Consider the following 223,004-nt stretch of genomic DNA (forward strand, 5'->3'; position numbering starts at 1 on the left):
ACCTGGCCACCGCGTTCGACGAGGTCGTGCGGCTGACGGCCACCCCGGAGGAGGCGATCGCGACCGTCGAGGAGCGGATGTCCTCCTACTCCTCGAAGTGAGCGGCGCTCCGTGACCACGGCCACCACACCCCGGGTCCGGCGGGAGACGACTCCCGCCGGACCCGGCGCCCCCGTCCGGCGGCGCCGCAGCCGCCGCACGACGCTGATCGGCCTCGCCTTCGCCGCGCCGTTCATCGTCGGCTTCCTGTTCCTGTTCGCCTACCCGATCGTGGCCTCGGCGTACTACAGCTTCACCGACTTCAACCTCTTCCAGGCGCCCGAGTGGGTGGGCCTGGACAACTACACCCAGATGTTCGCGGACGGGGTGTTCTGGAAGTCGCTCGCCAACACCGCCGTGCTCACCGTGTTCGGGGTGCCGCTCGCGATCGGCATCGCGCTCGCCGGAGCCCACCTGCTCAACACCCCCGTCCGCGGCCAGCCGCTGTACCGCGCGCTGGTGTACCTGCCCTCGATCGTGCCCGTGGTGGTCGGCGGCTACCTGTGGCGCTGGCTGCTCAACGCCCAGTACGGCTTCATCAACCACTTCCTGTCGTGGTTCGGCATCGAAGGGCCGGCGTGGCTGCAGCAGCCGGAATGGACCAAGCCCGCCATCATCATGATGTCGCTGTGGACCGTCGGCGGCACCATGATCATCTACCTCGCGGCCCTCCAGGAGGTGCCGAAGGAGCTGTACGAGGCGGCCGAGCTCGACGGTGCGGGAGTCTGGCGCCGGTTCACGAGCGTCACCTGGCCGACGGTGTCTCCGGTGACCCTGTTCCAGGTGATCGTGAGCATCATCGGTTTCCTGCAGATCTTCACGCAGCCCTACATCCTGTCGCAGGAGCGGCTCAATCAGGCCGGCTCCGGGCCCGGGCAGTCGATGCTCTCCTACGCGATGTACCTGTACCAGAACGCGTTCGTGTTCCTGAAGATGGGCTACGCCTCGGCCATGGCCTGGACGCTGTTCATCGTCACGCTCATCGTGAGCCTCATCGTGCTCGCGTCGTCGAAGAAGTGGGTGCACGATGGCACACGCTGAGATCTCCGCCCCCGCCCGCCGGCCCCGCCGCACGCGCCGCACGCTGCGCCGCGTCCGGCAGCAGGTGTCGGTGGCGCTGCTCGCCCTGCTGTTCCTCTTCCCGCTGCTGGTGATGCTGTCGACCGCGTTCAAGACGCCGGGCGACGTGTTCTCCTCGCCGCCCACGCTGCTTCCGGCCGAGTGGACCATGGACAACTTCGCCGAGGCGTTCGCGCAGATCCCCGTGTGGCGTTACCTCGGCAACACGCTGTTCGTGTCGGGCATGAGCATCCTGGGCACGGTCATCTCGTGCCCGCTGGTGGCCTATGCGCTGGCGAAGGTGAAATGGCGCGGCGCCCGCCCGCTGCTCATCCTCGTGCTGGCCACGATGATGCTGCCGCCCCAGGTGACCCTCATCCCGCTGTTCCTGGTGTGGAACGGGCTCGAGGCGACGAACACCTATCTGCCGCTGATCGTGCCGGCCTTCCTGGGCACGCCGTTCTTCATCTTCATGATCCGGCAGTTCCTGCTCGCGGTGCCCGACGAGCTGATCGAGGCCGCGCGCCTCGACGGCGCCTCCGAGTTCCGCACCTACGCGACGATCGTGCTGCCCCTGGCCCGCCCGGCCATCGTCACCGCGGCGATCTTCCAGTTCGTGTGGGCGTGGACCGACTTCCTCAATCCCCTCATCTATCTCAACGACCAGTCGACGTACACGCTGTCGATCGGTCTGTACGCCTTCTTCGGGGAGAACGACGTGGCGTGGGGACCGCTCATGGCGGCATGCGTGATGTTCACGCTGCCGGCCGTGGTGATCTTCCTCATCGGCCAGAAGTTCTTCATCGGCGGCGTCAGCGCAGGAGCGATCAAGTGACACACGACACCCTCGAACTGCTCCGTGACAGCCTCGTCGCCTCGGTCCAGGCGTCAGCGGGCACCCCGGCCCGCGACACCCACGTGATCGGCGCGCTCGCGGAGTCGGCACTGCTCGGCGGTGCCAGCGGGCTGCGGTTGAACGGACCGGAGGACCTCCGCCGGGTGCGGTCGGCGACGGCGGTGCCGCTGATCGGACTGCACAAGGTGTGGAACGGCGTGCGCAACGTGATCACGCCCGACGTCGCTCTTGCGGAGGGCCTCGCCGCGGCGGGGGCCGACGTCATCGCGGTGGACGCCACGACCGAGCAGCTCGGCACGGACTTCGGCCTGCTCGGCCGGATCGCGCAGGCCACCGAGCTCCCGGTGATGGCCGACGTCTCCACCGCGGAGGAGGGCAGGAGGGCGTGGGAGGCGGGCGCCGCCGTGGTCGGCACCACCCTCTCCGGCTACACGCCGCACTCGCCGCGGCAGGACGGACCCGACCTCGATCTCGTCGCCGCGCTCGCCGCGGCCGGCATCCCGACCATCGCGGAGGGCCGCTACCAGACACCGGAGCAGGTGCGAGCGGCCTTCGACGCGGGGGCCTTCGCCGTGGTCGTCGGCGGGGCGATCACCGACCCGATCGCGCTCACGCGCCGGTTCGTCGCGGCGACCCCGAAAGCCGGGGAGCGGGTGTGATCGTCGGGGTCGACATCGGCGGCACCAAGATCGCGGTCGCCGGATTCGAGCCCGATCCCGCGGGCGGCCGTCGCCGGGTGACGCCCGTGCGCAGCTGTGCGACGCCGGCGCGCGAAGGCGGGGACGCGATCGTGCGGGCGGTCGTCGAGGCGGTCCGCGCGGTCGCCGACGGCGAACCCGTGACGGCGGTCGGTGTCGGCACGGCCGGCGTGGTCGCCCCCGACGGATCCATCACCTCGGCCACGGACGCGATCCGGGGGTGGGCGGGGTTCCCGCTGCGCTCGGCACTCGAGCGCGCCACGGGGGTTGCGGTCGTGGTCGTGAACGACGTGCACGCGGCGGCGGTCGCGGAGGCCGCCCAGGGAGCGGGTCGCGGAGCGGGCGGGCTGCTGATGGTCGCGGTGGGCACGGGCATCGGCGGGGCCGTGGTCCTCCCGGACGGGCTCCGCACCGGGGCGACCGGCACCGCGGGATCGGTCGGGCACACCGAGCTGGCGCTGCCGGCCGAGCTCGCCGGGAGGCGCTGCGGCTGCGGGGCGCCCGGGCACGTCGAGGCCGTGGCGTCGGGGCCCGGACTCGAACGGACGTACCGGGAGCGCACCGGGACACCGCTCCCGTTGCGCGAGGTGGATGCCCTGGCCCGTGTGGGCGACCGGACGGCGGCGGAGGTGATCGCGCAGGGGGCGCAGTTCCTCGGGCGCGCTCTCGCCGCGGCCAACGCGGTGCTCGACGTCGAGGTGGTGGCGGTGGGCGGGGGTGTCGCGGGCATCGGTGAGCGGTATCTGGACGAGGTGGCGCGGGCCTATCGGGCCGTGGCGATGCCGGGCCCGGCGCGGGCCCGCGTCCTTCCGGCCGAGTTCGGGGTGGACGCGACCGCGACCGGCGCGGCCCTGCTCGCGCCGGTCGAAACTCCCACCCCACGCCCAGCGTGAGCGATATATCGTTAACTATCGTTCACGACTGGGAGGTCATCATGAGCAACGCATTCCCCTCCAATCCGTTCGGCGGAACCGGGAACACCGGCGGCAGCGGTGCCGGTGACTTCGCGTCCGGCCTCGGCAACCTCTTCGGCGGACCCCACGGTCCGGCCGGCGCGCTCTTCGAGGCGATGGACCAGCTCCGCAAGTCGTTCGACTCGCGCCCGTCCGGCGGCTCCCGCATGGCGCGCGGCGACGTCCGCACCGCCGTGCTCACGCTCCTCGCCGAGCGCCCCATGCACGGCTATCAGATCATCAACGAGATCGCCGAGCGCAGCGGCGGCACCTGGAAGCCCAGCGCCGGTTCCGTGTACCCCACGCTCCAGCTGCTCGCCGACGAAGGGCTGATCGAGGCGGAGGAGCAGAACGGCCGCAAGACCTATGCGCTCACCGAGGCCGGTCGCGCCGTCGCCGACGAGACCACCGAGACCCCGGCGCCGTGGGTGTCCACCTCCGACAGGGACCGCGGACGCGACCCCCGCTACAGCGCGCTGCCCAAGGCCGGCGTCGACCTGGCCGCCGCGGCCGCACAGGTCGGTCGCAGCGGTTCGGCGGAGCAGGTGCAGCAGGCGATCGAGGTGCTCGACGACGCCCGCCGTAGGCTGTACACGATCCTTGCCCAGGACTGACCGCGTCGTGCGGCATCCGGCGCGGAACGGCGGAAGGATGACGCGATGACGGAAGCGGTAGCCCAGGGCGTCCATCGCGCCAGGTACCGCCGCATCCTGTCGTTCGCGAGCCGCGAGTTCGTGAAGATCTGGTGGTTCGAGCTGGTGCTTCCGCGCTTCGGGCTCGCCGCGGTCGCGGAGCGCACCCGCCCGCGCCGGATGCAGCGCTTCGCCCGGCGCTTCCACACCCTCGCGGTCGAGCTCGGCGGACTCATGATCAAGGTCGGGCAGTTCATGTCGTCGCGCCTCGACGTGCTCCCGCCCGAGATCACGAAGGAGCTGGAGGGACTGCAGGACGAGGTGCCCGCGGTGCCCACCCCGCAGATCCGGGCGCTCGCGGAGGCCGAGCTCGGCATCCCCCTGGAGCGCGCCTACGCCTGGTTCGACGACACCCCGGTCGCCGCGGCCTCGCTCGGTCAGGTGCACCGCGCGCGGCTCTCGGCCCTCGACGCGGAGGACACCGGGCTCGACGAGGTCGTGGTCAAGGTGCAGCGCCCGGGTATCGACGAGATCGTCGCGGTCGACCTCGCTGCCCTCCGCCGGGTCGCCCGCTGGCTCACGCGGGTGCGCATCGTCGCCGACCGGGTGGATGCGCCCGCCCTCGTGGAGGAGTTCGCCGTCACGAGCCTGGAGGAGATCGACTACCTGCACGAGGCCCGCAGCGCCGAGCGGTTCCGCGAGAACTTCGCCGACGACCCCCGGGTCGCGGCGCCCGAGATCGTGTGGGAGCGCACGACCCGCCGCGTGCTGACGCTGTCCGACGTGACCGCCATCAAGATCAACGACACCGAGGCGCTGCGGGCGGCCGGCATCGAACCGCGGGCCGTCGCCGACGCGTTCGCCGAGGTCATGTTCGACCAGGTGTTCACGCATCGCTTCGTGCACGCCGACCCGCATCCCGGCAACATCTTCGTCACCCCGGTGCCCACGGACGGGGGCTTCCGTCTGACGTTCATCGACTTCGGCATGATGGCCGAGGTCCCCGACAACCTCCGCGAGGGGCTGCGGATGCTCCTGATCGCGGTCACCGCGCGCGACAGTCGCGGACTCGTGGCCGCCGCGAAGGAGATCGGCGTGCTGCTGCCCACCGCCGACACCGCCGAGCTCGAGCGCGCCCTGACGGCCCTGTTCGCCCGCTTCGGCGGCATGGGCTTCGCGGAGCTGAGCCGCGTCGACCCGCGCGAGTTCACCGACTTCGCAGACGAGTTCGGCGACATGGTGCGCCGCCTCCCGCTCCAGCTGCCGGAAGACCTGCTGCTGCTGATCCGGGCGGTGTCGCTCACCTCGGGCATGTGCAGCGGCCTCGACCCCGCGTTCAACGTGTGGGATGCGGCGGAGCCCTACGCCGCTCGGCTGCTGCGCGACGAGTCCGGCAACCTGATGCAGGACATGGCCCAGCAGGCGATGGAGAACGCCGCGACCACGTGGCGCCTCCCTGGGCGCATCGACCGCATCATCACCCGCATCGACGACGGCACCGTGTCGTTCGACACCTCGCGACTGGAGCGGCGCCTCGACCGGCTGGAGGGCATCGCGCGCCGCATCGCCTCCGGGGTGCTGTTCGCCGCGATGCTCGTGGGCGGCGCGCTGCTGGTCGCCCCGGTGCCACCGCTCGGGATCACGCTGCTGTGCGTCTCCGTGCTGCCTCTGCTCGGGGCGCTCTTCGCGGGGCGCCGTGGCCGCTAGACCCGCCCGGCCGCAGGAGAACGCGGCGGCTCCGGCGGAGGCAGCCCGGGCCGAGGCGGCCCGCATGGGAGGATGGGTTCTCATGGACAACCCGGTCGAGAAGCATTCCCCCTCCGACGGTCCGCAGACCCCCACCGGCGCCCACCGCACTGCGGGAGAGGCCGCGCGCAAGATCGTGCGCGACATCACCACGGTTCCGCCGCGCAGCGTGCACCCCGCGCTCGTGCCGGGCGTCTCGGTCGAGGAGACCGGTCGCACCTACCGCACCGACCCGCTCGTGTTCGGTGTGGCGGCGGCGTTCGCCCTCGGGTTCATCGCGTGGGGCGTGTTCGCGGGCGACAACCTCGCCGGCACCACCAGCACCGTGCTCGCATGGGTCGTGGAGTACTTCGGGTTCTTCTTCACCACGATCGCGACGATCATCCTCGTGTTCATGCTGTTCGTCGGCTTCAGCCGCTACGGGCGCATCCCTCTGGGTCGTGACGACGAGGAGCCCGAGTTCTCGATGTTCTCGTGGATCTCGATGCTCTTCGCGGCCGGCATGGGCATCGGGCTGGTGTTCTGGGGCGCCGCGGAGCCGCTGACGTTCTTCGAGAACCCGCCACCCGGAACGGTCGAGGCGAACACGCTCGAGGCCATGCACACCGCGCAGACGCAGGTGCTCTACCACTGGGGGCCGCAGGCGTGGGCGTTCTATGCGCTCGTCGGCGGGGCCATCGCCTACGGCGCCTACCGCCGCGGTCGCACCCCGCTGATCTCGTCGATCTTCGCGCCGCTGCTCGGCGAGCACCGCACCACGGGCCCGGTCGGCCGCACGATCGACATCTTCTCCATCATCGTGACGCTGTTCGGCACGGCCGCGTCTCTCGGGCTCGGTGCGCTGCAGATCGGCCACGGCGTCGAGCTGGTGAGCGGCATCGGCCCGCTCGGCAACGGCATCCTGATCGCCGTCATCGCCGTGCTCACGGCGTGCTTCATCGCGTCGGCCGTCTCCGGGGTCTCGAAGGGCATCCGCGCGCTGTCGAACATCAACGCGGTCGTCGCGATCCTGCTGGCGTTCTTCGTGTTCTTCGTCGGGCCGACGCTGCTCATCCTGAACGTCATCCCGTCGGTCGCGGTGCAGTTCCTCGGCGACCTGCCGACCATGATCGGCCGCTCGGCCTCGCAGGGTGAGGCCGCGGAGGCGTTCCTGTCGAGCTGGACGATCTTCTACTGGGCGTGGTGGATCTCGTGGTCGCCCTTCGTCGGCATGTTCATCGCGAAGATCTCGCGCGGGCGCACGCTGCGCCAGTTCGTGTCGGTGGTCATCGTCGTGCCGTCGGCGATCTCGCTCGTGTGGTTCGCGATCTTCGGCACGACCGCGATCCAGCAGCAGATGAACGGCGCCGGACTCGTGGTCGACCCGCCCGAGGAGGTGCTGTTCGGCGTGCTGGAGAACCTGCCGTTCCCCCTCGTCACGAGCATCGTGCTCATCCTGCTCATCGCGATCTTCTTCATCACCGGCGCCGACTCCGCCTCGCTCGTGATGGGCACGCTCTCCCAGCAGGGGCGCCCAGAGCCGTCGCGCTGGGTCGCGGTGGTCTGGGGTGTGCTGGTCGGCGTGATCGCCGCGGTGCTGCTCGTGAGCGGCGCGGAGGGCAGCGGCCTGCAGTCGCTGCAGAACGCGACGATCATCGCGGCCCTGCCGTTCGCCATCATCATGGCGTTCATGATGATCGCGTTCATGAAGGATCTGCGGCGCGACCCGATGATCCTGCGCGACCGCTACGCCCGCGCCGCCGTGCGGCACAGCGTGATGGCCGGACTGGAAGAGTACGGCGACGACTTCGCGCTCGTGCCCGTCGAGTACGACCACTCGGAGGACGACCTGGCGTGGATCGACGAGGACACGGTCGACGACACCCTCGCCGAGGTGTACGAGGCGGCGACCGAGGCGATCGACATCGTCCCGCCGGCCGACGTCGAAGCCGCAGTGGACGCCGCGATGGACGAGACCCTGGATCAGCCCGACGAGGCCGCGCAGCCCGGGGCCGAGGGTCCGCCCGTCCGCTGACGCCGCGGAGGGCCCGGGCGCGCGACGGCACCCGGGTCCCTCGGCTCAGGCGACCGCGCGGGTGAGGGCGGCCGTGGCTCAGGACGCCGGGGTGTCCGCGTCCGCCGGGGTCTCTGCGGGCGCCGGGGTCTCCGCGTCCGCCGGGGTGTCCGCGTCCGCCGGGGTCTCCGCGTCCGCCGGGGTGTCCGCGTCCGCCGGGGTCTCCGCGTCCGCCGGGGCCTCTGCGTCCGGCGGGGTGTCCGCGTTCGCCGGGGACTCCGCGTCCGCCGGGGTCGGTGCGGCCGCCGGGGTCTCTGCGGCGGCGGTGATGCGGGCGGCCATGCCCGAGAAGATCAGGCCGTGGAACGGCAGCACGGCCAGCCAGTACAGCCGTCCGGTGAGGCCGCGCGGGAAGAAGATCGCCCGCTGCTCATACCGCGCACCCGCGCCGTCTGGCACCGCCCGCAGCTCGAGCCACGCCTCCCCCGGCACCTTCATCTCGGCGCGCAGCCGCAGCAGGTGCCCGGCGTCGGTCTGCTCCACGGCCTCGACGCGCCAGAAGTCGATCGCATCGCCCACCCGAGCGGCGGTGCGGCTGCGGCGGCCGCGGCGCAGACCGACGCCGCCCACCACGCGGTCCATCCAGCCACGCACGGCCCACAGCAGCGGCGAGGAGTACCAGCCGTTCTCGCCGCCGATGCCCAGGATCACGCGCCACAGCTCCGCGACGGAGGCGTGCGTGCGCACCGAGCGGGCGTCGGTGAACACGGTGCGTCCGGCCCAGTCGGGGTCGCTCGGCAGCGGGTCGCTGGGCGCTCCGGACACCTCCGCATCCTGCCAGCTGGTCTCGATGGCGTCGGCGTCGACGCGGCCGAGGGCGAGCGCGACGGCGCGGCGGTACGGGGTGAGGCCGCCGTCCGGCCGAGGGATCAGCTCGTCGATCGCGTGGTCCTTCATGATGCACTCGTTCTGCAGGGATGCCACGAGCGGTCGGGCGATCGATCGCGGCACCGGCGTCACGAGGTTCACCCAGTGCGAGGCCAGCTCGGGCGTGAGCACGGGCAGCGCGGCGATCGCGCGCTGACGGAGCCCCGCCTCGACCGCGTAGCCGTTCATCATCTGTCCGTAGCGCAGCACGTCGGGGCCGCCGATGTCGACCGCGCGGTTCACGTCGGGGTCGAGGCGGGCGGCACCGAGCAGGTAGTGCAGCACGTCGCGCACGGAGATCGGCTGGATGCGGTTGCGCACCCATTTCGGCGCGGGCATGTAGGGCAGCACGTCGGTGAGGTGGCGGATCATCTCGAAGGATGCGGAGCCGGAGCCGATCACGACCCCGGCCTGGAGCACGAGGGTCGGCACGCCGGAGTCGAGCAGGATCTCGCCGACGCGCACCCGGGAGCGCAGGTGGGGGGAGAGCGTCACGTCGTCGGGGTGCAGTCCGCCGAGGTAGACGATGCGCCGCACTCCCGCCGCGGCGGCGGCGCGGGCGACCGTGTGCGCGGCCCGCTCGTCGCTCTCCTCGAAGCCCTTGCCCGCGGACATCGAGTGGATCAGGTAGTACACGACGTCCACGTCGTCCATCGCGCGGGCGACGGCGTCGGCGTCGTCGGCGGATCCCTCGACGATCTCGCAGTCGTCCCCCCAGGTGAACGACGCGGCGCGTGCGGCGTCTCGGGCGAGCACCCGCACGCGGTAGCCGGCGTTGAGCAGGCGGGGGGTGAGGCGGCCGCCGATGTAGCCGGTGGCGCCGAGGACGAGGGCGCGGGGAGCGGAACCGTCGGCGCGGGGGACGGCCCGCAGCATCTCTTCGCGCCCGGTGGGCTGGGTGAGCTCGCTCATGGTCCGAGCGTAGGCGGGGGAGCGGACGATCGGAACGGGCTTGCGGCGGTCGCGATGCGCGGATAATCGTCCGGCTCGCGGCCTCGATCGCGGGCGGTCGCCGAGGGGGCGCCAGACGGGGTACGGTCGTACTCGTGACTTCCATCGAATCGATTCGACGCACGCGGCCCGACCGGCAGACGCGCCGCGCCAGGATCGCCGTCTCGGCGCTGTTCCTCACCAACGGCGCCCTGTTCGCAAACATCCTCCCGCGCTACCCGGAGATCAAGTCGGCCCTCGGCCTGGACAACCTCGGCTACGGCGTCGCGATCGCGGCCTTCCCCGCGGGAGCCATCGCGGCAGGGCTGCTCGCGGCCGTCCTGATCCGGCGGTTCGGCTCGGCCCGCGTCGCCGTGATCGGCACGGTGCTCACGAGCCTCGGGCTGCTGTCGGCCGCCCTCGCGCCGTCGGGAGTGCTGTTCGCCCTGGCGCTGCTGCTGGGCGGAGCCTCCGACGCGATCACCGATGTCGCCCAGAACGCGCACGGCCTCCGCGTGCAGAAGCGCTACGGCCGCTCGATCATCAACGGCTTCCACGCGATCTGGTCGATCGGTGCCGTGCTGGGCGGGGTCATGGCCGCCGGGGCGATCGCGCTGCACCTGCCGCTCGCCGTGCACCTGGGGATCTCGACGGCGCTGTTCGCCGCGGTCGCGCTCGTGGCGCTGGGCTTCTGCCTCCCTGGTCGCGACGACGACGCGGAGGAGGCCGCGGCCGAGCCGGGCGAGCTGGCGGGGCAGGTGCGCCGAGGTGTGCCGCCGCGGACGATCGTCGCGATCGTGGCGCTGACCCTCATCGCGATGGCGGGAGCGGTCGCGGAGGATGCGGGCAACTCGTGGGCCACGCTGTACCTGGGCGACTCGCTGGGGGCTGCCGCCGCGATCGCCCCGCTCGGCTTCATCGCCCTCGTCGGTGCGCAGTTCATCGGGCGGCTGCTGGGCGACCCCCTGACCGATCGGTTCGGGCAGCGCGCGGTGGCGGCGGTCGGTGGCCTGATCGCGGCGGTCGGGATGACGCTCGCGCTCGCCTTCCCGAGCGTTCCCGGCACGATCCTGGGGTTCGCCGCCGTGGGGTTCGGGATCGCCACGCTCATCCCGGCCGCGATGCACGCCGCCGACGAGCTGCCGGGACTGCGTCCGGGGGTGGGGCTGACGCTCGTGTCATGGCTGCTGCGCCTGGGCTTCCTGCTGTCGCCGCCGTTCGTGGGATATCTCGCGGAGACGCAGAGCCTGGCGGCCGGGCTGATCGTCGCCCCGGCGGCGGCCCTGCTCGCGGTGCTGCTGTCGGGCTTCCTCGACGGGCGGCGACCGCGCGACTGATCTGCAATACAAGGGTTGCAAGAGAGAGGGCGCTGTGCAACGCTAGAGTTGCAGTCGTCGTCATTCCGACGCCGACCCGAGAAAGGAACCATCATGGTGGACATGACTCGCAGTGACGCAGCGTGGTCGACGAGGAAGCCTTCTCCGTCCGTCGGACCATCCGCATCGACGCCCCCATCGGCAAGGTCTGGCAGGCGGTGGCCGAGCCGGAGCACGTGTCGCGCTGGTTCGGTCGCACAGAGCTCGCGGGCTCCGGGGTGGGCGCGACCGGGACGATGACGTTCCCCGACTACGACGTGATCCCGCTGCGCGTGGAGGAGTTCGACGCCCCGCGCCGCATCACCTACCGGTGGAACAACGACGACGCGCTCGGCAGCCTGCCCGAGCGGATCGACGAGGCGACCTCCACCGTCTTCACCTTCACGCTCGACGAGGTCGACGGCGGCACGCAGCTCACGGTCGTGGAGAGCGGGTTCGACCGCACGTCCGACCCGCGCGCGAACCTGGAGTCGCACCGCACCGGCTGGGAGCTCGAGCTCGACAAGCTCGTCGCACTGGTCGAGGACCGCACGTGACGGCGCCGACCCTTCTGCCCGTGCTCTCGGCCCTCGCCGACGAGACGCGGTGGAGCATCCTGACCGCGCTCGGTGAGGGCGACGCCTCCGCGTCCGCCCTCGCCGGGCGGCTGCCCGTCTCGCGGCAGGCCATCGCGAAGCACCTCGGCGTGCTGCAGGAAGTCGGGCTGGTCGAGCCGGTGCGCGTCGGCCGCGAGGTGCGGTTCCGCGTGATCGGCGCCGAGCTGTCGGCCACCGCCACCGCGCTGGACGCGATCGGCCGCGAGTGGGACCGACGCCTCGCCGCGATCAAGCAGATCGCGGAAGGGCTCTAGGCCATCTCCTTCGCGGCCTCGGCGTCGCCATGCTCCCCGTCGGTCTCCGCAGCCTCTTCGATCGCGGCCGTCATGCCGACCAGGAAGCGCATCACGGTGCCGCGTTCGGCGTCGGACAGCTCATCGACGAGGCTCAGCATCCGGCGGTGCATGGCGCCGAGCGTCGCGCGCACCTCTTCATCGCTGCTGACGGTGGGGACGACGATGCCCGCGCGACGGTCGGTCGGATGCGGCTCGCGGCGCGCGTGACCTCCGCGCTCCAGGCGGTCGATCAGCGTGGTGGTCGATGCCGTGGAGATGTCGAGCATCCGGGCGATGTCGATCGGTCGTACGATGCGCCCGGCCCGCTGTTCGCGGAGCAGGAAGCGCAGGGCCACGAGGTCGGTCTCGTTCATGCCCATCGAGGCGCGGGTGCGGGCGCGCATGGCGGTCTCGGCGCTGCGGTAGCGGCGCAGCATGTTCAGCACGTCGACGGTGGAGGCGGTGTCGCTCTCGGGGTACCAGTATCCGGAGGCGTGGAACTCGCCTCTGCTGTCGGTCACGCGACCTCCCCCTCGTCGCTCGACCCGGCCTCCCGCTCGAGCATCTCCATCGCGCCCGTCTCGACCTCGGCCGGGACGATGCGCAGGAGGCCGCCCGTGATGGCGTCGGTCTCGGCGCCGATGATCTGCTCGATCCGGCGTCGCGTGACGGAGGGGAAGCGCTCCTCCAGGCGTTCGAGCAGATCGGCGTAGCTGATGTACGACGCCTCCTCGAGACTGAATCGCTCGGGCATGGCATCCTTTCGGGGGCGATGTCTCCATCATCGCATCCCGGAAGTGCCCGATCGCGCGGAATAATCGCTAGTCTGCCTCGTTGTCAGACTGTCGAGGTACCATGGGCTGCGGGGAAGGAGTACTCGGCATGGGGAAGACCAGCACGGATGTGGCGACGTCGTCGCTCGCGCGCGATGTGGACGACTTCCGTCGCGCCGACGCCCAGCTCAACCGCCGCCTCGCCGCCCGTCGCGAGCCCAACGACACCGACCGGGCCGCGATGCACTTTATCGGCACCGCGCCGGCCGAGCGTCCCCTCACCCCCCGCGACCTCGCCGGCTTCCTCGGCATCAGCACTGCGGCGGTGACGAGCGTGATCCGCCGCCTGTCGGAGCGTGGGCAGATCGTGGTCGCGCCGCATCCGCTGGATGCCCGGTCCAAGGTACTGCGTCCCTCCCTGCGGGACCTCCACTCGCAGGGCGACGAGCTGTCGGTGCGGGTGGCGGCGCTCGCCGGCGAGTTCACCGAGCAGGAGGCGGCTGCGATCTCGCGGTTCCTGCGCCGCCTGACCGACGAGCTCGGCGACCTCCCCTGACCCGACTTGATTTAACTAGTTAAACTAGTAAACTATCCTCGTCCAGCTTTCTGCACGAGGAGAGATCATGGGAACCCTGACGTACGCGAATGCCACCGCTCCGATCGAGATCGACGACGAGGTGCTCGCGCATCTCCGAGCCGCAACCGTCACCAAGCTCCGCCGCAATGAGCCGTTCGCTCTCACCGTGCCCACGGGAGACGGACAGTCGGAGACGCTGTGGATGCACGCGTCCATCCCGGTGCGCTTCGCCCTCGACTCCACGGTCGAGCTGCACCGACCGCTCCTGGCGCGCCTGATGCAGGCCGCGAGCTCCACCGGAGGCCTCGACCTCACCGACGCCGAGCTGTCGCTCGAGCTGGCATCGCGTGAGCTGCACGCGATGACCGCCTGAAAACGGAGGATGCAAGCCAGCCTCACCGTCCATCGTGGTCCTCTCGAAGGGCTCTCGGACCACGTGCGGTGATGGCCTCGGCGAGAACGGAGCGGGGGCTCCGCCTCGCCATCGAGCGGCATCCGGCCGCCTGGGATTCGGGTTCCCGGCCGCCGGATGCCGCTCCGTCTGTCACAGGGCGGTGTAGCCGCCGTCGACCAGGTGGTAGCTGCCGGTGATGAAGCTCGCGGCGTCGCTCGCGAGGAACACCACGAGGTTCGCGACCTCGTCGGCCTGCCCGAGCCGACCGATCGGGTGCTTCGACACGAGGAACTCCTTCGCTTCGTCGCCCATGTTCGCCAGCAGCGGGGTGTCGATGAAGCCGGGGCCCACCGAGTTCACGCGCACGCCCTGCGCCGAGTACTCCAGTGCGGCCGTCTTGGTCATGCCGACCACGCCGTGCTTGGCCGTGACGTAGGCGGGCGATCCCGCGAAGCCGACGCTGCCGAGGATCGAGGCGATGTTCACGACCGAGCCGCCGCCGTTCGCGAGGATCGACGGGATCTGCGCCTTCATGTTGCGGAACACGGCGTTGAGGTTGATCGCGATGACCTTGTCCCACGCGTCCTCCTCGTAGTCGGCCGTCGGGGCGGTGGCGCCGCCGATGCCGGCGTTGTTGACGCCGATGCGCAGGGGCGCGAGGGAGTTCGCGAGCTCGACCGACGAGGCGATCCAGGCGGGGTCGGTCGCGTCGCCGACCGAGGCCTCGGCGGTGCCGCCCGCGGCGCGGATCTCGTCGACCGCGGCCTGCGCGTGCTCCGCGTTCAGGTCGTTCACGACCACCGACGCGCCGTTCTGCGCCAGCAGCAGCGCGACCGAGCGGCCGATGCCGCTGCCTGCTCCCGTCACGATCGCCGAGCGGTTCGAGACGTCGTACTGAGCCACGAGAGACTCCTCTTCCGGGCGGGCGCGGTGCCGGGAGATCTTCTCGGACGGTCCGTCCTTCCCTCCAGCCTACGCCGGAATATCGGAGGTGGATTCACGTGAATGGAAGTCAGCGGAGGACTCGGTAGCGCAGATGAGCCTCGCTCGCGAACGCCGACGTCTCCAGCCTCTCCAGCTCGATGCGCTGCCCGAGGCCCGCGAACAGGGAGATGCCGTCGCCGAGCAGTACCGGTGCCACGTCGAGATGGATCTCGTCGACCAGCCCGAGGCGAAGGCACTGGCGCGAGATGCTTCCGCCGAGCAGGCTCACCCACCCGTCGCCGGCGGCCTGCGAGGCGCGCTCGACGGCCTCGGCGATGTCGTCCACGACGAACGTGTAGGTGATGCCGTCGCGCTCGATCGGCTCGTGGGGGTGGTGCGTCATGAGGAAGACCGGCACTCGGAGCATGCCGCCGTAGGGGATCTCTCCGTCGTCGATCGTCTGCGTCCTGTTCGCGCCGCCGACGATGGCTCCGATGCGGCTCGTGACGCGCTCGACGACGGTGTCGTCTTCGGGGGCGGATGGTCGACCGAACATCCAGTCGACACCGCCGTCCGCATCGGCGAGGAATCCGTCGAGTGTGACGGTGGCATGGACGATCACCGTGGCCATGAGTGCTCCTTCGAAGAGATGAGTTGAGTGACTTGCCTCAAACCGTATGTGGAGTGGAGAGGGAAGTCAATGCGCTCACTACTATGGGATACTGGAGGCATGACTCGCGGCGACTCCTCCTATCACCGAGCGCTGGCGGCGACGAACCGGGAGGCGATCCTCGCCGCCGCGACACCGCTGTTCCTCGAATCCGGATATGACCGCACGTCGCTGGCTCGCGTCGCCGAGCGAGCAGGGGTCTCCACCGCCACGCTGTTCAAGCAGTTCCCGACCAAGGCGGCGCTGTTCGAGGCGGCGGTGCTCGCGGCCGGAGGAGCGCGCGACCCAGACCCCGTGGAGGTGTCGACGGACGACTTCGAGGAGGGGCTCGTGGCGCTCGGGCACGCCTACGCGGAACTGGTGACCCGTGCGCAGATGGTCGACCTGATGCGGACCGTCATCGCCGAGTCGCCGAAGTTCCCCGAGGTGCGGGAGCGGACCTTCGACTTCGGCACGCTCCCCGTGCTGGAGGCGCTGGGGCGCTTCCTTCGGGCATCGCACGCGGCGGGCACAGCGGACATCCCCGAACCGGACCGCACCTCGGCGCAGTTCCTCGGGATGATCGCCTCCGAGGTCTTCTGGCCGCGCCTCGTGCACGGCACCTGGTCGATCACGGGCGCCGAGCAGCGACGGGTCGTCGAGGAGGCCGCGCGCACGATCGCCGCGCGCCACGCGGCGCGGCCCGCGGCGGCTGAGTGATCGCCCCGCTCGTCGCCCCGGTCGCCCTGGCGTCGCTCGGGAAGGGAGGGGGCCCGTGAACGGAGATCACGCCGGGGGCGTGACGGAACCGCCGGTGTGCACCGGACGCACCTCGACGCCCCCGCCGGACAGCAACGACGGGTCCGTCCGAGCGAGATGGATGGCCTCGTCGATGTCGGCGGCATCCAGGATGTAGAACCCGGCGACGACGTCCCCCGACCCGTAGGGCCCGTCGGTCGGGCCGTCCGCCCGCAGCGTGCGCGCCATCGACCGAGGGGTCAGCGCGTACGCGGCCCGCATGCGGCCGGACGCGACCAGGGAGTCGAAGTGCTCATCGCACTCCTGCAGCTCCTCCGGGGTCGCCGTGGGGGCGTGTCGGGAGTCGCCGGCGTAGATCAGGATCGCGAACCGGGGCACGTCAGGACTCGTCCCAGGGGAGCTTCACCAGCGGCAGGATGTAGATCCGGCCCGCGATCGCGACGGGATGCTTCGCCATGAAGGCGGCGGCCTCGTCGATCGAGTCGGCGGTGACGAGGTCGTAACCCGCGAACCACTCCTTGAACTCCGGGAACGGGCCGTCGGTGATGATCGTCTTCCCGTCGCGGACCGCGACGGATTTCGCCTGTTCGGGTCCGGCGACCGGGCCGCCGTCTCCGAGGCGCCCCGCCGCGTCGCCCTCGGTCGCCCAGCGTTCGAGGATCTCCTGATCCTCCGCGCGGGCCAGCGGGGTCCCGGTGGAATCGGACATGTGGATGACGAGGTACGTGCTGCTCATGGGGTGTCTCCGTTTCTTGTGAGGTGAGTGCGGCGGCGGATGAGGTGCGCGGTCTCGGCGGTGTTGCCGCCGAGGGCGATCGCGCGGTCGTAGGCGGAGCGGGCCTCGGCCGGTCGGCCGAGCGCACGCAGCAGCTCGGCACGCGCGACGTGGAAGGCGTGGTGGCCGTCGAGCGTCTCGGCGAGCGGCTCGATCATCGCGAGGGCGACCTGCGAGGAGTCGAACTCGGAGACCGCGATCGCCTTGTTGAGGGTGATGACGGGGCTCGGATCGATCTGCTCGAGCCGCGTGTACAGCGACACGATCCGATCCCAGTCGGTGTCCCGCGCGTCGGCGGCGGTGACGTGCACTGCGTTGATCGCGGCCAGCAGCAGATACCGTCCCGGACGCCCGGCCTCCCGCTCGTCGGCGCGGGAGTGCAGGAGCTGCAGGCCCTCCGTGATGGCGGACCGGTCCCACGCTGTCCTGTCCTGTTCGTCCAGCCGCACGAGCTCGCCGTCGCGGGACACGCGTGCGGCGGCTCGCGCCTCAGTGAGCAGCATGAGGGCGAGAAGCCCGGTCACCTCCGGGTCGTCGGGGAGGAGGTCGTGGGCGAGTCTCGTGAGGCGGATCGCCTCGGCGGTCAGGTCCCGCCGGAGCGGGGGCGAGTCCGGGCCTGACGCGAGATACCCCTCGTTGAACACGAGATACAGCACGGTCAGGACGGCGTCGGTGCGGGCGGGGAGGTCCTCCGCGCGCGGGATCGTGAACGGGATCCGGGCGGCCTTGATCTTCGCCTTCGCCCGGGAGATGCGCTGGCCCATCGTGGTGTCCTGCACGAGGAACGCGTGGGCGATCTCCGCGACGCTGAGGCCGCCGACCATGCGCAGCGTCAGGGCGACGCGGGCCTCCAGCGGCAGCGTCGGGTGGCAGCAGATGAAGAGCAGGCGCAGCCGATCGTCTTCCACCACGCCCGCGGATGCCGGCGGGTCTGTGTCGTGCAGCATCATCGCCTCCCGGTGCTTCTCGTCGCGACGTGCCTCGCGACGGAGCCGATCGATCGCACGGCGGTTCGCGGTGGTCGTCACCCAGCCGGCCGGGTTCGGCGGGATGCCGTGCGCCGGCCAGTGCTCCACGGCTGCCGCGAACGCCTCCGCGGCCATCTCCTCGGCCAGATCGAGGTCGCCGAAGCGGCGCGCCAGTCCGGCGACGATCCGGGTCCATTCCTCCCGATGCGTCCGCGTGATGGCATCCCCCGCGCGGGAGGGCGTCGGCGTCACGACGCCCTCCGCGTCGACAGGGCCGCGAAGACGCGCCGGATCGGAGCGAGTCGTGCACCGCTCCCGCGAGGCACGGGCGGGACGGCGATCCGGCGATCGGCGAGGGCCGCTCGCCTTTGCCACGCGACGGACCCCTGGTGCGTTGCCGTGTCGTGGAGCAGCAGCGCCATCATCGGATCAGTATGCACGGGTGCCGCCTTCCGGGGTGAGGGGAGCCCGAGGACTCCGGACACTCACACCACGAACGGCACCCGCGCATTTCGACAACTCCGCCGAGACAGGCTCCAGTCCTCCTGGTTACCTCGTCAGGGCGTATCCGTGTTCCGCGAGCGCCCGCGCGAGGAACGACGCGTACCAGGTGGGCCACTGCTCGTCGTAGACGCCGCCGAGCTGTTCGCGCTCGTAGATGCCGTGGGCCGCAGCGGTCGTGCGGAGCAGTTCCTCGAGAACGCCCGCTGCGCGTTCGGTGTCGATCGACTCGGCCATCGATCAGCGCCCGGGGAGTCGGTCGATCACCTGCTGGATGATCCACTCGTTGCCGTCGGGGTCGTCGAACGAGGCGTACGACGCGTAGCTGTCGTGCTCCTCGTTCGGCCCGTCGACGCGGTTGTGGCCGTCGGCCCAGTGGAAGACGCCGTCGGCGTCGTGCCAGATGGGGGTGATGTCGATCCCGCGGTCGGCGAGTTCCTGCCGGGCACCCGCGAGGTCGGAGGTCACCAGATGCAGCCCGCGCGCGCTGCCGGGCCGAGCCGACGTGAGCTGCTCGCCGAAGATGATCGAGGCGCTCGATCCTGGTGGGGTGAACTGCACGACGCGCAGTCCGCGATCGGTGGCGAAGTCGGCGTCCTCGCGGAAACCGATTCTGGTGTAGAAATCCTTGGCGCGGTCGACGTCGGAGACGGGGAGGACGACGATCTCGAGGGCGAGTTCCATGGTGCTTGTTCCTGTTCTTGCGGGTGGGCGCGGTCAGCGGGCGCTGAAGGCGGAGGTGAACGACTTCTTGAGGCCGGGGGTGCCGAGGAGGGGCAGGAGCGCGGCGAGCACCCGGGGGCCGAAGGCGGCAGGGGTTCTGGTCAGCGTGACGTCGATGAGCGTGCCGCCGCTCGCGGGGGTGAAGCGGAAGTCCCAGCCGCCGCCGGCGCCGAACAGCTTGGAGTCGTGGGTGACCATCGTCGCGGAGCCCGCGGCGGTGTCCCACTCGTAGCGTCCGCGCTCCCAGGCGGCGTCGTTGCCTTCGGTCACCTCGGCCCAGTTCGCTCCGCGGTCGTGCACGTGGAAGTGCTCGGGCTCGATGCCCGACCAGGCATCGGTGCGAGCGGGGCTGAAGTCGGTGAGGACGGCCATGGCGGCCGTGGGGGAGAGCGGCGAGGACACCTGGAAACGGGTGACGGACATCGGGGGCCTTTCGGAGAGTAACCGTTTGGAATGGTTACACTCTGACAGTGCCCGAGTAACCTGTCAAGCTGGTTACCCCGATCCGCTCGATACCCGTTAGAGTGGTTACGTGATGCACGCCTTCCCCTGTGGGACTCTCGCTCTCGATTTCGTGGGCACGCTTCGCGCGCGCCGCGATCCGGAGCCGCGCGAGATGCTCGCCGACGGGCCCGCGCTCGACGCCTGGTTCGTCGAAGCGGGCGTCATCGGCGAGGCGCCCGCGGCCAGCCGGACGGAGTTGGAGCGCGCGATCGAGCTGCGCGAAGCCATCTACGACTGCGCTCTCGCACGACTGCAGGGGCACGGACTGCCGAGTGTGGCCGTCGGCGTGCTCAACCGCTGGGCCGGCTCCGCCCCCGTGCGGCTGATGCTCGACGACGCCTCCACCCGGCGAGAGGGATCGGCCGCGAACGGGCTCGCGACGGTGGCGCGCAACGCCGTCGAGCTCTTCGGCGGTGACGACGCCGCGCTGCTCCGCGAGTGCGGGCGGCCGGGCTGCACGCAGGTGTACGTCGACCGTTCGCGGGGCGGTCGCCGGGAATGGTGCTCGATGCGCACCTGTGGCAACCGCGTCAAGGTCGCACAGTTCCGGGCTCGTCACCGCGACGCCCCCGCGAGCGCGTCCGCCTGAGCTTCACAGGGACGCTCGACGGAGGGCGAGCGATGTTCTGCTTGGTTACCACCCAACAAGACGGCCATACGGACAGGGCCTGGTGCGGGCTCGGAAGAAGTTCTATTGCTTGGCGCCAGGCGTTGCGTTCACGCGGAAAGTGCTCCTTCGCCTGGAGAATCGTCAGTCGATCCGTCCGGTTCAAGCCATGCGAATGCTGCCCGCCATACCTCTTCGTCCGGTTGGAGGATCTCGAGGCTTCGCCATATCAATGCGTAGAGCTGATCGACCCATGCCTTGGCGAGCGGCACGTTCCCGCCGGCGCTGAGGGACATGCTCGGGATGAGATGGCCACGATGCAGGACGTTTCGACACCGCTCCATGGCATGGGTCTCGAGTGACCACCACTCTCCATGGGCCACACCGCTGGCGAGAGAATACGACTGGCGGTAATAGTCGAGGAGTCCAGACTCTTCCGCCATGGAGCGCAGCGAGACTCCCGCGAAGGAGTCTCGAGTGTCCACGATGCGAGAATCGAAGATGTCGTCGTTGTAACTCAGCTTCTGCAGCTGCTTCACTGCCTCGCTGAACTCGTGGTCCCGGGCGGCCTCCGGGATCTCGTCGAGTATTCGTGAGTACAGTTTGGCTTTCCCCGCACCATAGTCCTTGTATGTCTGATAGATCGCGTGATCTTGCTTCGACATCCACTCGATGTGCACGCGCCCCTCGACGAGCACGCGCGTTACATGTGAGCCGTGCTCGGCACACCATAGCTCTGGTGATCCAAGCGCAACGATGACCTCTCGGCCAGCGCGCGACACCAGGCCGCCGTGCACCTCAGCCCGGGCAGGATTGCGGAGGTCTCGAGGTCCTTGAGTGGCGGCTTCGATGTAGCTTGCGAGGAGATCAAGCGCGAGTTGCCGCAGGTGCTTCCCGTCGTCTGGCGGGCCACTAGGCGCGAGCCGAATGTCCGGTTCCGGATTCTGTGATGCGTCCGCGCGAGTCCTCTCTGGGATTTCCTCTGAAGGAGCGTCGCGCTTACGCATGCAGCCAGAAGTCATCGAGTTCGTGCCCCAGAACACTCGGGACCAGGTTTCGCGTGCACCGGCATCATCGGGATCCTGGTCGAGCGAGGTCAGTTGTTGTTGTGCGCCCCACATCGCACGAACGACCGCGTCAGCCTGAGGAAGCTTGGCCACGTTAGTGGGGTAGTCGTGGAGGATGTCGATTGTCTCTTGCGACGTTCGGAAGGTGCCGGCCTGGACGCCGCTCCAGATGCTGAAGCACTTCAGTAAAGCTTCTCGGTGGTCGTCGAACATGCTGTCGTACACGGCTTCGCCCAGGAGGTCGATGACGTCCTGGGTGGGAGGCGCAACGCCCATACTTACCAGCCATTCCGCCGGGCGATGCGCGTATGAGGCAAGCGCCCGTTGGACGCGTGCCGAAAGCAATCCATTGCGATGCGCGTGGTGGCAAACTACCTTCCTCGCGTTCTCGCTTTCCCTCGCGAGTTTCTCGAGCCCTGAGAGCGTGCCGTCGAGGCCACGCGCAAGGCTGAGGTCCGCCACATCTGGACGAAGCTCTGCGACTACGTCCCTTTGCCACTGAACGAACCTTCGCGCCGCTGAGTTGCCCGCGTCTGCGAGAACGAGCGCGGGCCACAGCAAGTCTGGGAACGCATCTACGACCCAGTCGGATAGCGTGAGCGCGCCGTCCGCTACGAAGGGCGCTTTGTAGACACGTCCCTTTCGGACGTGGCCACGCATCGGTCCTGTCGTCTGGTTCGGCCTAGGGATGCTCACACTGGAACGCTATCTGCAGCTGGCGACATTCATAGTCTGTGCGGCAGATCGTCGCGTTCTTCGGCGGTTTGCAGGCATCCACATGTCCCATAGATTTGGGAGGTAGGGCGCAGGGATCTATGTGGGGCCATGGGGGGATGCGTCGGAAGAGCTCAAGGAGCGCGGCCGTGGGATTGTCGGGGGAAGGCTGATGTTCGCCAGGCATGGAGCCGACGCTTCGGCGCTGATCTAAGGCGTTGCTGGTTGTGCTAATACGGGAAAGGTGTGACTCACAGGGCGCTGCCGCCAACACCCGGGTTGCGCGGCATCCGCTCATAGAGCAGGGCTCCCACGAAGTCGATAAATGTCCACAGCGTGATCCGTCCTCCCGTGTGCCCTGCTTTGACCCTGAAAGGTGGGCCCGCTCAAGTAAGTCCGCAAGCGATTGAAGGCATCCTCGAGGGCGAACGGTGGCGTGGACGACGTCAATTCCTACTCAGGTTGAGCAGTAAAGCTCCACTTCGCTGAGGCCGCCGACTGCGTTGTGTATAAACGTCAAGAACTCCCTGACCTGGCCCGCGCCGACGTCGTTCGGGTCTGAAGCTAGTCGCTCGCGGAGCTGCCCTGCACTGAGTCCGGGCTGGACGACGACGATCTTGGACTCAAGCACCGGTGGATTGCTGGCAATGGATTCATCCATTCGCTCATCGATGAGTCCGCACAACGCTCGTATACCGTCGAGGTCGCCGGCTAGCAAGGTGAGCGGCGGAGACTCTGTTCCCTCCAGACGGCGTGCGATGCGATGCCACAGCCCCCGATCAGTAACGTGACGTCGACTTTTTGCAGCCTGTTGGGCCACGACTTCGAGGTCTTTCACTCGCACACCTGGTGTTGCGGAGCTGGATGGCTTCGAATGCCACAGCTCGATTCTGAGGCGCCCCGCGCGGGACTGCTCGATGACGACGTGGTCGGCGATCTCACCTCCGCCGTCATTGTGGAACACCCACCGTTGCCGCACATCGTTCGCGATGGGGTGGTTCTCGAGATGGGTCTCGACCCAGTGGTGGATCGACTCGTCGCCCCCGTTTCGTCGCGTTTCTTTTGTCAGATCGACACCGGTCCAGTCGGTCTCGATCAGTGGAACGTTGGGAAGATAACGCTCGCTGCGAGTGGCCGGGAAAGTCGTGCCCCCACTCACCGTCGTTCCGTTGAGGAAGTAGATCAGTGGCGGATGGGCATCGAACAGTTCCGCGAGTTCTGCCGCATGGCCAGCGCCTCGATGAAGCGTCGGGTCGCCTCGGACGGAGGTGAATCGTCCATCAACGGATTGCCGCCCCACCCAAATCTCGACCTCTGGGTCGGTGGGGTCGACCAAGCGCACATGCAGCTGGGTATCGTCGTTGGGGTCGACCGAACTTGTTCTAAGGTCCAAGACCTCCAGAGGGCGGCCGTCCGGCAGCGTCCAAGCGGCACCGTAGAGCGCTGGGCTCATCTCTGCCGCGATGGGGTGGGAGGGGAAGGCATCCGTTCGCGCGCCCTTAGAGACGTTCGGGAGCAGGGGTCCGGACTCGGTGACTCGCGGGAACCAGTACCGCCCCGCAAGCTCCGCCGCGAACAGGTCATACTCACGCAATCCCAGGTAGCGCGTCTCCCAGTACTTCGCCTTCTCGGCGGCGAGGCCGGCGGTTGCGGATGCCCCGGACGCAACCTTTACCTGGGCCATCGCATGTCCGAGCGAGCGAGCGTTGGTGTCGGCTTCGCGGAGACCCCGATCGATCCCGCTGCCGGCGAACGTCGAGTATGCGGGGGTGCCAGGAACGGCAGCAAACGTGTTGCGCACCCCCACAGAGGACACGGAGAGGCGCTCGAGCGAGTCGAAAGCGGCTTGGAGGAAGGCCGGATTCGCGTTCCTGAGCACCCCGGTCGGATCCAACGTGTCACGAACGGCGTTTGAGAGCCCGGTGTCTTGAGCGTTTACGAAGAGAAGGTGGGAGCGTCGGGTGTCGTTGCTGCGGATCCAGCTGACGACTGCGAGGTCGTATATGTCGCGTCGGAGTTCAGGCCCCGCATACCACTTGGGTTGGTTGGGTTCCGCTGTTAGGAGGATGAGTTGCGTTCCGAGTTCATTGAGCCCTGAGTAGATAATCTCGCGGCCGATGAAGCGTTCGCCCGTGCGCAATTCTTCGGGTACTCCCTCGCTGAAGTCTGGTGCCCACTCCACGCCCAGCGGCACTTCATACATACTTGCGCGTGCGAGCGGTCGCACGGAGCGCAACGCGAATGTGACCGGAGCGCCATCAAAGGCAGACAAATACGCGCGATCTTGCTGTTCGCGTTGAACATCGTCGTCGATCAGAGTCGGCAGGATCTGCACCCAGTCCGCGTCCTCGAGATATAACTCGCGCAGAGCTCCCTGCAGCGCCGGGTAGACGTCCTCGTCGTGGACCGTCACCAAGACGGACTCTTGGGGGTAGTCGGCATTGGTTCTAGCAAGACGCCCGATGAACTGCATGGTCGCCGGCACAGACTTGTGTTTATCGTGATATCCCACGACGCGCAGTCGAGGAACATCGATCCCTTCCCCGAGCATGTCTACTGCGATTAGCGCTCGAAGCTCCCCGGCCCGCCATCGCGCGAGCATCGAGTCACGTTCGCCCTGAGAGGTCGTTCCGATGATGATCTCGGCGTGCAGTCCGCGATCCTTGTACGCGGTCTGTAGGAGGGTGGCGCGGTGGACGGTGCCGACCCGAATAAGGCCAACGCTGGTCCTATGCTCCTCGCTGGCCAGAGCCTGTACCACGGCATCAGCGATCTGTGCGTCCTTCGCGGCATCGGTGAGCGGGGCAGACGGTTCAAGGATCACGGGGCGGATGGTGTTGAAAAGACCGTCGTCGATCGCGGCTCGGAGTGGAAAGTGGTAGGCGTGAGTTCCGGGAAGAAGCTTGCCATCCGCACGGCGAGGCGTTGCCGTAAGGAGGACCGCGCGTGCGCGGGGAAAATACTCGAGAAGTTTGCGCCACGTTGAGGCGGGCGTGTGATGCGCTTCATCAAAAACCAAAAGATCGAAGAAGTCAGGGCTCGGGAGCTTCTCAACGGCCATGTGCTGCGGGCTGATGGAATTAGGCAGCGAAACAACCACGTCGCAAGCGGTGAGCTGTTCCCAATCAACATTCCGACCGGTGACTTCTTGGACGACGGGGCGCGGGCAGGATTGGTCAATCGCGCCAACCCGCGTGAGGTCGGGTTGATTTCGGAATGCCTCCGCGAGTTGCTTGCGAAGTTCCACGCTTGGTGCGACGACGAGGACCCGGTGAGAGCGGGCGATATATGGAAGCGCCGTCGCAACACCAGTCTTACCAGATCCGGTGGGCAGGGAGATAAGGAGGCGCTCCTCCGGCGCAAGCGTCCAATGGCTGGCGATGGCTGTCAGCGCCCCGAGCTGCGGTCGCCGCCACGCTGGTGATGTCGGGCTGCGGAGAAGAGAGAACCCGGCGAGGCCGCTCTGAAAAAGTGACTCGCGAGTCGGTGAGTCTGCGCCAATCGCCTCCAGCTCTGCGCTGGTCTCGTCCGTCATTGTGCCCCCCGGCATTCCGCTTTGAAGAGCACCCTAGCGGGCATCGAAGGGCGAACGCGCGGGGTTGTTCGCTTGCGCGGGTCAGTGCGCGCGGGGCCGAGACACGGAAGCAGCGATGATAGTGCGCCAGATCACTCGTGAATTCGCCCGCGAAGAGAGGTCATCTCGTGGTCTGGGCGAGACGGGATCGAGTCCGTTCTTATCCAGCTGGACCCTGATTCATCTCATCCAACGCGAGATATCTGATCGATCCAGGGTTCCTACACATACCTCTTGACACGCCCGCGGCGCAGGCATAACGTACAACCAAATGGTTGCACGAACAGAACTGAGCGAAGCGGAGGTCGACCGTGTGTTCCACGCACTGGCGACGTCGACCCGGCGCGACATCCTGCGCCGGACGATCGAGCGGGAGCAGTCCGTCTCGACCCTCGCCGCCGAATACGAGATGTCGTTCGCGGCTGTCCAGAAGCACGTGGCCGTGCTCGAGGCCGCGAACCTCATCGTCAAGCGCGCCGAGGGACGCGAGCGGCTCGTCCGCGCGAACCCCGAGATGATCGCCCGCGCCAGGGCGCTCCTCGCCCGTTACGAAGAGCTGTGGCGGTCGCGCATCGCCCGGCTCGACGACCTGCTGGCCGAGACGCCCGCCGGTCGCCCCGACAGCGACACCACCGACAACGCACGAGAGAACCCAGGAGACTGACATGCCCGTCACCGACGTCACCACCGATGCCGACGACCTCACGATGACTGTCACGGCCGACTTCGCCGCCCCCATCGAGCGGGTGTGGAACGCGTACAGCGATCCGCGCCAGCTCGAACGCTTCTGGGGTCCTCCCGGCTGGCCCGCCACCTTCACCGCGTGGGACCACACGGTCGGCGGCCGCGCGGTCTACACGATGAACGGACCGCGCGGCGAGAAGTCGACGGGCGTCTGGGAGTTCCTCGCCATCGAGGAACCGCACCGCTTCGAGGTGCTCGACTCCTTCGCCGACGAGCACGGAAAGCCCCTCGACGGCTTCCCCGCGCAGCGCATGAGCTTCACGTTCGATTCCACGCCCGAGGGCACCCGCATGGTCACCACGAGCCACTTCGACTCGGTCGACGCGCTCGAACAGGTCGTCGAGATGGGCCAGGTCGAGGGCATCAAGATGGCGATGGGCCAGCTCGACGCCGTGCTGCAGGACCTCCGCGACTACGCGCAGGGCAAGGGCACCCGGGTGGAGCTGCTCGACGACACCCACGTGCGCATCACCCGGCTCATCGAGGGTCCGCGCGAGCTGGTGTGGCGCGCGCACTTCGAGCCCGACCTCATCCGCCAGTGGATGCTCGGCCCGGACGGGTGGGAGATGACCGAGTGCGTCGCGGCCACCGAGGTCGGTCAGTCGTACCGCAACTCGTGGGCACCGGTCGGCGACACCGAGGGCGAGCCGTTCGGGTTCGAGGGTGAGGCGCTGCTGATCGACGCCCCGCGCCGCGCCGTCACCACCGAACGCATGCAGGGCATGCCCACCGAGACCGTCAACGACCTGAGCCTCTACGAGGAGGACGGCGCCACGCTCGTCACGGTGCTCATCGAGTACCCCGACAAGGAGACGCGCGACATGATCCTCGCCACCGGCATGGCCGACGGCATGGAGGCCTCGTTCGCCCGCCTGGAACGCGAACTGCTGGCGGTCTGACCGCCGCGTCGTCCACGACTCCTCGGAATCGGCCGGATCCCTCGTGGATCCGGCCGATTCCGCGTCCCTGCTCGCCGTTTCCGGGGAGTTGTGGACCGCCCGCCGCGGAGGCGCGGCGGCGGACCGGGGTGGAGCGGGATAAAGTGGCGGCACGATGAGGATCACGCGCCGCACCCTGCTCCTCGGCGCCGGAGCCGGTGCCGTCTCGGTGCTTCTCGCCTCCTGCACGCCGGAGCCGAAGCCCACGCCGACGCCCACCCGCACGCGTGAGCCCGAGCCGCCGCCCGGCGTCCCCGCACCTGCCGGCAGCATCCGCAGCACCTGGACCACCGACCCGTTCGCCCTGGGAGCTGCCAGCTTCACCCCCGTCGGAGTGCTCGCCGACGCCCGCGCCGCCCTCGGCCGCCCGGTCGACGATCGCCTCTTCTTCGCGGGCGAGGCCACCGACGAAGACGCCCCCGGCACTGTGCGCGGAGCCATCGCCTCGGGGGAACGCGTGGTCGACGAGCTGATGGATGCCGCGGGATCGGGGGAGCGCGTCGCCGTGATCGGCGCGGGCCTCGCGGGAGCCACCGCCGCCGCCCTCCTCGCCGACAGGGGCCTGCAGGTGACCGTGTTCGAGGCGCGCGACCGCGTCGGCGGGCGCGTCTTCACCCGCAGCGACGACTCCTGGCCGGTGCCGGTGCAGCTCGGCGCCTGGCTGTTCGGCGAGGACGACGCCGAGGTGCTCGACCGGCTGCGCGCCGGCGACGTGGGAACCGTCGACCTCACCGGCTCGCTGTGGCGCACCCCCGACGGCGACATCGAACCCGTCGACCCCGTGCCCGTCACCACGGCCATCGCCGCCGCCCAGGCCGCCCCGGAAGACGTCTCGGTCACCGACGCGCTGACCGCCGCGGGCATCGACCCCGCGGATCCCTCGACCGCCGCCCTGCTCGACATCCTCGCCGCGCGCACGGGTGCCGCAGCCGACGAGCTCTCCAGCTGGTTCGCGCCGCCGCTGCCCACGGGCGACCCGGCCGCCACCCGCGACAGCCTCGTGCCGTTCGTGGAGCACGCGCTCGACGGAGTGCAGGTCGGCCTGAACTCCCCGGTCGCCCGCCTGGCCTACGACGACACCGGGGTGAGCGTGCGCCTCGGCACCGGGGAGGCCCTGTCGTTCGACCGGGTGGTGGTGACGGTGCCGCTCGGGGTGCTGCAGGACCGCAGCATCGAGTTCGACCCGCCGTTGCCCTTCGCCAACCGCGGCGCGATCTCGGCGCTCGGCATGGGGGCCATCGAGACCGTGTGGCTGCGGTGGGACGAGGCGTTCTGGGAGAACGACGAGGCCGTGTGGCACGCGGTCGGCACCGACGCGGTCATCCCCACCTGGATCAATCTGCGCCCCGTCACGGGCGAGAACGTGCTGGTGGGCATCGTCGGGGGTGCGGCCGCCGCGGAGTTCGCGGAGCTCAGCGACGACGACGCGTTCGACGCGGCGCTGGCGTCGCTGACCGTCTACGTCTGAGCCGACGCGCCGACCCGCTCGCGCGCATCGACCGCACCGGCCGGGCTGCCGCGGTCGTCGTCCGGGGGATCATCGGGCTCGGGATCCGCGTCGGTGCGCAACCGCCGCGGCAGCGGCATCCGGCTGATCAGCACCAGGGCGGTCGCGACGATGCTGAACGATGCCAGGGCCACCGCGCACGAGATCACGAACTCGGGCGGACCGCTCACCTGCCGCGGGTCGAGGAAGTAGTACGGATACCAGCCGATCAGCGGGCCACGGATGAGCGTCGCGACACCCCACAGCACCGGATACACGAGGGTGATCGGAACCACACGCCACGGCACGGCTCGATGCCCCGGAGCCAGCGCCCAGGCCGCGACCGTGACCGCCGGCAGGTAGAAGTGCAGCACCTGATCCGACCACGGCACGTCGATGCGGATGCCGCGCACACCCGCCTGCCACACCAGGATCGCGAACACCAGGCCGGCCGTGATCGTCCACGTCAGCACGAGCGCCAGCGCCACCGTGAGCCACCGCGGGTCTCGCGCACGCCGCAGGGCGAGCACCCCCGCGATCGACAGCAGCACCACGAACGCGAGGTTGGACTGGTTCGTCAGGTAGGCGAAGAAGTTCTGGCTCGCGATGGTGTGCGACGCCAGGCCCCAGGCCATGCGGTGGATGAGGGCGACGAGGCAGATGGAGGCTGCGCTCAGACGGAGCAGGCCGAAGACCGTACGGGTCCTCACCGCCGCGTCACCGTCCCCACCATCATCCGCCGAGTCTACGGAGTCCACCCGAGCGCTCGCCGCGTCGCGGGTGGCTGCGCCGTGCGCTCAGATCAGCCGACGCAGGGCCTCTTCGAGCGAGACGCCCTGCGCCTCGGCGCGGTCGCGGAGGCGCGCGTGCTCATCGGACGACAGCGGGATCCGCAGTTCGATCGGGTCGTCGTCGGGGCGGTCGAGGCCGTCGAGCAGGTCGGACGGCTCCGCCCACAGCGGTTCCGCGTACGACCCGGAGACGGGGGTGGCGGCGGGGCCGGAGGCGGTGGGCGCCCCGGTGATGCGGTCGGAACCCGCGGCCGGAGCGGAGGTCGCCGTCGCGACGGAGGTGGTCTTCGCGGCCGGGGCTGTCCTCTCGGGAGGGGCAGCCGCCGGGGAAGAGGTGGTCGCGGCATGCGCGGCGACGGGGGCGGAGGCGGCGACCGCGGCACCGGCGTCGGTCGCGAGGGTGAAGCCCGGGCCCCGGCGCGGTTCCTGCCCCTGCTGGTACGCCTTCGCCGCCGCGTTCGCGCGCTCGTCCGCTGCCTCGTTCAAGGGGTGCCCCGCGTGGCCCTTGACCCACGAGAACTCCACGTCCCGTCCGCGGATCGCCTCGTCGATGCCCTCCAGCAGGTCGCGGTTGAGCACGGGGCCGCCGTCGGACTTGCGCCATCCGCGGCGCTTCCACCCCGGCATCCACTTCGTCACGGAGTCGATCACGTAGCGGCTGTCGCACTCGATCAGCAGCTTCTCGTCGGTGCCGGCGGTCGCGCGGAGGAGCTCGAGCACGGCCCGCAGCTCGCCCTGGTTGTTGGTGCCGTGCGGGGAACCACCGGCCGCCCAGTTGGCGTCGTCGATGTACCAGGCCCAGCCGTTCGGGCCGGGGTTGCCCAGGGCGGAGCCGTCTGCGGCGGCGGTGATGGTCATCCTTCCACCGTATCGGTGGGGGCCGACGCGGCCGCGCGAGAGGGCAGCGCGGTCAGTCCTCGGGGTCGCTGTTCTCGATCGTCGCGGCCTCGGGCGCGGGCGGTGCGACCGGGAACACGATCGAGCTCACGGAGGCCGGGGCGCCGAGGCCGAGCGTGAGGGGGTCCACCGCGGGGGCCGTGTCGAGGAGGTCGGCGTCGGAGCGTTCGAGCGGCTCGGACGGCAGAGCCCACTGCTGCTCTTCTTCTTCGGGTCGCTGCTGGAAGAGTCCCATGGAGTCCATCATGACCCCGGCCGCACGACCCGCGGTCGCATTCACACGGGATTGATCGCTTGCCCGCGGGCCGGGCTCAGGCGGGGTCGCGGGTCGAGGCGGCGCGCACGGCCTCGACGAGCGTCCGCCAGGGGCCCTCGAGCGCGGAGTCGGGCAGCTCGCGCTCCCGACGTTCGGAGGGCGTGCGCGCGCGGATGCTCCACATGAAGCGGTCGGCCCCGGGTGACGCGTCGGCGTCCTGGTCCCACGGGCAGAGGTCGATGAGCGTGATCCACTCGTCCGCGTCGGACGGCTCCGCCTCCACACGCCACTGGCGACGGATGCCCGCGATGCCGCCCGATCGCACGACGGCGATCACGACGGGGGCGTCACTCGGAGGTGCCGGGTCCTCGCTCATGCTCATAGACTCCCACGGCGCTCCACGCCCGTCGAGCCGCGGCCGCCGTCTCCTCGTCGACCGCGACGGCCGCGGCCACCGTGGCGTCGGCGAACTCCGTGAACGTGGCCGTGCTCGACAGCCCGCCCGTGAGCGCCCGGTACCAGACGGTTCCCGCGCGCTCCCAGGCGTTGCCGCCGAGGTCGCGCGCGAACAGGGCGAACGCCCGGTTGGGGATGCCCGAGTTGATGTGCACGCCGCCGTTGTCCTCGGTCGTGCGGACGAAGCCGCTCATGTGGTCGGGCTGCGGGTCTTTGCCGAGCTCATCGTCGTCGTAGGCCGTGCCGGGGGCGATCATCGACCGCAGCGCCGAGCCCTGCACGGCCTCGGTGAAGATCTCGGCGCCGATGAGCCAGCTCGCCTGCGCCGCGGTCTGGCCCTGCGCGTACTGCTCGGTGAGCGCGCCGAAGACGTCGGCGATCGATTCGTTCAGGGCGCCGGGCTGGCCCTGGTACTCCAGGTTCGCGGTGTGCTGCACGACCCCGTGTGCGAGCTCGTGCCCGATCACGGTGAGCGAGCCGGTGAAGCCGCGGAACACCTCGCCGTCGCCGTCGCCGAACACCATGCGCTCGCCGTCCCAGAACGCGTTGTCGTAGTCGACGCCGTAGTGCACGGTCGCGTCGAGCGGCGCCCCCGCGTCGTCGAGCGAGTTGCGCTGGAAGGCGGCCAGCAGCATCTCGAACGTGGCGCCGAGGCCATCGAAGGCCTCGTTCACGGCGGGGTCGTCGACCGGCGCGTCGTCTTCGCCGCGGACCACGGCGCCCGGCAGCTGCTGCGTGTTGCCGGCGTCGCTGATCGTGCGGTTCGGCGCGTCGGACAGCTGGGCGACGAGGTCGCCGTTCTCGTCGATCGAGAGGTCGATGCGTGCGCGGAACGGTGGACGACCGGCCGTGAGGGTCTGCCGGGCGGCGGCTGCCGCCCTGGGGAAGCGGCCGGACTCGGCGAGGCGCGCGAGCAGGTAGGAGGGGATGACGCCGTGCCGCGGGAGGGGTTCTGCGCTGCTCATGGTGCGACCCTACGCCCCGCCTCGGACGTTCGTCCGCTCGCTCGTCGCACCGGACGGGCCGCAGGCCCGCTCCCTCACCTGCTGACTTGAGATTGAGAATCGTTCTCAATAAGGTGACAGAGTCATGAACCTCGCACTCCTCCGGCGGGCAGCCCTCGCCCCCTCCGCCCTCCTCGTCCTCCTCGCCGCCGGGTGCGCCTCCCCGGTCGCGCCCGCTGCGACGGCGGATCCCGGTGCGCACGGCATCGACTCGGGCGGCGCCGCGGAGGTCGCTGCGCCCGCCCTCGCCCTCGCCGTCGCGGACGAGCGGGGCGCCCTCACCCTTCTCGATCTCGACAGCGAAGAGCGCGTCGTCCTCACTGACGCCGGGGCCGGGAGGGCCGCGGTGTCGGGCGATGGGCGCCTCGTGTTCCTCGCCCGCACCGACGGCGACGAGGCGACCGTGGACGTGGTCGATACCGGGCGCTGGACCGTGCCGCACGGCGACCACACGCACTCGTTCCAGGGCGAGCCGCGGCAGGTCGGCTCGCTGGACGGCGACGGAGAGGTGCGGGTGAGCGGGGCCGGTCAGAGCACGGCGATCGGCTTCGGCGGCGCGGAGGTCGTCGTGCTCCCGCACGACGACCTCGCCGGCGGACTCGACACCGCCCGGCTCGACCTGGCGCACGCGGGCCCGGTCCTCCCGTTCGCCGACCGGCTCCTCGTGCCCACCGCCTCCGGCACCATCCGGATCGTCGACGGCGAGGGCGCCCCTGCCGCCGCGGCCGAGATACCGTGCGGCGCGGTCTCCGACGCCGACCTCACCCGCGTCGGCGCGGTCTTCGCGTGCGCGGAAGAGGCGTTGCTCTTCACCCGGCAGGTGGGCGGTGAGATCGTCGGCGAGGCGATCCCGTATCCGGCCGGAGCACCCGCGGCGACGCGGCTCGACGGTCGCGCCGACCGGCCGGACCTCGCCGGCGTCGCCGGTGACGACGGTGCGTGGCTGCTCGACGTGCGTCAGCGCACCTGGACGCTGATCCCCTCCGACGTCCCGCTCATCCGTGCCGTCGCCATCGGAGACGACGCCGGTCGCACGGTCGCGGTCGACGCGGAGGGACGGCTCCGCGTGCTGGCGCCGGACGGATCCGTGCTGGCCCGCACCGAGCCCCTGCTCGCGGCGACCATCGCAGACCCGGCGTTGCGAGACCGCGTGGAGTTGCGGGTGTCCGCACGACGCGTCTACGTCGCCGATCCCGCCGCGGGAACGGTCTACGAGATCGACAACGGCGACGCGCGCATCACCCGTACCTTCAGCGACCTCGAGGCCGTGTTCCTCCAGCTCGTCGGCTGATCCAGAGTCCTCGGCGCCCCGCGCCGCCGCGCATCCGCGCACCCTGAGAAGAAAGAGAGACGAACCCATGTCCCGACCCCGCAGGCGCCTCGCGCTGGGCGCCCTCGGCGCGATCGCCGCCGTGGCCCTCACCGGATGCGCCGGAGCCTCCCCCGCGTCCGAGAACACCACCGGTGCCGCGCCGGAGCAGCACGACCATCACGAGGCGGAGACCCGCGTCGCCCTCACCTACGACGGTGGCGTGGTCGTGCTCGACGGCGACACCCTCGAGACCGTCGGCGAGGCCGAGCTCGACGGATTCCTGCGCGTGAACGGCGCGGGCGACCACGACGGCCATGTGTTCGTCACGGCCGAGGACGGCTTCCACGTGCTCGACACCGGTCTCGCCTCCGGAGCCGTCGAGTTCACCGGGGAGGTGTTCGAGGCGGTGGCCGCCGGACACGCGACCCCGCACGCCGGCCGCACCGCGCTGTTCGACGACGGCACCGGAGAGGTGCGCGTGTTCGACACCGACGCGGTCGGCACGGGCACCCTGCCGGAGTTCGACACCATCGCGTCGGAGGCGGCGCACCACGGGGTGGCCATCGAGCTGTCCGACGGCACCGTCCTGTCCACGATCGGCACGGCGGAGGCCCGGAGCGGCGTGCGGCACCTGGCGGCGGACGGCACCGAGCTCGCGCGCGACGAGCGGTGCCCGAGCGTGCACGGGGAGGGCGCGCTGAAGGGGGAGGTCGTGATGTTCGGCTGCGAGGACGGTGTGCTGCTCTTCGCGGACGGCGCCTTCACCAAGCTCGACGCCCCGGACGAGTTCGGGCGCACCGGCAACGCCTACGTGACCGACACCAGCGCCGTCGCGGTCGGCGATTACAAGACGGATCCCGACCAGGAGGGCTACTTCCTGTCGCAGCTGGTGCTGGTCGACACCGCGGCCGCGAGCCTCTCGGTGGTCGATGCCCCGGCCGAGTACACGTGGCGCGGTGTGGGTCGCAGCGCCCACGACGACATCGTGGTGCTGGGCGCCGACGGCAGCCTCACCGTGCTCGACGAGTCCGGTGCGGTGCAGGACTCCTGGTCGGTCATCGACGCGTGGGAGAGCCCGGCCGAGTGGCAGGACCCGCACCCGGGCCTGCGGGTGGTGGGCGACATCGCCTATGTGACCGAGCCGGCGAAGAAGCGCATCGTCGCGGTCGACCTGCACACGGGCGAGGTGGCGGCCGAGGCCACGCTCGACGTGATCCCGAACGAGTTCGTGGTGGTGGGTGCCGCCGGGCACTGAGCGCCACGGGACAGGAGGGGCGGATCCGGGTGGGGTCCGCCCCTTCGTCGTGCGGCGATGGCTCACCCTTGACAGGATTGCGTTCTGTATACAGAATACTGGAGAGCCCCGCGGGGTGATCCGACCCGAACTTCAACGATGAAAGAGGTAGCGAGATGGCACGTGCTGCGACACGGTATCTGGCCCTGGGCGCCGCCGGAGCGCTCGCACTCGGACTCGCCGCGTGCAGCGGTGGCGGCGGGGGCGGCAGCGTCGACGCCGACGGCAAGGCCACCGTCGTGTGGTCCACCTGGGGCACTCCGGAGGAGCTCACCCGCTACGAGGAGTTCAACAAGGACTTCATGGAGCGCCACCCCGACATCACCGTCAAGCTGCAGCCCGTGGCCGGCTACGGCGACTACCACTCCAAGCTGCTCGCCCAGCTGACCAGCAACACCGCGCCCGACGTGTTCTACGTGGGCGACGACATGATCGGGCAGTTCGTCGACTCGAACCGGCTCATGCCGCTGCGCGAGCTGATGGACTCGAAGGACAGCAAGACCGCCTACGACGACTTCTTCCCCGGCCTGTTCGGTGCGGCCGAGCACGACGACGAGGTCTACGCGGCGCCCAACGACTCCAACCCCGACGTGTTCTGGTACGACAAGCAGGCGCTCGCCGCGGCCGGCATCACCGAAGACCCCGCGACCCTGGCCGAGAACGGCGAGTGGACCACCGAAAAGTTCCTCGAGATGAACGCGGCCCTGCACGACGCGGGCCTCACCGGCACCATGTACTGGAACTACTGGGCCACCCACTGGAGCTGGCTGTCGTCGCAGGGCCTGGACGCCCCGTACGACGACAAGCGGACGTTCGTCGCCAACGAGGACGCCGACACGGTCGAGGCCATGCAGCAGTTCGGCGACCTCTTCCAGGACGGCACCTTCGTGGTCGCCGACACCCTCCCCGACGGCGCCGGTGCCGACAGCGTGTTCGTGACGCACAAGGCCGGGTTCTTCGTGCAGGGCCGCTACACGATCGGCACCGTGAGCGCGGCGGGCGAGCAGGACAGCTACGACATCGTGCGCTGGCCCACCCCCGACGGTGCGGAAGCGCCGACCGGCGTCGCCACGTCGTTCCTCGCGATCAACGGCAAGACCAAGGTGAAGGACGCCGCGTTCACGTTCTGGACCGAGTTCCTCTCCGCCGAGGGACAGACCTTCCGCCTCGAGGGCGGCGGCAACGCGGTCCCGTCCATCAAGGGCGCCGACGAGGTCGTGCTGGAGGGTGACTACCCCGCGCACGCGCAGACCTTCCTCGACATGCGCGACATCGGCTTCGAGGACTACCCCGCCGAGGCGCGCATCCCCGGGCTGCCCGTCGCCATCGCGGAGGAGTTCCAGAAGCTCTACGAGGGCAAGGTCGACGCGCAGACCACGCTCGACACGATCGCCGACGTGGTCGCGGAACGGTCGGAGAAGTAGACCGGTGACCACTCTCACCGAGAACGGACGGATGCCGCAGGCCGAGCCTGCGGCATCCGCCCCGCCCCTGCGCCCCGAGGCCGCGTGGCGCCGCCGCGACCGCCGCTGGGGCTACGTGTTCGTCGCCCCGCAGCTGCTCGGCATGGCCCTGTTCGTCATCCTGCCGTTCGGGGCCAGCCTGGTGCTGGCCTTCGCGGAGTGGGACGGGCTGAGCGACCTGGAGTGGGTGGGCTTCGCGAACTTCGCCGAGCAGCTCACCGACCCGCTCCTCGGCCGCGCCATCCTCAACACCCTGCTGATCGCGGTCATCACCGTGCCGATCGGCCTCACGCTCGCCGTGATCGTCGCGGTCGCGCTCGAACGGCTCAAGACCCGCACGCTCTACCTCATCCTGTTCTTCGCGCCCGTCGTGACGTCGACGGTCGCGGTCGCCATGATCTGGCAGCAGATGTTCCGCGCGGACGGCCTGCTGTCCACGACCATCGCCAACGTCTTCGGCATCACCCCGCCCGACTGGCTGCAGGACCCCAAGCTCGCGCTGCTCGCGGTCTGCATCGTCACGATCTGGTCGTCGATGGGCTTGAACGTGGTGATCTTCCTCGCCGGGCTCCAGAACATCTCGCCCTCGGTCATCGAGGCCGCCCGCATCGACGGCGCCGGCGCCTGGCGACTGTTCACCGGCATCCGCCTGCCGCTGCTCTCCCCGATCGTGTTCTTCTCGTCGGTGATCGCCTTCATCTCGTCGCTGCAGACGTTCGACACGGTCTACGTGCTCGTCTCCGGCGGCGGCCCGGACAACGCCACCCGCACGATCGTCTACCACATCTTCGATCTGGGCTTCGGGCGGTTCGAGTTCGGTCCGTCGAGCGCCGCGAGCGTGATCCTGCTCGTGCTGACCCTCGTCATCACCGCGATCCAGTTCGGCGCGCAGAAGAAGTTCGTCCACTACGAGGATGACCCGGCATGACCCTCCAGACGCCCTCGCTCATCGAGCCGGCCGCCCCCGCGACCGACTCGACCGTCGCCCTCACGGCCCCCGGCTACCGTCGCCGCGGTCGCGGAGGGCCCGGCGCCGACCGCGCCCGCCGTCGCCTCGGAGCCACCGCGCTCCACGTGGTGCTCACGATCGCCGGCATCTCGATGGTGTTCCCGTTCGTGTGGATGCTGCTGACGTCGTTCAAGACGCTGCCGCAGCTGCTGAAGAACCCGCTCGAGTTCCTCCCCAACCCGTGGACGGTGGAGAACTACGCCGACGCCTGGAACGCGGTGCCGTTCGGGCAGGCGTATCTGAACAGCGCCTACATCGCGGTGCTGGTCGTGGTGGGCACGCTGCTGACCGCATCGATGGCGGGCTACGCGTTCGCGCGCATCCGCTTCCGCGGCAGCAAGGTGCTGTTCATCGTGTTCCTGGCGACACAGATGATCCCCGCGCAGGTCACGCTCATCCCCTTCTACCTGCTGATGTCGCAGATCGGGTGGGTGGACTCGCACCTGGCGCTGATCGTGCCCGGCATGATCGCGAACCCGTTCGCGGTGTTCCTGATGCGGCAGTTCGTGCTCGCCCTGCCGCGCGAGCTGGAGGAAGCGGCGCTGGTCGACGGCGCGGGCCGGTGGCGCATCTTCTGGAGCATCGTGCTGCCCAACCTCAAGCCGGGACTCGCCGCGCTCAGCATCATCACGGCGCTCGGCGTGTGGAACGCGTTCCTGTTCCCGCTCGTGCTGCTCAACACCCCCGACCTGTTCACGGTGCCGCTGCTGCTCACCTCGTTCCAGGGGCAGTTCGGCTCGATCAACTACGGGCTGGTCATGGCGGCCTCGGCCATCGCGACCGTGCCGATGCTGATCGTGTTCGTGATCGGACAGCGGAAGATCCTCAACAGCATGGCCGCGTCGGGCCTGGGCGGGCGATGATGGCCGACGACCTCGACCTCGCCGGGCTCGCCGGCCGGCACCTCGACCTGATCACCGCGCCGTTCACGCTGCCCCGGTCGCGGGTGCTCGTGTTCGGCGAGGGCGACGGCGTGCGCGTGCACACCTCGGAGTACGAGCGGCGGCTGTCGGAGTGCCGCGTGCTCGACCTCGTGGAGGTGCTCGACGCGGACGGCGCCGTGCTGCCGGTGGCCGACGTGCGACCCGAGAGGATCGCGTTCGGGGCCCCTCGTCTCGCTACGCCCGCTCACGAACCGGGGGCGGGTGCGGAGACGCAGCGTGCCACGCTCACCTTCGCCGACCCGGCGACGCTGAGCATCGGCGGCGACCCCGGCCTGCGCGTGCGGCTCACGCGCCCGGACGGCCGGAGCGAGGAGCACGCGCTCGGAGAGGGACTGCGCCTCCGCGTCGCTCCCGACCGCTCGGTCACGGTCGAGTCCGGCGATCACCGGGCCGCCCTCGCCGCCACGGCCCACGTCTGGGACGACTGGTTCGCCCGGTGTCCGCGCGTGCGCGACGACCTGCAGGAGATGACCGCCTTCTGCTGGTGGGTGCTCGGCGCGAACATCGTCGAGCTGCCCTCCCTCGGCGACGCCAGAGCGATCGTGCCGTCGAAGATCGGCTACGTGGGACTGTGGCAGTGGGACGCGTACTTCATCGCCGTCGGCCTCCGCCACGGCGACCCCGCGCTCGCGCGCGAGCAGCTCGACATCGCGTTCCGGTTCCCGCAGCCAGACGGACAGCTCCCCGACGTCGTGCACGAGGTGGGCGTGCTCGCCACGAGCGACGACCTGCCCGAGAGCGACCGCGCGAACCTGCGCCGCGCGGGCTCGCAGATCGCCGACCCCACGGCGCCCGTGCCGCTGACCAAGCCGCCGCTCGCCGCATGGGCCCTGCGCGCGGTGCTGGAGGTGGAGGACGCGCCGGAGTGGGCACGGCGCCAGCTCGCCACGGTCGTCCGCTCGCAGGACTGGTGGTTCGCGGGCAGCGATCTCGACCACGACGGCATGCCCGAGTACGGACACCCCTATTCCTCGGGGCTCGACGACAGCCCGATCTTCGACGGCCCGCTCCCCACGGCCGCCCCCGACCTGGGCGCCTACCTCGTGCGGCAGGACCGCGAGCTCGCCGACCTGCTCTCCCGATACGAGCCCGGCGCCGACGTGAGCCGGTTCCGCGAGCGCGCCGAGGCGACGCAGGAGCTGCTGCTGCGCATGTGGGACCCCGAGAGCGGACGCTTCCTCGCGTTCGGCGGCGGCGAGACGCTCACGAGCGACACCGTCGTGGGCCTGATGCCGCTGCTCACCGGAACCCTGCCGGAGCAGATCGCCGGTGCGCTGCGTGCCGCGGTGGACGACCCGGAGCGGTTCGCGCTGCCGTGGGGCCTGCCGACGGTCGCCGCATCCGACCCCGACTTCTCGGAGGAGCGGATGTGGCGCGGCCCGGTGTGGGTCAACACGGCCGCTCTCGTGGCGGAGGGCCTGGAGGCGTCCGGCTTCGCCGAGCGCGCACGGCAGCTGCGGGAGCAGACCGTGGCGCTCGTGATCCACGGCGGCGGCCCGCACGAGTATTTCCACCCGCGCACGGGTCAGAAGGCACGCACGGCCACGACCGCGTTCGGCTGGTCGGCGGCGCTGTTCATCGACCTCGCCGTGACGCTGTCGCGGTGAGCCGTGGCCGGGTCAGGCGGTGAAGTAGCTGCTGGTGGCGTTGTCGAGGATGCGCTGCATGCCGTTCGTCCAGTTCAGCTTGAGGGCCTGGACGGCGGCGGGCACGTCGCCCGCCGCGAGGTGCCGGGCGATCTCGGCGTGCTCGGCGGCGACGCGCTCGACCTTCACGTCCTCCGGCACGAGCAGCGACTCGTAGCGGTGGAACGAGCTGCGCACGCTGTCGATCACCGCGAGGAGCCGGGTGTTGGGGCACGCCGAGAGCATCAGGCTGTGCCACTCGTCGTCCTTCGTGATGACGAGCTGGTGCTCCACGAGCTCGTCGGCGAAGGCGTCGGCCATCTCCTTGAGCCGGGCGCCGATCGTCCGCAGCTCGTCGGGCGGGCTCAGCTCGAGCGCGAGGCTCTCGAGGGCGGCCATGACGGGGGCGAGGTCGCGGAACTCCGATGCGCTGAGCGGCACGAACCGGAAGCCCTTGCCGTTCTCGCTCTCGATCTGCCCCTCGGACTCGAGGGCGATGAGGGCTTCGCGCAGCGGTGTGCGGCTGACTCCGAGCTCGGTCGCGAGCTGCACCTCGTTGATGCCCTCGCCCGGCTGCACGAGTCCGGCGCGCATACGGGTCAGCAGCTCCTCGCGCACCTGCGAGCGCAGGTTCTTGCGTTCGATCGCCATGACCTTCCCCTTCTGCCGCCTGCCCGTCAGCCTATGGGTTGACGCCCGGCCGGACGGCGACCTAGTGTGTTGTATACAGAATACAGCGGGACGTCGGAATGCGCCAGAGCGCCGACACGGCGGCCCGTGACTCAGAGAGGAGCCTCCGTGTCCGGACCCCGCGCCGACCAGCCGCTCCGCCGCGTGCGCCTGGATGCGCTCGCGTTCGGCGGCGACTACAACCCCGACCAGTGGTCGGAGGAGACCTGGCACGAGGACATCCGCCTGATGCGCGAAGCGGGCGTGAACATGGTGAGCCTCCCGATCTTCAGCTGGCCGCAGCTCGAGCCCGAGCCCGGCGTGTACGACTGGGCGTGGCTCGATCGCATCATCGACCTGCTGTGGGACGCGGGCATCGCGATCGACCTCGCCACCGCGACCGCCACCCCGCCCTCGTGGCTCCTGCGTGCCCACCCGGAGATGGCGCCGTGGGACGCCGACGGACACCGCCTCGAGTTCGGGTCCCGCCAGACCTACTGCCCCTCGTCGCCCATCTGGCGCGAGAACGTCGCCCGCATGGCCCGTGCCATGGCCGAGCGCTACGGCGAGCACCCCGGCCTGGCGATGTGGCACATCTCCAACGAGTACGGCGACCACACGTCGCGGTGCTGGTGCCCCGAGTCGGCCCGCCACTTCCGGCGCTGGCTGCAGGAGCGCTACGGAGACCTCGACGGCCTCAACGAGGCGTGGGGCGTGAACGTGTGGGGCCAGCGCTACACGTCGTGGGAGCACATCGAGACTCCCAAGCGCGCGCCGGGACCGGTGAACCCCACCAAGCTGCTCGACTTCGAACGGTTCTCCTCCGACGCGCTGCTGGAGCTGTTCCAGATCGAGATCGACGTGCTGCGCGAGGTCACCCCCGACATCGCCGTGACCACGAACTTCATGAGCATGTTCCGCGACCTCGACTACTGGGACTTCGCCGCGGTGGAAGACGTCGTGACCGACGACGCCTACCCCGACCCCGCCGACCCCACCTCGCACGTGGGTGCGGCCCTCAACTACGGCCTCATGCGGGCGCTCAAGGACGGGCAGCCGTGGCTGCTGCTGGAGTCGTCGGCGAGCGCCACCAGCTGGCGCGACGTGAACGTGCCCAAGGCTCCCGGCAAGATCCGCGTGGAGAGCCTGCAGGCCGTGGCCCACGGCTCCGACGCCGTGATGTTCTTCCAGTGGCGGCAGGCCAAGTACGGCCAGGAGAAGTTCCACTCCTCGATGCTCGGCCACCGCGGCGAGAGGTCGCGCAGCTTCCGCGAGACCAAGGCCCTCGGCCTCGAACTGCAGAAGCTGGAGGCCGTGCGCGGCACCCGGGTGCGCTCCCGCGTCGGCCTCGTCGTCGACTGGGACTCCTGGTGGGGATCGAGCGCCGCGGAGTCGCTCCCCTCGCAGCGGCTGCAGTGGGCGCAGCAGGCCCGCGCCTGGCACCGGGCCCTGTACGCCCTCGGCCAGCCCGTCGACGCGGTGCGTGCCGCCGGTCCGTTCGACCGCTACGACGTGGTCGTGGTGCCGAACCTGTACATCGCGGAGCAGGAGCACGCCGACGCGCTCGCGGCCTTCGTGGAGCGCGGCGGCCACCTCGTCGTCGGGCCCTTCTCCGGGGTGGTCGACGCGACCGAGAAGGTGCACGACGGTGGCGCGCCCGGCCCGCTGCGGACGCTGCTCGGCATCGAGGTGGACGAGCAGTGGCCGCTCGCGGACGGTGAGACGGAGCAGATCGCCTACGCGGGCGAGACCCTGACCGTCCCGAGCTGGAGCGAGTGGATCGAGGCCGACGACGACGTCGAGGTCCGGGGCACGTACGCGAGCGGAGAGCTCGCGGGGCTCCCCGCCGTGACCCGCCGCCCGGTCGGCCGCGGCTCCGTCTGGTACGTCAGCGCCATGATCGACCACGACGGCATGCTGCCGCTGTTCCGTGACGTGCTGCGCACCGCGGGTCTTCCGGCGCGCGACCACGTCGACCTCGACGTGGAGGTCGTCACCCGCGCGGACGACACCACCGACTACACCTTCTACCTCAACCACGGACGCGCGCCCGTCGCCGTCGAGCTGCCCGGCCCCGGGGTCGACCTGCTCACCGGCGCCCGGCACAGCGACCGGCTCGACCTCGACCGCTACGGCGTCGCCGTGCTCGCCTCGCCCCGCGCCGACACCATCCCGACCGCCACCCCCATCCCCGTGAAGGAGGACGCATGACCGCCCCGTTCGTGCATCCGTACATCCCCAACACCGCACCCGAGTCGCGCGCCGCGATGCTCGCGGCCGTCGGCGCCGAGACCGTCGACGAGTTCTACGCCGACGTGCCGGAGGCGCTGCGGCTCGGCCGCCCGCTCGACCTGCCGGCGCCGTTCGTCGCCGAGCAGGACCTCGCGCGGCACGTGCGGGGGCTCCTGGCGAAGAACCGCTCCACGCAGGAGCGCCTGAGCTTCCTCGGCGCGGGCACCTACAACCACTACGTGCCCGCGGTCGTGGACGAGGTGATCGGCCGCAGCGAGTTCCTGACCGCCTACGCCGGAGAGCCGTACGAGGACCACGGCCGCTTCCAGGCGCTGTTCCAGTACCAGTCGCTCATGGCGGAGCTGCTGGAGATGGACGTCGTGAACGTGCCGACCTACGACAGCTACCAGGCCACCGCGACCGGGCTCGCCATGGCCGGACGCCTCACGGGACGCCCGCGCGTGCTGGTCGCCAGCGACGTGCTGCCCGCGAAGACCTCGAAGGTGCACGACTACATCCGGGCGCACCTGACCCTCGACCACCTCCCCACCGTGAACGGTACCGCCGACGTGGCCGCCGTCCGCGCGGCCCTCGGCGACGACGTGGCCGCGGTCTGGGTCGAGACGCCCAGCGCCACGGGCGCGGTCGAGGCCGCGCTCCGCGAGATCGCCGACGCCGCGCACGCTGCGGGCGCCGTGCTCGTGGTGGGCACCGACCCCATCGGCTACGGCGTGCTCGCGCCGCCCGCGCTCGCCGGTGCCGACATCGTCACGGGCGACATCCAGTCGCTCGGCCTGCACCAGTGGTTCGGCGGAGCCCACGGCGGCTTCATCGCGGTGCACGACGACCCCCGGTTCGTGATGGAGATGCCGTCGCGCCTGTTCGGTCTCGCCACCACCGACGTGCCCGGAGAGTACGGGTTCGGCGACGTCGCCTACGACCGCACCTCGTTCGCGCACCGCGAGGAGGGGAAGGAGTGGGTCGGCACGGCCGCCGCGCTCTGGGGCATCGCCGCCGGGGTGTACCTGTCGCTGATGGGACCCGCCGGGATGGCCGAGCTGGGGGAGGTGCTGCTCGCCCGCACCCGCTACGCGCAGCAGTCCCTGTCCGCGCTGCCCGGGGTCACGCTCGACGACGACGCCGTGCACCTGCGTGAGTTCACCGTCACGCTGCCCGTGCCGGCCGCCGAGGTCGTGTCCGCCCTCCGCGCCCAGGGCATCGAGCCCGGCGTGGTCGTGGACGAGCACCGCCTTCTCGTCTGCGTGACCGAGCTCACGTCCCAGTCCGACATCGACCGTCTCGCGTCCGCGCTCGCCGCGGTCGTCGCCCCCGAGCTCGCAGAGGAGCAGAACCGATGAGCCTCCCCGTCGCCCCCAAGCCGGCACTCCGCCGCTTCCAGCAGGCCCGATGGGACGAGCCGATCGTCTTCGAGCTCTCCACCCCGGGCGAGCGCGGCGTGCTCGTCTCGGCCGTGGAGCCCGAGGTGCGCAGCGCCGTGGGCGACGTGGTCGCCGACCTGCCGCCCGCCCTGCGCCGCCCCGCCGCTCCCGCGCTGCCCGAGATGGGGCAGATGCGCGTGCTCAAGCACTACCTGCGCCTGTCGCAGGAGAACCTCGGCGCCGACTTCAACGTCGACATCGGTCAGGGCACCTGCACCATGAAGTACGCGCCCAAGATCAACGACCAGCTCGCCGGCACCCCCCAGCTGACCGCGATGCACCCGCACCAGGACCCGGCCGACGCGCAGGGCGTGCTGGAGATCGTGTGGCGGCTGGAGCGGATGCTCGCCGAGATCTCCGGCATGGACGAGGTCTCGCTGCACACGCAGGGCGGCTCCGCGGCGATCTGGTCGAACATCGCGATGATCCGCGCCTACCACGAGGCGAACGGCGAGGCGGAGCAGCGCCGGGAGGTCATCACCACGATCTTCAGCCACCCCTCGAACGCGGCAGCCGCGAAGGCCGCCGGCTACGAGGTCATCACGGTGTATCCCGACGCCGACGGCTACCCGTCGCTCGACGCGCTCAAGGCGGCGCTGTCCCCGCGCACGGCGGCCATCATGGTCACGAACCCCGAGGACACGGGCATCTACAACCCCGCGATCCGCGAGTGGGTCGACGCCGCGCACGCCGTGGGCGCCCTCGCCTCGTACGACCAGGCGAACGCGAACGGCATCCTCGGCATCACCCGGGCTCGCGACGCCGGGTTCGACGTGTGCCACTTCAACCTGCACAAGACGTTCGGCACCCCGCACGGCTGCGGCGGCCCGGGATCGGGCGCCAACGCCGTGAGCGCGGCCCTCGCCCCGTTCCTCCCGGGCCCCCGCGTGGTGCGCGAGGACGACGGGACGTTCGCGGTCGCCGAGGCGGGCGAGCGGTCCATCGGCGCGGTCGGGCCGTTCTTCGGCGTGATCCCCGCGCTCGTGAAGGCCTACTCGTGGATCATGGCGCTCGGCGCGGACGGGCTGCTCGCCGCCGCCGAGACCGCGGTGCTCAACAACAACTACCTGATGGCGAAGGTGCTCGCGATCCCCGGGGCCTCGGCGCCGTACGCGGCCGGCCGCCGCCGCATCGAGCAGGTGCGGTACTCGTGGGAGGAGCTCTACCGGGAGACCGGTGTGTCGTCGGAGGAGATCGGCGTGCGCATGACCGACTTCGGCATGCACTACTGGACGAGCCACCACCCCTACGTGGTGCCGCAGCCGTTCACGCTCGAGCCCACCGAGTCGTACTCCATGAGCGAGCTCGACGAGTACGCCGCGACGCTGGCCGAGGTCGCGCGCGAGGCCAGGGAGAACCCCGAGGTCGTGCGCACCGCCCCGCACAACCAGACCGTGCACCACACGCACCACGACGACCTCGACGACCCGGAGCGCTGGGCCGTCACGTGGCGCGCGTACCGCCGCAAGTACTTCGCCGCGGAGGCCGCCGCGTCGTGATCGGTCTCGTCGTCAACCCCGTCGCCGGCGTCGGCGGACCCGCGGGTCTCGCGGGCTCCGACGGCCCGGAGGTGCAGCGCCTCGCCGTCGAGCGCGGAGCGCGCTCGCGTGTGCAGGAGCGCGCGGCCTCGGCGTTGACGACCCTGGCCGCGCGGCACCCGGGGCTCGAGGTGGCCACGGCCGCAGGAGTCCTGGGTGCCGACGCGGTGCGCGCCGCCGGGCTCCGGCCCCGCGTGCTCTCCACCCCCGCGGAGGCTGTCCGGACCGAGGCCGCCGACACGTCCCGGGCGGTCGCGGCCCTCGCGGCGGACGGGGTCGAGCTGATCCTCGTCGTCGGGGGTGACGGCACACTGCGCGATGCGGTCGCGGCGCTCGACCTCGCTGCGGCGCTCACAACTCCGGAGAAAACTGACGGTCGCGCGACCGTGGCTCCCGCTCCCGGCCGGACCTCGACCGAACTCCGCAGTCGCGCGGGCACCCCGGCCGTGCTCGGGGTGCCCGCGGGCGTGAAGATGTACTCGCCCGTGTTCGCGGTGAGCCCGCGCGCGGCCGGAGCCCTCGCGGCCGACTGGATCGACCACGGAGGGCTCCCGACGGCGGAGCGCGAGGTGCTCGACATCGACGAGGCCGCGATGCGCCGGGCCAGGGTCGAGCCGACGCTGTACGGACTCGTGCGGGTGCCCGTGCACGCCGGTCGCACGCAGGCGCGCAAGGCCCCGACCCCCGCGACCGAGGCCGCCGCCGTCGAGGCCGCAGCGCGCGGCGCGGTCGCCCGGATGCAGCCCGGCGTGCGCTACCTGCTCGGCCCCGGCGGCACCACGGCCGAGATCGCGCGGCAGCTCGGCCTCGACGGCACGCCCCTCGGGGTCGACGTCGTGCTCGACGGGCGGCTCCTCGTCCGCGGCGCGAGCGAACGGCAGCTGCGGGACGAACTCGCGCTCGGCGCCGCGCAGGCCGTGGTGACCGTGATCGGCGGACAGGGGTTCCTGCTCGGCCGAGGCAACCAGCAGCTCTCCGCGGCCGTGCTCCGTGCGCTCGGCGACGACCCCCTGCTGGTCGTCGCGCCCGAGCAGAAGCTCGTCGACCTGCACGGCCGGCCCCTGCTCGTCGACACGGGCGATCCCGTGCTCGACGCCCGGCTCGCCGGGCACATCCGCGTCGTCACCGGCGTCGGCACGAGCAGTCTCTACCCTGTGACCGCACCCGAACTCTCCCCCGTCTGACCCCCGAAAGGACCCCCCATGCGACTCCAGAACAAGAAGGCCATCGTCACCGGCGGCGCGGGCGGCATCGGCCGTGCCACCTGCCTCGCGCTCGCGGCGGAGGGTGCCGCCGTCGCCGTGGTCGACCTGAACGCCGAGGCGGCCGAGGCCGTGGCCGCCGAGATCCGCGATGCCGGTGGCACGGCGGTCGCGGTCGCCGCCGACGTGTCCCGCGAGCCCGACATCGAGCGGGTCGTCGCGACCGCCGTGCAGGAGTTCGGCGGGGTCGACGTGGTGTTCAACAACGCCGGCATCATCCGCCGCCAGACCGCGGTCGAGATCGAGGTCGACGAGTGGGACCTTGTGTTCGGCGTGAACGTGCGCGCCATCTTCCTCATGTGCAAGCACGTCGTGCCGATCATGGAGGCCGCGGGCGGTGGCTCGATCGTCAACACCGGTTCGGGCTGGGGTCTGAAGGGCGGCGGCCGCGCCCTGTCGTACTGCGCGTCCAAGGGCGCCGTGGTGAACATGACCCGTGCGCTCGCGATCGACCACGGGCCCGCCGGCATCCGCGTGAACTCGGTCAACCCGGGCGACGTGAACACGGGCATGCTGCGGGACGAGGCGCGCCAGCTCGCGCAGGACGCGGACTCCTTCCTGGCCGAGGCCGCCGACCGCCCGCTGCGCCGCATGGGCGAGCCCGAGGAGGTCGCGCAGGCCGTGGTGTGGCTCGCGAGCGACGACTCCTCCTACGTCACGGGCGCAGCCCTCGTGGTCGACGGCGGCGGCATCGCCTGAGCGCCGGGAGGGCGTCGGAGGCGCGGGGTCGGCACCCAGGCGACTCGCGTAAAATCGGCACAATGACCGATGCCCCCGACGCCACCCCCGACCTGGGCCCCGGCATCGACCCCGACGACCTCGCCACGACGCTGCGGGTGCTCCGCGAGCTGCACACGATCGACAACGAGCACCCCGACTTCATCGCCGTGCGCCAGGCGACCGCCGCGATGTTCAAAGACGTCAAGCGCGTGCGCCGCAAGCAGATCCGCGATGCGATCGCCGAGGCCGACAAGGCCGTGGTCGCCCGCACCGCCACGGGCGCTCCCGACCGCATCGACGACGAGACCCGCGGCAACGACCTCGCGTCGAGCGTGGTCGACGCCCCGATCGCGGGGGAGCTGCTCAAGCCGCGCAACTGCTACATCTGCAAGCAGCCGTACACGCTGGTCGACGCGTTCTACCACCAGCTGTGCCCGGACTGCGCGCGCTTCAGCCACGGCAAGCGCAACGCCCGCACCGACCTCACCGGGAAGCGCGCCCTGCTCACGGGCGGTCGCGCCAAGATCGGCATGCACATCGCGCTGCGGCTGCTGCGCGACGGGGCGCACACGACCATCACGACCCGGTTCCCGCGCGATGCCGTGCGCCGCTTCTCGGCCCTGCCCGACGCGAGCGACTGGCTGCACCGCCTGCGCGTGGTCGGCATCGACCTGCGCGACCCTGCCCAGGTGATCGGGCTCGCCGACTCGGTCGCCGCTCAGGGCCCGCTCGACATCCTCATCAACAACGCCGCGCAGACCGTGCGCCGCTCACCGGGCGCGTACTCGCTGCTCGCCGACGCGGAGCTGCAGCCCCTGCCCGACGGGCCGCTGCCGGAGATGGAGACCTTCGGCCACACCGCCGATCCGCATCCGCAGGCGCTGCAGGCATCGGTGGATGCGCACCCGCTGCTGTCGGTCGCGGCGCTCGGCGGCACGGTCGCGGAGCAGGGCGGGCAGGCGCTGACGGCCGAAGACCTCGCCCGGCTCGCGATGGCCCCCGGCTCGTCGTCGCTGGAGAAGCACGCGGACGGCACGGCGATCGACGCGGGCGGGCTCGTGCCCGACGTGAACCGCGTCAACAGCTGGGTGCAGTCGGTCGACCAGGTGGATCCGCTGGAAATGCTGGAGGTGCAGCTCGCCAACACGACGGCGCCGTTCCTGCTGATCAGCCGTCTGCGCGCCTCGATGGCCGCGTCGTCCGCGCACCGGAAGTACGTGGTGAACGTGTCGGCGATGGAGGGGCAGTTCTCCCGCCGCTACAAGGGACCGGGCCATCCGCACACGAACATGGCGAAGGCCGCGCTGAACATGCTCACCCGCACCAGCGCGGGGGAGATGCTCGAGAAGGACGGCATCCTCATGACCGCCGTCGACACCGGCTGGATCACCGACGAGCGTCCGCATTACACGAAGGTCCGGCTGGCCGAAGAGGGCTTCCACGCGCCGCTGGACCTGGTCGACGGCGCCGCCCGCGTGTACGACCCGATCGTGCGCGGCGAGGCGGGCGAGGACATCCACGGCGTCTTCCTGAAGGACTACGAGCCCAGCCCCTGGTGACCCTCCGGACGACTCAGGCCCAGATGTCGGAGAGGGCGACGGGGGCGCTCGAGACCGGGCCGTACCCGGTGACGCTGGCGACCGCGCGGAGCTGCGTGTACGCGCCGATCACGGACCGCGGGAGCGTGCTGGCGTAGTAGCCCGACGAGTTCGTCGACTGTCCCGTGTAGATCGTTTCCCAGCCGGAGGCTCCGTCGCCCTGGAAGTCGAACGTCTGCGTCAGATCGGCGGTGCCGGGGCGGGAGAGGGTGACCGTGCCCCAGGCGTAGTTCGCGTCGAGGGCGAAGGCGCTGAGCGTCAGCTCCGGGGTGCCGACCGAGGCGGCTGCGGCGGGAGCAGCGGCAGAGAACGCGATGACCGGTGCGGCCCACGCCGCGTGGACGATCGTGCGGCGGGAGAGAGCACCGCGTTCGCGCGGCTTTTCGGGCATCATGGCGAAACACTATCGTGCAGACGCGGTGCACTGAGATCGCCGCGGCCCGGGGGTCAGCGCGGGTACGGGAGGGGGAACCACACCGTCACGACGAGGCCGCCCTCCGCGCGCGGCGTCAGCACCAGGGTGCCGCCGTGCGTCTCGGTGATGCGCTGCACGATCGCCAGCCCGAGCCCCGCACCGGCGTGGTCGTCGCGAGTACGCTCGGACCCGCGCTGGAACGGTTCCACCAGCGTCGCGATCCGGTGCTCCGACAGGCGCTCGCCCGTGTTCTCCACGACGAGCGCGACGGCCTGCGGCATCATGTGCGTGCGCACGGCCACCGCCCCGCCGCTGGGCAGGTTGTGCACGATCGCGTTGAGCACCAGGTTCGTGACGAGCTGGGGCAGCAGGGCGGACGACCCGAGCATCGGCGCGGCGGCCCCACCCACCTCGACCGCGACCCCGCGGCGGTCGGCCAGGGGCAGCAGCGCCTCCACCGCCTCCTCGGCCAGCAGCGACAGGTCGACCAGCTGCCGCGGGAACGTGCGCTGCTCCGCACGGCTGAGCAGCAGCAGCGCCTCGGTCAGCGCGATCGCGCGCGTGTTCACCTCGCGCAGGCGGGCGATCAGCTCCTCCGCGTCGCGGTCGGGGTCGTCGCGGGCGACCTCGAGCAGCGTCTGCGAGATCGCGAGGGGCGTGCGCAGTTCGTGCGAGGCGTTCGCCGCGAACCGCTGCTGCTCGGCCACGTGCGCCTCGAGCTGCTCGAGCATGCCGTCGAACACGTCGGCGAGGTCGCGGAACTCGTCGCGCGGCCCCTCCAGGCGCACCCGATGCGACAGCGACCCCTGGGCGGCGAGGCGGGCGGCGTCGCTGATGCGTTCGAGGGGCGCCAGCATGCGTCCGGCGAGCAGCCAGCCGCCGCCGAGCCCGATCGCGAGCAGGGCGACCATGACCGCGATCGCCACCGGCACGAACGCGCGGATGAGGTCGGAGCGGTTGGGCACGCGGATGTCGGCGATGATCTGCACGTCGGGGATGTACCGCAGCAGGTACAGCGCGACGGCCGCGAGCAGCAGCACCCCGGACACCACGACGATCCCGGCGTAGCTGAGGGTCAGCTTCAGCCGGGCGCTCATCCCCCGGCGCCTAGGCATCAGCGTCCGCCTCGATCCGGTACCCCACGCCGGGAACGGTGCGGATGATGCCGGGCTCGCCCAGACGCTTGCGCAGCGACGACACCGTGATGCGCACGGCGTTCGTGAACGGGTCTGCGTTCTCGTCCCACGCGCGCTCCAGCAGCTCCTCGGCGCTGACCACGCCGCCCTGTGCGTCGACGAGCACCTCGAGCACCGCGAACTGCTTGCGGGTGAGGGCCACGTACCGGTCGTCGCGGTACACCTCGCGGCGGAACGGGTCGAGCCGGAGACCAGCGACCTCGAGCACGGGCGGCCGGGAGCGCTGGCGGCGGCGGTCGAGGGCCCGCAGGCGCAGCACCAGCTCCCGCAGCTCGAACGGCTTGGTGAGGTAGTCGTCCGCGCCGATCTCGAACCCGGTGGCCTTGTCGTCGAGCCGGTCGGCGGCGGTGAGCATGAGGATCGGGATGCCGCTGCCGGACGCGACGATCCACCGCGCGATGTCGTCGCCGGAGGGGCCGGGCACGTCGCGGTCGAGCACGGCGATGTCGTAGGAGTTGATGCTCAATAGTTCCAGAGCGGTGTCGCCGTCGCCCGCGATGTCGGCCGCGATGGCCTCCAGGCGCAGCCCGTCGCGGACGGCCTCGGCGAGGTAGGGCTCGTCCTCGACGATCAGCACACGCATGGCTGTGATCCTACGCACCGCGGTATATCGCGAACGTATGCAAAAGCGCATACGCCCTCGCAACCGCGCGCTTCCTTCACTGGAACCATGAACACCCGCACGAACCCCCGACCACCGCGGTCGCGTCGCCGTCGTCTCGGTGCGGCGCTGCTGGCGCTGGCCCTCGTCGTCCTCGGCGCGCTCGCGGTGCAGCAGTCTCTGGCCGCCGCCTCCGCCGACGCCGGACGGACCGTCCCGTCTCCGGCGCCGACCCCGTTCCCCGATCTGTCTTCCGGCGGCGCGGGGACCGACCATGGCGATGCGGACGGCACGATCGCCGACGGTGACCAGCCGACCGTGTTCGACGTGGAGCGGCCGAGCGTCGGCAACCTCGACCCCGATCTGCTCGACGCCCTGCAGCGGGCCGCGACCGACGCCGAGGTCGACGGCGTCGGGTTCCGCGTGAACAGCGGCTGGCGTTCGGCCGGGCTGCAGGAGCGGATGCTGCAGGACGCGATCGCCGAGTACGGCTCGGAGGCGGAGGCGCGCCGCTGGGTCGCGACGCCGCAGACCTCCGCGCACGTGTCCGGTGACGCGGTCGACCTGGGACCGCTGCCCGCACTCGACTGGCTGGCGCAGCGCGGCTGGCGCTACGGCCTGTGCCAGACCTATGCGAACGAGTCCTGGCATTACGAGCTGCGCCCCGACGCTGCGGCGGACGGCTGCCCGCAGATGTATGCCGATCCCACCGAAGACCCGAGGATGCGCTCGTGACCCGGGTGACGGCCCGGGGCCTGCGCGACTCCGCCGTCGCCCCTGCTTCCGCGCCCGCGTCGGTCGGGCCCGCGTCGGTCGCGCCCGCGTCTGTCGCGCCCGCGCCTGTCGCGTCCGCGTCGGTCGCGCCCGCGTCTGTCGCATCCGCGCCGGCCGTTCCTGCGCCCGCCCATTCCGCCTCCGTCCGCCCCGCGCTCGCCGGTACCGGGCGCGATGCCGCATCCGTCGCCGCCCCCTCCGGTGTCCGTTCCACGCCGCCGTCCCGCCTCCCGCGCCCGCGGTTGTGCACGCTCCCCGAGGCCGTGGCGCAGAACGTGTCGCGGGTGCGGCAGTCGACGTCCGCGCAGATCATGGCCGTGGTCAAGGCCGACGGCTATGGGCACGGGGCGGTCGCGGTCGCCGAGGCTGCCGTCGCCGCGGGTGCGACGTGGCTCGGGGTGACCGACGTCGCCGAGGGCCGTGCGCTGCGCGCGGCCGGCCTGGCCGTCCCGATCCTGTCGTGGCTGAACCCGGGCGGGATCGACGCGGTCGCGGCCGCGCTCGACCGGATCGACGTGGCGGTGGGCTCCGTCGACGAGCTGCGGGCGCTGATCGCGGACGCGGTCGCCCCGGTGCGGGTGCACCTGCACCTCGACACCGGGATGGCGCGAGGGGGCTGCCCGCTCGCCGACTGGCCGGAGCTGCTGCGGCAGGCCAGGGCGGCGCGCGGCCGCGTCGAGGTGGTCGGGGTGATGGGGCATCTGCCGCGCGCGGATGAGGCCGATCCGGCCGCCAACGCCGCGGCGGTGCTGCGGATGCGGCACGGCCGCGACGCGGTGCTCCGCGCCGGCTTCGGTCCGGTGCTCGTGCACCTCGCCGCGACCTCCGGCGCGCTGACCGATCCGGCGACGCACTTCGACCTGGTGCGCGTGGGGGCCGGGCTCGTCGGCATCGATCCGTCGCTCACCACCGTGCTGACCGGCGCGGCGCGGTTCACCGCCGCGGTGGCGCACAGCGCGTTCGTGCCGGCGGGCACCGCGGTCGGGTACGGCGGCGCGCACGTGACGGATCGGGCGACGCACCTCGCGGTCCTGGGCGTCGGATACGCCGACGGCATCCCGCGCGAGCTCGCGCCCGGTGCCGGCGTGGAGCTCGACGGCGGCAGGCACCCCGTCGTCGGGCGGGTGTCGATGGACCAGATCGTGATCGACACGGGAGCGACCGCGGTGCCGCGCGGGGCCGTCGCGACCGTGTTCGGACCGGAGGGCGGCGCGGTGCCGTCGGTGCAGGACTGGGCGAGGTGGGCGGGCACCATCCCGCACACCATCGTCACCGGCATCGGCCCGCGCGTGGAGAGGGGGATCGCATGACGACCAGGGTGCTGGTGATCGGCGGGGGGCAGAACTCCGAGCACGACGTGTCGCTGGCGTCGGCGGCCGCGGTCGCCGCAGCGCTGCGACTCGGCGACCACGAGGTGGTGTGTGCGACCATCGGCCGCGACGGCGTGTGGCGGTCCGACGCGCTGCCCACGGCCGGGAGCGCGGCAGAGTCACTGCAGCAGGCGCTCGGGCTCCTGGCCACGGTCGACGTCGTGTTCCCCGCCGTGCACGGGGTGCTCGGGGAGGACGGTGCGCTCGCGGCCCTGTGCGCACTCGCCGGGGTGCGCGTGGTCGGCTCCGGGCTGCGGGCGGGCGCGATCGGCATGGACAAGTGGACCACGAAGCTCGTGGCCCAGGCGGTCGGCATCGGCACCGCGCGGGGGCGACTGGTGGGGGCGGCCGACATCGGCGACGCGGAGTTCGACGAGCCCGTGGTGGTGAAACCCGTCTCGGCCGGGTCGAGCCACGGTGTGAGCCTGGTGTCGGCGGAGGGCGAGCTGCTGGGGGCGCTGCGGGAGGCCGCGCGCTTCGACCGGCGGATCCTCGTCGAGGAGGTCGTGCGCGGCCGGGAGGTGGACGTGGCCGTGATCCGCGAGAGAGGCGGCGTGCGGTGGGCGGCCCCGCCCCTGGAGATCCACGCGCCCGGACTGTTCGACACCGCGACGAAGTACGACGGCTCGGCCCGTTTCACGGTTCCCGCGCAGCTGGATGCCGCGCAGACGAGCGCCCTGCAGCGGGCGGCGGTGGCCGTGTTCGACGCCCTCGGCTGCGACGGGGTGGCCCGCATGGACTTCTTCCTCACGGAGCGGGGGCCCGTGCTGAACGAGGTCAACACCATGCCGGGCATGACCGCGGCGTCACAGGTGCCGCGCATGTTCGCCGCCGCGGGCGTGCCCTACGTCGATCTCGTGACGCGACTGGTGCGGGCTGCGTCGTGAAGGGGGTCAGCGGATGACGGGTTCCGTCGCCGAGAGCAGTCCGAGCTCGGATCGGCGCGGGAGCCCCTCCCAGTCGCCGGGGCTGAGGCAGGCGAACGCTCCGGCGGCGTTCGCAGTCGCCAGGCGCTCGGCCGGCTCTCGCCCCGCCGCGAGTTCGGCGAGGTAGCCGCCGACGAACGCGTCACCTGCGCCGACGGTGTCGACCGGCTCGATGGCTATGCCCGGTGCCGTATGCCGCTCGCCGTCGATCACGGCCAGGCATCCCTCAGCGCCGAGCTTCACCACCGCCTGCTGGGGCCCGAGGTCCGCGAGCCGCCGCGCCAGCTGCTCCGGCTCCGCGTCTTGGTCGAGCACGAGTTGTGCCTCGTCGGCGCCCGCGAAGACGATGTCGACCTCGGGCAGCAGCCGTCGGTACACCGCGCGTGCCGTGGCGGCGTCCCAGAGGGCGGCGCGATGGTTCACGTCGAACGACACGGTCACCCCATGGGCGCGGGCGTCGGCGATCGTGCCGACCACGGCGTCGAGGGCGGTCGTCGACAGCGCGGCTGTGATTCCGGTCACGTGCAAGATCCGTGCAGCGCGCAGCACCTCCTGGGGCACGTCCGTCCGACCGAGCCGGGAGCCCGCGCTGCCCGCGCGGGCATAGGTCACCTGAGCCAGCACCGGGGTGCGGGCGACTCGTACCATGTGGGCAGTGGGGGCTGCGGCGTCGACGACGGTGTGTACGCGGACGCCCTCTGCCCGCAGTTCCCGGAGGACAAGCTCGCCGAAGGCATCGGCGCCGACGCGCCCGCACCATGCCGCCGTGCCGCCCAGCCGTGTCACGGCGATGGCGACGTTGCTCTCGGCTCCGCCCACGCTCAGCGTGAAGTCGGCGTTGTGGGCCAGCGGCCCGACGCCTGTGGAGCGGAACAGCGCGAGGGTCTCACCCAGCGTGACGACGTCGACCGCAGGCACCGTGGCGCCCGGCTCCGGGCCGCTCACCGGGCGAGCCAGCCGCCGTCGACGGGCAGCACGACACCGTGCACATAGGCTGCCGCATCGGAGGCGAGGAACACGACCGCGCCCGCGAGGTCGTCCGGGTTGCCCCAGCGCCCGGCCGGGATCCGTTCCAGGATCTGGTTCCGACGGACGCCGTCGTCGAGCAGCGCCTCGTTCATGTCGGTCGCGATGTAGCCCGGCGCGACCGCGTTGACGTTGACGCCGCGGGCCGCCCACTCGTTGCACAGCGCCTTGGTGAGCTGCGCCACGGCACCCTTCGACGCGGCGTAGGCGGCCACGCGCAGCCCGCCCTGGAAGCTCAGCAGCGAGGCCATGTTCACCACCCGCCCGGAACCCCGCTCCAGCATGCCCGCACCGAAGCGCTGCGCGAGCCGGAAGGCGGCGCGGGTGTTCACGGCGAGCACCGCCTCGAACTCGTCCAGCGGGAAGGCCTCGGCGGCGTGCCGCGCCTGGACGCCCGCGTTGTTGACGAGCACGTCGACCGTTCCCCGTGCCAGCACCTCGTCGCAGGCGCGATCGATCGAGTCGACGGAGGCAAGGTCCACCGCGACCGCCGACAGGGAGACGCCGCACTCCCGTGCGACGTCCTCGAGGTGGGCGGCATGGGCGCCGCGCTGCATCGTGATGACGCCCGCGCCGGCCCGGAGCAGTCCTTCCGCCACCGCGGCACCGATCCCGCGCGATGCTCCGGTGACGACCGCCGTACGTCCGTCGAGTCGGAACGGCGCGGCGCTCATCGCCGGGCCTCCGCCGCCGCGAGGGTGTCCGGGGCGACGAGCACCTTGAGGGCGGCGCCCGCCGAGGTGGCTTCCGCGAACGCCTGCGTGGTCTCGGCCAGGTCATACACCGAGACCGGCAGACGCTCCAGACCGAGGGCGTCGCTCTCCACGAGGCCCACGGCATCGCGGAAGTCCGCGGTCGTGTACACCCGCACCCCGACGAGCGTCTGCTCGGTGAAGGTCACCGCCTGCAGGTCGAGCTCGACCGGTTTCTTATAGACGCCGACCAGCACGATCGTGCCCCGCACCGCGGCCGCACGCGGCAGCTGCCGGGCGACCGAGGGGTGGGCGGCGGAGTCGAACACGATGCGCGCGCCGCCGGGGATGGCCGCCCGGATAGCCTCCGCTGCATCGTCCGTCGCGGGCAGCGTCTCGAAGCCGAGCGTCTCGGCCAGGGCGCGTCGGTCATCGCCCGGCTCGACGACCAGGATTCGTCGGGCGCCATAGTGCTGCGCGACGAGCGCGGTGAGGATGCCGATCGGACCGGCTCCGAACACCGCCACCGTCTCTCCTCCGGTCAGCCCCGACCGCCGGACCGCGTGCACCGCGACGGCGAGCGGCTCGATGAGCGCCGCGGTCCGCACCGGCACCGCGTCGTCGACCGGGAAAAGCCGGTCGTGCGGGAAGGCGGCGAACTCCGCGAGCCCGCCGGGCTCGTCGATCCCGTACAGGCCGAGCCGTTCACAGACGTGCGCGTAGCCGTCGCGGCAGGGGGTGCACGTGCCGCAGCTGAGGAGCGGAAGCACCGCCACCCGACGCCCGTGCAGCTCGGGGTCGTCACCGCTCACGACCCGACCGGTGATCTCGTGTCCCGGGATCAGGGGGGCCGCGGCGCGCGGATGAGTGCCGTGCAGGATCGAGAAGTCGGTGCCGCACAGGCCGGTCAGCTCGACGTGCACCAGCGACTCGCCCTCGCGGAGAGCGGGGCGCGGGGCGTCGGCGATGCGGACGAGATCCGGGCCCTCCCAGATCGCGGCTCTCATGGAGTTTCCGTTCACTTGCTCACCTCCGGGTTCAGCAGGTCGCGCGGTGCGCGTCCGGCGCAGAACTCCACCACGTTCTCGATCGTCCGCCTCTTCAGTTCGGCCTCGGACTCCTCGCTGTACCAGGCGGTGTGCGGCGTGACCACGACGGACGGCAGTTGCAGCAGCGCGCTGGTGGGCGGGAGCGGCTCTTCCTCGAAGACGTCCAGCGCGGCCGACTTGATGCGGCCGTCGCCGAGGGCTCGCACGAGCGCTGCCGTGTCGACCACCCCGCCGCGGCAGGTGTTCACCAGCATCGCTCCCGGCTTCATTCGCTGCAGCGCGTCGTCGTCGATGAGGTGACGGGTGCGTTCGTCGAGCGGCACGTGCAGCGACACGACATCGGCTGTCGCGAGCAGCTCGTCGAGCCCGACGAGCGTCACCCCTCCGCCCGATGCCTCGGTGCGGGGGTCGTGGCCGACGACGGCGAAGCCGAGAGCGGCGGCCTTGCGCGCGGTGGCGGCACCGATGCGGCCGACTCCCACCACGCCGAAGGTCAGGGCCGAGATGCGGTGCAGGGGCTTCACACCGCTGAGGGCGTAGGTGCCGGCGCGGGTCCGGCGGTCCAGCTCGGTCACCCCCCGCACGAGGGACAGGGCGAGCGCGATCGCGTGATCCGACACGTCCTCGGTCCCGTAGTCGGGCACATTGCACACCGCGACACCGCGCGCTGTCGCGGCTGCCACGTCGACCGTGTCGACACCGACCCCGTACCGACCGATCGCTCGCAGCTGCGGGAGCGCGTCGAGGACGCGCGCCGTGATGGGGGCGTACTGCACGAGGATCGCGTCTGCACCGGCTGCTGCGGCGATCACCTCGTCTTCCGTGCGGCACTGGAACAGCTCCAGCGCGATCCCGTGCGCGGCGGCGACGGCGGTCTCCTCCGCGATCGCATCGTGGTCGCAATCCGTGATGACGATCCGCATGCGTCGTCCTCTCCTTCGTGGCGATGACACCGTCCGCTCCCGTGCGGCGAACCGGATGGTTGGCAACAGTAGCCGATCTGTGTATGGTTAGGAAATCGGTTTTCTAGCGGGGTCCGCAGGACTCCTCGATTCGGAGCACTCATCAATGGCGAAGATCACGAACGTTCGTACCGACCTGTACCGGGTGCCGCTGGCGACCGCTCTGTCGGACAGCACGCACGGCGACATGCTCGACTTCGAGCTCATCGTCGTGCGGATCACCGATGCCGATGGCGCTACCGGAATGGGGTACACCTACACGGTCAACGCGGGAGGCGACGCGGTCGCGCGGATGATCGACCCCTACCTCGGCGACATCCTCCGCGGTGAGGACGCCGATCTGATCGAGGCGCTGTGGCAGAAGATGTGGTGGCATCTGCACTACGCGGGTCGCGGCGGGCACGTCACCTCGGCCATCTCCGCGGTCGACATCGCGCTGTGGGATCTGAAAGCCCGTCGGATGGGTCAGCCCCTCTGGCGCGTCTTCGGTGGCTTCGACCCGCGCGTGCCCGTCTACGCGGGGGGCATCGATCTGCAGTTCAGCACAGAGCAGCTGCTCGCCCAGGCCGACGGGTTCCGTGCCCAGGGCTTCCGCGCGATCAAGATGAAGGTCGGTCGTCCCGACCTGCGCGAGGACGTCGCACGTGTCGCCGCGATGCGCGAGCACCTCGGCGACGGCTTCCCGCTCATGGTCGACGCGAACATGCGCTGGTCGGCGGATCAGGCCATCGCGGCCGCCCGTGAGCTGCGCGCCTTCGACCTGGTGTGGCTGGAGGAGCCGGTGATCCCCGACGACCTGCGCGGCCAGGCTCGGGTGCTGGCCGCCGGAGGGCTGCCCATCGCAGCCGGAGAGAACCTGCACACGCTGTACGAGTTCCGCGCCGCGATCGACGCCGAGGCCGTCACGTACCCCGAACCCGACGTGAGCAACTGCGGAGGCATGACCGTGTTCCGCAAGATCGCGGCGCTCGCCGAGGCGCACAACCTGCCGGTGACCAGCCACGGGGTGCACGACCTCACCGTGCACTGCCTCGCCGCGGCACCGAATCGCACCTACATGGAGGCGCACGGCTTCAGCCTCGAGCCGTACCTCGCAGAGACCATGCCGATCGTCGACGGCGTCGTGACCGCGCCGGATCGGCCGGGTCACGGCCTCGACCTCGACTTCGACCGGCTCGCATCGCTGCGAGCCTGACCCTCGGCCGCCGCCACCGCAGACGGCTGTCCATCAGAAATCAAAGGAGATGTCATGAGATCCACGCGCATCATCACGGCGGCCGCCCTGGCTGCCGGAATGCTCATCGCGGTCAGCGGCTGCGCGAAGCCGCTCGACGACGGCGGCGGTGCGGCGGCGAACGGCAAGGGTACCGAGCAGGTCGTCGAGAGCAGCTCGGAAGCCACCTGCGTCAACCCGAAGCCATCCGACAAGAAGCTGTCGGAGCTGAAGATCGGCTTCTCGCAGTCGGAGAACGAGCAGAACCCGTTCCGAGCGACCGAGACCGCGTCGGTGCGGCAGTCCGTCGAAGACGCCGGGTCGGAGTTCGTCTACACGAACGCCAACAGCGACCAGGCCAAGCAGCTCAGCGACATCCAGTCGATGATCAACCAGGGCGTGGACGCACTGATCGTGGCGCCCATCAGCGCCACGGGCCTGCAGAGCGCGTTCGAGGCAGCCAAGGCCAAGGGCATTCCGGTCATCACGATCGACCGCGAGACCGCGGGCCAGCCCTGCACCGACTTCATTTCATTCATGGGCTCCGACTTCGAGAAGCAGGGGCAGCGCGCGGGTGAGGCGATGATCGACGCCCTGGGCGGCAAGGGCGTGGTCGCCGAGATCCAGGGCGCACCGGGGAGCGACGTGGCGACGTTGCGCACCAAGGGGTTCGCCGCAGCGACCAAGGACGCCTCCGGAATCGACGTGGTCGCCCAGCAGACCGGCAACTGGGCGACCAGTGAGGCGCAGGAGGTGCTGGCGCAGCTGTTGTCGTCCAACCCCGACATCAACGCGGTCTATACGCACAGCGACACCATGGCGCTGGGCGCTCTGACGGCCATCTCGCAGGCCGGACTGACGCCGGGCGCCGACGTCACCGTGGTGTCGATCGACGGCACGAAGGACGCGGTGAAGCACGTCGCCTCGGGCGACATCGCCGCGATCGTCGAGACGAACCCCCGGTTCGGACCCGCCGCGCTGGACCTGCTGAAGGACTGGTTCGCCGGAGACCCGGTGTCGCAGAAGATCATCATGAAGGACGAGCTCTACACGAAGAAGAATGCCCAAGACGCGCTCGACTCCGGACGAGCGTACTGAGCCCCGCCATGACACTGCGCGAGAGGACGGGCGCATGAGGTCGCCCGAGACGAACGTGATCCTCGAAGCCCGCGACATCACGAAGAGCTTCAACGGGGTCCGCGCCCTCAAAGGGGCGTCGCTGACGCTCCGGGCCGGCGAGGTGCACGGGCTGAACGGCGAGAACGGCGCCGGAAAGTCCACGCTCATCAAGATCATCACCGGGTTCTACCAGCAGGACGGCGGCGAGGTTCTGCTCGACGGCCGTCCCGTACGGTTCCAACGGCCCAAGGACTCCCAGGCTGCGGGCATCAGCACCGTCTATCAGGAGGTGAACCTCATCCCGGAGCGCACGGTGGCGGAGAACATCCTCCTCGGGCGCGAGCCGCGGCGGGCGGGGTTCCTGCGCAAGCGGGCTGCCGTCGCCGAGGCTCAGGCGATCCTCGACCGGTTCGGTCTGGGGATCTCGGCCAGGGCGACGCTGTCGTCGCTGTCGTTGGGGATGCAGCAGATGGTCGCGATCGTACGCGCGGTGGCCTTCGAGGCGAGGGCGGTGATCCTCGACGAACCCACGTCGGCGCTCAACGGCACCGAGATCGACATCCTGTTCGGCGTCGTCCGGCAGCTGCGGGACGAGGGGCTGGCGATCATGCTCGTCAGCCACCGCATGTCCGAGTTGTATGAGCTGTGCGACCGCTTCACGGTGCTCCGCGACGGGCGCTTCGTCCTCGAGAGCACCCCGGCGCAGCTGCCTCCGGCCGAGCTCGTGGCCGCCATGCTCGGGGGCATCGCCCTCAACGACACCCAGCGCGACCCGGCGCAGCACCGGGAGCGCATGGCCGCGCTCGACGACGGGGACACTGTGCTCGACGTCGAGGGGCTCACGTGGGGCAATCGCCTCCACGACGTGTCGTTCGCCGTGCGCCGTGGCGAGATCGTCGGACTGCTCGGTCTGCTGGGGTCCGGGCGGACGGAGATCTGCAAAGCCGTGTACGGGGCGATCCGCCCGGACCGGGGCACGATCCGACTCGAGGGGACAGCGCTCACGCGGTCCTCTCCTGCCCGCTCCTTGCGAGCCGGGATCGCCTACCTCTCAGAGGATCGGCGCCACGAGGGCATCTTCCCCGGACTGAGTGTGCGCGAGAACCTGACCGCGGCGGTCCTCGGCCGACTGTCGACTTTCGGTGTGGTGCGACCACGGGAGCAGAGCGCCCTGGTGTCCCGGTTCGCCGACGAGCTGCGACTCAAGGCCGCGGGTGTGGAGCAGCCGATCTCCGAGCTGTCCGGCGGCAACCAGCAGAAGGTGCTGCTGGCACGGTGGATCGCCACCGAGCCCAAGGTCGTGCTGCTCGACGACCCCACCCGCGGGATCGACGTCGGCGCGAAGGCCGAGGTGCACCGAGTGGTGCGTTCCCTGGCCGAACGGGGTATCGGTGTGCTGGTCACCTCCAGTGAGACGGAGGAGCTGCTCGCCCTGTGCGACCGGCTCGTTGTGCTGAGCGAGGGAGCGGTGGTGGGCGAGCTCGATCCGCTCGCCGTCGATCCGGCCGATGTCGTCGGTTTGCTCTCGGCCGCCTCTGCCGGCTCTCTGACGACGACGGGAGGGAACCCGTGAGCGTTACGACCACGACCACGTCGGTGGTGATCCCCGAGCGCACACCCCGGGAGAAGCTCGCGCACTTCGCGCGCACCTCGACCGTCTACATCGCGCTGGTGGTGCTCGTCGTCTACAACCTGGTGGCCACCTCCGGCTTCGCGACCGTCGCCACCCTGCAGAACGTGCTGTTCGCCGTCGCTCCGATCGTGCTGATCGCGGTCGGCCAGACACTCGCTATCGGAACCGGGGGGATCGACCTGTCGGTCGGGTCGGTGATGTCGCTGTCGTCCGCGATGATCGCGCTGTATCTCGGGTACGGCGAGGTGGTGGCGCTGCTGACGGGAGTTCTGGTCGCAGCGGCTCTGGGTGTGCTCAACGGCACCATGATCGCCTACCTGCGCATCAACCCGCTCATCACCAGCCTCGGGCTGCTGGTCGCCGTCCGCGGCCTCGCTCAAGCCCTCTCGGGTGGGGCGCGCAGCCCGCTGCCCGGCGACGGCCTGTTCGAGTGGCTGGGCAATGCCGTGCTGTTCGGCATCCCTGCCGTCGCACTGATCGCGGTCGTCGTGGCGGCGGCGATGTGGCTGCTGGTCAAGAAGACGACGTTCGGACGGTACGCGCTCTTCGCGGGCTCGAACCGCGCGGCCGCCCACCTCACGGGTACGCCGCGCAACCGCACGCTCATCGCGATCTACGCCCTCAGCGCCGGTCTCGCCGGTCTCGCCGGCGCTTTCGTGTCGGCGCGCATCGGGGCGTCCGATCCCAGCTTCATCGGCATCCATCTGGAGCTGACCGCGATCGCCGCCGTGGTGATCGGCGGCACGCCGCTGGTCGGTGGTCGCATCAACATCGGGGGCACGGTCGCTGCAGCGGTCTTCCTCCAGGTGCTCGACACCACGTTCATCATGAACAACCTCGATTTCGCGTACGCGCAGGTACTGAAGGCGGTCCTCATCGTGGTCGCCCTCTTCCTGCAGCGTGCTGGGAAGGACGCACGATGACGGCCCTGGCGCAGGATCCCTCGCGACGGACGAGCGCGTCGTCGCACGGCCCGGGGCGATGGGCATCCGGCATGCAGCGCTACGGGATCGTGGGCGTGCTGGTCGCGGTGGGCATCGTGGCGACGTTCGTGTCACCGTCGTTCGGCACGATCGACAACGCCGCAAACATCGTCACCGCTGCCTGCTTCATCGGGCTGATCACCATCGGGCAGAGCTTCGTGCTCATCACCGGCGGGATCGACCTCTCGGTGGGTTCGATGATCGGCCTCGGTACGGTGCTCGCCGCGCTGGCGGCACCGGCCGGGTGGGTGGCGGCTCTGCTCGCGCCCATCGTCGCCGGAACCGTGCTGGGCCTCGTCAACGGCATCCTCGTCGGCAAGGCCCGCATGGCGCCCTTCATCATCACCCTCTCGGCATTGTTGGCGGTGAACGGCATCGCGGTGGCCCTCGCGAATTCGAGCATCGTGATCGATTCCGGCGTCTTCACGTCGATCGCCAACGGCAGCACCCTGGGCCTGCCCAACCTCGTCTGGATCCTGCTGCTGGCGTTCGTGGTCGCTGCCGTGGTTCTCAACCGCACCCCGTTCGGGTCGCGGATGTTCGCCCTGGGTGGCAACGAGGAAGCCGCGCGGATGATGGGCGTCAACGTGACGCGCGTGAAGGTGCAGGTGTACACGATCAGCGGTGCACTGGCCGGGCTCGCTGGCGCGCTGCTGGCCTCGCGGCTCTCGTCCGGCGTCGCCAGCTTGGGGTCGACGTACGAGCTGAAGTCCATCGCCGCGGCGGTGATCGGCGGAGTGCTGCTCACCGGCGGGGTCGGAACCATGCTGGGCGCGCTCTCGGGCGTGCTCCTCATCGCGATGATCGACAACCTCATCAACCAGCTCGGTTCGCTCAACGCCTATGTCCAGGACCTGTTCACCGGCGTGTTCCTCGTCCTGGCGATGATCGTGCAGACGCTCCTCAGCCGGCGACGAGAACACTGACCACCACCACTCCTTCGAGAAAGGGAACCCACATGTCGACTCTCGACAGCAAGATCGCACTCATCACCGGCGCCGCCTCGGGTATGGGCCGTGCCATGGCGCTCGGTTACGCCGCGGAAGGCGCCCACGTCGTCATCGCCGACCTCAACCTGGAGGGCGCGGAGACCGTCGTCCGCGAGATCGAGGCCAGCGGAGGACGTGCCTCCGCTCGAGTTCTGAACGTGGCCGATCCTGCCGCGTCCGCACAGCTCGTGGCCGACGTCGTCGAGGAGCACGGCCGCCTCGACGTGCTCGTCAACAACGCCGGCATCGGCCTGATCAAGGCGGTGTGGGACACCACGCCCGAGGAGTGGGACCGGATCTTCGCCGTGAATGTGAAGGGGCTGTTCTTCCTCACCCAGGCGGCGGCAGAACCGATGCGTCGTCAGCGCAGCGGCAAGATCATCAACATGGCCTCGGTCGCGGGTCGCCGCGGTGAGGCCCTGGTCACCGCATACTGCGCCTCGAAGGCGACGGTGATCTCGGTCACGCAGTCGGTCGCGCTCGCCCTTGCGCCGTACGGCGTGAATGTGAACGCGATCGCCCCCGGTGTCGTCGACACTCCCTACTGGAAGGAGGTCGACAAGCAGTTCGGCGCGATCACGGGCAAGGCCGAGGGCGAGACGTTCAAGGGCATCGGTGAGACCATCCCCCTCGGGCGCACCTCCGTGCCGTCGGACATCGTGCCGATGGCGGTGTTCCTCGCAGGATCCGGCTCCGACTACATCACCGGCCAGACGTTCAACGTCGAGGGCGGAACCTACTTCAACTGATCGTCTCGATTCGAGGAGCTCGCATGTCCACCATCACTCCCCGCCCGCTCCTGGGCGAAGGAACCCTACTCGGCACCACGCCGCGCATGCTGGTCGGCGGTGACTGGCGCGACGCAGAAGACACCCGTCCGGTCGTCAACCCCGCCACCGGTGCTGTGTTCGCCGAGGTCCCCGCCGCCGACGCCTCGCACGTCGATGCCGCGGTCGCGGCCGCGGTGCGTGCGCAGCGCGACTGGGCGCGTCGTCCGGCGACCGCGCGCGCGGCCGTCCTGGCCGAGATCATCCGACGCGTCGAGGAGAACGCGGAAGAGCTGGCGCAGCTGGTCGTCGCCGAGCAGGGCAAGACCATCACCGAGGCGCGCGGAGAGATCCAGGGCGTGCGGGCGTTCTTCGACTTTGCGATGAGCCAGAAGTACCGCACGGAGGGCGAGGTCGTCACGCCGTCGAGTGCGGAGCGTCAGCTGATCATCCGCGAGGAGCCGTTGGGTGTGGTCGTGGCGATCATCCCGTGGAACTTCCCGGCAGCGATCTTCGCTCGCAAGGTGGCTCCCGCGCTGATGACCGGCAACGCCATCATCGTCAAGCCGAGCGATGTCACTCCGCTCTCGTCCCTCGCCCTCGCGCGGATCTGTCAGGACGCGGGCGTTCCCGACGGGCTCCTCAGCGTGCTCACGGGGCGCGGCAGCGTCGTGGGGACGGCGCTGATCGACCACCCGGACACGTCGATGATCACGGTCACCGGGTCCACGAGGGCGGGGGTCGAGATCCTCGAGCGCGCGGCGAAGAAGGTCATCCCGGTGTCGCTCGAGCTGGGAGGCAAGGCCCCCTTCATCGTGTTCGGCGACGCCGACCTTCCACGCGCCGTGCAGGACGCATTCGAGGCGCGGTTCATGAACTGCGGTCAGGTGTGCACCTGCAACGAGCGCACGTACGTGCACCGGTCGGTGTTCGACGAGTTCGTCGCTCGGCTCGTCGAGAAGGTCCGCGGCCTGCGGGTGGGGGATCCGCTCGATGAGGACTCGCAGATGGGCCCGAAGGTGTCGGCGGAGGAATGGGCGAAGGTCGACGACATGGTGGCGGCGGCGGTGGCGGCCGGTGCGAAGCTCGAGATCGGCGGCGGGCGGCCGTCGGGGTCCGAAGGGAAGCCGGGCTTTTGGTACGCCCCGACGGTCTTGACGGGTGTGACGAACGAGATGGACATCGTGCAGCAGGAGGTGTTCGGGCCGGTGCTGCCGATCGTGCCGTTCGACGACGAGGACGAGGTCTTCGACTTCGCCAACTCCACCCCGTACGGTCTCACCGCCTACGTCTACACGACCGACATCCGCACGGCCCTGCGCGCAACGGACGCACTCGCGTTCGGCGAGGTGTACATCAACCGGGTGGGCCCGGAAGAGGTGTCGGGCTTCCACACGGGGTGGAAGATGTCGGGTCTCGGCGGCGATGACGGGCATCACGGCTTCGAGCGCTACACCCAGCGCAAGACCGTGTACGTCGACTACAGCCGCGACGCCTGATCGCCGGCGAGCTGACGCAAGACCGCTGTGCCGGGTTCGGGGACCCCGGGCCCGGCACAGCCCGCATGAGAAGATGACGCGTGCCCGATTCACCCCCAGCTCGCGGGCGAGTCCGTCTGATCGACGTCGCCGAACTCGCCGGCGTGACCAAATCCGTCGCCTCCCGGATCCTCAGCCGTGACGAGACGCTGAATGTGCGGCCCAGCACCCGCGCGCGCGTGCTCGACGCTGCCGAGCGCCTGCAGTACTCTCCGCACGCCGGGGCGCGAGCGCTCGCCGCATCGACCACCGGTGCGCTGTCGCTGCTGATCCCTGACCTGACGAACCCCGTCTACGCCCGCATCGCCCGCGGCGCCTATCAGCGCGCGCACGATCTCGGCTACGTGGTGCTGTTGGCCGAGGACAATGAGGAGACCGATGCGCGGGCCGACTTCACCGACCTGGTGGACGCCGGTCGCGTGGATGGCCTGCTCATCGCGAGTGCCCGACAGGATCACCCGCTCATCGAGTCGGGCCGCCTCGCTGCGATCCCCCACGTGTTCGTCAACCGCACCGTGCCGGACTCCGGACGCAATGTCACCGTGGACCTGGAACTCGCGAGCCGGGTCGCGTACGAGTACCTGCATGGCCTGGGCCACCGCGCGGTCGCGCACATCTCGGGCCCCGGCGGGCTGAGCCCGGCACGGGACAGGGAACGGGGGTTCCTGGAGGCCGCCGCTCGGTCGCATGCGCCGATACCGCACGTGGTCCACGCCGACTTCTCGGAGGCGGGCGGATACGCCGCCGTCGAGGAGATCCTGCGCGAGCGGCCCGACATCACCGCGATCTACGCCGGCACGCTGCCGCAGTCGATCGGAGCCCTGAAATCCCTGCAGGTCCTGGGGCGCCGGGTTCCGCACGAGGTGTCTCTGCTGTCGTACGACGACCTGCCGATGGCGGCGTACCTGACGCCGGCGCTGACGACCCTGGAACTCCCACTGCAAGAGCTCGGAACCGCTGCGGTCGACGAGCTGGTGCAGCAGTTGCGCGGGGGGCCGCCGCGCGACGTCACGCTCGGCTCGCACATCCGCATCGTCGAACGGGATTCGGTCACGTCGATCTCGTGACGCGACTGGTGCGCGCTGCGTCGTGAAGGGGGTCGACAGGGGTCCTGCGACGGCGGATCCTGGGAACATGACGGCGTTCACGGTGCACGATGCGTTCAGCGGTTTCAGTGTCGACGACCTCGACGCGGCGCAACGGTTCTACGGCGAGACCCTCGGGCTCGACGTCGCCCGGAATGCGATGGGCTTCCTCGAGCTGCGGCTCGCCAGCGGCGGCAGCATCCTCGTGTACGACAAACCGAACCACGAGCCGGCGAGCTTCACGATCCTGAACTTCCCGGTGGCTGATGTGGATGCCGCGGTCGACGAGCTGCGCGCCAAGGGGGTCGAGACGAAGATCTACCCCGACGACGTGTTCCCCTCGGACGACCGCGGGATCGTGCGCGGCGACGGACGCGGGCCCGACATCGCGTGGTTCCGCGACCCGGCGGGCAACGTGCTCGCGGTGATGCAGGCCTGACGCCCGTCGGTCCCGCGCCGGCTCAGAGCCGGTCGACCGCGGTCACGGTGACGACCGCCTCGCCGGCCTCGTCTGAGGCGGCGAGGTCGATCGTGGCGCTGATGCCCCAGTCGTGGTCGCCCGCGGGGTCGTCGAGGATCTGCCGCGCGGTCCAGGCCGTCGGGCCCTCGGTGAGCAGCAGCAGCCGGGAGCTGCGGGCGTCGGCACCGGTCAAGATCTCGTCGTGCTCGGCGAAGTAGCCGTCGAGCGCGTTCGACCAGGCGTCGGCGCCGAAGCCGGGGTCGAGCTCGGCGAGCGCCGCCACGTCCTCCCGCGCGGCCAGCTGCACGCGACGGAACAGCTCGTTGCGCACCAGGATGCGGAACGCCCGGGTGTTGGCGGTGAGGCGCTTCGGGGCGGGCGGCACGATCGGCTCGTCCGGCGCGTGCGGGTCGAAGCGGCCGTTGTCGGTGCCCGTCGCGAGCTCGGTCCACTCGTCGAGCAGGCTGGAGTCGATCTGGCGCACGAGCTCGCCCAGCCACGCGATGAGGTCGCGGAGGTCCTCGTCCTTGCGCTCCTCGGGGATCGTCTGCGATGCCGCGCGGTACGCGTCGGACAGGTAGCGCAGCACCACGCCCTCCGACCGGGCGATCTTGTAGAACGCGACGTATTCCCCGAACGACATGGCCCGCTCGTACATGTCGCGCACGACCGACTTGGGGCGGAGGGAGAAGTCGCGGATCCACGGCTGCGCGGCGCTGAACGTCTCGAACGCGGCGTCCAGCAGCTCGTCGAGCGGGCGCGGGTAGGTGATCTGCTCCAGCAGCTCCATCCGCTCGTCGTACTCGATCCCCTCCGCCTTCATCGCCGCGACCGCCTCGCCGCGGGCGAGGAACTCCTGCTGGCTGAGCACGGCGCGCGGGTCGTCGAGCGTCGACTCCACGATCGAGATCATGTCGAGCGCGTACGAGCCCGTGCCGGTCCCCGCGGACGGGTCGGGGTCGAGCAGGTCGAACGCGGCGAGGGCGAACGGCGACAGGGGCTGGTTGAGGGCGAAGTTCGGCGGCAGGTCGACCGTGAGGCGGATGTCGCCGTCGGCGGTGCGCTGCACGACTCCCGACTCCCGCAGCGTGCGGAAGATGCCGATCGCCCGGAGCGCCAGCTCCCGCTGTCGGACGCGGGTCTCGTGGTTGTCGTAGACCAGGCGGCGCATGTGGGCGAACACGTCGCCGCCGCGCGCGATCACGTTGAGCATCATGGCGCTGGTGATCTGCATGTGCGAGGTCAGCGTCTCGGGTGTCGCGTCGATGAGCTTGCGGAACGACGGCTCGCCCCACGACACGAACCCGTCGGGCGCCTTCTTGCGGATGATCTTCCGCTTCTTCTTCGGGTCGTCTCCGGCCTTGCGGATTGCGGCGAGGTTCTCGGTCTCGTGCTCCGGGGCCTGGGCCACGACGGTGCCCGCGGTGTCGAAACCCGCCCGCCCCGCCCGCCCGGCGATCTGGTGGAACTCGCGCGCGTTGAGCTGCCGCATCCGCGTGCCGTCGAACTTCGTCAGCGCCGTCAGCAGCACCGTGCGGATGGGCACGTTGATGCCGACCCCCAGCGTGTCGGTGCCGCAGATCACCCGCAATAGTCCGCGCTGAGCGAGCTGCTCGACCAGGCGGCGGTACTTCGGGAGCATGCCCGCGTGATGCACGCCGATCCCGGCGCGCAGGAACCGCGACAGCGTCTTGCCGAACGCCGTGGTGAAGCGGAACTCGGCGATCAGGGCCGCGATCTCGTCGCGCTGCTCGCGCGACGCGACCTTCGTGCTCGACAGCGCCTGGGCGCGCTCCATGGCCGCCGACTGCGAGAAGTGCACGATGTAGACCGGCGCCTGCCCGGTGGCGAGCAGATCGTCGATCGTCTCGTGGATGGGCGTCGTCTCGTAGAAGAAGTGCAGCGGCACCGGGCGCTCGACACCCGTGACCGTCGCGGTCTCCCTGCCCGTGCGCCGGGTCAGGTCGGCAGCGAGCGCGGTCACGTCGCCGAGGGTCGCCGACATGAGCACGAACTGCGCCTGCGGCAGCTCCAGCAACGGCACCTGCCACGCCCACCCGCGCTCCGGGTCGGCGTAGAAGTGGAACTCATCCATCACGACCAGCCCCACGTCGGCGTCGCTGCCGTGCCGCAGGGCGAGGTTGGCGAGGATCTCGGCGGTGCAGCAGATGATGGGAGCGTCCGCGTTGACCGAGGAGTCACCCGTGATCATGCCGACGTTCTCGGCGCCGAAGACGTCGACCAGGGCGAAGAACTTCTCGCTCACGAGCGCCTTGATCGGCGCCGTGTAGAAGCTCCGACGGTCGCCGACGAGCGCGGCGAAGTGCGCCCCCACCGCAACCAGCGACTTGCCGGTTCCGGTGGGCGTCGAGAGGATCAGGTTGTTCCCCGAGACGATCTCGATGAGCGCCTCGTCCTGGGCGGGGTAGAGCCGGATGCCCGTCGACTCCACCCACTCCACGAACGTCAGGTACACGGCGTCCGGATCGGCCGCGTCGGGAACGGTGGCGGGCTCGAGCCGCGGCGGGGAAGTCATGGTCCCTCGATCATCGCATCTGCATCAGACTCCCGTTCCCGTCACCCCCAGTGCGGTCAGCAGCTCGTAGGCCGTGGACCGCGCGTGCACGATGACCGCGCCGAGCTGCGATTCCGCGGCCGACACCGACAGCAGCAGCTGCCCGTATGGCGCGAGGATGAAGCTCAGCAGCGCCATCTGGCTGTCTTCCACCGACAGCGAGACGATCGCGGACAGCGTGGGTTCGGTACCGCCCGAGATGATCTCCGCCTCGGCGCGGGCCACGCCGAACAGCGAACCGTTCATGGCCGCGAGGTGCTCGCCCGACTGCGGGTCGAGTCCGATCGACGCGATGTGCAGGCCGTCGGCGGTGCCGAGGACGGCCGAGGTCAGCTCGGGGAAGCGGCTCTTCAGCTGCTCCAGCCGGGTGATGGCGGACTGGTTCACGATGCCCGACCAGAGCGCCCAGTTGCCGGCGATGTCGGGGTGCATGCGCGACGGGTCGTGCGGAGCGGCCTCCGCGTCACCGTGTGGTCTCATCAGTTCTCCTCCGGAAGGTCGAGCGCCGCGCTGGCGACGCGCATCACGCTGTCGCGGTCGCGGGCGTCGGCCGCGAGCACACGCGAGGGTGGCACCGCGTACTGCTGCAGCACGTCGGCGAGAGCCCGACGGATCGAGCCGATCGATCGGTGGTCGCTGTGGCTGACGACGATGATCAGCCGATGCAGCTCGGCGGGGAACAGTCGCAACCACTCCGCCGTGTCGGAGGTCATGGTGGGCTGATCGCCCCGCACCCAGAGCAGGATGCGGGTGCCGGGCAGCGACACGTTCGGTCGTGCTGCGGCGAACCGGCGCTGCCCCGGTACGCCGATGAGCGCGACAGAGACCTCGGGTGTCGGCCGCCACGTGCCGAAGTCGAGCCCGACCGTGGTCGTCGTCTTGTCCTCGCCCTGGGCCGCGGTGGCGCTCATCGGCACGTCGGTGTCGACCGGCGGCACGTCGCTCAGAGCGCGCACCGCGGTGGTCTTGCCGGCGCCGACGGGCCCCGCGAAGATCATGCGATATCGGGTCGGCATGTCTGCTCGTCGCCAACGAGAGCGCCTCAGCGGCTTCTCCGAGGAGTGTGCCCTGCGTGGCCGCGAGCTTCCGAGGCCGCTCCCGACGGCCTCCTCGGTCAAGCGGCGAGCGCCGTGACGTGGCGGTTCACCGACGAGCGCAGCATCGCCAGGTTCGTCGCCTGCCGATCGGCCGCGATGTACAGGAACATGCCGCCGTCGATGAGCTTGAGGAGGTGCAGCTGCGTGTCGAGGGTGAGCAGCATATCCTCCAGGTGGGCGTCGAGGCCGAGCGCCTCGATCGTGCGGTTCTTGTTCTTCACGATCTCGGCGTTGAAGGCGCTGGCGACATCGAGATCGAAATCCGCTCGGGTCGAGCTCGACGTGATCGGCAGACCCGACTCCAGGTCGACGATCGATGCGCCGATGAAGCCGTTGATGTCGTGGGCGATGTCGTCGATCAGCTGGTTCAGCTCATCCTGCGTGGCCATGGTTCTCCCCAGTGTGTGGTTTTCACCGCGCGCACCAGAGACCGCCCAGTGCGGTCACCCCCAGAGTGCACGCGATCAGAAAAGTGTATAACGTTACCCGCCACCATGCGAACCGGGTCCCGCCACGCCGCGCCTGAGCGTCAGCCCTCGCGGCGCCTCACGATCTCGGCGATCCACAGCGGAGCGAACGGCGAGGTGCAGCCGGGAGCGGTGGGGTAGTCCGCCAGCACCCGCAGGCGCTCGCCGATGTCGATGGCCCTGGCGCGGTGCTCCCGGTGGAAGATGCCGATCGTCGCGAGCGTCTCGTTCATCGCCCACTGCAAGCGCGGCGGCGCGTCGGCGAGGTCGCGCTCGATGCGGTCGAGCAGCGCGTCGAGATCGAGCCCGTCGGGGTCTTTCGCGACGCGCACGGTCGTGAGCGACCAGGCGGCCGCGGCCACGGTGGGATCCGGGTCGTCGAACCAGCGGGTGCGGAGCTCCTCCGTGAGCGGCGACTTCTTCACGACGTAGTTCACGAACCAGTCGTTGACCTTCGGCGGACGTGTGTCGCGCAGCAGGGCGTCCAACTCGTCGGCGGTGAAGTCCCGCGGCCGGCAGATCAGGATCGCCAAGAGCCGGGCGGCGGTGTCGCCGGTCGCCCACAGCGCGGTCGCGAGCGCCTGGTCGGTCCCGATCCGCTTGGCCAGGGCGCGCATCCGGCTGAGGTTGATGCCGTGGTCGTCGCCGCGCTTCTCGTTCGCCGCGCGCTGCTTCGGGTCTTCGAGCGCCGCGAGCTCGGCCACGGCGGCGTCCACGGTCATACCGGCCATGCTCACAGGGTACGCGCGGTCACTCCTCGTCGAGCAGCTCCCCGCGGATCCGCCGCAGGTCCTCCATGAGCGACCCGACGAGGATCCAGTGCTGCGACGACGGCGGACGGACCACCAGCGGCGCCGTGAGGGCCGGGATCGCCGAGGTCAGCGCCTCGGGCTCGGGCGCCGGGGCGGACGACTGCACTGCGAGCCGCACGTCGTGCCCGGCCCGGCGCAGCTGCTCCGCGATCGCGGCCACCGCCGGCTCCTCGCCGAGGCGGTCGTCGTAGTGGTCGAAGTAGGCGCGGGTCATCCCGATGGTCTGCGTGACGATGGGGGACAGGCGGTCGAGCAGCTGCCGCAGCTCCGCCAGGTCGGCTCGGTGCGTCGAGCGGCGCGGGTTGAGGGTGAGCGACTCCTCCCCGGCGGCGATCGCGGCCTCGGCGGCATCCTTCATCGGTCGGAGCAGTCGCACCTCCAGCATCAGCTCCTGGAGTCGCGCGGGGGTCTGCGGCTCGGGCAGCGCATCGGCGAGGCGGTCCAGGCTCGCCGCGAGCTCGCGTCCGAGGAGCCCGACATCGCGTCGCGCCGGCTCGACCAGCACGGGCGGCACGATCAGGGCGTTCACCACGATGCCGATCACCACGCCGATCAGGGTCTCGGCGATGCGGGCGATCGCGTACTCCGGGCTCGACGACCCCAGAGCCAGCACGAGCATCGCCGAGATCGCGACCTGGTTGCCGGTGCCCGGCGAGGCGCGGAAGATCCAGGCGACGAGCATCGCCACGACGATCGCGAGCAGCACGATCCAGCTCGGTGAGCCGAGGAGGAGCCCCAGCGCGACGGCGATCACCACCCCCACGATCACGCCGATGCTGCGCTCCAGCGCCTTGGACAGCGACTGATTGACGCTCGGCTGCACCACCAGCAGGGCCGCGATCGCCGCGAACACGGGCAGCTGCCCCGGGAAGGCCCAGCCCGCGATCAGCCAGGCCGCGATCGTGGCCGCGGCCGACTTCACGACCTGCAGCAGCGGTGACCGCTGGGAGGCGCGGATCGCGGCGGGGATGCGCATGGCCTCCACGCTAGTGCGCCCGCGGGCGCGGGATGATACGCGCCGACTGCGGACCCGTCCATCGGGGTGACCGATCCGCCGGCCAGGCGGAGAGTGGGCCACCCCAGCGACAAGCGACCCGGCGAGGAGGCCGACATGTACTTCCACCTGCAGCAGCTCATCAACGACATCGAGGTCGACGAACCGGACCCCGCGGCGGCCAACGCGCTGCAGGAGGGTCTGGGCGGCCAGTTCGGCGAGATGCGCACGATGATGCAGTACCTGTTCCAGAGCATCAACTTCCGTGGTCCAGCGGGCAAGCCGTATCGCGACCTCATCCAGGGCATCGGCACCGAGGAGATCAGCCACGTCGAGCTGATCGGCACGACCATCTCCCGGCTGCTCGACGGCTCTCCGGCGTATCAGGGCAAGAAGGACGCCCCGGTAGATGCACCGGGAGCCGGCGGCGCGGTGCCGCTCGAGATCGCGCTCGACCACAGCAACATCCACCACTACCTGGTCGGCGCGCAGGGCGCCCTGCCGGTGGACGCGGCGGGGAACCCGTGGATGGGCAGCTACGTGTACAACTCCGGCAACCTCGTGCTCGACCTGCTCTACAACCTCATGCTCGAGTCGACCGGCAGGCTGCAGAAGTGCCGCCTGTACGAGATGACGGCGAACAAGACGGCGCGCTCCACGATCTCGTACCTCATCGTGCGCGACCAGGCGCACGAGAACGCCTATGCGAAGGCGCTCGAGACCCTGGGGGTGAACTGGCGCACGAGCCTGCCGATCCCCAAGACGAACGCCGAGAGCTTCCCCGAGGTGAAGCGGCTGCTCGACCTCGGTCTGCAGAGCAAGCAGTACTCGTTCGACCTGGACGACCGTTCCGAGGCCGGGCGCATCTTCCGGGGGATGTCGCCGTCGGGCGACGGCACCGAGCTGATCGCCGACCAGCAGGCGCCGGAGGGCGTGCCGTCCGTCATCGCGCCCGAGCGCCCCGAGGAGTTCGCGCCGGGTGCCGACGCCGAACTGCAGGCGCTCATCCAGGCCACCGCCGAGATGGAGATGGCCGACATCGAGGCGACCTTCGGCCGGATGACGTCGAGCTGAGGAGAGTCGTCGATCCGCGCTGCGATGTCAACCCCGTGGCCGATACCGGCTCGTGACGCCTGAATGGAAGCACACGAACGACGAACAGCAGAGGAGCATCCCATGGTGCAGATCATCGAGACCATCGACGTCGACGTTCCCGTCCGCACGGCATACAACCAGTGGACGCAGTTCGAGAGCTTCCCGAAGTTCCTCGACGAGGTCGTGTCCATCACGCAGACCGACGACACCCACACGCACTGGAAGGTGAACGTGGGTGGAGCGGAGCGCGAGTTCGACGCCGAGATCACCGAGCAGCACCCGGATGAGCGCGTCGCCTGGAACAGCGTCGGCGGCGAGACCGAGCACGCGGGCGTGGTGACCTTCCACAAGCTCGACGACACGTCGACCCGCGTCACGGTGCAGCTCGACTGGGAGCCGGAGGGGCTGCTGGAGAAGGTGGGCGCGCTCGTCGGCGCCGGCTCGCACGCCGTGAAGAAGGACCTCAAGAACTTCAAGGAGTTCATCGAGGGGCGCGGCGTCGAGACGGGCGCCTGGCGCGGCGACGTCGACGCCTGATCCGCGGGCGACCGGAGGGCGCGCGACCGGAGATCGACGAGGCCCGGAGCACCGCAGCACGCGGGGCTCCGGGCCTCGTCGCGTGTCCGGCGTGCGCGGAGTCGGGGGTGCGCACGTCGGCGCCCCGTGCTTGCATGAGCGCATGGAGAGGGACCGGAGGCTGCGCGCCGAGGCTGCAGCGGTCGCGGCGACCGCCGTGTGCTTCGTGCTCGGCGTCGGCGCGGGACTCGTCGTGCTGCGCGGGGCGTCCAGGCCGCTGACCGGCGAGACGGGGCTGGCGATGCCGGTCGCCGTGGTCGCCGGGGTGATCGCCGCGGGGGCCTTCGCGGTGAGCACACTGCGGCACCGTCGCGGCGAGACCACCGGGATGCCGCGCTGGCAGGTGATCGTGTCGCACCTCTCGGCAGGCGCACTCACGCTCGCGTTCGGCGCCGTGACCGTGATGGGCGTGCTGCTCACAGCGGAGGTGCTGGCCGTCGGGCTGCGCGGGCTCGAGCTCGGGGCGGTGGGCGGCGGTCTGCTCGCCGGGGTCGCGGCGGCCGTGGGTGGCCGGTTCGCGTTCGGGGCCGGGGTCGGGCTGCGCACGGCCGACCTCGCCGGGCTCCTGTTCGGCTTCCTGGTGATCGGCACGCTGTTCGCGATGGTGACGGCGGTCGACCCGCGGTGGTGGGAGGAGAACTTCTCGCAGCTCGGCGTGGGGTGGGCGTTCAACGGCACGCTCGTGGTCGCCGGGCTGCTCGTCGCCACGGTCGGCGCGTACATCGGCCGTGACCTGCACCGCCTGCGGGGCGACGACGCCCTGCCGCGCATCGCCGTGATCGTGGGCCTGTGGGCGGCCGCGGGTTCGGCGCTCGCCGCCGTGGGGCTGCTGCCCCTGTACCGGGCACCCCTGCCGCACGACATCGCGGCCTTCGCGGCGCTCGTGCTGTTCCTGGCCGCCGCGGCACTGACCACGGTCGCGGTACCGGGGCGACCGACGGCGCTCGTGGCGACGTCGATCGCGGTGGGCGTGCTCGTGGTGGTGGCGGTCGTGCTGTGGCTGCCGTTCGGGCTGTACGCGGTCACGGCGCTCGAGGCGATCGTGGTCGGGCTGGGGCTGCTGTGGCTGACGACGCTCGTGCGCGTGCTGGCGATCCTGGTGCCGGAGGCGTCGCGTCCCTCGGCCCGGCGCTCGCCGCTGCGCGCGGGCTGACGCCGGCTCGACGAGGGGGTCAGCGAGCTTCGGGTGCGAGCACGCCGGAGATGAGCAGTTGCACCAGGTCGGCAGCCCGGTACCGCGCGTCGCCGGTCGCGCCGATGCAGAGGTTCCCGATGCCTCGGAGCACGGTGTACGCATCGATCGCGGGCGTCGCCTCCGCGGACCCGCGCGCTGCCTCCAGGAGCGAGGCGCACACCGGGACGAGACGGTCGACGAAGTAGGTGTGCAGGGCGTCGGATCCGGCGCTGTCGCCCTGCAGTGCGCCGGGCAGGCCATGCTTGGTGACCAGGAACTCCACGAACAGGGCGACCCACGCACGCAAGGCAGCTTCGGGGGTCGCGCTCTCCGCAAGAAGGCGGGGACCGGCGTCGGCGCACGCTTCGACCTGGTGCCGGTACACCGCGACCACCAGCTCGGAACGCGTCGGAAAGTGACGATAGATCGTCCCGACGCCGACTCCCGCCTTCGCTGCGATCTCTCGGACCGGAGCATCGACCCCGGACGTCACGAACACTGCTGCCGCCGCCTCGAGCAGAGCCTGCTCGCTCCGGCGCGGGCGACCCGCTCGCTGCGGCCGCGCATCGTGCGACGGCTCGCTCTCGACCTCGCTCATGTCCTGCTCCGGTTCCCTCGACGGCGCTCACTTGCATTACGGAGCATTGTTCCGTAATGTTGCGGAACAGCGCTCCGATATCCACTATCGCAGAGCGCTGCACCCCTCGGAAAGGAACTCGCCGTGACCTCATCCATCGTCGACACGCTGGACGGCATCATCGGTGCCGGACGCGGGGTCGTCTCCGTCGCTCCCGTGGCGTTGTCCGCGCCCGGCCGAGCGGTTCCCCTCGACGTGCGGGTGTCCGCTCCCGCGACGGGATCGAACCTTCCCGTCGTGCTGTTCTCCCACGGCAACGGCTGGAACCTCGATGGGTATGCGCCGCTCACCGCGTTCTGGGCCTCCCGCGGGTTCGTCGTGATCCAGCCGACGCATCTGGACTCGCGCCGCAACGGGTTCGGGTTCGAGCACCCGGTGTTCCCAACGATCTGGACCGAACGGATCACGGATCTCACTCGCATCCTCGACCAGCTCGACACCATCGAGGCCGCCGTTCCCGGTCTCTCCGGCCGCATCGATCGCACGCGCGTCGCCGCGACCGGTCATTCCTGGGGCGGACAGACCGCGCAGTCCGTGCTCGGGGCGCGGATCCTCAACGACTCGGGCACGGTCGGCGACGACATGTCCGACGGACGCGTCACCGCAGGCATCCTGTTCGCGGCGACCGGTGTCGGCGGCGACCACCTTCACCCTTTCGCACGGACGAACTTCCCCTTCATGCGTCCGTCCTTCGCGGAGCTTCGCACGCCGACCCTCGTCGTCGCCGGAGACCACGACCAGTCCGCGATGTCCAGCCGCGGACCGGACTGGTTCACCGATGCCTATACGCACAGCCCCGGTGCGACGGATCTCCTCACGCTCCACGGTGCCGAGCACTCCCTCGGCGGCATCGTGGGGTACGACGTCGCCGAGACCACCGACGAGCACCCCGAGCGGGTCGCCGTCATCCAGCGGATGAGCACCGCCTACCTGCGGACCGCTCTGCACGTCGACGACACCAGCTGGCCCGCTGCTCGCGCCGCGTTCACGGAGGGCGGCCATCCGATCGGTCACATCGACAGCAAGTGAGAGGTGTGCCCGTGTCCCTCGCCGTGCGCGAGCAGCAGGCGAGGGACCAGGCGTCGCAAGGGAGGAGATCACAGCGCGCAGCGCGCTCCGTCCTCGGGGAGTTCGAGGTCGACGAGGTAGTCGGCGACGATCTCGTCGATGCACTCGTTGCGGGAGACGATGGTGCCGTGCTGGTTGCCGTCGACGGTGAGCAGTCGTGCGCCGAGGGTGTCCGCGAGGCTGATGCCTCCGTCGTGAGGGGTCACCGGATCTCCCGTGGCCGACACCACGAGCACCTCGGGAAGCCCGTCGATGTCCGTCGCGTAGGGGTAGCCGAGTGTCGGTTCGGACGGCCAGTACTCGCAGCCGTCCTGGGTGGGGGGAGCGGTCCCCGGGTCGAGGAACGGCACGGCATCGTTGAGGTCTTCGCCGAGCCTCGCCATCTCCTCGGCGGTGAAGCGTTCTTCGTCCAGGCAGTTGATCGCGAAGAGCGCCTCGTACGAGTTCGTGTACTCGCCGCTCTCGGAGCGGCCGTATGACCCGTCGCGCAGCGCGAGCAGGGCATCCGGCCGACCTGCCTTCAGCTCCGCCAGCCCTGCCGCGATCGCGGGCCAACTCGCCTCGGAGTACAGCCCGGCGACGATGCCTTCGCCGGCGGCGAGGAAGCCGACCTCGCGGCCGTCGGCGGCGATCAGCGGTTCATCGACAAGCGGCCGCAGGAGCCGCTGCGCCTCGCTCGTCGCCCGTGCGGGATCGGCGCCCAGAGGGCAATCGGCCTGGGCCGCACAGAAGTCGGCGAAGCGCTGGAAGGACGCCTGCAGCCCCTCGCTGAGGTGGATCCGACGCTCCCGGGTGTTCTTGAGCGGGTCGACCGCGCCGTCGAGGACGAGGGCGCGGACGTTCTGCGGGAACATCTCGGCATAGACCGCTCCGAGGCGCGTGCCGTAGCTCACACCCGCGAAGGTGAGCTTCTCGTCGCCGAGCGCGGCTCGGAGGATGTCCATGTCGCGAGCGGTATCGCGGGTTCCGAGGTGCGCGAGCACGTCGCCTCGGCCCGTGCCATCGGCGCACTTCTCGACGATCTCGCGGGCGGAATCGTCCGTCCACTCTCCGAGTGCCGCGAGGGGAGCGTCGGCGTCTCGCTCGTCGTCGGTGTAGCAATCGACGGCGGGGCGGCTGAGGCCGACCCCCCGGGTGTCGAAGCCCACGATGTCGAAGCGGTCGGTGAGGGGCCCGCCCGACCACAGGGCGGCCACCAGAGGGGCGAACGTCGTCGCCGCCGCGCCTGGTCCGCCGGGATTCAGCACGACCGAGCCGATGCGGTCCTCGCCGGTGGCTGCGATGCGGGCCACCGCCAACTCGATGGTCTCACCCGCGGGGTCCTCGTAATCCAGGGGCACCGTGAGCATCGCGCACTCGGCGCTCTCCGCCGCATCGATGACCTGAGGGACGGCGGGTTGCGATCTCACGAGCGCGGGGTCACAGGCCCCGAAGTCGAGCTCCTGCCCCCTGTACCGCTCGAGGTCCGAGTCCTGCAGGGCTTCCGATTCCGGCGCGGCGTCCCGGTCGTCCTGCGTCGCGGCGGTGCAGCCGGCCAGCAGCAGCGATGCGACCGCGGTGACAGCGGCGACCGGTGCCACCCATCGCCGTCGATGATCGTTCCTCCGTCGGCTGCGGATCGGCGAGCGGTTCCTCATGGTGTTTCCTTTCGTGGGGTCTCAACTGGCGAGTTCATCGATCCAGCTCGATCGCATCCGCAGGGCCCGCTCCGTGCTGCCGGCGACGGCCGCGAGCCCGATGAGCAGATTGATGTGCAGGGGGAGCTGGATGGGGGACGTGAAGGTGCCCACCGATGCGGCGATCAGCGGTATCTGCGAAAGAGCCTCGATGATCTGGGGAACCTCGACGCAGAGTCCGACGACGACGAGAGCCAGGGACACGAGGCCGATCGCACGGCTCGCCCGGGGGTGCCGGTGGTGCAGGCGGGCGCGGCGCCCCTCGGCCGATCGCGGATCGGGTGACAGCTGTTCTTCGGTGCCGTCTGTGCGCACGTAGTGGCACCGCTTGAGCCCGAAGCCGGTGATCGCGACCTCGATGTGGCCGCCGGGCACCGCAAAGCGGGTGGGCATCTTCGCGTACGACCGCAGTGCGCCGTCGACGTAGAGGCGGGCGCGGACCTCCCCGTCGGTCATGTCACCCCCGTGGCGCACGTCGACGGTGTAGATGGATGCCGTGCCGTCCGGTGACGCCAGGGTGATCGAGCGCAGCGATCGGCTGAACATCTGCCACCAGCGGTACCGCCGCAGTGGTTCTCCTGACCCGTGGCGGACGCGGCGGTTGCGCCAGTTCGCGATTCCCATCGTCGCGGTCCTCGTCTCGATTAGTACAGCGTGCTAGTGAACGAGGGGCTAAGCTATCACACTGTGATAGATCGATGGTTTGCGGAAGGCGGGCATGGGCGCTGAATCGAAGGAGCCGGGGACCCGCTCGAAGATCCTCATCGCGGCGGCGACGATGCTCGGCGAGAACCCCACGGCTCGACTGAGCGTGCGGGGCGTGGCCGCGCGTGCCCAGGTGAGCACCGGCTCGCTGCGGCACTTCTTCCCCACCCAGCGGGAACTCATCGAGACGGTGGTCGCGGGGATGTACGACCTGGAGATTCCCGACGACCCCATCGACGATCGCTCCCTCACGCCCGAAGAGCGCCTGACCGCGTGCCTGCAGTTGCTTCTCTCCCACGTGGGCGTGGGCGAACGCGCCAGGCAGCAGTGGGGAGCGCTCTACGAGGCGTACGTCGCCACGCCTCCCTCCGAGGACGAAGCCGCGACCTACCTCGCGCTCGAACGGATGGGGCGCCACCGCATCGAGCAGTGGCTGACGACCCTGGTCGACGAGGGTGCGATCGCTGCGGGTGGGATCGAGGAGCGCGCGCGGTTCCTCGCCACCGTGACGTCGGGCATCGCGACTGAACGCGCGCTGCCCTCCGAGACGGTGCGCGTCGATGCCGAGAAGGAGACCCTGCGTCTCGCCGTCCACGCGGTCATGAGCGGGCCGCCCGCCGCATGAGTTCTCCCTTCGACGGCATGCCCGTCGCGCGGACCGCCTCCGTCGTCGCCACTCCCTAGGCGGGTGTCGCGCCGGGGCGCGCAGAAGATAGGGCATCCGTCCGATGTGGCGGTGGGGCCTCAGAGCGGAGTGTAGGGATACACCGAACCGCCGAGGAGAGATCATGTTCGAGCACCCCTATCTGACCCAGCAGGTGACCGCTCACGAGCAGGAGCGCATCGCGACGGCCGTCGAGCAGCGCCGCCGCCTGATCGAGCACGCGGACCAGATCGTGCCGCGGGCGGACGGGCCCGTGCGGCGGCTGCTGCGTCGCCTCGTGCAGCGCGGGGTCGTGTCGCGCACGGCTGTCGCGGAGCGCGAGTGCCGGCCGAGCGAGCCCGCGGTCGCCCGGTGACCGACGCGGTCCTGCTGCCGTTCCCGCACCGCGACCCCGATGTCGGCGGTGGGTGGGACGATGGAGGCATGGCCCCAGCCCCCAGCGCCGCGATGGTCGGGCGAGACGCCGAGCTCGCCGAGGTGCGCCGTCTGTTCGACGGAGCGCGCGACGGCGTGCCCGCGGCCGTGCTGGTGGAGGGCGAGGCCGGGATCGGCAAGTCCCGCCTGGCGCGCGAGTTCGGCGCCGAGGTCGCGAACGTCGCCGACGTGCATGTCGGATGGTGCCTCGACCTGGGCGCGTCGCGCATGCCGTTCGGCCCTCTCACCGGCATCCTCCGGTCGATCGTGGCGCGGATGGGCGTCGAGCGCGTGCGAGCGGTCGTCGGCGTGGGCATCGAGGCGCTCGGGATGCTGCTGCCCGAGCTCGTCGACGCCCCCGCCGACCGCGAGCGCACGAGCCCGGAGCGTCTGCGCGACGCCGTGGCGTCACTGGTCGAGGCCGCGGCGGAGGAGTCGCCGCAGGTGCTCGTGGTGGAAGACCTGCACTGGGCCGACGACTCGACCCTGGCCATCCTGTCGTTCCTGCTGCGGGCGTGGAACCGCGGTCGCATCCTGCTGCTCATCACCTGCCGCACCGACGACGTGCGCCGCGGCGACGCGGTGAGCCGTTTCATCGGCGAGGCCACGAGGGCGCGGCTGCTGGAGCGGCTGACGGTGTCGCGTCTGGAAGACGAGGCCGTCCGCGAGCTGGTCGAGCAGATCACCGGGCGCGCGCCGTCGCCGTCCGCGCTCGAGCGGCTGCAGGTGCGCGCCGAGGGCGTGCCGTTCTTCGTGGAGGAGATCGCCGGGTGCTCCCAGGGCCCGCTGCCGGACAGCCTGCGCGACCTGCTGCTGGCACGCTTCGACCGTCTCGGCGACGACGCAGGGCGTGTGGTGCGGGTCATCTCCGGCGCCGAGCGTCCCCTGAGCCACCCGCTCGTCACGCGCCTGGCCGGGCTGCCCGAGGAGCGTCTCGACGAGGCCCTGCGCGAGGCCGCCCGCAGCGGCATCGTCGTGGTGGAAGACGACGACTACCGGTTCCGGCACGCGCTGCTGCGCGAGGCCGTGCACGACGATCTGCTCCCGGGGGAGCGCGCCCGCCTGCACCGCGCCTACGCCGAGGCGCTGGAGGAGCAGAGCGAGGGGGCCGCCGACCGGGGCGATGCCGCCGCGCTCGCGTATCACTGGCAGCTCGCGCAAGACGACCGTCGCGCGATCACGGCCGCCGCCGAGGCCATGCGGCAGGCCAAGGCGCAGTATGCCTTCGCGAGTGCTGCGCGCTTCGGCGAGCTCGTGCTCGAGCTGTGGCCGCTCGTGCCGGACGCCGCCGCCGCGACGGGGTTCGGGCGCCTGGAACTGCTGCACGTGCTCGGGTCGGTGCTGCGCAACGCGGGCGACGGGGAGCGCGCTCTCGCGGTGGCCAACGTCGCGCTCGCCGAGGTCGATGCGACGACGGTCGACCCGCGACTGCACGCCCGTCTTCTGCGCAACAAGGCGCTGTTCCTGGTGAACCTGGGGCGGCTCGGGGCCGTGCCGCTGCTCCGCGAGGCGCTGGCCATCGCAGAGGAGCACGTGCCCGATGAGGCGTTCCGCGCCGAGCTGCTCAACCAGCTCGCCGGTCGCCTGATGATCGCGGGCGACCGGGAGGATGCGATCCGGCTCGCCGACGAGGCCGAGCGCCGGGCCGCGGCCGCGGGGTCGCGCGACCAGCAGTCGATCGCAGCGAACATGCGCGGCGGCTCACTGGCGCACCTCGGCGCCGTCGAGGCGGGCGTGCGGGAGTTCGAACGGGCGAGGGCGCTGGCAGACGGCTCGACCGCCGAGATGCGCTACCGCGTGAACTACTCCGACCTGTTGACGCTGCTCGGCCGGTACCGGGAGGCGGTCGCGGTGGCCGAAGCCGGGCTGCGCCGCGCGCGGGAGCTGCGTGTCGAGCGCACGTCGGGCACGATCATGGCGCAGAACATGATCGTCCCGCTGCTCGAGCTCGGCGAGATCGACCGCGTCGAGGAGATGCTGTCGCGCGACTTCGTGCAGGGCACGCTGCGGGTGTTCCGCATGTACATGAGCATGACGCGCGTGCGGGTGCTGGCGTGGCGCGGCCGGTCGACCGAGGCGGCGGAGATGCTGCGCGAGTGGCGGCCGGCGTTCGAGGAGACCGGCGGCTCTGAGCGCCAGATCTGGTACGACCTCGTGACGATGACGGTCGCGGTGGCGCAGAGCGAGGGCGACCTCACGGGTGCGCTCGACGCGATCCTCGCGATGGTGCACGACGAGAAGCCGGCGCTGCTGCATCAGCGTCGGCTGCTGCTGGAGGGCGGGGCGATCATCGCGGAGCTGCGGTCCCGGGGGGCCGACGTCGAGGCGGCCTCGGCCACGATCCGCGACGCCTGGCTGGCGCAGCCCGACCAGCTGCAGCACGACGCCTGGGGGCTGATTCTCGATGCCCTGCTCGACCCGCGACCGGAGAAGGTGGAGGAGGCGCTGCGCCGCGCTGACGGCGACGACGTGCCGGTGACCTTCCGCGCGGTGCTCCGCCTGGAGCGCGCGCAGGTGCACGTGCGAGACGGCGAGCGCGCGGCCGCCTCCGCCGTGGTCGCCGAGGCCGCCGCGCTCGCGGAGGAGTGGGACCATGCCCCGCTGCGGGCCGCCATCGCACGATTCGCCGACGCCGCGGGCCTGCGTGCCGGAGCAGCGCCCGCCGACGCGGAACTGCTGACCGCCAGGGAGCAGCAGGTGCTCGACCTCATCGCGGAGGGGCTCAGCAACCGTCAGATCGGGGAGCGCCTGTTCATCAGCGTGAAGACGGTGAGCGTGCACGTGTCGGCGGTGCTGCGCAAGCTCGGGGTCAGCACGCGCACGGAGGCGGCGCTCACGCGGCAGGCCCTCGACCCGACGTCGGGCAGGTCCGCCGTGGTAGCGTGACCGAGCACGCGTGTCGGATCTTCCGGTGCGGTGCAGGCCGCGTCAGCGGCCGGCTTAACAGAAAGTAGAAAACACATGGCCACTGGCACTGTGAAATGGTTCAACGCGGAGAAGGGCTTCGGCTTCATCGCTCCTGATGACGGCACGGAAGACCTCTTCGCCCACTACTCGGCTATCGCCGGCTCCGGTTTCAAGGAGCTCCGCGAGAACCAGAAGGTCGAATTCGACGCTGAGCGTGGCCCCAAGGGCATGCAGGCGGCGAACATCCGCGCTCTCTGAGCGTGCGCTGACTTCCTGAAGCCGGTCGGATCCATCGGATCCGACCGGCTTTTCGCATCCCTCCGGACCTCCGTGCGGTGTCATCGAATTGAGGATGACCTAACTTGGGGTTAGATTAGGCGAGGCTTACCAAAGGCCGGGCGCGTTCTCGTGCCGCCACCCCTCCTCCCATCCCGAAGGGAACGCCTGTGCGCATCTCTCGCCTGCTCGCCATCGGCGCGGCCGCCGCGCTCGCCGTGTCGCTCGCCGCCTGCTCGTCCTCGGCCCCCGAGTCGACCTCCTCCTCGGGCGGCAACCCCGCCTCCGACGACGCGTTCCCCGTCACGATCGAGCACGCCTTCGGCGAGACCACGATCACCGAGAAGCCCGAGCGCGTGGCCACGGTCGCCTGGGCCAACCACGAGGTCCCGCTCGCGCTCGGCATCGTCCCGGTCGGCATGAGCAAGGCCACCTGGGGAGACGACGACGACAACGGCATCCTCCCCTGGGTCGAGGAGAAGCTCGACGAGCTCGGCGGCGACACCCCGGCTCTGTTCGACGAGACCGACGGCATCGACTACGAGGCCGTGGCCGACACCGAGCCCGACGTGATCCTCGCGGCCTACTCCGGCCTGACGCAGGAGGAGTACGACACGCTCTCCAAGATCGCGCCGGTCGTGGCCTACCCCGAGGTCCAGTGGGGCACGTCGGTCGACGACATGATCGAGATGAACGCCACCGCGCTCGGGCTGAAGGACGAGGGTGAGGCACTGATCGATGAGCTGCACGCCGACGCCGACACCGCGCTCGAGGCCCACAGCGTGCTGAAGGACAAGAAGGTGCTGTTCGCGTACTTCGACCCGAGCGACCTCAGCACCATCGGCTACTACACGGCCGCGGACACGCGCCCCGGGTACCTCCACTCCCTCGGCCTGCCGTTCCCCGCGATCGTGGAGGAGAGCGTGGGCAGCGACAAGTTCAACCTCGAGGTGAGCGCCGAGGAGGCGCAGAAGTTCGACGACGTCGACGTGCTGGTCACCTACGGCGACGACACGACCCTCGCCACGCTGCAGGCCGACCCGCTGCTGTCGAAGATCCCCGCGATCGCCGAGGGCCGCGTCGCGATCCTGCCCAACGCCACGCCCATCGCCGCCTCGGCGAACCCGTCGCCGCTGTCCATCCCGTGGGGCCTCGACGACTACCTGGCGATCCTGGCCGCACCGCTCGCGCCGTAACCGCGTCGCACCGCCGCCGAGAGTCACCGTGATCTCCGCACCCGTGCTCGCACCGGACGCCGCCGCCCTGCGGCGCCCGGTGCTGGCGCGCACCCTCTGGCTGTGCGCCGGGGTCGTGGTGCTGCTGGTGCTGGCGGTGCTCTCGGTGTCGTTCGGGGCACGCGCGGTCTCCCTCGACGACATCCTCGCCGCCCTGGGCGGACAGTCCGACACGATCGGGCAGGCCGCGGTTATCAAGCGCCTCCCGCGCACGGTGCTCGCGCTGCTCGTGGGCGCCGCGCTCGCGCTTGCCGGGGCGACCATGCAGGCCGTGACCCGCAACCCCATCGCCGAGCCCGGCATCCTCGGCATCTCGAACGGGGCGTCGTTCGCGGTCGTGCTCGGCATCGCGTTCTTCGGGCTGAGCAACCCGTACGGCCAGATGGCGTTCGCGATCGCCGGCGCCGCGGCCGCCGCGGTGTTCGTCTACGCCGTCGGGTCGCTCGGCCGCGGCGGCGCCACCCCGCTCAAGCTCGCCCTGGCGGGCGCGGCGACCTCGGCCGCGTTCGCCTCGCTCATCAGCGCGGTCATGCTGCCGCGGGTCGACCTGCTGCAGACCTTCCAGTCGTGGCAGATCGGCGGGGTCGGGGGAGCCGAGTGGCCGCGCATCGCGATCACCGCCCCCGTGCTCGCGGTCGGCGCGCTGCTGTGCTTCCTGACCGCCCGCGGCATGAACTCCCTCGCACTCGGCGACGACATGGCCACGGGGCTCGGCGAGCGCGTGGCGCGCACGCGCGCGGTCTCGGCGCTCGGCTCGGTGATCCTGGCCGGAGCCGCGACCGCGATCGCCGGGCCCATCGGCTTCGTCGGGCTCATCGTGCCGCACCTGTGCCGCCTGCTCGTGGGCACCGACCACCGCTGGCTGCTGCCCTTCTCGGCCCTCGCGGGAGCGGCCCTGCTGACCGCGAGCGACATCGTCGGCCGGGTGATCTCGCCGTCGTCGGACGAGATCCAGGTCGGCATCATCACCGCGATCATCGGGGCGCCGTTCTTCATCTGGATCGTCCGCCGACAGAGGGTGAGGGAGCTGTGAGCGCCACGGAGCACACGCTCGTCCGCGCGGAGGAGTCCGCGGCCGCCCGCACGGCCAGGGTGATCGCCGGACGCCGGGCCCGTCACCGCCGGCACGCGCTCGTCACGGTCGCGCTGGCCGTGGTCGTGCTCGCCCTGTTCACGGTCGCGCTCATGGTGGGCAACACGTTCTATCCGCTCGACGAGGTGATCCGCGTGATCCTGGGCGAGACCGTGCCGGGGGCGTCGTTCACCGTGGGCGACCTGCGGTTGCCGCGGGCGATCCTCGCCATCCTCGCGGGGCTCGCGTTCGGCATGGCCGGCGTCACCTTCCAGACCATGCTGCGCAACCCGCTCGCCTCCCCCGACATCATCGGGATCTCGCACGGCGCCGGGGCGGCCGCGGTCTTCGGGATCGTCGTGCTCTCGCTCAACGGCCCGATGGTGTCGCTGCTCGCACTCGCCGGCGCCCTCGTCACCGCGCTCGCGATCTACCTGCTCGCGATCAAGGGCGGCTTCGCCGGCGCCCGACTGATCCTGATCGGGATCGGGGTCGCGGCGATGCTGCAGAGCGTCATCGCCTACCTGCTCTCCCGCGCCGCGAACTGGGACATCCAGACCGCCATGCAGTGGATCACCGGCAGCCTCAACAACGCCTCGTGGGAGCGGGTGCTGCCGATGGCGATCGCCGCGGTCGTGCTGGTGCCGCTGCTGCTGACGCAGGGGCGGACCCTGGGCGCGCTCCAGCTGGGCGACGACTCCGCGGCCGGCCTCGGCGTGCGCGTCGGCGTCACCCGCGTGGTGTTCATCCTCGGTGCCGTCGCGCTGCTCGCCGTCGCGACCGCCGCCACCGGCCCCATCGCGTTCGTCGCGTTCATGGCGGGACCGATCGCCGCCCGGCTCACCGGACCGGGCGCGACCCTCCTGCTGCCCAGCGGTCTCGTCGGCGCGGTGCTGGTGCTGGCGGGCGACCTCATCGGCCAGTTCGCGCTCGGCACGCGCTACCCCGTCGGCGTCGTCACCGGCGTCGTCGGCGCGCCGTACCTGATCTACCTCCTCATCCGCACCAACCGCACCGGAGGCTCCCTGTGACCGCCGCCCACACCCTGTCCGCCGAGGGCGTGACGCTCTCCTACGGCGACCGCACCGTGGTCGAGGGGCTCGACCTGCAGATCGCCCCGGGCAAGATCACGACCATCGTCGGCGCGAACGGCTGCGGCAAGTCCACCCTGCTGCGCGCCCTCGCCCGGCTGCTGTCGCCCGTGGCCGGCCAGGTGGTGCTCGACGGCACGTCCGTGCACACCCGCCCCACCAGGGAGGTCGCGCGCATCCTCGGGCTGCTGCCGCAGTCGCCGGTGGCCCCGGAGGGCATCGCGGTGGCCGACCTCGTCGGGCGCGGACGCCACCCGCACCAGCGGGCGCTGTCGCGCTGGAGTGCGCACGACTACGAGGTCGTCGCCGATGCGCTCGACGCCACGGGCATCAGCGATCTCGCCGACCGCAGCGTCGACGAGCTCTCCGGCGGACAGCGTCAGCGCGTGTGGATCGCGATGGCCCTCGCGCAGGAGACCGACATCCTGCTGCTCGACGAGCCGACCACGTTCCTCGACGTCGCCCACCAGGTCGAGGTGCTCGACCTGCTCACCGACCTGAGCGTCGCCCGCGGCACCACGATCGTGATGGTGCTGCACGACCTCAACCTCGCCGCCCGCTACGCCGACGAGCTCGTCGCCATGAAGGACGGCCGCGTGTACGCCACGGGGTCGCCGCAGGACGTGGTGACCGCCGAGCTCGTGGAAGAGGTCTTCGGGCTGCCCAACCAGATCACCGTCGACCCGGTCTCCGGGAAGCCGATGGTCACCCCCATCGGAAGGCATCATGTCCGCTGAGACGACCACGACCGAACGCCCGACCTACCTCCTCACCCGCGCCGAGGTGCGCGCCGTGGAACGCGTGTCGCCCTCGTTCGTGCGGGTGACCCTCGGCGGGGACGACCTGCGTGAACTGGGCACCCCCGGCGCCGTGTTCGACAGTCGCATCAAGCTCGTGTTCCCGCCCGCCTCCGGGGTGCTGCCCGAGATCGACCGCACTACGGACGACTGGTGGGGCTCCTACCTCGCGGTGCCCGAGGCCGAGCGCGGCGCGATGCGCACGTACTCGGTGCGCGAGCTGCGGGTGGCCGCCGACGACACGACCGAGGTGGACGTGGACTTCGTGCTGCACCTGGAGCCGGGGCTCACCGGGCCCGCATCGCGGTGGGCGAGCACGGCCGCCGTGGGGCAGGAGCTGTGGCTCGTCGGTCCGCGGCGCGGGGTCGTTCCGCACGGCGGTGCCGAGTACCGCCCCGGTCGCGCCGACTCCGTGGTGCTGGCGGGCGACGAGACGGCCGCCCCCGCGATCGCCCGCATCCTGGAGGACGCGCCGCGCGACCTCCGCGGCGTCGCGTTCATCGAGGTGCCGTCGCCGGCCGACGTGCTGCGCATCGACCCGCCCGCCGGGGTGGAGGTGCACTGGCTGCCCCGCGACGTGGGTGAGCCGCACGGCCTCCGGCTCATCCCCGCGGTGCTCGGCTACCTCGGAGACGCCGACGCGACCGACGAGATCCGGGTGAAGGACGTCGAGACGGAAGACCTGCTGTGGGAGACGCCGGAGTACTCGGGTCTCGGCGAGGACATCGACCCCGCGACCGCGACCCCGGTGGAGCGCTACTTCTGGATCGCGGGGGAGAGCGGCGTGGTCACGACCCTGCGCCGGCACCTGGTGAAGGACCTCGGCATCGACCGCCGCCAGGTCGCGTTCATGGGCTACTGGCGCCGCGGCGTGGCGATGCGGGGCTGACGTGACCGCGACCGACGGGCGGCCCGCCCTGCAGGGCGACTCCCTGGTGCTCGGCTACGGCCGTTCCCGCGTGGTGCACGACGTGTCGCTGCGCCTCGCCCCCGGGCGGGTGACGGCGCTGATCGGCCCGAACGGCAGCGGCAAGTCGACCGTGCTGCGCGCCCTCGCCCGCCTGCACCGCATCGACGGCGGCACGGTGCGCGTCGGCGGGGACGAGCCGCGGGATGCGGCCGCCCTGTCGGCGAAGGAGTTCGCGAAGACCGTGGCGATGCTGTCGCAGTCGCGTCCCCACCCGTCCGGCATCGAGGTGTCCGACGTGGTCGCGTACGGGCGGCACCCCCACCGCGGTCGCTTCGCCGGCATCACCGAGGCCGACCGGGCAGCCGTGGCCCGCGCGCTCGCGCTCACCGGGCTGTCCGACATGGCCGCCCGCCCGGTCGACCAGTTGTCGGGCGGAGAGCTGCAGCGCGTGTGGCTGGCGACCGCGCTGGCCCAGGACACCGGGGTGCTGCTGCTCGACGAGCCGACCAACCACCTCGACCTGCGCTACCAGGTGGAGACGCTCGACCTGGTGCGCGAGCTCGCCGACGACCACGGCACCGCCCTTGGCGTGGTGCTGCACGACCTCGACCACGCGGCCTCGGTGGCCGACGACGTGGTGCTGCTGCATCGCGGGCGCGTGCACGCCGCCGGGACCCCCGTCGAGGTGCTCACGGGCGAGAACCTGTCGGAGGTCTACGGGCTGCGCATCGACACCGTCGTCGACGACGAGACCGGGCTGGTGCGCGTGCGACCGCGCGGCCGCCATCACGCCCGGCATCGCGCCGGCACCGCACTCTGATCCACCCCCACCCCTGGAGGAACACCCGATGAAGAAGACCCCCCTGGCCGTGCTCGCCCTCGGTGGTGCGCTGACCCTCGCGCTCGCCGGGTGCGGCACCACGCAGACGCCGTCCGCCTCGGACGCCGCAGTGCCCGTCTCGACCAGCGAGGGCTGCGCGGACGACGCGACCGCGACCTCGACCGGTGCCGTCTCGGTGACGGACGACCTGGGCCGCACGGTCGAGCTCGACCGGCCGGCCGAGCGCATCGCGGTGCTGGAGTGGCAGCAGATCGAGGACGCGCTGACGCTGTGCGTGGCCCCGGTCGCCGTCGCCGACGCCGAGGGCTACTCCACGTGGGTGTCGGCGGAGGAGCTGCCGGACGACGTGGTGGATGTGGGCACGCGGCAGGAGCCGAACCTGGAGACCCTGTTCGGCACCGACCCCGACCTGGTGATCGTCGAGGTGCGCGGGACGGACGACCCGATCGTGGCCCAGCTCGAGGAGTACGACGTGCCGGTGCTCGCGACGGTGGGCGCCGATGCGAAGGACCCCATCGCGAAGATGCTGAACACGCTCGACCTGATCGCGCAGGTCACGGGTCGTGAGGAGCGCGCCGACGACGTGACCGCGGAGTTCCAGCAGCACCTCGACGACGCGAAGGCCGAGCTGGCGGACCGCGAGCTCGCGACACGCGACTTCGTGTTCTTCGACGGCTGGGTCGACGGCGGCAACGTCGCCCTGCGGCCGTTCGGCCAGGGCTCGCTCGTCGGCGAGGTCGGCGAGCAGCTCGGACTCGTGAACGCCTGGACCGGGACGGTCGACCCGGTGTACGGCCTGGGGCAGACCGACGTGGAGGGCATGACCACGGTCGGCGACGCCAACCTGTTCTACACCGGTACGGAAGACCCCGACTCGGAGAACATCATGGACGCCCTCGCCGACAACCCGGCCTGGACCTCGCTGCCCGCCGTGGCCGACGGCCGCCTGACCGCGTTCCCCGCGGGCATCTGGACGTTCGGCGGCCCCCGCTCGACCGCGCAGATCGTCGACGGCTTCGTCGAGGTGCTCTCGAAGTGACCGAGACCCTCCGCCTCGACGACACGACGGATCCCGCGGCGCCGGCGCGTCGCGCGACCGCCGTCTCCGTCGAGGCGGAGAGTCGCGGGCCGAAGGCCCTCCTGACGGGGGTCGGGGTGCTCGTCCTGCTCGCGGTGCTGCTGGTCGCGGTCGCCGGCTGGCATCTCACGCAGGGCACGAGCGGGGCCGTGCTGCCCCCGGCCGACGTGTTGTGGGGCTCGCGGATCCCGCGCCTGGCCGCGGGCGTCGCGGTCGGGGTCGCCCTGGGCGTGGCGGGGATCCTGCTGCAGTCGCTCGCCCGCAACGCGCTCGCCTCGCCCGACACGCTGGGGGTGACCGCGGGAGCGTACCTGGCGGTCACGGCGCTCGCCGCGTTCGGGATCGCCGTGCCCGTGTGGGCGTCCGGAGCGGTGGCGTTCGCGGGCGGGCTCGTGGCGGCCGGGATCGTGCTCGGGCTCGCGGGCGGTGCCGGCTCGTCCACCACGCGCCTCATCCTCGCCGGCACGGCCCTGGCGCTGGCCTTCCAGGCGGGCACCTCGACCCTGCTGATCCTTTTCGACGAGGAGACCACCGGGCTGCTCGCGTGGGGGAGCGGGAGCCTGTCGCAGCTCGGGCTGACCGCGTTCCTCCAGGCGGCCCCGGTCGTGGTGGTCGCCACCGTGCTGGCCCTGGTGCTCGCCCGACGCCTCGACATCCTGGCGCTCGGCGACGACACGGCCTCGTCGCTCGGGGTGCCGATCCGTTCCACGCGGGCGATCGGGATCCTCCTCGCGGTCACGCTGACGGCCGTGTCGGTCACGCTCGCGGGACCGATGGGCTTCGTCGGACTGTGCGCGCCGGTGCTCGCGCGGCTGCTGTCCCGCGTGGTGCCCAGCCTGAACCGGCACCTGCTGCTGATCCCGGCCGCGGGGCTGCTCGGCGCGATCGTGGTGATCCTGGCCGACGCCCTGCTGCGGGTGCTGATCGGCGCCGAGGCCGCGATCCTCATCCCGACGGGGGTCGCGACGACGCTGCTGGGCGCGATCGTGCTGGTGCTCATGGCCCGACGGCTGCGCGACGCCGGCCCCACCCGCGAGCCGCCGCGCGTGCGCTTCGGTGTGCGCAGCCGCGTGCGCTTCCGCGTGACCCTGGTGGTCGTGGCGCTCGGGGTTGCCGGGGTGCTGCTGCTCGGGCTGCTCGCCGGTCACACGTGGCTGCTGACGGGCGACATCGCCCTGTGGCTGCAGGGGCAGGCGGCCCCGCCGATCGCGTTCGCGCTGGACGAGCGGGCCCCGCGGGTCGTGGCCGCGGTCGTGGCGGGAGGCGCGCTCGCCCTCTCCGGCACGCTGATCCAGGGGGTGAGCCGTAACCCGCTCGCCGACCCCAGCATCCTCGGGGTCACCGGTGGCGGCGGGCTGGGGGCCGTGCTGGTGATCACGAGCGCGGCGTCGTCGACGGGCGGCATGATCGCGGGTGCCGTGACGGGCTCGCTGCTCGCGTTCGCCCTGGTCTACCTCCTGTCGTGGCGAGGAGGTCTGAGCGCGGACCGGTTCCTGCTCGTGGGTATCGGGGTGTCGTACCTCACGGTCTCGCTCACGACGTTCTTCCTGCTGCGGTCGAACCCGTGGGACACCCCGCGGATCTACACGTGGCTGTCCGGCACGACGTACGGTCGCGCGTGGGAGCAGATCCTCCCGCTGGTGATCGTGCTGGTCATCGCACTGCCGTTCGTGGTGTCGAGCCGCCGCGAGCTCGACGTCCTGTCGCTCGACGAGGACACGCCGCGGCTGGTGGGCATCCGGCTGGAGCCGGTGCGCCTGCTGCTGCTCGCGGTGGCGGCCGTGCTCGCCGCGCTGAGCGTCACGGCGATCGGGGTGATCGGCTTCGTGGGGCTCGTCGCGCCGCACGCCGCCCGGGCGCTGGTGGGGGCGCGGCATGCGCGGGTGATCCCGGTCGCCGTGCTGCTGGGCGGGCTGCTGGTCGCGGTGGCCGACACGATCGGTCGCACGGTCATCGCGCCCGCGCAGCTGCCGGCCGGCCTGGTGGTCGCGCTGATCGGCGCCCCGTACTTCGTCTGGCTGCTCTGGCGCTCGCGCGACGCCTGACCCCGCTCCCCGGCCCGCCCTGTCCGTTCGTCCCGTGGCGGGATCGAAAACGCACCCTCGGGCCGGTTCGGGGGCGCGTTTCTGATCCCGCCTCCGCCCGCCCCCGCGTTCGGTCGGAGGCGGGAACGAAAACGCACCCCCGGGGGTGTCCGGAGGTGCGTTCTCGATCCCCGAGCCGGGGTGGGTGGGTGGAGGAGGGGGGGAGGGGGTTTACTTCGCGAGGAAGTCGTTCAGGGCGGCGTTGACCTCGTCGGCGTGGGTCCAGAGCAGGCCGTGCGGCGCGCCCTCGACCTCGATGTACGTCGCCTCGGGGACGGCCTGGTGGAAGCGGCGGGCGGTCGCGTCGATCGGCAGGATGTTGTCCTTCGTGCCGTGCAGGATGAGCGTGGGCTTGCCGGCCGCGCGCACGGCCTCGACGTCGCCGCGGAAGTCCTCGATCCACGTCGGCACGACCGCGTAGGCGGCGACCGGGGCGCTGGTGACCGAGAGGTTCCAGTTGGCGTCGACGACCTGCTGGCTGATGCGGGTGCCGAGGTTCTCGTCGAGGTTGTAGAAGTTCTTGTAGAACTCGGTGAACCAGGCGTAGCGGTCGCCCTTGGCGGCGGCCTCGATCCCGTCGAACACGTCCTGCGGCACGCCCTCGGGGTTGTCGTCGCGCTGCACGAGGAACGGCTCGAGCGAGGCGAGGAAGGCGAGCTTGGCGACGCGCTCGTGCCCGTAGCGGCCGACGTAGCGGGCGAGCTCGCCGGTGCCCATCGAGAAGCCGACGAGCACGACGTCGCGCAGGTCGAGGGTCTCGAGCACGGTGTTGAGGTCGGCGGCGAAGGTGTCGTAGTCGTAACCGCTGCCCACCTTGGAGGACTGACCGAAGCCGCGGCGGTCGTACGTGATCACGCGGTAGCCCTGGGCGAGCAGCTCACGCGTCTGGCGCTCCCAGCTGTGCCCGTTGAGCGGGTAGCCGTGGATCAGCACGACGGGCTGCCCGGATCCCTGGTCCTCGTAGTACAGCTCGATCGGGGTGCTGTTCTCGTTCCCGACGGTGATGTAGCCCATGATCCTGGTCCTTTCGGTTCCGGTGAGAACGATCGTTCTCGCTCGATGTGTCCAATCTAGAGAACGAGCGTTCTCATGTCAAGTAGACTTCTGCACATGACCGAAGACGACGCTCGCGAGCGCATCCTCTCCGCCGCGGAGGAGCTCTACTACCGCAAGGGATACGCGGCCGTCGGCATGGACGAGCTGCGCACGGCCGCCGGCGTGTCGCTGCGTCGCCTCTACTCGCTCTTCCCTGCCAAGACCGATATCGTCTCGGCGGTCCTCGCCCGCAGGCACACCGAATGGGAGTCGGGTCTCTCCGCCGCTGTCGCCGCCGCGGGCGACGGGCCCCGCGCGCGGCTGCTCGCCGTCTACGGCTACCTGGAGGACTGGTTCTGCAGCGACGGCTTCCGCGGCTGCGCGTTCATCAACGCATTCGGCGAGCTCGGCGGGACGAACCCCGAGGTCGCCTCCATCGTCCGCGCGCACAAGGCCTCGTTCCAGGAGTACATGGCCGCGCTGGTCGCGGACACCGGTGCCCCGGCCGCGTTGGCCGCCCAGCTCTCGATCCTCGCCGAGGGGGCGCAGAGCACCGCGGCGATCTCGGCCGACCCGCAGGCGGCGGTGCACGCGCGCCGGGCAGCCGAGGTGCTCATCGACGCGGCGTTCGCCACCGCCTGAGCTTCGGCACCTCTCGTCAGGTGTCGTCGTCGGCCGCCCGCCGAGCCGCCGTATCCCAGGCCTCGCGCACGCCCCGCAGGTGCTGCTCCGGCTGGAACGGGTGCGACGCCGTCACGGTGCGCAGCGAGCGCTCGACCACGATCCCGGGGTGGTGCACGAGCTCGCGCAGCATCGCCGCCATGCCCTTCGCATCGGGTGAGCCGCACAGGATCCCCGCCTCGGCCAGGCCCTCCCGCAGCCGAGGGTCGACGTACAGCACGCTCCGCGCCGCCCGGAACGCCTCCGCGACCACGACCGGCTGCGGGTCGAGCCCGAACGACGTGACGGCCAGCAGGTGCGAGTCACGCAGAAGGGGCTGGATGCTCTCCGGCTCGACGCGACCGAGGAACTGGATGCTGCTGCCGCTGTCTGGCGCCGCGGTCCCCGCGACCTCGCGCGCCTCGGCGTACAGCGGTCCGTCTCCCGCGATCCGCGCCACGAGCGACCCCGGCGGCAGGTCCTCCCCGGCCCGTCGCACCGCGCGCACGAACTCCAGGATCCCCGACTCGAGGGTGAGCCGGCCCACCCACAGCACCTGCAGCGGCAGCTCGACCGCCTGGAGCGGCACCCCGGGGATCGCGCGCGGTGGCATCGGGTTCGGCACCACCTCCACCTCCGGCAGCCCGGCGATCCGCAGCGCCTCGGCCTGATGCGCCGAGGGCGAGATCACGGCGTCGGCCTCCAGTGCGGCGTCGAGCGTGACGCTGCGCACCGCGGCATCGATCGCGCGCGGGGTGTCGGCGAGGGCGGTGCGAGGAGGGCGTCCGCGCAGCACGCGGGCCAGTCCGCGGACGGCCGCCGCCGCGACCCGGTCGAATCGTCGCAGGTCCGGTCCCTGCCAGAAGAAGGTGTGCACCGTGTGGACGACGGGGATGCCCTGCTCCTGGGCCACCCGGATCGCCGCGGCGGTGAGGCCGAACTCCGAGTGCACGTGCACCACGTCGATCGACCGCTCCCGGAACAGGCGCCGCAGCCGCGCTCGCAGGGCACGACTGTTGCGGATCGCCGGCATCTCGACGCCGGGGATGACCCACGCGGCGGCCATCAGGATCGGTGCTTCCCCCGGCGGCACGGGGCGTGGCGCGCTCCCCGGCTGCGCGGCGCCGATGACCACCACCTCGTCGCCCGCGGAGCGCAGCAGCTCCGCCTCGCGCAGGACGACGGCCTGCGCATCTCCGATGCGGTCGAGTGCGTAGTCGCAGACGAGTGCGATCCTCACGGCGGTCACCCCCAGGTCGTGCGGAACAGAGTGCTGTCAAACGTAACATCTTACCCGCCGGGTGAATGACGCGGGGTGGCACAAGTCTCTTACCTGGTTAGCGATCGGCGGCGGGGCTGTCAAGGGCACTGCGGCGGCGGTGCCGTCACCCTAGAGTCGCGGCATGGAGACTTCGACGAAAGGCATCCTCCGCCAGAGCCTGGTGATCGCGGCGGCCGTGTTCATGCTGATCGCCGCCGCCATCGGTGCCGGCGCATTCGGCGGCACCTCGGTCGACGAACTGCAGAACGGTGCGCTGTCCGCTCAGGGCTCGTATCTCGCGCCCGCCGGACCGGCGTTCTCGATCTGGTCGCTCATCTACCTCGGCCTGCTCGCCTACACGGCGTGGCAGGCCCTCCCCGCCCGCCGCCAGGACCCCCGGCAGGAGGCCGTCGGCGGCTGGATCGCCCTGTCGATGGTGCTCAACGGCCTGTGGCTCGTGACCGCCCGCTACCTCACGCTGTGGCTCACGGTGCTCGTGATCGCGCTGCTGCTCGCCGTGCTCGCGCGTGTGATCGTGCTGCTGGGACGATTGCCCGCCCGCAGCGCCGTCGACCGCGTGCTCACCGACGGCGCCAACGGGCTCCACTTCGGCTGGGTCACGATCGCCACCGTCGCCAACACCGCCGCCTGGCTCACGCAGACCGTCCCGGAGAGCGCGGAGCAGCAGGCGGAGGTGTGGGCCATCGCGGTGCTCGCCGTGGTGCTGCTCATCGGTGCCGCGAGCGCGTGGTTCACCGGGCGTCTCGCGCCCGCCCTCGCCACCGCGTGGGGGCTCGCCTGGCTCGCGGTCGGTCGTCTGACCGGCGAGCCGCAGAGCACGCCGACCGCCATCGCCGCGATCGTGGTGGCCGCGGTCCTGGTGCTCGTGGGGGTCGTGGCCGTCGTGCGCCGGCGTCGAGCGACCCCGGCGACCCTCGCGCCTCAGAGCACCAGCCGGTAGCCCATGCCCGCCTCGGTCAGCAGGTGCACGGGCGAGGAGGGCTCGCTCTCGAGCTTCTTGCGCAACTGCGACATGTACAGGCGCAGGTAGCCGGAGTCGGACACCTGCGCGCTGCCCCAGATCTCCTTCAGCAGATCCTGCCGGGTGACTAGCGCCCCCGGGTGCCGTGCCAGGTGCTCCAGCATGCGCCACTCGGTCGGCGTCAGGTGCACGCGGGTACCGGAGCGGGTGACCGTCTTGGTCGCCAGATCCACCACCACGTCGCCGAAGGCCACGACCGACTCGCCGTTGGCGGCCACCGCGCGGCGGGAGAGCGCGCGCAGTCGCGCCAGCAGCTCGTCCACCTGGAACGGCTTGGTGACGAAGTCGTCGGCCCCGGCGTCGAGCGCCTCGACCTTGTCGGCGGAACCCGTGCGACCGGAGACGACGATGATCGGCACGGTCGTCCACCCCCGCAGCGCCTGGATCACCTCGATGCCGTCGAGCCGCGGCATCCCGAGGTCGAGCATGATGAGGTCGGGGTGCGACTGCGCCGCGGCGGCGATCGCGGCGGCGCCGTCCGCGGCGACGACCACCTCGTAGCCGTGCGCGGCGAGCGTGATGCGCAGCGCCCGCACCATCTGGGGGTCGTCGTCGGCGATGAGGAGCTTCACTCCGTGTCCTCCGTGTCGGCAGGCCCTGCGGCGAGCGGCAGGGAGATGACCATCGTGAGTCCGCCACCCGGCGTGTCCTCGGGTGTCAGGGTACCGCCCATGCCCTCGGTGAACCCGCGCGACAGCGCGAGCCCGAGGCCGAGGCCGGTCGTGTTGTCGGTGTCGCCGAAGCGCTGGAACGGCTGGAAGATGCGGTCGCGGCGCTCGGGCGCCACGCCCGCGCCCCGGTCGACGATGCGGATCTCCGCGCGCTCACCCAGACGGCTGGTGGTGACCAGCACCCGGCTGCCCTCGGGGGCGTGACGGTGGGCGTTCGCGATCACGTTCACCAGCACGCGCTGCAGCAGCACCGGGTCGGCGAACAGCGCGGGCAGGGCGGGGTCGAGCGCGAGGTCGACCTCGGACGGACCGAGACCGAGCTCGTCGACCGCCGCGAGCACGGGACCGGCCGCGTCCACGCGCGAGGCCGAGACCGCGAGCACGCCCGCCTCCACCCGGCTCACGTCGAGCAGGTCGGTCACCAGAGTCGACAGGGTCGCGAGGCTCTCGTCGGCGGTGGCGAGGAGCTCCGCGCGGTCGGTCGCCGACAGGCCCTGCGCGGCGCGGAGACCGCCGATCGCCGCGACCGCCGACGCCAGGGGCCGGCGCAGGTCGTGGCTCACCGCCGAGAGCAGGGCGCTGCGCACCTGGTCGGTCTCGGCCAGCGCCTCCGCCTCGCGCGCGGTCGCCCGCAGGTCGGTGTGCTCGATCGCCGCGGCGAGCTGCGCCACGATCGCGTCGAGCAGCCGGCGCTCCGGACCCGCGAGGGGCTCGCCGTTCAGCTCCAGCAGGGCGCGGGGCCCGCCGCCGGCCGCACCCACGGGGATGGTCGTGGCGCGGCCGTCCGGCACCGGCTCGCCGTCGCTGGCGAGCACCTGCCCGTCGGGCGTGAGCAACCGGACGCCGCTGAGCCCGAAGGCCTCCCGTGTGCGGCTCACGAGCGCCAGCACGGCGTTGTCGCCGCGGAGCACGTTGCCCGCGACCGCCGCCAGCAGCTCCGCCTCGGCCGTCGCGCGCTGCGCCGTCCTCGCCCGGCGGGCGGCCTGATCCACGATGATGCTCACCAGGATCGCGATGACCACGTAGAGCGAGAGCGCGAGGGCGTGCAGCGGATGCGCGATCGTGATCGTGAACAGCGGTGCCACGAACAGGAAGTCGAGCGTGATGCCCGACAGCACGGCGGCGAACACCGCGGGCCGGATGCCGCCGATCAGCGCCACCACGACCACGAGCAGCTGATACGCGAGCACCTCGGCGGTGATCGACTCCGGGCTGCGGAAGGTGAACATGAGCCACGACAGCAGGGGGCCGAACACGAGCGCGACGCCGAAACCGAGCGCCTGGCGCCGCCACCCCAGCGCCCCGCCGGTGATGCGCGGCAGCGCGAGTCGCCCGCCCGCGGCCGCGTGGGTCACGATGTGCACGTCGATGTCGCCCGAACGCCGGATCACCTCGGAGCCGATGCCCGGTCCGGTCAGCGCGGCCGTCAGGCGGCCGCGGCGGCTCACGCCGATCACGAGCTGCGTGGCGTCGGCACCCTGCGCGAACTCCACGAGCGTGCCGGGGATGTCGTCGCCGACCACCTGGTGGTACGTGCCGCCGAGGGACTCCACGAGCGCGCGCTGTGCGGCCAGGGCGCCCGGGGTCTCGCCGCGCAGGCCGTCCTGGGCGGTCACGTGCACCGCGAGCAGCTCGCCCCCGGCCGACCGTGCGGCGATGCGGGCTCCGCGGCGCAGCAGCGTCTCGCCCTCCGGGCCCCCGGTCAGCGCGACGACCACCCGCTCGCGCGCCTGCCAGGAGCCCTCGATGCCCTGCTCGGCGCGGTAGCTGCGCAGCGCGCTGTCGACCTCGTCGGCGAGCCACAACAGTGCGAGTTCGCGCAGCGCGGTGAGGTTGCCCAGACGGAAGTAGTTCGACAGTGCCGCGTCGATCCGCTCCGCGGGATACACCAGGCCCGCCGACAGCCGGTCGCGCAGGGTCTGCGGGGCGAGGTCGACCACCTCGACCTCGTCGGCTGCACGCACCACGGCATCCGGGATGGTCTCCTGCTGCGCGATGCCGGTGATCTTCTCCACCACGGCGTTCAGCGACTCGATGTGCTGCACGTTGACGGTGGTCACCACGTCGATGCCCGCCCGCAGCAGCTCCTCCACGTCCTGCCAGCGCTTGGGGTGGCGCGAACCGGGGATGTTCGTGTGCGCGAGCTCGTCGACCAGGGCGATCTCCGGTGCGCGGTCGAGCACGGTGTCCAGGTCGAGCTCGGTCAGCACCACCCCGCGGTGCTCGTCCACGCGTCGCGGCACCTCGGGGAGCCCGGCGGTGAGGGCCGCGGTGGCCGCCCGGCCGTGGGTCTCCACGACCGCGATCACCACGTCGCGGCCCTCGTCGAACAGGCGCCGCCCCTCCGCGAGCATCTCGAACGTCTTGCCCACCCCGGGGGCGGCGCCCAGGAGCACGCGCAGGCGCCCCCGGCGCTGGTGCTCCGGCGGGCGATCCGTGCGCGCTGCGCTCATTCACCCTCCCGGTCGTCCAGTGCGAGGTTGAGTTCGGCGACGTTGATCCGCTCCTCGCCGAGGAACCCCAGGTCCCGCCCTTGAATCCTAGACTCCACGAGCGCACGCACCTCGTCCTCGGGCAGGTCGCGCGCGGCGGCCACCCGCGGCACCTGCAGCAGGGCATAGGCGACGCTGATGTGCGGGTCGAGACCGGAGCCGGAGGCGGTCACGGCGTCGGCGGGCACCAGGGACGGGTCGACACCCTCGCGCTCCGCGACCTCGGCCGTGCGCTCGGCGATCGACGCGACCAGGTCGGGGTTCTCCGGTCCGAGGTTGCTGCCGCCCGAGGCGGTGCCGTCGTAGCCGTCGCCCGCCGCGGACGGGCGCGACTGGAAGTACTGCGGCAGGGCCTCGCCGTCGGCGTCGGTGAAGGACTGTCCGATCAGGGCGCTGCCGCGGTCGTCGGGCAGCATCGAGCCGTTCGCCTGTGCGGGGAGCAGCAGCTGACCGATGCCGGTGACGAGCAGGGTGTAGCCGACGCCGAGGACGAGGGTGAGCACGAGCATCGCGCGGACGGCGACCCCGGCGGTGCGCATCGTGGTGCGGGTGGTGGAGGACAAGGTGTGCCTTTCGCGCGGGGGTCAGAAGCCGGGGAGGAGGCTCACGACGAGGTCGATGAGCTTGATGCCGAGGAACGGCGCGATCACGCCGCCGAGGCCGTAGACGAGCAGGTTGCGCTGCAGGATCTGCGAGGCGCTCGCGGGGCGGTATGCCACCCCGCGCAGGGCGAGCGGGATGAGGAAGACGATCACGATCGCGTTGAAGATGATCGCGCTCGTGACCGCAGACGCGGGCGAGTGCAGCTGCATGATGTTGAGCGCCGCGAGCCCCGGGAACACCCCCATGAACATCGCCGGGATGATCGCGAAGTACTTGGCGATGTCGTTCGCGAGCGAGAACGTGGTCAGCGCGCCGCGCGTGATGAGGAGCTGCTTGCCGATGCGCACGATGTCGATGAGCTTGGTCGGGTCGGAGTCCAGGTCGACCATGTTCCCCGCCTCCTTCGCCGCCGACGTGCCCGTGTTCATCGCCACGCCCACGTCCGCCTGCGCGAGTGCCGGGGCGTCGTTGGTGCCGTCGCCGGTCATCGCGACCAGCCGCCCGCCCTGCTGCTCGCGGCGGATGAGATCGAGCTTGTCCTCGGGGGTGGCCTCGGCGAGGAAGTCGTCGACCCCGGCCTCCGCGGCGATGGCCTGCGCGGTGAGCGGGTTGTCTCCGGTGATCATGACCGTGCGGATGCCCATGCTGCGCAGCTCGTCGAAGCGCTCGCGCAGGCCGTCCTTCACGATGTCCTTGAGGTGCACGACGCCCAGCACGCGCCCGTCCTCGCCGGTGGCGCGCACCGCCACGACCAGGGGTGTGCCGCCGCTTCTCGCGACACCGTCGGTGAGGGAGGTCAGCTCGGCGTCGGTCCCGCGGCCCAGCCAGGCCGACACCGCGGAGCCGGCCCCCTTGCGGATCTCGGTGCCGTCGGCGAGGTCGAGTCCGCTCATGCGGGTCTGCGCGGTGAACGGCACGACCACGGCGTCCTCCGGCGCCTCCACCCGGAGGCCGCGCGCGGTGGCCAGTTCGACGATCGAGGCGCCCTCGGGCGTGGGGTCGGCCAGGGACGACAGGGCGGCGACCCGCAGCAGCTCCTCCGCGTCGACGCCCGTCAGCGGCAGCACCTCGTGCGCGCGCCGGTTGCCGTACGTGATCGTGCCCGTCTTGTCGAGCAGCAGCGTGGTCACGTCTCCCGCGGCCTCGACCGCGCGGCCCGACATCGCCAGCACGTTGCGCTGCACGAGGCGGTCCATCCCGGCGATGCCGATGGCCGACAGTAGCGCGCCGATGGTGGTCGGGATGAGGCAGACGAGCAGAGCGATCAGCACCGGGATGCTCACCGGGGAGGCGGCGTACGAGGCGATCGGGTTCAGCGCCAGCACCACCACGACGAACACAATCGACAGGCTCGCGAGGAGGATGTTCAACGCGATCTCGTTCGGGGTGCGCTGACGGCTCGCGCCCTCGACCAGCGCGATCATGCGGTCGACGAAGGTCTCACCGGGCTTCGACGTGATGCGCACCACGATGCGGTCGGACAGCACCCGGGTGCCGCCCGTGACGGCGCTGCGGTCGCCGCCGGACTCGCGGATGACCGGGGCGCTCTCGCCCGTGATCGCCGACTCGTCGACGGTCGCGATCCCCGCCACGATGTCGCCGTCGCCCGGGATCAGCTCGCCCGCGGTCACGATCACGACGTCGTCGCGCTGCAGCTCCGCCGACGACACCTCCACGGTCTCGGCGCGCTCGGCCGCGGGATCCGCCGCGGGATCGTGGCGCACCACGCGGCGGGCCATCGTGCTGGTGCGGGTCTTGCGCAGGCTCGCGGCCTGCGCCTTGCCCCGGCCCTCCGCGACCGACTCGGCCACGTTCGCGAACAGCACCGTGAGCCACAGCCACACCGCGATGCCCCACGTGAACGCGAGCGGCACCGGCGAGCCACCGGAGTCGGCCGGTCCGCCCAGGAAGGGCTCCGCGATCGCGAGCACGGTCGTGAAGGCCGCACCCACCCAGACGAGCAGCATCACGGGGTTGCGCACGAGCGTGGCGGGGTTGAGCTTGCGGACGGCGCCGGGCAGCGCCTGCACGAGCTGCGACCAGCCGAACGACCGCGGTGTCGCAGCGGGGGCGGGGGCCGCGGCGCTCTCGGGCGCGGACGGCGTGGTGAGGAGGGTCATGTCAGAGTCCTTCGGCGAGCGGTCCCAGTGCGAGCACGGGGAAGTAGGTGAGGGCGGTGACCACGACGGTCACCGTGAGGAGCAGGCCGACGAACTGCGGCCGGTGGGTGGGCAGGGTCCCGGTCGTGGCGGGGATGCGCTCCTGCGCCGCGAACGACCCGGCGAGCGCGAGCACCAGCACGATCGGCAGGAAGCGGCCGAGCAGCATCGCCACGCCCAGGGCCGTGTTGAACCACGGGGTGTTCGCGGTGAGCCCGGCGAAGGCGGAGCCGTTGTTGTTCGCGGCCGAGGTGAAGGCGTACAGCACCTCGCTCATGCCGTGCACGCCCGGGTTGAGGATGCTCGTGGACTCCACGTCGTCCCGGATGCCGGGGATCGCGAAGCTCAGGGCCGTGCCGCCGAGGACGAGCGCCGGGACCACGAGGATGTACAGGCTCGCGAGCGTCATCTCCCGCGGGCCGATGCGCTTGCCGAGCCACTCCGGCGTGCGGCCGACCAGCAGCCCGCCCACGAAGACCGCGACGATCGCGAGCACCAGCATGCCGTACAGCCCCGAGCCCACCCCGCCGGGGGCGACCTCGCCGAGCATCATGTTCAGCATCGGCATCATGCCCCCGAGCGCCGTGTACGAGTCGTGCATCGAGTTGACGGCGCCCGTCGAGGTGAGCGTGCTGGCACTGCCGAACAGCGTCGAACCGAGGATCCCGAAGCGCAGCTCCTTGCCCTCCGTCGCGGCTCCCGCGAGCTCGGGTGCGGCGCCCCGGCCGGCGAGCTCCAGTGCCGAGAGGGCGACCGTCGAGGCGAGGAAGATCGTGCCCATCACGGCGACGATCGCGTAGCCCTGGCGGTGGTCGCCCACCAGGCGGCCGTAGGTGCGCGGCAGCGCGAACGGGATCACCAGGATCAGCAGCACCTCGATCAGGTTCGTCCACCCGGTGGGGTTCTCGAACGGGTGGGCGGAGTTCGCGTTGAAGAAGCCGCCGCCGTTCGTGCCGAGCAGCTTGATGGCCTCCTGCGACGCGACGGGTCCGCCGGGGATCGTCTGCGCGCCCCCGGACACCGTGGTCACGTCGGTGAAGCCCGCGAAGTTCTGGATCACGCCGCCGACCAGCAGGGCGACCGCGCCGATCAGCGCGAGCGGCAGCAGCAGCCGCCCGAGCCCGCGGGTCAGGTCGACCCAGAAGTTGCCGATCGTCGCGGAGCCGCGGCGGGACAGACCCCGCACCAGCGCGATCGCGACCGTGAGGCCGACCGCCGCCGACACGAAGTTCTGTACCGTGAGGCCGGCCAGCTGCACGGTGTAGCCCATGGTCTGCTCGGGCGAGTACGACTGCCAGTTCGTGTTCGCGACGAACGACGCGGCCGTGTTGAACGCGAGGCCCTCGGGCACGGCGGGGAGCCCGAGCGACTCCGGCAGGAACGCCTGCAGCCGCTGCAGCGCGTAGACGAGCACGAGGCCCACGAGCGAGAACAGCAGCACGCTCCGGGCGTACGCGCGCCAGGTCTGCTCCGAGCGCGGGTCGACCCCGATCACGCGGTACAGCCCGCGCTCCACCCGCAGGTCCTTCGCGGAGGTGTAGACGTGGGCGATGTAGTCGCCGAGGGGGCGGTAGAGCAGCACGAGCACGACCACGACGGCCGCGACCTGGAGCACCCCGAACAGGATCGTCGCGTCCATCAGAACCGCTCCGGGGCGACCAGGGCGACGACGAGGTACACGATCGCGGCGACGGCCAGCACCGCGGCGATGATCTCGAACACGATCATGCGCGGTCCACCGCCTTCGCGACGAGGGACACGAGGGCGAACAGCGCGAGGGTCAGCGCGAGGTAGATGATGTCGAGCACGACCCCGATCCAACTCCCGGGCGTCGCCGCCTCCGTCGATCCTCACGGTTCCCCTACGCCACGTCCGCCGATGCATGCGGCTTTCTCACGGTGGGCCCTATGCTCGCGAGGTGGGGACGCGCGCGCACCGGATCAGGCCAGGGGCCGTGCTGGTGCTCGCCCTCGTCGCGGTCGCGGCGGTCTGCGTCGTCACCGGGTTCCTGCCGAGCGCCGACGCCGAGGCGCTCGGGCTGCGGACCGCTCCGGTGCTGGGCTTCGTCGTCGCGATCACGATCGTCGCGGAGCTCGCGCGGGACGCGGCGGTGTTCGACGTGGTCTCGCAGCGGCTCGCCCGGTGGGGTCGGGGCAGGGTGGCGCTGCTGTGGCTGCTGGTGATCGCGCTCGCCGTGGTGAGCACGGTCTTCCTGTCGCTCGACACGACGGCGGTGATCGTCACGCCCGTGGTGGTGGTGCTCGCGCAGAGCATCGGTGTCCCGCCGATCCCGTTCGCGCTGGCGACCGTCTGGCTCGCGAACACGGCCTCGCTGGCCCTCCCGGTGTCGAACCTCACGAACCTGCTCGCGGCGCGTCAGATCGGCGACGGGCCCGCCGCGTTCGTCGCGCTGAGCTGGGCGCCGACCCTCGTCGGCATCCTCGTCCCCGTGCTGCTGCTCACCCTCGTGCACCGGCGCACCGTGTTCTCGCGCTACCGCACGCCCCGGCCCCGGCGCCCCGCCGATCCGGTGCTGTTCTGGACCGCGACGGGCGTGCTCGTGGTGCTCATGCCCGCGCTCGCCCTGAGCCACGACGTGTGGATCCCGGCGACGGTCGCCGCGGTCGCGCTCGTGGCGGTGTTCGCGGTGCGGCGGCGCAGGGCTCTGCGGTGGGGACTGGTGCCCTGGCAGGCGGTCGCGCTGGCCGCCGCGCTGTTCGTGCTGGTGGAGACGCTGCACGCGCGGGGAGCGCTCGACGTGCTCACCGCGCCGATCGCGGGCGACGGGTTCGGTGACCTCCTGCGGCTCGCGGCGCTCGGTGCCGTGAGCGCCAACGCCATCAACAACCTCCCCGCCTACCTCGTGCTCGAGCCCGCGGCGGGCGACCCCGTCGCGCTCATGGCGCTGCTGATCGGCGTGAACCTCGGCCCGCTGATCACGCCGTGGGCCTCGCTCGCGACGCTGCTGTGGCACCACCGCATCACCGCGCTCGGCGTGGAGATCCGCTGGAGCCGCTTCATGGCGTGGGGGACGGTGGCGGCGGTGCCCACGGTGATCGCCGCGGTCGCCGTGCTGGCCCTCGTCGCCGGCTAGTGCCGGGGGTCAGCTCCCTACCGGCCACTCCTCGGCGAGCAGACCGTAGTTCATGCCGTCGAGCCACTCGCCCGAGCGGTGCAGGGCGGTCTTGCGGCTGTGCTCCTCGCGGCGCATGCCGAGCCGCTCCATGAGCCGCCAGGAGGGCTCGTTGTCGGCGAAGCAGCCGGCGTGCACGCGGCGCAGGCCGAGCGGGCCGAAGCACACCTCGATCGCCGCCCGCACCGCCTCGGTCGCATAGCCGCGGCCCGTGGAGGCGGGGTCGAGCACCCAGCCGAGCTCGGCCTCCACGCCCTTCGCGCGCTCGGCGACCTCAAGCTGCGCCCAGGCGTCCTCGATGCGGATCATGAGGTCGCCGATGGGGGTGGGGGCGTCACCCTCGTGCTCGGGCAGGCGCTCGATCAGGTACAGCGACGCCAGTCGGGCGGGCTCGAGGTGGCGCTCGCGGAACGCCTCGATCGTGTCGGGCGCGAGGCCCAACCAGCGGTTCACCTCGGGCAGGCGTCGCCACCCCCACATCGCGTCGAGATCGTCGGGGGTGCACGGACGCAGCTGCAGCCGGGGGGTGCGGACGGGCCAGGGAACGCCTTCGGTCATGCCCTCAGCCTAGGGCGGGCTCCGCGCCGCGCGGCCCCGGACTGCCGGGTGCGTACGGCGAGGGCCGCGCAGGCGATCACGGCGAGTCCTCCCGCGACCGTGGGCCAGCCGATCTGCTCGTGCAGCAGCAACCCCGCCCACGCGATACCCATCACCGGCTGCACGAGCTGGATCTGGCTCACCTGCGCCATCGGCCCGATCGCGAGTCCGCGGTACCAGGCGAAGAAGCCGAGGAACATGCTGACCGCGGCGAGGTACGCGAACGCGAGCCACTGCACGGGCGTCGCGGCGGGTGGCTGCGCGACCGCGGCGACGACAGCGAGCGCGGCCATCAGGGGAGCGGCGAGCACGAGCGCCCAGGAGATCGTCTGCCACGACCCGAGCTCGCGCGCGAGCAGGCCGCCCTCCGCGTAGCCGACGGCCGCGGCGAGCACGGCCCCGAAGAGCAGCAGGTCGGCGACGTGGAGGGTGCCGAGTCCCCCGCCCTGTGCCACGGCGAACACGACGGCACACGCGGCGCCGGCGGCCGCGAAGACCCAGAACGACCGCGCCGGCCTCTCTCCCGTGCGCACCACGACGGCGACGGCGGTGGCGGCGGGGAGCAGGCCGATCACGACCGCGGCGTGACTTCCGGGCGTCGTGGTGAGGGCGAAGGAGGTGAGGATCGGGAAGCCGACGACCACGCCGCCCGCGACGACCGCGAGGCGTGCCCACTGTCGGGCCGTGGGTGTGCGGGACCGCGCGAGAGTGAGCACGCCCGCGGCGAGGACGGCCGCGACCACGGCGCGCGCCGACCCGATGAACAGGGGCGACAACCCGCCGATCGCGACGCGGGTGAGGGGCAGCGTGAACGAGAAGGCGATGACCCCGAGAAGCCCCCAGGCGGGGCCGGCGTATCCGGATAGCACTGTCGGACGAAGGGCAGTAGCGCTACTCTGTTCTGTCATGGGTCAGGATAGCACCGAGCGCATCGTCCGCGGACTGCGAGCCTGGGTGGCGTCGGCCGCCCCCGGTGCCCGGCTCCCGTCCAGTCGTGCGCTCGTCGCCGAGTACGGGGCGAGCCCGGTCACGGTGCAGCGCGCCGTGCAGCAGCTCGCGCGCAGCGGTCTGATCGACACGCGGCCGGGGGTCGGCACGTTCGTCCGGGCCGCGCGGGCCCCCAGAGCGCTGGACCACAGCTGGCAGACCGCCGCGCTCGGCCCCGCCCCCATGCGCTCCTCTGGCCTCTCCGCGACGCAGCGCACCGCCGCCCCGGACGTCATCGGCCTGCACTCGGGCTATCCCTCGCCCGAGCTGCTGCCGGAGCGCCTGGTTCGGCAAGCGCTCGTCCGGGCGTCGCGCACCCCCGCCGCGGTGACGCGCTCCCCGGCCGCCGGTCTCCCCGAGCTCCAGGCATGGTTCGCCGCGGAGCTGGCGGCGACCGTCCCCTCCGGCATCGCGGCACCCTCACCCAGGGACGCGCTGGTCGTGGCCGGCAGCCAGAGCGGTCTCAGCTCGATCTTCCGGGCCGTCGTGGGCACCGGGCGGCCGCTGCTGATCGAGTCGCCCACGTATTGGGGTGCGCTGCTCGCGGCGGAGCAGGCGGGGGTCGCACTGGTGCCGATCTCTTCCGGACCCGCCGGCCCCGATCCGGACGAGGTGGAGCGGGCGTTCGCGCGGACGGGAGCGCGGGCGTTCTACGCCCAGCCGACGTTCGCGAATCCGAGCGGCGCACGCTGGTCCGTGGCGACGGGGGAGGCGGTGCTCGAGATCGTGCGGCGGCACGGGGCGTTCCTCATCGAGGACGACTGGGCGCACGACCTCGGCATCGACGCCGACGCGCATCCCCTCGCCGCGGCCGACGACGACGGACACGTGGTGTACGTGCGCTCGCTCACCAAGAGCGTCTCGCCCGCGCTGCGCGTGGCGGCGGTGATCGCCCGAGGCCCGGCGCGCGAGCGGATCCTCGTGGACCGGGCTGCCGAGGGCATGTACGTGAGCGGGCTGCTGCAGGCCGCGGCGCTCGACGTGGTGACGCAGCCGGCCTGGCGCACGCACCTGCGCGGATTCCGCGAACAGCTGCGCACGCGCCGTGACCTGCTGGTGTCGAGCCTCGCAGCGCACGCGCCCGCGGTGACGGTGGAGAACGTGCCGGCGGGCGGCCTGAACCTGTGGGCGCGGCTGCCGGAGGGGACGGACGTCGGCCGGGTCGTGCGGGAGTGCGAGCTCCGCGGCCTGCTCATCGCCCCGGGCGGAGAGTGGTTCCCGGCGGAGCCCGCTGGCGCGTACGTGCGACTCACCTACGCGAACGCCGATCCCTCCCGGTACGCCGAGGCCGCGGGCATCCTCGGCGCCGTCGTCGACGGGTCCTGACTCCTCACTTCCGCGGCCAGAGCTTCCGGCGCAGCGCGGGGAACAGCAGGGCGACCGCGACGAGCAGGGAGATCGCGACGTTGAGCAGGAAGATCGGATTCTCCCCGGAGAGGAACTCGTAGACCACCGCGTTCCCGGCGGCGCTGATCACGGCGAGAGCCAGCACGAGATACATCGTTCTTCTCCCGTGGGCAGTGCGCGCGCTCATTTCACCCCTCCAGACTACCTCATATGACGACAGTGTGATCCGAAATGACTGCCATGGAGCATGGTAGGTGCGGCCTCGACCCGGCGCTCTCGGTTGAGCCGGCGCGCGCGGAACCCGCCGGACTCAGTCCGTCGAGGGGGGACCGGCGGGGCGGTGGGCGCGGCGGCCCGACACCACGACCGGGCGGCCGGCGCGCTCCTGGCCGGGAAGCGGGCGGGAGCGGCGACCGTAGATGAGCTCGGACGAGTCGAGCAGCCACGGCACCAGGGTGATCGAGACGCCGTGCACCAGCATGAGCTGGTTGGCCAGGCGTCGGGCCCGCCGATTGTGCAGGAACGACTCCCACCAGTGGCCCACGATGTACTGCGGAAGATAGACGGTCACGACCGAAGAGCCGTGCTTCTCGCGGTACTGGCGGATGAACTGCGTCACCGGCTGCGCGAACGAACGGTACGGCGACTCGACGATCACGAGGGGCACCGGCACGAGGTGCTCCGCCCACTCGCGCTGCAGCGCCGCCGCGTCGTCGGCCGACACCGCCACGTGCACCGCGAGGGTCTTGTCGTGCTTCGCGGCGATCGCGTAGTCGATGGCCTTCATGACAGGCTTCTGCAGGTGGTTCACGAGCACGATCGCGACGTCGCCCGACGCCCCGAAGCGGGTGGTGTCGTCGATCGCGATCTCGTGCTCCACGTCGCGGTAGTACCGCTTCACGCCGATCATGAGGAACGCGAGCACCGGGATCGCGAAGAACACCAGGTAGGCGCCGTGCGTGAACTTGGTGATGGTCACGATGACCAGCACCAGCACCGTGAGGGTCGCCCCGGCCGAGTTGATCAGCAGGCCCACCTTCGCCGAGCGGCGGTCGGTCGCCGCTGCGCCGTCTCGCGGTCCCGCGGCCGGTTCTCGCAGCACGCGTCGCCAGTGGCGCACCATGCCGATCTGCCCGAGCGAGAACGACACGAACACGCCGATGATGTACAGCTGGATCAGTGTCGTCAGCCGGGCCTGGAACACCACCAGCACCGCGATCGCCGCGATGCCGAGCAGGATCATGCCGTTCGAGAACACCAGGCGGTCGCCGCGGGTGTTGAGCGACTTGGGGGCGTAGCCGTCGCGCGCGAGCACCGCGCCCAGCAGCGGGAAGCCGTTGAAGGCCGTGTTCGCCGCGAGCAGCAGCACGCACGCGGTCGCCGCCTGCACGATGAAGAAGGGGATGCTGCCGCCGCCGAACGTCGCGGCCGCGATCTGCGCCATCAGGCTCGGCTGCGGCGTGGTGCAGTCGAAGCCGATCAGGTCGCACGGGTTCTCGGCGTAGTGCACGCCCGTGATGAGCGCGAGGGCGGTGAGGCCGGAGAACAGGCAGATCGCGATGGTGCCCATGAGCACGAGCGTGGACTGGGCGTTGCGCACCTTGGGCGCCCGGAACGCGGGCACGCCGTTCGACACGGCCTCGACGCCGGTGAGCGCGGAGCATCCGCTCGAGAACGCGCGCAGGATGAGGAGGATGACGGCCGCCTGGCTCAGGCTCTCCGCCTGCACGCTGAAGTCCGCGCTGGACGCGACGGGGGCGTCGCCGAAGACCGTGCGGATCAGGCCCGTGACGATCATGATGCCGACCGAGCCGATGAACACGTACGTCGGGATCGCGAACACCAGCGACGCCTCGCGCACGCCGCGCAGGTTCACGATGATGATGAGGATCACGAAGCCCACCGCGAGCTCGACGCGGAAGGGGTCGAGCCCCGGCACGGCCGAGATGATGTTGTCCACGCCCGAGGCGACCGACACCGCGACGGTCAGCACGTAGTCGACCAGGAGTGCCGCCGCGACGATCACGCCGGGGATCTCGCCGAGGTTCTTCGACGCGACCTCGTAGTCGCCGCCGCCCGAGGGGTAGGCCTTGATGAGCTGACGGTAGCTGAGCACCACCACGAGCAGCAGCACCACGACGGCGATCGCGACGAGCGGCGTGAACGACAGGAACGTGAGCCCGCCGATCAGCAGGATCATCACGAGCTCCTGCGGCGCGTAGGCCACCGAGCTCAGTGCGTCGGAGGCGAAGATCGGCAGCGCCATGCGCTTGGGGAGCAGCTGCTCGTCGACCTGCTCGCTCGTCAGCGGGTCGCCGATGAGGATGCGCTTCGCTCGCGGCGGCGCGTCCGCGCCGAGTCGGGTTTCTTCTGACACGTCCGGCGACACTACGCCCGCGCGCGGCGCCCTCACAAGATCCTTACGGAATCCCTACGGTCGCATTCCGCACCCTGACGGAATCCTTACGGGCACCGCGTAGCCTTGTTCTCCATGGGGGAGCAGGTCGTTCTGGGTGTCATCGCGATCGCGATCGGAATGGCCGTCGGCATCGTGCTGTTCGTGCCGTTCGTCGCGATCAGCTACCGCCGCCGCGGGAGGCTCAGCTTCGGACGGACGATGCTGTGGCTCGCCGCCCTGATCTACTTCTGGGCGATCTGGACGTACACGCTGCTGCCTCTGCCCGACCCCGACGCGATCCGCTGCGTCGGCGCGATCATCGACCCGATGTCGGTCGTGCACGATCTGCAGCGCGCGTTCGCGTCTCCCCAGCCGTTGCGTCACCCGGCGTTCCTGCAGCTCGCCTTCAACGTGCTGCTGTTCCTCCCGCTCGGGACGTTCGTGCGGGTGCTGGCCGGCCGCGGGGTCGTGGTCGCCCTGCTCGCCGGTCTCGGGCTCTCGCTGCTGGTCGAGACCACGCAGCTGACCGGCGTGTGGGGACTGTACCCGTGCGCGTACCGGTTCTTCGACGTCGGCGACCTGATGACCAACACGATCGGCGCGGTCGTGGGCTGCACGCTCGCACTCGTCGTGCCGCGCGCCCTGCGCGGCTCGCGCGCCGCCGCGGATGCGGATCAGCCGCGCGCGGTCACGCGCGGACGCCGGGCCCTGGCGATGCTGTGCGACGGTCTGGCGTACTTCTTCGTGAGCGCTGTCGTCGCCGTGACCGTGCAGCTCTGGCTCGCGTACGTCGTGGACGACCGGGCGGCGGTGCTCGACGGCGCTGCGTCGGAGCTGGTGAGCACGGTGGCCGCCTCGGGCCTGTGGCTCGTTCTGATCCTCGTCACCGGTCGCTCGGTCGGCGATGTCGCGGTGCAGCTGCGCTACACCGGCTCGCGCCTGCCGATGATGCTCGCGCGCCTGCTGCGGTGGGCGGGCGGCATCGGCGGCATCGGCGCGCTCGCCCTGCTCGGCTTCCCGTTCGACCTGATCTCTTCGGTGCTCTACCCGGTCGCGGTCGTGCTGCTGTTCACCACGCGTCGCGGCCGCGGGCTCCCCGGGCTCCTCTCCGGGCAGGACGTGGAGGACGCGCGGGAGCGGCAGGCGTCGGCGCCCGCCGCGTCGGCCTGACCGGTCGCCCTCCCCGCCGCCCGGTCGATCGCCCGCGGATCCGTGATCGACGACCCTCGTTCCCGGGACGCGGGACGGCGCAGAGTGACGGTGCGTCCGTCCGGGCGCCTTGAGCGAACAGGAGCCACCCATGACCGACACCGCCACCCGCCCCCGCGGACACCGACCACCCACCCGCCGCGGCGGCCGACTGTGGCTGCTCTGGGGTGTGGCCGCCGGCCTGCTCGGGGTCACCGCCACCGTGGTGTTCGACGTGCGACCGTGGTCGGAGGCCGACTACGCCCGCGGCGGCATCCTCTCCGCGGCGGCCGAAGACATGCCGGCGCTCGACCCCGTGGGCAACAAGATCGGCTTTCTGCTCGGCTTCGCAGCCGTGGCGTGCCTCCTGGTGCTGCACGGAGCCTGGCGCGTGCGAGTGGAACGGGGATCCACCTCGGTCGCGGCGCGCGTGTTCTCCGCGGGACTCGTGACCTCGGCCGCCGGGCTCACGTTCGGCTACGCGTGGAAGGGGACGCTCGGGCTGTATGGCCACGGCGGCCCGGAGTTCGGCAGCTTCGGCGACGAGGGTCTGCTGGTGTTCTACGCGCTCACCGACTTCGGCGCGTTCATCCCGTGGTTCGGTGTGCTCGTGTCACTGGCCGCGCTCGCCGCCATGGCCTGGTTCGAGCGATCGGCCTCGCGGGTCCTCGGGACGCTGTTGGGTGCCCTGGTGCTGCTGATCGCGGCGGGGTACATCCTCACCGGCGTCCCGGGGCTCGCCGGGCCGGTCGGTGGCCTCGGGCTCGCGTTCGCCTCGCTGTGGATGCTGCTGGGGCGCCGCGGGGTCTCGTCCGGGGACACCGCGACGGACCGGGCGGCTGCCACCGGCACCCCGCTGCCCGGCAGGTCGTGACGGCGGGCCTCAGCCGGGGCTGACCGCGGCGGCGTGCACGCTCACCCGGGTGCCGCCGCCCGGCGGTCGGTCCCAGCCCACGCGGAACCCCGCCTCGTCCGCCCACTCCCGCATCGACGCGAGCCCCACGCCGGCCCCTCGACGATCGGGGAGCCCGCGGCCGTCGTCCTGCACGCACAGCAGCCGCTCGCCGGGGCCGCCGAGCGTGACCACCACCTCGCGCGCGCCGGCGTGCCGCACGGCGTTGAGCAGTGCCTCCGCGGCGATGCGCAGCAGGATGCCCGCACGGGCGGGGTCGAGATCGGGGTCGGCACCCGGAACGAGACGCACGGCCGCCCCCGCCGCGCCCAGTGCGGACACCAGGCGCCGCAGCTCGCCGTCGAGGTCGTGCACCGGGGTCGTGCCGCCGCGGGCGAGCCGGGCGAGGGTCGCCGTCTGCGCCTCCAGCAGCTCGGCGACGCGGGCGGCCGTCTCCTCCGCCGCCGCCCGGTCACCCCGTGCGAGCAGGTTGGTGGCCGCGGCGAGCGAGAACCCCGCTCCGGACAGCGCGGGCCCGAGCCCGTCGTGCAGCTCCCGGCGCAGCGCCCGTCGTTCCGCGTGCTGCGCCTCCGCCGCCGTCCGCCGTGCCTCGGCGAGGGCGGTCGATGCCTCCGCGAGCCGCACGACCACGCCGATCACCGGGCCCAGATCCGCGATCGCCTCGGTGGTCCTGCGCCCGACGGGCACCCCGTCGACCTCCCCGGTCACCTCCAGCACGACACCGGGGTCGCCGTCCACCGCGAAGGCCGTGGTCGTGCCGCGGGGATCCCCCACCACGACGTCCGTGGTGCCGAGGTGCTCGCCGTCACCGCCCGCGTCGTCCGCCGCGACCCGGAGGCGCACCGAACCGAGGCGCAGCGTGGCCCGCAGCGCCGTCGCCAGGGCGCGCAGGCCGTCCGCGCCGGTGGCGATCTCGCCCACCTCCGCCCCCAGCGTGTCCACGAGCCGCTCGGGCGCCCCGGCGTCGCCGTACACGAGGCGGTCGACCCGCCGGCGGATGAGGCGCCGCATCGGCAGCAGCCCGATCGCGACCAGCGCCGCGGTGGCGAACACGGCCAGTGGCGTCGGAGGGCCGACCGTCTCCATCGCTGTCACGATCAGCAGGTAGCCCGTCGCGGCGAGCACCGCCAGGATGCTGGTCGTGAGCACCGTGCTCACTGTCACGTCGACGCCGCGCAGCCGATGCTGCAGACCCATCACGAGCACCGCCGATGGATAGAAGATCTGCCCGACGATGGGCGCGATGGTGCCGAACACCCACAGCGGGGCTGCGAGCTGGAGCGAGGCGGGCAGCACCGTGACCACGTAGGAGGCAGTCAGGAACACATGCCCGACCAGCAGCCAGATCAGGGCGTACCGCTGCGACCGCGGTGACCGGAGTGCCCGCTTCAGCACGATCACGGCGACCGCGGTCGAGGCGCACAGCGTCACGGCGGCCGCGGCCCCGTAGGCGCCGGGCAGCATCGCCTGGTACCACGGCCAGTCCGGGGCGAGCGGGTTGTCGAGCGGTCCGGCGCCCTGCTGGGTGAGGGACGCGACGGTGGCCACGCCGGCCGCCGTCACCACGAGACACAGCAGCCCACGGTCGAGGGCGGCGCGCCGGCCGGGGAGCAGCAGCAGCGGCACGACCGCGGTCAGGAAGGTGCCGGGGACGAACGCCCAGCCGCCCGCGTAGGCGAGCAGTGCGCCCCCGGGCAGCCCGCCGCTCTCCACCGCCAAGAGGCCGTACTGCACGCCGAACGCGGCGAGCCCCGAGCCCACGGCGTGCACCGCGAGCAGCACGGCGACCGGCTGCGGACGACGCACCAGGAGCACCGCGGCCAGGGGCGCGTACACCGCCGCGACCGTGAGGCCGATGTCGTCGAACCGGGCCTGCGCGGCCGGCGGGGCCGGAGAGAGGAAGGTGCCGGCGACGGGGGCCGCCGGGAGCTCGAACCGCCACGCCAGCAGGATCGACGCGGCCGCCAGACCCCAGGCGCTCGCGAGCACCGCGACCCCCGCGAGGCGCCGAGCACCGCCGCCTGTCATGCGGGCACCGCCGTCACCGTGACCGCGCGGCGCCCGGTCGGCTCCTCCCCGGGCACGCGCTCGGCGACCCTGGCGTGCAGCGCCCGCACGATCGGGTCGACCCGCACCGCGGCCCCTACCACCCGCAGCACCGCGCGGTCGGCGGGGCCCACCGTGACCTCGATCCGCTCGACCCCGCCCTCCCGGCGGGCACGCAGCATCGCCTCAGCGACCAGGTGGTACAGGTGCTCGGGGTGTTCGGGCGCCCGCCGCACCTCGGCGTGCAGCGCCGGCTCCGGAAAGCGCGCGGCGAGTTCGCTCAGCGCGCCGGTCAGGTCGCCGGCGTCGAGCGCCCCGGGCAGCAGGGTGCGGGCGAGGTCGCGCACCTCGGTGGTCGCCGCCTGCAGTGCGGCCGAGGCATCACGCAGCACGAGGTCGGGTCGCGGAGAGTCCGGGAGCGCGCGCAGGGCCCGGCGCACCCGGGCGAGCACGGGCTCGAGTCCTGCCTCGATCTCGGCCCGCGCGAACCGCCGCTCGCTGGCCGCGATCCGCCGCGCGCCGTCTCTGGCCACGCGCAGACCCTCGTCGGCGTCGGCCAGCAGCACCGCCACGCTCAGCACCCCGCCGATGCGGCGCAGCGCGGCGAGGCTGCGCGGCTCCACGCGCCGACCGGAGGTGCCGCTCACCTCCACCGTCCCGCACGCGCCGCCGGCCGCGAGCAGGGCGACCACCTCCCGCGTTGCGGGATCGAGCGTGCCGGCCTGTCCGTGGGAGTGCTCGGGGCCGGAGGAGGCGATCGCGACCCCGCCGAGGCGGAGCGACCGGCGCAGCGCTTCGGCCAGCACCTCCAGCGACGCGCGGCCGCTGCCGCCGCCCGCCTCCGTGCTCACGGTGCGCAGCAGTGCACGCGGCTCGGCGGAGCGGCCGTACAGCAGCTGGTCAACGGCGCGCTGCACGCCGCGGCGCACGGGCTCCGCGCCGACCGCGATCAGCACGACGGCGACCATGCCCGCGCTCGTGGGCGGCAGTGGCGCGAGCTGCGCGATCGTCGCGGCGACCGCACCGTAGGCGGCCAGCAGGGCGGACACCAGGAGCACTCCGACCGCGAACCGGGCCCGCGCCGGCTCCACGGCGTCGGGGGCGCGGGCGATCGCGGTGAGCACGAACGAGGCCGCAGCGAACAGCACGCACGCGGGCAGCACGGCCGCGGCGAACGCGGTGCCGAGCAGGGAGCCGCCGCCGTCCGTCGCGACCGTGAAGCCGCCCACGCCGCACAGCAGCAGGGCGAAGTGGGCGATCGCGAGCCATACGGCCGCCTCCCGGTCGGGGGAGGAGCGTCGCCGGGCGACCCACAGGATCGTCGCACCCGACCACAGCGCCAGCGCCAGCCAGACGATCCACAGGGCGGCCGTGAACGGAAGCGGCGTCCCGCGGTCCAGCTCCACGGCGCTCGACACCGCGAGGGCCGTGGACAGTGCGGCGCCCGCCGCGAGCAGCGTACGGGCGTGGAGCAGCACCGCCGCCCCCAGCGCCCCGGCGACCGTGAGACCACCGGGCATCCACGCCACGCCCAGCAGGTCGAGCCACAGCCCGCCGTCGACCCCGGCCGCGCGCAGTCCCGCCGCAAGCGTGGCCGCCCCACCGCCCACCCCCGTCGTGGCGAGGGTGAGCGGGAGCAGGGGGCCGCCGCGACCGCCGTGACCGCCGCGGACGGGCAGGAGTGCGGCCGCACCGCCGAACGCCAGGGCGGCGCTGAGCGTGCCGACGGCCTCGATGCCGCCGGACGAGTGCAGGCACAGCAGCGCACCGATCAGCGCGGGACCCCACGACGCCAGCAGGAGCGCAGCCGTCGTCGCCACTCCGAGCACGCGCGAGGGTCCGTGCGCTCGCGCCGTGGGGGCGGCGGCTCCGCTCATCGGCGCTCCTCTCCGAGCCTCAGTGTGCCGGAGGGGGCGCGGCCTGACCAGGGTCGCGGGGCGTCCCGGGGCGGATCTCCCGGGCGGTCGGGACACGGTGCCCTCGGAGCCGGGACGCAGGGACCCCTAGCGTCGGTGGCGGTGGAGGACACCGTGCCGACGCGGGTCGGCAGGAGGAGGGGACCATGCGCGGTCGATCGGGTCGACGAGCGCACGAGGGGACCGGGTCGCGGTCGCCGCAGCGGGATCATGGGGACCGGTGCGGGCGAGGCGACCGCCGGCGGGCTGCGGGCTCGCACGGCGGACTCGGCGGGAGCGGGGGCTGCTCCCGCCGGGTGTCCCTCCCCGCACGTCGCCCCCCGGAGCAGCGTGGGCCCGCGGTGGTGCGCCGCGGGGCGGGAGCGCTAGCGTGAGCGGCATGCCAGAGGAGTCCAGCGCGGTGGACGCGGCGGACAGTGCCGTGCGCATCTTCGTGGTGGACGACCACCCGGTCTTCGCCTTCGGCATGTCGAGCTTCCTGGAGTCGATCGAGGGGTTCCGGGTCGTGGGCAGGGCCGGCACCGAGGACGAGGCGGTCGACGGTGTGCTGGCCGCGCAGCCCGACGTGGTGCTCATGGACGTGGATCTCGGGGCGGGATCCGGCATCGAGGCGACGCGGCGCATCGTGCGGGTGGCCCCGGGCATCGGCGTGCTCATCGTGACGATGCTCGGCGATGACGACTCGGTGTTCGCCGCCCTCCGCGCCGGAGCCAGGGGCTACCTGCTCAAGAGCGCGCTGCCGGACGAGATCGAGCGGGGGCTGCGCGCCGTGGCGTCGGGTGACGTGCTGCTCACGGCCGAGGTGGGGCGCCGCGCGATCGACCTGCTGTCGGGCGCGCGCACGACCGGGCCCGTGGTGTTCCCCGAGCTGACGCACCGCGAGCGCGAGGTGCTCGACCTCATCGCCCGCGGCCTCGACAACCAGGCGGTGGCCCGGCGGCTCGTGCTGTCGTCGAAGACCGTGCGCAACTACCTGTCCGGCATCCTCGCGAAGCTCGCGGTGCCCGATCGCAGCGCGCTGATCGTGCGTGCGAGGGAGGCCGGGCTCGGTCGGGACGCGCCGGACGCTCCCGCGTGACCGTGATAATCCACAGCGCTTTCCGATCACGGATCGATAACGTCGATCCCATGAGCGTGATCCCGGTCGACGAAGCCATGATCAGCGAGGCCAAGGAGCTGCGCGATCAGCTGCAGCGCTTCCTGCGCGAGTACGAGTTCGGCATGCGGGAGGTGGAGACGAAGATCTCGATCCTGCGCGACGAGTTCACGCACGACCACGCCTACAACCCGATCGAGCACGTGAAGAGCCGCCTGAAGTCGCCGGACAGCATCGTGGAGAAGCTCGCGCGCAAGGGGATCGACGAGCCCGACTTCGAGCGCATCCGCGCCGAGATCACCGACATCGCCGGGGTGCGGGTCACGTGCAGTTTCGTCGCCGACGTGTACCGGCTGTTCGACCTGCTCACCGCGCAGGACGACGTGACCGTGCGCACCGTGAAGGACTACATCGCGCAGCCGAAGGCGAACGGCTACAAGAGCCTGCACGCGATCATCGAGGTGCCCGTGTTCCTGTCGACCGGCGCGCTCTCGGTGCCGGTGGAGGTGCAGTTCCGCACGATCGCGATGGACTTCTGGGCGAGCCTGGAGCACAAGATCTACTACAAGTTCTCCAACCAGGTGCCCTCGCACCTCGTGCAGAGCCTGACCGATGCGGCGGATGCGGCCGCCGAGCTCGACAGCCGCATGGAGCGCCTGCACCGCGAGGCGCACGGCGTCCCGCGCCGGCAGCTCGCCCCGCCGCCCCCGCCGGCTCCGCGCATCGTGGGCGTGTGACCCGGGCACCCGTCGCGCCGTGCCGCGGATCGTGGGAGCATGACGGCGATGACCTCCGCCGCCTCGCCCGCCCGCACGTCGCCCGCGACGGACGACCGTCCGCACACCGACCCGGCGCTCCTGCCCGACCTCGACGAGGGTCCGCGCTGCGAGTGTCCGCACACCGGGTCCGACACCCCTCACACCGCCGTCGACACCGGTCGCGACGCCCCGGTGTCGTGCGGCAGGGCGGCCGCGTGGCGGGTGACGACCGAGTGCGTCTGCGGTGGCGGGCACCCGCGCCGCGTGGAGCTGCTGTGCACGCGGTGCCTCAATAACCGCAGCAGCCAGCTCGGCCGCGAGCGCGTGACAGTGCGCGGGATCTGATCCGCGGCCACTGATCCGCGTCGCCGCTCCGGAGCCACCCAGCTCGGGTGTCGCCCCGCTACGCGCCCAGGAACTCGCGCGCGGCGGCCGACATGGCCGTGACGCCGACCTCGATCGTGGGGTGGATCTCGGGGGCGAAGAACGGCGAGTGGTTGGTGGGGATGTCCTGCTCCAGGCGGCCGGCGGCGAGGGCCTCGGCGAACCGTGCGGGATCCACGCCACCCCAGAACCAGAACACGAGCGGCACGCCCGCGTCCCGCGCGAACCAGGAGACGTCCTCGCTGCCGGTGAACATCCCGGGGTCGATCACGGCGGTCTCGCCGAGCGCACGCTGGAGTGCCGTCGTGACGCGCTCGGTCGCCTCCTCGTCGTTGATCGTGGCGGGCAGGGTGTGGTCGGTGCGGATCTCGGGCTCCCGCTCGGCGCCGGATGCGGTGGCCTCGGCGCGCACGATGCGCTCCACGCTCGCGAGCACCTTCTCGCGCACCTGGTCGTTCGGGTAGCGGAGGCTGAGCTCGAGCTTCGCCTCGGCCGGGATGATGTTGTTCTTGAGGCCGGCGTGGATCGATCCGACCGTGACCACGGCCACCCCCTGCGGGTCGATCTCGCGCGAGACGATGGTCTGCAGGCGCATCACCGTGGCGGCCGCCATCACGACGGGGTCGATCGTGGCGTGCGGCCGGGAGCCGTGGCCGCCGCGGCCGTGGAGGGTGACGGTGAGGCCGTCCGACGCGGCCATCTGCGTGCCGCTGCGCACCCCGATCACGCCCGCGGGGAGCGGGGTCACGTGCTGGCCGAGCACCACGTCGGGCTTCGGGTACCGGGCGAGCAGGCCGTCGTCGAGCATGGCCCTGGCGCCGGCACCGTATTCCTCCGCGGGCTGGATGAGCACCACGAGCGTGCCCGACCAGTCCTCGCGCTCCGCCACCAGCTTCTCGACCGCGCCGATCATCGCGGTCACGTGCATGTCGTGGCCGCACGCGTGCATGACGGGCACGGTGGTGCCGGACGGGTCGACGCCCTTGGCGGTGCTCGCGTACGCGCGGCCGGTCTGCTCCTCCACGGGCAGGGCGTCCATGTCGGCGCGCACCCACACCACGGGGCCGTCGCCGTTGCGCAGCACGCCGACGACGCCGGTCACGCCGACGCCTTCCTCCACGTCGAGCCCGAGATCACGCAGGTGCTGGGCGGCGATGCCCGCGGTGCGCGTCTCCTGGAACGAGAGCTCGGGGTGCTGATGGAGGTCGATGTAGAGCGCTTCGAGATCGATGGCCATGGGCCGAGCCTAGCCCGCGGTCAGGGCCGGGCGTAGGACTCGAGTTCCGGCCCGGGGTGGAGCACGCCGTTCACGATCGCGCGGATCGCGAAGGCGCTCGCGTCGGCCAGGTCGACCGCGTCCGGGTGCAGCAGCCACTGCAGCTGCAGGCCGTCCATCACGGCGAGGATCGCGGCCGACGCCGCCGCGATCGTGTCGGGCTCGGTCACACCCTCCTGCGCGCAGAGCTCGCCGAAGGCGGCGGCGACCTCGCGGCGGAGGGTGGTGTAGCGGTCCTCGAAGTAGGGGCGGGAGGGGTGGTCGTCGGTCACCGATTCCGCCGAGAGCACGGTGTACGCCTGCACGATGCCTGGGCGCTTCTCGTTCGTGAGGGCCGTGCGCACGAGGTGCAGGAACAGCTCGGGACCGTCGGGGATGTGCTTCTGGGCGAGCCCGGCGACGTCGTCCTGGTCGCGGTAGGCCAGCACCTCGAGCAGCAGCTTCTGCTTCGAGCCGAAGTGGTGCAGCACCCCGGCGTGCGTGATGCCGACCTGCTCGGCGACGTCGGCGAGGGTGCCGTTGGTCGAGCCCTTGTTGCCGAAGATCTCGATGGCCGCCTTGAGGATCTGCTCGCGCTTCTCCCGCGTCGCCGGGCGCACCCGCACGGCGTGATCGCTCTCCGACATGCGTCGTCCTCTCCTCAACCGGCCCCGCTTGCCAACCAACTTACTCCTCGGTAACCTCACCTCAGCTTACTTTCTCGACAGTAAGCAAACCGCCGCCGCACAACGACCGTGCCCAAGGAGAAGCAATGAAGCTCAGAACGTCTCTGATCGCCGCTACCGCGATCACCGCACTCGGGGTCTCGGCCCTCGCCGGATGCTCGTCCGGAGGGTCGGACGACGCCGCAGCCGGCGGCGCCGCCCTCACCATCGCCAAGCCGGACGGCGCCATCACCACCGAGTCGAACAACCCGTTCGTCGGCGACTCCGCCGCGTCGAAGTACGGCTACGCCAAGGTCGTGTTCGAGACCCTGGCCCTGGTGAACCAGACGGGAGACCGCGGAACCACGCCGTGGCTCGCCGAGAGCCTCGAGTGGAACGACGACTACACGCAGCTCACGGTCGTCCCCCGCGAGGGCGTCACCTGGAGCGACGGCGAGCCGTTCACCGCCGACGACATCGTCTTCTCCTTCGAGACCGCCTCGATCCCCGCGCTCGACACCGCCGGCCTCAAGTACGAGGGAGCCGAGGTCGACGGCGACACGGTCGTGCTGAGCTTCGGCGACTCCAAGTACGTCAACCAGGCGCGCGTGCTGCACGTGCCGATCGTGCCGAAGCACATCTGGGAGAAGTTCGACGACCCCGCCACCGACCCCGTCAAGGGCGACGACCTCGTCGGCACCGGCCCCTACGCGATGGCGAACTGGTCGACCGAGTCGGTCACGCTCGACGCCCGCGACGACTACTGGGGCGGCGACCTCGCCGTGCCCGAGCTGCACTACGTCTCCTACGGCGACAACACCGCCCTCACCACGGCTCTCGCCAATGGCGACGCCGACTGGGCCCAGGCGTTCATCCCGCAGATCGAGGAGCAGTTCCTCTCGGCCGACCCCGAGCACAACCAGTTCCTCGCCTCCCCGACCACCGGCTCCGCCACGCTGTTCATGAACCTGCAGCAGAAGCCGTTCGACGACCCGGCCTTCCGGCAGGCGCTCGCCTGGGTGATCGACCGCGACGCCTACGTCGACATCGCCCGCGAAGGCGCCAGTGAGCCCGTCTGGTCGGTCACCGGCCTGTCGTCGATCCTCGAGGACGAGATCCAGCCCGAGTTCCAGGGCGTGGACTACAAGGTCGACGCCGACAAGGCGCGCGACCTGCTCGAGACCGCCGGGTACACCTGGAAGGACGACGCCCTGATCGACCCGGACGGCACGCCCGTGTCGTTCACTCTCTCCGTCCCGTCCGGCTGGAGCGACTGGAACACCGCGCAGGAGCTCATCGCCGAAGACGTGAAGGACGGCATCGGCGCCGAGGTCAAGATCGACATGCCCGACTGGGGCGGCTGGGCCGACCCCCGCGACAACGGCACCTTCTCCGCGATCATCCACTGGCTGGAGGACAGCGGCACCGCCTACGGCCTGTACACCTCGACCATGGACCCGCGGTGGATCTCCCCCGAGGGTAAGGCCGGCTTCAACTTCGGCCGCTTCGACGACCCCGCGGCGACGACGGCGCTGAACACGTACGCGAACGCGTCGTCCGACGAGGAGCGCACCGCCGCGATCGACACGCTGCAGACGATCTTCTCGGAGCAGGTGCCGGCCATCCCGCTGGGCGCCCACCCGCTGCTGGGCGAGTTCAACACGCGCAACTACGTCGGCTGGCCGTCGGAGACCGACACGTACGCGTCGGCCGACCCCACGCAGCCGAACATCGTGCAGATCCTCACGAAGCTGAAGCCCGCCGAGTAGACCCGTCGTCTCGCTCCGACCGCTCAGGGACCGGTTCGCCCTCGGCGACCGGTTCCTGAGCGAGAAGCGGAGCGACGAGACGACGGACGCCTCCCATGAAGGACACCCCATGCCAGACCCCCTGCTCACCGTGCGCGACTTCTCGGTCGTGTACGACGTCGATCCGCCCGTCGCGGCGGTGAAGGACGTGACCCTCGAACTCCAGCGCGGCGAGATCCTCGGGCTCGCCGGGGAGAGCGGCTGCGGCAAGACCACGCTCGCCTACGGCGTGCAGCGGCTGCTGCGTGCTCCCGCCGTCATCACCGGAGGCAGTGTGACCTTCCACGATGCCTCCGGAGCGGACATCGACATCAACGCGCTCGACGTCGACGCGATGCAGCGATTCCGCTGGGACAAGGTGTCGATGGTGTTCCAGGGCGCGATGAACGCCCTCAACCCGGTCGCCACGGTCGGCTCGCAACTGGAGGACGTGTTCGAGATCCACCGTCCCGACATGAACCGCCGCCAGCGCAGGACCGAGGCGGAGGAGCTGCTCGAGATCGTGAAGGTCGGCCGCCAGCGCCACCGGTCTTTCCCGCACGAGCTGTCGGGCGGCATGCGCCAGCGCGTGATGATCGCGATGGCGCTCGCCCTGCGCCCGCAGCTGATGGTGATGGACGAGCCCACCACGGCGCTCGACGTGCTGGTGCAGCGCGAGATCCTGAAGCAGATCTCGCAGCTGCGGCGCGAGTTCGGGTTCTCGGTCGTCTTCATCACCCACGACCTGCCGCTGCTGCTCGAGATCAGCGACCGCATCGCGATCATGCGCGAGGGCGAGATCGTCGAGCTCGACACGGCCGAGCGCATCTGGAACGCGCCGCAGCACGAGTACACGCGGCGGCTGCTGTCGTCGTTCCCCCGGCTGACCGGCGAGAGAGGGGTGCTGGTGCGATGACCACGCTCGAGTTCCGACACGTCACCAAGAGCTACACCGTGCGCGGCGCCGGCCAGATCAAGGCCCTCGACGACGTGAGCTTCACCCTCGAGTCCGGCCGCACGATCGGACTCGTCGGGCAGTCCGGCAGCGGCAAGTCCACGATCGCGAAGATCCTCACCCAGCTCGAGACCCCCACCAGTGGGGAGGTGCTGCTCGACGGCACCCCGATCCCACGGCGCGGCAGGGGGCTGCGGAGCTACCGCCAGCAGCTGCGCATGGTGTTCCAGGATCCGTTCGCCTCGCTCAACCCCTCCCACTCCATCCGCTACCACCTGGAGCGGCCCATCCGCCTCGACGACGTCGTGCCGAAGAAGGACACCGATGCCGAGGTGCGGCGCCTGCTCGCCCGCGTGCGGCTCGACGCCGACGCCGTGATCGACCGCCGCCCGCACGAACTGTCGGGCGGCCAGCGGCAGCGTGTGGCCATCGCCCGCGCCCTCGCCTCCCGCCCGTCGCTGCTCGTGGCGGACGAGCCCGTGTCGATGCTCGACGTGTCGATCCGTCTCGGCGTGCTGAGCCTGCTCGCCGAGCTGCAGCGTGACGAGGGACTCGGCGTGCTCTACATCACGCACGACCTGGCCACCGCCCGCCACTTCAGCGACGAGATCATGGTGCTCAACCAGGGCCGCGTGGTCGAGTACGGCACCGCCGACGACGTCATCCTGAACCCGCAGGACCCCTACACCCGCGAGCTGCGCGCCGCCTCTCCCGACCCGGAGAAGCACTTCGCCGCCACCACGAACGGAGGTGCGCGGTGAGTACCGCCTTCCCCCAGCTGGACGACAACGACCTCGTCGCGAGCGACGCCCTCGAGGTCGGCACCACCGCGACGGCGGTCGACCGTGGCCGGCGTCGCGTGCCGTGGCGCTTCTTCGCCGGGCGCGCGGGCTTCTACCTCTTCACCCTGTGGGCGGCGATCACGATCAACTTCTTCCTGCCCCGGCTCATGAAGGGCGACGCGGTGAGCTCGTATCTCGCGCGCAACCCCAACGTGAGCCCGGAGGCCGCCGACGCCCTGCGCATCCTGCTCGGCATCGACTCCGACAAATCGGTGTGGCAGCAGTACGTCGAGTACTGGGGCATGCTGCTGCGCGGCGACCTGGGCATCTCCACGCTGCACGGTCTGCGTCCGGTCGCCGAGGTGCTCGCCTCCGCCCTCCCGTGGACGCTCGGGCTGGTCGGCATCGCGACGATCATCTCGTTCGCGATCGGCACGGTCGCCGGGGCCATCGTGGGATGGAAGCGGGGCAGCAAGCTCGACGCGATCATCCCGGTGACCACCTTCTTCAACACGATCCCGTATTTCTGGCTCGGGCTCATCGCGATCGCCGTCTTCTCGTCGACGCTCAAGTGGTTCCCGTCGTCGCACGCCTACGACAAGGGGCAGTCGCCGGAGTGGAGCCTGGACTTCATCGGGCAGGTGATCATGCACGGCACCCTGCCCGCGCTCACCATCGTGGTGGCCTCGCTGGGTGGCTGGGTGCTCGGCATGCGCAACATGATGCTGACCGTGCTCGACGACGACTACATCACGGTCGCGCAGGCGAAGGGCATGCCGAACCGGCGCGTGCTGTGGGCCTACGCCGCCCGCAACGCCGTGCTCCCGCAGATCCAGAGCTTCGCGCTGTCGATCGGCTTCATCGTGGGCGGCACCATCGTCATGGAGATGGTGTTCAGCTATCCCGGTGTCGGCAAGCTGCTGCTCGACGCCACCAACGCCAAGGACTTCGCGCTCATGCAGGGCGTGTTCCTGGTGATCACGCTGTCGGTGCTCGTGGCCAACATCCTCGCCGACGTGGTCTACGCCTACCTCGACCCGCGCACCCGCCAGACGGAGGCCTGACATGACCGTTCCCACCACCGCCGCAGGCACCGCCCCCGACGGCTCGCCTGTCGCCTCGGGCATGCCGGAGACCGCGACCCTGCGCACCGCGCCGTCGGGCGACCCGCACCGCGCGACGTTCCGGTCGCAGCTCGGCCAGGCGTTCGCGATGTTCCGCAACCCGAAGTCCCTGGCCGGGCTCATCATCCTCGGGATCTTCGTGCTCGTCGCGATCCTGGCACCGTGGATCGCCCCGTACGGACCCACCCAGAAGGACCGCACCGCGCTCCGCCAGCCGCCGTCGTGGGAGCACTGGCTCGGGACGACGCACATGGGGGAGGACGTGCTGAGCCAGATCATCTACGGCACGCGCGGGGTCATCGTCGTCGGCTTCCTCGCCGCGTTCATCGCCACCATCATCGCCATCACGGTCGGCGTGATCGCCGGGTACGTGCGCGGCTGGAAGAGCGAGTCGCTGTCGGCGCTGACCAACGTGTTCCTCGTGATCCCCGGCATCCCGCTGATCATCATCATCGCGTCGCAGTTCGACAACCCGCCGCTGATCGTGATCGCCGCCGTGCTCGGGCTCACCGGGTGGGCGTGGGGTGCGCGCGTGCTGCGGGCGCAGACCATGTCGCTGCGCAACCGCGACTTCATCCAGGCCGCCCGCGCCAACGGCGAGCCGCTGCGCCGCATCATCACGGTCGAGATGCTGCCGAACCTGATGGCGCTCATCGCGTCGAGCTTCGTCGGCACCGTGACCGCCGCGATCCTCGGCCTCACGACGCTCGCGTTCATCGGGGTGATCCCGGTGAGCAACCTCAACTGGGGCACGATCCTGTTCTGGGCGCAGCAGAACGGCGCCTTCCCCCGGTTGTGGTGGTGGTACGTGCCCGCGGGGCTCTGCATCGCGATCATCGGCGTGGCCCTGTCGCTGATCAACTTCGGGATCGACGAGTATGTGAACCCGCGGCTGCGTTCCGCCGGAGAGCGCGCACGGGCCATGAAGAAGAAGGGGCTCGACGTGAACGCGCCGGTCACGGCCGTGCGCTCCGTCCCCCTGCCGACGACCGACACCACCGATACGACGACACAGAACACGAAGTGATGACCTCTCTGCTCCCGACGACCACCCTTCCGTACCAGAACCCCTCCCTGCCGATCCCCGAGCGCGTCGCCGACCTCCTCTCCCGCATGAGCGTGGAGGAGAAGGTCGGGCAGATGCTGCAGCTCGACGCCCGCGACGATCTCGACGACCACGTGCTGCGGCGTCACGTCGGCTCGATCCTGCACACGTCTCCTGAGCGCATCGTGCGGGCGAACGAGCTCACGGCGCAGACCCGCCTGCGCATCCCCCTGCTCGTGGGCGAGGACTGCATCCACGGCCACTCGTTCTGGCCGGGTGCGACGATCTACCCCACCCAGCTGGGCATGGCAGCGACGTGGGACGCCGAGCTGCTGGAGCGCGTCGCGCGGGCCACAGCGGAGGAGGTCGCGGTCACCGGCATCCACTGGACCTTCTCTCCCGTGCTGTGCATCGCGCGCGACCTGCGGTGGGGCCGGATCAACGAGACGTTCGGCGAGGACCCGTTCCTGATCGGCGAGCTCGCGAGCGCCATGGTGCGCGGCTACCAGGGCGACGGGCTCGACGACCCGACCGCGATCCTCGCGACCGCCAAGCACTTCGCGGGGTACTCCGAGACGCAGGGCGGACGGGACGCGAGCGAGGCCGACATCTCGCGCCGCAAGCTGCGCTCCTGGTTCCTGCCGCCGTTCGAGCGCGTGGCCCGCGAGGGCTGCCGCACGTTCATGCTCGGCTACCAGACCACCGACGGCGTGCCGATCACCCTGAACGACTGGCTGCTCAGCGACGTGCTGCGCGACGAGTGGGGCTACACCGGCACCCTCATCACCGACTGGGACAACGTCGGGCGCATGGTGTGGGAGCAGCGCATCCAGCCCGACCTGACCCAGGCGGCCGCGGCCGCGGTGCGCGCGGGCAACGACATGGTCATGACCACGCCCGGGTTCTTCGAGGGCGCGCTCGACGCGGTGGCGCAGGGGCTGCTGCCCGACGACGCGTTCGACGACGCGGTCGCCCGCATCCTCACGCTCAAGTTCGAGCTCGGGCTGTTCGAGGATCCGCGACTGCCGCGCGCAGACCTGTCGTCCGTGGTGGGCAGCGCCGCGCACGCCGAGCTGAACCTGGAGACGGCGCGACGCTCCCTCGTGCTGCTGGAGAACGACGGCGTGCTGCCGCTCGACCCCGCCGCCGCGCTGCGCATCGCCGTGACGGGACCCCTGGCCGACGACGCACAGACGCAGCTGGGCGACTGGGCGGGAGGTTCGGGTCAGGCGGGGTGGCTCGACGGGCAGCCGCGCGACATGATCACGACCGTGCTCGACGGGCTGCGCGCGGTGGACGGCTGGCGGGTGACGCACACGCGCGGCGCCGACATCCTCACCCTCGAGGACGACCCGCGGGGCACGCACTTCCCCGACAAGCAGCCGCGGCCGCCGGTGGTGCGGCCGTGTGCGCCCGACGCGGCGCTGATCGCGGAGGCCGTGGCCGACGCCGAGGCCGCCGACGTCGTGGTCGCGGTGGTCGGCGACCGGATCGAGCTCGTGGGTGAGGGCCGCTCGACGGCCACGCTCGAGCTCATCGGCGGCCAGAACGCGCTGCTGGACGCGCTGATCGACACCGGCACGCCGGTCGTGATCGTGCTGCTCGCGTCGAAGCCGCTCGTGCTCCCGGCGTCGGCGCAGCGCGCGGCGGCCGTGATCTGGGCGGCCAACCCCGGGATGCAGGGTGGTCGCGCGCTCGCCGAGGTCATGGCGGGCCTGGTCGAGCCGTCCGGCCGACTGCCGATCTCGTTCGCGCGCCACGTGGGACAGCAGCCGACCTACTACAACCAGATCCGCGGACAGCACGGCGACCGGTACGCCGACCTCACGCAGTCGCCCGCCTGGGCGTTCGGCGAGGGGCGCTCGTACACCACGGTCGAGTACTCCGACCTGGAGCTGGAGGCGGAGGCTCTCACGGCGGACGACACGGTCGTGGGCCACGTGACGGTGACGAACACGGGAGCCCGGCCCGCGCGCGAGACCGTGCAGGTGTACGTGCGCGACGAGGTCACGAGCGTGAGCTGGACCGATCGGGAGCTCAAGGCGTATCGCCAGGTCGACGTGTCGCCGGGGGAGTCCGTGCGGGTGCGGGTGGAGGTGCCGGCGGCCGAGTGCACGATCGTCGATGCGGCGGGGGTGCGCCGGGTGGAGCCCGGCGCGTTCACGCTGCTGGTCGGCCCGAGCTCGCGCGAGGAGGTGCTGCTGGCGGCGGGGTTCCGCATCGGCTGAGGCGGTGGGGCGGAGGGTGGACGGACGAGTTCGCTCGATTTGAGCTCAAGCGCGCTTGAGGTCTTACGGTGGAAGGGTGACCCGGAAGTTCCCCGCATGACCATCGACCCCCGCCCCCACCCCGCCGCCCCCGTCCCGTCCGCCGTCGGCGAGGGACTCAAGGCCGCGTTCCGCGCGCACCCCGCCGGTGTCGCGATCATCACGGCTCAGGGCCCCGACGGACCGGTGGGCCTCACCGCCTCCAGCGTGTCGTCCGTGGCGGTCGATCCCGCCGCGATCATGTTCTCCGTCACGCGGGCGACCGGGAGCGCCGGGGCGATCCTGTCCGCGCCGAGCTTCGTGGTGCACCTGATCGACGACGAGCACTCCGACCTCGCGCAGAGCTTCGCCGTGAGCGGTGCCGAGCGGTTCACGTCGCAGCAGGGCTGGACGACGCTGCCGACCGGCGAGCCGCACCTCCCGGAGGCGAGGGTCGCGCTGCGCTGCCGCCCGCTGCACACCGTGCCCGTCGGCTCCTCGACGGTCGTGATCGCGGAGGTCCTGGAGGTGCTGCCGGGGCGACCCGCCCGCCCGCTGGTGTACGTGGACCGCCGGTTCCACGCCCTGCCGCACGTCCCCGCCGTCTGACCCCGACCGCCCGGCGGCGGTCCGGCCTGCCGTCAGGCGAGCGAGAGGAACAGCTTCTCGAGCTCGGGCAGGGAGACGCCGTCCTCCTCTTCCGGGCCGTCGAGGCAGTCCCTCATCGCGGTGGCGATGATCTGGAAGCCCGCCTTGTCGAGCGCGGAGGTGACGGCGGAGAGCTGCGTGACGACCGCTCGGCAGTCGCTGCCGGCCTCGACGGCCGCGATCACGGCGCCGAGCTGACCCTGTGCGCGCTTGAGGCGGTTGGCGATCTTGCGTTGCGTCTCGGCATCGGTGGTGGACATGGCGGCTCCCTGATCGTCGGCTGAGAACTCCATCATACCCCCGGGGGTATAGTGATGGATACCCACCGGGGTATCGAGAGGAGTCACCCATGTGCCGAGCCGTCCGTTGCCGAACCTGCGGAAAGACCACCTGGGCGGGATGTGGTCAGCACGTCGACGCCGTCCGCCAGACCGTGCCGAGGTCGGACTGGTGCGGCGGACACGCCGACGAGCAGCCCACCGGCGGCTTCCTGTCGCGGTTGTTCGGCCGATGAGCGCCGCGCCCCTCACGGTCGTGATCGTCGGCGGGGTCGCGGGCGGGATGTCCGCCGCCACCCGACTGCGCCGACTGGACGAGTCCGCGCACATCGTCGTCTTCGAGCGCGGGCCGGAGGTGTCATACGCCAACTGCGGCCTCCCGTACTACGTGGGCGGGGTGATCCAGGACCGCGAGGCGCTGCTGCTGCAGACCCCCGAGTCGCTGCACCGCCGCTTCCGGCTCGACGTGCGCGTGCGCCACGAGGTCGTGCACATCGACACCGACCGCCGCGTCGTCGAGGTCGAAGGGCCCGACGGGCAGCGGATGCGCCAGCCGTACGACCGCCTCGTGCTCGCCACCGGCGCTCGCCCGCGCCGCGACGAGCCCGACGCGGGACCGCCCGTGCGCAGCCTGCGCACGGTCGACGATGCCGACGCGATCCACGCCGCGGCACGACCCGGCCTGCCCGCGGTCGTGGTCGGCGGCGGTTACACGGGGCTGGAGGCCGTCGAGAACCTCGTCGCCCGTGGCGCCGCAGTCACGCTCGTGCAGCGCGGGCCCCAGCTGCTCTCCCCGCTCGACCCCGAGATGGCCGCACCGCTCGCCGAGGAGCTGCGGGTGCGCGGGGTGGACGTACGGCTCGGCGTCGAGGTCACCGCGTCCGCGCCGGGTGCCGTGACCCTGAGCGACGGGACCGTCGTGGCCGCCGAGTTCGTGGTGGACGCGTCGGGAGTGGTGCCCGAGGTCGGGCTCGCGCGGGACGCGGGCATCCGGATCGGCGAGACCGGCGGGATCGCGGTGGACGACGCCTGCCGCACCAGCGCCCCCGACGTGTTCGCGGTGGGCGACGGTGTCGAGAAGAGCGACCTGGTGGGCGGCGGCCCCGCACTCATCACGATGGCGGGACTCGCGAATCGGCACGGCCGGATGGTGGCCGACCTCATCGCGGGCCGGGTCGAGGCTGCGTCACCGGCCGTCGGCACCGGCATCGTGGGCGTGTTCGGGCTCGCGCTCGCCACGACCGGCTGGAGCGAACGGCAGCTCCGCGCCGCCGGTCGTGAGTTCTACGTCGTGCACGTGCACCCGGGCTCGCACGCGGGCTACTACCCCGGTGCGGAGACGCTGTCGATGAAGCTGCTGGCCGACCCGGCGAGCGACCGCATCCTCGGCGCGCAGGTGGTGGGTCGCGACGGGGTCGACAAGCGCATCGACGTGATCGCCACCGCGATGCAGGCGGGCGTCACGGCCGCGGGTCTCGCCCGGCTCGAGCTCGCCTATGCGCCGCAGTTCGGCTCGGCGAAGGACCCGGTCAACATGCTCGGCTACGTGGCCGAGAACACGCGCACCGGCACCACCCCCACCGTGCAGTGGCACGGGCTCGACGACGCCGTGCGCGCCGGGGCCGTGCTCATCGATGTGCGCTCCCCCGCGGAGCACGCGGCCGGCGCGATCCCCGGCGCGCTCAACGTCCCGCTGGACGAGTTGCGCGACCGCCTCGACGAGCTGCCGGCGGGGCCGCTGGTCGTCCACTGCCAGGTGGGGCTCCGCGGTCACATCGCGACGCGGCTGCTGCGGCAGCACGGACGCGACGTGCGCAACCTCGACGGCGGCTACCGCACCTGGCGTGACGGCACGGTGCGGTAGCGCGCCGGAGTCGCGGGGCCTCAGTCGCTGGCGAGCTTCGCGGCGAACTCCCGTTCCACGTCGACGTAGTGGTCGTCGGCCACGTCGTAGACCACCTGGTGGATCTCACCGCCCGTGAAGGCGAAGCGGTTGGGGTAGGCGGTGGTCACGGTGTCGCCCGAGTCGTAGCCGACGCTCAGTCCCTCGCCCGTGAGGGCGTAGCGGCCGAGCTGGGTGCGGATCGGGATCGACTCGACGGCCTCGTCGTCGACGTAGAGCGTGAGCGTGCCGAGCGCTTCGCCGTGGTCGCCGCTGCCCTCCTTCTCGAAGCCGACGCCGACGATGTGGCGGCCCTCGGTCGGCGCGGCGGTGCCGACCCGCTGCTCGGGCGGGATGCCGAGGAAGTTGTACACGAACGACAGCGTGCCGTCCTGCACGTACAGGCTGTAGCCGCCGAAGCGCGAGCCCTGGGCGACGATCACGCCCTCGGTCGCCGCGGTGAAGTCCACGTCGGCGAGGATCTTGAACGACACCTGCTGCGTGCGTGCGGCGAGCTGCTCCTGCACCTCGGTGGTCTCCGGGTAGTACGTGAAGCGGCCGTCGGCGGGCACCGGCAGGTGGTACTCGTACTTGATGAAGTCGGCGACGCCCAGGTCGTTCAGGGGCAGCACGTCGTACTTCTTGGCCTCTTCGAGCCAGAGCGCCGTGAGCTCCTCCAACTTCTCGGGGTACTGCTCGGCGAGGTCGACGGCCTCCGCCCGGTCCTCGTCGACGTGGAACAGCTGCCAGCGGTCCTCGTCGAAGTGCCCCAGGCCGATCGGGACAGGGCCGTGCTCGGCGACGGCCTTCCACCCCTTGCTCCAGATACCGCGCGTGCCGAGCATCTCGTAGTACTGCGTCTGCTTGGTGGTGGGGGCGTCCGCGGCGTCGAAGGAGTAGTTCATCGGCACCCCGGGCATCGGCGTCTGCTCCACGCCGTCCACGACGGTCGGCGCCTCGACGCCGCACGCCTCCAGGATCGTCGGCACGATGTCGGTGCAGTGGTGGTACTGGTTGCGCACCTCCCCGCGCGCCGTGATCCCCGCGGGCCAGTGGATGATCAGCGGGTCCGCCGAGCCGCCCGCGTAGGAGTAGCGCTTGAACATGCGGAACGGCGTGGAGAACGCCATCGCCCAGCCGGTCGGGTAGTGGTTGTAGGCGTCGGGCCCGCCGAGCTTGTCGATCATCGTCAGGTTGCGTGCGACGTCTTCGGGGTAGCCGTTGAAGAACAGGTTCTCGTTGATCGAGCCGTTCGGGCTGCCCTCGCCGGAGGCGCCGTTGTCCGCGGCGTAGATGATGAGCGTGTTGTCGAGCTGTCCCGACTTCTCCAGGTGCTCGATGATGCGGCCGACCTGCGCATCGGTGTATTCGCTGAACCCCGCGTACACCTCCGCGGTCCGCGAGAACAGCGCCTTCTCCTCGTCGGTCAGCTCCGCCCACGGACGCACGCTGTCGACCTCGGCGAACGTGCCGGGCGTCATCGGGTTCATGTCGGTCAGCTGCGTGCCCTCCGGCAGGATGCCGCGCTCGATCATGCGCGGCAGCACCCACTCGCGGTACGCCTCGTAGCCGTCGTCGAACATGCCCCGGTACTTGTCGATGTACTCCTGCGGGGCGTGGTGCGGGGCGTGGTTCGCGCCGGGGCAGAACCACAGGTACCACGGCTTGTCCGGGTTCGACTGCTTCGTGTCGCGCAGCATCCGGATCGCCTGATCCGCGAGGTCCTTGGACAGGTGATACCCGTCCTCGGGCTGGGAGGGCTGGTCGATGTAGTGGTTGTCGACGGCCAGATCGGGGTACCACTGGTTGGTCTCGCCGCCGATGAAGCCGTAGAACCGGTCGAAGCCGTGCCCGAGCGGCCATTCGCTGCGGTCCGAGCCGCTGGAGATCGCGTTGATCGGCACGTTGTGGTTCTTGCCGACCCAGTACGTGGACCAGCCGTTGTCGCGGAGGATGCGCGCGAGCGGCGCGTTCGACTTCGGGATGTGCCCGTTGTAGCCAGGGAACCCCGTCGAGGTCTCGGAGATCGTGGCGTAGCCGTTCTGGTGGTGCGTGCGTCCGGTGAGGAACGTCGACCGGGTGGGCGAGCACAGGGCGGTCGTGTGCCACTGCGAATAGGTGAGGCCGTTGTCGGCGAGGCGCTGGAGCGTGGGCATGTGGATGCGCCCGCCGTACGGCTCCCACGCCGCGAGACCCGTGTCGTCGAACAGGATCACCAGCACGTTCGGCGCACCCTCCGGCGCCTTGGTGAGCTCGTACGCCCCCCAGTCAGGCGTCGAGTCGCGGATGTCGAGTTCGATCTTCCCCTGGAACTCCCGAGCCATGATGTCTCCCTCCGGTCGAAACACGTGTCTGCTCGGCACGGTATCGAGGGCGCAAAGGGGGGGACAGGTGGCTCTCGCAGGATCACCAGGGTGATTCCCGCGGGGGCCGTCTCGGCCGCGGCGGGTCAGACCAGGCGGGCGGTCGTACCGCGCACGTTGAGCTCGTACGGCAGCGCGGCCGGGGGCCGCACGGCCTCGGGATCGGCGAGCTTCGCCAGGACGGCATCCGCCGCGCGCTCGCCCTGCCCGAGGGGGAACTGGTCGACCGTGGTGAGACGGAAGAACTCGCCGAGCTCGTGGCCGTCGATGCCCACGATCGACAGGTCCTCCGGCACCCGGAACCCGAGGTCGCGAGCGGCGAGGAGCGCCCCGATCGCCATCTCGTCCGAGGCGGCGAACACCGCGGTCGGGCGCGGGCCCGGGCGGCCCAGCAGCTGCTTCGCGGCCCGGTAGCCGCCCTCGACCGTGAAGTCGGCGGGCTCGAGGAACGCCGGCTGCAGCGGGATCCCGGCCGTCGCGAGGGCCCGCTCGAACCCGAGTCGGCGGTTGGTGGGGATGTGGAAGTCGAGGTCGAACTCGGGGTTCGCGCCGATGTGCGCGATCTGGGTGTGGCCGAGTCCGATGAGGTGCTCCGTGGCGAGCTGTGCGACCGCGACGTCGTCGACCGTGAGCGTGTCGAGCTTCGGGTTCGGGCCGCCGATCGCGATCACCGGCAGTCCGAGGTCGAGCAGCTGCTGCGTCTCGTCCTCGTCGAGCTCGATCGACACGGCGATCACCGCGTCCACGCGCTGCCGTCGCAGGAATGTGCCGAACACGTCACGGCGCACGTCCTCGTCGGCGGTGATGTTGTAGAGCGTGATGTCGTAGCCGGCGCGCATGAGCGCGGCGGACACCCCCGACAGCACCGTGCTGAAGAACCACCGGTCGAGGAACGGCACCACCACGCCGATGTTGCGCGTGCGACCCGAGGCGAGGCTCGAGGCCCGCGACGACACCACGTAGCCGAGCGACTGCGCGGCCGCGCGCACGCGCTCGCGCGCCGACTCCGAGACCTGCCCTCGTCCGCTCAGCGCGCGGGAGACGGTCGCGGTGGAGACGCCGGCGAGCCGGGCGACCTCGTCGATGCTCGCCATGGGTCCTCCTGGGGTTCCTGTTCCGTCGCGGTCGCGCGCTGCGGCAGCGTCTGCGACCGCGACGGGAACGGGCGGGTCAGGCCGCGGTGGTGTACCAGACGGCGGTGTCGACCGGCAGGTCGGGGCCGTCGAAGGGCTGGCTGCGCAGCACGATCAGGGCGCCGTCCGGCAGGGGGAGCGGGGCGGTGCCGAGGTTGGCGAGCACGTGCACCTCGCCGCGGCGGAACGCGACCGCGTCGGGCCCCGCCTCCTCCCACACGAGGGAGCCGGTGCCGAAGCCGTGTTCGCGGCGCCCGGCGAGCAGGCGCTTGTACAGGGCGAGGGTCGACGCGGGGTCGACCTCCTCCACGTCGCGCGCATGGGCCGCCCAGTCCGCGGGCTGCGGGAGCCACGACAGCCCGGTGTCGTTGAAGCCGAACGCGGGGGCCTCGGCCTCCCAGGGCAGCGGCACGCGGCAGCCGTCGCGGCCGTAGCGCTCGCCGTTGGTGCGGAACCACGTGGGGTCCTGCCGGAACTCGTCCGGGATCTCCATGGCCTCGGGCAGCCCGAGCTCCTCGCCCTGGTACAGGTACGCCGAGCCGGGGAGGGCCAGCATCAGGGTCGTGGCGGCGCGGGCGCGCGCCAGGCCGATCGCGGTGTCGGGCTTGTCGGGCGTGTTCGGCCCGATGCCCTCGCCCTGCGGGTTCTCGGACGTGAGGGCCAGGCGCGAGGCGTGGCGCACGACGTCGTGGTTCGACAGCACCCAGGTGCTGGGCGCGCCGACCGCGCCGAACTCGTCGAGCGACTCGCGGATCACATCGCCCAGGGCCTTCGCGTCCCACTCGGTCATGAGATACGGGAAGTTGAAGGTCTGGTGCATCTCGTCGGGCCGCACCCACAGCGCGGTCTCCTTGAGCGTCGGCATCCAGGCCTCGCCGCACAGCGCGCGGTCGCCGTCGTACTCGGCCAGCACGCGGTGCCAGTCGCGGTAGATCTCGTGCACGCCGTCCTGGCCCCAGTACGGCACGTTCGACTCGCCGCCGCCCATGGAGTCGGCGTCGGTGGGGGGCGTGTAGTCGGGCAGCCCCTCGGTCTTGATCATGCCGTGGGCCACGTCGACCCGGAAGCCGTCGACCCCACGGTCGAGCCAGAAGCGCAGGATGGAGCGGAACTCCTCCTGCACCTCCTCGTTGTTCCAGTCGAAGTCGGGCTGCGTGGCGTCGAAGATGTGCAGGTACCACTGGCCGGGCGTGCCGTCGGCCTCGGTCACGCGCTGCCACATGCCGCCGCCGAAGACCGACTCCCAGTTGTTGGGCGGCAGCTCGCCGTTCTCGCCCCTGCCGTCGCGGAAGATGTAGCGCGCGCGCTCCGGGCTGCCCGGTCCCGCGGCGAGGGCCGCCTGGAACCACGGGTGCTGGTCGGACGAGTGGTTGGGCACCAGGTCGACGATCACGCGGATGCCGCGGTCGTGTGCGGCGGCGAGCATGTCGTCGAAGTCGGAGAGGGTGCCGAACAGCGGGTCGACATCGCGGTAGTCGGCCACGTCGTAGCCGGCGTCGCGCTGCGGGCTCGTCATGAACGGGCTGAGCCAGATCGCATCGACGCCGAGCTCCTGCAGGGAGTCGAGCCGGCGCGTGATCCCCGGCAGATCGCCGATGCCGTCGCCCGACGCGTCCGCGAAGGAGCGGGGGTAGATCTGGTAGATGACGGCGCTGCGCCACCACTCGGTACCGGGGGCTGCGAACTGTTCGAGCTGTGCCATGCGAACAGGCTACTGCAAACGCTTACACTCTCACCACCACGCGGATCGAATCGGTTCGGAGCAGTCCGCGTACCCGGTCGGTGGCGTGCTGTTTCCATCGCCCGGCGGCTCCCGTCGCCGACAGCGGCCGGGCGATGGGGCACGGTCACGGCGTGGGCATGCCGCCGTTCACGTTCAGCGTCTCGCCGATCACGTAGCTCGACTCCGGCGACGCGAGGAACACATATGCCGGCGCGAGCTCGGCCGGCTGCCCCATGCGGCCGAGGGGCGTGTCCTCGCCGAACTTCTCGATCTTCTCCTGGGGCTGTCCGTCGCTGGGCTGCAGCGGCGTCCAGATCGGGCCCGGCGCCACCGCGTTCACGCGGATGCCCTTCGGCGCGAGCTGCTGGGCGAGACCCTTCGTGAACGCGTTGATCGTGGACTTCGTGGAGGCGTAGTCGACCAGGATGTCCGACGGCGAGTACGCCTGGATGGACGTGGTGTTGATGATGGTCGACCCGGCGGGCAGGTGCGGGAGCGCGGCCTTCGTGATCCAGAACATGGCGTACACGTTGGTCTTGAACGTGTCGTCGAACTGCTCGTCGGTCAGGTCGGTCAGCGACTCGCGGTACACCTGCTTGCCGCCGTTGTTGACGAGGATGTCGAGCCCGCCCAGGGCGGCCACGGCCTCGGCCACGAGCGTGCGGCAGTACTCCGGGTCGCGCAGGTCGCCGGGGATCGTGGCGACCGTCGCTCCGGCGTCGCGGAGGAGTCCGGCGATGCGGCTCGCGTCCGCCTCCTCCTCGGGCAGGTAGGAGATCGCCACGTCGGCGCCCTCCCTGGCGAACGCGATCGCGGTGGCGGCGCCGATGCCGGAGTCGCCCCCGGTGATCAGGGCCTTGCGTCCGGTGAGACGCCCCGTGCCGCGGTAGGTGTCCTCGCCGAGGTCGGCCTTCGGGGTCAGGTCGGCGTCGAGGCCCGGCTCCGGCATGTGCTGCTTCTGCGGCTGGATGTCGGCGTAGAGCTCGGCGGGGTTCGTGAAGGTGTACTGGTCGCGGGACATGGTCGTCCTTTCCGAGGGATCGTGGACTGGCTCCCATCGTCGGATCGGTACCGAGAGGCCGCAAACGCCTTGCACCCCCGGGCCGGCTTTGCTACACGCGCGGGCCCTCGCCATATCGCACGGGAGATGTGGACGAAAGGCTCTTCAGCGGCGTGTCGCGATCTGCCACATTCGGTACCGTGCCCCCCGCTCCGTCCCGTCCCCCGCGCCGACCGGGCACCGCTCGTGTCGTGTCGCCCCTGGTCGCCGTGCGCCGCTCCGCCCCGATCAGCGCCGTCGCCGCGCTCGTCGCCGCCGTGGTCCTGCTCGGTGCCGCGCCCGCGATGTCGGACAGTCGTGCGCCGCGCGCCGAGACCGGAACCGACGTGACGGCCGACCCCGCGGCATCCGTCGCACTCGCCTACGAGTTCCTCGACGCCAGGGTGGACGAGTTCTGCGACGGCGCGGGCCACTGCCTCCCGCGCAGCTATCAGGGCGGCTTCTTCACCACCCCGACGTGGGACTTCACCCCCTCCTTCGTGTACGACGACGCGCTGGTCGTGATCGCCTACACGGCCCGCGGCCTGCCGGATGACCTGCGCCGCGCCCGCGCGATCGGCGACACCCTGCTGTTCGTGCAGGAGGAGGACCCGATCGGCGACGGGCGCACGCGCGCCTCCTACGAGCCCCACGGCATCCGTCAGGGACGCGTCGAGATCACCGGGCCCGGCAGCTTCACCGGCAACCAGGCCTGGGTGGGCATGGCCCTCGCGCGCCTCTTCCACGCGACGGGCGAGCAGCGGTACCTCGACGGCGCGCTGCGCACCGCGAACTGGATCCAGGACAACACCGCCGACATGACCAGGGCGCCGTACGGCTACACGGGAGGCCAGACCGACACCGGGGCCTCCCTGGAGTGGAAGTCGACGGAGCACAACACCGACGTCGCGGGCTTCTTCGCCCAGCTCGCCCAGCTCACGGGCGACGCCGTGTGGGCGCAGCGCTCGGCCGTCGCCGCCGGATTCGTCGCCGCGATGCAGAGCGCGGACGGCCACGTCGACACCGGCACCCTGCTCGACGGCAGCACGGTCAACACCCGTCCCGTCCCGCTCGATGCGCAGACCTGGAGCGCACTCGGCACGGGGGACGCCCGCTACGGTGCCGCCCTGGACTGGACGCTCGGGCACCTGATGGCCACGGACGGCCCGTACCGCGGCCCCTCGATCAGCGATGTGGACGTGTCCAAGGCGTGGTTCGAGGGCAGCGGGCACCTGGCCCTGGCACTCCGGCTGCGCGACGCCGCGGGCGACGCCGCCCAGGCCGACGAGCTGCTCGCGGACATCCGCCTGGCGCAGCGCGATGCGGTGAACGGCGACGGCAAGGGCATCGTGGCGACCTCGACCGACGGACTCGACTCCGGCTTCGGCGACCTCTACTACGCGAGCCTGCACACGGGCACGACCGCGTGGTACCTGCTGGCGGCAGCCGCCGACAACCCGTTCGCGCTTCCCGCGGCTGCCGCGTCCTCGGGCGAGTGACGCCGCGGCCGACCTGCGGGGCGCCCGTGCGTCAGAGGTCGCGCGGCTGAGGCTTCGGCGTGCGTCCGTGCGTCAGGCGGCGACGCGGGCGACCGCGGCGATCGCGCTCGCGAAGAAGCCCAGGCCGTCGACGCCGCTGCGCATGGCCGCGGTCGTGTCGGGGCCGAAGCCCGGCTCGGTGGCGTGCTCGGGGTGCGGCATGAGCCCCACGACGTTGCCCGCCTCGTTGGTGAGCCCGGCGATGTCGCGCAGCGAGCCGTTCGGGTTCACGCCCGCATAGCGGAACGCCACCAGGCCCTCGCCCTCGATGCGGTCGAGCGTCTGCTCGTCGGCGATGTAGCCGCCGTCGGCGTTCTTCAGCGGGATGACGATCTCCTGGCCGGTGCGGAAGGCGTTCGTCCACGCGGTGTCGGCGTTCTCGACCGTGAGGCGCTGGTCGCGGCGCACGAAATGCTGGTGGTTGTTGCGGATCAGTCCGCCGGGCAGCAGGTGCGCCTCGACCAGCATCTGGAAGCCGTTGCAGATGCCGAGCACGGGCAGGCCCTTCGCGGCGGCCTCCTTGACCTCGGTCATGATCGGGGAGAGGGCGGCGATGGCCCCGGCGCGCAGGTAGTCGCCGTAGCTGAAACCGCCCGGCAGCACGAGGGCGTCAACGCCCTCGAGATCGTGTGCGCCGTGCCACAGGGCGACGGGTTCGGCGCCCGCGAGGCGGACGGCGCGCTGTGCGTCGACGTCGTCGAGCGAGCCGGGGAAGGTGACGACCCCGATGCGCGTGGTCACTCGGCCACCTCGATGCCGACGACGTCTTCGATCACGGCGTTGGAGAGCACCTCGTCGGCGAGGCGCTTCGCCTCGGCGAGCACCTCCTCGGTGACCTCGCCCTCGACGGTGAGCTCGAAGCGCTTGCCGATGCGCACGTCGGTGAAGCCGTCCACGCCCAGGCGGGCGAAAGCGCCGGAGACGGCCTTCCCCTGGGGGTCGAGCAGTTCGGGCTTGGGCATGACGTCGACGACGATGGTGGGCATGACGGCTCCAGGAGTCGCGGGTGGACGGGCGCCCCCAGTCTACTGCCCTCGCACCGGCGCTCCCCGCGGGGTCAGGCGGAGTGGAAGACGGTGTGCAGGTCGCCGATCGCGTCGCGGCCGCCGAGGCCGTCGATCTCGAACAGCACGGAGATCCCGGCGACGTGGCTGCCCAGACGCTCGACGAGCTGTCGGCCCGCGGCGAGGGTGCCTCCGGTGGCGAGCACGTCGTCGATGAGCAGCACGCGGGAGCCCGCCGGGAGGTCGTCGTGCATCTCGATCGTGGCGGTGCCGTACTCCAGGGCGTAGTCGACCGAGGCGGCGGGACGGGGGAGCTTGCCGGCCTTGCGGATGGGGATGAGCCCGACCCCGGCGGCGATGGCGGCGGCGCCGGCGAGGATGAAGCCGCGCGCCTCGATGCCTGCGACCACGTCGAACTGCCCGGCGAAGGGCTCGATGATCGCCTCGGTCGTGACCCTCAGCGCCTCGGCGTCGGCCAGGAGGGGGGTGATGTCGCGGAAGACGATCCCGGGCTCGGGGTAGTCGGGGATGCTGCGGATGAGCGACTCGGCGCGGATGAGGGCGGGGGAGAGCGTGGCTTCGGGCACCGGTCAAGGGTACGCCGCCTTCCCGGGTGCTTCCGCGCTTGACACCGTGGGAGCGCTCCCATATGGTTGCAGACCATGGCCGTGGGAGCGCTCCTATGCCATCCCGATGCACCACACCGCACGACCACCCACAAAGGAGTGAACTGTGAACACACGTGCCCGCACCCGGATCCTGGCGCCCGTCGCCCTGGCATCCGTCGCCGCCCTCGCCCTCGCCGGCTGCTCCGGCGGCAACGGCGGCGGTGACGCCGGCAGCGCCGACGAGGAGATCACGCTGACCGTCACCACGTTCGGCACCTTCGGCTACGACGACCTCTACGACGAGTACGAGAAGGCGCACCCGAACGTGAAGATCGAGGCCACCAACATCGACACCGGCGGCAACGCCCGCACCGACGCGTTCACCAAGATCGCCGCCGGCTCCGGCCTCAGCGACATCGTGGCGATCGAGGAGGGGTGGCTCGGCGCGATCATGGACGTGTCCGACACGTTCGTCGACCTGCGCGACTACGGCATCGAGGACCGCAAGGACGACTGGGTGGACTGGAAGTACGGCCAGGCCACCGACGCCGAGGGCCGCGTCATCGGCTACGGCACCGACATCGGCCCGAGCGGCATCTGCTACAACGGTGCCGCGTTCGAGGCCGCTGGTCTGCCGAGCGACCGCGAGTCCGTCGCCGAGCTGCTGAACGGCGACTGGGACAACTACTTCCAGGTGGGCGCCGACTACACGGCCAAGACCGGCAAGGCCTGGTACGACCACTCCGGCTTCGTGTGGAACGCCATGGTCAACCAGCTCGACGAGGGCTACTACACCGCCGACGGCGAGCTCAACGTGGAGGGCAACGACGAGCTGAAGAAGCGCTTCGAGCTGCTGGGCGCCGCGACCGAAGGCGGCCAGTCCGCCGCGCAGACCGCGTGGGATTGGAACGGCGGCAAGTCGTTCGTGGACGGCACCTTCGCGACGTTCGTGTGCCCGGGCTGGATGCTCGGCGTGGTGCAGGGGCAGATCGAGGCCGGCGGCGGCGACGCCTCGACCGGCTGGGACTTCGCCGACGTGTTCCCCGGTGGCGCGGCCAACTGGGGTGGTGCGTTCCTCTCCATCCCGGAGACCTCGCAGCACAAGAAGGCGGCGGCCGAGCTCGCCGACTGGCTCACGCAGCCCGAGCAGCAGGTGAAGCAGTCCGCCGCCGCGGGCAACTTCCCCTCGACCGTGAAGGCGCAGGAGACCCTCGCCGCAGACGCCACCCCCAACGCGTTCTTCAACGACGCGCCGACCGGGGCGATCCTCGCCGAGCGTGCCAAGGGCGTCGTCGCGCAGTTCAAGGGCGCCGACGACTCCGTGATCCAGGAGAACGTGTTCGGTCCGGCGCTCAGCAGCCTCGACCGCGGCGAGACCGACACCCAGGGCGCGTGGGACCAGGCCATCGGCCTGCTGAACGAGCTGGTCGGCTGATCACCCGGGGCGTCCTTCGTCTCGTCGCCGGCGCTCCTCGCTCAGGAACCGGTGCCTCCGGTTCCTGAGCGAGCCGAGCGAGACGAAGGGCGCCCCCACCGAACGAGGACACCCATGACACTCACGCACGACCGCCCCGACACGGTGCCCGCGTCGTCGCAGCGTCCGCCCGCCGACACCGGTGCGAAGCGGCCCTGGCGGCACCGCCTCTCCCGCTTCGACCAGAACGCGTCGCCGTACTTCTACATCTCGCCGTTCTTCCTGCTGTTCGGACTGGTCGGCCTCTTCCCCCTGCTGTACACGGTGTGGGTGGCCGTGCACGAGTGGGACCTGCTGAAGGGCGAGGGCGACTTCGTCGGGCTCGGCAACTTCGTCGAGATCCTCGGCGACGGCATGTTCTGGAACTCGATCCGCAACACGCTCAGCATCTTCCTGCTCTCCGCGATCCCGCAGCTCGCGGTCGCCCTGCTGATCGCCTACCTGCTGGACCGCGGTCTGCGCGCCCCGACGTTCTGGCGCATGAGCGTGCTCATCCCGTTCGTGGTGACCCCGGTCGCCGTGGCCATCATCTTCTCGAGCATCTTCAACGAGGCGGACGGCCTGGCCAACAACCTGCTGAACCTGATCGGCATCGCGGATCAGCAGTGGAAGCACGACACGGTCCTGTCGCACATCGCGATCGCGGTGATGGTGAACTTCCGGTGGACCGGCTACAACGCCCTCATCCTCCTCGCCGCGATGCAGGCCGTGCCGCGGGACCTGTACGAGTCGGCCGCGCTCGACGGCGCCGGATCTGCGCGGCGCTTCTTCTCCATCACGATCCCGACCATCCGCCCCACCCTCATCTTCGTGATCATCACGGCCACGATCGGCGGCCTGCAGATCTTCGCGGAACCGCGGCTGTTCGACGTCTCCACCGCGGGCGGCATCGGCGGCAGCGACCGGCAGTTCCAGACCACGGTGCTGTTCCTGTGGGAGCTGGCCTTCTTCCGGCGCAACCTGGGCGAGGCCTCCGCGGTCGCGATCCTGCTGTTCCTGCTCATCGTGGGCATCGGCCTGATCAACTTCCTCGTCTCGCGGCGCATCTCCACCGGCGACGCCCCGAAGAACCGCGCGGCCCGCCGTCGCGCCCGCACCAGCAAGGAGGAGGCGCGATGACCGCCACGCAGGCCCTCAGCGTCCCGGAGCGCATCCGACGCCGTCGGGGCGCCGCATCCGGCACCGCCGGCATCGGCAGCCGCCCGGGATTCCTCACCTACGGGCTGCTCGCGGCCTTCGTGCTCGGCAGCGCCTACCCCCTGTGGTGGTCGTTCGTGGTCGCCAGCGGCACCAACGCGACCAGGGGGGAGACGCTGCCGCTGATCCCGGGCGGAAACTTCCTCGCGAACGCGGCCAAGGTGTTCGACGCGATCCCGTTCTGGCTCGCACTGGGCAACTCGGTCCTGATCTCCTCGATCATCACGCTCTCGGTCGTCACCTTCTCCACCCTCGCCGGCTACGCCTTCGCGAAGCTGCGGTTCCGGGGACGCGACGGGCTGATGGTGTTCGTGATCGCGACCATGGCGATCCCGACGCAGCTCGGCATCATCCCCCTGTTCATGCTGATGCGCGAGCTCGGGTGGACCGGGTCCATCGGCGCGGTGATCGTGCCGACCCTGGTGACCGCGTTCGGGGTGTTCTTCATGCGGCAGTACCTGGTGGACGTGATCCCGGACGAGCTCATCGAGGCGGCCCGCATGGACGGCGCCGGACAGTTCCGCACGTTCCTGACGGTCGGGGTGCCCGCCGCCCGTCCGGCCATGGCGATCCTCGGCCTGTTCACGTTCATGACCGCGTGGACCGACTACCTGTGGCCCCTGATCGTGCTCTCCCCCCAGAACCCCACGCTGCAGACGGCCCTCAGCCAGCTGCAGTCGGGCTACTACATCGACTACTCGATCGTGCTCGCCGGTGCGGTGCTCGCGACCCTCCCGCTCCTCGTGCTCTTCGTGGCGGCGGGGCGGCAGCTGGTCAGTGGCATCATGGCGGGCGCGGTGAAAGGATGACCCCTATGACGCGTGCCTTCCCCTCGGACTTCCTCTTCGGCGCGGCGACGGCGGCCTACCAGATCGAGGGTGCCGCCTTCGAGGACGGGCGCACCGCCTCCATCTGGGATGCGTTCGCGCGCGAGCCCGGCGCGGTGGTCGGCGGCGACAACGGGGATGTGGCGTGCGACCACTACCACCGGTACCCGCAGGACGTCGCGCTCATGAAGGACCTCGGGTTGCAGACGTACCGGTTCTCCACGTCGTGGTCGCGCGTGCGGCCCGACGGCGGGGCCGTGAACCGGGCGGGCGTCGACTTCTACAGCCGCCTGGTCGACGAGCTGCTCGCGGCCGACATCCTGCCCTGGCTCACGCTGTACCACTGGGACCTGCCGCAGGCGCTGCAGGAGGGCGGGGGCTGGACGAACCGCGACGTCGTCGACCGCTTCCTGGAGTACGCGGGCACCGTGCACGACGCGCTGGGCGACCGCGTGAACGTGTGGACGACGCTGAACGAGCCGTGGTGCTCGTCGTTCCTCTCCTATACGGGCGGCGAGCACGCGCCGGGGCACACCAGCATCGCGGAGGGGCTGCTCGCGTCGCACCATCTGCTGCTCGCCCACGGCGCCACGGTGAAGGAGCTGCGCGGGCGCGACTCGTCGCTCAACCTCGGCATCACGCTGAACCACACCGTCGCCGACCCCGCCGACCCGCAGAACCCCGCCGACGTGGATGCCGCCCGGCGCCTGGACGGGCAGTTCAACCGCTGGTTCCTCGACCCGATCTACCGCGGCTCCTACCCGGCGGACGTCGTCGAGGACATCCGCGCGGTCGACCCCGAGGCGGTCGCGCGGTTCGAGGCAGCGGTGCGCGACGGCGACCTTGAGACCATCGCGCAGCCCATCGACACGCAGGGCGTGAACTACTACCACGGCGACCTCGTCTCCGGCACGGCGCCCGCGACGACCGCGACCGCCGAGGAGGGCGGCCCGGCGACCTCCCGACCCACGCGCAGCCCGTACCCGTCGAGCGACGGCATCCACGCGGTCGAGCGCGGGCTGCCCCGCACGGCGCAGCACTGGGAGGTGCAGCCGGAGGGGCTCACGCGACTGCTGCAGCGCGTGTGGGCCGAGTACGCCGAGCCCGCCGGGGTCGTGCTGTACGTCACGGAGAACGGCGCCGCCTACGACGACGAGCCCGTGGTGGAGGACGGTGAGACGCGCGTGCACGATGCCGACCGCACCGAGTTCCTGCGCCTGCACCTGGACGCGGTGCTCGATGCGATCGATGCCGGTGTGGATGTGCGGGGGTACTTCTACTGGTCGCTGTTCGACAACTTCGAGTGGGCGTGGGGCTACGACAAGAGGTTCGGCATCGTGCGCGTCGACTACGACACCCAGGAGCGCACGCTGAAGGACTCGGCCCACGAGTACCGTCGCATCATCGCGGCCAGGGAGCTGGCGCCCGTCCCCGGTGAGCCGGCCAGGGCCTGACCGGGGTGGGCGGCGCGGCGTCGCCCGGCGATCCGTGGTCTCCGGCCGGGCTTCACGTGGTCGACAATAGGGCCATGGAAGAGAGCGTGCGGTGATGTCGCCCAGGGCGACCATCGAAGAGGTCGCGGCCGCGGCGGGTGTCTCCCGCTCGACCGTGTCGCGGGTCGTGAACGGCTCGACGGCGGTGAGCCCCGAGGCCCTCGCGGCCGTGCGCGCCGCGATCGACGACCTCAACTACGTGCCCAACCGGGCGGCCCGCTCTCTCGCCTCGCGACAGACGCACGCGATCGCGCTGATCGTGCCGGAAGACACGACGCGGTTCTTCGGGGACCCGTTCTTCGCGGCCATCGTCGCCGGGATCACCGGGGCGCTCGGCAGCTCCGACTATCTGCTCAACCTGTTGATCGCGAGCGACGACCCCGGCGACAAGATGACGAGCTTCGTGCGCAACGGTGGCGTCGACGGCGCCCTCATCGTGTCGCACCATGCGAGCGACGGCTTCGTTGACCGGATCGCCGATGCGGTCCCGGTCGTGTTCGGCGGGCGGCCGGTGCGCCGCAGCGCTGGCGACTACGTGGTCGATGTCGACAACGTGGCCGGGGCGCGCGTGGCCACGCAGCGGCTCATCGACATCGGGCGCTCCAGGATCGCCACGATCTCCGGTCCGCTGTCGATGATCTCCTCGACCGACCGCGTGCAGGGCTTCCGGGATGCGCTCGCGGATGCGGGTCTCGCGCCGTGCGCCGAGGAGGAGGGCGACTACAGCGAGGCGAGCGGTGCGGAGGCGGCTCGTCGGCTGCTCGCGTCCGGTCGTCCCGACGCGATCTTCGTGGCGAGCGACCTGATGGCACGCGGAGCGCTCACGGCGCTGCGCGCGGCGGGGGTGCGGGTGCCGGAGGACATCGCCCTGGTCGGCTTCGACGACTCCTCGGTGGCGGTCAGCACCGATCCGGCCCTCACCACGGTGCGCCAGCCGATGTATGCGCAGGGCGAGACCATGGCCCGCGTGCTGCTGTCGCGGCTGGCGGGGGAGGACCCGCCGCAGACGACGATCCTGCCCACCGAGCTCGTGGTGCGCGGCTCGGCCTGACGCGCGCACGGGTGCGGCCCTGACGCCCCCTCATGGCCAGGGATGCACCCGTGCGTCGGGTGGGGGGCGAACCCCGCGAACGCATGAACTGAACAGACGTTCAACGTACACGCTACACGGAGCGGCGATATTCTTGTGACCCCGGGAGGTGGTCGCCGCATGGCCCGAACCGACGAGCAGAACCGCCAGGCGCGCGAGCGCGCCCGCGAGAACATCCTGCAGGCGGCGATCGCGGTCTTCAGCGAGCGCGGAGTCGCCGGCGCCAGCATCGCCCAGATCACCTCGCGAGCCGGCGTCGCCCAGGGTCTGGTCAACTACCACTTCGGCGGCAAGGAGCAGCTGGTCGCCGCGGTGATCGACCGCTGGTTCGAGACCGTGCTCGGGCTCGCGCGGGTGGACGGCACCCCCGACGAGATGCTGGCCGCGATCATCGACGGCGCCCTCATGGCCACCGCGTTCGCGATGCCGCTCCAGCGCGCCGTGCTCGCGATGCAGCAGCAGCCCTCCACGCACCGGCTCTTCGCGGAATCGGAGCAGCGTCACGCCGAGGCGGCGACCGCGGCGGAGGACGCTGTGCGCGAGGTGTTCCGCGCGCGCGGAGCCGACGACCCCGCGCTGGAGGAGGTCATGCTCCGCAGCACCCTCGAGGGCGTGTTCGTGAAGTACTGCGTCTTCGGAGACACGTATCCGCTGGAGGAGGCGCGGCGCTGGCTGCACCGGCGCTACGGACTGCCGGAACCGGCGGCCCCGATGCCCCTCGACGTGCCGCCGCGGACCGGCGAGCCCCGGCCCCGGGCCACCTGGGCGCTCCGGCCCGACCCGAACGCCTGACCTCGGTGCCCGGTGCGTCAGTCCAGGTGCATGCGCGCGAACGCGCCGAGCACCACCCGTTCGGACTGCACCAGGTAGCGCTCGAGCTCGGCGGCGCCCGCCTCGGCGCCCCTGCTGAGGAAGGTGTCGAGCACGGCGCGGTTCTTGCGCACGAACGGCTCGTGCAGCGCCCGCGGGTCGTCGATCTTCAGGAAGGCCAGACGCAGCTCGGCCGCGACGTTGCGGTAGGTGCGAGCCAGGCGCGGACTGTCGGCGAGGTCGACCAGCGCCACGTGGAACGCCATGTTCGCGCTGCCGACCGTGCGCCACGCGGCGGCGTCGTCGCGGGAGACGTCGGCCACGGCGGCCTCGGCGGCCGCGACCGCCTCCCTCATGCGCTGCACGGCGGGGTGCTCCGGCTCGGACTGGCGCAGGGCCGTGCACTCGATGATGCGGCGGGCGCGATAGATGTCGATCACGTCGGCGATCGACGGGGAAGCCACGGAGACCCCACGGTGCGGGACGTGCTCGACCAGGCCCTGCTCCGCGAGCACCCGGAACGCCTCGCGGAGCGTGTTGCGCGACACGTCGAAGCGCTCGGCGAGGGCGGACTCCGACAGGCGGGAGCCGGGGGCGACGTCGCCGTCGATGATGAGCTGACGGAGCACGTCGGCGAGCGGGCCCTGCTGGTTCATGCCTTCATCGTAGGTGCGGGGCGGGCGGCGGGCCGGGATCGGGTCTCGGCGGGAATCACACGACGGCAATCGCGCTGTAGCACGACGGAAACATGATTGTTGAACAATCGGTGTCTGTCCGTTCTACACTGGGTATCGATCCGACACCCACCAACGACGATGGGACCCCCCTATGTCCGAGCAGTCCACCGCCGCCCTCTCCCCGGAGGACGAGGCCCGCGCCGCCCACGCGAAGAAGCGCGCGGGACGCAGTGCCGTCATCGGCGCCATCTTCCTCATGGCCACGAGCGCCATCGGGCCCGGTTTCATCACGCAGACCGCCACCTTCACGGCGCAGATGGGGGCCGCGTTCGCGTTCGCGATCCTGGTGTCGATCCTGGTCGACATCGCGGTGCAGCTGAACATCTGGCGCATGATCACCTCCTCGGGCAAGCGCGCCGGCGAGCTCGCCAACAGCGCCATCCCGTTCTCCGGGCACGTCATCGCCGTGCTCGTGGTGATCGGCGGCCTCGCGTTCAACATCGGCAACATCGCCGGGGGTGGCCTCGGTCTCAACGCCCTGCTCGGCATCGACCCGAAGATCGGCGGCGCACTCACCGCGGCGCTCGCGATCATCATCTTCCTGGTGAAGAAGGCCGGCAAGGTGATGGACGTCGTGCTCATCGTCCTCGGCATCGGCATGATCGTGATGACCGTGGTGGTCGCCCTGATCGCCCAGCCGCCCATCGGCGACGCGCTGCGGCAGACGTTCGTGCCCGACCAGCTCAACTTCGCCACCATCACCACCATCGTCGGCGGCACCGTCGGCGGCTACATCACTTACTCCGGTGCGCACCGCTACCTCGACTCCGGCCACGTCGGCCCGCAGTACGCGAAGCCCGTCATGCGCGCCGCGGCCAACGGCATCCTCGTCACCGGCATCATGCGGTACGTGCTGTTCCTCGCCATCCTCGGGGTGGTGGCCTCCGGCGTGGCGCTCGACCTCTCGTCGCAGGCCGCGAACCCGGCCGGGCAGGCGTTCGGCGCCGTGCTGGGCGACGCGGGTCTGCGCATCTTCGGCGCGATCTTCTGGGCCGCCGCGATCAGCTCCGTGATCGGCGCCGCCTACACCTCGGCCACGTTCCTGTCGACGTTCACGGCGAAGCTGCACGGCGGCTGGCCCCTGCAGCTCGCGACCGTCGCCTTCATCGTCGTCTCGCTCGGGGTCTACCTCGCGATCGGCACGGCCCCCGCGGCGATCCTCGTGTTCGTCGGCGGCTTCAACGGCCTGATCCTGCCGATCGGCCTCACGGTGTTCATGTACATCGGCTGGTTCCGGCGCGACCTGCTCGGCGACCGGAAGTACCCGATGTGGCTGCTGATCGCCGGTACCGTCGTGACCGCCCTCACCTGGTACATGGGTGCCGTCTCGATCGGCCCCATCTTCGCCTTCCTCGGAATCGGAGCGTGACGACATGGCGACCATCGACCTGAACTCGGACCTCGGCGAGAACGTCCCCGACCGGATCGTCAGCGACGACGCCAGCATGCTGCGCATCGTCACGAGCGCGAACGTGTCGTGCGGTTTCCACGCCGGCAGCCCCGAGGGCATCCGCGAGACGCTCGCCGCGGCCGTCGCCGGAGGCGTCGTGATCGGCGCGCACCCCGGCTACCGCGACTACGAGAACTTCGGGCGCACGAAGGTCGACATCGACTCCGCGACGCTCCAGGCCCACGTCGAGTACCAGCTCGGCGCACTCCTGGGGCTCGCGGCCGCGGTGGGCGGCCGGGTCTCGTACGTCAAACCCCACGGCGCGCTCTACAACACGATCGCCCGCGACGAGCGGCAGTCGAAAGACGTGGTGGCGGCGATCCGTGCGGTCGACCCCTCGCTCGTGCTGCTCGGGCTCGCGGGAGGCGTGGTGCTCGACGTCGCACAGCGGGCGGGGCTCTCGGTGGCCGCTGAGGCCTTCGCCGACCGCGCCTACCAGCCGGACGGACAGCTCGTGTCGCGCACCGAGGAGGGCGCCGTGCTGCACGACCCGACCGCGGTCGCCGAGCGCATGGTGCGCCTCGCCGCCGACGGCGTGATCCGGGCGATCGACGGCACCGACGTCGCGGTGTCCGCCCAGTCCATCTGCGTGCACGGCGACAGCCCCGGCTCGGTCGCGATGGCCGCCGAGACGAAGCGCCTGCTGCAGGCCGAGGGCATCACGATCGCCCCGTTCGCCGGAGTCTGACATGGCCGTGCTCGCGACCCCCGACCAGCTCACCGCTGCGCGCGCCGCCCGCGCCGCGCACCGGGCGGGACACTCCGCGCCCACCAGCGGCGTCGCGCCGGGATTGACGCAGGCGAACCTCATCGCCGTGCCTGCCGACTGGGCGTTCGAGACGCTGCTGTACGCGCAGCGCAACCCGAAGCCCTGCCCCGTGCTCGAGGTGATCGAGCAGGGCCAGGTGGAGTCACGGCTGGCGCCGGGCAGCGACATCCGCACCGACATCGGCCGTTACCGCATCTGGCGCGACGGCGAGCTCGCGGAGGAGGTGACCGACGCGACGGCCGCGTGGGCCGAGCAGCCCGACCTCGTCGCGTTCCTCATCGGCTGCAGCTTTACGTTCGAGACCGGTCTCGTCGAGGCGGGCATCCCCATCCGTCACCAGGAGCTCGGGCGCAACGTGCCGATGTACCGCACGGCCGTGGACTGCGCGCCGGCCGGACGACTGCGGGGCGAGATGGTCGTGTCGATGCGGCCGATCCCCGCGGACCGTGTGGCCGATGCCGTGCAGATCTCCGGCCGCACCCCGGCCGTGCACGGTGCGCCCGTGCACATCGGCGACCCGGCCTCGCTGGGCATCACCGACCTGTCGACGCCGGACTTCGGCGACGCCCCGGAGGTGCGCGAGGGCGAGATCCCCGTGTTCTGGGCCTGCGGTGTGACCCCGCAGGCGGCGATCATGGCGTCGAAGCCGCCGTTCGCCGTGACACACGCTCCCGGGTACATGTTCGTGACCGACGTGCCGGATGCGGAGTACCGGGTCTGATGCGCATCCTCACGGCCTCCGACGGCGCGCTCCTGGTCGAGGCGGACGACCTCGAACAGGCCATGCGACTCAACCTCGCGTGGGACGGCGTGCCCGGCGTGGTCGAGCGCATCCCCGGCGCGCGCACGGTGCTGGTGCGCTACGACCCGCTGCGCACCACGGCCGCCGCGCTCGCCGGGGTGCTCGCCGCGACCGAGGTCGACGCCGCCGAGCTCCCCGATGCGGGCGAGGTCGAGGTGCCGGTGCGCTACGACGGGGAAGACCTCAAAGAGACGGCGACGCTGCTCGGGGTGTCGGCGGAAGAGCTCGTCGCGCGTCACCTCGCGGCCGACTGGCGGGTCGCGTTCTCGGGCTTCGCGCCCGGCTTCGGCTATGCGGTGAGCGACGACGCGCTGTTCGACGTGCCGCGCCGCTCGTCGCCGCGCACGCGCGTGCCCGCGGGCTCGGTCGCGCTCGCCGGAGCTTTCAGCGGCGTGTACCCCCGCGAGAGCCCCGGCGGCTGGCAGCTGATCGGCCGCACCGACCTGGCCATGTGGGACATCGACCGCGACCCTCCCGCACTGTTCGCACCCGGGCGGCGGGTGCGGTTCGTGCGGGCCGAGCGGGCCGCGGTCGTCGCGTCGGCCGAGAGCGCCGGCGGCACGAATCCGCGCGGCGGAGAAGCCTCCGCGACCCAGGGGCCGCGCGCTCCCGGAGCCCCCGCGGTGGAGGTCGTGCGCTCGTCGCTGCAGCTGCTCGTGCAGGACGAGGGTCGCGCGGGCTATGCCGCCCTGGGCGTCTCGGCCTCCGGCATCGCGGACCGGGTGGCCCTGCGCGACGCCAACCGCGCGGTCGGCAACCCCTCCGCCGCTGCCGTCCTGGAGTGCGTGGGCGGTGCGGTGCTGCGGTTCCACGGAGCCGGGGTGGCCGCGGTGGCCGGAGCGACCGGGGTCCTCACCCTCACGGACGCCGCCGGCGTGCCGCGCGACATCGCCCCCGGGGCACCGTTCGCCACGGTCGACGGCGACGAGCTCACCCTCGGTCACCCCGAGCGCGGGCTGCGCTTCGTGATCGCCGTGCGCGGGGGGATCGACGTCGCCCCGGCGCTCGACAGCCGCGCCAGCGACACCCTCGCCGGGCTCGGCCCGCAGCCCCTCGCGGCGGGCGATGTCGTGCCGATCGGCACGGCCCCAGTGACCTCGGTGGATCCGGTCGTCCTGCCGCGCGACCTTCCCGCCCCGGGCGACACCGTGGCGCTCGAGATCACGCTCGGCCCGCGCGACGACTGGTTCACCGCGGCCGGGGTCGCCGCGCTCACCGGTCAGGAGTGGACGGTGACGCCGCGCTCCGACCGCGTCGGCATCCGGCTGCACGGCGAGGTGCCGCTGGAGCGCGCCGTGGGCGGGGAGCTGCCCAGCGAGGGCGCGGTGACCGGCGCGATCCAGGTGCCGCCGGACGGTCAGCCCGTGCTGTTCCTCCCCGATCATCCGCTCACGGGCGGCTACCCCATCATCGGCGCACTCACCGACCGCAGCCTCGACCTCGCCGCGCAGCTCCCGCCGGGGGTGCACGTGCGCTTCATCGTGAAGGAGACCCCATGACCCGTGTGCTCATCGCCAACCGCGGCGAGATCGCGGTGCGCGTGATCCGCGCCTGCGCCGAGGCCGGATACACGTCGGTCGCCGTGTACGCCGATCAGGATGCGGATGCGCTGCACGTGCGGCTCGCCGACGAGGCCGTCGGCCTGGGCGGTGACACGGCCGCGAGCACCTACCTGTCGGTCGAGGCGCTGATCGACGCCGCGCGCCGCAGCGGGGCCGACGCGGTGCACCCCGGCTACGGCTTCCTCTCCGAGAGCGCGGCGTTCGCGCGGGCTGTCGAGGGCGCGGGGCTGGTGTGGATCGGCCCGTCGCCGGAGAGCATCGACGCCCTCGGCGACAAGATGACCGCGCGGCGCATCGCCCAGCGGGTCGGCGCACCCCTCGCGGCCGGCACCGACGAGCCGCTCTCCGGCCCGGAGGAGGCCGTGGCCTTCGCCGAGGAGCACGGGCTGCCGATCGCCATCAAGGCCGCGTTCGGCGGGGGCGGCCGCGGCCTCAAGGTCGTGCGGGAGCTGTCCGAGGTGGCGGCGGCGTTCGAGGCGGCGACGCGGGAGGCCGTGGCCGCGTTCGGTCGCGGCGAGTGCTTCGTGGAGCGGTTCCTGGAGCGCCCCCGGCACATCGAGGTGCAGGTGCTGGGAGACGGCCGCGGCGGCGTGGTCGTGGTGGGCGACCGCGACTGCTCGATGCAGCGGCGCAACCAGAAGCTGATCGAGGAGGCACCGGCACCCGCACTCGCTCCGGAGCAGCGGTCGGCGATCCACGAGGCGGCGCGGGCGATCTGCGCCGAGGTGCAGTACCGCGGGGCGGGCACCGTGGAGTTCCTGCTCGCGGCCGACGGCACGATCTCGTTCCTCGAGGTCAACACGCGCCTCCAGGTCGAGCATCCGGTGACGGAGGAGGTCACGGGCACCGACCTCGTGCGCGAGCAGTTCCGCATCGCGTTCGGCGAGGGGCCGTCGTTCACCGAGACCCCGCGGCCGTCGGGTCACGCGTTCGAGTTCCGCATCAACGCGGAAGACCCCGGTCGCGGGTTCCTTCCCAGCCCGGGGCGGGTCGAGGCGCTGCGCATCCCCGGCGGCCCCGGCGTGCGATGGGACAGCGGCATCGAGGCGGGCGACGTGGTGCAGCCCGCGTTCGACTCCCTGATCGCCAAGCTCATCGTGCACGCGGACACCCGGGAGGCCGCCCTCGTGCGAGCACGCCGGGCGCTGCGCGAGCTCGCCGTCGACGGCCCGGCGACCGTGATCCCGTTCGACCTCCGCGCGATCGACGACCCCGCGTTCGCGACCGACACCTTCGGGGTGCACACGCAGTGGATCGAGACGGTGCTGCTGCCCGCGCTCGACGCGCAGCCGCGACCGGCGGTCGCACCGGTGTCCGGGCTGCAGCGGTTCCCCGTGGAGGTCGATGGCCGCCGGGTCGTGCTCGGGCTGCCCGCGGAGCTGCTGGCGGGGATCGGCCGTCCGGCGACGGAGGCGGCACCGGAGCCTGCGGCGGACGCGTCCGAGCTCCGGACTCCCGCGCCGGGCACGCTCGTGCGGTGGCTGCTCGACGACGGCGCGGAGGTCGCGGCGGGCGACCCGGTGGCCGTGCTCGACGCGATGAAGATGGAGACGACGGTCACCGCGCACCGCCCCGGCACTCTCACCCGCCGCGCGGAGACCGGCGCGACCGTCGCGCCCGACGCCGTCCTCGCCACGATCGCCTGACCCCCGTCCTCCCGTCCCCCGCCCTCCCGTCCCCCGTCCTCCCGCCCCCGCCCGCCCCGCCCCCGCCCGACCGGCGCGTGGGAGTGCGAAAACGCACCTCCGACGTGCGTGGGAGGTGCGTTTTCGATCCCGACAGTGGACGGGACGGGACGGGACCCCGGGCGTTACGCGGGGTCGCCGCCCAGGGGGCCGACGGGCTCAAGGGGCTTCGGGTCGTCGGCGCCGGTCTTGCGGGCGCGGGCGATCAGGTTGCCCAGGTGGTAGATGAGCAGCGCCGCGACGGTGCCGAGGACGATGCCGCCGAACGCGAAGTCGCCGAGCTGCATCGAGAACCCGGCGATGCCGATCACGAGCGACACCGCGGCCGTGTACTGGTTGACCGGGCGCGAGAAGTCCACGCGGCTGTCGACCCAGATCTTGATGCCGATGATGCCGATCAGGCCGTACAGGGCCGTGGTCGCGCCGCCCAGCACGCCGGCGGGGATCGAGTTGAACACCTCGCCGACCTTGGGGGAGAACGCGAGCAGGATCGCGAAGAGGCCGGCCACCCAGTAGACGGCGGTCGAGTACACGCGGGTCGCGGCCATCACGCCGATGTTCTCGCCGTAGGTCGTGGTGCCCGAGCCGCCGAAGCCGCCCGCGATCGTGGTCGCGACGCCGTCGGCGATCAGTGCGCGGCCGGTGTGCTTGTTGATCGACGGGTCCTCGGTCATGGTCGCGACGCCGCGCACGTGGCCGACGTTCTCGGCGATGAGCACGAGCACGACCGGCAGGAACATCGCGATGGTCGACCACGTGCCCGGCTCGACGAAGTCGGGGAGCTGGAAGTGCGGCAGGCCGACCCAGGGTGCCTCGGCGATGAGCTCGGCCGGTGTCTTGCCGCCGCGGAGGGCGTTGGGCACGTCGAACGAGCCGGTGAACGCGGCCCAGATGAAGCCGACCGCGACGCCGAGGAAGATCGAGATGCGGCCGAGGAAGCCGCGGAACAGCACCGCGAACAGGATGATCGCGACGAGGGTGATGGTCGCGGTCACCGGGTCGAGCTGGAAGTTGCTCCACGCGGTGGGGGCGAGGTTGAAGCCGATCAGGGCGACGATGGCCCCTGCGACCACCGGGGGCATGAGCGCGTCGACCCATCGCAGCCCGGCGAACTGCACGACGAGCCCGACGACGGCGAGGAGCACGCCGACCGCGACGACGCCCGCGAGCGCCGAGCCGGTGCCACCCGCGGCGACGGCGGCCGTGATCGGGGCGATGAACGCGAACGAGGAGCCGAGGTAGCTGGGCAGCTGGTTCTTCGTGATGAGCAGGAAGATGAGGGTGCCGAGGCCGCTGAACAGCAGGGTCGTCGAGACCGGGAAGCCCGTCAGCGTCGGCACGAGGAAGGTGGCGCCGAACATCGCGACGACGTGCTGGAGTCCGATCGCGACGGTGGCGGACCAGCTCAGGCGCTCGTCGGGACGGACGACCGCGCCGGCCTCGACCGTGCGTCCGTTTCCGTGCAGCTTCCACAGGGCCATGCGGGCTCCTCAGGGTTCGGGGGTGGCGGGAGTGCTGAAGAAACACTACCGATTCCTGAGTGTTGCCTGAGCGCCGATCGGCCAGCCGCTCCTCTACGCGGGTGACGACGTCAGCCCCACCGACGTGCGACGTGTGGAGTAGTCCGGCTCAGGCGCCCAGGCGGTCGATGAGTTCGCGGTAGCGCGCGGTCGTCCGGGCGACGACCTCGTCGGGCAGCGCGGGCGGCTCGCCCTGCTTGTCCCAGTTCGCGGCGAGCCAGTCGCGCACGATCTGCTTGTCGAAGCTCGCCATCCGCTCGGCCGGGGTGGTGCCGGTGCGCCAGGCCTCGGCGTCCCAGTACCGCGAGGAGTCGCTGGTGAGCACCTCGTCGGCGAGGCGCAGGGTGCCGTCGGCATCGGTGCCGAACTCGAACTTGGTGTCGGCCAGGATCAGGCCCCGCTCCTCGGCGATCGCCGCCGCCTTCGCGTACACGGCCAGGGAGGTGTCGCGCAGCTCGGCCGCTCGCTCGGCACCGACCAGCTCGACGACGCGGTCGAACGTGATGTTCTCGTCGTGCTCGCCCATCGGCGCCTTGTACGCGGGGGTGAACAGCGGTTCGGGCAGCCGGTCGCCGTTGTGCAGGCCGTCCGGGAGGGTGATGCCGCACACCGTGCCGTGCTCCTGATACTCGGCCCAGCCGGAGCCGGTGATGTAGCCGCGCACGACGCACTCGATCGGGAGCATCTCCAGCGACTGGGCGAGCATCGCGCGGTCGGCGACCTCCTCGGGCAGCTCGCCCGGGGCCAGGTGGTTCGGCACGTCGAGCTGGGCGAACCACCAGCGGCTGAGGCGGGTGAGCAGGGCCCCCTTGTCGGTGATGCCGGGCGACAGCACCACGTCGAAGGCGCTCACCCGGTCGGAGGCGACGACGAGGATGCGGGTGTCGGCCGGGTCCTCCGAGGCGTAGAGGTCGCGGACCTTGCCGGAGTAGAGGTGTCGCCAACCGGGGATGCTCTGCGCGGTGCCTGCCGTGGGTGTGCTCACCCGCCCATTATCCCGGTCTCCCGTGGCGGCGCCCGCACAGAAGTCAAGGGGAGCGCGGGCCGCGTGCTCCCGGGGCGAGGATCGCCGCATCGAAGGGAGCGGGTATGACGAAGGATCTCGCGAAAGGCGATCGGGTGAGCTGGAACACGTCGCAGGGGCGCACGCGCGGCACGGTGGTCGAGAAGCGGACGAAGGACTTCACGTTCGCGGGGCAGCACTTCACCGCCTCGGACGAGGAGCCGGCGTATCTCGTGGAGTCGGAGAAGAGCGGCGATCGTGCGGCGCACAAGGGCTCCGCTCTGCGTCGGCTGGGGTGAGACACCCGGAACCGGTATCGCCGCGCACGACGTGGCACGGGAGCCTGATCGGGCGTATAGTCCACATGGACTAATCGAGGTGGGGACATGGCGAAGGACCCGGTGGACGCGCTCACGCCGCTCGGCGTGATGGTGCTCGCGCTGCTGCGCGAGAGCGACATGCACCCCTACGAGATGGTCCGGCTGCTGCGCGCTCGGCACGACGATCGGCTCATCACCGTCACCAACGGCACGCTGTACCACACGGTCGCCCGGCTGCAGCGGGCGGGGCTGCTCGCCGAGGTCGGGACCGACCGCGACGGAAAGCGGCCGGAGCGCACGACCTACACGCTCACCGACGCGGGGCGCGAGACGGTGGTCTCCTGGGTGCGTCGCGCCCTGCCCCGCATCGATCGCGAGGTCGACGCCCGGGTCGCGCTCGCCGAGGCCCACAACCTCGAACGCACCGATGTCGTCGCGCTGCTCCACGACCGCCGCGCCGCCCTCCGGGACTCGCACGCGCTGCACCATGACGGGCTCCGCGGCGCCCGCACCAAGGGTGTCCCCGCCCAGGTCCTCGTCGAGATCGAGCGACAGGAGGCGCTGCTCGACGCGGAGCTGCGCTGGCTCGACTCCCTGCTCACCCGCCTCGACGGCGACGATCTCCCCTGGGGGCCGGACGCCTTCGACGACTCCGACCGCTACCGCGCTCAGCGAAAGGCTGCACAGCAATGACCGAATCCCGCCAGGCCGCAGGGCCTCAGACCGGCCCGTTCGCGGCCGGTCACGCGCCGAAGAGCCCGTGGCCCGCCCTGTGGGCGCTCGTCATCGGCTTCTTCATGATCCTCGTCGACACCACGATCGTGTCGGTCGCGAACCCGGCCATCAAGGCCGCGCTCGACCCGCAGACCAACAACCTCGACAACGTCGTGTGGGTCACCAGCGCCTACCTGCTGGCCTACGCGGTGCCGCTGCTGATCACCGGACGCCTCGGTGACCGCTTCGGCCCGAAGAACATCTACCTGATCGGGCTCGCGGTGTTCACGCTCGCGTCGCTGTGGTGCGGGCTGTCCACCACCCTCGAGGGCCTGATCGCGGCGCGTGCCGTGCAGGGCCTCGGCGCCGCTTTCATGACGCCGCAGACCATGGCCGTCATCACGCGCACCTTCCCGCCGGAGCGGCGCGGTGCGGCGATGGGGCTGTGGGGGGCGACCGCCGGCGTGGCCACGCTCGTCGGTCCGCTCGCGGGCGGCCTGCTGGTGGACGGCCTCGGCTGGGAGTGGATCTTCTTCGTGAACCTGCCCGTGGGTGTCGTGGCGTTCGTGCTCGCGTGGATCCTGGTGCCGAGGCTGAAGACGCACCCGCACCGCTTCGACCTCGTCGGTGTCGTGCTGAGCGCCGTGGCCCTGTTCCTGATCGTGTTCGGGCTGCAGGAGGGCGAGAAGTTCGACTGGGGTGTGATCTGGGGTCCGATCTCGGTGTGGAGCCTGATCATCGCCGGCGTCGTGGTGCTGGCGCTGTTCATCGTGCAGCAGGCCCGCACCCGGAGTGAGCCGCTCGTGCCGCTCGGGCTGTTCCGCGACCGCAACTTCTCGGGCGCGAACGTCGCGATCGCCGCGGTCGGCTTCACGGTCACCAGCATGTCGCTGCCGATGATGTTCTTCCTGCAGACGGCCCGTGGGCTCACCCCGACCGAGGCGGCCATGCTGCTCATCCCGATGGCGGTGCTGTCGGGAGTGCTGGCTCCCGTGGCCGGCAAGATCCTCGACCGCGTCGACCCGCGGGTGATCCTCATCCCCGGACTGCTCTGCGTGGGTGGGGCGCTGCTCTGGTACTCGGCGCTGACGACCATGGACACCCCGATCCTGATGTTCCTGCTGCCGTCGGCCCTGATGGGCATCGGCAACGCGGGCATGTGGGGTCCGCTCGCGACCACGGCCACGCGCAAGCTGCCGCCGCGGCAGGCCGGTGCCGGCGCGGGCATCTACAACACGACCAGGACGATCGGCTCGGTGATCGGTTCGGCGTCGATCGCCGCGTTCATGCAGTCGCGGCTGGAGGCGAACCTGCCCGGACTGTCGGACGCGCCGGCGGGCATCAGCGGGGGCGGGTCGCTGCCGCCGCAGGTGGCGGAGGGCTTCGCGGCGGGTATGGCGCAGGCGCTGCTGCTGCCCGCGGCCGTGATCGTCGTCGCGCTCGTGGCCGCGCTGTTCCTCGGTCGCTACGACCGTGACGACGCGGCGGCTCCGGCCACCGCGGCCCCCGCCCCTCCCGCGTGAGCCGGGGGAGGGTCGCGCCCTCCCCCGTTCCGGCTGCGCCCCGGGGTCAGGCCTGGGTGCTGAAGACCGAGGACAGCACGAGCCCGGCGCCCCCGAGCAGCGTGATCTGATCCGGGTCCTCCGCGAAGAACACCGTCGGCGGCTGTCCGCGCTCGGGTGCCAGCCGGGTGACCCAGGTCTGCAGGGCCGTGCGCAGCGCCTCGCCGCCCGTGCAGGCGTCGCCGTGCATGATGTAGTGCCCTGGCGCGAGGATCTGCTCGTTGTTCGCGATGCCGATCGCGAGGTTGCGGGCGTACAGGTCGAGCAGCGCCGCGGCGTCGTCCGAGCCGTCCGCCACGAGGGCGGCGAGGCTGCGGGAGTCGAGGGTGTCGGCGTGCGGGAGGCCGACGGCCGCGGCCCGGTCGCGCAGCCAGCCCAGCGTGGCGACCGTCTCCCAGCAGCCGCGCCGTCCGCACCGGCACTCGTCGCCGTCGAGCTGCACGATGGTGTGGCCGGACTCGCCCCCGGCACCGTTCTCGCCGCGGAGCACCTCGCCGCCGTGCACGATCCCGAAGCCCAGCGCCTCACCGGTGTACACGGATGCGAAGTCCTGGATCTCCCGCCCCAGCCCGAACCACCGGTCGCCCAGTGCCTGGACGCGCGGGTGGTGGTCGACGAGGGTGGTGGCGCCGAAGCGCTTCTCCAGCAGCGCGACGACCGGGAGGCCGTTGAGCCCAGGGGTGAGGTGCATCGAGATGACGCTGCCCGTGCTCGTGTCGACCATGCCCGCCGCGGCGACGCCGATGCCGACGAGGGCTTCTCCCGCGAAGCAGCCGTCGGTCACCTGGTGCAGGCACGCGGTGATCTCGTCGGTCGACGCGTCGCGGCTGTACGCCGCGTGGTGCATCTCGTGGATCGTGCCGTCGAAGGCGATGCGGGCGGCCACGACGAAGTCGGGGGAGAGGTGCACGGCGCCGAGCCACGGGCCGTCGCCGCGGAACCAGAGCGGTCGGGCCGGCTTGCCTCCGGCCTCGGACGGCGCGACGGGGTCGCCTTCGACGAGGGTGGCGGAGTCGAGCAGGGGCTGCAGGATCGTGGCGATCGTGGCTCGGTTCACGCCGAGCGAGCGGGCCAGTTGCGCGCGGCTGGAGGGGCCGAGGCGGTGCAGGGTCTCCAGCACGCGTCGGCGGTTCGCGGCTCCGATCGCGCTCGTGGTGATGAGCGGACGGCGCGAGCTCTGGTCGGAGAACACCAGGTCGGCCTGCGGTTTGCCTGACGGTGCCATGGCACCTGCCTTTCCGGTCGCGACGGGTGGCGGCGATGGCTCCGTCTGCGGATCAGTTTACAAGGAAGAATGTATGGTTTAGTGTCATACATACCTCGCGGCGCGCGGGAATCCATGACGAAGTGGGGTAGGCAGTGAACCACAGCAGGTCGGCACGAGTCGGAGTCATCGGCGGCGGGATCCGCGGCGGCATGTTCGCCAGGGCGCTGCAGGAGAACCCCCAGTCCGAGCTCGTCGCGATCTGCGACCGCAGCCCCGGCGTGCTGTCCGCGATGGTCGCGCAGCTGGGCGTTCCGGGCTATGCGAGCACCGAGGAGCTGCTCGCCGCCCACCCCGACCTCGACGGCGTCGTGATCGCGACCCCCGACTTCGCCCACCGCGAGGCGGCGGTGCTCTGCGCCCAGGCTGGTCTCGACCTGATGATCGAGAAGCCGTTGGCCACCGAGGTCGACGACGCGCGGGCGATCCTCGAGGCCGCCGACGCCGCCGGGGTGCGCGTCATGGTCGGCTTCGAGAACCGCTGGAACGTGCGGTACTCGGCGGTGCGCACCCGTCTCGGCGCCGACGGAGACCCGAGGATCAGCGCCCAGATCATCAACCTCAACGACACGATCTTCGTGCCGACCGAGATGCTGTCGTGGTCCTCGAAGAGCTCGCCCGCGTGGTTCCTCATGCCGCACTCGCTCGACCTCGCGTGCTGGATCGGCCGCACGCACCCGGTGTCGGTGTACGCGGTCGGCGCGCGCGACCGCCTCACCGAGGCCGGCATCGACACGTGGGATCGCGTCAACGCCGTGTTCACGATGGCCGACGGCTCGCACGTCGCGCTCAACTCGTCGTGGGTGCTGCCCGAGTCGATGCCGTCGGTGTTCGACTTCCGCTACGAGATCCAGTCCGCCGGTCAGGTCGTGCACATCGACGGCGCCGACGACGGTGTGATCGTCTACGACGCGCAGCGCGGGCAGCTCGTGCAGTCGGCCGTGCACGAGCGCGCCGGCCGCATCCACGGGGTGCCCATCGACATGGTCGGCGACTTCGTCCGCCTCCTCCGCGGGGAGCCCGTCGACGTGCCGGACGCCCGCGACGGCCTCCTCATCACCGCCGCGATCGAGGCGGTGCACACCGCCCTCGAGACCGGCGACGTCGTCTCCATCTCCGTCTGACCCCGCTTCACCTGCACCACGCGAGACCCGAAACCACGCGACACCCGTCCGGAACTGCACGAAGGAGCAAGGAAATGAACGCATCACCGTCGATGAGCCGGGGCTTCTCCCGGCGTCAGATCTTCCAGCTCGGTGGCCTCGCCGTCGGGGCCATGGCCCTGGCGAGCTGCACCCCCGGAGGCGGAGGGCAGCAGAGCACCGGACCGCTCACGGCCGGCTCCGGGAAGCCCTCCGGCCAGATCAGCATCCTCGACGACAACACCAACGGCATCTTCAAGGACTGGGCCATCGCCGAGTTCGAGAAGCAGACCGGCATCAAGGTGGTCACCTACCAGCAGGGCAACTTCAACGACCTGCACGACAAGATGGCCACGATGTTCGCGGCGCAGGACTCGTCGTTCGACGTCGTGATGACGTGGGCCGGCTGGTCGGCCGAGTTCGGGCAGGCCGGATGGCTGGAGGAGCTCGACCCCTCCGCCGTGCCGGACGACCTCATCCAGCCGGCGCTCGACGCGGTGTCGTGGCGGGGCAAGGTGTACGGCCTGCCGAAGTTCGTCAGCGCGCAGACCATGTTCTGGAACAAGGATCTGTTCGCGGGGGCCGGGCTCGACCCCGAGACGGGCCCGGCGAACTGGGACGAGTTCGTCGCGGCGGCCAAGGCCCTCACCGGCGGCGGGCAGTACGGCTACGCGTGCGACATGGGCAACCCCGCCGGCGCGTACCAGAACTTCCTGCGCGCGCTGCTGCTCAACGGCGGGGAGTTCTACGACGCCGACTACAAGCCCACCTTCGCGAGTGATGCGGGCGTCGAGGCGCTGTCGAAGATGGTCGAGCTGCTGCAGGTGCACAAGGTGATGGACCCCTCCTCGCTGCAGATCACCAACGCGTCCGACCTCGCCGACCTCTTCGCCCGCGGCAGCACCGGCATGGTGTTCAACTGGCCGTTCCAGTACGCGGTCGCCACGGCCGCCGGCGCCGCGACCTCGGCCGCGACGGTGGGCAACGGCCTGCTCCCCGGCATGTCGGTGCGGTCGGCGTCGATCGACGGCTCCGAGGGCTTCGCGATCAGCAAGTTCTCGAAGAACAAGGAAGCGGCCCTGGCGTGGCTGCAGTTCGTCACCACCGGGAAGGTGCAGACCGACATCGTCGAGAAGGAGGGCTGGTTCCCCGTCTCGCAGACGGTGCTGGCCGAGCCCGCCGCGCGGGAGGCGCTGCCCATCCTGTCCACCTACGAGCAGTCCACCGAGTACGTCACCAAGCGCTACGGCACGCCCTGGTCGAACGAGCTCGACCAGGCGCTCTCCGTGCAGCTCATCAACGCCATGAACGGCAAGACCTCCCCCAAGGAGGCGCTGGAGTCGGCGCAGAAGACGGCGGAGGACCTCGTGAAGAAGTACCTGAAGTAGGGATCGGGGAATGGGCGTCAACCTCCTGGAGAGGAGCCGCCGGCGGGATCTGCGTTTCGGCCTCCTGCTGATCGCGCCGGCGGTGCTGATCATCGCGATGCTGCTCGGCTACCCGATGGGCTACGCCGTGTTCATGTCGTTCCACCAGTGGAACGACAAGCTGGGCATGGAGCACCCCTTCATCGGGCTGGAGAACTACGGGCAGCTGCTGACCGACCCCGCGGTGCACCGGGCGATGGAGCGCACGGCGTACTTCTCGGTGATCACCGTGATCGGCGGGGTCGCGCTGGCCGTGGCGATTGCGGTGCTGCTGAACCGGGAGTTCCGCGGACGCACGCTCGCCCGGGTGCTGCTGCTCGTGCCGTGGGCCGTGCCGCCCGTGGTGAACGGCATCATGTGGAAGCTGATCTTCGACGGCAGCACCGGCATCGCCAACACGATCCTGCGCGGACTCGGTCTCACGGAGGAGAACGTGCAGTGGCTGTCCGACCCCGCGCTCGCGATGAACATCCTGGTGTTCGCGGAGATGTGGAAGCTGCTGCCGTTCCTGTGCCTGCTGATGCTCGCGGCGCTGCAGGGCATCCCATCGAACCTGTACCGGGCGGCGGCGATCGACGGCGCGGGACCGTGGCGGGCCTTCTGGCGCATCACCCTGCCCAACATGCGCGGCGCCCTGATGTTCGCGCTGATCGTGCAGTCGATGTGGTCGCTCAAGGTGTTCGACACCATCTACGTGCTCACGGGCGGCTCCGGCGGCCCGGCCGAGGGCACCACCACCATCAACTTCCTCGCGTACCTGGTGAACTTCAGCAACCTGGACCGCGGCTACGGCTCGGCGATGGCGGTCGGGATCATGATCCTCGTGCTCGTGGTGGCCGTGTTCTGGATCCTGCTGTTCGGCGGGTTCCGTCGCAAGAGGGGAGAGGCGCATGCCTGACCTGACCACCACCGCCCTCGTCACCACCGCCCGCCCGCGCGGGCGCCGGGTGTCGCGACGCGGCCGCCGCCGCCTCACGGCCGTCGTGTGCGCGGTGCTGCTCGTGCTCGTGATGGCGTTCTTCCTGGCGCCGTTCCTGTGGATGTTCGTGTTCAGCGTGTATCCGTCGAGCGCGCTGCAGGGCCGTACCCCCGACCTGTCGCCGTCCCTGCTGACCGTGGAGTCCTACGTGCGCCTGCTGTCGGACGGCAGCTTCCTCACCCCGATGGCGAACTCCGCGATCGTCGGCATCTCCACCACGATCATCTGCATGACCGTGGGCGCGGCCTGCGCCTACGCGATCGCCCGGTTCAAGTTCCGCGGTCGCCAGCCCCTGCTGCTGAGCATGATGACCGTGCAGGCGATCCCCGTCATCGTGCTCGCGGTGCCCCTGTTCATCCTGCTGCGCTCGGTCGGCCTCTACGACCAGCTGCTAGGGCTGATCGCGACGTACACGGCGTTCATCCTGCCGCTCGTGATCTGGATGCTGGTCGGGTTCTTCGAGGACATCCCGCCGAGCCTGGAACGTGCCGCCCGCATCGACGGGTGCAACCGGTTCCAGATCATGTACCGGATCGCCTTCCCGCTCGCCGCGCCCGGCATGGCGGCGACCGCGATCCTGGCGTTCATCACCAGCTGGAGCGACTTCTTCCTGGCGAAGGTGCTGACGTCGAACAACGCCGTGACCCTGCCGGTGAAGACCGCGGCGTTCCAGGGGCTGTTCGCGATGGACTACACGTCCGCGGCGACGGCGGGAGTGATCACGGCCATCCCGGTCCTGATCCTCACCCTCGTGGCACAGAAATGGATCATCCGCGGTATGACCGAGGGTGCGGTGAAAGGCTGATCATGGCACAGATCGAACTGGTGGGCGTCGAGAAGTCGTACGGACGCCCGAGGCGCGGGCACGAGGCCCGCAAGGCGGTCTCCGACCTCAGCTACGTGATCGAGGACGGGCACTTCGTGTCGCTGCTCGGTCCCTCCGGCTGCGGCAAGACCACCACGCTCAACATGATCGCCGGACTGGAGGACATCTCGGGCGGGGAGATCCTCATCGACGGGCGGCGGGTCGACGACCTCGACCCCGACAAGCGCGACCTGGCGTTCGTGTTCCAGGACTACGCGCTGTATCCGCACATGAGCGTCTACGAGAACATCGCGTTCGGGCTGCGCATGCGCAAGGTCGCCAAGGACGAGATCGACCGCCGGGTGCGCGACGCCGCCCGACGGCTCGACATCGCCCACGTGCTCGACGTGAAGCCCAAGAGCCTGTCGGGTGGACAGCGGCAGCGCGTGGCCCTCGCCCGCGCCATTGCCCGGCGCCCCGCGGTGTTCCTGTTCGACGAGCCGCTGTCGAACCTCGACGCGCTGCTGCGCGACCAGACCCGCAGCGAGCTCAAGGTGCTGCACCGCGAGCTCGGCGCGACCAGCGTCTACGTCACGCACGACCAGGAGGAGGCCATGACGCTCTCCGACCGGATCGCCGTGATGAGCCGCGGGCGGCTGGAGCAGTACGGCAGCCCGTACGAGGTGTACCACGAGCCGGCGACCGAGTTCGTGGCGTCGTTCGTGGGCAAACCGCGCATGAACCTGTTCACGGCGAAGCGGGGCGAGCGTGGCAGGCACGTGCTCCCGGGGACCGCGTTCGGTGTGGAGTCGGGTGCGCTGCCCGAGGAGATCCGCGTCGGACTGCGCCCGGAGGAGTGCGACCTGCGGCGACCGCTGGCCGGTGAGCAGCCGCACGGCACCGTCGTCGCGGTGGAGCCGCTCGGCAACGTCTCCGACGTGCACCTCACGATGGGCGACGTCGAGTTCCTCGTGCGCGTCCCCGGGTTCGGCTCCTACGGCGTCGGCGACGCGGTGGTGGTCGACCTGACCCGCGCGCGCCTGCACTGCTTCGACCCCGAGACCGGGAGGCGCCTCGCCGTGTCGTGAGCCGGTTCCTCGCGCGGGTTCCGCGGACTCCCGCGTTCCGGTTCAGCGGGTTCACAGGGTTAGGGTGGATGGTCGGCGGCCGCCGGGTCGCCCCATCCGAACCTCCGAGGAGCACTCGACGTGAGCCGAAATCCATCCTCCACGGCGCGCCGCCTGCGCCGCTTCGCCCGGACGGCGACCGCCTCCGCGCTCGCCGCGCTCGTCGCCGCCGGGGCGCTCCTCGCCGGAGCCGCGCCCGCCGCGGCCGAGGGCGAGACCTACGTGATCGGCACCGACACCACGTTCGCGCCGTTCGAGTTCACGGACGCGAACGGCGAGCTCGTCGGCATCGACATGGACCTGCTGCGCGCGATCGCGAAGGACCAGGGCTTCGAGGTCGAGATCCGCCAGCTGGGCTTCGACGCCGCCGTGCAGGCCCTCCAGTCCAACCAGGTCGACGCGGTGATGGCCGGCATGTCGATCACCGAGGAGCGCCAGCAGACGTTCGACTTCAGCGATCCGTACTTCACCAGCGGGGTGCAGTTGGGGGTGCTGGAGTCCAGCGACATCGAGTCGCTCGACGACCTCGACGGCAAGGCGGTCGCGGTCAAGACCGGCACGCAGGGCCAGACCTTCGCCGAGGAGAACCAGGAGAAGTACGGCTTCCGCATCACGCCGTACCAGGACACGACCGACATGGTCGACGCCGTGAAGGCCGGGCAGGCCGTCGGCTACTTCGAGGACTTCCCGGTGCTCGCGTACGGCATCCAGCAGGGGTCGGGCTTCCGGCTGATCGGCGACCCGGAGCTCGGCGGCGAGTACGGCTTCGCGGTCAACAAGGGGCAGAACGCCGAGCTGCTGGAGATGTTCAACGCGGGGCTCGCGAACCTCCAGGACTCGGGCGAGTACGACGAGATCGTCGACACGTACCTCGCCTCGGGTGAGGGCGAGCCGAGCGCGCAGCCCACCGACATCATCTCCGTCGCGGTGAAGTACTGGCCCGCGCTCATGCAGGGTCTGTGGCTCACGATCCTCGCCACGATCGTCGCGGTGGTCGCGGCCTTCATCCTCGGCATCATCTTCGGCTTCGGGCGCATCTCGAAGTTCGCGCCGTTCCGCTGGGTCGCCACGGCCTACGTGTACGTGTTCCGCGGCACCCCGATCCTGATCCAGGCGTTCTTCGTCTTCTTCGCGATCCCGCAGCTGATCCCCGACCTGAAGTTCGACCCGTTTGTGGCCGGCGCGATCACCCTGTCGCTCAACACCGGTGCCTACATGACCGAGATCATCCGCGGCGGCATCCAGGCGGTCGACCCCGGTCAGGCCGAGGCCTCGCGTTCGCTGGGCCTGAGCCACTGGAAGACGATGCGCAAGGTCGTGCTGCCGCAGGCGTTCCGCATCATGATCCCCTCGTTCGTGAACCAGGGCATCATCACCCTCAAGGACACCTCGCTCATCAGCGTGATCGGCCTCGCGGAGCTGACCTTCGTGTCGCGCCAGATCATCGCCTCCACCTACCTGTCGGCGCAGGTGCTCACCATCGTCGCCATCATCTACTTCGTCGTGATCACGCTGCTGACGCTGCTCGCGAACCGCCTGGAGAGGACGCTCAACGCATGAGCAAGATCGACGTCAGGAACCTGCACAAGTCGTTCGGCGACAACGAGGTCCTGAAGGGCATCGACCTCACGGTCGACGACGGCGAGGTCGTCGCGGTGATCGGGCCCTCCGGCTCGGGCAAGTCCACGCTGCTGCGCTGCCTCAACAAGCTCGAGGAGCCGACCTCGGGGCACGTCGTCATCGACGGCGTCGACCTCACCGACAAGAGCGTCAAGCTCGACGAGGTGCGCCAGCGCATCGGCATGGTCTTCCAGCACTTCAACCTGTTCCCGCACATGACCGTGCTGGAGAACATCACCCTCGCGCCGGTCGAGCTCGGCCGCATGACCAAGGCCCAGGCGCGCGAGCGGGCGCTGTCGCTGCTGGAGCGCGTGGGACTGTCGGAGAAGGCGGACGCCAAGCCCGCCTCGCTCTCCGGCGGCCAGAAGCAGCGGGTCGCCATCGCCCGTGCGCTCGCGATGGACCCCGAGATCATGCTGTTCGACGAGGCCACCAGCGCGCTCGACCCGGAGATGGTCGGCGAGGTGCTGCAGGTGATCCGCGACCTGGCCGAGGGCGGCATGACCATGGTGCTGGTCACGCACGAGATGGGTTTCGCGCGCGAGGTGTCCGACCGCACGGTGTTCATGGACGGCGGTGTCGTGGTCGAGGAGGCTGCGCCGGCCGAGCTGTTCGGCTCCCCCAAGAACGAGCGCCTGCAGGACTTCCTGTCGAAGGTGCTCTGACCGTACGCATCCGCGTCGTTCCGCGAAAGGAGCGGGCTACTCGCGGACGGGTGCGGGGTGGCGACGGATGGTTGCGCTGACCAACGCCGCGACGGCGCAGAGGCCGGCCGCGGCGAACCACGCGACCGTGTACTGACCGGTGTGGTCGCGCACGAGCCCCGCGAGGATCGAGGCGATGCCCGCACCGATCTGATGGGCGGCGAACACCCAGCCGAACACCAGCGGGCCGCGGTCGCCGAACACCTCGCGGCACAGCGCGATCGTCGGCGGCACCGTGGCGACCCAGTCGAGGCCGTAGATCACGATGAACACGATGATGCTGGGCTGCACCTCGGCCGACAGCAGGCTGGGCAGGAACAGCAGGCTCACCCCGCGCAGGGCGTAGTACGCGGCGAGCAGGATGCGCGGGTTGACGCGGTCGGTCAGCCAGCCGGAGAACACGGTGCCCGCGATGTCGAAGATCCCGACCACGGCCAGGAGTCCGGCGGCGGTCGTGGTCGGCATGCCGTGGTCGTGCGCGCTGGGGATGAAGTGCGTGCCGATCAGGCCGTTGGTGGTCGCGCCGCAGATCGCGAAGCCGATCGCGAGGGCCCAGAACGTCTTGGTGCGGGCGGCCTCGCGGAGCGTGCGGATGGCGAGGGCGGCGGCACCCCAGGCGTTGCCCCGGGGCAGGGGTGCCGGTGGGGAGGCGGGCGCGGGCTCGCCGTACCGTCCGACGCCGAGGTTGCTCGGGCGGTTGCGCACGAAGATCCACACCAGGGGCGCGACCGCGAGCGCGCCGCCCGCGATGATGAACGACGCCCCTCGCCAGCCGATTTCCGCCGCCGCGGCCGCGATGACCGGGAGGAAGATCAGCTGTCCGGTGGCGCTGCCCGCGGTGAGCACGCCGGACACGAGACCGCGGCGCGTCGCGAACCAGGTGTCGGTGATGGTCGCGGCGAACACGAGCGCCATCGACCCGGTGCCGAGTCCGATCAGCACGCCCCACGTGAGGATGAGCTGCGCGGGGGTGGCGACGAGCACGCTCAGCGCGGCGCCCGCACCGATCACGAACAGGGCGGTGACGGTGACCGCGCGGATGCCGAACCGTTGCATGAGCGCGGCCGCGAAGGGGGCGATCAGCCCGTACAGCAGCAGGTTGACGGAGACCGCGAGCGACAGCTCGGCCGTCGTCCAGCCGAACTCCTCCTCCAGCGGCACCATGAGCACGCCCGGCGCCGCCCGGAACCCCGCGGCGCCGATCAGGGCGATGAGGGCGACGAGCGCGACCGTCCAGGCGGGGTGGAGGCGGCGACGGCGTGCGGGTGGGTCCTGTACGGGCTCGTCGACGGACTCGGCGGTCATGCGTTCGCCCCGGTGTGCAGCGCGAACGGCTCGCCGCCCATGCTGCGCCGGGCCCACCGGGTGCTGTGCGCGTCGAGCAGGGCGTCGCAGTGCGCGCACCAGTCCACGGAGACGGCGGTGTCACCGCAGCGCGCGCACGAGACCTCGAGCCCCCAGGGGCCGTCCGGGTCGGTCGTGCGGCTGAAGCGGGCGTACGCGTGGAGGATGGGCAGTGTCGCGAGTCCGGCGCCGGTCAGGCGGTAGCCGCTGCGAGCCTCGCTCGGGTCTTCGCGGGTCAGGAGCCCGGCGTCGTGCATGGCGGTGAGCCGGCGCGACAGCACGGAGTCGGCGGCACCCGTGGCCGCGCGCAGCTCGTCGAAGCGGGTGCGGCCGGAGAACAGTTCGCGCAGCAGGAGCAGGACCCAGGGGTCGGCGAGCACGTCGGCCGAGCGGGCGATCGGGCACGTCGCGGACGACCAGTCGGAACGGAGGGGCATGCCGTCACTTTCTTGAAGAAAGTCGGCGGTGTCAAGCCGATCCCCGCAGAACGGCAGGATTCGCGCGACCCCTGTCGCGAACGCTCCCTCCCGCCGGGCCGCGCGCTACTCGGCGACGCGGGCGGCGATGTCGCTGCGGAAGTGCGCGCCCTCGAGTCGGATGCGCGCGATCGCGTCGTACGCGCGGTCGCGCGCCGTGCGGAAGTCCGGGGCGACGGCGACCACGTTCAGCACGCGGCCGCCCGTGGCGATGAGGGAGCCTCCGGGCGCGTCGGGGCTCGCGGTCGCGGCGTGCACCAGGCGCACACCCTCGACCTCGGCCGCCGCGTCCAGGCCCTCGATCGGACGGCCGGTCTGCGGCGACTCCGGGTAGCCCTCGCTCGCGAGCACCACGGTGATGGCGGCGTCGTCACGGAACTCCGGCTCCGGCTGATCCTCGAGCGTGCCCGAGGCCGCGGCGAACAGCAACTGCGACAGCGGGGTCTGCAGCCGCGGCAGCACGACCTGCGTCTCGGGGTCGCCGAAGCGCGCGTTGAACTCGATCACCCGCACGCCGTTCGGGGTGAGGATGAGCCCGGCGTACAGCAGCCCGATGAACGGCGTGCCCTCCGCGTCGAGCTGCCGGACCACGGGGAGCGCCACGTCGCGCGTGACCTCCTCGACGAAGGCCTGCTCGCTGCCGAACTGCTCCGCGAGCCACGGCAGCGGGGAGTACGCGCCCATGCCGCCCGTGTTGGGACCGGCGTCGCCGTCGTACGCCCGCTTGAAGTCCTGCGCGGGGCTGAGCGCCCGCACGGTGTCGCCGTCGCTCAGGAAGAACAGCGACACCTCGGGACCGGACAGGAACTCCTCCACGAGCACGGGCCCGGCGGGAAGATACTGCGCGGCGTGCGCGAGCGCCTCGGCGCGGTCGTCCGTCACGATCACGCCCTTGCCCGCGGCGAGCCCGTCGGCCTTGACCACGTACGGGGCGCCCAGGTCGTCGAACGCGGCCTCGACCTCGGCGGTCGTCGCGGCACGCACGGCCCGCCCGGTCGGCACGCCCGCGGCGTCCATGACCCGCTTGGCGAACGACTTCGACCCCTCCAGCTGCGCCGCGGCCCTGCCCGGTCCGAACACGGGGATGCCGCGCTCGCGGAGCTCGTCGGCGACACCGGCGACCAGTGGAGCCTCCGGCCCGATCACGACGAGGTCGACCGCGTGCTCGTTCGCGAACGCCGTGACCGCGGCCGCGTCGAGCGGGTCGACCGACACGGGCGTCGCGTCGTGCGCGATGCCGGCGTTGCCCGGGGCGACGACGATCTCGTGCTCCACCTCCTCTGCGCGGAGGGCGAGGATGATCGCGTGCTCACGGGCACCGGAACCGAGGACGAGGATCTTCACCCGTCCAGCCTACCGAGGCCGGTACGGCGGGTTTCGGCCGCCCGCGCGTCACAGCTCGATGGGCCGCTCCACGGTCGCATCCCACGGCACCGTCCAGCCGGTGGCGTCGAACAGGGCATCGAGCACCATGGCCGTGAACCCCCACACGATGGTGCCGTCCACGTCGAACGCCGGGCCGCGGAACGTGCGGCCCATCCGCGACAGCGTCGAGGTGAACCGGGTCGCGGGGTCGAGCAGCTGGGCCACCGGCACGCGGAACACCTCGACGGTCTCCGCATGATCGACGGCGACGACCCGCGACGGCGACTGCCACCACGCGAGCACGGGCGTGACGAGGTGGTTGCTCGCGGCGAGCGGGATGACCGGGAGGGTCGACAGCACCTCGACCCCCGCGGGGTCGAGTCCCGTCTCCTCCTCGGCCTCGCGCAGCGCGGTGGCCACGGCATCCGCGTCGGTCGGCTCGACGCGACCACCGGGGAACGACACCTGCCCGGGGTGGGACGACAGCGTGGGGGCGCGGCGCTGCAGCAGCACATCGAGGTCGCGCGAGACGGCGGCGTCGGCGGCGGGGGCCGGGGTGCGGTCGAGCACGCCGAACAGGATGAGCACGGCGGCGTCGTGCGCGGTGCGCGGGTCGGCGAGCGGCGGGATCGGCACGCCCCAGGTGTGATCCGTGGCGGCGGCGAGCAGCTCGGCGCGCGCGCCCTGGGGGTGCATGCTCATACCCCGAGCTTAGGCCGCGGCCGGGTGGGGGGGCCGCGGTTCTAGGGTGGAGCCATGGCGAGGAAGATCGACATCATCGACGGTCGTGCGGCGCTCGACGCCGTCCGGGCGGCGGAGGCGGCGGGCGAGAGGCCCCCGCGCACGTCGCTCGCGACCGCGGTGCGGTATCTGCTGCAGCTGCTCGACGAGAAGGCACCGGGCAACAGCGTCGAGGTGCGGGTGCCGCCGTTCGGGGCCGTGCAGGTGATCCAGGGCCCGCGGCACACCAGGGGCACCCCGCCGAACGTCGTGGAGATGGACGCGGCGACCTGGATCGCGGTCGCCACGGGCGCCGAGGCCTGGACCGCCGCGGCCGAGTCCGGTCGGGTGCACGCCTCCGGCACCAGGGCCGACCTCGCCGGGGTGCTGCCGCTGCGGCCCTAGCGTCGCGCGACCACGAGGGGCACGCCCGTGGCCGGGTGGGGGAACACGTCGACGGGTTGCCCGTAGACCCGCTCGATCCGGGAGGCCGTGAGCACCTCGGCCGGGGCTCCGCTGGCGGTGACGCGGCCGTCCGCGAGCAGGGTCACGCGGTCGGCGTGCGCGAGCGCGGCGTTCAGGTCGTGCAGCACGATGGCCACCGCGGCCCCCTCGGTGGCGCGGGCGCGGAGGAGCCGCATGACGTCTTCGTGGTGCTTGAGGTCGAGGGCCGCGGTGGGCTCGTCCAGCAGCAGCACGCCGGTGCTCTGGGCGATCACCCGGGCCAGGGCCACGCGGGCGCGCTCGCCGCCGGAGAGGGAGGGCACCGCGCGGGGCCCGAGCGCCGTGACCTCGGTCTGCGTCATGGCGTCCGCGACGATCCGGTCGTCGTCGTCGGCCGCGGGGGTGCGCGCCCACGGGGTGCGGCCCATGCGCACGACCTGTTCCGCGGTGAACGGGAAGGTGACCGTGTTCTCCTGCAGCAGCACGGCCCGCTGCTGCGCGAGGGCACGCGGCCGCAGGTCTCGCAGCGGGCGGCCGTCGAGGAGCACCTCCCCGGAGGCCGGGGCGACGTCGCCCGCCAGCACGCCGAACAGGGTGGACTTGCCCGCGCCGTTCGGTCCGACGAGCGCGTGCACCTCGCCCGCGTGCACGTCGATCGAGGCGTCGTGGAGGATGGTGCGTCCCTCGCCCACGCGCACCGTGAGCCCGGTGCCCTGCAGCCGCGGCATCATGCCCACCCTCCCGAGCGACGGCGCGTGCGCACCAGCAGCCAGAGGAAGAACGGCCCGCCCACGAGGGAGGTGATCATGCCGATCGGAAGGTCGGCCAGGGGGACGGCCGTGCGGGCGACGAGGTCGGCGACCGCGATGAGCAGCGCGCCGCCGAGGGCCGAGGCGATCACGAGGGGCAGGTGTGCGGGCCCGATCATCATGCGCATGAGGTGCGGCACGACGAGGCCGGCGAAACCGATGATCCCGGCGAACGCGACCGCGGCGCACACCAGCAGTGCGACGGTCACGATGACCACGAGGCGCAGCAGCTCCACGCGCACGCCGAGGTGCCGGGCGGTGCGCTCGCCGAGGGCGAAGAGGTCGAGGCTCGGCGCGACGATCAGGGCGACCACGACGCCGATCGCGACGAGCGGCGCCACGAGCTGGATGTTCGACCAGAGGGCCCCGTTGAGCGACCCGAGCTGCCAGAACACGATCTGCTCGCGCGTCGACGTGGTGCCGAGGAAGGTGAAGAACGCCATGCCCGCCCCGGCGATCGCGTTGATGGCGATGCCGGTGAGCAGCAGGGTCACGACCTCGGTGCGGCCGCCCGAGCGGCTGAGGAGGTACACGGAGAAGACCGCGACCAGCCCGCCCAGGAACGCGAACGCGGGGGTGGTCCACATGCCGAACGTGGCGAGGCCGAACGTGATGCTGGCCGCCGCACCGAGCGCCGCGCCCGACGAGACGCCCACCACGCCCGCGTCGGCGAGGGGGTTGCCGAAGATCGCCTGCATGAGCACGCCGGACACCGCGAGCGCGGCGCCCACGAGCAGGCCGAGCACCAGGCGCGGCAGTCGCAGGGTGTAGATCACGCCGTAGTCCGTGGCGGCGTCCGGCGCCCAGGCGGTGTCGATGCCGAGGCCCCGCAGCAGCACGCCCAGCAACGCCGTGGGCGACAGGTCGTACTGACCGCTGGTGATCGAGACGACGCACGTGACGGCGAGGGCGACGAGGAGCCCCGTGACGACCAGCCCGAAGCGCAGTCCGCGGTGCCGCGTCGGCGTAGGGGTGACGACCTCGCCGCTCACTGGGGCGGCTCGGCGGTGTACAGCGCGCGGGCGAGGGCGCCGATCACGTCGGCCGACCGGGGACCGAAGCTCAGGATCTCCGCGTCGGCCATGTCGATCACCCGGCGGTTCGCCCCGGCCGGGGTCTGTGCCACGGCGGGGATCCGTTCGATCAGCCCGTCGATGCCTCCCACGGACTCCAGGCCGTCGGTCATCATGACGAGCACGTCCGGCTGCGCGGCGACCAGGGCCTCCGCGGTCATCGGCTTCATGCCCTCCCAGCCGATCTCGGAGGCGACGTCGACACCGCCGACCGCATCGATGAGCGAGTCCGCCCCCGAGTCCGCGCCGAAGATGTAGTAGACGTTGGCGCTGCCGCGCACGTAGAGGAACAGCATGCGGGCGCGGTCCTCCGGTGTGGCCGGGGTCACCTGCGCGATCTCGCCGAGCACGGACGCCACCCGCGCATCGAGGCGCTCGATCAGCTCGGCGCCGCGGCTGGGCACCCCGAGCGCGGCGGCGATCTCGGTGACGAGCGCATCGGTGGCGTCGAGGCGACGGTCGCCCGAGATGACGACGACCGCGATCCCGGCGTCCCGGAGCTGCTGGCGGACTTCCTTCGGGCCGATCGTGGTGTCGGTGAGGATGACGGTGGGAGCGAGCCCGAGGATCGCCTCGGGGTTGAGCGTGTGGCCGGTCTTCGTGACCACGGGCAGCTCCTCGGTGCCGGGGAACAGCGTCGAGGAGTCGCGGCCGACCACCTGGTCGCCCAGGCCGAGCGCGAACACCGTGGACGCGATGGTGCCGGAGATGTCGATCGGGAGGATGCGGTCGACGTCGGTCACCTCGACCGTCCGACCCTCGCTGTCGGTCACCGTCACGGGCAGCTGGGGCGCGGTGCGGTCGTCGACCGGGGTGATCGCGTGGCTGGCGAGGCAGGCGGTCGCGGGACCCGTGGCGGTGCGGACGTCGTCCACGAGGTCGAGCTCGGTGAGGGGGACCGAGGCCTGAGGGCAGGTGTCGTCGACGGCCGGCGGGGCCGCGGCGGTGGCGTCGGGGTCGGCGCAAGCGGCGAGTCCGATGGCGAGAGCGGCAGCCAGGACGAGGGCGGAGAGGCGTCGCATTAGGCAAGGCTATCCTAAAACTTGACGCTGTCGTGGCGAGCGCCCTACGCTCGGGATCGACGGCTTACTTAGCTGAGCCTAACCAATATTCCATCCTCGCCCGACTGCCCGTGCGGCCTCGACGGAGCGCTCACGAGCGCGCCCGGCGGCCGTGGAGAATCGTGAACGACACAGCCATCGCATCCCCCGGGAGCCCGCGCCTGCGCGCCCTGCTCGCCGCCCTGATCTCCGTCCTCCTCATCGCCGCCGGGGCGGTGATCGTCCCACCCGCGCACGCCGCCGGCGGAACCGTGACCCCCACCGTCACCTCCGCAGACACCGCCGGTCTCACCGTGCAGGTGCAGGCGAGCGGTCTGCCCGACGTGACCGGCGCCTACGCCGCGCTCATCGTGAAGGGCACCGAGAGCGGTCTGACCGGGTCCGGCGGCTACGCCGCGTTCGCGCTGCCGTTCCCGCGCGTGGAGGGCGGCGCAAGCAGCTTCGCCCTCACCGCCGCCGTGGGATCGCTCGACCGCACGAAGGCGTACGAGGTGCTCGTATGGCAGCAGCACTCCAACCCGAACGAGACGACCATCTACGGCCGCGGTGACGTGGCGATCTCGGCGGCACAGTGGGATGCCCTGTTCGGCACCACGCCGACCGATCCCGGCGAGACCGACCCGGGCACCGATCCGGGGGAGACCGACCCGGGCACCGATCCCGGTGAGACCGACCCGGGAGAGACGGACCCCGGTGAGACCGACCCGGGCACCGACCCCGGCGAGACCGACCCCGGCGAGACCGACCCGGGCGAGACCGACCCGGGCGAGACGGATCCGGGCGAGACGGATCCGGGCACCGATCCCGTCGAGGGTGAGCCGTCCGCGGCGATCGCGGTGTTCCTCGCCGACGGCGTGACCCCCGCGACCGGTGTCGCGCTCAGGGCCGGTGACCGGATCGTCGTGAAGGGCAGCGGCTACGACCCGACCGCGAACGTCGGCGGGCGCGGCGTGCCCATCCCCGCGCACCTGCCGCAGGGCACCTACGTGGTGTTCGGCAACTTCGGCGCGGACTGGCAGCCGTCCGCGGGCGCCGCATCGTCGACACGCTCCGTCGGTGCCCAGGCCTGGGCGCTCGCCGAGGGGGTGCTGGACCAGGTGCCCGCGCAGTATCAGGGCGCGATCCGTGCGCAGTGGGTCGACATCTCCGCCGACGGCTCGTTCCAGGTGACGCTCACCCTGAAGGACACGCCCGCGACCCCCGGCTCCTACGGCGTCTACACCTACGCGGCAGGCGGTGTGCGCAACGCCGACCAGGAGCGCAGCGTCGCCCTGGACTACCGCATCGCCCCCACGCTCACCGCGTCGGTGGAGTCCGCCACCGCGAAGGACGGCCTGACCGTCACGGCAGCCGCGGCGAAGCTCGGCGCGGTCACCGGCGCCTACGTGGCGCTCATCGAGGCGGGGACCGAGGCCGACGTCACGGCCGGCGGCGGCTTCCTCGCGATGCAGTACGTGCGGAACATCGACGCCGGTGCGTTCACGGTCGACCTGAACACCGCCGCGAAGAACCTCGACCGCACCCAGACCTACGAGGTGATCGTGTGGAAGCAGCACACGATGCCGAACGACGCCACGATCCACGCGCGCGCCGCGGTCACGATCACCGACGCGCAGTGGACGGCGCTGCTCGGCGACGAGCCGGAGGAGCCGGCGGAGCCGAAGCCGCCCGTGACGCCGACGACGCCGCCGGTGAGCGTGCCGGGCGGCTCGCTGCGCTGGGCCATCTCCACGTCGTTCGCGAACTACGTCGCCGGTCCCATCGCGCAGGGCGCCATCCAGGTGTCCGGCGGCGCGACGCGCTCCGGCGGACAGTTCCAGTTCGGGCAGACCGTCGGCGGCGACTACGACGCGAGCACCGGCCTCGGCAGCGTGGTCTACCGCGGCGCCGTGCGCTTCACCGGTCACCACGGCGTGCTCGACGTCACGGTCTCCGACCCCGTGGTGCGGGTGACCTCGACGGGAGCAGCGACGGTGTACGTGACCAGCGGCGGCGCCCAGGTGCCGTTCGCGACGCTCGACCTGACGCGCGCGGCCCGGATCACGGCGAACGGCGCCGTGACCTACTCGGGCGCCCCCGCCACGCTGACGGCCGCCGGTCGTGACCGCGTGCTCTCGGGCTACTCCACCACGCTCGACCCGGTCACGTTCACGATCGGCTCGGCCGCCGCGGCACCCTCGGGGTCGACCGGCACCGTCGCCGCCGCCGCGGTCGTGAAGCGGGCAACGCTCCCCGCGACCCCGCCGGCGAGCGAGGGCATCGACGTCGACGAGCAGAACCTCGCCGCGCTCGCGTCCGGGCAGCCGGCCACCGTGACCGCCTCCGGGTTCCGCCCCAACGAGGAGGGCATCAAGGTCGTGGTGTACTCCACGCCCGTGCTGCTCGACACCGTGACCGCCGATGCCTCGGGTGTCGCGACCTGGTCGGGCGCCCTGCCCGCCGCGCTCGAGGACGGCGCGCACACGCTCACGTTCCAGGGATCGGTCGACCGCGGTCTCGCGTTCACCCTCGCTCGCGCGACCGCCGCCATCGGCGCGTGCACGGTCGAGGCGGCGACGCTGAACTGGGGGTACAAGGAGTCGTTCCGCACCTACATCGAGGGCATTGCGAAGGGTGGCTGGACCCTGACCGACGTGGCCTACCGCTACCCCGACTTCGTGTGGGAGAACGGTGCGGGCTCGCTCGACGGCACCGCGCTCACCGGGCTCGTCACCTACGGCGGCAGCATCGCGTTCACGGGTCACGACGGTGCGCTGAACACCACGCTCGGGAACGCCAGGGTCGAGCTCGCGGGCGACACCGGCTACCTGGTGTTCGACGTGACCGGCACCACGCAGGCCGGGGAGAGCGTCGACCAGCAGGGCGTGCGACTCGCGGAGTTCCCGCTCGCGGACGCCGCGGTCGTCGACGGCGCGCTCCGGCTGGACGCGGTGGCCACGACGCTCACCGAGGCGGGGGCCGCGGCCTTCGGCACGTATCAGGCGGGGGAGCAGCTCGACCCGGTGACCGCCGTGATCCCCGTCGACACCGCGTGCGGCACGGCCGTGGCGGAGGAGCCGGAGGCGGACGCGGAGGCGAGCGCGGCGGTCACCGCGGTGACGGAGCCGGCCGACACGGAGGGTGCACCGGTCTGGCCGTGGATCGTCGGCGGCCTCGTCGTCGTGGCGCTCGCCGCCGGGGGAGGCGTGCTGATCGCCCGCCGCAGCCGCACGGCACAGGCCGAGCCGGAGACCACCGAGGTCTGAGCCGCGGACGCACCCGCCCTCTCCCGGACGACCGAGGGAGGGCGGGTGCGCAGGGGGCCGGGTGCCCGACCCGCCCGGACGGTGGGACAATGGAGACATGGCCCCCCAGGATTCCCACCAGACCGTCGAAGCGACCGTGCGCCGTGTGCCGCGGTACGGCGTGCTCATGGGCATCGGGGTCGTGCTCGGGGTCGTCGTCGCGGGCGTCCTCACGATGATGGGCAGCTACGACGAGTCGCAGGCGCTCGACGTGGTGTATCCCCCCGGTCAGGTGTTCGGGTTCCTGCTGCTGTGGACCGTGCCGATCGGTCTCGCGCTCGGCGGGGTCGCCGGGCTCGTGCTGGAGCGGGTCGCGCGGCGCCACGACCGCGTGGTGAAGGTCGACCGCGAGACCGTCGTCGACGGCGAGGACTGAGCTCAGGCCAGCTCGGCGATCACGGGCCGGATGGCCGCGTCGAACGCCACCACGTCACGCCGCAGGCCGTCGGTCACTGCGACCGACAGCGCCCCGATCCACCAGATGCCCCGCTGTGACAGCGGGAGCACCTGCACGTTCAGCTCGAACGAGTGGGCGCGCCGGCCGATCTCCCGCTCGAACTCCGCGATCGCGCTCGCATAGGCGCGGTACGCGTCGCCGCCCGTGTGGCTGGTCATGGCGCCGACGTAGCGGTCGTGCGCCGCGTGAGCGAAGCGCAGGGCGGTCGCGGCGTGCGGCCGGATCGCCGCGGCGAGCTCGTCTGCCCCGGTCGCGGGCAGCGCGACGAGCGTCTCGAACCCGTCGATGAGCTCGAGCGGCACCCCGGAGTGATGCGCCCGCGGCTCGACCGTCATGTCCCAGTAGTCGCGCCACTGCGCCTCGATGGCGGGCGAGGCGTCCACGGCATCCGGTGCTCGCACGGGGAGCTCCCGGAGGGCGGGCAGGTCCTCCGGCGCGCGGATGCCCAGCAGCTGCCGCAGGGCGAGCGCGACCAGCACGGGGACGCTCGCGTCCTCGCGGATGAGCCACTGCGGCTTGTCGGCCATGCGCCCATCGTAGGGGGCGGTGCACCGGGCTCGGCGTCCTCGCAAGGTAAACCCCTGGACGAGCCGCGTCAACCCTCGCCGTGATACCCGGAGGGGGGAGTAGACCTGCCTGCACGTCGGCGGCCGTCGGCGCGGAGTCGAGAGGAAGAACGATGTCGCAGAGCAATGCACAGGGTGTCGCCGGCGGCGGCACGGACGAGTCGCCGGGGACCGTGAAGACCGCCGCGCACGAGGCGGCCGGGGTCGCCGGTACCGCGAAGGATGAGGCGGCGGGGGTCGTCGAGACCGCGAAGGCCGAGGCCGGCGCTGTCGCGCACGAGGCGAAGGACCAGATCCGCGACCTGTACCACCAGACCACGGCCGAGCTGTCGGAGCAGGCGGCGATCCAGCAGCGTCGCGTCGCGGACGGGCTGCGGTCGGTCGGCGGGGAGCTCGGGTCGATGGCGCAGAACGCCGAGGGCGGGGTGGCGGCGGATCTGGTCCGTCAGGCCTCCACCCGCATCCAGGGCATCGCCGGCTGGATCGGCGACCGTGACCCGGGGTCGCTGCTGACCGAGGTGAAGTCGTACGCGCGGGCCAAGCCGGGCACGTTCATCGCGGTCGCCGCCGTGGCCGGACTCGTCGTGGGACGCCTGACCCGGGCGCTGTCCGAGGGGGCGGCGGAGTCGGGTTCCGGCACGTCGACGCCGACCGCCTCCGGGCTCTCGGGAGCGGGGGCCACTCCGAACCTCGACCCGGCGGCGACGACGCCGGCGGCGGTTCCCGGTTCCACGAGCGCGGGCGTGGGCGCGGGTGCCGGTGTCGGTGCAGCCGGAGCCACGGAGACGGGCGGCAGCACCACGCTCGGCCAGCCGCCGCTGCCGACCGACGGCTCGGTGCCGGGCGCCCCCGATGGGATGAGCGGCATCGATGCGGGTACCGCGCCGTGGGGTGTGACCCGTGACGAGGACCGCGGCGACACCCCGCTCTACGACAGGACGGACGCGGCCAACCGCGCACCGGGTGACGAGGAGCGACCATGACCGACGCCACCCCGACGCCTTCGGAGCAGAAGGCGGAGACCACCTCACTGGGCGACCTGCTCAGCGAGGTCACGAGCGACCTGTCCACGCTGATGCGACAGGAGCTGGAACTCGCGAAGGCGGAACTCAAGCAGTCCGCGACGCGGGCCGGCCGCGGAGCGGGCATGCTCGGCGGGGCGGGCTACGGCGCGATGATGGCGGTCTTCTTCCTCTCCGTCGCGCTGTGGTGGGGTCTCGGCTACTACGTGACCGGTCTCGGCTGGTCGGCCGTGATCGTCGCGGTCATCTGGGCGCTGGTCGCCCTGGTCCTGTTCCTGGCGGGACGCACGCAGTTGAAGAGCATCGAGGGGGCGCCGCGCACGGTGGACAGCCTCAAGCGGATTCCCGATGCCGTGAAGAGGAATGAGGAGAACAAATGAGCGATTCACCCGACGCGATCCGTGCGGACATCGAGCGGACCAGGGCGGAGTTCGGCAGGGACGTCGACGCGCTCGCCGACAAGGTCACCCCCTCGAAGGTCGTGCACCGGCAGACGCAGAAGATGAAGGGTGCCGCGCGCTCCGTGGTCGACCGCGTCATGGGCGTGGCCGACGACGCGGGCAGTCACGTGGGCGACGCGTCGTCCTCGGTGGCGGATGCCGGCCGGCACGCCGTGGCGAAGGCGCAGGGCAACCCGCTCGCGGTGGGGCTCATGGCCTTCGCCGCCGGGCTCGTCGTCGCCGCCGTCATCCCGTCCTCCACGAAGGAGAAGGAGCTGGCGGGCGAGCTGAAGGAGAAGGCCCAGCCGCTGGTCGACGAGGTCACCGAGGTCGCGAAGACCGTGGGCGAGGATCTCAAGGAGCCGGCGCAGGAGGCGTTCGCGGCCGTGAAAGACGAGGCCGCCGGTGCCGCCGAGCACATCCGCGGTGACGCGACCCACGCGGTGGACGAGGTCAAGGGCAGTGCGCAGGACGCCCGCGACACCGTCACCGGAAGCTGATCGGCGAGCGCTCCCCGGGGTCCGATGCCGCGGCACGGCACCGGACCCCCGGGCTCTGTAGCCGGTCGGGGGCTCCGGGCGCAAGCCCGTTCTCCGACCGGCTCCGTCATGACAGGGTCATGATCATGAAACTCGTCTCCTACGCCGGGCAGCAGGTCGTCACGACGGACGACGTGGCGGACGCCCTGGTCACCCTGGCCGCCTCCCTCGCCAGCGAGGGCGAGTCCGCGGCCGTGCAGATCCCGATCCACGTGGACGGGGAGAAGGACAGCGCCGACCTGATCGTCGGCGTCGGGAACGACCTCCTGGTCGGTCCGCAGTCGTCGAACGGCGACGACCCGGACTTCTCCGCGGACGCGGCAGCCCTGCGCGAGCACCGTTTCTACCCGAAGCCGACGGCCGAGGACGGGGATGTCGACGACGACGGACTGCCGGCGATCGACCTCGACCTGGACCGCGGAGTCTGACGTGTCGCATCCGCAGACGCTCGACGTGCCCGAGGAGGGCGCCGCGCACACACCGTCGAAGGCGCTGTGGGCGTCGGTCGCGGACGGGTTCTACGTGGGCAGCCACGCCGGAACCTTCCTCGGCTACGTCGACCGCCAGCCCGGGGGCCTGTGGCGCGCCTTCGACTCCGCCTCACAGATCATCGGCGACTTCACCGACCATCACACGGCCATCGCCGCGGTGACCGAGGCCATGACGGACGACACCGCTGCAGGGGGACACCTCGGATGACGATCGACCACGCGCTGCTCTCGCTCGTCTACTGCAGCACCGCCACCCGCGCGTTCGACGACGACGAGCTCGAAGCCCTGCTCGCCTCGAGCCGCGCGGCGAACCAGGCGCGGGAGATCACCGGTCTCCTGCTGTACCGCGAGGGCGAGTTCGTGCAGATCCTCGAGGGCGAGGAGGGCGTGGTCGAGGCGCTCATGACCCGCATCTCCGAGGATCCGCGTCACCACGACGTGCGGGTGCTCCTGCGCGAACCGCTGCACGAGCGCCGGTTCGCGGACTGGACGATGGGGTATCAGCCGATGGTGGCCGCCGAGCCGCGCCTGGCCGAGGGGTACCGCGACTCGTTCGACGATCTGCGCGTCGGCGACCACGACATGATCGGCCGGGCGCTCATGGAGCTCACGATGTGGTTCCGCGTGCGGCAGGCCGCGCAGCGGGCCGAGGCTCTGGAGATCCGGTAGGGCTGCGGGCGGTAGGCTGTTCGAGTGGCTGCCTCCCCCACCAACCCCTATTCCGAAGCCGGTGTCGATACCGCTGCCGGCGATCTCGCGGTCGAGCTGATGAAGTCGTCCGTGCGCGCGACGCACGGACACGAAGTGCTCGGCGGCGTCGGCGGTTTCGCCGGCCTCTTCGACGCGAGCGCGCTGCGCGACTTCCGGCGTCCGCTGCTGGCGACCAGCACCGACGGCGTCGGCACCAAGGTCGCGATCGCGCAGGCCATCGACAAGCACGACACGATCGGGCAGGACCTGGTCGGCATGGTCGTCGATGACATCGTCGTGGTGGGTGCGAAGCCCCTCTTCATGACCGACTACATCGCGTGCGGCAAGGTCGTGCCCGAGCGCATCGCCGACATCGTCCGCGGCATCGCCGGGGCGTGCGCGGCCACCGGCACCGCGCTGGTCGGTGGCGAGACGGCCGAGCACCCCGGACTTCTCGGACCGCGCGACTACGACGTGGCGGGAGCCGCGACCGGCGTGGTCGAGGCGGATGCGATCCTCGGCGCCGAGCGCGTGCAGGACGGTGATGCGGTGATCGCGGTCGCCTCCAGCGGCCTGCACTCCAACGGCTACTCGCTCGTGCGTCACATCATCACGGGCGCCGGCATCTCGTACGCCGACACCGCCGCCGACTTCGGCACCACGTGGGGCGAGGCCCTGCTGGAGCCCACCCGCCTGTACACGCTGCCGCTGCTGCGCCTGATCGAGCAGCTCGCGGGCGGCGTGCACGCCCTGAGTCACGTGACCGGCGGCGGCATCGCGGCGAACCTCGCGCGCGTGCTCCCGCAGGGCAGCTGGGCCGAGGTCGACCGCGGCACGTGGTCGCCCAGCCCGGTGTTCCGCGTGCTGAGCGACATCGCCGGGTCGACGCTGGAGTCGGCCGAGGGCACCTGGAACCTGGGCGTCGGCTTCCTCGCGGTGGTCGCCGGCGACAAGAAAGACGCGGCGATCGCGGCGCTGGACGCCGAGGGCATGCCCGCGTGGCAGGTCGGCACCGTCGGCTTCGGCCCGCGGCCGACCGGCGAGTTCGAGCAGGGCGCCAAGGGCGTCGACGGTGGAGCGGTGCGCCTAGTGGGCGCCTACGCGGACGGAGCGAAGTAACACCCCATGTGCGGCATCGTCGGAATGGTGGGGACAGCCCCGGTCAATCAGGACATCTACGACGCGCTCCTGCTGCTGCAGCATCGCGGGCAGGACGCGACGGGCATCGCCACGGCGGAGGCCAACGGCGTGATGCACAACGCGAAGGCGCAGGGCATGGTGCGCGAGGCGTTCCGCACCCGCGACATGCGCGCGCTGCTCGGCAACGTCGGCCTCGGCCACGTGCGCTACGCCACCAAGGGCACCGCGTCGAGCGAGGAGGAGATGCAGCCGTTCTACGTGAACGCGCCGTACGGCATCATCCTCATCCACAACGGCAACCTCACCAACACCCGTGAGCTCACGGCCGAGATGGCGAAGCGCGACCGCCGCCACCTGAACTCGTCGAGCGACACCGAGCTGCTGCTCAATGTGCTCGCGGGCGAGCTGCAGGCCACCACGTCGACGGTCGACCTCGACCCGGAGCGCATCTTCGAGGCGGTCGCCCGCACCCACGAGCGCATCGAGGGCGCGTATGCGGTGATCGCGGTGATCGCGGGCTACGGTCTGCTGGCGTTCCGCGACCCGTTCGGCATCCGGCCGCTGATCCTGGGCCGCCGTCCGTCGACCGTGCCCGGCGCGGAGGGACGCGACGAGTGGGTCGTCGCGAGCGAGTCGCTGGTGCTGGAGAACGGCGACTACGAGGTCGTGCGCGAGGTCGAGCCCGGCGAGGCCGTGTTCATCACGAACGACGGCGAGCTGTTCACGCGGCAGTGCGCCACGGAGACGCATCTCGCGCCGTGCGCGTTCGAGTACGTGTACCTCGCCCGCCCCGACTCGATCATGAACGGCATCTCGGTCTACGAGTCGCGCCTTCGCATGGGCGACAAGCTGGCCGATACGATCGCCAAGCACGTGCCGATGGACAAGATCGACGTGGTCATGCCCATCCCCGACTCCTCGCGCCCGGCCGCGATGGAGGTGGCCCGCAAGCTCGGCATCGAGTACCGCGAGGGCTTCTACAAGAACCGCTATGTGGGCCGCACGTTCATCATGCCGGGGCAGGCGGTGCGCAAGAAGAGCGTGCGCCAGAAGCTCAACGCGATGTCGGCCGAGTTCCAGGGCAAGAACGTGCTGCTGATCGACGACTCGATCGTGCGCGGCACCACGTCGAAGGAGATCATCCAGATGGCCCGCGACGCCGGCGCCTCCTCGGTGACCTTCGCCTCGGCGGCCCCGCCCGTGCGGCACCCGCACGTGTACGGCATCAACATGCCGTCGCGGCACGAGCTGATCGCGCACGGCCGCACGATCCCCGAGATCGCGGAGGAGCTGGGCTGCGACCACCTGGTGTACCAGGAGGTCGACGACCTGAAGGCCGCGATCACCGAGGGCTCCGTGCTGAAGGATCTCGACATGAGCTGCTTCGACGGCCGGTACGTCACCGGCACCGTCACCGACGAATACCTCGCCTGGGTGGAGGGGTCGCAGACCTCATGACGGCGCCGAGCGCGCGACCGCTCTGGAAGGGTCGGGCTCTCGCGCTGGTCGGGATCGTGCTGGTCGCGTTCTCGCTGCGATCGGCGGTCGCCTCGCTGTCTCCCGTGCTCGACCACGTCGCGGAGGACTTCCCGGTCTCGTCCGTGATCGTGGGGCTGATCGGCGCGGCGCCGCCGGTGTGCTTCGCGCTGTTCGGCCTGCTGACGCCGCTGTTCGAGCGTCGGTTCGGCCTGGAGCGGATGGCGGTCGTGGCGATCGTGCTGATGGCGGCCGGGATGCTGCTGCGTGGTCTGGCCCCGGACTCGTGGAGCCTGCTCGCGGCGACGGCCGTGGTGTTCGCGGGGGTCGGTTCGGGCAACGTGCTGCTGCCGCCGCTGGTGAAGAAGTACTTCGCCGACCGTCTCGGCGTCATGATGACCGCGTACTCGACCACGCTCGCGGTCTCCACGTTCCTGCCGCCGCTGGTCGCGGTGCCCGTGGCCGACTCGCTCGGCTGGCGCATCTCCCTCGGCATGTGGGGCGTGGTGGCGGCGCTGGCGCTGGTGCCCTGGGTCACGCTGCTGGTGCGCACGCGCGGGGAGCGCGATCGTCCGATGCCCACCGAGCTCCTGACGCCCGACCCGACCGACGGCGTGGACGATGTGCGTGACGCGGTCGCCGCCTCGACCGGACCGATCACGACCCAGTCGGCGAGCCCGCGCGTGTTCGGGCGGCTCTGGCGGCTGCCGCTGGCGTGGGCCCTCGCGCTCGTGTTCGGCACCTCGTCGACCATGGCGTACGTGGCGTTCGCGTGGCTGCCGACGATCCTGGTCGACCTGGGTGGCGTCAGCCCGGCGACCGCGGGCTTCCTGCTGTCGCTGTTCGCTCTGGTCGGGCTGCCCTGCTCGATGCTGGTGCCCGTGCTCGTGGTGCGGTTCCAGGCGACGCGGCCGCTGTTCCTGGTGGCGGTCGCGGCGGGACTGGTGGGGCTGCTCGGGCTGCTGCTCCTGCCGACCGTGGCGCTGCCGCTGTGGGTGGCGATCTTCGGCCTCACGGCCATCATGTTCCCGCTGAGTCTGGTGCTGCTGAGCATCCGTGCCCGCACGCCGGAGAGCGCCGTCGCGCTGAGCGGGTTCGTGCAGAGCATCGGCTATGCGATCGCGGCTGTCTTCCCGCTGCTGGTGGGGCTGCTGCACGAGACGACCGGCGGGTGGCAGGTGCCGCTGCTGGTCGTCGCCGCGGTGCTCGTGGTGTCGATCCCCGCGGGCATCGTCGCCGGTCGCCGCCGCACGATCGAAGACGAGTGGGAGCGCCGGCACGGCCACTGGTGACGCCGCTAGCGGATCGGCACCGAGGTCCCGTGGGAGACCCCCTCGTAGAAGTAGGTAGCGATGCCGATCGCCGCGAACGTCACCAGGACGAGGGCGAGAATGACGCCGGCTGCGATGAGGACGACCGCTTCTGATCGAGGCGGCCGCCGTGTGAGGCGATGGATCACCAGGATGAGCAAGGCGCCTTCGATGAGAAAGGCCCAGGGGCTGAAGAGGCCGAGAAGAGCGCCAGCCGCCGCCAAGGCCAAGATCCACCAGTACAATCGCGCGCGCTCCATGATGTAAAACTTTACTGCTCGTGAGTCCTCGTCCCCGCCCTGGGAAAACCGCGGGGCTCTGACGCGTCGGCTGGTCTGCGCGAACCGGCGTCAGCACTGGGAAGCGGAGGAGCGGGGCGAAGGGGTAACCTAACGTGTTACCTCTCGTTGTGCAGCGCGGTCTGTGGCCGCCGGAAAGCAGTGTGCCCGATGGACATGACATCACCATCCCGAGTCAGGACCGGTGCGGCGACCCCGCAGCCGGACGAACCCGGTGAGCGCTTCCTCAGCATCTCCAGCGTCGTCATCGCGGTCGTCTCGCTCGTGTGCGGCTTCGCGCTGTTCCCGCCACTGGTCGGTGTGATCGCCGGGCTCCTCGGTCGGCAGCGCGAGCCACGGGGGCACGCGATCGCGGCGTGGGGCATCGCGCTCAACCTCGTCGTGCTGTTCGGCTGGGTCCTGCTGCTGGCGGTGCTCGTGCTCACCGGCACGTTGACCGCACTCCTGCACCCGTAACCGCCCGGACACGACGAAACACCCGCACGAGGTGCGGGTGTTTCGAACCGGGAGGCTAGGCCTTCTCTAGTTCGTCTTCGTCTTCGTCCGCGTACTCATCGGCCCACTTGTCGACGTAGGCGTCTTCGTCGGAGTCGCTCGAATGCCCGAGCTCGCGCTCCAGCGCCGAGTAGTTCACCGACGGACTGTACGCCTTGAGTTCGCGGGCGATCTTTGTGTGTTTCGCCTTCTGACGGCCACGGCCCATGCCTGAGACCCCCTCACGAGTTAAGCTGCGGGCAGACGGGCGCCCGAGTCATTCACGACACCGGCTCGCGGCCGGTAAGAGTAGCATTCAGAATAGCATGCGGGGAACACGCCCTGGCCGATGCCGGGCCGCCGAAGGGAGCGATCTTCATGACCGACAGCACCTCGAACCCCTCCGATGAGGCCACGCAGAACGCCGCGCTGCAGAAGGCGGTCATCGTCGGCATCCAGGTTGATCAGGATCCGCGCGTGCTCGACGAGGCCGTCCGTTTCGCCCGGCTGCTGAACGCGCCGCTCGTGGTCGCGCACGTCGACGTGACCCGCTTCGTGACCTACGAGGACCCCGACGGCTATGTGCATTCGGCGCCGATCGACATCAACTTCGACGCGGGGGCTGCGGAGTTCGAAGCGGTCGAGGCCGCCGCTGCCACCCAGCTGCGCGACCGGGACATCACCTGGACGGCGCGTCAGCTCGTCGGCGACCCGGCGCTGGCGATCAAGCAGCTCGCGAACAAGCTCGATGCGCAGTTGATCGTGGTCGGCACGCGCAAGCGCGGCCTCGGCGAATCCATCCGGGAGTTCTTCACCGGCTCGGTGGCGGCACGCCTCACGCATCGCCAGCATCGCTCGGTGCTCGTGGTGCCGCTGGGCGAGCTCGTGCCCGACGACCAGAAGGAGATCTGGCCCGAGTAGTCGGACAGACGCGAGAGGGCCCCGTCGACCATTGTCGACGGGGCCCTCTCGCGTCAGCCCGTGTGGATGACGATGCCGCGTGCCGGTGCGAGGGGGCACTCCGGCGGGGATGCCGTTGCCGCGGTCGTGGGCGCCGGGAGCTGCGGAGCGGACCGATCCGCCGCCGGTGTCGGACGCGCGGGCGGGTCCACCGGCGGCGGGGTGTTCACGATCCCGACCGGCTCAGGCCCGCGGTGACGCCGCGCGCGGCCTCGTCGAGGGCGTTCTCGAGCTCGGTGACGATCGTCGCGGGGAGCAGCCCGCCCTTCGCCACGTGCGTGCGCAGGTCGGTGCGGACGCGTGCCCGGAACGCGTTGATGATCGCATCCGCGCGGTGGAGCTCGTCGCGGCTCGTAAGGCGCGCGTCGTCGGTCTCCGTCCGGGGGCGGCTCTTCGCCGCGGCCCTGTCGTCCTTCGCCGCGGTCGCGAGGTCGGCCCGCAGGCTCTTCATCGCCTCCTGCACGCTCTGGCGCACCTCGTTGGCGATCAGGCGCACCGAGTCCGTGATGCCCGCCTCGATACCCGCGAGGTCGGCCTCGCGCGAGGCGAGCTCGGCGCGTCCGGCCTCGGTGATCGCGTAGATCGTGGTGCGGCCGTCGACGGTCTTGGTCACGAGGCCCTCCTCCTCCAGCTTCGCGAGGCGCGGGTAGATGGTTCCGGCGCTGGGCGTGTAGGTGCCGCCCGTGCGATCGGTGAGCGACTGGATGATGCCGTAGCCGTGCTGCGGCGACTCGGCCAGCAGCGACAGCAGGTACAGCCGCAGGTCGCCGTGCGAGAAGACCGCGGGAGTCATGCTTCCTCCCATTCGGGGTCGTCGGCGATCGAGGCCGGAGTGCGGCGCAGCACCGTGACCCCGCCGGAGACGGAGTTGGCGCGCAGGTCGACGAAGCGCCCGGCGAGCTCGCCCGTGGTGCCGGTGTAGTTGCTCGGACCGGACGAGCTGCGCTCGACGCCGTCGATCAGGAGGCGGCCGCTGAGCGAGCGGATCACGTAGTTCGCGGCGAGCGACTCGTCGAGGCGCACGGTGGTGCCGCCCGACACCGAGTTGACGGTGATGGTGTTCACGTCGCCCGCGGCGTCGATCGTCGTGGAGCCGGAGACGATGTCGACGACCGCCTTGCGCACGGTGCCGGTCACCGCGACGTCGCCCGAGACGCTGTTGGCGTTGATGGAGCCGGTGAGGCCGCGCACCTGCACGTCGCCGGAGACGGAGTTGACGCTGAGGTCGCCGATGAGGGTGTCGACGATGATGTCGCCCGAGACGGTGTTGAGGCGGGCGTCGTTGCGGATGCCGGAGACGAGGGCGCCGGCGCTGACGACGCCGAGGGTGAGGGCGATCGACCGGGGGACGGCGACGCTGACCTCGGCGCGCGGGCCGCCCGAGCCGAAGTTGCGGAACACCTCGAGGAAGTTGTCCCAGCCGAGCTGCGGGTGGTCGATCTCGACCTCGCCGTCGTGGGACTCGATGCGGAGGTCCTTCGTGGTGACGCCGTGCACCTCGATGCGGATGCCCGGTTCGTCGTGGGCGATGACGTCGACCTGTCCGCCGACCAGGCCGATCTTGAGCCGGGTGGCCGACTCGATGTCGATGACGCGTTCCTCGCCGGGGGCGATGAGCCACTTCTCGGTCATGTGCTTCTCCTTGAGTCGGAATCACGATATATCGTGTGTCCCTCAGTGAACACGATATATCTCGATGTGTCAAGGGTGACCGCCACGACCGCTTGACATTGACGTTGCGTCAACTTCTACCGTGGAGACATCACACCGAGAGGAGGAGACATGACGAAGGCGGACTGGTCGATCCAGGAGATCGCACGGCTCGCGGGCACCACGAGCAGGACGCTGCGTCACTACGACGACATCGGCCTGCTCCCGCCCTCGCGCATCGCCGCGAACGGCTACCGGCACTACGACGGCGAGGCGCTCGTGCGGCTGCAGCGCATCCTGCTGCTGCGCGAGCTCGGATTCGGACTGCCGCAGATCGCCGACGTGCTGCGCGCCGACGCCGCACCGACCGAGGCCGCAGCCCTCGAGACCCACCTCGCGCTGCTGCGCGCGGAGCAGAACCGGCTGGCGCGGCAGATCGCGTCGGTCGAATCCACCATCACGGCATTGAGAGGAGGTGAGAACCTCATGGCAGAGAACATGTTCGACGGCTTCGACCACACCCAGTACAAGGAGGAGGTCGAGGAGCGCTGGGGTCGTCAGGCCTACGCCGACAGCGACCGCTGGTGGCGCGGGATGACCGACGCCGAGCGCGCCGACTGGCAGCAGCGCGTGTCCGACCTCGGACGCGACTGGGTCGCCACGGCCGAGAGCGGTGCCGACCCCGCGTCCCCCGAGGCGCAGGAGCTCGCGCGACGTCACGTCGAGTGGCTCACGGGCATCCCCGGCACACCCGCCGCGGCGCCCGGCGGCGACGTGAAGGCGTACGTGACCGGGCTCGGCGAGATGTACGTCGCCGACCCGCGCTTCGGCGCGAACTACGCCACCTCGGACGGCGGCACCCGCGGCGCCGAGTTCGTGCGCGACGCCCTCCGCATCTACGCGGACGGCAACCTCTAGCGGGTCCGGCCCGTCGCCCCGCTCCCGTCACCGGGAGCGGGGCGACAGGCACAGGCTCAGCCGGACGCCGAGCCGAGGTGACGGGCGAAGAAGCGAGCGGCGTCCTCCGCGGCGAAGGCCGGAACACCGGTGTGGCCGCCGAGGTTCGCCTGGAGAGTCTTCTCCGCCGAGGCGAACGCATCGAACAGCTCGAGCGCCATCCCGCGGTCGTTGCCCTCGTCGTCCCATTGCAGGAGCACGTGCACGGGGATCGTGATCCGTCGGGCCTCGGCGAAGGTCGCGCGCGGCACGTAGCTCCCGGCGAACAGGCCCGCGGCGACGATCCGCGGGTCGACAGCGGCCAGGCGCGTCGCGACCGCGATCACCCCGCCCGAGATCCCGACGCGCTCGCCGATCTCCGGCAGCGCGAGCACCGCGTCCATGGTCCGCTGCCACTCGGGCACCGCCGCGTCGACGAGCGGCAGGATCAGCCGATCGATCAGCTCGTCGCTTGGCGCGCGCGCTTCGTCGAGTGCGCGGACCAGGTCTGCGCGGGCCTCGGCGGCACCGGCGAGCGGTGTGCGCTCGCCCGCACCGGGAAGCTCGATCGCGACGGCGGCGAACCCCTGCGCGGCACACGCCCGCGCCCGGCCGGTGAGACGGGAGCGCATTCGCTGCAGGCCGAAGCCGCCGGGCTGGCCCAGCAGGACGAGCGGAACGGGGGTGTCGGGAGAGGCGGTGACGGGGGTCCAGAGCACGCCGGGGACGCCCCCGACGACGAACTCGCGTTCGATGACGCCGTCGCTGAGACGCGGCGCCGAGGTGAAGTGCATGGTCATGGTCGTACCTTTCGGGAATGCGGCAGAACTGCGGCACTCCCGGGCGACCTATCGCCCGACCGCGACTCCTCGGAGGAGCACCGACGTCGTTGTGAACACGGACACCACCTCCTCGCCTCGGGCACGGGATCCCAGGCTACCGCGCGGTCGAGGGCGGCCGCCGTACCGAATCCGGACGGCGGCGCGCAAGGGGGCGCTCCGCGGCGACGCCCGGGCGTAGGGTCGGGTCATGGTCCACCGACGTCGGCGCTCGAACGCCGCGCCGCTGTTCGTCGCCGCGGCCGCCGCCTACACGGCGAACTGCGCCCTCGGCGCCTCGGTCGCCCTCCGCCTGGTCGACACCCGGAACTTCCGGTGGCTGCACCACGCGCTCTACATCGCCACCTGCGCGACCGCGGCGCTCGCCGCCAGCGCCGGGCTGTGGGGCGAGCCGCGTCGCCCCAGCCGCCGCGCCGCCCTCGCCCTGCTCCCCGCGGCCGCGCCGCTCGCCGCGATCCCGTACCTCGGCACGCACACGCGCCGCCACCCGCTCGTGGCGCTGGCCGCCGCGCCCTTCGTCCTCGCGGGACTGCTGCTCTCCCGCTCCGCCGACCGGAAGTGAACGCATGGAACTCCTCGACGCCATCCGCCGCCGCAAGACCACCAACGGCCCGTTCCTGCCCGACCCCGTGTCGGAGGAGCACCAGCGCATCCTGCTGGAGGCGGCAGGGCGGGCGCCGTCGCAGCTGAACAGCCAGCCGTGGCGCTTCGTGGTGATCGAGAACCGCGACACCATCGAGCAGATCGCGCGCATCTCGGGCGAGAGCATGACCGAGGCGATGTCGAACGGCACCTTCTTCGAGCGCTACAAGCCGTACTTCCGGTTCAGCGAGGAGGAGATGGAGCAGAAGCGCAGCGGGATGCTGTTCGACAAGCTCCCCGCTCCGCTGCGGCCGTTCACCTCGCAGGTGTTCACGAAGCGGGGCCAGACGCTCATGAACACGTTCGGGGTGCCGAAGACGCTCGGCTCGGAGAACCGCAAGCTCGTGGCAGGGTCGCCGCTGCTGCTCGGGGTGATGCTCGACCGCAGCGAATACCGGCCGGGACAGCTGTCGTCGTTCTACTCCGTGTTCAGCATGGGGGCCGCGATGGAGAACGTGTGGCTCACCACGGTCGAGCTCGGGATGGGCATCCAGTTCATCTCCTTCCCGATGGAGGTGCCGGGGCGCTGGGACGAGATCGTGTCACTGCTGCGCGTGCCCGACGACCTGGAGCTCATGGCCGTGTACCGGCTGGGGTACCTGCCGCCCGAGCAGCGGCGCCCGGCGATCGACTGGTCGAGCAGCCAGCGCAAGCTCGCGTCGCAGTACGTGTTCCGCGAGAGCTGCGACACCCCGCAGCAGGGGTGGGACGAGCCGCTGCGCTGACGCTGTCGCGCGGGCCGGATCGGGCGGCGGCGAAAGTCGGGGAGAACCTTCGGGCCTGTCTCGGTGCGTGATGGTTTCGGGACGCTGGCCGGCCGCGCTGTTGGCCGCGGCCGGCCAGCTGGTGCTTTCAGTGGGTGTCAGCTGCGCGGCGTGGCAGCAGGGGGAGGGTGAGCAGCGAAAGCGCGGTGCAGGCGAGCACGATGAACAAGCAGACCAAGAGCCCGGCTTGTGGTGAGGTGCCCCCGGCTGCGCCGAGGTAGCTGATCGAGATGACGGCAGCACCGATCGCGGTCGCGATCTGCTGCGCGGCGTTCAGCGCTCCGCTGGCACTCCCGGTTTCGGAGTCGTCGACGTCGCCCAGTGCGACGGCGAACACGGTTCCGAACCCGCATCCCATCCCCAGACCGCAGATGAACAGCGGGATCGCCACCAGCCACGGCGAGCCGCTGGCGAGGGCGATGACCGCGAGGTAGCCGCTGACTCCGACCAGGAGCAGCACCAGGCCGATGAGCAGGAGACGTCGACCGAGCATGGGGATGAGCGCACGCGTGGAGAAGGACGCGGCGATGATCCCGACTGACGCGGCCGCGACGATAGCTGCTGCGGGAAGCACGGCCAGGCCGAGTCCGATTTGCAGATAGAGCGTCGTGGCGAACAGCACTCCCGCGGTGACGGCGAAGAACCCGACGCCCACGACGACCCCCGCGGTGAAGGATCGCTTGCGGAAGAGTGACGGCGCGAGCAGCGGGTGCCGTGCTCGACGCTGTTGGGCCACGAACGCGGCCAGTGCGGCGATCCCGAGCGCGCCCAGGAGAACAGGCCACCACGGCGTGAGCGGCGCCTGGAGCAGGGTCAGCGCGCCGAGGACGCCGAGCAGCCCGACGCTGAGGAGGATCACCGCCAGAGGATCGAGCGTGACCGCCGCATCGGCCTCGATGCGGGGCAACGTGCGGATGGCAAGCACGAGCAGGGCGGCCGCGACGAGAACGTTCACGACGAACACGGCACGCCAGCCAAGGCCGAGGGGGTCGGCTGAGATGACGAGTCCGGCGAGGACGGGACCACTGATCGAGCTGACAGCCATGAGCGGGCCGAACAGCCCGAAGACGGGACCGAGTTTGTCTCGCGGGAAGGAGCGCAGCAGGAGCGTGAAGCCCTGCGGGATCATCAGTGCACCGAACGCGCCTTGGATGACGCGGAACAACACGAGCGTGCCGGCGGTGGGGGCGAACGCGCACAGGGCGGATGCCGCCCCGAAGCCGCACAGGCCGATCAGGAACACCCGACGAGCTCCGTGCCGGTCGCCCAGACGCGCGCCGAGAACCAGCATGGAGCCGAGGGCGAGCGCATAGGACGCGCCCAGCCAGGGAGCCAGCCAGTCCGGAGCGCCGAACGCTTCCAGGATCGAAGGCGTGGCGATGTTCGTGACGGTTGAGCTCAGAAGGTCGATGACGTCTGCAACGAGCACGACGGCGAAGATCAGCCAACGAACGAGAGGGGAAGGGTAAGTGTTTTCACGCACAGCAAACAGCTCTCTGATGAGAGGTTCAGACGCTCCGGGATGGAGCGCCGTGCTGGCCGGAAGTCCCGACACGGCTGGAAGCCGCTGCACCTTACGAGGCGAGACGATACCACCCCGGGCCGCGAATGCCGCACCCCGGACGGGGCCGGGTAGCACCGCGGGAGAGACCTCGTGAGGTTCTACCCGCTGAGGCTCAGGGCTCGGTCGTGCGCGGGAACGACCGCAGGTCCTCCAGCGCCGGACCCTCGATGCGCGTGCCGTCCGCGGCGAACCGGGAGGCGTGCAGCGGGCAGTCCCACGTGCACTCCGCGTCGTTCCAGTCGAGCACCCCGCCGAGGTGCGTGCACACGGCGCTCACTGCACGGGTGACGCCGTCGACCGTCGAGATCGCCACGGGTCGCCCGCCCCGGTTCGCCACGACGCCCTCACCCTCCGCCGGCTGCGGCACCGGCACCGGCGTGGCCTCCGCGTCGACCCAGCCCTTGGTCGCCGCTGCGGCCACCTTGGCGCCCTCGACCGCGCCCCTGGCCAGGTCGGCGGGAACCGTCAGTCGCGTGCCGATGCGGATCATCCACGACGGGCGCTCGCTGCGCTTCGTGCCGATGACCTCCTCGGTGAGCCGCAGCGCCGCGGCCGGGGCGTTCGACAGCCCCCACTTGGCGTACCCGGTCGCGAAGCGGATGCGGCCGAGTCCGCGGGGCAGCGCCCCCACGAACGGGATGAGGTTGTGCGACTGGTAGTCCTGCGCCGACCAGCGATGCGTCTCCTCCGCGTCGGGGAAGTGCAGCCGCGTCCACGACACGAGGTCGTCGATGGCCGCGGTCTCGCCGTCCGAGCGCCCCACCGGGTGGCCGTTGCCGCCCACGACGAGCTGCGCCGTGCCCCCGGGGCCGTCGGCGTGCGACACCGGCCGGATCGACCGCGTGGGACTGTCCGCCGAGATGAACGTGCCCTCCGGCACGCCCCCGGACACCCGGAACGATACGCAGTAGGAGCGCATCCCGGCCACCTTGGAGAAGTACAGACCTCGGTCCAGGATCGGGGTTCCGGTGGCGAGGACGATGTGCTCCGCGAACATCGGCCCGGCGGCGGTCTCGACCCGCGGGTCGGGGAGGGCATGCGCCCCGGTGACCCGGACGCCCGTGTGGAGGGTGCCGCCGTTCGCCACGAACTCCTTCGCCAGGGCGTCGGCCACGGCGACCGGGTCGATCGTGACTTGGTGATCGAGAGCGACCGCGCCCGCGACCGGGAACGGCGTCGACAGCTCGTGCGGTGTGAGCAGCCGCGTCGGCAGCCCGGCCTCGCGCGCTGCGGCGTGCTGGTCGCGTACCGACTCCATGCCCTCGGCGCTCTGCGCGTACGTGTGGTCGGTGCGCTGCGTGTACGACACCCCGGCGCTGTCGGCGAAGCCCGTGAGCCAGTCCATGCCGGCGCGGTTCGCGTCGACGTAGGCCTGCACGAGCGAGGCGCTGTGGTGCTGCCGGATCGTGGCGAGCTGTTTCCCCTGCAGCAGCGACAGCTTGCCGGTGTTCCCGCCGGACGCCAGCTCGGCGATCGCGCCCGACTCGAGCACCGCGACATCGAGACCGGCGCGCGTGAGCATGACCGCGGTGGAGAGCCCGGTGAGTCCCGCGCCGACGATGATCACGTCGTGCCGTGCACCCGGGTCGAAGGGGGTGCCGAGGGGCGCGGCCTGGTCGACCTTCCAGAGAGGCATCATGCGACCAGTGAACGACGGCGGCGGCCGGGCTCCCAGCGGCTTGACAACGGACGGTCGCGCTGTCATGCGGCAGTACAGTGGCCAACGTGAACCTCCGCCGCGTGCTGCTCGTCGCCCTGGGCGGCACGGTCGGCACGGCGGCGCGGCTGGCGCTCGGCCTCGCGCTGCCCGACCCCGGGGGATTCCCGCGCGCGGTGCTGCTCGCCAACCTCCTCGGGGCGCTGCTGATCGGGGTGGTGGCGGCACGGCTCCCCGCCTCGGCCGACCTGCGGCTGCTGCTCGGCACCGGGGTGCTGGGCGGCTTCACGACCTACAGCGCCTTCATGACCGGGACGGTCGCGCTGTGGGGCACGGCCCCGCTGCTCGCGGTCGCCTACGCCGCCGGGAGCCTGGTGCTCGGGCTCGCTGCCGCCGCGCTCGGCCTGCGGCTCGGACGACCCCGGCGGGGAGGGGCGTCGTGAGCACCCTGCTGTTCCTCGCGGCGGCGCTCGCGGGCGGCGTCGGCGCGGTGCTGCGCTACCTGCTCGACCTCGGGGTGGCACGGCTCGCGGGGCGCCGTTTCCCATGGGGCATCCTGGCGGTGAACCTGAGCGGGTCGTTCGCGCTCGGCCTCGTGACGGCCGCGCTGCCCGAGCAGGCGTTCGTGCTGGGGGCGGGGCTCCTGGGCGGCTACACCACGTTCAGCACGGCCATGCTCGACGCGGTGGCCCTGTGGCGCGACGGCGCGAAGCCCGCAGCGGTGTTCGACGCGGTCGGCATGCTGCTGCTCGGGCTGCTCTCGGCCGTGCTCGGCCTGGGCCTCGGCGCGCTTCTCTGATCCGCCCTTGCGGAGGGCCGGTGGTCGCCGCTACTCTCGTGCTAATCGTTTAACGCTAAACGGTTAACACTGCTTTCCACCCGCTCGTGCACCCGTCAAAGGAGACCTCGATGCCCCGCACCACCCGTCGCGCCCTCGGCGCCATCGCCGCCTCGGCGGCCGCCGTCCTCGCGCTGTCGGCCTGCTCCTCCTCCGCCACCGGGGAGTCGTCCGACGGCGACATCACCCTCAGCTACGCCATCTGGGACGAGAACCAGAAGCCGGCCATGGAGGACATCGCCGCCGCCTATACCGAGGAGCACCCGAACGTCACGATCGAGATCCAGGTCACGCCCTACAAGGAGTACTTCACCAAGCTCCAGACCGCCGTCACCGGAGGATCCGCCGCCGACGTCTTCTGGATGAACGGCCCCAACTTCCAGCTCTACGCCTCCAACGGCCAGCTCGCCCCGCTCGACGGGGTCGACGCCTCCGACTACCCGCAGGGCCTCGTCGACCTGTACACCTACGACGGAAAGCTCTACGGCGCCCCGAAGGACTTCGACACCGTCGCCCTCTGGTACAACAAGGCGCTGTTCGACGCCGCGGGCGTGGAGTATCCCAGCGCCGGCTGGACGTGGGACGACTTCACCGCCGCGGCCGCGAAACTCACCGACCCCGCCACGGGCCAGTACGGCATCGCCGCCAGCCAGTACGGCCAGGAGAACTTCTACAACTCGATCGCCCAGGCCGGCGGCGAGGTCATCTCCGCCGACGGGACCGAGAGCGGCTACGGCTCGCCCGAGGCGCTGGAGGGCATCGAGCTGTGGACGAACCTCATCGCGGACGGGTCCTCACCCACCGCGCAGCAGATGACCGACACCAACCCGGAGGACTTCTTCCTCTCCGGCAAGGTCGCCATGTTCCAGAACGGCTCCTGGGCCGCCATCGCCTACGCCGACAACGCCGACATCGGCGGCACGGTCGACGTCGCCCCGCTGCCGGCCGGGCCCGAGGGCAACCAGAGCGTGATCCACGGCGTCGGCAACGTCGCCAACGCCAAGAGCCCGCACCTCGCCGCCGCCCAGGACTTCGCCGCCTTCGCCAGCGGTGAGCAGGCCGCGAAGATCCAGGCCGAGACCGGCACCGTGATCCCCGCGTTCAACGGCACCCAGCAGGCCTGGGTCGACGCGCTCCCGCAGTACGACCTCCAGGTGTACATCGACGCGCTCGACACCGCCGTGCCCTACCCCGTGTCGAAGAACACCTCGGCGTGGACCAGCATCGAGAGCGAGGTGCTGTCGCAGGTGTGGTCGGGTGCCGTCACCCCGAAGGACGGCCTGAAGGACCTCGCCGCACAGATGCAGACCGCGCTGGACGCCGAGCAGGAGTGAGCGCATGACCGTCATCGCGCCCCGCGCGGTCGCGCCGACGGCCGAGCGGACGCCGGAAGCCCGCCCCTCCGGTGTCCGCCGTCGGCGCCGCACCCCCGGCGCCTCGCCCTGGTGGGCCCTGGTGTTCCTCGGCCCTACCGCCCTCGGCCTGGCCGTGTTCTACCTGTGGCCGACCGTGCGCACCCTCATCATCTCGTTCACCAAGTCGGGCCCGTTCGGCGGCTCCGAGTGGATCGGCTTCGACAACTACGCGCGACTCCTCCAGGACCCCGAGCTGCTCGGCGCGCTGCGCAACACCGCCGTCTACACCGTGATCGCCCTGATCGGCATCCCGATCGCCGTCGGCATCGCCGCCCTGCTCAACACCACCGGCCTGAAGGGGCGTAGCGCCTACCGCACGCTCTACTTCATCCCCGTCGTGACCATGCCCGCCGCCATCGCGCTGGTGTGGCGCATGATCTACAACGGCGACTACGGCGTGCTCAACGCCGCGCTCGCCGCGGTGGGCATCGAGGGGCGCAGCTGGCTGACCGACCCGAACACCGCGCTCGTCGCGATCGCCGTGGTCGGCATCTGGGCCGGACTCGGAACCAACATCGTCATCTTCCTCGCCGGGCTGCAGGGCATCCCCGACACGATCATGGAGGCGGCCGATCTCGACGGCGCCGGACCCGTGCGGAAGTTCTTCTCGATCACGATCCCGCTGCTGTCGCCGTCGATCTTCTTCGTGAGCGTGATCAGCGTGATCGGCGCGCTCCAGGTGTTCGACCTCGTCTACATGATGCTCGGTCGCAGCAACCCCGCGATGCCGAACACCCGCACGGTCGTCTACCTGTTCTACGAAGCCGGATTCCTCGACAACGACCGCGGCTACGCGGCCGCCGTCGCGTTCCTGCTGCTGCTCATCATCCTCGTGCTGACCATCGTGCAGTTCCGGCTCCAGAAGAAATGGGTGCACTATGAGTGACGTCTCCCTCGACACCCGGGCCGTGGTCGGCGCCGCGTCCACGCGCTCGCGCGGCGCCGGACGCCCCCGCAACCGCGGGCTGTGGATCGTGCACGTGGTGCTGATCCTCGGCGCCGTGCTCATGGTGTTCCCGTTCGTCTGGCAGCTGCTGACCTCGTTCAAGACGCTGTCCGACTCGGTGCAGGTGCCGCCCTCGTTCCTGCCGCGCGAGTGGGTCTTCACGAACTTCGCCGAGGTGTTCGACTCGATGCCGTTCGGCCAGATGTTCCTCAACTCGGTGCTGCTGACGGTCGGCCGCACCGTGGGGCAGGTCGCGCTGTGCACCATGGCCGGCTACGCCTTCGCGCGCATCCCGTTCCCCGGCCGCAACGCGCTGTTCGTCGTGTTCCTGTCGGTGCTGATGGTGCCGTCGCAGCTCTACCTGCTGCCGCAGTACGAGATCATCCAGTCGCTCGGCTGGCTCAACACGCTCCAGGCGCTCATCGTGCCCGGCATCTTCAGCGCCTTCGGCACCTTTCTGATGCGGCAGTTCTTCCTGTCGATGCCCGCCGAGCTGGAGGAGGCGGCGCGCATCGACGGCGCGAATCCGTGGCAGACCTTCTGGCGGATCATGGTTCCGCTCGCGAAGCCTGGCATCATCGCACTTGTGGTGTTCACCGTGCTGTGGTCCTGGAACGATCTGCTGTGGCCGCTGATCGTGACCACCGACCCCGCGAAGATGCCGCTGTCGGTGGGGCTCTCCCAGCTCGTCGGCATCCACGGCACCGACTACCCGGTGCTGATGGCGGGCGCCCTGCTCGCGACGCTGCCCATGCTGGTGACCTTCATGATCCTGCAGCGGCAGTTCATCCAGGGCATCGCGTTCAGCGGGACGAAGGGCTGAGTCATGGCACAGCGTGAACACGTCCCGGCCCGCCGCCCGACCCTGCGGATGGTCGCCGAGCGCGCCGGGGTGTCGACCGCGACCGTGTCGTACGTGTTCTCCGGACGCGCGGGTGCCAGCGGCGCCGGTGTCGCCGAGGCCACGGCCGCCCGGGTGCTCGCCGCGGCGGAGGAGCTGAACTACCGCCCGAACACCGCGGCGCGGGCCATCCGCACCGGGCGCAGCGGCATGGTGCAGCTCTCCCTGCACATGCTCAGCGACCCGTGGTCGCTCGCGGTGGCCGACGCCGTGAACGCCGAGGCCAACAAGCACGGCCTGACCACGCTGATCCTCGCCGACGGCGACTGGCACGCCGCGCTCGACCGCGTGGAGAGCGACGTGGCCTACCTCGACGGGGTGGGCCTTGACGAGGAGGACGCGCGGCGGCTGGGCGACCTCGTCAAGCGCGGACAGCGGCTCGTCGTGTTCTCGGAGCACCTGGAGCCGGACGGCTTCGACGTGATCCGCTCCGACGCGATCCCCGGGTGCGAGCTCGCGATGGACCACCTCCTGGAACGGCACACCGCCATCGGCTGCATCGCCGCGGAGGGGGCCGTGCGCCTCGCGGGGACGCAGGTGACGCGGTACACGCCCTACGTCGAGAAGCTCGCGGCGGCCGGGATCGAGCGCACGCCGGAGTGGACCGTGACCTACGCGGAGACCCAGGCGAGCGCGTTCACCGCGGCCATCGAGCTGCTGTCGCGGGACGATCGCCCTGACGCCGTCTACGCCACGACCGACTTCGCCGCGATCGCCGCCATCAACGCCGCCCACATGCTCGGGCTGCGGGTGCCGCACGACGTCGCGGTGATCGGCGTCGGCAACACCCCCGACGCCCGGCTCATCGCCCCGACGCTGACCACGGTCGGCCCCACCGACTTCTACGAGCGGCAGGCGCGCATCATCGTCGACCGCGCCCTCGAGAGCGATCCGTCGCCGGGAACCCTGCACGAGTTCCCGTGGTCGCTCGTCCCCGGCGGCTCGACCGACCTCGACGCCCCCGGCCCGCGCGCCCGCTGAGCCGCGACCCCTCTCTGCATCGACTTTCACGAAGGACTTCTGTTGGACCTCCACATCGGCATCATCGGCTTCGGCGCGCGCTCCACCCTCCACGAGGAGGTGCACCGCCCGGGTCACGGCTCCCGCATCACGGCGGTGTGCGACCTCTCGCCCCGCGCCAGGGACGACGCCCGCGCGCTCGTGCCCGACGCCCTCATCACCGGCTCGCTCGACGACCTGCTCGCCTCGGGCGTCGACGCGGTCATGGTGCTCACACCGGACGACACCCACGCCGCCCTGACGATCCGGGCGCTGGAGGCCGGGGTGCCCGTGTTCTGCGAGAAGCCGCTCGCGATCGACCTCGCCGACGCCGACCGCATGCTCGCCACCGCGCGGCGCACCGGCACCCGTCTCTACATCGGGCACAACATGCGTCACATGCCCGTGATCACCCTGATGCGCGACCTGATCCGGCAGGGGCGCATCGGCCAGGTCAAGGCCGTGTGGGTGCGGCACTTCGTCGGCCACGGCGGCGACTTCTACTTCAAGGACTGGCACGCCGACCGCAGCCGCACCACCGGGCTGCTGCTGCAGAAGGGCGCCCACGACCTCGACATCATCCACTGGCTCGCCGGCGCCTACACGGAGCGGGTCGCGGCGATGGGCGGGCTGAGCGTGTACGGCGACATCACCGACCGCCGCGACCGCACGGGGGAGCGGATGCCCGACTGGTTCAGCATGGACAACTGGCCGCCCACGGCGCTCACCGGGCTGCACCCCGTGGTCGACGTGGAGGACATCTCGATGGTGAACCTGCAGCTCGAGTGCGGGATCCTCGCGTCGTACCAGCAGTGCCACTTCACGCCGGACTACTGGCGCAACTACACGGTGATCGGCACCGAGGGCCGCATCGAGAACCTCGGCGACGTGGCCGGCAGCGAGGTGCGGCTGTGGAACCGGCGGCACGCGGGAGCGGCCCCGGCCGACGAGACCTTCATCGTGCCGGAGGTGCCGGACGCGGGTCACGACGGGGCGGACGCCCTGCTCGTCGCCGAGTTCCTCCGGTTCGTGCGACACGGCGGGCTCACCGCGACCTCGCCGGTTGCAGCGCGCGAGGCCGTGGCGGCCGGGATCCTCGCGACCGCGTCGCTGCGCGGAGACGGCTCGGCGATCGCGGTGCCGCCGCTCGACCCCGACCTCGTGGCCTACTTCGAGCGCGGACAGGTCGAGACCGCCGCGGCCTGAGCCGACGCGGAGCCGCGGCTCTCAGGCTCCTCACACCGGAGCGAATGTACAAACGTACATGTACGGGTGTGCGGGAGGTGCGGGATGGCGGAGAGCGGGCGTCGACGGCGCGACCCCGAAGCGCGCCGCCGGGAGATCGTGGCCGCCGCGGCCGAGCTGATCGTCGAGGTCGGCGCCGAGGCCATCACGCACCGCATGGTCGCCGCCAGGGCGGGGGTGCCGCTCGGCGCCACGACGCAGTACTTCGCCACGCTCGACGACCTCCGCGGCGCCGCGTTCCGCGCCCTCGCCGACGAGATCGAGTCCCGGCTCGACGGCGTGCGGCAGACCCTCGCCGAGCAGGGAGCGGGGCCCGGGGTGATCGCGGCCCTCGTATGCCGGAGCGCCGAAGACGGCCACGCCGTGCAGGCCGACCGCGCCGTGGTCACCGCGGCCGTGCACGACCCGCGACTGCGCGAACTCGCCCGCCACCTGTCGGACCGCCTGGTCGACCTGCTCGAGCCGACCTATGGCGCCGACCGCGCCAAAGCGGCGATGATCTTCATCGACGGGGTCATGTGGAGCACGCACATCCGCGACGACCGCCTCGATCAGTCCTTCCTCGAGACCGCACTGGCGCGGATCCTCGGAGATCCCCTCTCCACCCCCTCCGCCGCGACAGCCACCCCCTGACACCGAGGAACACGCCTTGTCGAAACTCGCCATCCTCAGCCTGAAGAACCGCGCCCTCATCGCGCTCGTGACGATCGTCGCGGCCGTGTTCGGCGGGCTCGCGCTCACCAACCTCAAGCAGGAGCTGATCCCCTCGCTCGAGCTGCCCGCGCTCGTGGTCATGACGACGTACCCCGGCGCCTCGCCCGAGGTGGTCGAGAACGACGTCTCCACCCCGATCGAGTCCGCGATCCAGGGCGTGCCCGACCTGGAGTCGACCACCGCGACCAGCACGACCAATGCGTCCATCGTGCAGGCGATGTTCGCGTACGGGACGAACCTCGCCACGGCCGAACAGAAGATCCAGCAGGCGATCAACCGCATCTCCTCGCAGCTGCCGGAGGACGTCACGCCGCAGGTGCTGTCGGTGTCGATCGACGACTTCCCGGTGATCCAGGTGGCCGTGACCGGCTTCGACGACGCCGACAACGCGCAGGCCCAGCTCGAGAGCGTCGCCATCCCCGACCTGGAGGACGTGGACGGCGTCAACGCGGCCGAGATCGTCGGCGGGGTCGGCCAGCGCATCACCATCACACCCGACGTGGGCCGCCTGGCCGCGGAGGGGCAGAGCACGCAGGCGATCAGCTCGGCCCTGCAGCAGAACGGCACGCTGTTCCCCGGTGGTGACATCACCGAGAACGGCGAGACGCTGACCGTGCAGACCGGGGCCAAGATCGCCTCGGTCGACGAGATCGCCGCGCTGCCCCTCGTCGGCACCTCCCTCACGATCGGCGACGTCGCGACCGTCACCCAGGCGTCCGACCCGGTCACCTCGATCTCCCGCGTGGACGGGAAGGATGCGCTGTCGATCTCGATCACCAAGCTGCCCGCCGCCAACACGGTCGAGGTGTCGCAGGGCGTGATCGCCGCGCTCGACGAGATCGGCAAGGCACTGCCCGACGCGGAGTTCACGGTCGTGTTCGACCAGGCGCCGTTCATCGTGCAGTCCATCGACACGCTCGCCACCGAGGGCCTGCTCGGCCTCGTGATGGCCGTGCTCGTGATCCTCGTGTTCCTGCTCTCGGTGCGCTCGACCCTGGTCACGGCGATCTCGATCCCGACCTCCGTGCTCATCACGTTCATCGGGCTGCAGGCGTTCGGCTACTCGCTCAACGTGCTGACCCTCGGGGCGCTGACGATCGCGATCGGCCGTGTGGTCGACGACTCGATCGTGGTGATCGAGAACATCAAGAGGCACTACGTCGGCGACGCCGACAAGGGCGATGCGATCCGGCTCGCGGTGCGAGAGGTCGCCGCGGCGATCACCGCGTCGACGATCACGACCGTGGCGGTGTTCCTGCCGATCGTGTTCGTCGGCGACATGGTCGGCGAGCTGTTCCGGCCGTTCGCGATGACCGTGACGATCGCGATGGTGGCGTCGCTGCTCGTCGCGCTCACGATCGTGCCGGTGCTCGCGTACTGGTTCCTCAAGCCCGGCAAGCCGCTGCTCGACGAGCACGGGAACGCGATCGACCCCGAGCACCCCGACGCGCCGCCGACGGCGCTGCAGCGCGGCTACCGGCCGATCCTCGGCTGGACGCTGAAGCATTCCGGACTCACGGTGGTCCTCGCGGTGGTCGTGCTCGGCGCGACGCTCGCCGCGGCCCCGCTCATGAAGGTGAACTTCCTCAGCGACTCCGGGCAGAACACCATGACGGTGACGCAGGATCTCGGGCCGACCGCGAGCCTGGAGGCGAAGTCCGACGCGGCAGCGCCCGTGGAGGAGGCGCTGCTCGACATCGACGGCATCGAGCACGTGCAGGCCTCGATCGGGTCGAGCGGCTCCGCCCTGCGCGACGCCTTCTCCGGCGGCGCCGGCATCACCTACTCGGTGCTCACCGACGGCGACGCCGACCAGGAGAAGCTGCGCGCCGAGGTGCAGGACGCGATCGACGGCCTCGGGGACGAGGTCGGAGACGTCACCGTGGCCTCCTCCGCCGGCTTCGGCTCCAGCGACATCGAGATCACCGTCACCGCCTCGAACGGCGACGACCTCGCCACCGCCACCTCCGCGCTGGTGGAGGAGCTCGACGGGCGCGACGGCATCGGCCAGGTGACCGACAACCTCGCCGAGGCGCTGCCCTACATCGCGGTCGTGGTCGACCGGGAGGCCGCGGCCCAGGTCGGGCTGTCGGAGGTCGCGGTGGGCTCGATCGTGTCGAACACCATGCGCCCGCAGCAGATCGGGTCGGTCGAGATCGACGACACCGCTCTCACGGTGTACCTCGTGAACCCCGCGCCGCCGACGACCGTGGAGGCGCTGCAGCAGCTCGCCATCCCGACCGCCGCGGGCATCGTGCCCCTGCAGGACATCGCGACGGTCGAGCAGCGCAACGGCCCCACCTCGATCACGACCGAGCAGGGCCGCCGGACCGCGACGGTCACGGTCCCGCCCGCGTCGGACAACCTCGCGGTGGCCACGCAGTCGGTGAGCGCCGCCATCGCCGCGGTCGACCTGCCCGACGGTGCTTCGGCCGAGGTCGGCGGTGTCGCCTCGCAGCAGGCCGACTCGTTCTCGCAGCTGGGTCTCGCGATGCTCGCGGCCATCCTGATCGTGTACGTGGTGATGGTCGCGACCTTCAAGTCGCTGCGCCAGCCGCTGCTGCTGCTCGTGTCGGTGCCGTTCGCGGCGACCGGCGCCATCCTGCTGCAGATCGTGACGGGCGTGCCCCTGGGCGTGGCCTCGCTGATCGGCGTGCTGATGCTGATCGGCATCGTGGTCACGAACGCGATCGTGCTGGTCGACCTCGTCAACCAGTACCGAGAGAAGGGGCTGTCGACCGCTGACGCGGTGATGGCGGGAGGCGAGAAGCGTCTGCGCCCCATCCTGATGACCGCGCTCGCCACGATCCTCGCGCTGACGCCGATGGCGCTCGGTATCACGGGTCACGGCGGGTTCATCTCGCAGCCGCTCGCGATCGTCGTGATCGGCGGACTCATCTCCTCGACCGTGCTCACCCTGATCGTGCTGCCGACGCTGTACAACCTCGTCGAGGGCGCGAAGGAGCGGCGTCGCGCACGGCGGGGCGACGGCGGCACGGGCGACGACGGTTCCGGTCCGGACGCCCCGGCGTCACCCGTCGCGCCCACCGGAGCGGCCGCGCAGCCCGTCATCGCGGGAGCCACGGTCCACGCGGACGGCACGCCGGTCAGTCGCCGCGAGCTGCGCGACCACCACGGCGAGTAGAGCGCGCCACGACTCCGCGGAAAGGGCCCCGATGCACATCAGACGATGGGGATCGGGGCCCTTCGCGCGCGGATCGGAGGAGGTGCGTCGGCCTCAGCCGAACGTGATGCCCCACTCCAGCGTCCAGGTCTCGCCCTGAGCCAGGCGGCGCAGGCCGATCCCGCTGTTGAACGCGTCGGCGGGGGCCGTCATCGGTTCGATCGCGACGGCGAGCGGCGTGCCGGGGTAGTTCCGCGCCGTGTACACCTGGGCGACGTCGAAGCCCTCGCCCTGCCACAGCGTGACGGTGCGGCCGTCGGGCGCGGTGAGGGTGTGGCGCACGCGGCCGTCGGCGTCGCGGTCGAGATCGGTCAGCCCGGTGTCGAGCGTCGCATCGCCCAGGCGCAGCCCCGTGCGCAGCGCCGGATCGGCGGGCCGGGTGCCGACCGGAAGCAGGCGGTCGTCGGTCTCGAAGGCGGTCTGCGCGGGAACCCGCAGCACCAGCTCGTGCGGGTCGACGTCGCCGATCGTCACGAACGGGTGCGTGCCGAGCGCGACCGGCGCCGCGGACTCCGACCAGTTCGTGATGGTGTGCGTGACCTCGATGCCGTCGGCGGTGAGCACGTAGGCGACCGAGGTCTCGAGCAGATACGGGTAACCCGTCTGCGGATACACCGTGGCGCGCAGGGTCGCCGCGGCGTCGGTCTGCTCGACCGCGTACGGCGTGAAGCGGAGCAGGCCGTGGCTGGCATTGGCCGTCTTGGGCTCGGAGACCGTGAGCTGGCGGACCGTGCCCTCGTCGTCCCAGCGGCCGTCGCGGATGCGGTTGGGCCAGGGGACGAGCACGACGCCGGAGCACGACGGGGTGGGGGCGTCGAGCGGGTACGGGGGCACGAGGTCGACCTCGCCGATGCGGAGGGAGCGCAGCGACGCGCCGACCTGGGCGATCTGCGCTGTCACCTCGCCGAGTCCGAGGTGCACCTGGAGGCCGGTGGGGGAGACGGGGGTCACCCCGTCATCGTAGTGGGGCGCGGGTCGCTCCCAGGGTCGGCCGGTACACTGGCATGGTCGGCTTCGGACACCCGCGCAGGGCGCGGACGTTTTTCAGTGTGTGAAGTGTGAGTCCAGGGGCCGATGGTGAACGTCGATCGACGTGAATCAACCATCACAGGAATGGCCCCGGCCGCAGATCGTCCGGAACTCCGCATCCGTCGGAGTGCTCGCGCGCGTGCGCAGCGCTGTTCTCGTGCGAGAACGCAGAAGGACACCCCCCGCATGCCCAAGAACAAGAAGCCCAGGGGCGGCCGCGCCGCCGCCAACTTCGAGCCGCGCTACGGCGCCAAGAAGACCTCCTTCCACGAGCGGCACCGCGGTGCGCCCGCCCGTGACGGTGCGCGCGACGAGCGCGGTACCAGGGCCGACGCGGGCGACCGCCGCTCGACCGCCGGCTACGACCGTCGCCCCGGCAGCCGCAGCCCCAACCACCGCGGCTACCGCCCGGAGGAGACCGAGTCGGGCGCGCCCAAGCGCCGCTGGACCTCGCAGGAGCGCGCGGGCCGCGACGAGGCCCGCGGCATCCGCAACCGCGCCGAGTCCGGTCGCCGCGAGGCGCCGCACCGCCGTGACGACCGCGGCGGCCAGCGCCCCACCGGTCCCCGCACCTACCGCGACGACCGCGGTGCGGGCCGCTTCGACGACCGCCGTGACGACCGCGGCGGCCAGCAGCGTCAGGGCTTCCGCGACAACGACCACCGTGACGGCGGGCGCCCGCGGTTCGACGACCGCCGCGGCGACCGTCCGCGGTACGACCGCGACGACCGGGCCCGCTCGACCGACCGCGGCGACCGTCCCCGGTACGACCGTGACGACCGGGCCCGCTCGACCGACCGCCGTGACGACCGCGGCGCCGGGCGGTTCGACGACCGTCGCGGCGACCGTCCGCGCTACGCCGACCGGGGTGCGGACCGCCCGCGGTTCGACCGCGACGAGCGTCCGCGCCGCGACGACCGCGACGACCGGGGCCGCTCGAACGACCGCGGCGCGTCGCGCCCCGAGCGCTCGTACGACGCCGACCGCGCCCGCCGGGCCTTCGACCGCGACCGCACGCAGCGCGCGTTCGACGGGGAGCGGGAGCGTCCCCGCGCCTCGACCGGTGGCGCCTACCGCACCGAGCGTCCGCGCCGGGAGGAGCGCCCCAGCCGCAGCGACTGGAACGCCAAGCCCAAGGACGCCTTCACCCCGGGCGCCGACGTGGTGCACGAGCGCCTCGAAGCGCAGGCCGTGCAGGCCGTCGAGGTCGAGAACGTGACCTTCGCCGACCTCGGGCTTGGCTCGAACATCACCGAGACGCTGAAGAACCTCGGCGCCGAGACGCCCTTCCCGATCCAGGCGGCCAGCATCCCGGCCGTGCTGGAGGGGCGCGACGTGCTCGCCCGGGGTCGCACCGGCTCCGGCAAGACCATCGCGTTCGGCGCGCCGCTCGTGGAGCGCGTGCTCCAGTCGCAGGCGGGCAAGCGCCGCGAGTTCGGTCGTGCCCCGCGCGCGATCATCCTCGCCCCGACGCGCGAGCTCGCGCTGCAGATCGACCGCACGATCCAGCCGATCGCCCGCAGCGTCGGACTGTTCACCACGCAGATCTACGGCGGCGTGCCGCAGGGCCGCCAGGTGGGTGCGCTCAAGAAGGGCGTCGACATCGTGATCGGCACGCCCGGACGCGTCGAGGATCTGATGAACCAGGGCAAGCTCGACCTGTCCGACTGCCGCATCGCGGTGCTGGACGAGGCCGACCACATGTGCGAGCTCGGGTTCGTCGAGCCCGTGCAGCGCATCCTCCGCCGCACCGCCGAGGGCAGCCAGAAGCTGCTGTTCTCCGCGACGCTCGACCGCGAGGTCGCCGCGCTCGTCGACGAGTTCCTCGTGGACCCGGCCGTGTACGAGGTCGCCGGGGAGGACCAGGAGTCGAGCACGATCGAGCACCGGGTGCTGGTGATCGAGCACCGCGACAAGGCCGACATCCTCACGTCGCTCGTCGACCGCGAGGGCAAGACGCTCGTGTTCGCCCGCACCCGCGCCTACGCCGAGATGCTGGCGGAGCAGTTCGACGACGCCGGCATCCCCGCGGTGTCGCTGCACGGCGACCTGAACCAGGCCAAGCGCACGCGCAACCTGGAGAAGCTCACCTCGGGTCGCGTGAACGTGCTCGTGGCGACCGACGTCGCGGCGCGCGGCATCCACGTCGACGACATCGACCTGGTCGTGCAGGCCGACGCCCCCGACGAGTACAAGACCTACCTGCACCGGTCGGGTCGCACGGGCCGCGCCGGTCGCTCGGGTCGCGTGGTGACGCTGATCACGCGTCAGCGCCAACGTCGCATGAACGAGCTGCTGGAGCGTGCCGAGATCGAGGCGCCGTTCGAGAACGCCCGCCTGGACGACGACGTGATCGAGGAGATCGCCGGGCGTCAGCCGTCGACGGCCGACCTCACCGCCTGATCGCCTTCGGATCTGAAAGGCCCCGGAGACCTCGGTCTCCGGGGCCTTTCCGCGCTTCGCACCCCGGTATCACCCGGGGTGTCAGCCGAGCTCGTGCTCGTGCAGCGCGGTCGCCAGGCTCGTGCCGTTGAGGTCGAGGTAGAGCACGCGCTCCGTCACGGTGAGGGTCAGGGTGTTGCGGCGCTCCAGGTGCGGCGTCGCGGTGTCGATGAACCCGGGGTCGAAGCTGTGGACGCGGATGTCCTCGGCGCGATGGATGCGTTTGTCCGCCCACGGCGCCATCACCTTCGCGGGGTCGCGGTGCGTGTACACCACGGTGCGCTCGGCGAGACGGCTGGCGTGGTGCAGGCGCTCCGCGTCGGGCGCGCCGACCTCGATCCAGGTGACGATCCGCCCGGTGAGGTCGCGCACGAGCACCGCGGGCTCCTCGGTGTCGGACACGCTGCCGCCGAACGCGATGCCCTCGCCGAACTCGAGCCCGTACGCCAGCACCCGCGTGAGCATGTAGGCGTCGGTCTCGGAGGGGTGCCGCGCCACCCGCAGCGAGTAGTCGTCGTAGACCCCGCGATCGGTGTCGGCGAGCTGCACGTCGAACGTGTGGAGGGTGGAACCGATCGCCATGATCCCCGAGCCTACGCGGCCCCGGAGGCCCTCCCGACCGGACGGCTCAGAACAGCATCGGCTGCGGGGGTGTCGCGGCGGGCCCGGTCTGTCGGAAGGCGACCGTGCCGGCCGGTGGCGTGCTCGACGCGGTGTGCCCCTGCCCCGGCCGGAACCCGCGGCGGGGGTAGTCGTCTTCGTGCCGGGCGTCGAGGCCGTGCAGGCGGATGAGCGGTCGCACCCGCCGTGCCAGCCACTGGCGGTACGGCTTGGGGGCTTCGACCGACGCGCCGGGGTACAGCCCGCGGTACGACGACACGAGGTCGGGGCGCGTGCGCTCGAGCCACTCGAAGAACCACGGCTTGACCCCCGGCCGCAGATGCAGCGCCCCGTAGATGACGGTGCGTGCCCCCGACTCCTTGATGCGGCGGAGGCCGGTGTCGATCGCCTCCACCGAGTCGGTGAGGTGCGGCAGGATCGGCATGAGGAACACGGTCACGGGGAACCCGGCATCGGCCAGGGCGCGCACCGTGTCGAGCCGCGCCTGGGTGGTGGGCGCTCCCGGCTCGATCGCCTTCTGCAGGGCGTCGTCGTACATCGCGATCGACATCTGCACGTCGACCGGCACCCGCTCGGCCGCCTTCACCAGCAGGGGGATGTCGCGGCGGATCAGCGTGCCCTTGGTGAGGATCGAGATCGGCGTGCCCGAGGTCGCGAGCGCCTGGATGATGCCGGGCATGAGGGCGTAGCGGCCCTCCGCGCGCTGGTACGGATCGGTGTTCGTGCCGAGCGCCACGGTCTCGTGGTTCCAGCTGCCCCGCCGCAGCTCTCGCTCCAGCACCTCGACCACGTTGACCTTGACCACGATCTGCGAGTCGAAGTCGGCGCCGCCGTCGAGGTCGAGGTACTCGTGCGTGCCGCGGGCGAAACAGTAAGTGCAGGCATGAGAGCAGCCGCGGTAGGGGTTGATGGTCCAGGCGAACGGCATGCGCGAGGCGCCGGGCACGTGGTTGAGGGCCGACTTCGACAGCACCTCATGGAAGGTCATGCCCTCGAACGCCGGGGTCTTCACGGTGCGCAGCACGCCGCTGCGCTCCTCCAGCCCGGGCAGCGCCGCCTCGTCGACGTCGCCCAGCTTCTGCCCCTGCCACCGCATCCCCTCATTCGAACAGAAAGACGAAGAAAGCACAAGCCGGCGTCGCAGAGATCTTCGAATGAGAGAATGAGGCAATGACCGTTCCGCCGCTTGCCCAGCATGCGGCTCCGCGCTCCCCGATCTCCGGTCCCGCGCTGCCCGTGGGGCTGGCCGTCGCCGCGCTCGGCGTGCTGTTCTCGATCGCCTCGACGCCCGTGCTCCCCTCGTCGGCGGCCGACGCGATGCCGCGGCCCGTCGCGGTCGCGCAGGTGCCGGCGGTGCGGTCGGCGGCGATCCCCGCGGCCGACCCGTGCGCCGAGCCCGGGGTGCAGCAGGCCATCGCGAACGGTGACGACGCGGCGACGATCGCCGGGTTCGGTGGCGGTGCGGCGTTCCGCGAGGCGGTGGTGGCAGGCAACGCGCCGTGCATCTCGCTGACCGACCCCGCCCGTGTCTGGGTCGTCGTGAACAAGGGTCTTCCGCTGACCCCGGCCGACTACGAGCCGGCGCTCCTCGACGCCGTGCCCCTGCAGATGACCACGCCCTCCGGCCTCGTGCGCCCCGACGTGGCCGCCGCCGTCGGCGCGATGGCCGATGCCGCTCAGGCGGCAGGCGTCGGGCGGCTGGGCGCGAACAACGGCTACCGCTCGTACGGGCTCCAGGTCTCGACCTACGACTCGCACGTCCGTGCCCAGGGGCAGGCCGAGGCCGACGCCGGCTCGGCGCGCCCCGGGCACAGCGAGCACCAGACCGGCCTGGCGCTGGATGTGGTGGCGTGCGATGCGGGCTGCGGCGGCCTCGACGGGTTCGGCGGCACGGGCCAGAGCGACTGGGTCGCCGCGCACGCCTGGGAGTTCGGCTTCATCGTGCGCTACGAAGACGTCGGCACGCCCGTGACCGGCTACGCGCCCGAGCCGTGGCACCTGCGGTACGTCGGCGTCGACCTCGCGGCGGCGTACCACGAGGGCGGGTATCACACGCTCGAGGAGTTCTTCGGGCTGCCCGCGGCGCCCGACTACGCGCACTGACGCCCGGCTGCCCTCAGCGCGGGCTGCGCGTCTCGACGGATGGCCAGACGACGAGGAGGAACGCCGCGATCGGTCCGGTGAACAGCGTCAGCAGGAACCACACCCACGCCGAGCGCCCCCGCGTGCGGGCGAATCCTCCGGCAAGGAGCGCGACGGTGAACCACAGGGCGGTGATGTACGGCCAGACTTCCTGCATGCCCCCGAGTCTCCCGGTCGGCGATCCCGCCGCGTCCCGGCGCGCCGTCGATGAGCCGATTGAGGCTTCCCACAACCCCGGTACCGAGTGTCACGATCCGTGGGATGCATTCTCACAATGTCCCCTGCCGGGCCCGCCGTCGGCCGTAGAATCGCCGGAGCAATGAGGCACGACACGTTCGGGAGGACGGCATGGAACGCGACATCTACGAAGAGGACCACGAGGCTTTCCGGGACCTCGTCAAGGATTTCGTCAAGCGCCACGTGACGGGCGAGGCGATCGAGAAGTGGGACGCCGCGGGAGAGGTCGACCGCGACACCATGCGCGCCGCGGGTGAGGCGGGCATCATCGGCCTGTCGGTCCCCGAGGAGTTCGGCGGCGCGGGCATGCTGCAGGACTACCGCTTCCGCGCGATCGTGAACGAAGAGGTCATCGCCGCCGGCGCCGGCTCTCTCGCCGGAGCCTTCGGCATCCAGGACGACCTGGCCGTGCCGTACCTCGTGCACATGGGCACGCAGGAGCAGAAGCAGAAGTGGCTGCCGCGCATGGCCACCGGCGAGGTCGTCGGTGCGCTCGCCATGACCGAGCCGGGCGCCGGCTCCGACCTGCGCGGCATCAAGACCACCGCCAAGAAGGTCGACGGCGGGTACCTCGTGAACGGCGCGAAGACGTTCATCTCGTCCGGCGCCACGGCCGACCTGGTCGTCACGTTCGTCAAGACCGGCGAGGGCAACCGCCCCGACGCCTTCAGCCTCGTGCTGATCGAAGACGGCATGGAGGGCTTCGAGCACGGCAAGAAGCTCAGCAAGATGGGCTTCCACGGGCACGACACCGCCGAGCTGTCGTTCAGCGACGTGTTCGTGCCGGAGGAGAACCTCATCGGCGGCGTCGAGGGCAAGGGCTTCATCCAGCTGATGATGAACCTGCCGCTCGAGCGCCTGTCGATCGGGGTCGCCGGTGCCGCCGCCGCGCAGGCCGCCCTCGACTGGACCGTGGCGTACACCCGCGACCGCGAGGCGTTCGGCGAGCGGATCATCGACTTCCAGAACAGCCGCTTCCAGATCGCCGACATGGCCACCACGGTCGACGCGCTGTGGGCCTACATCGACCGCGCGCTGCTGGCCTACAAGGACGGCAAGCTGTCGGCCGAGGAGGCCGCGAAGGTCAAGTTCTGGGCGACCGAGCGCGAGTGGGAGGTGCTCGACGCCGGGGTGCAGCTGCACGGCGGCTACGGCTACATCACCGAGTACCCCATCGCGCGGGCGTTCCTCGACGCGCGCGTGCACCGCATCTACGGCGGGACGAACGAGATCATGCGCGAGATCGTCGGCCGTCAGATCGCCGGCAAGCGCTGACCCCACCCCCAGCCCGCCTGCGCCCCCGCGCGGGATCGAAAACGCACCTCCGGAGCCATTCGGGGGTGCGTTTTCCATCCCGCCTCCGGGCGGCGGGCCCGGGGGTGCGCGTCCGGGATCGAAAGTGCGCCCCGGAAGGCGCCGGGGTGCGTTTTCCGTCCCGCACCGGGCATGCGGACGGTGGTACCCGTGGTCCTACCGGGGTAGGATGGCCGCGTGAGCACCGCGAAGATCAGCCTGAGTCTGCCGGACGGCGACCTCGCCTTCCTTGACGCGCAGACGCTCGAGGGCCGCTACCCGTCCCGGTCGGCGGCGATCCAGGACGCGGTTCGGCTCCTCCGCGAGAGCCGGCTCGCCGACGCCTATGCCGAGGCCTACGGCGAGGGGTACGACGAGGAGTGGGACTCCGCCGCCGACGATGGCCTGGCTTCGGCGTGAGTGACACCGCGGTCGCGCTGCTCCGCCGCGGCCAGATCGTCCTCGCCTCGTTCGACCCGGGCATCGGTTCCGAGGCGCGCAAGACGCGGCCGGCGGTCGTGGTGAGCAACAACACCGCCAACGCGGTGGCGATCCGTCGCCCGGGCGCCACGGTCACCGTGGTGCCGCTCACCACGGCGACGGAGCGCGTGTGGCCCTTCCAGGTGCTGCTGCCCGCTGCCGCGACCGGCCTCGACCGAGACAGCAAGGCGCAGGCCGAGCAGGTGCGCACCATCGCCGTGGCCCGCATCGTGCGCCCCGTCGGCTGGGTGCCTGCGGAGCTGATGGGCGCGCTCGACGAGGCGCTGCGACTTCACCTCGCGCTCTGATCTCACCCCGTCGCCCCCGCCGCATCCGCCCGCCGCATGCGGGATCGAACGCGCGCCGCGGAGACGTCGGAGGCGCGCTTTCGATCCCGCCTCACGGGAGGGGGTGGGGGTCGCCGAGGGGTGACGAGACGCGGACGGGGGAGGACTTGTATCGACGGGGAGGGTCGAGTGGGCGGGGCCGGGCGGGACGAGCACGGTCGTCGATACAGGGTGACGCAAGGAAACGCCTGATCGCGCACGTATAAAGAGCCGGGAGGGGATCGCGGCGGCGAAGTTCTGACTTGTCTCTTCAGAGGAGACATGTGCTCCGCGATGATCGATACATGTCCGGACAGGAGTCGTCCGGCTCGGAGACGCCGAGGTCTCCGCACCCGCTCACCGAAGAGGCCGGAATGTCCCCGCTCACCCTGCCGCCGCTCGACCGCACGTCGACGGCACCCATCTGGTTCCAGATCATGCGCGCCGTCGAGGCGCAGATCGCCGACGGCACCTGGGGTCCGGGCGACCGCCTGCCCAGCGAGAACGAGCTGCGCGCCCACTTCGCCGCCTCCCGCACCTCGGTCCGCGACGCGCTGTCGCGGCTGGAGACCGCCGGGATCATCTCCCGCCAGCAGGGCAAGGGCGCCTTCGTCGAGCGCGCGCAGGGCCCCTCCGCCTGGACGCTGCCCTCGGCCCCCAGCCTGCTGGGCGAATACAGCGAAGACGGCCGCAGCGCCCTGAGCTCGGAGATCCTCCGCGCGGGCATCGAGCCGCTGCCGTCGTGGGCGGCCGCGGTCGTCGGACGCGACTCCGCCGACGGCATGGGCTTCGTGCTGGAGCGCGTGCGTGCCGTCGGCGCTCGCACGGCCGTGCACGTGATCAACTACCTCCCGACGCGGTTCGCCGGGGTGCTGCCCGACCTGCGGGACCCGCGCGCGAGCCTGTACGCCGCCATCACCCGGGTCACCGGGGTGCGCATCGCGCGCATGCACCGCACGATCGAGGCCGTGTCCGCCGACCGCATGCTGGCCAGGCTGCTCGAAGTGGAGCCGGGACACCCGATCGTCGTCGTCGAGGCCGTCGCGTACGACCAGGGCGGACAGCCCATCGACTTCTCCCGCGCATCCGTGCGCACCGACCGTCTGCGCGTGAGCGTCGACACCGGGTTCGACGCCGCCGGCATCTCGAACGAGACCGCGTCCGGCCGCTACCCCGCCGCCCTCCGCTGACCCGCACCCGCCCCACCGACCCCACCGGGAGACCCGCACATGACCGACCACCGCATCCTCGTCATCGGCGACAGCTACATGACCGCCGAGGTGTTCACCCGCGCGTTCGCGCAGCGGGGGATCCCCGCGGACACGGCCACCATGACGATCGCGGAGCCGACGTGGGACGCGTCGTCGATCCACGAGTTCGAGGGCGACCCGGCCGAGGTCGCGCGACTCGCGCAGGGGTACGACGTGGTCGCCTTCCATGCCGCGCCGTTCACAGCCGACGTGCTCGCCGCGCTCCCCGGGCTGCGGCTGCTCGGCTGCGCGCGCGGCGGACCCGTCAACGTCGACCTCGCCGCGGCCCGCGAGCGCGGCGTGCGCGTGACCACCACGCCGGGCAAGAACGCCGACGCCGTGGCCGACCTCACGATCGGGTTCCTCATCTCGATCGTGCGGAACGTGCCCGCATCGCTGCGCGACGTCGACGAGCGCGTGGCCGAGGGGCGGCCGCTCGCGGAGTCGACGTTCGAGGGTGCGAGGTGGTTCGGGCGCGAGGTGAAGGGCCTGCGCCTCGGGCTGATCGGCTACGGCAACGTGGCCCGGCTCGTCGCCGCGCGGGCCAGGGCGCTCGGCGCCACCATCGCGGCGTACGACCCCTACGTCGATCCGGCGACGGTGACCGATGCGACCATCGTGTCCGACCTGGACGCGCTGCTCGCCGGCAGCGACGTCGTGAGCGTGCACGCCAGGGCGACCGCCGACAACCGCCACCTGATCGGCGCCGAGCAGATCGCCCGCATGCCGCAGGGGTCGTTCCTGATCAACACGGCCCGGGAGTCGCTCGTCGACGAACAGGCGCTGCTCGACGGGCTGCGCAGCGGACACCTCGCCGGGGTCGCGCTCGACGTGAACGAGCCCGACGGACCGTGGCGCGACCTGGTCGCCCAGCCGAACCTCATCCTCACCCCGCACCTCGCCGGCGCCACCCACCAGACCCTCGCCCGCGGCGCCGACATGCTCGCCGCCGAGATCGAGCGGTTCCTCGCGGGAGGTGAGCTGCGATGGGAGCGCTGAGCGACGTCTTCCTCGCGATCGACGCGGGCACCGGTTCCGCGCGTGCCCTCGCCTTCGACATCGAGGGTCGCCTGGTCACTCAGGCCGCCCGCGAGTGGACCCACGTCGCCGTGCCCGGTCACCCCGGCGGCACCGTGTTCGACACCGATGGCGGCTGGACGGCCATCGCGGGCGCCGTATCCGAGGTGGTCGCGCGGCTGGGCGAGCGACGCGTGGCCGCGGTCGCCGCGTCGAGCATGCGCGAGGGCTTCGTGCTGTCCGACGCCGAGGGGCGCGAGCTGTGGGCGTGCCCCAACACCGACGGCCGGGCGCGCGCCGAGGCCGAGGAGCTGGTGGCCGAGGGCGTGGCCGACGAGGTGTACCGCACCGCGGGCGACTGGGTGTCGATCACGGCCCCCGCCCGGCTGCGGTGGATCGCCCGCCACCAGCCCGACGTGCTCGCCGCCGCCCGCCACTTCGGGATGCTCAGCGACTGGGTCACCACGCGGCTCACCGGGGCGTTCGTGACCGAGCCCACCAGCGGCTCCAGCTCGGCCCTGTTCGACCTGCGGGCGCGCGACTGGTCGGACGAGCTCGCCGGGCTCGTCGGCATCGACCGTCGCATCCTGCCGCCCGTGGTCGAGTGCGGGCAGGTCGTCGGTGCCGTGACCGCGGAGGCCTCGGCCGCGACCGGGCTGCCCGCGGGGACGCCGGTGGTCGCGGGCGGCGCCGACACGCAGCTCGCGCTGCACGGCATCGCGGCGCGCGAGGGGCTGCCGACGATCGTCGCCGGCACCTTCTGGCAGACCACGGCCGTGACCACGGAGCCGCTGATCGACCCGGAGCGGCGCCTGCGCACCCTGTGCCACGTCGATCCGGGCACCTGGATGGTCGAGGGCATCGGCTTCCTCTCCGGCCTCGCGATGCGGTGGTTCCGCGACGCGATGTGCCCCGACGCCGCCGAGCTCGGTCGCGCGGCCGGCACCTCCGCATTCGCCGTGATGGAGCAGTGGGCGGCCGAGGTCCCCGCGGGGGCGAACGGCGTCGTCGCGACCACGGCGAACGTGATGCAGGCCGACGCCTGGCACCACGCGGCCCCCGCGTTCGTCGGCTTCGACATCAACGACGCGGCCCGCTCCTCGCGCGGCGCGTTCATCCGGGCGATCGAGGAGTCCGCGGCGATCGTCGCCAGCGCGCACCTCGAGATCCTGTCGTCGCTCACCGCCGGGCGCGCGGTCGCCGAGGGCGCCGTCACGTTCACCGGAGGATCCAGCGCGGGCGCCCTGTGGCCGCGGGTCATCGCGGGCGTCACCGGGCTCGACACCCGCGTCACGCCCGCACCCGAGGCCACCTCGTACGGTGCCGCCCGGCTGGCCGCCCGAGGTGTCGGCGCAGAACTCCCGCCGATGGGCGAGCCCGACCGCATCGAGCGCGTCGACCCCGCCGAGCACGAGCGGTACCGCGCCGTGACCGCCCGCTGGCACCGCGTCTACCGCGACGTGATGTCGATCTCGGGCACCGACCTGCCCCCGCTGTTCACCCCGCCGGGCGCCGCGCGCGGCCCCCTCGACCTTCCCCCCGCCCGACTCTCGACCGCCGGTCACGCCGGCTGACGACCACGACGACCACCCGACACCGAAGGAGACACCCCATGGCAGACCTCGAAGGCAACGCCTCTGCGAAGCAGTTCCACGCCGACCAGCCCGCCGTCCGCTTCACGCAGAACATCCGGGGAGCGGCGAACCTCGACTGGGGCATGCAGAACCGCCTGTCCCGCATCCTCGACCCGCAGACCGGGCGCACCGTGATGCTCGCGTTCGACCACGGCTACTTCCAGGGACCCACCTCGGGGCTGGAGCGCATCGACCTGAACATCGCGCCGCTGGCCGCGCACGCCGACGCCCTCATGGGCACCCGCGGAGCCCTGCGCACCTCGATCCCGCCGGCCACCAGGGCCGGACTCGTGCTGCGCGCCTCGGGCGGCCCATCGATCCTCAAGGACCTCTCCGACGAGTACATCGCGATGGCGATGCAGGATGCGGTGCGCCTCCACGCCGACGCCGTGGCCGTGCAGGTGTTCGTCGGCGGCGAGCACGAGAGCCGCAGCATCCGCAACCTCACCACGCTCGTCGACCAGGGCTACGACGCGGGCATCCCGGTGCTCGGCGTGACCGCGGTCGGCAAGGAGCTCGTGCGCGACGCCCGCTACCTCGGTCTCGCGACCCGCATCATCGCGGAGCTCGGCGCCCAGCTCGTGAAGACGTACTACTGCGAGGAGGGCTTCGAGGACGTGGTCGCGGGGTGCCCGGTGCCCGTCAT

214 protein-coding genes (2 of these 214 cut by a window edge) are annotated in these 223,004 nt (G+C 71.4%); 132 read left to right on the forward strand and 82 right to left on the reverse strand.

Translation table 11 applies throughout. The annotated features are described in order from the left end of the window. The 8 genes from ACFWCH_RS06885 to ACFWCH_RS06920 form a co-directional block, all read left to right on the forward strand. On the forward strand, positions 1-101 hold the 3' end of the coding sequence (locus ACFWCH_RS06885) for an ABC transporter substrate-binding protein (protein WP_168387117.1). 1,207 nt of this gene lie to the left of the window's left edge; the window shows 101 of its 1,308 coding nt (coding positions 1,208-1,308); its start codon lies off the left edge, out of view; the stop codon is at positions 99-101. A gap of 10 nt (positions 102-111) precedes the next feature. After that, entirely contained in the window at positions 112-1,080 is a 969-nt protein-coding gene (locus ACFWCH_RS06890; protein ID WP_247638162.1) for a carbohydrate ABC transporter permease, read from the forward strand. Continuing rightward, positions 1,067-1,933 carry a carbohydrate ABC transporter permease gene (locus tag ACFWCH_RS06895; protein WP_136036855.1) on the forward strand — a complete coding sequence of 289 codons (867 nt, stop codon included), beginning with the start codon at positions 1,067-1,069 and terminating at the stop codon, positions 1,931-1,933. Before ACFWCH_RS06890 ends, ACFWCH_RS06895 begins: the two co-directional genes overlap by 14 nt. Beyond that, the gene (locus ACFWCH_RS06900) at positions 1,930-2,613 is read left to right on the forward strand and encodes an N-acetylmannosamine-6-phosphate 2-epimerase (protein WP_378803215.1); all 684 of its coding nucleotides are present in this window, start codon (positions 1,930-1,932) and stop codon (positions 2,611-2,613) included. Before ACFWCH_RS06895 ends, ACFWCH_RS06900 begins: the two co-directional genes overlap by 4 nt. Continuing rightward, positions 2,610-3,545, forward strand: coding sequence for an ROK family protein (locus tag ACFWCH_RS06905; protein WP_378803217.1), 936 nt, complete (start codon positions 2,610-2,612; stop codon positions 3,543-3,545). The genes ACFWCH_RS06900 and ACFWCH_RS06905 overlap by 4 nt, the downstream gene beginning before the upstream one ends. A 41-nt stretch (positions 3,546-3,586) precedes the next feature. Continuing rightward, complete coding sequence (locus tag ACFWCH_RS06910; protein ID WP_136045211.1) at positions 3,587-4,219, forward strand: PadR family transcriptional regulator; 633 nt, start codon at positions 3,587-3,589, stop codon at positions 4,217-4,219. Positions 4,220-4,264: 45 nt separating this feature from the next. Further along, positions 4,265-5,944, forward strand: coding sequence for an AarF/ABC1/UbiB kinase family protein (locus ACFWCH_RS06915; protein WP_136045210.1), 1,680 nt, complete (start codon positions 4,265-4,267; stop codon positions 5,942-5,944). A gap of 82 nt (positions 5,945-6,026) precedes the next feature. After that, positions 6,027-7,997, forward strand: coding sequence for a BCCT family transporter (locus ACFWCH_RS06920; protein WP_378803849.1), 1,971 nt, complete (start codon positions 6,027-6,029; stop codon positions 7,995-7,997). A gap of 78 nt (positions 7,998-8,075) precedes the next feature. Here the strand turns inward: ACFWCH_RS06920 and ACFWCH_RS06925 are convergent, their stop codons facing one another. Next, entirely contained in the window at positions 8,076-9,815 is a 1,740-nt protein-coding gene (locus tag ACFWCH_RS06925; protein WP_378803218.1) for a DUF2867 domain-containing protein, read from the reverse strand. Between the two features lie 143 nt (positions 9,816-9,958). On the opposite strand from ACFWCH_RS06925, the gene ACFWCH_RS06930 reads away from it, so the two are divergent. From ACFWCH_RS06930 to ACFWCH_RS06940, 3 genes are all read left to right on the forward strand, one after another. Further along, positions 9,959-11,170, forward strand: coding sequence for an MFS transporter (locus ACFWCH_RS06930; protein ID WP_247638866.1), 1,212 nt, complete (start codon positions 9,959-9,961; stop codon positions 11,168-11,170). 122 nt (positions 11,171-11,292) lie between these two features. After that, positions 11,293-11,745 carry an SRPBCC domain-containing protein gene (locus ACFWCH_RS06935; RefSeq protein ID WP_378803219.1) on the forward strand — a complete coding sequence of 151 codons (453 nt, stop codon included), beginning with the start codon at positions 11,293-11,295 and terminating at the stop codon, positions 11,743-11,745. Beyond that, positions 11,742-12,059 carry a metalloregulator ArsR/SmtB family transcription factor gene (locus tag ACFWCH_RS06940; protein ID WP_168442859.1) on the forward strand — a complete coding sequence of 106 codons (318 nt, stop codon included), beginning with the start codon at positions 11,742-11,744 and terminating at the stop codon, positions 12,057-12,059. The genes ACFWCH_RS06935 and ACFWCH_RS06940 overlap by 4 nt, the downstream gene beginning before the upstream one ends. Here the strand turns inward: ACFWCH_RS06940 and ACFWCH_RS06945 are convergent. Together ACFWCH_RS06945 and ACFWCH_RS06950 are read right to left on the reverse strand one after the other, a co-directional pair. Next, entirely contained in the window at positions 12,056-12,601 is a 546-nt protein-coding gene (locus tag ACFWCH_RS06945; protein ID WP_247638167.1) for a MarR family transcriptional regulator, read from the reverse strand. The genes ACFWCH_RS06940 and ACFWCH_RS06945 overlap by 4 nt on opposite strands. Continuing rightward, the gene (locus ACFWCH_RS06950) at positions 12,598-12,834 is read right to left on the reverse strand and encodes a hypothetical protein (protein ID WP_136032935.1); all 237 of its coding nucleotides are present in this window, start codon (positions 12,832-12,834) and stop codon (positions 12,598-12,600) included. The genes ACFWCH_RS06945 and ACFWCH_RS06950 overlap by 4 nt, the downstream gene beginning before the upstream one ends. A 128-nt stretch (positions 12,835-12,962) precedes the next feature. On the opposite strand from ACFWCH_RS06950, the gene ACFWCH_RS06955 reads away from it, so the two are divergent. Together ACFWCH_RS06955 and ACFWCH_RS06960 are read left to right on the forward strand one after the other, a co-directional pair. After that, positions 12,963-13,409 (forward strand): MarR family winged helix-turn-helix transcriptional regulator, encoded by a 447-nt coding sequence (locus ACFWCH_RS06955; protein ID WP_247638168.1) that lies wholly within the window; start codon positions 12,963-12,965, stop codon positions 13,407-13,409. 67 nt (positions 13,410-13,476) lie between these two features. Next, the gene (locus tag ACFWCH_RS06960; protein WP_136046103.1) at positions 13,477-13,803 is read left to right on the forward strand and encodes a hypothetical protein; all 327 of its coding nucleotides are present in this window, start codon (positions 13,477-13,479) and stop codon (positions 13,801-13,803) included. A gap of 171 nt (positions 13,804-13,974) precedes the next feature. Here ACFWCH_RS06960 and ACFWCH_RS06965 read toward each other — a convergent pair whose 3' ends face one another. After that, the gene (locus ACFWCH_RS06965) at positions 13,975-14,727 is read right to left on the reverse strand and encodes an SDR family NAD(P)-dependent oxidoreductase (RefSeq protein WP_247638169.1); all 753 of its coding nucleotides are present in this window, start codon (positions 14,725-14,727) and stop codon (positions 13,975-13,977) included. Positions 14,728-14,836: 109 nt separating this feature from the next. After that, a complete protein-coding gene (locus ACFWCH_RS06970; protein WP_247638170.1) occupies positions 14,837-15,379 on the reverse strand; it encodes a dihydrofolate reductase family protein in 543 nt (180 codons plus the stop codon). Between the two features lie 99 nt (positions 15,380-15,478). Between ACFWCH_RS06970 and ACFWCH_RS06975 the strand changes: the two genes are divergently transcribed. After that, complete coding sequence (locus ACFWCH_RS06975) at positions 15,479-16,117, forward strand: TetR/AcrR family transcriptional regulator (RefSeq protein ID WP_136036846.1); 639 nt, start codon at positions 15,479-15,481, stop codon at positions 16,115-16,117. A gap of 66 nt (positions 16,118-16,183) precedes the next feature. On the opposite strand, the gene ACFWCH_RS06980 is transcribed toward ACFWCH_RS06975, so the two are convergent. From ACFWCH_RS06980 to ACFWCH_RS07005, 6 genes are all read right to left on the reverse strand, one after another. Continuing rightward, positions 16,184-16,534: a YciI family protein gene (locus tag ACFWCH_RS06980; protein WP_247638171.1), complete on the reverse strand. Its 351-nt coding sequence runs from the start codon at positions 16,532-16,534 to the stop codon at positions 16,184-16,186. Between the two features lies 1 nt (position 16,535). After that, positions 16,536-16,892, reverse strand: a complete 357-nt coding sequence (locus tag ACFWCH_RS06985) for a YciI family protein (protein WP_136036844.1) — start codon at positions 16,890-16,892, stop codon at positions 16,536-16,538. Then, positions 16,889-18,151 (reverse strand): RNA polymerase sigma factor, encoded by a 1,263-nt coding sequence (locus ACFWCH_RS06990; RefSeq protein WP_378803220.1) that lies wholly within the window; start codon positions 18,149-18,151, stop codon positions 16,889-16,891. The genes ACFWCH_RS06985 and ACFWCH_RS06990 overlap by 4 nt, the downstream gene beginning before the upstream one ends. 297 nt (positions 18,152-18,448) lie before the next feature. Continuing rightward, a complete protein-coding gene (locus ACFWCH_RS06995; protein WP_206251989.1) occupies positions 18,449-18,637 on the reverse strand; it encodes a hypothetical protein in 189 nt (62 codons plus the stop codon). Between the two features lie 3 nt (positions 18,638-18,640). Then, the gene (locus ACFWCH_RS07000) at positions 18,641-19,084 is read right to left on the reverse strand and encodes a VOC family protein (protein WP_206251988.1); all 444 of its coding nucleotides are present in this window, start codon (positions 19,082-19,084) and stop codon (positions 18,641-18,643) included. A gap of 33 nt (positions 19,085-19,117) precedes the next feature. Beyond that, positions 19,118-19,546 carry a hypothetical protein gene (locus ACFWCH_RS07005; RefSeq protein ID WP_247638173.1) on the reverse strand — a complete coding sequence of 143 codons (429 nt, stop codon included), beginning with the start codon at positions 19,544-19,546 and terminating at the stop codon, positions 19,118-19,120. A 112-nt stretch (positions 19,547-19,658) separates the two neighbouring features. On the opposite strand from ACFWCH_RS07005, the gene ACFWCH_RS07010 reads away from it, so the two are divergent. Then, positions 19,659-20,216 carry an ABATE domain-containing protein gene (locus ACFWCH_RS07010; RefSeq protein WP_136036862.1) on the forward strand — a complete coding sequence of 186 codons (558 nt, stop codon included), beginning with the start codon at positions 19,659-19,661 and terminating at the stop codon, positions 20,214-20,216. A gap of 128 nt (positions 20,217-20,344) precedes the next feature. On the opposite strand, the gene ACFWCH_RS07015 is transcribed toward ACFWCH_RS07010, so the two are convergent. Together ACFWCH_RS07015 and ACFWCH_RS07020 are read right to left on the reverse strand one after the other, a co-directional pair. Then, positions 20,345-21,763, reverse strand: a complete 1,419-nt coding sequence (locus ACFWCH_RS07015; RefSeq protein WP_378803221.1) for a DUF5677 domain-containing protein — start codon at positions 21,761-21,763, stop codon at positions 20,345-20,347. A gap of 709 nt (positions 21,764-22,472) precedes the next feature. After that, positions 22,473-25,550: a DEAD/DEAH box helicase gene (locus tag ACFWCH_RS07020; protein ID WP_378803222.1), complete on the reverse strand. Its 3,078-nt coding sequence runs from the start codon at positions 25,548-25,550 to the stop codon at positions 22,473-22,475. A gap of 310 nt (positions 25,551-25,860) precedes the next feature. Here ACFWCH_RS07020 and ACFWCH_RS07025 point away from each other — a divergent pair, with 310 nt between their 5' ends. The 3 genes from ACFWCH_RS07025 (at position 25,861) to ACFWCH_RS07035 (ending at position 28,739) form a co-directional block, all read left to right on the forward strand. Beyond that, positions 25,861-26,253: a metalloregulator ArsR/SmtB family transcription factor gene (locus ACFWCH_RS07025; RefSeq protein ID WP_206251981.1), complete on the forward strand. Its 393-nt coding sequence runs from the start codon at positions 25,861-25,863 to the stop codon at positions 26,251-26,253. Between the two features lies 1 nt (position 26,254). Next, complete coding sequence (locus tag ACFWCH_RS07030) at positions 26,255-27,232, forward strand: SRPBCC domain-containing protein (protein WP_378803223.1); 978 nt, start codon at positions 26,255-26,257, stop codon at positions 27,230-27,232. 154 nt (positions 27,233-27,386) lie between these two features. Then, positions 27,387-28,739: an FAD-dependent oxidoreductase gene (locus tag ACFWCH_RS07035; protein ID WP_136032963.1), complete on the forward strand. Its 1,353-nt coding sequence runs from the start codon at positions 27,387-27,389 to the stop codon at positions 28,737-28,739. Here ACFWCH_RS07035 and ACFWCH_RS07040 read toward each other — a convergent pair. The 5 genes from ACFWCH_RS07040 to ACFWCH_RS07060 all read right to left on the reverse strand — a co-directional run bounded on the left by ACFWCH_RS07040 (position 28,730) and on the right by ACFWCH_RS07060 (position 32,122). Further along, complete coding sequence (locus ACFWCH_RS07040; RefSeq protein WP_378803224.1) at positions 28,730-29,467, reverse strand: Pr6Pr family membrane protein; 738 nt, start codon at positions 29,465-29,467, stop codon at positions 28,730-28,732. The two genes, ACFWCH_RS07035 and ACFWCH_RS07040, sit on opposite strands and share 10 nt — an antisense overlap. Positions 29,468-29,554: 87 nt before the next feature. Next, entirely contained in the window at positions 29,555-30,406 is an 852-nt protein-coding gene (locus ACFWCH_RS07045) for a ribonuclease H (RefSeq protein ID WP_378803225.1), read from the reverse strand. A 52-nt stretch (positions 30,407-30,458) separates the two neighbouring features. Then, positions 30,459-30,680 carry a hypothetical protein gene (locus ACFWCH_RS07050; protein WP_136032966.1) on the reverse strand — a complete coding sequence of 74 codons (222 nt, stop codon included), beginning with the start codon at positions 30,678-30,680 and terminating at the stop codon, positions 30,459-30,461. 76 nt (positions 30,681-30,756) lie between these two features. Next, positions 30,757-31,077 (reverse strand): protealysin inhibitor emfourin, encoded by a 321-nt coding sequence (locus ACFWCH_RS07055; protein WP_206251976.1) that lies wholly within the window; start codon positions 31,075-31,077, stop codon positions 30,757-30,759. After that, the gene (locus ACFWCH_RS07060) at positions 31,049-32,122 is read right to left on the reverse strand and encodes a M4 family metallopeptidase (protein WP_378803226.1); all 1,074 of its coding nucleotides are present in this window, start codon (positions 32,120-32,122) and stop codon (positions 31,049-31,051) included. The genes ACFWCH_RS07055 and ACFWCH_RS07060 overlap by 29 nt, the downstream gene beginning before the upstream one ends. Positions 32,123-32,246: 124 nt before the next feature. Here ACFWCH_RS07060 and ACFWCH_RS07065 point away from each other — a divergent pair, with 124 nt between their 5' ends. From ACFWCH_RS07065 to ACFWCH_RS07090, 6 genes are all read left to right on the forward strand, one after another. Then, positions 32,247-33,452 (forward strand): hypothetical protein, encoded by a 1,206-nt coding sequence (locus ACFWCH_RS07065; protein WP_378803227.1) that lies wholly within the window; start codon positions 32,247-32,249, stop codon positions 33,450-33,452. Positions 33,453-33,519: 67 nt separating this feature from the next. Then, positions 33,520-34,728 (forward strand): hypothetical protein, encoded by a 1,209-nt coding sequence (locus ACFWCH_RS07070; protein ID WP_136036832.1) that lies wholly within the window; start codon positions 33,520-33,522, stop codon positions 34,726-34,728. Between the two features lie 155 nt (positions 34,729-34,883). Continuing rightward, on the forward strand, positions 34,884-36,191 hold the full coding sequence (locus ACFWCH_RS07075) for an ABC transporter substrate-binding protein (protein ID WP_378803228.1): 1,308 nt from the start codon (positions 34,884-34,886) through the stop codon (positions 36,189-36,191). A 4-nt stretch (positions 36,192-36,195) separates the two neighbouring features. Beyond that, positions 36,196-37,158 carry a carbohydrate ABC transporter permease gene (locus ACFWCH_RS07080; RefSeq protein ID WP_136036830.1) on the forward strand — a complete coding sequence of 321 codons (963 nt, stop codon included), beginning with the start codon at positions 36,196-36,198 and terminating at the stop codon, positions 37,156-37,158. Beyond that, positions 37,155-38,102, forward strand: coding sequence for a carbohydrate ABC transporter permease (locus ACFWCH_RS07085; protein ID WP_136036829.1), 948 nt, complete (start codon positions 37,155-37,157; stop codon positions 38,100-38,102). The genes ACFWCH_RS07080 and ACFWCH_RS07085 overlap by 4 nt, the downstream gene beginning before the upstream one ends. Next, the gene (locus ACFWCH_RS07090; RefSeq protein WP_378803229.1) at positions 38,099-39,790 is read left to right on the forward strand and encodes an amylo-alpha-1,6-glucosidase; all 1,692 of its coding nucleotides are present in this window, start codon (positions 38,099-38,101) and stop codon (positions 39,788-39,790) included. Before ACFWCH_RS07085 ends, ACFWCH_RS07090 begins: the two co-directional genes overlap by 4 nt. A gap of 12 nt (positions 39,791-39,802) precedes the next feature. Here ACFWCH_RS07090 and ACFWCH_RS07095 read toward each other — a convergent pair whose 3' ends face one another. Further along, positions 39,803-40,459, reverse strand: coding sequence for a GntR family transcriptional regulator (locus ACFWCH_RS07095; RefSeq protein ID WP_136036827.1), 657 nt, complete (start codon positions 40,457-40,459; stop codon positions 39,803-39,805). Positions 40,460-40,606: 147 nt separating this feature from the next. On the opposite strand from ACFWCH_RS07095, the gene ACFWCH_RS07100 reads away from it, so the two are divergent. The 6 genes from ACFWCH_RS07100 to ACFWCH_RS07125 all read left to right on the forward strand — a co-directional run bounded on the left by ACFWCH_RS07100 (position 40,607) and on the right by ACFWCH_RS07125 (position 49,227). Next, positions 40,607-42,688 (forward strand): beta-galactosidase, encoded by a 2,082-nt coding sequence (locus tag ACFWCH_RS07100; RefSeq protein WP_378803230.1) that lies wholly within the window; start codon positions 40,607-40,609, stop codon positions 42,686-42,688. Further along, entirely contained in the window at positions 42,685-44,067 is a 1,383-nt protein-coding gene (gene gcvPA, locus ACFWCH_RS07105; protein WP_378803231.1) for an aminomethyl-transferring glycine dehydrogenase subunit GcvPA, read from the forward strand. Before ACFWCH_RS07100 ends, gcvPA begins: the two co-directional genes overlap by 4 nt. Continuing rightward, the gene (gene gcvPB / locus ACFWCH_RS07110; protein WP_378803232.1) at positions 44,064-45,647 is read left to right on the forward strand and encodes an aminomethyl-transferring glycine dehydrogenase subunit GcvPB; all 1,584 of its coding nucleotides are present in this window, start codon (positions 44,064-44,066) and stop codon (positions 45,645-45,647) included. The genes gcvPA and gcvPB overlap by 4 nt, the downstream gene beginning before the upstream one ends. Next, positions 45,644-46,870: an ATP-NAD kinase family protein gene (locus tag ACFWCH_RS07115; protein ID WP_378803233.1), complete on the forward strand. Its 1,227-nt coding sequence runs from the start codon at positions 45,644-45,646 to the stop codon at positions 46,868-46,870. The genes gcvPB and ACFWCH_RS07115 overlap by 4 nt, the downstream gene beginning before the upstream one ends. An 18-nt stretch (positions 46,871-46,888) precedes the next feature. Beyond that, a complete protein-coding gene (locus ACFWCH_RS07120) occupies positions 46,889-47,647 on the forward strand; it encodes an SDR family NAD(P)-dependent oxidoreductase (RefSeq protein ID WP_136033934.1) in 759 nt (252 codons plus the stop codon). A gap of 62 nt (positions 47,648-47,709) precedes the next feature. Further along, positions 47,710-49,227, forward strand: coding sequence for an SDR family NAD(P)-dependent oxidoreductase (locus ACFWCH_RS07125; protein ID WP_136033936.1), 1,518 nt, complete (start codon positions 47,710-47,712; stop codon positions 49,225-49,227). Between the two features lie 13 nt (positions 49,228-49,240). Here ACFWCH_RS07125 and ACFWCH_RS07130 read toward each other — a convergent pair whose 3' ends face one another. The 3 genes from ACFWCH_RS07130 to ACFWCH_RS07140 are packed head-to-tail and all read right to left on the reverse strand — an operon-like array spanning position 49,241 to position 51,460. Beyond that, positions 49,241-49,660 carry a hypothetical protein gene (locus ACFWCH_RS07130; RefSeq protein WP_378803235.1) on the reverse strand — a complete coding sequence of 140 codons (420 nt, stop codon included), beginning with the start codon at positions 49,658-49,660 and terminating at the stop codon, positions 49,241-49,243. Between the two features lie 53 nt (positions 49,661-49,713). Next, entirely contained in the window at positions 49,714-50,778 is a 1,065-nt protein-coding gene (locus tag ACFWCH_RS07135; protein ID WP_136033940.1) for a HAMP domain-containing sensor histidine kinase, read from the reverse strand. A gap of 10 nt (positions 50,779-50,788) precedes the next feature. Then, positions 50,789-51,460 (reverse strand): response regulator transcription factor, encoded by a 672-nt coding sequence (locus tag ACFWCH_RS07140; protein ID WP_136033943.1) that lies wholly within the window; start codon positions 51,458-51,460, stop codon positions 50,789-50,791. An 87-nt stretch (positions 51,461-51,547) separates the two neighbouring features. Between ACFWCH_RS07140 and ACFWCH_RS07145 the strand changes: the two genes are divergently transcribed. The 3 genes from ACFWCH_RS07145 to ACFWCH_RS07155 are packed head-to-tail and all read left to right on the forward strand — an operon-like array spanning position 51,548 to position 54,509. Then, positions 51,548-52,213, forward strand: a complete 666-nt coding sequence (locus tag ACFWCH_RS07145; RefSeq protein WP_136035239.1) for a M15 family metallopeptidase — start codon at positions 51,548-51,550, stop codon at positions 52,211-52,213. Beyond that, positions 52,210-53,562, forward strand: coding sequence for an alanine racemase (gene alr / locus ACFWCH_RS07150; protein ID WP_378803236.1), 1,353 nt, complete (start codon positions 52,210-52,212; stop codon positions 53,560-53,562). The genes ACFWCH_RS07145 and alr overlap by 4 nt, the downstream gene beginning before the upstream one ends. Then, the gene (locus ACFWCH_RS07155; RefSeq protein ID WP_206251961.1) at positions 53,559-54,509 is read left to right on the forward strand and encodes a D-alanine--D-alanine ligase; all 951 of its coding nucleotides are present in this window, start codon (positions 53,559-53,561) and stop codon (positions 54,507-54,509) included. The genes alr and ACFWCH_RS07155 overlap by 4 nt, the downstream gene beginning before the upstream one ends. Positions 54,510-54,515: 6 nt before the next feature. On the opposite strand, the gene ACFWCH_RS07160 is transcribed toward ACFWCH_RS07155, so the two are convergent. The 4 genes from ACFWCH_RS07160 to ACFWCH_RS07175 are packed head-to-tail and all read right to left on the reverse strand — an operon-like array spanning position 54,516 to position 58,238. Beyond that, complete coding sequence (locus tag ACFWCH_RS07160; protein WP_378803237.1) at positions 54,516-55,493, reverse strand: sugar kinase; 978 nt, start codon at positions 55,491-55,493, stop codon at positions 54,516-54,518. Next, complete coding sequence (locus tag ACFWCH_RS07165; RefSeq protein ID WP_378803238.1) at positions 55,490-56,248, reverse strand: SDR family oxidoreductase; 759 nt, start codon at positions 56,246-56,248, stop codon at positions 55,490-55,492. The genes ACFWCH_RS07160 and ACFWCH_RS07165 overlap by 4 nt, the downstream gene beginning before the upstream one ends. Further along, positions 56,245-57,273 carry a zinc-binding dehydrogenase gene (locus tag ACFWCH_RS07170; protein WP_378803239.1) on the reverse strand — a complete coding sequence of 343 codons (1,029 nt, stop codon included), beginning with the start codon at positions 57,271-57,273 and terminating at the stop codon, positions 56,245-56,247. Before ACFWCH_RS07170 ends, ACFWCH_RS07165 begins: the two co-directional genes overlap by 4 nt. Positions 57,274-57,284: 11 nt before the next feature. Beyond that, the gene (locus tag ACFWCH_RS07175; protein ID WP_136032656.1) at positions 57,285-58,238 is read right to left on the reverse strand and encodes a C-terminal binding protein; all 954 of its coding nucleotides are present in this window, start codon (positions 58,236-58,238) and stop codon (positions 57,285-57,287) included. A gap of 145 nt (positions 58,239-58,383) precedes the next feature. Between ACFWCH_RS07175 and ACFWCH_RS07180 the strand changes: the two genes are divergently transcribed. The 9 genes from ACFWCH_RS07180 to ACFWCH_RS07220 all read left to right on the forward strand — a co-directional run bounded on the left by ACFWCH_RS07180 (position 58,384) and on the right by ACFWCH_RS07220 (position 68,043). After that, positions 58,384-59,472 carry a mandelate racemase/muconate lactonizing enzyme family protein gene (locus ACFWCH_RS07180; protein WP_378803241.1) on the forward strand — a complete coding sequence of 363 codons (1,089 nt, stop codon included), beginning with the start codon at positions 58,384-58,386 and terminating at the stop codon, positions 59,470-59,472. A 54-nt stretch (positions 59,473-59,526) separates the two neighbouring features. Next, the gene (locus ACFWCH_RS07185) at positions 59,527-60,588 is read left to right on the forward strand and encodes an ABC transporter substrate-binding protein (protein WP_205814384.1); all 1,062 of its coding nucleotides are present in this window, start codon (positions 59,527-59,529) and stop codon (positions 60,586-60,588) included. 34 nt (positions 60,589-60,622) lie between these two features. Beyond that, positions 60,623-62,182, forward strand: coding sequence for a sugar ABC transporter ATP-binding protein (locus tag ACFWCH_RS07190; RefSeq protein WP_378803242.1), 1,560 nt, complete (start codon positions 60,623-60,625; stop codon positions 62,180-62,182). Beyond that, positions 62,179-63,165 (forward strand): ABC transporter permease, encoded by a 987-nt coding sequence (locus ACFWCH_RS07195; RefSeq protein ID WP_378803243.1) that lies wholly within the window; start codon positions 62,179-62,181, stop codon positions 63,163-63,165. The genes ACFWCH_RS07190 and ACFWCH_RS07195 overlap by 4 nt, the downstream gene beginning before the upstream one ends. After that, entirely contained in the window at positions 63,162-64,151 is a 990-nt protein-coding gene (locus ACFWCH_RS07200; protein ID WP_136032665.1) for an ABC transporter permease, read from the forward strand. The genes ACFWCH_RS07195 and ACFWCH_RS07200 overlap by 4 nt, the downstream gene beginning before the upstream one ends. 32 nt (positions 64,152-64,183) lie before the next feature. After that, positions 64,184-64,963 (forward strand): glucose 1-dehydrogenase, encoded by a 780-nt coding sequence (locus tag ACFWCH_RS07205; RefSeq protein ID WP_136032667.1) that lies wholly within the window; start codon positions 64,184-64,186, stop codon positions 64,961-64,963. Positions 64,964-64,986: 23 nt separating this feature from the next. Next, entirely contained in the window at positions 64,987-66,480 is a 1,494-nt protein-coding gene (locus ACFWCH_RS07210; protein WP_136032669.1) for an aldehyde dehydrogenase family protein, read from the forward strand. A gap of 80 nt (positions 66,481-66,560) precedes the next feature. Next, a complete protein-coding gene (locus tag ACFWCH_RS07215) occupies positions 66,561-67,586 on the forward strand; it encodes a LacI family DNA-binding transcriptional regulator (RefSeq protein WP_205814383.1) in 1,026 nt (341 codons plus the stop codon). 67 nt (positions 67,587-67,653) lie between these two features. Then, a complete protein-coding gene (locus ACFWCH_RS07220; RefSeq protein WP_378803244.1) occupies positions 67,654-68,043 on the forward strand; it encodes a VOC family protein in 390 nt (129 codons plus the stop codon). Between the two features lie 22 nt (positions 68,044-68,065). On the opposite strand, the gene ACFWCH_RS07225 is transcribed toward ACFWCH_RS07220, so the two are convergent. From ACFWCH_RS07225 to ACFWCH_RS07250, 6 genes are all read right to left on the reverse strand, one after another. Beyond that, complete coding sequence (locus ACFWCH_RS07225; protein ID WP_378803245.1) at positions 68,066-70,600, reverse strand: DEAD/DEAH box helicase; 2,535 nt, start codon at positions 70,598-70,600, stop codon at positions 68,066-68,068. Positions 70,601-70,624: 24 nt separating this feature from the next. After that, entirely contained in the window at positions 70,625-71,119 is a 495-nt protein-coding gene (locus tag ACFWCH_RS07230) for a roadblock/LC7 domain-containing protein (protein ID WP_136036683.1), read from the reverse strand. Then, positions 71,119-71,655, reverse strand: coding sequence for an ATP/GTP-binding protein (locus ACFWCH_RS07235; RefSeq protein WP_136036682.1), 537 nt, complete (start codon positions 71,653-71,655; stop codon positions 71,119-71,121). Before ACFWCH_RS07235 ends, ACFWCH_RS07230 begins: the two co-directional genes overlap by 1 nt. A gap of 98 nt (positions 71,656-71,753) precedes the next feature. Next, the gene (locus ACFWCH_RS07240) at positions 71,754-72,125 is read right to left on the reverse strand and encodes a hypothetical protein (protein ID WP_247982653.1); all 372 of its coding nucleotides are present in this window, start codon (positions 72,123-72,125) and stop codon (positions 71,754-71,756) included. 140 nt (positions 72,126-72,265) lie between these two features. Beyond that, complete coding sequence (locus tag ACFWCH_RS07245; protein ID WP_136036680.1) at positions 72,266-72,934, reverse strand: DNA alkylation repair protein; 669 nt, start codon at positions 72,932-72,934, stop codon at positions 72,266-72,268. A 19-nt stretch (positions 72,935-72,953) separates the two neighbouring features. After that, on the reverse strand, positions 72,954-73,991 hold the full coding sequence (locus tag ACFWCH_RS07250; RefSeq protein ID WP_136032684.1) for an aromatic acid exporter family protein: 1,038 nt from the start codon (positions 73,989-73,991) through the stop codon (positions 72,954-72,956). A gap of 135 nt (positions 73,992-74,126) precedes the next feature. On the opposite strand from ACFWCH_RS07250, the gene ACFWCH_RS07255 reads away from it, so the two are divergent. The 3 genes from ACFWCH_RS07255 to ACFWCH_RS07265 all read left to right on the forward strand — a co-directional run bounded on the left by ACFWCH_RS07255 (position 74,127) and on the right by ACFWCH_RS07265 (position 76,833). After that, a complete protein-coding gene (locus tag ACFWCH_RS07255) occupies positions 74,127-75,083 on the forward strand; it encodes a manganese catalase family protein (RefSeq protein WP_247638193.1) in 957 nt (318 codons plus the stop codon). Between the two features lie 102 nt (positions 75,084-75,185). Further along, a complete protein-coding gene (locus tag ACFWCH_RS07260; RefSeq protein WP_136036678.1) occupies positions 75,186-75,641 on the forward strand; it encodes an SRPBCC family protein in 456 nt (151 codons plus the stop codon). 142 nt (positions 75,642-75,783) lie between these two features. Next, positions 75,784-76,833, forward strand: a complete 1,050-nt coding sequence (locus tag ACFWCH_RS07265) for a DUF998 domain-containing protein (RefSeq protein WP_378803246.1) — start codon at positions 75,784-75,786, stop codon at positions 76,831-76,833. Between the two features lie 19 nt (positions 76,834-76,852). On the opposite strand, the gene ACFWCH_RS07270 is transcribed toward ACFWCH_RS07265, so the two are convergent. Then, on the reverse strand, positions 76,853-77,452 hold the full coding sequence (locus ACFWCH_RS07270; protein ID WP_136036677.1) for a TetR/AcrR family transcriptional regulator: 600 nt from the start codon (positions 77,450-77,452) through the stop codon (positions 76,853-76,855). A gap of 123 nt (positions 77,453-77,575) precedes the next feature. On the opposite strand from ACFWCH_RS07270, the gene ACFWCH_RS07275 reads away from it, so the two are divergent. Further along, positions 77,576-78,520, forward strand: a complete 945-nt coding sequence (locus ACFWCH_RS07275; RefSeq protein ID WP_378803247.1) for an alpha/beta hydrolase family protein — start codon at positions 77,576-77,578, stop codon at positions 78,518-78,520. Between the two features lie 68 nt (positions 78,521-78,588). On the opposite strand, the gene ACFWCH_RS07280 is transcribed toward ACFWCH_RS07275, so the two are convergent. Both ACFWCH_RS07280 and ACFWCH_RS07285 read right to left on the reverse strand, forming a co-directional pair. Further along, on the reverse strand, positions 78,589-80,196 hold the full coding sequence (locus ACFWCH_RS07280) for an alpha/beta hydrolase (protein WP_378803248.1): 1,608 nt from the start codon (positions 80,194-80,196) through the stop codon (positions 78,589-78,591). Positions 80,197-80,217: 21 nt separating this feature from the next. Then, a complete protein-coding gene (locus ACFWCH_RS07285) occupies positions 80,218-80,859 on the reverse strand; it encodes a hypothetical protein (RefSeq protein WP_378803249.1) in 642 nt (213 codons plus the stop codon). A gap of 94 nt (positions 80,860-80,953) precedes the next feature. On the opposite strand from ACFWCH_RS07285, the gene ACFWCH_RS07290 reads away from it, so the two are divergent. The 12 genes from ACFWCH_RS07290 to ACFWCH_RS07345 all read left to right on the forward strand — a co-directional run bounded on the left by ACFWCH_RS07290 (position 80,954) and on the right by ACFWCH_RS07345 (position 94,270). Beyond that, positions 80,954-81,565: a TetR/AcrR family transcriptional regulator gene (locus tag ACFWCH_RS07290; protein WP_136036673.1), complete on the forward strand. Its 612-nt coding sequence runs from the start codon at positions 80,954-80,956 to the stop codon at positions 81,563-81,565. A 163-nt stretch (positions 81,566-81,728) separates the two neighbouring features. Continuing rightward, positions 81,729-81,959 (forward strand): hypothetical protein, encoded by a 231-nt coding sequence (locus ACFWCH_RS07295; RefSeq protein WP_378803250.1) that lies wholly within the window; start codon positions 81,729-81,731, stop codon positions 81,957-81,959. A gap of 68 nt (positions 81,960-82,027) precedes the next feature. Beyond that, on the forward strand, positions 82,028-84,904 hold the full coding sequence (locus ACFWCH_RS07300; protein WP_378803251.1) for an AAA family ATPase: 2,877 nt from the start codon (positions 82,028-82,030) through the stop codon (positions 84,902-84,904). A 75-nt stretch (positions 84,905-84,979) separates the two neighbouring features. Next, positions 84,980-85,183 carry a cold-shock protein gene (locus tag ACFWCH_RS07305; RefSeq protein WP_025104028.1) on the forward strand — a complete coding sequence of 68 codons (204 nt, stop codon included), beginning with the start codon at positions 84,980-84,982 and terminating at the stop codon, positions 85,181-85,183. A gap of 188 nt (positions 85,184-85,371) precedes the next feature. After that, complete coding sequence (locus tag ACFWCH_RS07310; RefSeq protein ID WP_136032707.1) at positions 85,372-86,397, forward strand: iron-siderophore ABC transporter substrate-binding protein; 1,026 nt, start codon at positions 85,372-85,374, stop codon at positions 86,395-86,397. A 28-nt stretch (positions 86,398-86,425) separates the two neighbouring features. Then, positions 86,426-87,469, forward strand: coding sequence for an iron ABC transporter permease (locus ACFWCH_RS07315; protein WP_247638200.1), 1,044 nt, complete (start codon positions 86,426-86,428; stop codon positions 87,467-87,469). Next, positions 87,466-88,539, forward strand: coding sequence for a FecCD family ABC transporter permease (locus ACFWCH_RS07320; protein ID WP_378803252.1), 1,074 nt, complete (start codon positions 87,466-87,468; stop codon positions 88,537-88,539). The genes ACFWCH_RS07315 and ACFWCH_RS07320 overlap by 4 nt, the downstream gene beginning before the upstream one ends. Beyond that, positions 88,536-89,336 carry an ABC transporter ATP-binding protein gene (locus ACFWCH_RS07325; protein WP_247638201.1) on the forward strand — a complete coding sequence of 267 codons (801 nt, stop codon included), beginning with the start codon at positions 88,536-88,538 and terminating at the stop codon, positions 89,334-89,336. The genes ACFWCH_RS07320 and ACFWCH_RS07325 overlap by 4 nt, the downstream gene beginning before the upstream one ends. After that, positions 89,326-90,285 carry a siderophore-interacting protein gene (locus ACFWCH_RS07330; RefSeq protein ID WP_247638202.1) on the forward strand — a complete coding sequence of 320 codons (960 nt, stop codon included), beginning with the start codon at positions 89,326-89,328 and terminating at the stop codon, positions 90,283-90,285. Before ACFWCH_RS07325 ends, ACFWCH_RS07330 begins: the two co-directional genes overlap by 11 nt. A gap of 1 nt (position 90,286) precedes the next feature. Further along, a complete protein-coding gene (locus tag ACFWCH_RS07335; protein WP_136032718.1) occupies positions 90,287-91,126 on the forward strand; it encodes an ABC transporter ATP-binding protein in 840 nt (279 codons plus the stop codon). Positions 91,127-91,154: 28 nt separating this feature from the next. Next, positions 91,155-92,186: an ABC transporter substrate-binding protein gene (locus tag ACFWCH_RS07340; protein ID WP_378803253.1), complete on the forward strand. Its 1,032-nt coding sequence runs from the start codon at positions 91,155-91,157 to the stop codon at positions 92,184-92,186. Continuing rightward, entirely contained in the window at positions 92,183-94,270 is a 2,088-nt protein-coding gene (locus tag ACFWCH_RS07345; protein WP_378803254.1) for an iron ABC transporter permease, read from the forward strand. The genes ACFWCH_RS07340 and ACFWCH_RS07345 overlap by 4 nt, the downstream gene beginning before the upstream one ends. A 210-nt stretch (positions 94,271-94,480) precedes the next feature. Here the strand turns inward: ACFWCH_RS07345 and ACFWCH_RS07350 are convergent, their stop codons facing one another. Continuing rightward, entirely contained in the window at positions 94,481-95,323 is an 843-nt protein-coding gene (locus tag ACFWCH_RS07350; RefSeq protein WP_247638205.1) for an alpha/beta fold hydrolase, read from the reverse strand. Positions 95,324-95,419: 96 nt separating this feature from the next. On the opposite strand from ACFWCH_RS07350, the gene ACFWCH_RS07355 reads away from it, so the two are divergent. Continuing rightward, positions 95,420-95,986 (forward strand): TetR/AcrR family transcriptional regulator, encoded by a 567-nt coding sequence (locus ACFWCH_RS07355; protein WP_136032725.1) that lies wholly within the window; start codon positions 95,420-95,422, stop codon positions 95,984-95,986. A gap of 16 nt (positions 95,987-96,002) precedes the next feature. On the opposite strand, the gene ACFWCH_RS07360 is transcribed toward ACFWCH_RS07355, so the two are convergent. Then, positions 96,003-97,244 (reverse strand): glycosyltransferase family 4 protein, encoded by a 1,242-nt coding sequence (locus ACFWCH_RS07360; protein ID WP_247638206.1) that lies wholly within the window; start codon positions 97,242-97,244, stop codon positions 96,003-96,005. Between the two features lie 163 nt (positions 97,245-97,407). On the opposite strand from ACFWCH_RS07360, the gene ACFWCH_RS07365 reads away from it, so the two are divergent. Further along, entirely contained in the window at positions 97,408-98,226 is an 819-nt protein-coding gene (locus tag ACFWCH_RS07365; protein ID WP_247638207.1) for a tryptophan-rich sensory protein, read from the forward strand. Here the strand turns inward: ACFWCH_RS07365 and ACFWCH_RS07370 are convergent. Genes ACFWCH_RS07370 through ACFWCH_RS07395 form a run of 6 tightly spaced genes read right to left on the reverse strand, consistent with a single transcriptional unit; the run spans position 98,208 to position 105,960 of the window. Beyond that, the gene (locus tag ACFWCH_RS07370; protein WP_136032732.1) at positions 98,208-98,879 is read right to left on the reverse strand and encodes a response regulator; all 672 of its coding nucleotides are present in this window, start codon (positions 98,877-98,879) and stop codon (positions 98,208-98,210) included. The genes ACFWCH_RS07365 and ACFWCH_RS07370 overlap by 19 nt on opposite strands. Beyond that, entirely contained in the window at positions 98,876-101,431 is a 2,556-nt protein-coding gene (locus ACFWCH_RS07375) for an ATP-binding protein (protein ID WP_247638208.1), read from the reverse strand. The genes ACFWCH_RS07370 and ACFWCH_RS07375 overlap by 4 nt, the downstream gene beginning before the upstream one ends. Continuing rightward, a complete protein-coding gene (gene kdpC / locus ACFWCH_RS07380) occupies positions 101,428-102,009 on the reverse strand; it encodes a potassium-transporting ATPase subunit KdpC (protein WP_247638867.1) in 582 nt (193 codons plus the stop codon). Before kdpC ends, ACFWCH_RS07375 begins: the two co-directional genes overlap by 4 nt. 45 nt (positions 102,010-102,054) lie before the next feature. After that, the gene (gene kdpB / locus ACFWCH_RS07385; protein WP_378803256.1) at positions 102,055-104,193 is read right to left on the reverse strand and encodes a potassium-transporting ATPase subunit KdpB; all 2,139 of its coding nucleotides are present in this window, start codon (positions 104,191-104,193) and stop codon (positions 102,055-102,057) included. A 1-nt stretch (position 104,194) separates the two neighbouring features. Beyond that, positions 104,195-105,871: a potassium-transporting ATPase subunit KdpA gene (kdpA, locus tag ACFWCH_RS07390; protein WP_378803257.1), complete on the reverse strand. Its 1,677-nt coding sequence runs from the start codon at positions 105,869-105,871 to the stop codon at positions 104,195-104,197. Continuing rightward, a complete protein-coding gene (locus ACFWCH_RS07395; protein WP_136032743.1) occupies positions 105,871-105,960 on the reverse strand; it encodes a potassium-transporting ATPase subunit F in 90 nt (29 codons plus the stop codon). Before ACFWCH_RS07395 ends, kdpA begins: the two co-directional genes overlap by 1 nt. Positions 105,961-106,150: 190 nt before the next feature. On the opposite strand from ACFWCH_RS07395, the gene ACFWCH_RS07400 reads away from it, so the two are divergent. Further along, positions 106,151-107,326 carry an SLC13 family permease gene (locus ACFWCH_RS07400; RefSeq protein ID WP_378803258.1) on the forward strand — a complete coding sequence of 392 codons (1,176 nt, stop codon included), beginning with the start codon at positions 106,151-106,153 and terminating at the stop codon, positions 107,324-107,326. A 9-nt stretch (positions 107,327-107,335) separates the two neighbouring features. Here the strand turns inward: ACFWCH_RS07400 and ACFWCH_RS07405 are convergent, their stop codons facing one another. Both ACFWCH_RS07405 and ACFWCH_RS07410 read right to left on the reverse strand, forming a co-directional pair. After that, entirely contained in the window at positions 107,336-107,923 is a 588-nt protein-coding gene (locus ACFWCH_RS07405; RefSeq protein WP_136032747.1) for a GNAT family N-acetyltransferase, read from the reverse strand. Continuing rightward, complete coding sequence (locus ACFWCH_RS07410; RefSeq protein ID WP_378803259.1) at positions 107,920-108,870, reverse strand: DMT family transporter; 951 nt, start codon at positions 108,868-108,870, stop codon at positions 107,920-107,922. The genes ACFWCH_RS07405 and ACFWCH_RS07410 overlap by 4 nt, the downstream gene beginning before the upstream one ends. Here ACFWCH_RS07410 and ACFWCH_RS07415 point away from each other — a divergent pair. Then, the gene (locus ACFWCH_RS07415) at positions 108,869-110,275 is read left to right on the forward strand and encodes a PLP-dependent aminotransferase family protein (protein ID WP_378803260.1); all 1,407 of its coding nucleotides are present in this window, start codon (positions 108,869-108,871) and stop codon (positions 110,273-110,275) included. The genes ACFWCH_RS07410 and ACFWCH_RS07415 overlap by 2 nt on opposite strands. A 4-nt stretch (positions 110,276-110,279) precedes the next feature. Here the strand turns inward: ACFWCH_RS07415 and ACFWCH_RS07420 are convergent, their stop codons facing one another. Beyond that, positions 110,280-110,450, reverse strand: a complete 171-nt coding sequence (locus ACFWCH_RS07420) for a hypothetical protein (RefSeq protein WP_168443057.1) — start codon at positions 110,448-110,450, stop codon at positions 110,280-110,282. A 156-nt stretch (positions 110,451-110,606) separates the two neighbouring features. Next, complete coding sequence (locus tag ACFWCH_RS07425) at positions 110,607-112,562, reverse strand: APC family permease (RefSeq protein ID WP_378803850.1); 1,956 nt, start codon at positions 112,560-112,562, stop codon at positions 110,607-110,609. Positions 112,563-112,787: 225 nt separating this feature from the next. Between ACFWCH_RS07425 and ACFWCH_RS07430 the strand changes: the two genes are divergently transcribed. Then, positions 112,788-113,864: a VanZ family protein gene (locus ACFWCH_RS07430; RefSeq protein WP_247638213.1), complete on the forward strand. Its 1,077-nt coding sequence runs from the start codon at positions 112,788-112,790 to the stop codon at positions 113,862-113,864. Between the two features lie 130 nt (positions 113,865-113,994). Beyond that, the gene (locus tag ACFWCH_RS07435) at positions 113,995-114,756 is read left to right on the forward strand and encodes a hypothetical protein (protein ID WP_247638214.1); all 762 of its coding nucleotides are present in this window, start codon (positions 113,995-113,997) and stop codon (positions 114,754-114,756) included. A 9-nt stretch (positions 114,757-114,765) separates the two neighbouring features. Here the strand turns inward: ACFWCH_RS07435 and ACFWCH_RS07440 are convergent, their stop codons facing one another. Next, entirely contained in the window at positions 114,766-116,823 is a 2,058-nt protein-coding gene (locus ACFWCH_RS07440; RefSeq protein WP_247638215.1) for an ATP-binding protein, read from the reverse strand. Beyond that, complete coding sequence (locus tag ACFWCH_RS07445; protein WP_247638216.1) at positions 116,820-118,718, reverse strand: hypothetical protein; 1,899 nt, start codon at positions 118,716-118,718, stop codon at positions 116,820-116,822. Before ACFWCH_RS07445 ends, ACFWCH_RS07440 begins: the two co-directional genes overlap by 4 nt. 418 nt (positions 118,719-119,136) lie before the next feature. Here ACFWCH_RS07445 and ACFWCH_RS07450 point away from each other — a divergent pair, with 418 nt between their 5' ends. Genes ACFWCH_RS07450 through ACFWCH_RS07460 form a run of 3 tightly spaced genes read left to right on the forward strand, consistent with a single transcriptional unit; the run spans position 119,137 to position 120,956 of the window. Continuing rightward, complete coding sequence (locus tag ACFWCH_RS07450; RefSeq protein WP_247638217.1) at positions 119,137-119,835, forward strand: response regulator transcription factor; 699 nt, start codon at positions 119,137-119,139, stop codon at positions 119,833-119,835. 50 nt (positions 119,836-119,885) lie between these two features. Then, the gene (locus ACFWCH_RS07455) at positions 119,886-120,590 is read left to right on the forward strand and encodes a GTP pyrophosphokinase family protein (RefSeq protein WP_247638218.1); all 705 of its coding nucleotides are present in this window, start codon (positions 119,886-119,888) and stop codon (positions 120,588-120,590) included. A gap of 39 nt (positions 120,591-120,629) precedes the next feature. Continuing rightward, entirely contained in the window at positions 120,630-120,956 is a 327-nt protein-coding gene (locus ACFWCH_RS07460; RefSeq protein ID WP_378803261.1) for a hypothetical protein, read from the forward strand. Between the two features lie 58 nt (positions 120,957-121,014). On the opposite strand, the gene ACFWCH_RS07465 is transcribed toward ACFWCH_RS07460, so the two are convergent. Both ACFWCH_RS07465 and ACFWCH_RS07470 read right to left on the reverse strand, forming a co-directional pair. Beyond that, positions 121,015-122,232 (reverse strand): amidohydrolase, encoded by a 1,218-nt coding sequence (locus tag ACFWCH_RS07465; RefSeq protein ID WP_136032758.1) that lies wholly within the window; start codon positions 122,230-122,232, stop codon positions 121,015-121,017. Positions 122,233-122,252: 20 nt separating this feature from the next. Beyond that, positions 122,253-122,897, reverse strand: a complete 645-nt coding sequence (locus ACFWCH_RS07470) for a TetR/AcrR family transcriptional regulator (RefSeq protein WP_136045515.1) — start codon at positions 122,895-122,897, stop codon at positions 122,253-122,255. A 125-nt stretch (positions 122,898-123,022) separates the two neighbouring features. Between ACFWCH_RS07470 and ACFWCH_RS07475 the strand changes: the two genes are divergently transcribed. The 7 genes from ACFWCH_RS07475 to ACFWCH_RS07505 all read left to right on the forward strand — a co-directional run bounded on the left by ACFWCH_RS07475 (position 123,023) and on the right by ACFWCH_RS07505 (position 131,463). Next, positions 123,023-124,684 carry an ABC transporter substrate-binding protein gene (locus ACFWCH_RS07475; RefSeq protein ID WP_378803262.1) on the forward strand — a complete coding sequence of 554 codons (1,662 nt, stop codon included), beginning with the start codon at positions 123,023-123,025 and terminating at the stop codon, positions 124,682-124,684. Positions 124,685-124,793: 109 nt separating this feature from the next. Further along, entirely contained in the window at positions 124,794-125,618 is an 825-nt protein-coding gene (locus ACFWCH_RS07480; protein WP_378803263.1) for an ABC transporter ATP-binding protein, read from the forward strand. Further along, positions 125,615-126,418: an ABC transporter ATP-binding protein gene (locus tag ACFWCH_RS07485; RefSeq protein ID WP_136036133.1), complete on the forward strand. Its 804-nt coding sequence runs from the start codon at positions 125,615-125,617 to the stop codon at positions 126,416-126,418. The genes ACFWCH_RS07480 and ACFWCH_RS07485 overlap by 4 nt, the downstream gene beginning before the upstream one ends. After that, on the forward strand, positions 126,415-127,503 hold the full coding sequence (locus ACFWCH_RS07490; RefSeq protein ID WP_378803265.1) for an ABC transporter permease: 1,089 nt from the start codon (positions 126,415-126,417) through the stop codon (positions 127,501-127,503). Before ACFWCH_RS07485 ends, ACFWCH_RS07490 begins: the two co-directional genes overlap by 4 nt. A 1-nt stretch (position 127,504) precedes the next feature. Beyond that, positions 127,505-128,590 carry an ABC transporter permease gene (locus ACFWCH_RS07495; RefSeq protein ID WP_205814343.1) on the forward strand — a complete coding sequence of 362 codons (1,086 nt, stop codon included), beginning with the start codon at positions 127,505-127,507 and terminating at the stop codon, positions 128,588-128,590. Continuing rightward, on the forward strand, positions 128,590-130,836 hold the full coding sequence (locus tag ACFWCH_RS07500) for a glycoside hydrolase family 3 N-terminal domain-containing protein (RefSeq protein ID WP_378803266.1): 2,247 nt from the start codon (positions 128,590-128,592) through the stop codon (positions 130,834-130,836). Before ACFWCH_RS07495 ends, ACFWCH_RS07500 begins: the two co-directional genes overlap by 1 nt. 96 nt (positions 130,837-130,932) lie before the next feature. Then, the gene (locus tag ACFWCH_RS07505) at positions 130,933-131,463 is read left to right on the forward strand and encodes a flavin reductase family protein (protein WP_136032772.1); all 531 of its coding nucleotides are present in this window, start codon (positions 130,933-130,935) and stop codon (positions 131,461-131,463) included. A gap of 32 nt (positions 131,464-131,495) precedes the next feature. On the opposite strand, the gene ACFWCH_RS07510 is transcribed toward ACFWCH_RS07505, so the two are convergent. Then, the gene (locus tag ACFWCH_RS07510; RefSeq protein ID WP_136036129.1) at positions 131,496-131,762 is read right to left on the reverse strand and encodes a metal-sensitive transcriptional regulator; all 267 of its coding nucleotides are present in this window, start codon (positions 131,760-131,762) and stop codon (positions 131,496-131,498) included. 250 nt (positions 131,763-132,012) lie between these two features. Between ACFWCH_RS07510 and ACFWCH_RS07515 the strand changes: the two genes are divergently transcribed. After that, a complete protein-coding gene (locus ACFWCH_RS07515) occupies positions 132,013-133,644 on the forward strand; it encodes an FAD-dependent oxidoreductase (RefSeq protein WP_378803267.1) in 1,632 nt (543 codons plus the stop codon). Between the two features lie 20 nt (positions 133,645-133,664). On the opposite strand, the gene ACFWCH_RS07520 is transcribed toward ACFWCH_RS07515, so the two are convergent. The 4 genes from ACFWCH_RS07520 to ACFWCH_RS07535 form a co-directional block, all read right to left on the reverse strand. Further along, positions 133,665-135,986, reverse strand: a complete 2,322-nt coding sequence (locus ACFWCH_RS07520) for an arylsulfatase (RefSeq protein ID WP_378803268.1) — start codon at positions 135,984-135,986, stop codon at positions 133,665-133,667. Between the two features lie 125 nt (positions 135,987-136,111). Further along, positions 136,112-137,119: a LacI family DNA-binding transcriptional regulator gene (locus tag ACFWCH_RS07525; RefSeq protein WP_247638226.1), complete on the reverse strand. Its 1,008-nt coding sequence runs from the start codon at positions 137,117-137,119 to the stop codon at positions 136,112-136,114. A 76-nt stretch (positions 137,120-137,195) separates the two neighbouring features. Continuing rightward, entirely contained in the window at positions 137,196-138,860 is a 1,665-nt protein-coding gene (locus ACFWCH_RS07530; protein ID WP_136045603.1) for a glycoside hydrolase family 13 protein, read from the reverse strand. Between the two features lie 145 nt (positions 138,861-139,005). Next, positions 139,006-139,902, reverse strand: a complete 897-nt coding sequence (locus ACFWCH_RS07535) for an SDR family oxidoreductase (protein WP_136032784.1) — start codon at positions 139,900-139,902, stop codon at positions 139,006-139,008. 230 nt (positions 139,903-140,132) lie between these two features. On the opposite strand from ACFWCH_RS07535, the gene ACFWCH_RS07540 reads away from it, so the two are divergent. Beyond that, the gene (locus ACFWCH_RS07540; protein WP_240745333.1) at positions 140,133-141,419 is read left to right on the forward strand and encodes a hypothetical protein; all 1,287 of its coding nucleotides are present in this window, start codon (positions 140,133-140,135) and stop codon (positions 141,417-141,419) included. Between the two features lie 72 nt (positions 141,420-141,491). Here ACFWCH_RS07540 and purQ read toward each other — a convergent pair whose 3' ends face one another. The 3 genes from purQ to ACFWCH_RS07555 all read right to left on the reverse strand — a co-directional run bounded on the left by purQ (position 141,492) and on the right by ACFWCH_RS07555 (position 143,049). After that, the gene (gene purQ, locus ACFWCH_RS07545) at positions 141,492-142,199 is read right to left on the reverse strand and encodes a phosphoribosylformylglycinamidine synthase subunit PurQ (protein WP_136032786.1); all 708 of its coding nucleotides are present in this window, start codon (positions 142,197-142,199) and stop codon (positions 141,492-141,494) included. Then, complete coding sequence (purS, locus tag ACFWCH_RS07550) at positions 142,196-142,444, reverse strand: phosphoribosylformylglycinamidine synthase subunit PurS (protein ID WP_136032788.1); 249 nt, start codon at positions 142,442-142,444, stop codon at positions 142,196-142,198. The genes purQ and purS overlap by 4 nt, the downstream gene beginning before the upstream one ends. A gap of 71 nt (positions 142,445-142,515) precedes the next feature. Then, a complete protein-coding gene (locus tag ACFWCH_RS07555; RefSeq protein ID WP_136032790.1) occupies positions 142,516-143,049 on the reverse strand; it encodes an adenine phosphoribosyltransferase in 534 nt (177 codons plus the stop codon). 145 nt (positions 143,050-143,194) lie between these two features. Between ACFWCH_RS07555 and ACFWCH_RS07560 the strand changes: the two genes are divergently transcribed. From ACFWCH_RS07560 to ACFWCH_RS07585, 6 genes are all read left to right on the forward strand, one after another. Continuing rightward, positions 143,195-144,505, forward strand: a complete 1,311-nt coding sequence (locus ACFWCH_RS07560; protein ID WP_247638228.1) for an ABC transporter substrate-binding protein — start codon at positions 143,195-143,197, stop codon at positions 144,503-144,505. Positions 144,506-144,619: 114 nt separating this feature from the next. Continuing rightward, positions 144,620-145,663, forward strand: a complete 1,044-nt coding sequence (locus ACFWCH_RS07565) for a carbohydrate ABC transporter permease (RefSeq protein WP_136036124.1) — start codon at positions 144,620-144,622, stop codon at positions 145,661-145,663. Further along, positions 145,660-146,550 carry a carbohydrate ABC transporter permease gene (locus tag ACFWCH_RS07570; protein ID WP_136032796.1) on the forward strand — a complete coding sequence of 297 codons (891 nt, stop codon included), beginning with the start codon at positions 145,660-145,662 and terminating at the stop codon, positions 146,548-146,550. The genes ACFWCH_RS07565 and ACFWCH_RS07570 overlap by 4 nt, the downstream gene beginning before the upstream one ends. Before the next feature lie 5 nt (positions 146,551-146,555). Then, positions 146,556-148,022, forward strand: coding sequence for a GH1 family beta-glucosidase (locus ACFWCH_RS07575; RefSeq protein ID WP_205828288.1), 1,467 nt, complete (start codon positions 146,556-146,558; stop codon positions 148,020-148,022). 91 nt (positions 148,023-148,113) lie between these two features. Then, positions 148,114-149,112 carry a LacI family DNA-binding transcriptional regulator gene (locus ACFWCH_RS07580; RefSeq protein WP_275090546.1) on the forward strand — a complete coding sequence of 333 codons (999 nt, stop codon included), beginning with the start codon at positions 148,114-148,116 and terminating at the stop codon, positions 149,110-149,112. Positions 149,113-149,271: 159 nt separating this feature from the next. Continuing rightward, positions 149,272-149,943: a TetR/AcrR family transcriptional regulator gene (locus tag ACFWCH_RS07585; RefSeq protein WP_136032801.1), complete on the forward strand. Its 672-nt coding sequence runs from the start codon at positions 149,272-149,274 to the stop codon at positions 149,941-149,943. Between the two features lie 17 nt (positions 149,944-149,960). Here ACFWCH_RS07585 and ACFWCH_RS07590 read toward each other — a convergent pair whose 3' ends face one another. Next, complete coding sequence (locus ACFWCH_RS07590) at positions 149,961-150,617, reverse strand: GntR family transcriptional regulator (RefSeq protein WP_247638232.1); 657 nt, start codon at positions 150,615-150,617, stop codon at positions 149,961-149,963. Between the two features lie 172 nt (positions 150,618-150,789). On the opposite strand from ACFWCH_RS07590, the gene ACFWCH_RS07595 reads away from it, so the two are divergent. Genes ACFWCH_RS07595 through ACFWCH_RS07615 form a run of 5 tightly spaced genes read left to right on the forward strand, consistent with a single transcriptional unit; the run spans position 150,790 to position 156,927 of the window. Further along, entirely contained in the window at positions 150,790-152,067 is a 1,278-nt protein-coding gene (locus ACFWCH_RS07595; protein ID WP_136036121.1) for an NRAMP family divalent metal transporter, read from the forward strand. A gap of 4 nt (positions 152,068-152,071) precedes the next feature. Beyond that, positions 152,072-152,836, forward strand: coding sequence for a LamB/YcsF family protein (locus ACFWCH_RS07600; RefSeq protein WP_378803269.1), 765 nt, complete (start codon positions 152,072-152,074; stop codon positions 152,834-152,836). Between the two features lies 1 nt (position 152,837). Further along, a complete protein-coding gene (locus ACFWCH_RS07605; protein ID WP_378803270.1) occupies positions 152,838-153,638 on the forward strand; it encodes a putative hydro-lyase in 801 nt (266 codons plus the stop codon). Continuing rightward, positions 153,638-155,218, forward strand: a complete 1,581-nt coding sequence (locus ACFWCH_RS07610) for a carboxyltransferase domain-containing protein (RefSeq protein ID WP_378803271.1) — start codon at positions 153,638-153,640, stop codon at positions 155,216-155,218. The genes ACFWCH_RS07605 and ACFWCH_RS07610 overlap by 1 nt, the downstream gene beginning before the upstream one ends. Then, entirely contained in the window at positions 155,215-156,927 is a 1,713-nt protein-coding gene (locus ACFWCH_RS07615) for a biotin carboxylase N-terminal domain-containing protein (protein WP_247638234.1), read from the forward strand. The genes ACFWCH_RS07610 and ACFWCH_RS07615 overlap by 4 nt, the downstream gene beginning before the upstream one ends. Positions 156,928-157,091: 164 nt before the next feature. On the opposite strand, the gene ACFWCH_RS07620 is transcribed toward ACFWCH_RS07615, so the two are convergent. Together ACFWCH_RS07620 and ACFWCH_RS07625 are read right to left on the reverse strand one after the other, a co-directional pair. Then, on the reverse strand, positions 157,092-158,447 hold the full coding sequence (locus ACFWCH_RS07620) for a uracil-xanthine permease family protein (protein WP_136032815.1): 1,356 nt from the start codon (positions 158,445-158,447) through the stop codon (positions 157,092-157,094). A gap of 148 nt (positions 158,448-158,595) precedes the next feature. Beyond that, a complete protein-coding gene (locus tag ACFWCH_RS07625; protein ID WP_247638235.1) occupies positions 158,596-159,471 on the reverse strand; it encodes a phosphoribosylaminoimidazolesuccinocarboxamide synthase in 876 nt (291 codons plus the stop codon). A gap of 104 nt (positions 159,472-159,575) precedes the next feature. Here ACFWCH_RS07625 and ACFWCH_RS07630 point away from each other — a divergent pair, with 104 nt between their 5' ends. The 3 genes from ACFWCH_RS07630 to ACFWCH_RS07640 all read left to right on the forward strand — a co-directional run bounded on the left by ACFWCH_RS07630 (position 159,576) and on the right by ACFWCH_RS07640 (position 162,046). Further along, on the forward strand, positions 159,576-159,788 hold the full coding sequence (locus ACFWCH_RS07630) for a DUF2945 domain-containing protein (protein WP_136032818.1): 213 nt from the start codon (positions 159,576-159,578) through the stop codon (positions 159,786-159,788). A gap of 87 nt (positions 159,789-159,875) precedes the next feature. Continuing rightward, positions 159,876-160,502, forward strand: coding sequence for a PadR family transcriptional regulator (locus ACFWCH_RS07635; RefSeq protein WP_136036709.1), 627 nt, complete (start codon positions 159,876-159,878; stop codon positions 160,500-160,502). Further along, positions 160,499-162,046, forward strand: a complete 1,548-nt coding sequence (locus ACFWCH_RS07640; protein ID WP_136032822.1) for a DHA2 family efflux MFS transporter permease subunit — start codon at positions 160,499-160,501, stop codon at positions 162,044-162,046. The genes ACFWCH_RS07635 and ACFWCH_RS07640 overlap by 4 nt, the downstream gene beginning before the upstream one ends. Positions 162,047-162,092: 46 nt before the next feature. Here ACFWCH_RS07640 and ACFWCH_RS07645 read toward each other — a convergent pair whose 3' ends face one another. Beyond that, positions 162,093-163,310 (reverse strand): ROK family protein, encoded by a 1,218-nt coding sequence (locus ACFWCH_RS07645; protein ID WP_136037314.1) that lies wholly within the window; start codon positions 163,308-163,310, stop codon positions 162,093-162,095. Positions 163,311-163,444: 134 nt separating this feature from the next. On the opposite strand from ACFWCH_RS07645, the gene ACFWCH_RS07650 reads away from it, so the two are divergent. From ACFWCH_RS07650 to ACFWCH_RS07680, 7 genes are all read left to right on the forward strand, one after another. Continuing rightward, complete coding sequence (locus ACFWCH_RS07650) at positions 163,445-164,473, forward strand: Gfo/Idh/MocA family protein (RefSeq protein WP_247638236.1); 1,029 nt, start codon at positions 163,445-163,447, stop codon at positions 164,471-164,473. A gap of 74 nt (positions 164,474-164,547) precedes the next feature. Then, on the forward strand, positions 164,548-165,879 hold the full coding sequence (locus tag ACFWCH_RS07655) for a sugar ABC transporter substrate-binding protein (protein WP_136037312.1): 1,332 nt from the start codon (positions 164,548-164,550) through the stop codon (positions 165,877-165,879). Between the two features lie 10 nt (positions 165,880-165,889). Then, entirely contained in the window at positions 165,890-166,816 is a 927-nt protein-coding gene (locus tag ACFWCH_RS07660; protein WP_136037311.1) for a carbohydrate ABC transporter permease, read from the forward strand. Further along, positions 166,809-167,702, forward strand: coding sequence for a carbohydrate ABC transporter permease (locus ACFWCH_RS07665; protein WP_136037310.1), 894 nt, complete (start codon positions 166,809-166,811; stop codon positions 167,700-167,702). Before ACFWCH_RS07660 ends, ACFWCH_RS07665 begins: the two co-directional genes overlap by 8 nt. A gap of 2 nt (positions 167,703-167,704) precedes the next feature. After that, a complete protein-coding gene (locus ACFWCH_RS07670; RefSeq protein WP_378803272.1) occupies positions 167,705-168,790 on the forward strand; it encodes an ABC transporter ATP-binding protein in 1,086 nt (361 codons plus the stop codon). A gap of 120 nt (positions 168,791-168,910) precedes the next feature. Continuing rightward, on the forward strand, positions 168,911-170,389 hold the full coding sequence (locus ACFWCH_RS07675; RefSeq protein WP_136032827.1) for an amino acid ABC transporter substrate-binding protein/permease: 1,479 nt from the start codon (positions 168,911-168,913) through the stop codon (positions 170,387-170,389). Then, complete coding sequence (locus ACFWCH_RS07680) at positions 170,386-171,114, forward strand: amino acid ABC transporter ATP-binding protein (protein WP_136032829.1); 729 nt, start codon at positions 170,386-170,388, stop codon at positions 171,112-171,114. The genes ACFWCH_RS07675 and ACFWCH_RS07680 overlap by 4 nt, the downstream gene beginning before the upstream one ends. A 36-nt stretch (positions 171,115-171,150) precedes the next feature. Here the strand turns inward: ACFWCH_RS07680 and ACFWCH_RS07685 are convergent, their stop codons facing one another. From ACFWCH_RS07685 to ACFWCH_RS07700, 4 genes are all read right to left on the reverse strand, one after another. Further along, a complete protein-coding gene (locus tag ACFWCH_RS07685; protein WP_378803273.1) occupies positions 171,151-172,458 on the reverse strand; it encodes an MFS transporter in 1,308 nt (435 codons plus the stop codon). After that, positions 172,455-172,934 (reverse strand): winged helix-turn-helix transcriptional regulator, encoded by a 480-nt coding sequence (locus ACFWCH_RS07690; RefSeq protein ID WP_378803274.1) that lies wholly within the window; start codon positions 172,932-172,934, stop codon positions 172,455-172,457. Before ACFWCH_RS07690 ends, ACFWCH_RS07685 begins: the two co-directional genes overlap by 4 nt. Positions 172,935-173,039: 105 nt before the next feature. After that, positions 173,040-174,317: a phosphoribosylamine--glycine ligase gene (purD, locus tag ACFWCH_RS07695; protein ID WP_247638243.1), complete on the reverse strand. Its 1,278-nt coding sequence runs from the start codon at positions 174,315-174,317 to the stop codon at positions 173,040-173,042. Positions 174,318-174,365: 48 nt separating this feature from the next. Next, the gene (locus ACFWCH_RS07700; RefSeq protein ID WP_136037306.1) at positions 174,366-175,040 is read right to left on the reverse strand and encodes a CoA pyrophosphatase; all 675 of its coding nucleotides are present in this window, start codon (positions 175,038-175,040) and stop codon (positions 174,366-174,368) included. A 54-nt stretch (positions 175,041-175,094) separates the two neighbouring features. Here ACFWCH_RS07700 and ACFWCH_RS07705 point away from each other — a divergent pair, with 54 nt between their 5' ends. After that, entirely contained in the window at positions 175,095-175,463 is a 369-nt protein-coding gene (locus tag ACFWCH_RS07705) for a sterol carrier family protein (protein ID WP_136032839.1), read from the forward strand. Here ACFWCH_RS07705 and ACFWCH_RS07710 read toward each other — a convergent pair. From ACFWCH_RS07710 to ACFWCH_RS07720, 3 genes are read right to left on the reverse strand one after another with little or no spacing between them, the layout of a single operon-like run. Beyond that, positions 175,460-176,233: a heme ABC transporter ATP-binding protein gene (locus ACFWCH_RS07710; protein WP_136037305.1), complete on the reverse strand. Its 774-nt coding sequence runs from the start codon at positions 176,231-176,233 to the stop codon at positions 175,460-175,462. The genes ACFWCH_RS07705 and ACFWCH_RS07710 overlap by 4 nt on opposite strands. Beyond that, complete coding sequence (locus tag ACFWCH_RS07715) at positions 176,230-177,303, reverse strand: FecCD family ABC transporter permease (protein ID WP_378803275.1); 1,074 nt, start codon at positions 177,301-177,303, stop codon at positions 176,230-176,232. Before ACFWCH_RS07715 ends, ACFWCH_RS07710 begins: the two co-directional genes overlap by 4 nt. Beyond that, positions 177,300-178,406, reverse strand: a complete 1,107-nt coding sequence (locus ACFWCH_RS07720; RefSeq protein ID WP_378803276.1) for a hemin ABC transporter substrate-binding protein — start codon at positions 178,404-178,406, stop codon at positions 177,300-177,302. The genes ACFWCH_RS07715 and ACFWCH_RS07720 overlap by 4 nt, the downstream gene beginning before the upstream one ends. A 161-nt stretch (positions 178,407-178,567) precedes the next feature. Between ACFWCH_RS07720 and ACFWCH_RS07725 the strand changes: the two genes are divergently transcribed. Further along, on the forward strand, positions 178,568-181,690 hold the full coding sequence (locus ACFWCH_RS07725) for an HtaA domain-containing protein (protein ID WP_378803277.1): 3,123 nt from the start codon (positions 178,568-178,570) through the stop codon (positions 181,688-181,690). A 97-nt stretch (positions 181,691-181,787) separates the two neighbouring features. Then, positions 181,788-182,105 (forward strand): potassium transporter Trk, encoded by a 318-nt coding sequence (locus ACFWCH_RS07730; protein ID WP_136036057.1) that lies wholly within the window; start codon positions 181,788-181,790, stop codon positions 182,103-182,105. A gap of 2 nt (positions 182,106-182,107) precedes the next feature. On the opposite strand, the gene ACFWCH_RS07735 is transcribed toward ACFWCH_RS07730, so the two are convergent. Further along, positions 182,108-182,713: a zinc-binding alcohol dehydrogenase gene (locus ACFWCH_RS07735; RefSeq protein WP_136036058.1), complete on the reverse strand. Its 606-nt coding sequence runs from the start codon at positions 182,711-182,713 to the stop codon at positions 182,108-182,110. Positions 182,714-182,865: 152 nt separating this feature from the next. Here ACFWCH_RS07735 and ACFWCH_RS07740 point away from each other — a divergent pair, with 152 nt between their 5' ends. From ACFWCH_RS07740 to ACFWCH_RS07780, 9 genes are all read left to right on the forward strand, one after another. Next, a complete protein-coding gene (locus tag ACFWCH_RS07740; RefSeq protein ID WP_378803278.1) occupies positions 182,866-183,735 on the forward strand; it encodes a hypothetical protein in 870 nt (289 codons plus the stop codon). Beyond that, positions 183,732-184,154, forward strand: a complete 423-nt coding sequence (locus ACFWCH_RS07745; protein ID WP_136029164.1) for a phage holin family protein — start codon at positions 183,732-183,734, stop codon at positions 184,152-184,154. Before ACFWCH_RS07740 ends, ACFWCH_RS07745 begins: the two co-directional genes overlap by 4 nt. Next, the gene (locus ACFWCH_RS07750; protein WP_378803279.1) at positions 184,151-184,714 is read left to right on the forward strand and encodes a DUF3618 domain-containing protein; all 564 of its coding nucleotides are present in this window, start codon (positions 184,151-184,153) and stop codon (positions 184,712-184,714) included. Before ACFWCH_RS07745 ends, ACFWCH_RS07750 begins: the two co-directional genes overlap by 4 nt. 125 nt (positions 184,715-184,839) lie before the next feature. Next, complete coding sequence (locus ACFWCH_RS07755) at positions 184,840-185,181, forward strand: hypothetical protein (protein ID WP_136029170.1); 342 nt, start codon at positions 184,840-184,842, stop codon at positions 185,179-185,181. Position 185,182: 1 nt separating this feature from the next. Further along, positions 185,183-185,452 carry a hypothetical protein gene (locus ACFWCH_RS07760; RefSeq protein ID WP_136036060.1) on the forward strand — a complete coding sequence of 90 codons (270 nt, stop codon included), beginning with the start codon at positions 185,183-185,185 and terminating at the stop codon, positions 185,450-185,452. Continuing rightward, positions 185,449-185,913: a BLUF domain-containing protein gene (locus ACFWCH_RS07765; RefSeq protein ID WP_205812864.1), complete on the forward strand. Its 465-nt coding sequence runs from the start codon at positions 185,449-185,451 to the stop codon at positions 185,911-185,913. The genes ACFWCH_RS07760 and ACFWCH_RS07765 overlap by 4 nt, the downstream gene beginning before the upstream one ends. 24 nt (positions 185,914-185,937) lie before the next feature. Continuing rightward, positions 185,938-187,053 (forward strand): phosphoribosylformylglycinamidine cyclo-ligase, encoded by a 1,116-nt coding sequence (gene purM, locus ACFWCH_RS07770; protein WP_378803280.1) that lies wholly within the window; start codon positions 185,938-185,940, stop codon positions 187,051-187,053. A gap of 6 nt (positions 187,054-187,059) precedes the next feature. Next, the gene (gene purF, locus ACFWCH_RS07775; protein WP_378803281.1) at positions 187,060-188,532 is read left to right on the forward strand and encodes an amidophosphoribosyltransferase; all 1,473 of its coding nucleotides are present in this window, start codon (positions 187,060-187,062) and stop codon (positions 188,530-188,532) included. After that, positions 188,529-189,842, forward strand: coding sequence for a CynX/NimT family MFS transporter (locus ACFWCH_RS07780; protein WP_136029178.1), 1,314 nt, complete (start codon positions 188,529-188,531; stop codon positions 189,840-189,842). Before purF ends, ACFWCH_RS07780 begins: the two co-directional genes overlap by 4 nt. A gap of 5 nt (positions 189,843-189,847) precedes the next feature. Here the strand turns inward: ACFWCH_RS07780 and ACFWCH_RS07785 are convergent, their stop codons facing one another. After that, entirely contained in the window at positions 189,848-190,120 is a 273-nt protein-coding gene (locus ACFWCH_RS07785; RefSeq protein ID WP_378803282.1) for a hypothetical protein, read from the reverse strand. 195 nt (positions 190,121-190,315) lie between these two features. Between ACFWCH_RS07785 and ACFWCH_RS07790 the strand changes: the two genes are divergently transcribed. Further along, the gene (locus ACFWCH_RS07790) at positions 190,316-190,615 is read left to right on the forward strand and encodes a hypothetical protein (RefSeq protein WP_136036064.1); all 300 of its coding nucleotides are present in this window, start codon (positions 190,316-190,318) and stop codon (positions 190,613-190,615) included. Between the two features lie 55 nt (positions 190,616-190,670). On the opposite strand, the gene ACFWCH_RS07795 is transcribed toward ACFWCH_RS07790, so the two are convergent. Continuing rightward, positions 190,671-190,862, reverse strand: a complete 192-nt coding sequence (locus tag ACFWCH_RS07795) for a DUF3073 domain-containing protein (RefSeq protein ID WP_136029183.1) — start codon at positions 190,860-190,862, stop codon at positions 190,671-190,673. 149 nt (positions 190,863-191,011) lie between these two features. Between ACFWCH_RS07795 and ACFWCH_RS07800 the strand changes: the two genes are divergently transcribed. Further along, on the forward strand, positions 191,012-191,554 hold the full coding sequence (locus ACFWCH_RS07800; protein ID WP_378803284.1) for a universal stress protein: 543 nt from the start codon (positions 191,012-191,014) through the stop codon (positions 191,552-191,554). 205 nt (positions 191,555-191,759) lie between these two features. Here ACFWCH_RS07800 and ACFWCH_RS07805 read toward each other — a convergent pair whose 3' ends face one another. Together ACFWCH_RS07805 and ACFWCH_RS07810 are read right to left on the reverse strand one after the other, a co-directional pair. Next, positions 191,760-192,386: a PadR family transcriptional regulator gene (locus tag ACFWCH_RS07805; RefSeq protein WP_136029187.1), complete on the reverse strand. Its 627-nt coding sequence runs from the start codon at positions 192,384-192,386 to the stop codon at positions 191,760-191,762. Next, positions 192,383-193,225: a DUF4097 family beta strand repeat-containing protein gene (locus ACFWCH_RS07810; RefSeq protein ID WP_136029189.1), complete on the reverse strand. Its 843-nt coding sequence runs from the start codon at positions 193,223-193,225 to the stop codon at positions 192,383-192,385. Before ACFWCH_RS07810 ends, ACFWCH_RS07805 begins: the two co-directional genes overlap by 4 nt. A gap of 150 nt (positions 193,226-193,375) precedes the next feature. On the opposite strand from ACFWCH_RS07810, the gene ACFWCH_RS07815 reads away from it, so the two are divergent. Then, positions 193,376-194,161 carry a MerR family transcriptional regulator gene (locus tag ACFWCH_RS07815; RefSeq protein ID WP_378803285.1) on the forward strand — a complete coding sequence of 262 codons (786 nt, stop codon included), beginning with the start codon at positions 193,376-193,378 and terminating at the stop codon, positions 194,159-194,161. A gap of 56 nt (positions 194,162-194,217) precedes the next feature. Here the strand turns inward: ACFWCH_RS07815 and ACFWCH_RS07820 are convergent, their stop codons facing one another. Then, a complete protein-coding gene (locus ACFWCH_RS07820) occupies positions 194,218-194,979 on the reverse strand; it encodes a dienelactone hydrolase family protein (RefSeq protein ID WP_378803286.1) in 762 nt (253 codons plus the stop codon). A gap of 229 nt (positions 194,980-195,208) precedes the next feature. On the opposite strand from ACFWCH_RS07820, the gene ACFWCH_RS07825 reads away from it, so the two are divergent. Next, positions 195,209-195,580 (forward strand): hypothetical protein, encoded by a 372-nt coding sequence (locus tag ACFWCH_RS07825; RefSeq protein ID WP_247638255.1) that lies wholly within the window; start codon positions 195,209-195,211, stop codon positions 195,578-195,580. Positions 195,581-195,584: 4 nt separating this feature from the next. After that, positions 195,585-196,385 (forward strand): nitroreductase family protein, encoded by an 801-nt coding sequence (locus ACFWCH_RS07830; protein ID WP_136031382.1) that lies wholly within the window; start codon positions 195,585-195,587, stop codon positions 196,383-196,385. A gap of 127 nt (positions 196,386-196,512) precedes the next feature. Here the strand turns inward: ACFWCH_RS07830 and ACFWCH_RS07835 are convergent, their stop codons facing one another. Both ACFWCH_RS07835 and ACFWCH_RS07840 read right to left on the reverse strand, forming a co-directional pair. Next, positions 196,513-197,979, reverse strand: coding sequence for an MFS transporter (locus tag ACFWCH_RS07835; protein ID WP_378803287.1), 1,467 nt, complete (start codon positions 197,977-197,979; stop codon positions 196,513-196,515). Positions 197,980-198,100: 121 nt separating this feature from the next. Further along, a complete protein-coding gene (locus ACFWCH_RS07840; RefSeq protein ID WP_136035249.1) occupies positions 198,101-199,627 on the reverse strand; it encodes an FAD-dependent oxidoreductase in 1,527 nt (508 codons plus the stop codon). An 86-nt stretch (positions 199,628-199,713) separates the two neighbouring features. Between ACFWCH_RS07840 and ACFWCH_RS07845 the strand changes: the two genes are divergently transcribed. From ACFWCH_RS07845 to ACFWCH_RS07885, 9 genes are all read left to right on the forward strand, one after another. Beyond that, entirely contained in the window at positions 199,714-200,088 is a 375-nt protein-coding gene (locus ACFWCH_RS07845; protein ID WP_378803288.1) for a CrcB family protein, read from the forward strand. Next, positions 200,085-200,444, forward strand: a complete 360-nt coding sequence (locus ACFWCH_RS07850; protein WP_378803289.1) for a fluoride efflux transporter FluC — start codon at positions 200,085-200,087, stop codon at positions 200,442-200,444. The genes ACFWCH_RS07845 and ACFWCH_RS07850 overlap by 4 nt, the downstream gene beginning before the upstream one ends. Positions 200,445-200,554: 110 nt before the next feature. Further along, entirely contained in the window at positions 200,555-201,817 is a 1,263-nt protein-coding gene (locus ACFWCH_RS07855) for an ABC transporter substrate-binding protein (RefSeq protein ID WP_378803290.1), read from the forward strand. 4 nt (positions 201,818-201,821) lie between these two features. Continuing rightward, positions 201,822-202,784 (forward strand): carbohydrate ABC transporter permease, encoded by a 963-nt coding sequence (locus ACFWCH_RS07860; protein WP_136031392.1) that lies wholly within the window; start codon positions 201,822-201,824, stop codon positions 202,782-202,784. Next, positions 202,777-203,667, forward strand: coding sequence for a carbohydrate ABC transporter permease (locus tag ACFWCH_RS07865; protein WP_205814301.1), 891 nt, complete (start codon positions 202,777-202,779; stop codon positions 203,665-203,667). Before ACFWCH_RS07860 ends, ACFWCH_RS07865 begins: the two co-directional genes overlap by 8 nt. A gap of 3 nt (positions 203,668-203,670) precedes the next feature. Continuing rightward, on the forward strand, positions 203,671-204,726 hold the full coding sequence (locus ACFWCH_RS07870; RefSeq protein ID WP_378803291.1) for a LacI family DNA-binding transcriptional regulator: 1,056 nt from the start codon (positions 203,671-203,673) through the stop codon (positions 204,724-204,726). Between the two features lie 42 nt (positions 204,727-204,768). Next, on the forward strand, positions 204,769-205,950 hold the full coding sequence (locus ACFWCH_RS07875) for a Gfo/Idh/MocA family protein (protein ID WP_378803292.1): 1,182 nt from the start codon (positions 204,769-204,771) through the stop codon (positions 205,948-205,950). Positions 205,951-206,034: 84 nt separating this feature from the next. Further along, positions 206,035-206,622: a TetR/AcrR family transcriptional regulator gene (locus tag ACFWCH_RS07880; RefSeq protein WP_378803293.1), complete on the forward strand. Its 588-nt coding sequence runs from the start codon at positions 206,035-206,037 to the stop codon at positions 206,620-206,622. A gap of 16 nt (positions 206,623-206,638) precedes the next feature. Then, positions 206,639-209,848, forward strand: a complete 3,210-nt coding sequence (locus tag ACFWCH_RS07885; protein ID WP_378803294.1) for an efflux RND transporter permease subunit — start codon at positions 206,639-206,641, stop codon at positions 209,846-209,848. Positions 209,849-209,941: 93 nt separating this feature from the next. On the opposite strand, the gene ACFWCH_RS07890 is transcribed toward ACFWCH_RS07885, so the two are convergent. Beyond that, positions 209,942-210,838 carry an aldose 1-epimerase family protein gene (locus tag ACFWCH_RS07890; protein WP_247638272.1) on the reverse strand — a complete coding sequence of 299 codons (897 nt, stop codon included), beginning with the start codon at positions 210,836-210,838 and terminating at the stop codon, positions 209,942-209,944. A 264-nt stretch (positions 210,839-211,102) separates the two neighbouring features. Here ACFWCH_RS07890 and ACFWCH_RS07895 point away from each other — a divergent pair, with 264 nt between their 5' ends. Continuing rightward, the gene (locus ACFWCH_RS07895) at positions 211,103-213,319 is read left to right on the forward strand and encodes a DEAD/DEAH box helicase (RefSeq protein ID WP_378803295.1); all 2,217 of its coding nucleotides are present in this window, start codon (positions 211,103-211,105) and stop codon (positions 213,317-213,319) included. A gap of 81 nt (positions 213,320-213,400) precedes the next feature. Here the strand turns inward: ACFWCH_RS07895 and ACFWCH_RS07900 are convergent, their stop codons facing one another. Both ACFWCH_RS07900 and ACFWCH_RS07905 read right to left on the reverse strand, forming a co-directional pair. Continuing rightward, entirely contained in the window at positions 213,401-213,940 is a 540-nt protein-coding gene (locus ACFWCH_RS07900) for a YaeQ family protein (protein ID WP_136034015.1), read from the reverse strand. Positions 213,941-213,986: 46 nt separating this feature from the next. Next, positions 213,987-215,075 (reverse strand): Rv2578c family radical SAM protein, encoded by a 1,089-nt coding sequence (locus ACFWCH_RS07905; protein WP_378803296.1) that lies wholly within the window; start codon positions 215,073-215,075, stop codon positions 213,987-213,989. Positions 215,076-215,149: 74 nt separating this feature from the next. Between ACFWCH_RS07905 and ACFWCH_RS07910 the strand changes: the two genes are divergently transcribed. After that, complete coding sequence (locus tag ACFWCH_RS07910) at positions 215,150-216,082, forward strand: M15 family metallopeptidase (RefSeq protein ID WP_378803297.1); 933 nt, start codon at positions 215,150-215,152, stop codon at positions 216,080-216,082. A 13-nt stretch (positions 216,083-216,095) separates the two neighbouring features. Here the strand turns inward: ACFWCH_RS07910 and ACFWCH_RS07915 are convergent, their stop codons facing one another. Continuing rightward, positions 216,096-216,278, reverse strand: a complete 183-nt coding sequence (locus tag ACFWCH_RS07915; protein WP_136034009.1) for a hypothetical protein — start codon at positions 216,276-216,278, stop codon at positions 216,096-216,098. Positions 216,279-216,469: 191 nt separating this feature from the next. Between ACFWCH_RS07915 and ACFWCH_RS07920 the strand changes: the two genes are divergently transcribed. The 7 genes from ACFWCH_RS07920 to lsrF form a co-directional block, all read left to right on the forward strand. Then, on the forward strand, positions 216,470-217,633 hold the full coding sequence (locus ACFWCH_RS07920) for an acyl-CoA dehydrogenase family protein (protein ID WP_136036768.1): 1,164 nt from the start codon (positions 216,470-216,472) through the stop codon (positions 217,631-217,633). 216 nt (positions 217,634-217,849) lie between these two features. Continuing rightward, on the forward strand, positions 217,850-218,071 hold the full coding sequence (locus ACFWCH_RS07925) for a ribbon-helix-helix domain-containing protein (RefSeq protein WP_136034005.1): 222 nt from the start codon (positions 217,850-217,852) through the stop codon (positions 218,069-218,071). Beyond that, positions 218,068-218,439, forward strand: a complete 372-nt coding sequence (locus tag ACFWCH_RS07930; RefSeq protein WP_378803298.1) for a type II toxin-antitoxin system PemK/MazF family toxin — start codon at positions 218,068-218,070, stop codon at positions 218,437-218,439. The genes ACFWCH_RS07925 and ACFWCH_RS07930 overlap by 4 nt, the downstream gene beginning before the upstream one ends. 392 nt (positions 218,440-218,831) lie before the next feature. Next, positions 218,832-219,647, forward strand: a complete 816-nt coding sequence (locus ACFWCH_RS07935) for a GntR family transcriptional regulator (RefSeq protein ID WP_378803299.1) — start codon at positions 218,832-218,834, stop codon at positions 219,645-219,647. A gap of 39 nt (positions 219,648-219,686) precedes the next feature. Further along, entirely contained in the window at positions 219,687-220,706 is a 1,020-nt protein-coding gene (locus ACFWCH_RS07940; RefSeq protein WP_378803300.1) for an NAD(P)-dependent oxidoreductase, read from the forward strand. After that, positions 220,694-222,298, forward strand: coding sequence for an FGGY family carbohydrate kinase (locus ACFWCH_RS07945; protein ID WP_378803301.1), 1,605 nt, complete (start codon positions 220,694-220,696; stop codon positions 222,296-222,298). Before ACFWCH_RS07940 ends, ACFWCH_RS07945 begins: the two co-directional genes overlap by 13 nt. Positions 222,299-222,336: 38 nt before the next feature. Next, positions 222,337-223,004 carry the 5' portion of a 3-hydroxy-5-phosphonooxypentane-2,4-dione thiolase gene (gene lsrF / locus ACFWCH_RS07950; protein WP_378803302.1) on the forward strand. It continues 223 nt past the right edge of the window, so 668 of the gene's 891 nt are visible here — the first part of the coding sequence; its start codon is at positions 222,337-222,339; its stop codon lies off the right edge, out of view.

The organism is Microbacterium sp. NPDC060132 (assembly GCF_042729675.1).
Classification (GTDB): Bacteria; Actinomycetota; Actinomycetes; order Actinomycetales; family Microbacteriaceae; genus Microbacterium; species Microbacterium sufflavum.

What these genes read in the sequence shown, in the direction of transcription:
- ACFWCH_RS07710 (WP_136037305.1), bottom strand. Translation starts at nt 176,233, where the DNA reads ATGATGCCGCGGCTGCAGGGCACCGGGCTCACGGTGCGCGTGGGCGAG.
- ACFWCH_RS07660 (WP_136037311.1), top strand. Translation starts at nt 165,890, where the DNA reads ATGGGCGTCAACCTCCTGGAGAGGAGCCGCCGGCGGGATCTGCGTTTC.
- ACFWCH_RS07010 (WP_136036862.1), top strand. Translation starts at nt 19,659, where the DNA reads ATGCACGCCTTCCCCTGTGGGACTCTCGCTCTCGATTTCGTGGGCACG.
- ACFWCH_RS07210 (WP_136032669.1), top strand. Translation starts at nt 64,987, where the DNA reads ATGTCCACCATCACTCCCCGCCCGCTCCTGGGCGAAGGAACCCTACTC.
- ACFWCH_RS07870 (WP_378803291.1), top strand. Translation starts at nt 203,671, where the DNA reads ATGGCACAGCGTGAACACGTCCCGGCCCGCCGCCCGACCCTGCGGATG.
- kdpC (WP_247638867.1), bottom strand. Translation starts at nt 102,009, where the DNA reads ATGCGCACCGCCGGGGTCGCCGTCCGCGCGATGCTCGTGCTCACCCTC.
- ACFWCH_RS07920 (WP_136036768.1), top strand. Translation starts at nt 216,470, where the DNA reads ATGGAACGCGACATCTACGAAGAGGACCACGAGGCTTTCCGGGACCTC.
- ACFWCH_RS07865 (WP_205814301.1), top strand. Translation starts at nt 202,777, where the DNA reads ATGAGTGACGTCTCCCTCGACACCCGGGCCGTGGTCGGCGCCGCGTCC.
- ACFWCH_RS07520 (WP_378803268.1), bottom strand. Translation starts at nt 135,986, where the DNA reads ATGGCTCGGGAGTTCCAGGGGAAGATCGAACTCGACATCCGCGACTCG.
- ACFWCH_RS07465 (WP_136032758.1), bottom strand. Translation starts at nt 122,232, where the DNA reads ATGGCCATCGATCTCGAAGCGCTCTACATCGACCTCCATCAGCACCCC.
- ACFWCH_RS07460 (WP_378803261.1), top strand. Translation starts at nt 120,630, where the DNA reads ATGACGGCGATGACCTCCGCCGCCTCGCCCGCCCGCACGTCGCCCGCG.
- ACFWCH_RS07060 (WP_378803226.1), bottom strand. Translation starts at nt 32,122, where the DNA reads ATGAGCAGCGCAGAACCCCTCCCGCGGCACGGCGTCATCCCCTCCTAC.
- ACFWCH_RS07810 (WP_136029189.1), bottom strand. Translation starts at nt 193,225, where the DNA reads ATGACCGAGAAGTGGCTCATCGCCCCCGGCGAGGAACGCGTCATCGAC.
- ACFWCH_RS07500 (WP_378803266.1), top strand. Translation starts at nt 128,590, where the DNA reads ATGACCTCTCTGCTCCCGACGACCACCCTTCCGTACCAGAACCCCTCC.
- ACFWCH_RS07220 (WP_378803244.1), top strand. Translation starts at nt 67,654, where the DNA reads ATGACGGCGTTCACGGTGCACGATGCGTTCAGCGGTTTCAGTGTCGAC.
- ACFWCH_RS06985 (WP_136036844.1), bottom strand. Translation starts at nt 16,892, where the DNA reads ATGAGCAGCACGTACCTCGTCATCCACATGTCCGATTCCACCGGGACC.
- ACFWCH_RS07485 (WP_136036133.1), top strand. Translation starts at nt 125,615, where the DNA reads ATGACCACGCTCGAGTTCCGACACGTCACCAAGAGCTACACCGTGCGC.
- ACFWCH_RS07750 (WP_378803279.1), top strand. Translation starts at nt 184,151, where the DNA reads ATGAGCGATTCACCCGACGCGATCCGTGCGGACATCGAGCGGACCAGG.
- ACFWCH_RS07125 (WP_136033936.1), top strand. Translation starts at nt 47,710, where the DNA reads ATGACCGATGCCCCCGACGCCACCCCCGACCTGGGCCCCGGCATCGAC.
- ACFWCH_RS07425 (WP_378803850.1), bottom strand. Translation starts at nt 112,562, where the DNA reads ATGGCGCTGCCGATCTTCGCCTCCGACGCACTGAGCTCGGTGGCCTAC.
- ACFWCH_RS07180 (WP_378803241.1), top strand. Translation starts at nt 58,384, where the DNA reads ATGGCGAAGATCACGAACGTTCGTACCGACCTGTACCGGGTGCCGCTG.
- ACFWCH_RS06955 (WP_247638168.1), top strand. Translation starts at nt 12,963, where the DNA reads ATGGGGAAGACCAGCACGGATGTGGCGACGTCGTCGCTCGCGCGCGAT.
- ACFWCH_RS07445 (WP_247638216.1), bottom strand. Translation starts at nt 118,718, where the DNA reads ATGAGCGGAGCCGCCGCCCCCACGGCGCGAGCGCACGGACCCTCGCGC.
- kdpA (WP_378803257.1), bottom strand. Translation starts at nt 105,871, where the DNA reads ATGGACGCGACGATCCTGTTCGGGGTGCTCCAGGTCGCGGCCGTCGTG.
- ACFWCH_RS07565 (WP_136036124.1), top strand. Translation starts at nt 144,620, where the DNA reads ATGACACTCACGCACGACCGCCCCGACACGGTGCCCGCGTCGTCGCAG.
- ACFWCH_RS07510 (WP_136036129.1), bottom strand. Translation starts at nt 131,762, where the DNA reads ATGTCCACCACCGATGCCGAGACGCAACGCAAGATCGCCAACCGCCTC.
- purS (WP_136032788.1), bottom strand. Translation starts at nt 142,444, where the DNA reads ATGCCCACCATCGTCGTCGACGTCATGCCCAAGCCCGAACTGCTCGAC.
- ACFWCH_RS06895 (WP_136036855.1), top strand. Translation starts at nt 1,067, where the DNA reads ATGGCACACGCTGAGATCTCCGCCCCCGCCCGCCGGCCCCGCCGCACG.
- ACFWCH_RS07740 (WP_378803278.1), top strand. Translation starts at nt 182,866, where the DNA reads ATGTCGCAGAGCAATGCACAGGGTGTCGCCGGCGGCGGCACGGACGAG.
- ACFWCH_RS07250 (WP_136032684.1), bottom strand. Translation starts at nt 73,991, where the DNA reads ATGCGCATCCCCGCCGCGATCCGCGCCTCCCAGCGGTCACCGCTGCTG.
- ACFWCH_RS07430 (WP_247638213.1), top strand. Translation starts at nt 112,788, where the DNA reads ATGGGGGAGCAGGTCGTTCTGGGTGTCATCGCGATCGCGATCGGAATG.
- ACFWCH_RS07795 (WP_136029183.1), bottom strand. Translation starts at nt 190,862, where the DNA reads ATGGGCCGTGGCCGTCAGAAGGCGAAACACACAAAGATCGCCCGCGAA.
- ACFWCH_RS07225 (WP_378803245.1), bottom strand. Translation starts at nt 70,600, where the DNA reads ATGACTTCCCCGCCGCGGCTCGAGCCCGCCACCGTTCCCGACGCGGCC.
- ACFWCH_RS06920 (WP_378803849.1), top strand. Translation starts at nt 6,027, where the DNA reads ATGGACAACCCGGTCGAGAAGCATTCCCCCTCCGACGGTCCGCAGACC.
- ACFWCH_RS07805 (WP_136029187.1), bottom strand. Translation starts at nt 192,386, where the DNA reads ATGACTCCCGCGGTCTTCTCGCACGGCGACCTGCGGCTGTACCTGCTG.
- ACFWCH_RS07745 (WP_136029164.1), top strand. Translation starts at nt 183,732, where the DNA reads ATGACCGACGCCACCCCGACGCCTTCGGAGCAGAAGGCGGAGACCACC.
- ACFWCH_RS07035 (WP_136032963.1), top strand. Translation starts at nt 27,387, where the DNA reads ATGAGGATCACGCGCCGCACCCTGCTCCTCGGCGCCGGAGCCGGTGCC.
- ACFWCH_RS07190 (WP_378803242.1), top strand. Translation starts at nt 60,623, where the DNA reads ATGAGGTCGCCCGAGACGAACGTGATCCTCGAAGCCCGCGACATCACG.
- ACFWCH_RS07830 (WP_136031382.1), top strand. Translation starts at nt 195,585, where the DNA reads ATGGAACTCCTCGACGCCATCCGCCGCCGCAAGACCACCAACGGCCCG.
- ACFWCH_RS07265 (WP_378803246.1), top strand. Translation starts at nt 75,784, where the DNA reads ATGGAGAGGGACCGGAGGCTGCGCGCCGAGGCTGCAGCGGTCGCGGCG.
- ACFWCH_RS07700 (WP_136037306.1), bottom strand. Translation starts at nt 175,040, where the DNA reads ATGAGCATGCACCCCCAGGGCGCGCGCGCCGAGCTGCTCGCCGCCGCC.
- gcvPB (WP_378803232.1), top strand. Translation starts at nt 44,064, where the DNA reads ATGAGCCTCCCCGTCGCCCCCAAGCCGGCACTCCGCCGCTTCCAGCAG.
- ACFWCH_RS07645 (WP_136037314.1), bottom strand. Translation starts at nt 163,310, where the DNA reads ATGGCACCGTCAGGCAAACCGCAGGCCGACCTGGTGTTCTCCGACCAG.
- ACFWCH_RS07155 (WP_206251961.1), top strand. Translation starts at nt 53,559, where the DNA reads ATGACGACCAGGGTGCTGGTGATCGGCGGGGGGCAGAACTCCGAGCAC.
- ACFWCH_RS07820 (WP_378803286.1), bottom strand. Translation starts at nt 194,979, where the DNA reads ATGACCATGCACTTCACCTCGGCGCCGCGTCTCAGCGACGGCGTCATC.
- ACFWCH_RS07255 (WP_247638193.1), top strand. Translation starts at nt 74,127, where the DNA reads ATGTACTTCCACCTGCAGCAGCTCATCAACGACATCGAGGTCGACGAA.
- ACFWCH_RS07910 (WP_378803297.1), top strand. Translation starts at nt 215,150, where the DNA reads ATGACCGTTCCGCCGCTTGCCCAGCATGCGGCTCCGCGCTCCCCGATC.
- ACFWCH_RS06960 (WP_136046103.1), top strand. Translation starts at nt 13,477, where the DNA reads ATGGGAACCCTGACGTACGCGAATGCCACCGCTCCGATCGAGATCGAC.
- ACFWCH_RS07690 (WP_378803274.1), bottom strand. Translation starts at nt 172,934, where the DNA reads ATGCCCCTCCGTTCCGACTGGTCGTCCGCGACGTGCCCGATCGCCCGC.
- ACFWCH_RS07405 (WP_136032747.1), bottom strand. Translation starts at nt 107,923, where the DNA reads ATGACCGAAGGCGTTCCCTGGCCCGTCCGCACCCCCCGGCTGCAGCTG.
- ACFWCH_RS07130 (WP_378803235.1), bottom strand. Translation starts at nt 49,660, where the DNA reads ATGATGCCCGAAAAGCCGCGCGAACGCGGTGCTCTCTCCCGCCGCACG.
- ACFWCH_RS07800 (WP_378803284.1), top strand. Translation starts at nt 191,012, where the DNA reads ATGACCGACAGCACCTCGAACCCCTCCGATGAGGCCACGCAGAACGCC.
- ACFWCH_RS07815 (WP_378803285.1), top strand. Translation starts at nt 193,376, where the DNA reads ATGACGAAGGCGGACTGGTCGATCCAGGAGATCGCACGGCTCGCGGGC.
- ACFWCH_RS07755 (WP_136029170.1), top strand. Translation starts at nt 184,840, where the DNA reads ATGAAACTCGTCTCCTACGCCGGGCAGCAGGTCGTCACGACGGACGAC.
- ACFWCH_RS07600 (WP_378803269.1), top strand. Translation starts at nt 152,072, where the DNA reads ATGGCGACCATCGACCTGAACTCGGACCTCGGCGAGAACGTCCCCGAC.
- ACFWCH_RS07860 (WP_136031392.1), top strand. Translation starts at nt 201,822, where the DNA reads ATGACCGTCATCGCGCCCCGCGCGGTCGCGCCGACGGCCGAGCGGACG.
- ACFWCH_RS07340 (WP_378803253.1), top strand. Translation starts at nt 91,155, where the DNA reads ATGAAGAAGACCCCCCTGGCCGTGCTCGCCCTCGGTGGTGCGCTGACC.
- ACFWCH_RS07090 (WP_378803229.1), top strand. Translation starts at nt 38,099, where the DNA reads ATGATGGCCGACGACCTCGACCTCGCCGGGCTCGCCGGCCGGCACCTC.
- ACFWCH_RS07630 (WP_136032818.1), top strand. Translation starts at nt 159,576, where the DNA reads ATGACGAAGGATCTCGCGAAAGGCGATCGGGTGAGCTGGAACACGTCG.
- ACFWCH_RS07525 (WP_247638226.1), bottom strand. Translation starts at nt 137,119, where the DNA reads ATGGCGAGCATCGACGAGGTCGCCCGGCTCGCCGGCGTCTCCACCGCG.
- ACFWCH_RS07395 (WP_136032743.1), bottom strand. Translation starts at nt 105,960, where the DNA reads ATGATCGTGTTCGAGATCATCGCCGCGGTGCTGGCCGTCGCCGCGATC.
- ACFWCH_RS07055 (WP_206251976.1), bottom strand. Translation starts at nt 31,077, where the DNA reads ATGAGCGAGGACCCGGCACCTCCGAGTGACGCCCCCGTCGTGATCGCC.
- ACFWCH_RS07475 (WP_378803262.1), top strand. Translation starts at nt 123,023, where the DNA reads ATGAAGCTCAGAACGTCTCTGATCGCCGCTACCGCGATCACCGCACTC.
- ACFWCH_RS07450 (WP_247638217.1), top strand. Translation starts at nt 119,137, where the DNA reads ATGCCAGAGGAGTCCAGCGCGGTGGACGCGGCGGACAGTGCCGTGCGC.
- ACFWCH_RS07000 (WP_206251988.1), bottom strand. Translation starts at nt 19,084, where the DNA reads ATGGAACTCGCCCTCGAGATCGTCGTCCTCCCCGTCTCCGACGTCGAC.
- ACFWCH_RS07095 (WP_136036827.1), bottom strand. Translation starts at nt 40,459, where the DNA reads ATGGCGATCGAACGCAAGAACCTGCGCTCGCAGGTGCGCGAGGAGCTG.
- ACFWCH_RS06915 (WP_136045210.1), top strand. Translation starts at nt 4,265, where the DNA reads ATGACGGAAGCGGTAGCCCAGGGCGTCCATCGCGCCAGGTACCGCCGC.
- ACFWCH_RS07350 (WP_247638205.1), bottom strand. Translation starts at nt 95,323, where the DNA reads ATGGGCTACATCACCGTCGGGAACGAGAACAGCACCCCGATCGAGCTG.
- ACFWCH_RS07045 (WP_378803225.1), bottom strand. Translation starts at nt 30,406, where the DNA reads ATGACCATCACCGCCGCCGCAGACGGCTCCGCCCTGGGCAACCCCGGC.
- ACFWCH_RS07595 (WP_136036121.1), top strand. Translation starts at nt 150,790, where the DNA reads ATGTCCGAGCAGTCCACCGCCGCCCTCTCCCCGGAGGACGAGGCCCGC.
- ACFWCH_RS07020 (WP_378803222.1), bottom strand. Translation starts at nt 25,550, where the DNA reads ATGACGGACGAGACCAGCGCAGAGCTGGAGGCGATTGGCGCAGACTCA.
- ACFWCH_RS07515 (WP_378803267.1), top strand. Translation starts at nt 132,013, where the DNA reads ATGAGCGCCGCGCCCCTCACGGTCGTGATCGTCGGCGGGGTCGCGGGC.
- ACFWCH_RS07670 (WP_378803272.1), top strand. Translation starts at nt 167,705, where the DNA reads ATGGCACAGATCGAACTGGTGGGCGTCGAGAAGTCGTACGGACGCCCG.
- ACFWCH_RS07300 (WP_378803251.1), top strand. Translation starts at nt 82,028, where the DNA reads ATGGCCCCAGCCCCCAGCGCCGCGATGGTCGGGCGAGACGCCGAGCTC.
- ACFWCH_RS07505 (WP_136032772.1), top strand. Translation starts at nt 130,933, where the DNA reads ATGACCATCGACCCCCGCCCCCACCCCGCCGCCCCCGTCCCGTCCGCC.
- ACFWCH_RS07665 (WP_136037310.1), top strand. Translation starts at nt 166,809, where the DNA reads ATGCCTGACCTGACCACCACCGCCCTCGTCACCACCGCCCGCCCGCGC.
- ACFWCH_RS07200 (WP_136032665.1), top strand. Translation starts at nt 63,162, where the DNA reads ATGACGGCCCTGGCGCAGGATCCCTCGCGACGGACGAGCGCGTCGTCG.
- ACFWCH_RS07905 (WP_378803296.1), bottom strand. Translation starts at nt 215,075, where the DNA reads ATGCGGTGGCAGGGGCAGAAGCTGGGCGACGTCGACGAGGCGGCGCTG.
- ACFWCH_RS07420 (WP_168443057.1), bottom strand. Translation starts at nt 110,450, where the DNA reads ATGTATCTCGTGCTGGCTCTCGCCGTGATCAGCGCCGCCGGGAACGCG.
- ACFWCH_RS07070 (WP_136036832.1), top strand. Translation starts at nt 33,520, where the DNA reads ATGTCCCGACCCCGCAGGCGCCTCGCGCTGGGCGCCCTCGGCGCGATC.
- ACFWCH_RS06975 (WP_136036846.1), top strand. Translation starts at nt 15,479, where the DNA reads ATGACTCGCGGCGACTCCTCCTATCACCGAGCGCTGGCGGCGACGAAC.
- ACFWCH_RS07235 (WP_136036682.1), bottom strand. Translation starts at nt 71,655, where the DNA reads ATGCCGACCCGATATCGCATGATCTTCGCGGGGCCCGTCGGCGCCGGC.
- ACFWCH_RS07785 (WP_378803282.1), bottom strand. Translation starts at nt 190,120, where the DNA reads ATGGAGCGCGCGCGATTGTACTGGTGGATCTTGGCCTTGGCGGCGGCT.
- ACFWCH_RS07585 (WP_136032801.1), top strand. Translation starts at nt 149,272, where the DNA reads ATGGCCCGAACCGACGAGCAGAACCGCCAGGCGCGCGAGCGCGCCCGC.
- ACFWCH_RS07635 (WP_136036709.1), top strand. Translation starts at nt 159,876, where the DNA reads ATGGCGAAGGACCCGGTGGACGCGCTCACGCCGCTCGGCGTGATGGTG.
- ACFWCH_RS07175 (WP_136032656.1), bottom strand. Translation starts at nt 58,238, where the DNA reads ATGCGGATCGTCATCACGGATTGCGACCACGATGCGATCGCGGAGGAG.
- ACFWCH_RS07735 (WP_136036058.1), bottom strand. Translation starts at nt 182,713, where the DNA reads ATGGCCGACAAGCCGCAGTGGCTCATCCGCGAGGACGCGAGCGTCCCC.
- ACFWCH_RS07120 (WP_136033934.1), top strand. Translation starts at nt 46,889, where the DNA reads ATGCGACTCCAGAACAAGAAGGCCATCGTCACCGGCGGCGCGGGCGGC.
- ACFWCH_RS07765 (WP_205812864.1), top strand. Translation starts at nt 185,449, where the DNA reads ATGACGATCGACCACGCGCTGCTCTCGCTCGTCTACTGCAGCACCGCC.
- ACFWCH_RS07480 (WP_378803263.1), top strand. Translation starts at nt 124,794, where the DNA reads ATGCCAGACCCCCTGCTCACCGTGCGCGACTTCTCGGTCGTGTACGAC.
- ACFWCH_RS07945 (WP_378803301.1), top strand. Translation starts at nt 220,694, where the DNA reads ATGGGAGCGCTGAGCGACGTCTTCCTCGCGATCGACGCGGGCACCGGT.
- ACFWCH_RS07285 (WP_378803249.1), bottom strand. Translation starts at nt 80,859, where the DNA reads ATGGGAATCGCGAACTGGCGCAACCGCCGCGTCCGCCACGGGTCAGGA.
- ACFWCH_RS06950 (WP_136032935.1), bottom strand. Translation starts at nt 12,834, where the DNA reads ATGCCCGAGCGATTCAGTCTCGAGGAGGCGTCGTACATCAGCTACGCC.
- ACFWCH_RS07655 (WP_136037312.1), top strand. Translation starts at nt 164,548, where the DNA reads ATGAACGCATCACCGTCGATGAGCCGGGGCTTCTCCCGGCGTCAGATC.
- ACFWCH_RS07135 (WP_136033940.1), bottom strand. Translation starts at nt 50,778, where the DNA reads ATGAGCGCCCGGCTGAAGCTGACCCTCAGCTACGCCGGGATCGTCGTG.
- ACFWCH_RS07590 (WP_247638232.1), bottom strand. Translation starts at nt 150,617, where the DNA reads ATGAACCAGCAGGGCCCGCTCGCCGACGTGCTCCGTCAGCTCATCATC.
- ACFWCH_RS07260 (WP_136036678.1), top strand. Translation starts at nt 75,186, where the DNA reads ATGGTGCAGATCATCGAGACCATCGACGTCGACGTTCCCGTCCGCACG.
- ACFWCH_RS07205 (WP_136032667.1), top strand. Translation starts at nt 64,184, where the DNA reads ATGTCGACTCTCGACAGCAAGATCGCACTCATCACCGGCGCCGCCTCG.
- ACFWCH_RS07470 (WP_136045515.1), bottom strand. Translation starts at nt 122,897, where the DNA reads ATGTCGGAGAGCGATCACGCCGTGCGGGTGCGCCCGGCGACGCGGGAG.
- ACFWCH_RS07495 (WP_205814343.1), top strand. Translation starts at nt 127,505, where the DNA reads ATGACCGTTCCCACCACCGCCGCAGGCACCGCCCCCGACGGCTCGCCT.
- ACFWCH_RS07610 (WP_378803271.1), top strand. Translation starts at nt 153,638, where the DNA reads ATGCGCATCCTCACGGCCTCCGACGGCGCGCTCCTGGTCGAGGCGGAC.
- ACFWCH_RS07535 (WP_136032784.1), bottom strand. Translation starts at nt 139,902, where the DNA reads ATGTCCCGCGACCAGTACACCTTCACGAACCCCGCCGAGCTCTACGCC.
- ACFWCH_RS07780 (WP_136029178.1), top strand. Translation starts at nt 188,529, where the DNA reads ATGACGGCGCCGAGCGCGCGACCGCTCTGGAAGGGTCGGGCTCTCGCG.
- ACFWCH_RS07880 (WP_378803293.1), top strand. Translation starts at nt 206,035, where the DNA reads ATGGCGGAGAGCGGGCGTCGACGGCGCGACCCCGAAGCGCGCCGCCGG.
- ACFWCH_RS07140 (WP_136033943.1), bottom strand. Translation starts at nt 51,460, where the DNA reads ATGCGTGTGCTGATCGTCGAGGACGAGCCCTACCTCGCCGAGGCCGTC.
- ACFWCH_RS07730 (WP_136036057.1), top strand. Translation starts at nt 181,788, where the DNA reads ATGGCCCCCCAGGATTCCCACCAGACCGTCGAAGCGACCGTGCGCCGT.
- ACFWCH_RS07230 (WP_136036683.1), bottom strand. Translation starts at nt 71,119, where the DNA reads ATGAGACCACACGGTGACGCGGAGGCCGCTCCGCACGACCCGTCGCGC.
- ACFWCH_RS07305 (WP_025104028.1), top strand. Translation starts at nt 84,980, where the DNA reads ATGGCCACTGGCACTGTGAAATGGTTCAACGCGGAGAAGGGCTTCGGC.
- ACFWCH_RS07075 (WP_378803228.1), top strand. Translation starts at nt 34,884, where the DNA reads ATGGCACGTGCTGCGACACGGTATCTGGCCCTGGGCGCCGCCGGAGCG.
- ACFWCH_RS07330 (WP_247638202.1), top strand. Translation starts at nt 89,326, where the DNA reads ATGTCCGCTGAGACGACCACGACCGAACGCCCGACCTACCTCCTCACC.
- ACFWCH_RS07575 (WP_205828288.1), top strand. Translation starts at nt 146,556, where the DNA reads ATGACGCGTGCCTTCCCCTCGGACTTCCTCTTCGGCGCGGCGACGGCG.
- ACFWCH_RS07605 (WP_378803270.1), top strand. Translation starts at nt 152,838, where the DNA reads ATGGCCGTGCTCGCGACCCCCGACCAGCTCACCGCTGCGCGCGCCGCC.
- ACFWCH_RS07855 (WP_378803290.1), top strand. Translation starts at nt 200,555, where the DNA reads ATGCCCCGCACCACCCGTCGCGCCCTCGGCGCCATCGCCGCCTCGGCG.
- kdpB (WP_378803256.1), bottom strand. Translation starts at nt 104,193, where the DNA reads ATGACCCTCCTCACCACGCCGTCCGCGCCCGAGAGCGCCGCGGCCCCC.
- ACFWCH_RS07185 (WP_205814384.1), top strand. Translation starts at nt 59,527, where the DNA reads ATGAGATCCACGCGCATCATCACGGCGGCCGCCCTGGCTGCCGGAATG.
- ACFWCH_RS07620 (WP_136032815.1), bottom strand. Translation starts at nt 158,447, where the DNA reads ATGGCCCTGTGGAAGCTGCACGGAAACGGACGCACGGTCGAGGCCGGC.
- ACFWCH_RS07640 (WP_136032822.1), top strand. Translation starts at nt 160,499, where the DNA reads ATGACCGAATCCCGCCAGGCCGCAGGGCCTCAGACCGGCCCGTTCGCG.
- ACFWCH_RS07410 (WP_378803259.1), bottom strand. Translation starts at nt 108,870, where the DNA reads ATGACAGAACAGAGTAGCGCTACTGCCCTTCGTCCGACAGTGCTATCC.
- ACFWCH_RS07440 (WP_247638215.1), bottom strand. Translation starts at nt 116,823, where the DNA reads ATGACAGGCGGCGGTGCTCGGCGCCTCGCGGGGGTCGCGGTGCTCGCG.
- ACFWCH_RS07050 (WP_136032966.1), bottom strand. Translation starts at nt 30,680, where the DNA reads ATGGGACTCTTCCAGCAGCGACCCGAAGAAGAAGAGCAGCAGTGGGCT.
- ACFWCH_RS07240 (WP_247982653.1), bottom strand. Translation starts at nt 72,125, where the DNA reads ATGGCCACGCAGGATGAGCTGAACCAGCTGATCGACGACATCGCCCAC.
- ACFWCH_RS07705 (WP_136032839.1), top strand. Translation starts at nt 175,095, where the DNA reads ATGGCGAGGAAGATCGACATCATCGACGGTCGTGCGGCGCTCGACGCC.
- ACFWCH_RS07530 (WP_136045603.1), bottom strand. Translation starts at nt 138,860, where the DNA reads ATGGCACAGCTCGAACAGTTCGCAGCCCCCGGTACCGAGTGGTGGCGC.
- gcvPA (WP_378803231.1), top strand. Translation starts at nt 42,685, where the DNA reads ATGACCGCCCCGTTCGTGCATCCGTACATCCCCAACACCGCACCCGAG.
- ACFWCH_RS07270 (WP_136036677.1), bottom strand. Translation starts at nt 77,452, where the DNA reads ATGAGCGAGGTCGAGAGCGAGCCGTCGCACGATGCGCGGCCGCAGCGA.
- ACFWCH_RS07085 (WP_136036829.1), top strand. Translation starts at nt 37,155, where the DNA reads ATGACCCTCCAGACGCCCTCGCTCATCGAGCCGGCCGCCCCCGCGACC.
- ACFWCH_RS07290 (WP_136036673.1), top strand. Translation starts at nt 80,954, where the DNA reads ATGGGCGCTGAATCGAAGGAGCCGGGGACCCGCTCGAAGATCCTCATC.
- ACFWCH_RS07915 (WP_136034009.1), bottom strand. Translation starts at nt 216,278, where the DNA reads ATGCAGGAAGTCTGGCCGTACATCACCGCCCTGTGGTTCACCGTCGCG.
- ACFWCH_RS07165 (WP_378803238.1), bottom strand. Translation starts at nt 56,248, where the DNA reads ATGAGCGCCGCGCCGTTCCGACTCGACGGACGTACGGCGGTCGTCACC.
- ACFWCH_RS07295 (WP_378803250.1), top strand. Translation starts at nt 81,729, where the DNA reads ATGTTCGAGCACCCCTATCTGACCCAGCAGGTGACCGCTCACGAGCAG.
- ACFWCH_RS07375 (WP_247638208.1), bottom strand. Translation starts at nt 101,431, where the DNA reads ATGAGCGCAGCGCGCACGGATCGCCCGCCGGAGCACCAGCGCCGGGGG.
- ACFWCH_RS07065 (WP_378803227.1), top strand. Translation starts at nt 32,247, where the DNA reads ATGAACCTCGCACTCCTCCGGCGGGCAGCCCTCGCCCCCTCCGCCCTC.
- ACFWCH_RS07680 (WP_136032829.1), top strand. Translation starts at nt 170,386, where the DNA reads ATGAGCAAGATCGACGTCAGGAACCTGCACAAGTCGTTCGGCGACAAC.
- ACFWCH_RS07145 (WP_136035239.1), top strand. Translation starts at nt 51,548, where the DNA reads ATGAACACCCGCACGAACCCCCGACCACCGCGGTCGCGTCGCCGTCGT.
- ACFWCH_RS07935 (WP_378803299.1), top strand. Translation starts at nt 218,832, where the DNA reads ATGTCCCCGCTCACCCTGCCGCCGCTCGACCGCACGTCGACGGCACCC.
- ACFWCH_RS07840 (WP_136035249.1), bottom strand. Translation starts at nt 199,627, where the DNA reads ATGATGCCTCTCTGGAAGGTCGACCAGGCCGCGCCCCTCGGCACCCCC.
- ACFWCH_RS07570 (WP_136032796.1), top strand. Translation starts at nt 145,660, where the DNA reads ATGACCGCCACGCAGGCCCTCAGCGTCCCGGAGCGCATCCGACGCCGT.
- ACFWCH_RS07355 (WP_136032725.1), top strand. Translation starts at nt 95,420, where the DNA reads ATGACCGAAGACGACGCTCGCGAGCGCATCCTCTCCGCCGCGGAGGAG.
- ACFWCH_RS07365 (WP_247638207.1), top strand. Translation starts at nt 97,408, where the DNA reads ATGGAGACTTCGACGAAAGGCATCCTCCGCCAGAGCCTGGTGATCGCG.
- ACFWCH_RS07030 (WP_378803223.1), top strand. Translation starts at nt 26,255, where the DNA reads ATGCCCGTCACCGACGTCACCACCGATGCCGACGACCTCACGATGACT.
- purF (WP_378803281.1), top strand. Translation starts at nt 187,060, where the DNA reads ATGTGCGGCATCGTCGGAATGGTGGGGACAGCCCCGGTCAATCAGGAC.
- ACFWCH_RS07685 (WP_378803273.1), bottom strand. Translation starts at nt 172,458, where the DNA reads ATGACCGCCGAGTCCGTCGACGAGCCCGTACAGGACCCACCCGCACGC.
- ACFWCH_RS06925 (WP_378803218.1), bottom strand. Translation starts at nt 9,815, where the DNA reads ATGAGCGAGCTCACCCAGCCCACCGGGCGCGAAGAGATGCTGCGGGCC.
- ACFWCH_RS07025 (WP_206251981.1), top strand. Translation starts at nt 25,861, where the DNA reads ATGGTTGCACGAACAGAACTGAGCGAAGCGGAGGTCGACCGTGTGTTC.
- ACFWCH_RS07615 (WP_247638234.1), top strand. Translation starts at nt 155,215, where the DNA reads ATGACCCGTGTGCTCATCGCCAACCGCGGCGAGATCGCGGTGCGCGTG.
- ACFWCH_RS07435 (WP_247638214.1), top strand. Translation starts at nt 113,995, where the DNA reads ATGACCGACACCGCCACCCGCCCCCGCGGACACCGACCACCCACCCGC.
- ACFWCH_RS07790 (WP_136036064.1), top strand. Translation starts at nt 190,316, where the DNA reads ATGACATCACCATCCCGAGTCAGGACCGGTGCGGCGACCCCGCAGCCG.
- ACFWCH_RS07900 (WP_136034015.1), bottom strand. Translation starts at nt 213,940, where the DNA reads ATGGCGATCGGTTCCACCCTCCACACGTTCGACGTGCAGCTCGCCGAC.
- ACFWCH_RS07720 (WP_378803276.1), bottom strand. Translation starts at nt 178,406, where the DNA reads ATGCGACGCCTCTCCGCCCTCGTCCTGGCTGCCGCTCTCGCCATCGGA.
- ACFWCH_RS07170 (WP_378803239.1), bottom strand. Translation starts at nt 57,273, where the DNA reads ATGAGAGCCGCGATCTGGGAGGGCCCGGATCTCGTCCGCATCGCCGAC.
- ACFWCH_RS07940 (WP_378803300.1), top strand. Translation starts at nt 219,687, where the DNA reads ATGACCGACCACCGCATCCTCGTCATCGGCGACAGCTACATGACCGCC.
- ACFWCH_RS07280 (WP_378803248.1), bottom strand. Translation starts at nt 80,196, where the DNA reads ATGAGGAACCGCTCGCCGATCCGCAGCCGACGGAGGAACGATCATCGA.
- ACFWCH_RS06995 (WP_206251989.1), bottom strand. Translation starts at nt 18,637, where the DNA reads ATGGCCGAGTCGATCGACACCGAACGCGCAGCGGGCGTTCTCGAGGAA.
- ACFWCH_RS07825 (WP_247638255.1), top strand. Translation starts at nt 195,209, where the DNA reads ATGGTCCACCGACGTCGGCGCTCGAACGCCGCGCCGCTGTTCGTCGCC.
- ACFWCH_RS07415 (WP_378803260.1), top strand. Translation starts at nt 108,869, where the DNA reads ATGGGTCAGGATAGCACCGAGCGCATCGTCCGCGGACTGCGAGCCTGG.
- ACFWCH_RS07245 (WP_136036680.1), bottom strand. Translation starts at nt 72,934, where the DNA reads ATGGCCGGTATGACCGTGGACGCCGCCGTGGCCGAGCTCGCGGCGCTC.
- ACFWCH_RS06910 (WP_136045211.1), top strand. Translation starts at nt 3,587, where the DNA reads ATGAGCAACGCATTCCCCTCCAATCCGTTCGGCGGAACCGGGAACACC.
- ACFWCH_RS06970 (WP_247638170.1), bottom strand. Translation starts at nt 15,379, where the DNA reads ATGGCCACGGTGATCGTCCATGCCACCGTCACACTCGACGGATTCCTC.
- ACFWCH_RS07895 (WP_378803295.1), top strand. Translation starts at nt 211,103, where the DNA reads ATGCCCAAGAACAAGAAGCCCAGGGGCGGCCGCGCCGCCGCCAACTTC.
- ACFWCH_RS07005 (WP_247638173.1), bottom strand. Translation starts at nt 19,546, where the DNA reads ATGTCCGTCACCCGTTTCCAGGTGTCCTCGCCGCTCTCCCCCACGGCC.
- ACFWCH_RS07455 (WP_247638218.1), top strand. Translation starts at nt 119,886, where the DNA reads ATGAGCGTGATCCCGGTCGACGAAGCCATGATCAGCGAGGCCAAGGAG.